Here is a 230,686-nt window from a genome sequence, read left to right as displayed (position 1 = left end):
GGCCGTGAGTCAGCAGATGCATGGGTGGCTGTTCCTGGCGGTAGCCTGTTGCGGCGCAGGATACGTCACGCTGTCCGGCGTTTTACTGGTGAGTGGGGTTGCGGTGACAAAAAACGCGCCCGCCACCGGCGTGGCGGCGGTTTTCTTCGCGCTGGCCGCAGGTCAGGTCGCCGGATCGGTCTTATTTGGCCTGCTCTCCGCAGCAACCGGCGTGGTGCCTGCTCTGCTGACCTTTGCGGCGATATCAGCGGCGATGCTCCTGCTCTCGCCGCCTGAGTGAACGTTTAAACGTGCCGAAGGTTGAGGTTAGCCGCCGACTCTCGCCTGTAATGCGGCGGGATAGCGTTCGCCGATCACTTTGATGGTTTCCAGCGCCTGAGTCAGCTTATGCATCTCATCACCCGACAGAACAATATCCGCCGCGGCCAGATTCTCCTCCAGGCGATGAAGCTTGGTAGTCCCCGGAATAGGCACAATCCACGGCTTTTGTGCCAGCAGCCATGCCAGCGCAATCTGCGCCGAGGACACGCCCTTCTCTGCGGCAAGATGGCCCAGCAGCGTCACCAGCTTTTCATTGGCGGCCATCGCTTCGGCAGCAAAACGCGGCACTTTGCTGCGGAAATCATCTTCGCCAAAGGTGGTGCCCGGTTTAATCGCGCCGGTTAAGAAGCCTTTTCCTAACGGGCTGAACGGCACAAAACCAATCCCCAGCTCCTCAAGCAGCGGCAGAATTTCCTGCTCCGGCTCACGCCACCACATAGAGTATTCGCTTTGCAGCGCGGTGACCGGCTGTACGGCGTGCGCACGACGGATGGTTTTTGCGCCAGCCTCTGACAGGCCAAAGTGTTTTACCTTACCTTCGGCGATCAAATCCTTGACCGTTCCCGCCACATCTTCAATCGGCACGTCGGGATCGACACGGTGCTGATAAAGCAGATCGATGACGTCGGTTTTCAGACGGCGCAGCGAGCCTTCAACGGCTTCGCGGATATGTTCCGGGCGGCTGTTGAGGATCTGCTGCTTATTATCGTTGCCAAAGGTAAAGCCAAATTTAGTGGCGATGACCACCCGATCGCGATAAGGCTTTAACGCCTCGCCAACCACCTCTTCATTGAGGTAGGGTCCATAGACCTCTGCGGTGTCGAAGAAGGTCACGCCACGCTCTACCGCCGCGCGAATGAGTTCCACAGCCTGACGTGACCCGGTCGCCGGACCATAGCCGTAGCTGAGGCCCATACAGCCCAGTCCAAGCGCTGAAACGTCAAGTTTTGAGTTGCCCAAATAACGTTTTTGCATGTCTCTCTCCTCAGGTTTCATTCTGTGTAATTAGACGTCGAGTTTGCGGCCGGCAAGCCATTCCCTCACGCGCCATGCCGCTCTGCTTGAGTGCGTTCAGGAGTCAGCATAACCTGATGGGATTGATTCGATTAGAGGGCGTAATCAGCAAGGGGTTATTAGCTGCGTGCATTAATCATTGCGCGCAGCGAGTGGGCAGACTATTTATCTGCCTTGACGGATAGCGCCATGACCGCCGCCGCCAGGGTGAAAGTTGCAATTATCCAGCCCATGGTCCAGGACGTGCCGTCGCTGAGTAAGGCCAGCAGGATTGACGAGATAATGCCGCTGCCATACTGAAGCGATCCAATCAGGGCTGATGCGGAACCGGCAACGTTGGGCACGGCATCCATCGCCGACGCGGTGGAGGTGGCGGCGATAATGCCGTTCATGGAAAAGAAGACGAACACCGGCAGAATAACCATCACGATCCCGCCGACTTCAAAGCGGGCACAGACGGCGAGAAGCACAGCGGCCAACGCAGCAATTACGGTCGCAATTTTAAGCAGTAACGCTAACGGATAGCGGTGAACCCACTTTCGGTTAAGCATACTTACCCCCATTAGCCCGACAACGTTAACGGCAAATAGCCAGCCATAGTGCTGCGGATCGACGTGGAAGTAAGTGATATAGACAAACGGAGAACCGGTAATAAACGCATAGGCAGCGACATAATAAAACGTCACGCATAAGGTAAAACGCATAAATTGGGTATTCTTCAGCAGCAGATAATAATTGCTGAAGGCGCCCGGTAAAGAGGCTTTGACCCTTTTATCTTCCGGTAAGGTTTCAGGCAGCCAGCAAATAACTATCAGCATGACGCAGCCAATCACCGCCAGCAGCCAAAAAATACTGTGCCACGAGGTGACCCTGATCATCTGCCCGCCGATCAGCGGCCCGGCAATCGGCGCGATAGCCATAATAACCATCAGCGTCGACAGCATTTGCGCGGCACGGGTACGACCGAACAGGTCGCGGATCATGGCGCGAGCCAGCATCGGACCGGTACAGGCCCCCAGTGCCTGGAACACGCGCCAGAAAACAATCTGCGTGATGTCGGTAGAGAGCGCGCAGCCGATTGAGCCAATAATAAACAGCACCAGACCGACAAACAGCGGTTTTTTACGGCCAAAATGATCGCTTAACGGCCCCCAAATCAGCTGAGCAATACAAAAACCGATTAAAAAACCGGTAATGGTCAGTTCAGCGTCGCCGTGCAGTTCATTTGCCATTATCGGCATGGCGGGCAGATAGATATCGGTAGATAACGAGGTAAAGGCCATTAAGGCACTTAGAATAATAACAAACGTCATGCCGGACGACTTTACGGTAAAGGACTTCAAACGCTGAGCTGCGTCATCCATATAAGTTTCTCAAACTGCCTGCCGGCAATATTCTGCCGGCGCGCTGTGCTTAAATCGTTATTTTTTGTATTGCTCGTCGGTCACTTTTTCCAGCCATTCTACCGGGCTGCCATTCAGTGATTCGGCAATCGCAATGTGGGTCATGGCGTTATCTGGCGTGGCGCCATGCCAGTGTTTCACGCCTTCAGGAATGAAAATGATGTCACCCTGATTCATCACCACGGTGTCTTCCCCTTCACACTGGATCCAGCCCTGACCGTGGGTAACGATCAGCGTTTGACCGAGTGGATGGGTGTGCCAGGCAGTGCGTGCACCCGGTTCAAAGGTCACGGTTGCACCGCCACCGCGCGCGGATTCGGTGCCACTGAACGGCGCATCAATGCGAACCGTACCGGTAAAATACTGCTCCGGGCCTTTGTTAGACGGCACTGAGCCGTTAGGGATAATTTTCAACATGCGACGTTCCTTATTCAATGTGTATAGCGTGCAATGACTGTAGCAAACCTGCGGCGTGACGATTAGAGTCAATAATCGAAAAGCACCTATGAGTAAAATTCATAAAAACCACCCGACAAAATAGAGGATACTGACCGGGTCCCACCCACGCTTGCACAAGGCTGACTATGCTCAAAGAAAATTTCAACGATCTCATTTACTTAGTGATGGTCTCCAAAGAGAAAAGCTTTACGCGCGCAGCCGCGAAATTAGGCGTTTCTCAATCGGCGCTAAGTCATTCCATTCGCGGCCTGGAAGAGCGATTGCAAACCCGATTGCTGACGCGTACGACGCGTAGCGTGGCAGCGACAGAAGCAGGCGAAAGATTAATCGAAAGCGTGGGTCCGCTAATTGCGGATATTGAAAAAGCCTTACTGCACATCACCGATAATGTCGGTTCTGTCTCGGGAAATATTCGTATCACCGCAGGCGAACATGCCCTGTCATCGACACTCTGGCCGCTGTTAAAGCCATTTTTACAGGCGTATCCCGAGGTTAAAGTTGAATTATCGGTCGATAACACGCTGACAGATATTGTCAGTGGCCGCTTCGATGCAGGCGTCAGGTTGGGCGAGTCGATTGAAAAAGATATGGTGGCGGTAAGAATAGGTCCCAACTGGCGCATGGCGGTGGTTGCCTCGCCGGACTATCTGGCGAAATATGGCCGGCCTGAAACGCCTTATCAGCTTCAGGATCACAACTGCATGAATATGCGGCTTCCAACGCTGGGCGGTCTGTATAGCTGGGAGTTCAGCAAAGATGGAAAAGAGATCCGGGTTAAAGTTGAAGGACAGCTTATTTTCAATAATCTTGCCTCACGAATTGATGCGGCGTTATCGGGTATGGGCATTGCCTGTGTGCCGGAGGACACCGTTCAGCATCATATTAATGAAGGTCGACTGGAAAGTCTGCTGGATGAATGGTGCGAACCTTTTAGCGGCTATTACCTGTATTATCCCAGCCGAAAACAACATACGGCCGCATTTTCGAAGCTTATTGAAGCCGTAAGATATAAAAACTGATTGCTTGCTCATCAGCCCGGAGGAAACAGATGGCTGGTTTCACCGCCGTAACCGGTGACGCGCAACGTATCCCCTTCGATTTCCACCACTGCAAAGGGCACCGTATCGGCGCCATCCAGCATGCCTTTCAGGGTGTAAAAGCCGGTTTCGCCAATACGGGCATAGCCACCGCGATGATCGTGCCCCGAGAAACAGCCTTTCACACGGTAAGCAGCAAATAACTCGGCCAGTTCCCCCCCGTTCAGCAAATTATGGCTGTTGTGCGGAGCCAGCGGATAGTGGCCAAATACCACCACGTTTTCCCCTTGCCGCTGAGCTTCCTGCAACTGCTGCTCAATCCATTTGAGCTGTTGCTGCCCTACCGCACCATTCCAGGGTTTGGCCTGCGGCTGTTGCCGTTCGCTGAGGTCGGCGAGCATCGCCTCCGCCTGCGCGCGATCGTCGCCGTTCAGCGCGTTGCAATAGAGGCTGATATCGTTGCCGTCATAAACAATAAAACGCCAGCCTTGCAGCCCAAAGGCGTAATAGCTTTTCGGCAGCGCGGCGGCGTCGTTGAGGTGCTGGGTAAGGGTCTGCGCATCGTGATTGCCCAGCACCACCGCATGCGGATGGTGAAGGCGTTCATAAACCGGCAGGATCGCCGCGAAACTTTCCCAATCACGATCGACCAAATCACCCAGCGTGACGACAAAATCCAGCGGCTGCCGGTTGAGTGCCTCAATCGCCTGCGGCAACTTTTGGAGCGCATGGCGATAGTACAGATTCTTGGCGATATCGGCGTCAATGTCGGCATATTGCGGATCGGCAATCAACCCAAACCGTAAGGTGCTGTTGAGCGGGGCTGAACGCACGTTGGGCAAGGCATATAGCCTGGCGACATCCCCTAACAGCTCTCGCTGTAACGGGTTCAGTGAATGCGGATAAGACACAACAAGCACTCCTTAGCGAATTCCAGCACGCATAAACGATTGAATAAACTGACGCTGAAAAATCAGGAACAGCACCAGCAGCGGTAAGGTGGTCATCAGGGTGGCCGCACTGACCAGCGCCCATTGCACACCCTGCTCTGGCGCGGAAAACAGCTGCAGGCCGACGGTCAGCGGCCGCACGTTTACCGAGTCGGTGATCACCAGCGGCCAAAGGAAATCGTTCCAGTGGAAGCTGATCGACACCAGCGTAAAGGCGACATAAATCGGCCTCGCCAGCGGGATGTAAATCTTCCGCAGAATATAAAAGCGGCTGGCACCTTCAACAATTGCCGCCTCTTCCAGCACCAGCGGAATACTTTTAAAGGTTTGTCGCAGTAAAAAGATGGCGAACGCCGAGGAGAAATACGGCAGCGCGATGCCGGTCAGCGTGTCACGCAGTCCCAGCGCGCCGATGGTTTTATAGTTATTCAGGATCAGCACATCCGGACTGATCATCAACTGCAGCAGGATCAGCGCAAAGATCACCCCGGCGAATTTCAGGCGAAAACGCACCAGCGCGTAAGCCGCCATCGTTGCCAGCACCAGCTGCACCACCACAATCATCAGCACCAGCAGGCCGGTATTGAGGAAGTAGCGGGCAAACGGCGCGGCGTGCCAGGCATCCATGAAGTTCTGCAGCGTCAACGGAGAGAGTAATGAGAAACTGCCCTGTTCCGACGCCGGATGAATCGCCACCCAAAACGCCACCAGAATCGGTAAAAACCACAGCAACGCCGCGAGGACTATGACCGTATTCAGGCATAAACGACCAAATGAGAGTGTCGGCGTCATTGGTAATGGGCTCGCTTGTCCAGCAGGTTGAATTTCAGCAGCGCAATGGCGGCCAGGATCACCAGCAGCACCACCGTCATCGCGGCAGCGGCAGGCATATCCCAGAAGCTGAAGGCGGTGCGATAGATGTAAAACAGCAGCAAACTACTGCTGTTATTCGGGCCACCGTTGGTCATGGCGATCACCTGATCCACAATGCGGAACGCATTCATCGAGGCATTGATCAGCACAAACAGCGTGGTCGGCATCAGCAGCGGCCACTGTACCCGACGGAAGAAGTAGCGGCGCGAGGCCCCTTCTATCGCCGCAGCTTCACCGAGTCGCGGATCGATTTGCTGCAGCGCGGCAAGATAAAAAATCATAAAGAAACCCGCTTCGCGCCACACCGAAACCGCCATCAGACAGTAGAGCGCGCTTTGCGGTTCGCCGAGCCAGTTAACCGCCGGTAGCGAAAACAGCGCCAGCAGCTTATTCAGCAAGCCGAGCTGCGGCGTGTAGAAAAACAGCCACAGGTTGGCGATGGCGATCATCGGCAGCAGCGAGGGAATAAAGAAGGCGGTACGAACCAGCGCAGTGGCGCGCATCTGCCGGTTGACCGCCAGCGCCATTAGCAGCGCCAGCGTGACCGCCAGCGGAATGGTAATCAGCGCATACAGCAGGTTATTGCGCAGCGACTGGATAAAGATGTCGTCATCCAGCAGCGCAAGGTAGTTATCCAGCCCGACAAACTGGGCCGGATGACCGTTGCGCGCCGCGCTGAACAGGCTTTCCCACACGGTCGCGACCGCCGGATAATGGGTAAACAGCAGCAAAAAGCTGAGTGCTGGCAAGATCAGCAGATAGCCATACAGCTGCATCGTCCATAACCGGGGACGGTGAACCGGTGCGACGGTGAGAATGATGCTCATCGTTATTGGTATGACTTCAGCAGACGATCGGCTTGCTTCTGCGCGCCGGCCAGCGCGTCGGCTGGCGTTTTCGCCTGCGTCACCGCCGCTTCCACCGCGTGATTCAGCGCATCCTGAATCTGCACGCTGTTATAAGTCGACAGTTCTGGCTGGGCATACTTCAGCTGTTCACGCGCCACTAAGGCCTGCGGGACCGCCTTGACGTAATCCTTCATCACCTGGGTATCCCACGCCGCTACTGAGGTGGCGACATAACCGGTGGCGATACTCCAGCGTGCGGCCTGCTCTGGCGACGTTACCCAGCGGATGAATTCCATTGCGGCTTTTTGCTGTTCTGGTGAGGTGTTTTTAAAGACATACAGATTGCCGCCGCCGGTTGGGCTGCCGCGCTGGGTTTTCTCAGGCAGCATCGCCACGCCAAACGGGAACTTCGCATTATCACGCACGTTGGTCAGGTTGCCGGTGGTGGTCACCATCATCGCGGTTTTGCCGCTGATAAAGTCCTGCGGCGTCGTGCCCCATGCAATCGCTCCCTTCGGAGAAACCTGTTCTTTCTGCCCCAGATCGGTCAGCCATTGCAGCGTTTCAACGTTGCCCGGCGTATTGAAGTGAACCGCAGTGCCCTTGCCGTTATCCAGACGTCCGCCGTTGGTGGCCGACAGGCCCTGGAAGTTCCAGTAACCGTTTGGCGTGGACGGGATCTCGATACCCCACTGGCTGACGCCGTTGGCATCTTTGAGGGTCAGTTTCTTACTGAATTCCACCACCTGCTGCCAGTTAGCGGGCGGCGTATCGGCGTTCAAACCGGCTTTTTCAAACGCCTGTTTGTTCCAGTACATCACCACGGTTGAACGCTGGAACGGCACACCCCACACCTTACCGTCGATGTGGCGCAGAAAGGCGGGATAGAAACCGTCGATCCATTTTTTGCCTTCCTCGCCCTGCGCCAGATCGCTGGCCGCGACAATCGCCCCGGCATCAATCAGTGAATACGCCTCAATATCACCAATCACCGCCATCTGTGGCGCATTACCGCCGCGAAAAGCGGTCAGCGCTTTGGTCACGGTCGTCGCATAGTCACCGGTATACACCGGCTGAATACTCACATCCGGGTGCGTTTTTTCGAAGTCCGCCACCAGCGTATCGACGGTGTGGCTGACTTTGCCACCCACCGCGATCGGATAATACATTTGCAGCTTGACCGGATCGGCAGCGAACGCTGAGGTGGCCATCGCGAGCAAGACAACAGAGGACAGGCGTGAGTAACGAATTGCAGACATGATTTTCCCTTGGGCAAATGACAACGGTTAAATGGCGTATTTTTTTTGTGAGGCAAACATCTGTTGTTCGGCGTGTTCGCAGCGCTTACCGCTTTCGCGGTGAAAGAGGTATTGCCGTGCGGCGGACCACTGCAAGCCGACGTCGCTGCCTTCGGCGAAGCGCTGCATACCGGGGACTTTGACCGTCAGCGAGACGTCGAGGCCCGCCAGCCTGCACACCAGTAAGGTATCGGCACCCATATATTCGGCGCTCTCTACGCGCGCGGTCAGTGCCGCCTGTGCAGCGGGGATCAGCTGGATATCTTCGGCACGCAATCCCAGACTGAGCGTCGCCTCGGGATATTCGACCACCGGCTGCGTGAGAGGCAGGAGGTAATGATGGCTACCGTTGCGTTGCAGCGGCAGGATATTCATCGGCGGCGCGCCAATAAACTGCGCGGCGAACACGCTGGCGGGATGGTTATAGAGTTCGTCCGGCGTGCCGTGCTGCTCAATATGGCCATCGTTAAGCAGAATAATGCTGTCGGCCATGCTCATGGCTTCGGTTTGATCGTGGGTCACGTACAGCATGGTCAGGCCGAGTTTCTTTTGCAGCGCGCGGATTTCACGGCGCATGCTTTGCCGCAGCTTGGCATCCAGATTCGACAGCGGCTCATCCATCAGGCACAGCGTGTTGTTGGCGATCACCGCCCTGCCCAACGCCACGCGCTGCTGCTGGCCGCCGGAAAGCTGCGACGGCAGGCGATCCAGCAGCGTATCCAGCTCCATTAACTTACTGACATCCGCCAGGCGCTGAGCAAACGACTGTTTCTCTTCGCCCCGCGCTTTTAAGCCAAACAGCAGGTTTTCCCGCACGTTAAGGTGAGGAAACAGCGCATAGGATTGAAACACCATCGACAGCTTGCGCTGCGACGGTGGCAAAGGGGTGATGTCGGCATGATTAAACTGGATGGCGCCGCGATCGGCGGTTTCCAGCCCGGCGATGGTACGCAATAAGGTCGATTTTCCGCAGCCCGATGGCCCCAGCAGCGCAACAAAACTGCCCTGTTGCGCCTCAAAACTGATGTCATTCAGGGCGATTTTTTCGCCCCAGGCTTTATAAATATGGTGAAGCGAGAGGTGGCTCATGCATCCGCAATCCGAGAATCTGAATGGCAGTACGCTAGCGGAAAGGAATGAAGGATTTATGTCGCTGCGGTGACGGTTGGGTGATGGCGCTGATGCAGCCTTATCTACTCACGCCTTATTTACCGAGAATATTGTTAACCGCTTTCAGGTGACCAGCCTTATCTTTGTGGTTTGAAACCACCTGAATGACGGTGAATTTTTTGTCAGCGACCGCCAGCAGAGTGGCCTGCTGCACATCGTTACCCCCCATATTGTCAGTGGCTTCGATATGGTAGACCGGCAAACCGTTGGCATTTTCAGTTTTCTCACTAATCACCTTATAAGAAGGTGAAGCCTGCTTCTGCTTGTCTTTAATTGACTTCATGCCGTTGAGAAAATCAGCGTCACTGCCACCGCGAGCAATTACCGGGATATCTTCTTCGCCAACGATCAACACGCGTTTTTCCGGCTTGTTAACATACATTGTTCCCGGTCCGCCGCCCGGAACAGGCTGCTTTTCATAGCCCTGCAGTTTGAACGTCTGCTTTCCATCCAGCAAAGCAAGCGTCTCAGTTTGCGTGGCTGCGGCGGGTGCTGTCTCAGCTGCCAATGCCATCAGAGAGGTTCCGCCGATGGCAGTTGCCAGGCAGATTGCACCCACGATATTTAATGATTTTCTTAATTTCACCATGAACTCCTGCGTATTGATGATATTTCCATTTCGCTGATACAGCATCAGTATGGCCTGTATCAGTGATGTAAGGGGGTTATCGGGTCAGATCGTAGAAACAGATTCCTGAGCCGAGCAGAAACAGAATAATCGGCCAGTAGAGAACGGGAATAAAAAAGAAGTTATGGGTTTTTTCGGGGGCCATCATTGGCTGGCTTTTCGTTGCCTGTGCAATGGAGTCCAGCCATTTTTCCTGCCGGAGCACCCAGACAAAGGCCGCACAGAAAAGGGCAGAAACTATCAGCGTAGCCCCTGTCGCCCATAAATGCGCGACAAAGAAACCGTCGTAGTAATAAATATCTAACAGCCATTTACACAGGAGATAGGCGGCAGAAATTAATACTGCGACGAAAAAACCCACTCCGCTCCATGCGATCATCTTTATATCCTTTTAAGGTGTGAGGAATGAGGAATAATTTTTTTGAAAATTAACATATTTTTATCATTGTGGCGATATTTTCTTTGGTGCTAATATAAATGCCATCCAGTACAGGAGATGTCCGGCCAGGGCAATTTTCACCTTACTGATTTGATGGATTTATTTTACACGACTGTTTTTTCGGCCCGATTTATTTGTTTGTGCTCGGCCTCTGGAAGAGAAATATTACACTGATTTTAATTATGGCAGTTGTTTATTCTGCACTATCAGGGGTTTTTTCGACAATGGCCATAGCTTATCCAAAATATCTCGATATTGGTCTGGGCCAGGGTTTTAACGCCCTGTATGGCATCAGCACCATTCTGGCTTATAATCGCTATGCAATAATTATAATATCGTGAAGCTCGCATAAATGCTTCCGCACCGTTTAATCGGGGCCAGGCTATTCTTTTCGGAATTTCCTGATAGCAGCAGCTTCTCCCTTTCACAGACATGCAGGAAGTTATTATTTTGAATACATTAACGGAATTGAAAAAGGGTTATCTAAAGGTATTTTTCTGGCTGCTATTCACACTGTTTCTCGTCCCCGTCATTACCCTGTTTTTTGCTGAATATGGCAACACGCAACTTGATCAGCAATACACGCAAATCTTCATGAACGATGCGCGGGAACAACATCAGGATACGGGCAAACTCCAGGCGTTTCTGCAGCAGAATCCGCCTTCCAGTGTCTGCGGCCCGGTAGATGAAAATCTGCAGGATTACAAAAACGCCGTTTGCGCACCGCAATCCGAACTGTGGCAGTTCTACATGATGGATAAAGTGGCATTCTGGACGCTGATCGGTAGCGGCGTTGTCCTGCTGATGGTGCTGCTGTTCAGTGCGCTGGCCTTTAAAAGCCGCCAGGGACAGGTAATCAGTCTGGCGCTGGCCCGCAAGTTCCTGATGCTGGCCTGTTCGCTGGAAGTCATGGTGCAGGGCGGCATGCTGGTATGGCTCTCATTCTGGGGCACCGCCTTCTTCACACAAACCTACTATCCAAAACTGGTGATGGCGGTAGGACTGCTGGTGCTGGCCGGTATGTATTACATGATTAAAGGCATCTTCAAAAAACTCCCACCGGAAGAGAGTATTGAAGGCGAAGTCGTGACCCGCGAAGCGGCCCCGGCACTCTGGTCACAGATTGATATGCTGGCCGCCAGAGTGGGCACCACGCCACCCGATCATATTGTTGCGGGTATCGACACCAACTTCTACGTGACCGAAGCCCCGCTGAACGTGAATGGGACTCCGCTCACCGGCCGTAAGCTCTATGTCAGTATTCCACTCCTGCGTCAGCTCACCGTTGCGCAGGCTGATGGCGTGATGGTCCATGAACTGACTCACCTCCATGAAGGCGACACCGCCTCCGGCGCATTACTGGGACCGAAGCTGCACCGGTTTGATCTCTATATGCAGCTGATGGGTCAGAATCTGGCCACGCTGATCGTCTTCTATCCGCTCTATCTTTATCGCATGCTGTTTGAGCTGGCGTGGCAGCGTAACAGCCGTGAACGTGAGTTTGTCGCGGATCGCAATGCATCAACGCTGGTCTCCCCTGCCGCGATTATCGAATCACTGATCAAAGTGTCTGCGTATGCCAGCTACCGGAATGAAGTTGAGCGAAACTTCTTTAATAACCAAACGCTGCACGAAAATGAACTGGGGATCAGTAACGCTATTGCTGCAGGTCTGCCTGAACATGTCGCCTCTCCGGACTTTATCAGCGTCATCCGTGAGCAGAATGTGCCGCACCCGTTTGATTCACATCCGCCGCTGGCGGAAAGGATGCGCAACGTAGGGTATGAGATCAACGAAGCTGACTATGCCGCGATCGCCGCCGATTTCCCGGCACAGAGCTGGGTCGATCTGATGCCGGTTGCCGACGAGATGGAACAGCAGTTGTGGCAGAAATATGAACGCGACTTCTCCTTAGTGCATGAAGAGAGCCTGGCCTGGCGCTATCAGCCTGATGGTGAAATGGAAACCGCGCTGGTGCTGAAGCATTTCCCCAATGTTCCTTATACCCTGAAAGATGGCTCGCAGATCGTCATCACCTGGCAGGGCATCGTGGCGCCGAAAACCGGCGAAGTGCTGGAGTGGGATAACGTTAAAAACATCAACGTTATTTGTAGCTTCGGCCGGGATAAGCTCTACGTGCAACATGTGCAGCGAAACTCGCAGGGGAAAAAACGCAGTGAGATCCGTCTGCCGGGCCTGAAAAAGGAGATTGAAGCCTTTAAAAACAGCCTCGGCTATTACTGGCATCGTCATCAGACAGTCAGGGCGTTACTGAAAGAAGAATCGTCGGAAGCGACGCAACGCGCATAACCCGTTTGTCATCGGCTCCCTCATCGCAGCTGATAAGGGAGCCGATGCGGACATCAATTCCCAACCTGTATTTCTAACCGCATAAATAAAGGAACGATTTTGTTTAAAAGAGCAAGCAGGGCCATGATACCCGGGATGCTGGTGACTGCCCTTGTGCTGCCGCTGACAGCATGCGACAACAGTGACAAAGCAGATGCAAAGCCAGCCCCGCAGAGTCAACCCCAGGCTGTTGCGGAGGATACCGCTGCGCAACTCACCACAAAATTAAACCCCTATGTGGGTTGCTTTAACACTACGGATGGATCGGTTCGCGACAGTGCCCTGCGCTATGTGAGCTGGATGGCGAATGCTGAAAAGGGGCCAACCGGCAAAGAGCGCAACGTCAACGTACTGGGCGAGGTCACGCCTTACGAACTGGAGAGCTGCACTAAAGCCATCAACCAGGCATCGAAGGCGAAACCGGCGTTACCGGCGCTGGATGCTGCAGCAACACAGTATCTGGCGGATTTAACGACATTGCAGCCGCTGGTTTCGCAGGCTCACCTTTACTACAGTCAGGAAGATTACAAGGATGATGGCTTCGCGAAAGGCAAGCAAATGCATCCGCCACTCATGAAGGCGTTTAATCGCTTTATGAAATCCAGTGACCAGTTCGGTGCCGAAGTTGAAAAAGAGAACAATGAGGTCGTGGCTGCGCAACTGGTTGAAATTGAGAAGTCTGAGGGCCGGCATAGTCGCTACTACCGCCTGGCATTAGTCACGCAGGCCAAGGCGCTGGCGACCCTGTTTACCTCCCCCGCTCCCGACGTGGCACAGATGACAAAAGCGATTGATGCTTACAGTACGTTGCTGACTGAGGCAGAAAAGGCAACGGCCAGCGAAGCGGGCAAGCCATTAACCTGGTCCATCTTCCAGGATAATGCCGGAACCTTCCTGAAAGACTGCAAGGATCGCATGCGTCGGATTCGCGATAAAACACCTTACAGCACGGGTGAGCAGAGTCTGCTGAAAGCAAGCGGCAATTCGGGCTGGATGGTATCGGGCTCACCGATGCGCGTTTTAAAATCCTATAACGGACTGGTCGAGGCCGGTAACCGCCTGTAAGCGGGCTGCCCGCCCCATGTGACTCTGGGGCAGGCTTCGTCAGCCGGGCTGATGCCGTCACCTGCCGGATGAAAAGCATAAAACGTGGTAGAGGCACATCAGGAAGGACAATAGCGGCCAATTCACTATCACTGTTTATGCATCAGCCTGGTCAGCATCTCGCAGAAGGCCTCGCTTGCGGGATTGAAGCAGTGTTTATTCAGGCGTAGCAGGCAATCAACCGACGGCAGAGGCATCAATTTCTCAAGTTCAGACACATTACAAATCGCTTTCTCAACGCTGTAATGATTGAGTATTCCCACCCCCAGACCGGTGGTTATCGCCGCAAGCATACCTGCTACTGAAGGACATTCCAGCATCACAGAAAATGGAATTTTTGCCTGCCGAAGTTTCTCCTCAGCCAGGTTACGGTAATAGCAATCGGGTCCCCAAGTAATAAGCTTCAGGCTCTTATCCGATTCATGCAGCCAGGCAGGCGTTGCGTACCAGTATAATTTTTCACTCCACAATACCCTATCTTCCGGCGATGCCGTGCCCGTGAAATCCTGATGTAAGATGATATCCAGGCTTCCTTCAGAAAAATGCTGACGCAGGAGATGACTTTGCTCCACCACCAGTTGTACATCCACCTCGGGATGATGGTGAGTGAAGGTTGAAATGACCCCGCATACTTCAGTCATTGAGATATGTTCAGTGACCCCAATTCGCAGCTTGCCACGTAGTGCCGAAGGCGAAAAATACGCCACGGCATGATCGTGTTCAGTGAGTATTTTTTCCGCATGGCGTAGCAGAACGCTGCCCTTTTCTGTCGGAACGGCTTTTCCGGCGATACGCGTAAGTAGCTGGCATTGAAGTTGATCTTCAAGCCGTCTGAGCTTCCAGCTTACGGCGGACTGGCTCAGGTTAAGGAGTAATGCAGCCTTACTCATATTGCCCGTTTGCACCACGGTTCTGAATACTCTGAGCGCATCAACAGAGAGTCGTTTATTCATTTTTGTATGACAAAAGTGGGTTTACAGATGGAAATAATGTCACTGGCGTCATATGCAGTCAACGGATAGCCTGAAAGGAACAAGCTCAATGGAGAAAGCTAATGCCCGCTAACAACCCATTACTGAATGAAGACGTTTTGATAAAAGGTTGTCGCATTGCGACCGGGGTCCATGGTTCAGGTACACCTCTGGTGCTGGTTCATGGCACGCCCGCACACTCGGTAATCTGGCAGTCACTGGTGCCGGCATTTGTCGATGCGGGTTTTCACGTTCACCTGTATGACCTGCCTGGGTTCGGCGCATCAGAGCGTCCGTTGACGGCTGATACCTCGGTTTCCGCACAAGTCGGTTTTCTGCTGAAACTGCTGGAACACTGGCAGCTCGAAAAAACACATCTTTTTGGTCACGATATCGGCGGGGCAATTTCACTCAGACTGGCATTCGACAACCCATCCCTGCTGAAGACGCTTACGATTGCCGATATTCCAAGTTACAACTCCTGGCCTTCGCCCACATGGAAAGCTATGCGGGATAATTATGTGGATTATGCACTGATCCCTGCCACTGAGCATTACCGCGCAATGTCTCGCCAGTTAAAGATGGCTGTTTTTAATAAGCATCTTATGACAGGGCAGCGGCTGGAAAGTTATCTCTCGCCCCTTTGTGGCGTGGTGGGCCAGCCCTCGTTTTATCAACATCAGGTTGCGCATTACAATGCCTGTTACACCAGTGACTTTGCAGAAAAATTGCCGCAACTCCAGCTGCCTGTGCAGATTTTATGGGGCGCCGAAGATGAATGGCAGCCCGTTGAGTATGGAAGGTGTTTGCAGCGCGACATCGCCTCATCCATGCTGCATATTTATGAACAGGCCGGACACTTTTTAATGGAAGATGCCCCTTTGCCTGTCGCCGCACAGTTAATTGAATTTGTTAACCAACATAATATGAGGTAGCGCTATGATCCTAATCGGAATGCTGGATTCACCCTATGTCAGACGGGTTGCTATCTACATGAAAATATTGGGTATTCAATTCGAACAACAGCCGCTTTCGGTATTCAGCGATTTTGATGCCTTAACAAAAATTAATCCAACCGTTAAAGTACCAACGCTTATCACAGATGATAATCAGGTGCTGATCGACTCAACATTAATCATTAATTACCTTGAGAAATATTTCGGTCATTCGCCTGCACCCACATCAGCGTCCAGAGCGGAAGACCTGAGGGATCTGCATCTTACTGGATTCGCCCTGGCAGCCTGTGAAAAAGCGGTGCAGATTGTGTACGAACAGCGTCTCAGACCGGTAGAAAAACAGCATCAACCCTGGTTGAATCGGGTAACTCAACAACTTCATGGTGCCTGGCAGACGCTGGAGAACGGGCTGCGGGAAAGTCATCCTGACATGCTATCAGTGGCCGGTATCAGTATCGCAGTAGCCTGGCGTTTTACAGAATTGATGCTGCCGGATACCATCAGCCGTACGTTGTATCCGGAAGTAACCAGATTTACATTGCTGGCCGAACAGCGACCGGAATTTTTGGCAACACCTTTGAGTTAGAGAGGGTGAGAGTTGCGTAGCGTTCATATTTATTCTGAGGAAATAACGGCACTCAACGTACATTGTGTCTGACAGTGGCGCCTCTGTCAGTGAGAGGCATCGATAAGCTTCTGTCGCAGTACGGTAACCATTGAGGCCAGTTCAGATAACTCCTCATACGGCGTATCCATTGCCGATATCATATCTGCAGGTACGCCGGCCGCTTTCTCTCTGAGCCTCTGACCCTGCTCTGTGAGCAAAATAAGTACCCTGCGTTCATCGCCGCCGAGGTCGCGTTGTCTGGTGATAAACCCGGAAACCTCAAGCCTTTTCAGAAGCTGACTGAGCGTACCGGAATCCAGGCAGACGCGTGCGCCAATCTCAGAAACGGTGACGTTATCTTTTTCCCAAAGTGCCAGTAAAACCAGGTATTGCGGGTAAGTAAGCCCGAGCGGCGTGAGCCGTGACTTATAGAGTTTGGTCATCGCAAGAGAGGCGGAATAAAGCGCAAAGCAGAGAAATTGCTCAACTTTTGCGGGCGCATCAGCAGTGGAGGAAAAATCACCCGCCTCATCTATTTTATCTTTATCATCAGTGCACATTTAGAATCCAAATTTAGTGGCGAACTGGGCGCTTTTTGATGAAAATTGCAGCCGGGGTGAAAACGCCAGAAGTAATCGACGCCTTACCCAGGGCCCTCAGGGACGTCTGTCAAAAAAGTGAACAAGACGAGAGCCTGTGCCCTCGCCTATTCATAAGCCCAGGAATTATTTAATCAACTCTAATTGATGTCAATTTTATTCATCTGAGCACGAGCCTGCGTTCGGATAAAAGTGAAGGCGAAGGAACGTGAGTTTACCATTCCGCCCGGCAGTAATGTGCTACTCACTCTTATTTGCTGCAAAGTGCAAAAAATTATTTATCACCCCGATTATGCGCCCCACTGCCATCAGGTCTGCCGTCAGCAACACGTCGGTGTGCACCAGGAAATTCATCAGTTCAGGGTCGTTCATGTGTTCCTGAATACCGGCATACATGCGTATAAGGTGCACCCAGTTGTTTGCAAACGTGTCCACGCTCAGATACTCCCCTTCACTGAGCTGCCCCATAAGAAAATTCACGTCAACTTTTAGCGCACTGATACGCGAGATAATGTCTTCAGAGACGGACGATGCCATAGCAGTGGAGGGCCTCATACACGAAAGGTTTCCACCATGCCACGCAACGCGTGTGCCTGCGCGGCCAGCGATTGCGATGCCGTGGATGATTCCTCCACCAGGGCCGCGTTGCTCTGTGTCACCCCGTCCATCTGGCTAATCGCGACGCTGACCTGGGAGATACCTTGCATCTGTTCAGCGGAGGAGAGTGAGATGTTGTCCATAACGTCCGCCAGGTCGCCCACCATACCCACAATTTGCAGGATGTTCTTCCCGGTACCTGTCGCCACTGTCACGCCGTTTTCCACCTGGTTTACAGCCTGTTCAATCAGCGATTTGATGTCCCGCGCCGCGTTTGCGCTACGCTGCGCCAGCGTTCTTACCTCGCCCGCCACAACGGCAAAACCCCGCCCCTCTTCACCGGCACGGGCAGCCTCAACGGCAGCGTTCAGCGCCAGAATATTGGTCTGAAACGCGATACTCTCAATGACGCCAGTTATATCGCGAACCTTAGTAGCACTAAGGGATATGTCGTTCATCGTCTTCGACATGCGCTGCACGTCCCCTTCGCCACTATGGGCAAGTGTCGCAGTTCTCCGGGCCGTATCAGCCGTCTGCTGGGCACCCGCGGCATTGCTTTTCACAGTGGCGGTGAGCTGTTCAATGCTGGCGGCAGTTTCCTGCAGAGCCGCAGCCTGCTGCTCGGTACGCGAGGACAGCTCGGTATTTCCCTGTGATATTTCATCAGCAGCCATGGCGACGGATATTGAAGAATCCCTGATGTCTGATACCAGACTTCGCAGGCTGGTCTGCATGGTGGCAAGCGAGGCCAGCAAGCTCCCCCTGTCGTTGCGTCGTAATGCGACCGGATAAGTGAGGTCGCCACTGGCGATGGCGGAAGCCAGGGCCTGTGCCTGTGCAGGTTCACCACCCAACTGGCGCATAAGTAAGCGAACGGTCAGATAACAGACAGACGCCGCGAGAAGCACTGACAGGACGGTAAGTACTATCAGAAGAGATGCAGCACGTGAAGAGTTGACGCTGTTTTCAGCCACAATGTTGCGGCTTAGCTGCATCTGACTGTCGGTCAGTTCATCGAGCGCATCAAGGAGTGCCTTCTGAGCCGGGCGTGCCGTTATCAGTAAGTATGTCGTGGCCTGGCTCTTTTGGTTTTCCAGCCCCATTTTTCCTGCCGTCATCAGGGTTGAAAGTGCATCGCCCTCCGCTGACAGTGTTCGCTCCAGAGCAGCCTTACCCCGTTCAGAGACATTGGAAGACATGTTTTTTTCCAGAATCTTACGCGTTTGTATATAGGCTTGACGCTGTTTAACAAGGCGCTGCCACTCCGGCTGCATCTGCTGCTGGTCAGTTATTAAAGCCAGGTTGCGTACGGCTATCGCCATATCACGCACACTTCCGCGCATATCGAGCGCCAGCTCAAAACGCTTCATCTTTACGTTAACCGTCTCGTTCATACCATCCCGGGCATGCCAGAGAGCGCTAATCGCGATACTCGTGCAAATAATAAAAAGAAAAATAATCAGGCCAAAGCCTGCCGTCAGACGCGTTGCAATTCTCATCAATAATCTCAGGGCAGTTAACGTAGTAAACATCTATCGGCAGGGGGAGCTCACAACATAAGGGTTGAATCAAATTAAATTGAACACTCTTCAATTTTCACTAAAAAAACCATTAAAAAAACCAGCTGATTTATTCAATGGTTACATTGAGGCTGAAACCACCCTGATAAATATGATTTTTTTGCACGGTACCGGAGGGTAAAGGGCAGATGCAGGGTCGGAAAGCGGTCTTTGCCGGAGAGCCATCGGGAACGCCTCATTTTCAGCTACGCTTCTTAAGTAAAATTTTCTTTATTCAGGAGTGAGTAGTGCCAACGTTGACCCCAGCAATTCAATCCGATCTTAAACGTTCATTGACGGCCACGCTTCCGCTTGGCGTTGGTATGATGGCAGCGATAGACGAAGTGATATTTCATCAGATTCTGGCCTGGCATCACTTTTTTGACTGGGAAACACCCGCTTTTGGCCTGTTTTCAGATGGGTTATTGCATTCAGCTGAACTGATTTTGTTTGTCCTCGGCTTTTTTATGTTTGCCGATCTGCGTAGCAGCAGAAAGCTTAACCGGACAGCAGCATGGGCAGGCTTCTTTTTGGGTATGGGAGCGTTTCAGCTTTTTGACGGGATTGTGGATCACAAGCTGCTCAGGATTCATCAGATCCGTTACGTGGACAATGTTCTCCTCTACGACCTTATCTGGAACGCGGCTGGTCTGCTTTTATTGCTGGCGGGTTTCATTATCTATCGCCGGGCGCGCACGGCTGAACTGCAGACGGGAACGTAACCCGTGGAGCCAGCAATGCATCACACAGGTGTGCCACACTCCCCGATGTTGTTCGTTCTTTTGGTCATCATGCCTGCCGTACTGCTCTGTCTTTATCTTCTGGCCGCCGTCAGACTACGTGGCACCGCCCGCTGGAGCTCGTGGCGTATAGCCAGTTTCACGACCGGCATAGTGTTAATCGTGGTCTCCGTATCGCCGCCTGTGGCTGACTGGGCTCATCACGATTTACGCGGTCACATGATACAGCATCTTTTTCTGGGAATGTTTGGTCCTCTGGGCCTGGTTTTTGGTGCGCCCGGATCGCTTTTGATGCGCTGTGCTCCCGCGAAAATGACACGCGTCATTATGAATATTCTTCGCACGCGCCCGATACGTTTTTTAATACACCCGATAACCGCTGCTTTCCTGGATATTGGCGGTATGTATCTTCTTTATCTCACCCCGCTTTTTGGGCTGACGATGACCAGCCCTTTCCTGTTTGTTTTTATCCATCTGCATTTTGTTCTCTCCGGGTATCTTTTTACCTGGTCTGTCGCAGGGCCCGATCCTGCTCCCCATCGCCCGCCGAGGTCCGTAAGGCTGATAGTCATTTTCCTGGCCACAGCGGCTCATGGTGTTCTTGGAAAATTAATGTACGGATACGGCTACCCTCTTGGGACCTCAGCATCTCCTGAGGAAATTCAGGCGGCCGCACTGTGGATGTATTATGGCGGAGATATCGCCGAGTTATGCATTATCACCGGCTTCTTTGCAGCATGGTTCCGTCAGCGCAGCAGCCTGCCAGAGGCGATAGCAGGTAAAATCACACATAAATAACAGGAACACCCCACACGGGGTTCACATCAGCTCAATACCAAAACGGCGAAGTAACAGCGCATACCCCCAAAAAAGCAGCACGGTCATAAGGCAGGAGGCCAGCAGCGCGACCCAGAATCCCCACCGCTGAAAAATGAAGGGAAAGCAAAGAAACATGGGCAGTGTTGGTACGACATACCAAAATGTGTACCATGCATGATTCGCTATTTTCTCTTGGGTTTGCCCCTCAAGCTTCATCCATATCAGCACCAAAACGGTCACCAGTGGCAATGCCGCCAACAGACCGCCCAACCGGTCGCTTCGTTTTGCCGCCTCGGAGATAAGCACTATCATCCCAGCGGTTATCGCATACTTCACAATCAGCCAGATCATCTCATTCCTCTTGTCCTGAACACGGGTCTTTAGCGTAGCATCCGTTAAGCAGATCCTGTGATCCGATGATTAGCCTATCCCCCGACGTCATGAAGGTGGAGTAAAGTCTTCTGGAAACCTTCTTGATCGTTCCAGACATTCAAATATACTGTACATAAACCCAGTATATTTGGAGTCCCCTTTTATGTCGCTCATCACTCACCCACCAGGCAAATCGCTATGTTTGCCCTGGTAGACGTCAACAGCTTTTATGCCTCTTGTGAGACGGTGTTCCGCCCTGACCTCGCAGGCCGCCCGGTGGTGGTACTCTCCAATAACGATGGCTGCGTGATTGCGCGCAACGCCGAGGCCAAGCGGCTGCAGATCAAGATGGGGGCGCCCTACTTTAAGATGCGCGACGAAATTCAGCGGCATAACGTGGCGGTGTTCTCGTCAAACTATGCGCTGTATGCCGACATGTCCCATCGGGTGATGAGCACGCTGGAAGAGCTGGCGCCGGCGATTGAAATTTACTCAATTGATGAGGCGTTTCTCGATGTCAGCGGCATCAGCAACTGTCTGCCGCTGGATACCTTTGGTCGCCAGGTGCGCGATAAAATCTGGCAGGATACCCACCTGAGAGTCGGCGTGGGGATTGCGCAGACTAAAACCCTCGCCAAGCTGGCGAATTTTGCCGCCAAAAAATGGACCCAAACCGGGCACGTTCTCGATCTCTCCTCGCCTGCCCGCCAGCGTAAGCTGATGGGGCTGCTGCCGGTAGAAGAAGTCTGGGGCGTGGGCCGACGCCTGTCGAAAAAGCTGGAAGGATTGGGGATTGAAACCGCGCTGCAGCTGGCCGATACGCCGGTGGCGTTGATCCGCAAGCATTTTGGCGTGGTACTGGAGCGCACGGTGCGGGAGTTACGCGGGGAAGCCTGCCTGGAGCTGGAAGAGGTGCCGACCAAGCAGCATATCCTCTGCTCACGCTCGTTCGGCCACCGCATTACCGAATATCAGGAGATGCATGAAGCCATCTGTAGCTATGCCGTCCGGGGCGCGGAAAAACTGCGCCACGAGCGCCAGTACTGTCGGGAAATCGGCACCTTTATCCGTACCAGCCCGCACGATCCCAAACATCCTTATTACACCAATGCCGCCAGCGTTAAGCTGCTGACGCCGACCCAAGATAGCCGCGATATTATTAACGCCGCCATTCAGTGCCTGGACAAAATCTGGCGACCGGGCCATCGCTATATGAAAGGCGGCATCATGCTCGGCGACTTCTTCAATCAGGGCGTGGCACAGCTGAATCTGTTTGATGATTTTCAGCCCAAAGCCAACAGCGAGGCGTTAATGGCCGTGCTGGATACGCTCAATAAACAGAGCGGCAGCCGCGTCTGGTTCGCCGGTCAGGGGATCCAGCGCGACTGGTCGATGAAGCGTGAGATGCTGTCGCCCAGCTACACCACCCGCTTCCGGGATCTGCCGGTTATCCGCTGAGGGTCACTGAACGTGAGGTCGCTTGTCGCGGACGAATATCAGCCATCACTTCCATTTAAAGCGAAGAGTGTTTGAGAGAAAGGAATGTCAAATCACGCGACTCCCAAGCCCGCTTCTTTAAGAATGACAGAGATAGCATTTGAGGCATGAACAATTCATTATTTTGAAGCGTTCGGACTGCATGCCGGGAAACAGATTTTTTGTAATATGTCATCACGTTCATCACAACCAGGGAGCGATTTATGTCTACTCATTCTAAAGAACAAACTGACCAAACCTCTGAGTTTGAATCCGACGGTGTAAAATCGGAAGAGCTGGTAAGTAGTGGTAGCGCATGGAACGGTAAAGCGTACGAAAAATATCCGGAAGGCAAACCGCATTTAACCGTAATGAAAATGCACTTTGACGCAAATACCACTTTGCCCTGGCACACTCACCCGATGCCTAATGTTGCCTATATTATTTCTGGGTCGCTAACGATTGAAGATAAAGAGACGGGCGAAAGTCGAAAATTTACCGCGGGTGAAGCGTTTAACGAATCTATTGATGATGTACATCGCGGTTATACCACTGACGAACCGGCCGAGGTGATCATTACTTATGCCGGCGTTGAAGGACAGGCGCTGTCAGAGCCCTATACCTCTTAATCCAGGATTCATTCACAGCATGCCCTCGTGGCATGCTGTGCTGTAACGTGCCCAACAGCCCGGCACCAGCCGGAATAACGTAGGGCACATAAGGACCATTTTTCTATAAAAAAAACGCTATCCTGCAGCATCTTGCCGGTGACTCACTCCGTTGTAGCCGGCTTTTTTTCGTACTTAATGTCTACCGCTTGTAGGGCAATGGTTATAAAAAATGCATTCTGATTTAATCTTTATACGCAACAAATTGGTTTTATTTTTCACCAGTGCACTGTTTCTTTGTCTGATGATGGGTCTGGTATTTATTGATGTTCACTGGATGCATGATGCTGTTCATGAGTCATCTTTAACAGAGATAACTCAGGAGCTGATGCTGCTGGTGATTGCACTCATGTATTTTTTTCGCGCAATGCGGCACTCCTCTGCGCGCCCGTCACTGATGCTGATTGGGGGATTTTTTTCCTGCATGTTAATCAGGGAAATGGACTTTTTATTTGATGAAATAAAACATGGGTGTTGGGTCTGGTTCGCCCTCGCCGTTACGGGAATTTGTCTAACTTTTGCCTTAAGATATCCAGAACGTACGCTCGCCGGTCTGGTGAGTTTCCTCCGTCATCCCTCATGGGGAATGATGAGCGCGGGCCTGCTCACTGTACTGGTATTCTCCCGGCTGTTCGGTATGCAGGACCTTTGGCGGACGCTCATGCCTGGAGGATATAGCCATACGGTCAAGAATATGGCGGAAGAGTGCTCTGAGCTGCTCGGCTACAGTTTGTGCCTTTTTGCCACCTGTCGTTATCTTCGCTCGGATTATGCCCTTAACCGCCATACTTCCTGAGCCCTCTGGGGATAATGAAGCATCGCGACACGCGCCTCATTCTCCCCCGATCGTCACTGAATTGCAGGCCGCTTAGCCAACCCGCCGGTGCGCCCATTCACGCATACGCTGGAACAGCACAAACAGCGCCGGGATAAATACAATGCCCACCACGGTAGCCACCAGCATGCCGCTGAATACCGTGGTGCCGATGATCCGACGACTCTGGGCACCCGCGCCGGAGGCCAGCATTAACGGCAGCACGCCGAGTATAAAAGAGATTGCCGTCATCATCACCGCCCGAAAACGCCGCGTCGCACCCTGCAGCGCGGCATCCGCAACTGACGCGCCCTGCTCACGCAGCGTTCGCGAAAATTCGACAATCAGGATGGCGTTTTTGGCGGCTAAGGCGATCAGCAGCACCAGGCCAATTTGCACATAAACATCATTGGCAAACCCGGCCCACCACAGCCACAGCAGCGCACCGCCGAGAGCAAACAGCACCGAAAGCATCACGCTGCCGGGCAACGTCCAGCTCTCATACTGGCAAACCAGGAACAGCCAGGCCATCACCACCGCCGCCAGCACGATCCAGATGGCCTGATTGCCGGTTTGTTGTTCCTGCAATGACAGCCCGCTCCAGGCGTAGCCGTAGCCCTCCGGTAAGCTGTCATTAAGGATCGCGGTCATGGCGTTCATCGCGTCGTTGCTGCTGACGTTTGCCGCCGCCGATCCGCTGATGGCCACCGACGGGAACTGGTTGTACTGCTTCAGATAAGGCGCACCGACGCCTGGCGTCACGGTAACCAGATGACTGAGCCGCACGCGTTCACCGTTATCGCTGCGCACATACAGATCGCTGATTTGCTCTGCCCGTTCACGCCAGCTCATCTCATTTTGCACCACCACGTGATAAGCGCGGTTGTTTAAGGTGAAGTCGCCGGCGCGCGTGCCGCCGAACGCGGTTTGCAGAGTGCTGAAGATGCGGGATACCGGCACATCCAACAGGGCAGCCCGGTTGCGATCGACGTTGAGCGTCAGCTGAGGCACGTTGCTGCTCCAGGTGGTAAATACCGCCTGCAGCTGAGGATGCTGATTGGCTTTCGCCAGCACCGCGCGCGTGACCTGCTCCAGCTCGGCAGAGGATTGCCCCTGCTGGGCCAGCAGACGCAGATCAAAGCCGGCGGCATTGCCCAGCCCCGGTAGCGTCGGCGGATTGAAGGTCATAATGTTGGCCGTGGGGATCTGCGCCAGCTGCTGCTGGATCTGCCCGGCGACCTGATCCAACGCCGCGCGTTCACCCCAGGGTTTCAGCATCACCGACATAAAGCCGCCGTTAGAGGTGGTGGTGCCGCTGAGAATATCAAACCCGGACACCATAATGACGTCCTCGACGGCGGGATTGCTGGCAACCAACAGCCGCGCGCGCTCCATGGTGGCTTCCGTGCGCTCTAATGACGCGGCGGCGGGCAGCTGCACGTTGGCAAAGAAATAGCCCTGGTCCTCGGCAGGTAAAAAGCCTTTGGGCATCAGCATAAAGCTGACGGCCACGGCCAGCGCGGCGGCGGTGGTGGCCACCAGTGCCAGCCACGGCCGGCGGTTCATGCCCTTCACCAGGCTACCGTAACCGGCACGGGTTTTATCCAGACCCCGGTTGAACAGCTGGAAAATGCGGCCCGGTACCGCCGTGCGTGGCCGTAGCATCAACGCACACAGCGCCGGCGTCAGGCTCAGGGCCACCAGGCTGGAAAGCGTCACCGCGCTGGAGAGCGTCACCGCAAACTGCCGGTACAGCTCACCGGTAATTCCGGGCAACATCGCTACCGGAATAAACACCGCCAGCAGCACCAGCGTGGTGGCGATAACCGGTCCGGCGACCTGGCGCATCGCCTGCGTGGTAGCGCTGAGCCGATCGATGCCTTCCGCCATCAGCGTTTCGACATTTTCCACCACCACAATGGCGTCATCCACCACCATGGTTAACGCCAGAATAATGGCGAACAGGCTAAGGGTATTGGCCGAGTAGCCAAGCAGATAGAGGATGGCGAAGGTGCCGAGCAGCGAGGTCGGAATGGCCATGGCGACGATAAAGGTGGCGCGCCAGCTTTGCAGGAATAACGACACCACCAGGATCACTACCGCCAGCGTCAGTCCCAGCGACCAGCCCATCTCTTTGATGGTGGCAGAGACAAATTTCGTGGAGTCGAATTTGATTTCCCACTTCACATCTGCCGGGAAGGTATGGCTCAGCCGCTTCAGCTCGGTGCGCACCAGACCGGCCACATTCAGCGCGTTTGCGCCTGGCGAAGGGTAAATTCCCAGATAAGCCGTGTCGTTGCCGTTCAGCGTCGCGCTGGAGTTGTAGCTACGCGCGCCGATATCAATAAAAGCGACATCCCGCAGCCGCACCAGCTGCCCCTGTGCCGAGCTGCGGATAATGATATCGCGGAACGCTTCCGCGCTGTTCAGGCGGCCAAGGCCATTAATGGTCAGTGTTTGCTGCTGGCCGTTAAACACCGGTGGCGTGCCGACCTGTCCGGCAGCGCCCTGCACGTTCTGCTGGCGGATCGCGAGGGTGATATCGTCGGCGGTAATATTCAGCGCATTCATCCGCTGCGGGTTCAGCCAGATACGCATACTGTAATCGCGCGCACCGAACATCTGCACCTGGCCCACGCCCGGCAGTCGCGCCAGCGCATCACGAACGTGGGTGCTGGCGTAATTGCTGATAAACAGCGCATCACGGGTTTTATCAGGGGAGAACAGGCTGACGCCCAGCATCAGGTTGGTGGTGCGCTTGCGGACCTGCACTCCCATTTCCTGCACCTGTTGCGGCAGCTGGGCCACGGTCTGCGCCACCCGGTTCTGCACGTCAATGGCCGCCAGATCGGCATCGGTGCCGGCGGCAAAGGAGATCGCCAGCGCATAGCTGCCATCGTCCGAACTGGTGGATTCCATATACAGCATATGGTCCACGCCGTTGATTTGCGTTTCCAGCGGAGCCGCTACAGCTTCGGCCACGTCTGACGCACTGGCGCCCGGCCAGGAGGCGCTGACGTTAATCACCGGCGGCGTGATTTCCGGGTACTGCTCTACCGGAATGATTTTCAGGGCGATGGCACCGAGTAAGCCAATCACCAGCGCGATCACCATCGCAAAACGCGGGCGGGTCAGGAAGAACGTCAACATCAGCGGTTTCCTCCGGCGGCGATTGCGTTCACCGGGCTCCCGGCCTGAAGGCGCTGCGTGCCCTCTACAATCACCCGCTCGCCACGCTGCAGACCGCTTAGCACATGATACTGCTGGCCTTGTTGGCTGCCCAGGGTGAGGCGGCGTTTTTCGGTTTTATTCTCGTCGTTAACCAGCCAACAGAAGAACCCTTGCGGATCTTGCTGGATCGCCATTGCCGGGATCATCAGTGCTGATGCGCTCTGTTTTGGCCGGAAAAACAGATCGATACTGCCGCCGGGCAACAGCCGCTCACCGGGATTGGCGAATTCTGCACGTAAGGTGACGCTGCCGCTGCGCGGATCGATGCGGTTATCCACCGAGACCAGCGTGCCCGCCTGGCGTTTGCCCGCCAGTTCAATTTCTGGCAGCCAGGCCTGACGCAGCGTTTTCAGGTCGGGATGCTGACCGGCCTTATCAAAAAAGGCGTGTTCTTCAATGGCAAAGGCGATGCGGATCGGGTCCAGCTGCACGATTTCCACCAGCATGCCGCTGGCAGGATTCACCAGGCTGCCCCGATGAAACTGGCTGTGCCCTACCCGTCCGCTGACCGGTGAGGCGATCCGCGTATAGCCGAGGGTAATCTCACGGGCCTTCAGGCGGGATTTCGCCTGATCCACCGCAGCCCGGGCGATATCACGCTGCATACGCGCGCCATCAACGTCATGGTTACTGATGGCCTGCGCCGGCTTCAGCCGCTGGAAACGGTCGAACTGCTGCTGTGCCTGGCGCAGGGAGGCTTCACTGCTGCGCAACTCGGCCTGGGCCAGCGACAGTGCGGCACGCTGCTCCGCATCATCGAGCTCATACAGCAGATCGCCGGCCTTCACCTGCTGCCCGTCGCTGAAATGGACCTGAGTAATGATGCCTTCAATGCGGCTGCGCAGTGCCACCGCATGGACGGCTTCAATCCGTCCCGGCAGGCGGCGCTCCATCAGCAGCGGCGCGGGTTCAACCTGTACCACCTGCACGGACTGACTGGCGACGCTCAGCGTTGGCCAGCTGATAACGAGAGCAATCGCCAGGGCGATTGTTGGGCATAACCTGTTCATCGTGTTTTCCAAAAACGGGAGGCAAGCGAAGACAGATGCCCCGCAGGGCATCTGCGGGCATTAACGGCTGCGGAAGCGGCGCGTAAGGGGTTTCTCCAGTTCGACGATCAGGAACAGCACTGCGCCAATCGCCAGGGTAATGCCCCAGTAACGCAGCGGGATCGCCTCAGTGCCGAACAGCAGTTGCATAAACGGCAGATAGATAATCATCAGTTGCAGCAGCAATAACACGCCGCTGACCAGCCACAGACCTTTGTTGGCCAACACGCTGCGACCAAGCGAGAAACCGTTGCTGACGCGGCAGTTGAGCATATAGAACCACTGTGCGGTCACCAGCGTCTGCAGCAGCACGGTGCGGATAAATTCCGGACTGTGTCCGCGTGGTTGTAGCCAGGCTTCCAGCGCGAAGGCGCTGAGCGCAATCAGCGTGCCGACAAAGGCCACACGCCAGATGGCAAAACCATCCATCACATGCTGCGTCGGGTTGCGCGGCGGACGTTGCATCACGTTGCGCTCGGCGGCTTCAAACGCCAGGGCGAACGAGAGCGTGGCGGAGGTCGCCATATTCATCCACAGGATCAGCACCGGGGTTAACGGCACGATATTGCCCGCCAGCAGCGCAATGATGATCAGCAAGCCTTGCGCCAGGTTGGTCGGCATAATAAACAGGATGGTTTTCTTCAGGTTGTCATACACCCGACGTCCTTCCTGCACGGCGCCGGCAATGGTGGCAAAGTTGTCATCGGTCAGCACCATATCGGCGGCTTCTTTGGTCACTTCGGTGCCTTTGATGCCCATGGCGATGCCGACATCCGCCTGCTTCAACGCCGGGGCATCGTTGACGCCATCGCCGGTCATGCCAACGATTTCGCCTTTGTCCTGCAGGGCTTTGACCAGCCGCAACTTATGCTCCGGGCTGGTGCGGGCAAAAATATCGTAACTGACCGCCGCTTCGCGCAGTTCCGCATCATTCATTGCCTCAAGATCGTGGCCGGTCAGCGCACGGTCACTGTTGGCCATGCCCAGCATTTGCGCAATATTCATCGCGGTTTGCGGATGATCGCCGGTGATCATTTTGACGCGCACGCCCGCCTGCTGACAGGTACGGATGGCATAGATAGCCTCCGGCCGCGGGGGATCCATCATGCCGGCGATACCGAGGAAAATTAATCCTCCGTGCAGCACATCATGATCGAGCTGGGTCAGGTCGTCAGGTGCCTGCATCCACGCTGCTGCCACCATCCGCAGTCCCTGTCTGGCATAGTGGGTGATTTTCTCTTCCCAGTAAGCCTGGTCAAAGGCGCACAGGCCGTGAGCGCTTTGCTGCTGGCGGGCCAGTGCGAACAGCACATCCGGCGCGCCGGTCACCAGGATCTTATTGCGATCGCCGACCTGATGATGGGTCGCCATGTATTTGTACTGGGAGTCAAAGGGGATCTTCCCTTTCAGCTCGACCTGAATCGCCGGTAAGCCGGATTTGGCCGCCAGCACCTTAAGTGCCCCTTCCGTTGGGCCGCCGGTGACGGTCCAGTGTCCCTGTTCATCCTTCATCAGTTGGCTGTCATTACAGAGGTCGATGGTGCGCAGATAGTCTTCAAGCACCGAACCGGGCGCGATATTCAGCGGCGTTGATTCCCCTTCAAGGGAAATATTGCCCACCGGCTCATAGCTGTCGCCTTCAACCTGATAACAGGCATCGGCGGTGATCACCGCTTTGACGGTCATTTCATTCATCGTCAGCGTGCCGGTTTTATCCGAACAGACCACGGTCATTGCGCCAAGCGTTTCGACAATCGGTAATTTGCGAATAATGGCGTGTTTCCGCGCCATGGTTTGAATACCCAGTGACAGAATAATCGAAATGATTGCCGGTAAGCCTTCAGGTACGGCAGCAACCGCCAGGCTAATTAAAGACAGCAGTAATTCGTCGAGGGGAATATCCCGCCATAACAGGCTGAAAATAAATAACGCCACCATCATCAACAGAATAATGACGAATATCGCTTTGCCGAGTTTATCAATCTGAACCAGCAACGGCGTACGGTGTTTTTCAATGCCGGAAATCATCTGGTTAATATGGCCCAACTCGGTGTCGCCACCGGTGGCAATTACCACGCCGCTGCCGCTACCGGCACTGAGCGTGGTGCCGGAGAACAGCAGATTGGTGCGATCGCCCAATGCCAGTTCACCGCTCAGCGGCTCAGCGGTTTTTGATACCGAGACCGATTCGCCGGTGAGGATTGCTTCTTCCACCCGCAGGTTGTGCGCCTCAATCACCCGCAGGTCAGCCGGAATGCGGTCACCCGCGCGCAGGATGACGATATCGCCAGGCACCAGATCGCGCGTAGGCTGCGTGCTGTGCTGGCCGTCACGCACCACCACGGCTTCGCTGGCGAGCATATTGCTGATGCTTTTGAGGGATTTCTCGGCGTTGTTTTCCTGGATATGGCCAATCAGCGCGTTAATTACCGCCACACCCAGGATGACAAGCGTGTCGACCCAGTGCCCCATCACCGCAGTCAGTAATGCGGCTGCCAGCAGGATATAGATCAGCACATCATTGAAGTGAGCGAGGAAGCGCAGCCATGCCGGCTTGCCTTTCGTTTGCGGTAAGGCGTTCGGGCCATACTGATGCTGACGGGCGTTAACTTCCGCCTGACTCAGGCCGTTACGCGACGAATGTTGACGTTGTAAGCCTTGTTCTGCAGAAAGCTGATAATAAGGAATATCTGCCGCAGGCGTGGGAGGAAAGTTTTTATTTTCCGTGGCGAGTTTAGTCAAAATATAACTCCATCAAAGAGTAGAATTCAAAATTTACGATTTGAATTATCTTAATGGAATAGTGATGAAGGCGACTTGATCCGTCGCAATATTTGCCGGAGATGTTATTGCGATACTATTCAGCGAGATTATTTTAACAATCGGTTTAATGTTCGTTTAGTTTAACTTCAAATAAAGGCGTCTGATGAACGGAATTTACAGCGGTAAACGTATTTTTTCTTATGTGGTCTTGGCCATTGTTATTGTTGTCATTATTGGCTTAAGCACCTTTACATTTGTCAGCCATATGGGGTGAATGAATCTCCCCATATTGGCTTTATTATTTTTCGTCAAATAGTTCGGTCGCGTGATTATCCCCGCTGAGGAAACTGCCCCAGTTGGCGGAATAAGCCAAACCAGTCTTCGAGATGCCAGGTGTGGGTAATACGTCCGGCGGACAGATGATGAAACTCAAAGATCGGGAAACTTACCGACTTGCCCGTCGGCGGAATGCCCATAAAATTGCCAAGATGGGTGCCGGTGATTTCTGCGCGCACGCCAACGCGGCCAGGCGTCTGCATCACCTCATGGACATGAATATGCACATCCGGCATCGCCGCGATAAAGCCGAGAATAATCGGCTTCAAGCCTGCGGCGCCTGGCCCCTGGCCCGGTGCCAGCGGGATGTCCTGCCAGTCGTCGCTGACAACGCGATCCAGTAAATCCGGATCCTTATCGTTAAACGCGCGGTAGATCGTTTCAACAGCGCGACGTTCTGTTAATCCCAGTTCTGTTTCGGCATGGCTCATGGTTGACTCCTGTGGTGTAGATGATTGCCTGAGGATAAAGCGCCCGCTATTATCAATCCAACAAATAACCGATATAGATGACTATACGATTTATGGATTTTCATGGCATCGATCTGAATCTGCTGGTGGCGTTTAATGCGCTGAGTGAAGAACGCAATGTCACCCGCGCAGCCAGCCGTGTAGGCGTCAGCCAGCCGGCGATGAGTGCGGCCCTCGCCCGCTTGCGCACGCTGTTTGGCGATCCGCTGTTCCAACGAAGTGCCGACGGTTTACAACCGACCGCCCGGGCCAGAGAACTGGCGGAACCGATTGGCAATGCCCTGCAACAGCTGGAAGTGACGCTGATCGCCAGACCGGCTTTCGATCCCAGCACGGTGAATCAGACTTTCCGGCTCGGCATGTCTGAGTATCCGGCCTATGTGCTGCTGCCTTTACTGAGTCAGGCGCTGGAGCAGCAGGCACCGGGGATCCGGCTGACGGTGCTGAACTTCGATCACCGCGATCGGGCGATTGACCTGCTGGATGCGGGGAAAATTGATGCGGCGATTGGCGTGCCGACCGGCCAGCAGAATAACCGCATTCTTTCGCAGCCGCTGTTGCAGGACGAGTTTGTCACGCTGCTGCGGCACGACCATCCGCTGGCCAGCCGCGAGATGGATATGGCGACGTTTCTGCAGCTGAAGCATGTGCTGGTTTCGCCGGAAGGTGATGGCTATGGCCTGGTGGATCAGGTGTTGGCGCAGCAGGGATTACAGCGCATCCGGGCGCTGACGCTGCCACAGATGTTTGCGGCACCCGCGCTGGTCGCCGCCACGGATATGGTGACCACGGTAATGAAGCGCGTTGCGCAGCACGCGTCGGCCACCGGGCAATTACGGATGTTCACGCCGCCAGTGACCTTGCCGGTTGTGCCATTCGACCTGATGTGGCATCGCCGTAACGCCGGATCTTCCGCACAGACGTGGCTCAGAGCGCTGATCGTCTCGCTGGCGTCGTCACTTTAGCGGTGCTCAGGCCGCACGGCCCTTCTCAAGCTGCTCCTGGTACAACGCCGCCAGCACATCGGAGGCTGTCACCAGCCCGACCAGCTTGCCGGCCGGGTCAATCACCAGCGAACACTGCATGCTTTGCAGCGTGAACGGCAACACCAGCTGCTCAACGGCATCATCCGGCGCACAGCGCGGGAAGGCGGTGCACATCACCTGTGAGATGGGATGCGTGGCCAGATCGTCCGGCCGTCTCTCCGCGTCCGCCAGTAAATCCCGCGAGGTGACGATCCCCAACAGCTCACCCGCTTTCGATACCACCGGCAGAACATCGATGCGATGCTGTCGCAGCAGGCTGCCCGCCTCGTGACAGGAGGCATCCGGTTCAATGGTCCACAGCTCTCGGGTCATAAAATCGGCGCAGCGCAGCCCACCAAAATGCCGGCGATGCGCGCGCTGCTCAGCCTGAGACAAAATCGCCTGCAGGTCACCCTCATCGATATCAACATACTCGCCCCGCTCCGCCAGCACCGCATGCAAATCTTCCCGGCTGACGCCAATCCGCTGCGCCGGCCTGACCGGTGTTTTATCGGCGGCGTTGACCGGTGCGGCGTGAGGATAGCGTCGACGCAGCGCATTGTTGAACACCAGCGCCACGGCGGTCAGTAACAGCGAATTCACCAGCACCGGCACGATGGCAAACGCCCAGCCAAGATGGCTAATCGCCGGTCCGCCAAAAACGGCGGTCAGCGCCACGGCGCCACTCGGCGGATGCAGGCAGCGCAAAGAGAACATCAGGGCGATGGTCAGGCCCACGGAGATCCCGCCCGCCAGGCCGCTATGCCCTATCCATTGCGCACAGGCAACACCGATCACCGAGGCCAGCAGATTGCCGCCAATGATTGACCAGGGTTGCGCTAAAGGACTGGCAGGCACGCCAAACAACAGCACCGCAGATGCGCCCATCGGCGCAATAAACCACGGGTTGGCTTCGCCAAGCATCAGGTGGGACAACTGAAAGGTGGCGGTGAGCGCAATGGCGGCACCGATGGCGGCAGCCAGACGTTCTTTCAGGGAAGGCACGGTCGCCTGCGGCCAAAAGGTGCGGGCCCAGCGGATTAGGGGGAATATGAGCTTCATCAATATAGGGGGGAAGTGTCCGGAATAAAAATAAGGCTAGCATTTTAGCTAGCCAAGATAACGATAGCCAGATAAATGGCGATTAACTCAGAGAATGCCCGGTCGGCGAATCTTTGTAAACCGGTCAGGCGTTCAGGCGGTCAACTGATGCTACCTGCCTTCCCTGCCGCGTGAGGAATGCGAGGCTTATGCGCCGAGGCGAAGAATCGATGTGGCATTTCCCCAGGCAACCGCATTACGCTCCTGCTCAGTGATATTGGCGGTTTTAAGCCAGTTCACCGCAATTTCGGTGCTTTCAAACGGGTAGTCGATCGAGAACATCACATTTTCACTGCCCATTGAATCCAGCGCACACCTGAGCGCGGCATCATTACAGACACCCGAGGTGGTGATGGTGATGTTCTTTTTGGCATACCAGGAAGGCGGATGCTTGATGGCAAACGTCTGATTGGCAATTTGATAGCGGCTATCCAGACGCCACAACTGGATGGGTAGCGTCTCGCCCATATGGCCCAATATCACCCGCGCGCCAGGGTAACGGTCAAACGTCCCGCTGAAAATCAGCCTCAGCGCATGGGAACAGGTTTCTACTGCCCAGCTCCAGACCGGCCCCCACATCTCAGGGTGACCTGCAAACATATGCGGGTAGTCTGGTGGGTTGCCAGGGTGAATGTAAATCGGCACGTTCAGCGCTTCTACGCGCTCCCAGAACACGTCATAGCGGCGGTCATCCAGATACAATCCGTCCGTCTCGCCGTTGATCATGCCACCCTGCATATGAAGCTGTTTTACGCAGCGCTCCAGTTCATTCGCCGCCGCAAGCGGATCCTGCATCGCCAGGTGGGCAAAACCGCCGTAACGACGGGGATTCTTTTGCATCTCGGTGGCCAGTTTGTCATTGGCATAACGGGCCAGTCGCACCGCCTTCACTTTGTCAGGCTCGGCCTGCACGCCAGGACCGGATAAGGACAGCACGGCAAAATCCACGCCATTTTTATCCATAATTTCCAGCCTGCCCTTGCCAAAATCAGACAACGGGGTGACCACTTTATCCACCAGCCCATTGCGCAAGTTCTGCTGAGTTTCATGCAGGTAGCCAACGAACTCAGGCAGCATGAAATGCTCTTCAAGAGCAATGATGCGCCGGGGCGGTTGAACGGCGGCAGGTTCGACAGCCGCCGCCGAGGCAAAATGGCTGCTTCCTGCAAATACGGTGCTTCCCGCCATCACGGCGGTCGCATTCTTAAGAAAATCACGACGATTGGTCATATCAGGGCTCCGGCCACAATTAGGAAACGAATATCGTTTCCTAATTAAGATAACCGTAACGCGGCCTGAAATCGTCTGGCACCTCGTTGCAAAACGTAATCAGTTGAAAGCGCGTGTTAACGACGGGCGGGAGGCCAACAGCATGGGGCTGAAATCTTGCAGGATCTGTGCAATCCGCGGCTGGGGGTTGTAGGTCGGAACCGGCGGCAGGATCCCCAGCGAAATATCACGCAGCAGCGGCGTCACGATCAGCGACTGAAGATAGACCGCTGAATTTGCCGGCCAGAGCGGGTTTAGCAACCCCGCCGCCCTCACCGCGTTCAGCCAGCCGTCGAGCACACTGCCAGCGGTATCAAAACCATTGGCCCGGTACAGCTTGAGGTACTCTGCTTTTTTCTTTAACTCTCCCTGAAGAAACTGATAGATCACCACGGATTCCAGAGAGAGCACCCGCTGCATGAGGGTGATGAAAAAGGCTTCCAGCAATGCGATAACCTCCTGCTCAGTCGCAGGTAAAGCCGGGGCCACAACCTCACTGGTGGAGGTCCATTTCGCAATCATGCCTTCGACGATGGCGTCTTTGTTGCTGAAAAATTTATAAATGGTTTTTTTAGCCAGACCGCCTCGTTTGGCGATCTCATCAATGGTAAGACTGGCCATATCCCGCTCAACGATGAGGATGAAGGCGGTATTGAGTACCTTGTCACGCACGTCACTTTCCGGCGCGGAGGGTCTGCCTCGGGTCTGGTTATCAGTCATTATCGGGTCACTCTGGCATCCGGTTTGCGGTAATTTAGTCATTCCCCGGAGGCATGTAAAGGACAGGCACCCAATGACTCCAAAGCGCTAATCGCTTCGCTGACATCCTCGCTATACTAGAGGGCACGGTGCGGTAAGCGTACCGGGGAAACTCAATGAGGTGAAGGTTTGATTAAATACAGCGTGCTCTATCCGACTACTGAAAACGGCCACTTTGATCATGACTACTATCGCGACGTGCATCTGCCGTTAATCAAAGCGCGGATGGGCGACTATCTGGTCTCGTACAGCATCGACAAAATTCTCTCTGCCCCCGATGGCACGCCAGCGCCATACGTCGCGGCCTGCCATCTGATCTGCCATTCTGCCGAAGCGTTGCAAAAAGGCATGGCGGGACATGTGGATGAGATTGTCGGTGATGTCGATAACTTCACCAACATTACATCGGTGAAATGGATCGCGGAAGTGGTGGTATAACCCGCCCCCAGCAGGCATAAAAAAACCGGCTCAACGGCCGGTTTTATCACGCACTGCCGGACTACAGCAGTTTCTTCTCGGCCAGCTCCAGCGCGAAGTAGCTGAAGATCAGATCGGCACCGGCGCGCTTAATGGCACCGAGACTTTCCAGCACCACATCACGCTCGCTGATTGCGCCAGCCTGCGCGGCAAACTTGATCATCGCGTACTCACCGCTCACCTGATAGGCCGCCAGCGGCAGTTCAGTGTGGTCGCGGACGTCACGGATGATATCCAGATAGGCGCCGGCAGGTTTGACCATCAGCGCATCGGCACCTTCGGCCTGATCGATTAACGACTCACGCAGCGCTTCGCGGCGGTTCATCGGGTTCATCTGGTACGTTTTACGATCGCCCTTCAGCGAGGTGCCTGCCGCTTCACGGAACGGGCCGTAGAACGAGGAAGCAAACTTGGTCGAGTAGGACATGATGGCGGTGTCAGTGAAACCAGCGGCATCCAGCGCGTGACGAATGGCGGCAACCTGGCCATCCATTGCCGCGGAAGGCGCGATAAAATCGGCACCTGCGTGAGCCGCCGCAACGGCCTGTTTGCCGAGGTTAATCAGCGTGGCGTCGTTATCCACGCCATGGTCGTGCAGCACACCGCAATGACCGTGGGTGGTGTACTCACAGAAGCAGGTGTCGGACATCACGATCATTTCCGGCACGGTCTCTTTGCAGATCCGCGACATACGCGAAACCAGACCGTTTTCCTGCCATGAGTCACTGCCATCCGCGTCGGTATGATGCGAAATACCAAAGGTCATCACCGAACGGATACCGGCCTTAGCAATACGTTCAATTTCATAGGCCAGACGCTTTTCAGGAATGCGCATGACGCCCGGCATCGCCTGAATGGCTTTATAGTCATCAAGACCTTCTTCAACGAAAATAGGCAATGCCAAATCGTTGATACTCAGTGAAGTTTCCTGGAACATGGCGCGAAGAGACGGGGTCTGACGGAGACGTCGTGGACGTTGATTAGGCGTATAACTGGACAAAACAACCTCGGTTTAGCGGAGGATCGCTGAAGAAGAAACGTCGTCAGCGAGAAAAAATGAGTCTGCTAACAGTATACCTCTGAACGCCTGCTGACAATCTTTGCGGCGGTGCGCGGCACAGAATGCGTAATTTTATCGTCCATACTTAACGGCTCAACACAAAAAGGAGAAGCAATGGGATTTCTTGGCTGGACCGCCGCCACCGGTGGATTATTACTGTTAATGACGCTGGCATCGGGCTGGATCAAACGTGGCCCGATTACCGCATTTGCGTTATATCTCGCCGTGGGCATTGCCTGCGGCCCCTGGGTGCTCGGCTTATTATCGATTGATATTGCGGCCCATGCCGAACTGGCAAAAAATCTCACTGAGATCGCCATGGCCGCTTCGCTGTTTATTACCGGGCTGAAGCTCAGGCTGCCGCTAAAAAGTCAGGGCTGGCGGATTGGTCTGCGGCTGGCGTTTCCGGGGATGCTGCTGACGGTGCTGGGAGTCACCGTGGTGGCGCACTATCTGGCGGACCTCTCCTGGCCGCTTTCGCTGGCCTTTGGCGCGATCGTCGCCCCGACCGATCCGGTGCTGGCCAGCCTGATTTCGGTTAACGATGCCCGGGATAGCGACAACCTGCGGGTTTCCCTTTCCAGCGAAGCCGGGATGAACGACGGCACCGCCCTGCCGCTGCTGATGCTGGCGGTGATGCTGTTGACCACCCAGGGCGAGTTAACGCTGCCTGACTTTGCGCAATGGGCGCTGGTCGATGTGCTGTGGGCGATTGTTGGCGGGCTGGGGATTGGCTTTATTCTCGGCCGGTTTGTTGGTCAGTACATCACCCATTTGCGCCACCGGCATCAGGATGTCGCCCCGAATGACTTCCTGGCGCTGGCGCTGATTGCGCTGAGCTATGCCGCCGCCCAGGCGCTGGATGCTTCCGGCTTCCTCGCCGCCTTTGCCGCCGGTGTGGGACTGCGTCGCGCAGAAATGCGGGTGATTAACCGTCAACCGGCCGATGACTTTACCGACAGCGACAATCGTCCACCGGCTGAGGTGCTGGTCAATCCGCATATCCGCCACGCGCCGGGCGAAACCAATGCCGCCAGCTCGGTCGGCCTGGTGGTTGGCGATGCGCTCTCCTTCGGTGACACGGTGGAACGGCTGTTCGCCGCCGTGATCATCATTGTGTTGGGCGTTACGCTGGCCCATCACTGGGATCCACAAGGTCTGCTGATGGCGGTGATACTGTTTCTCGTTATCCGCCCGGCTTCGGTGTGGATCGCCACCGCCGGCATGAACGCGCCGCGCAATCAGCGCCTGATTATCGGCTGGTTAGGGATTAGAGGGATTGGCAGTATTAACTACATTGCCTGGGCCTACACCCATGGCGTGGCGGGAGGAGAAGTCACCCGAATGGCGAATATGGCCTTCACGCTGATTGTCGCCAGCGTCATCGTGCATGGCGTGTCGGTAACGCCGTTGCTGAACTGGCGGCAGGCTAAAATTGCCGCCAGACAGAAAAAGGACGATTAAAAACGGCGCGGGTTAGCCTTAACCCGCGTTTTCTTTCGGCGCTTCAAATCCTCGTGGGCTCTCTTTCAACAGATAGCTCTTGAGGATATTGTGTTTGATCATAATCCGCAGGATGCCGAGGAAGACCAGGAACTCGGACAGCACCAGCGAACTCGCCGCGCCAATCGCGCCAAACTGCCATGCCAACAGCGCACAGACCGGCACGTTAATCAGGCCAACAATAAACATCACATGCATACGCTGCTTGGCCAGCCCGTGAGGGATCAGGATTTGCAGCCCCGCCGGGTAGCTGACGTTACCGAAGATAAATCCGCATACCATCACCCGCAGCACGTTGGCCGATTCGTGGAAATCGGGTCCCAACAGCAGCTTGACGATTAAATCCGCGAAGAAGAAGGTGAACACCACAATAAACACGCTAATACCGAAGGAGAAGGTAATGCTTTTGCGGGTGGCGTGGATCACCGCATGCGGATCCTTATGGAACAGATAGCTGACGCGCGGGAAGAAGGCATTACCAATTTGCTCAGGCAAGGTATTGGCGGCTTTCTTCAGGCGGTCGCCGCCGTTATATAAGCCGACCATATAATTGCTGGTCATGCTGGCCAGAATTAACACGTTGACGTTGTTAAACAGGTTGGCGCCGGCAATCGCCAGAAAGACATGCAGACTGTCTTTAATGCGTTGCATGATTTCGCGCGGCTCAAAGCGGTAAAAACCAATTACCTTCATATTGACCACGAAATACAGGGTGATCACCGCGGTAATGGTGGCCGTTACGCCCGGTATCAGCGCCGCCAGCCAGGTGTCTTCCGGCGTTTTCACCAGCAGGAAGGTCAACGGAATAGAACAAAACTGCCCGACGGTGGAGATCAGCGCGGTTTTCCCCAGCTTCTCAAAACCCTGCATCAACCAGCCAAAGGACAGCAGCTGGCCATATAAGACCGTTGAGTTCGCCAGCACAATGAAGAATAAATTGTGCCACTTCGGATTATACCAGGTGACCAGCAGCAGGATCGCCAGCGTGGCGGTCCCCATAATCAGCTTGGCATTGAAGGTTGACCAGAACAGCTGGGTCACCTTGCTTTTGTCTTCCCGGTGCTGCGCGATATCCTTGGTGGTGTAAACGTTAAAGCCCCAATCGGAGATGGTACTGCAGTACATGACGCAGGCCAGACCCAGTGCCAACACTCCCATATGCTCTACACCCAAAATACGGGCAAGGTAGGGCAAGGTGACTAACGGAAAAATAAAGGAGGCGCCACGCAGCCCCAACAAAGAAAAAATATTAATGATTAAACTTTTATCAAATACCTTAGCCATCAGCCCTTAACCTTTTCAAGAAACCGTCATACTGCGCAGATTCTGCCTGACTTTGATCAGATTAGAGTATAATTCCGGCTTCCTTAACAGTAGCCAGTTGGTAACAGAGCCTGGTTTCAGACTTTTCCCCAAATAGTGAATCGCGTGGGTGACATAGGCAGGAACGCTGCGGTTATCGGCAAGTGCCAGATTAATCATTAACTTGAACGAGTGAATCAGATACAGCCGGCGCAATTCGGCCAGTTCCTTTTGATCGTCCACTGCCCTGAGTAATTTCTCATAGGAACAGACAAAAGCATCATAACGCTGGCGGAAAAAGCTTTCGCTCTTCACGCTGTTGGTTAAAGAGCCGCTGCGAATACGTTGCTTATAGTAAAGATTCTGACTGACAAATGCGCTGCGCGAGCGCAAAAACACTTCCAGCGTAAAACAATGGTCTTCATGCAGACGCTTAACATATTTTAATTGGTAAGTTTCGATGACCTCTTTTTTCAAAATATAATTCCAGGTCGCCGAGGTATAGGCCCCTGAACGCAGCAAAGAAGCAAAAACCTCTTTCGGTTTCATTAAGCCAAATTCGCGGTGCTCGACTTTGCCATAGGTGCGCCCGGAGTCATCATCCTCAAACATCTGCGAGTTGAAGCAAAACAGTTCCACTTCGGGGTGCAGGGCCACGGTGTCGCTCAGCTCTCTGAACAGGCCGTCGCATACCACGTCATCCGGGTCACAGCAGAAGATGAACTCACCCTGCGCCATCGCAATGCCGACATCGCGTGCATTACCCAGGCCACCGTTGGCAATGGTCACCACTTTGACATTGTCCAGCGCACCGTACTTTTGCTCCACCAGCGCCAGAGTATTATCGGTAGATCCATCGTTAATGATAATAAGTTCATTCGGGGAAGGAATTTGACTCAGCAATGAATCAATACATTCAACAATGTAATTCCCAACATTATACGCAGGAATAATGACTGACAACAATTTAGCTGACATAGGTCTCATCTCTTGTGAGAGTGGAATGGCTGCTAATTAACAACAATACCAAAATAAAATCAACGCAGAATGAACCCCACTGCGCTTATTCGGATTAATACCAGGAATGGCGCTTAAATATTATAAAGCATGTCATTTTTTACATTTCTAAGTTAATTCATTCTGGCCCAATAATAAGATTAGCGAACCTATTTAAATTGATGTCAGATGATAATCTTTATCCGGCCAATCAGAAGGAATGATTATTTATTTCCGCAAAGGATGTTTTATTCCAAAATCTCACTACAACCAAGGTTAAACAAACTGTGGTATTAGGATAATCCTCAGTCCATCCCCTTAAAAAGGTGTGTCCACCGCCGAAGGCTAATTGACCGCAACGATTCACTCATCGTTAAAGAAAGCCATGAGGCATCAGGGATAACAAAAGATTTAAGCCAAATACCTGTTTATCCGCTGTGATGCCCAGGCGAAACCTGGTTACACAAATTTTTATCGCCGATAAGACGGCAATCTCACGGCCGCAGCGGCCTTTGTAACAACCCGGCAAGAATAATAAAGAATAATCCTATGTTATTGGCGATAAAACCGCGTGAGGCAAATCTGGACACTTACAGATCGCTAAACTGTCGACGCCCTGCCCTGCGTTTTTACCCCGTAATGATTAACCCATCGCTTTTACAGTTTTAAGTCAAATTCCCCCACGGCAAAAAGTAAAAAAACCTCATCAGTTAATTTTCACTTCACATATAAATCTGTGGAAAATCAGCGGAGCCGCACGTTTCAGGCGCAGAAAAAAGACAGAAATCAGATTTATGCTAGCCTGAAAGAAGGTCCGTCCTTCGCCGCAGGCTGATAAAAAACATGAAGATATCAGACAGTTTCCGTCTCCACTTTGTTCGTGAAGTTCTTGTTCCTCTGGTTTTAGTGTTGATTATTACTTTTGTGGCGGCCAGCTTTACCGTCTGGTGGGCGACCGCAAAAAGCAATGATATTGCCGCTGCACAGCAGCAACAGATAATAAAAACTTCACTTTCTCAAAGCCTTGACGAAATGATCAAGCAGCATCGCAGCCTGGCGCTGTGGCAACCGCTTGCCCGACGACTGGCCAGATCGCCGCAAGATACCGTCTGGCTTAATCAAAACGTGGGCGACTGGCTGTCGACGATGTTCGGCCATCAGCTGGTCTATATCCTCGATGCGAAAAACCAGCCGGTCTATCGCTGGGAGAACGGTCGCAACGTGGCGGTTTCTCAGTTTGCACACCTGCAGCAACCGGTACAGACCTTTATGCAAAAGCTGAAGGTGCCCTATGCCAGCCAAAATGGTCATCGTGAGGTGATCGACTTTACCCTCATCGATAACCGCCCTGCCGTGCTGGCCATGGGCAACATAGAAGGAGAACGTGGCCGTTCAAGCCCGTTCACCCTGGTCAGCGTTAAGTATCTCGACAATACCTACCTGAGCTCACTCTCCCAGCGCAGCCTGCTGAAAGATCTGCGCTATACCGATGGCAATCCCATTGCAGACGGCGCCAATTACCTGTTAACCAGCCATAGCGGTCAGTCTCTCGGCCATCTCTCCTGGCAGCCCGACCGGCCTGGCACACGCATGCTGGCGGTGATCGGCCCGCTGGTCGCCATCGTGGTGTTAATCATCACCGCAATCTGCGGCGTGATGATCCGCCGCCTGTGGCTCTCTTCTCTGCGGCTGTCGCAGTCGGTGCTGCAACTCGGCGCCAGCGAGGCACAGGCACAGCATCTGGCCTTCCATGATGTGCTGACCGGTTTGCCCAACCGCGCGATGGTGGAAGAACGCCTGACGCAAGCGTTAGGCAGACTGATGCGTAACGGCGACAAGGTGGCGTTACTGTTATTAGACCTGGACAGATTTAAGCTGATTAATGACACCTACGGCCATCACGCCGGGGATGATTTGATTATTGAAGTGGGCCACCGGGTCAGCAGCCTGGTGGGCGAACAGAATACCGTTGGCCGACTGGGCGGCGATGAGTTTGTGGTGATCCTTGATGTGGTCAGCTCTCCGCGCGAGATCCAGACCATGTGCGAGCAGATTATTGCCGCGCTCTCGCGTCCCTTTACCCTGCTCGGCAGCGATACCTGGATTGGGGTCAGTATCGGCGTGGCTATTGCGCCGGAGGATGCGGTCGATCGCTCCGAGATGATGCGCAAAGCAGATATCGCGCTGTACGAAGCCAAAAGTCAGGGACGCGGGCAGTACCGGGTGTTTGAGCGGGCGATGGATGAGTCGGTGAAAACCCGCCAGCAAATCGCCGCCGATTTGCGTCTGGCGATGCAAACCAAAAAGGATCTGGCGGTGTTCTATCAGCCGCTGATGGACATTTCCGGGCAGAAGGTGGTGGCACTGGAAGCGCTGATGCGCTGGAATCATCCGGTTCATGGCGCGATCTCACCGAGCGAATTTATCCCGCTGGCCGAAGAGATGGGGCTGATTATTCAAATTGGCGAATGGGTGCTGCGGGAAGCCTGCCGCGTGTCGCTCAAGTGGCCGGATCTGACCATTGCGGTTAACGTCTCGCCGTTGCAGTTCCGCGCGGCCGGCTTTGTCGAGCGTTTTAAGGCGATTGTGAAGCAGGAAAAAACCCTGGCGACGCGCATTGAGCTGGAAGTGACCGAAGGCGTGCTGATTGAAGACGAAAAAGGCGCGCAGGAGACGATGAAAAAACTGCGCGAGGCCGGCTTCCGCATCGCGCTGGACGATTTTGGCACCGGCTACTCCAGCCTCAATTACCTCAGCCATTTCTCGGTCGATAAAATCAAAATCGACCGCTCGTTCACCCAGTCGCTGGGCGTGACGGAGAACTCGATGGCGATCATCGAATCGGTGGTGAAACTGGGCCAGGCAATGGGTCTGACGGTGACCGCTGAAGGCGTCGAAACCCACGGACAGATGGCAGCCCTGGCAGAAGCCGGATGTAATCAGCTGCAGGGCTACCTTTTCTCTCAGGCGGTTTCCGAAGAACACATCGTTGAATTACTGGCGCAGCGAAAAGCCAGTTAATCCCGCGGCAGCACGGTGGCCTGTAAACGGGCCGCCCTATTGCGCTGATTAACCAGCAGCCAGCACAGCGCGGTAAACACCCAGCCGATGATCCAGGAAATATCATTCCCGTCGAACAGGTACACCAGCGAGCCGCTGTAGAAACCATTGGAGATAAACGGCAGCTGGATCAACACGCCCGCCACATAGGTGGCAATCCCCATCAGATTCCAGCGCTTGTAGCGGCCATCAGGATCGGACAGTGCCGGAATGTCGATATGCCCACGGGTAATAAAGTAATAATCCATCAGGTTCATGGCGCTCCAGGGGACAAAGAACGCCAGCAGGAACAGCAGGAATTGGGTGAAGGATTTGAGGAAGGACGGCGCACTGAGCATCGCAATCGCACAGCTGATCAGCACCATACAGACAATAAAGGTAATCCGTCCGGCTTTGCTGATGGTGGCGGTCTGGCGGAAACCACAGACGATGGTGGTCAGCGACATAAAGCTGCCGTAAGCATTTAAGGTGGTGAAGGTGATTTTGCCGAAGCAGATCGAAAAATAGAGTACCAGCGCCAGCGTCCCGCTCGATCCCAGTCCCACGATGTAACCCACTTCATTGCCTGAGAACGCCTTTCCGGCCAGCGCGGCGGCAATTACGCCCAGCGTCATCGACAGCTGGGTGCCCAACGCGGTGCCGGCAAAGACGGCGAAGAAGGTTTTGCCCGCCGAGACGTTACGCGGCAGATAGCGCGAGTAGTCGGAGACGTAGGGACAAAAGGCGATCTGCCAGGAAGACGACAGCGACATCGCCAGCAGGAAGTTCGCCAGCGAGAAGTGGTTATTGCTTAGCAGCGCGCCAATATCGTTCTCCAGCAGCAGCCGGAAGAACAGATAGATAAAGGTCAGCACGCCAACCACGCTGGCCACTTTGCCCAGCCCGTGGATCAGCCGGTATCCCAGCGTGGCAACAACGATAATGATCAGCCCAAAGCCGATAATCCCGGCCCTGTCGCTGATGTTCGCCAGATGCGCCAGCGCCTGTCCGGCCAGGACCGTGCCGCTGGCCGAGAAGCCGATATACATCACGCAGACCAGCACCAGCGGGATCACCGCGCCATACACGCCGAATTGCGTCCGGCAGGTGATCATCTGCGGCAGGCCCAGCCTCGGTCCCTGCACCGCATGCAGCGCCATAATGCCGGCACCGAGTATCTGCCCCACCAGCAGCCCAATCAGCGACCAGACCACATCGCCGCCCAGCACCACGGTTAACGCGCCGGTGACAATTGCGGTGATTTGTAAGTTGCCGCCGAACCACAGGGTGAACTGGCTGAAGACGTTGCCGTGACGTTCGGATTCGGGAATGTAGTCGATGCTGCGGGTCTCAATCAGTTTGCTTTCTGCTCGCTCGGTATGCGCAGAGGATACGGATGACATAACCAACTCCTTGCCTGAAAGGGAGCCGCCCGCTCATGGGAACGACATGAGGCGAGGTGGCGCGATGATGTGTGCGGGTTGTGTTGTTTAGTCTTGTATATACAACCCTATGGCAGCGTGCCATATTTGGCTTTAGTCGGCAAGATGATGGGTCATAACAAAAACCAATGTGTGAGGCCGCGCAAACGCGCGTGGAGGTGAGGTGCAGGCGTTTTTAAACCGGTCGAGGTTATGGCGGGGAACAGCATAAAAAGGGCCGCTATTGCGGCCCTTTTGGGTGATGCGCTTACATCAGAAGAAGCCCAGCGGCTCAATGCTGTAGCTGACCAGCAGGTTCTTGGTTTGCTGGTAGTGATCGAGCATCATTTTATGGGTTTCACGGCCAATACCGGATTTTTTGTAACCCCCGAAAGCGGCATGCGCCGGATACAGGTGGTAACAGTTGGTCCAGACGCGTCCGGCTTTGATCGCCCTGCCCACGCGATACGCGCGGTTGATGTCGCGGGTCCAGACGCCGGCACCGAGGCCATAAATCGAGTCGTTTGCAATGGCGATCGCTTCGGCCTCATCCTTAAAGGTCAGGATGCCCACTACCGGTCCAAAAATCTCTTCCTGGAACACGCGCATACTGTTATTGCCTTTCAGCAGCGTCGGCTGAATGTAATAGCCGGTGGACAGACCGCCTTCCAGTTTTTCCACCCCGCCGCCGGTCAGCACTTCAGCGCCTTCCTGCTGAGCGATTTCCAGATAGGAGAGGATTTTGTCGAACTGTTGCTGTGACGCCTGCGCGCCAACCATGGTGTCGGTATCCATCGGATCGCCGCGCTTGATGGTTTTCACGCGTTTCAACACAGCTTCCATAAAGGGCTCGTAAATGGACTCCTGCACCAGCGCACGCGATGGACAGGTACAGACTTCGCCCTGATTAAGGAAGCCCAGCACCACGCCTTCCGCCGCTTTCTCAATAAAGGACGGTTCGGCCTGCATGATGTCTTCAAAGAAGATGTTTGGCGATTTACCGCCAAGCTCCACCGTGGACGGGATCAGGTTCTTCGCCGCCAGCTCAAGGATATGGCCACCGGTTGCGGTGGAGCCGGTAAAGGCCACCTTGGCGATACGCGGATTGCCCGCCAGCGCTTCACCCGCTTCACGGCCATAACCGTGAACCACATTCAGCACCCCTTTCGGCAGCAGGTCGGCAATCAGTTCCACAAACAGCGTAATGGACAGCGGCGTTTGTTCAGCCGGTTTCAAAATCACGCAGTTGCCGGCAGCCAGCGCGGGCGCCAGTTTCCACGCGGCCATCAGCAGCGGGAAGTTCCACGGGATAATTTGCGCCACCACGCCCAGCGGTTCGTGGAAGTGGTAAGCGGCGGTGAATTCGTCGATCTCTGCAGACGATCCTTCCTGAGCGCGAATACAGCCGGCGTAATAACGGAAATGATCCACCGCCAGCGGCAGGTCGGCGGCCAGCGTTTCGCGCACCGGTTTGCCGTTGTCCCAGGTTTCGTTAACCGCGATAAATTCCAGATTCTCTTCCAGCCGGTCGGCAATTTTCAGCAACGCCAGCGAACGCGCCTGAACAGAGGTTTTGCCCCAGGCGTCGGCAGCGGCATGGGCTGCATCCAGCGCTTTTTCCACATCATCTTTATCGGAACGGGGGAACTCACCGATCACCGATCCATTTACCGGCGAGGTGTTCTCGAAATAGGCCCCGTTAACCGGCGGCACAAACTCACCGTTGATAAAGTTGCCGTACTGAGACTTCAGGGTGATCAATGAATCTGTAGTGCCCGGATATGAATAACGCATGGTGGTTTCCTCGGAGTAAATTCGCCGGAGCGATTTAACAATCAAATAACTCATCATTAACAATATTGATAAAAATGAGCATGTCAGATTGCCGAAGAGGAAACTGTGACGGGAGTGCCATGAAAGCGGGTCGGGAAGCCATCATTGTGAGGTAACGCACAACAATGGCCCGGGTAAATCAGGCCAGCTTGCTGGCCTGACGATGCTGATGCCAGAAGGTTTGCAGCAGCTGCAACGGCGTGGCCGGCTCCTGCTGATGCGCCATCAGGCTACTGATTTCACTATTCTGGCTGCTTTGCAGACAGGCGGTCATGATGGTGCCGGTAAATTCCGGATGAAACTGCACCGAAAGCGCCTGCGGGGTGTAACGGATAATCTGACAGTCATCCTGTGCGGACGCGGCCAGCACCTGCGCGCCCGGCGGCGGCTGCAGCACCGACTGACGATGGGACAGCCACGCGGAGAAGTGCGTCGGCAGCTGGCTCAGTAACGGATCGCTGGCGGAGCAGGCGTTCATCTCCAGCTGTTGCAGACCGCGTTCCCAGCCGCGTGGATTATCATCCACCCGCCCGCCCAGCGCGTAAGCCATCAGCTGATGACCGTAACAGACGCCGAGCAGCGGTAAGCCCTGCTCGACCGCGCTGCGGATCCAGGCCGCGCTGCGCTCGCTCCATTCGGCGTGATCGGTCACCATTGCCCAGGAGCCGCTCAGCACCGCGGCGGCAACGGAACCGGCATCCGGCAGGGCTTCACCCAAATCCGGGCGGATCACCACATATTCGCCGGGTTGCAGGCCCAGAGCGGCAACAAACCAGTGCTGTTGTTCACCAACGCGATCGATGACCGCGTCAGGCGGGGTTTCAAACTGAATGATGGCTAACGGAAGTGCAGAACGCATAGCGGGAAGTTATCCTTAATGATTATCAACATGCACCTGACGACAGGGATCTGAAGATTATGATGGCATGTTGACGGTCGGCTGTCTCATCACTTTTTCTGAGGGCAGTAAAACAAATTCAGCTAACGCCCGGTGCGAAATAAATTGCCTGAGCCCGCTTAATTTAGCGGCAATTCATGCCATGATAAAAAGGTGATCACACGCACAACAGGACAGTCTCGTGGCTTTGAGGCATTTTTTTCTTATTTTACTGGTAGTGACCCTTTGGGCGTTCAATAACGTTGCAATCAAATGGGGTCTGCTCGATCTTCCCCCGCTGTTTTTGACCCTGATGCGCTTTGTGGTTGTGGCGCTGATTTTGGTCCCGTTCACCCGCGTTAACCGCGCGCAGTTGCGCTATCTGGTGCCGCTGGCGTTTACCTTTGGCTTCCTGCACTTTTCACTGCTGTTTGTTGGCATGAAATACACCGATGCCGGAACCGGTGCAATTGTGGTACAGCTCGGCACGCCGTTTGCCATGCTGCTGGCAATGGTGATCCTCAAGGAGAAACTGTCGGTGGTGCAGATGACCGGCATTGCCGTCTCCCTGACCGGCGTGGTGGTGCTGGCCGGCAGCCCGACCATTCCTTCCTGGTGGGTGCTGTGTATCTTGCTGTGCAGCGCCGCGGGCTGGGCGATCAGCAATATGTTGGTGAAAAAATCCCCGCCGATCAAGCCGCTGACCATGACCGGCTGGCTCTGTTTCCTGGCGATCCCAATTGTCGGCCTCGCCTCCTGGGTGATGGAATCCAATCAGATCGACAGCCTGATCCACTCCAGCTGGCGCGGCTGGTTTGGCATTCTGTACAGCGCGATTTTCTCTTCGATTATCGCCTACTCGCTGTGGTACTGGCTGCTGCGCAGCTACAACGTCAATCTGATCATGCCGTATTCGCTGCTGACGCCGGTGCTGGCGGTGATTATGGGCGTGGTGGTGCTGGGCGACGAGATGAATATGTTCAAAATTATCGGCGCGCTGCTGGTGGTTGCCGGCACGGCCATCGCGGTCATTAATCTGCGTAATCTGCGCATGCACGCCCGTCTGCCAAAATTCCGCCGCCTGCGTTAACGCCAGGCAAAAAGCGGGGTTCATTGCTAAGGTGATAAGCATCATCCAAGGAGGACGCAATGGACAATGGGCTTACCACACACCTCTGGCAACAGCTTTGGCACGGGCTGCGCGCTGCCAGCGATGCCGTTCCTCAGGTCACCTTCCACGGGGACGCGCAACTCTGCTCGCTGTATCCGGTCACCGAACTGGCCGGCACCAGCATCGCACTGGCGATGCAGGCTGCGGCCGATCTGATTGGCAATCCGCATCCGCTTGAGGTGAATACCTCGCTGGCTTCACGCTGGTTCCAGCACAGCTTCCGCCCGATTAATCGCCCCGCGCCTGCCTTGTGGGACCCTTTTGCCGGCGATTATCCCACCGCGGATGGCTGGATCCGGCTGCATACCAATGCGCCCTATCATCGCGCGGCGATGGAAAGCGTGCTCGGTCAGCATGCCGATCGTGCCAGCCTTGCTGCCGCCGTCAACCAGTGGAATAAAACCGCACTGGAAGACGCGGTGGTCGCCGCCGGCGGCTGTGCGGCGGAGATGCGCAGCGTGGAGGCGTGGCAGCAGCATCCGCAAGGTCAGGCCGTGCGGCGCGAAGCGTTGATCGAACAGGCGTTGCAGCCCGAGGGCCCAGCGCCCACCTGGCGCCTGTTCCCCGCGCGTCCGCTGCATGGCGTGCGCGTGCTGGATCTGACCCGCATCATCGCGGGCCCGGTGGCCACGCGATTTCTGGCCGGACTGGGCGCGGAGGTATTGCGGCTCGATCCGCCCGGTTGGGAAGAACCCTCGCTGGAAGAAGAGGTGACCCTGGGTAAGCGCTGCGCCAGGCTCGACCTGAAATCCGCGCAGGGACGCAAGCACTTTGAAGCTTTGCTGAGTCAGGCGGACGTGCTGGTGCATGGCTATCGTGCCGATGCGTTGAGCGCGCTTGGGTATGATGCGCAAACCCGGCAAAAACTGTCGCCGGGGTTGGTGGACGTCAGCCTGAATGCGTGGGGATGGACCGGCCCATGGCGCAATCGCCGTGGCTTCGACAGCCTGGTACAAATGGGATGCGGCATTGCCGACAGCGGCCGCCAGTGGAAACAGCGCGAAGCGCCCTCGCCGCTGCCGGTACAGGCGCTGGATCATGCCACCGGTTATCTGATGGCAGCCGCGGTGCTGGAAGGGTTGCGCCAGCGACTGCTGCACAATACCGGCTACACCGCCCGCCTGTCGCTGGCCAGAACTGCCTGCCTGTTGACCGACAATCCGTATCCAGAAGCTGAACAACCGCAGGGTTTGGGCCCGCTTAAGCCGCAGGATGAAAACGTCGAGATTGAAATCACCCCGTGGGGCATGGGCTATCGCCTGCGTTCGCCGGTGTGGTTACCCGGCACCCCGTTGATCTGGTCACGGGCGGCGTCGCGGCTGGGATCGGCCAACGCGGAGTGGCAGTAGCGCAGTAAAAAGCCCGCCGGTCGCTAATGGGCCACCGGCGGGCTTACGTCAGGTTATGGCTCAGGCTGGAACAGGGCTCAGACGTCCCCTTCTTCTTCCAGTTCGTCACGCATCGCCTGAATCGCTTCGCGGCTTAACGCGGCCAGCGTGCGATAAAACGCGGTGGTGGCATGGGCTTCAACTTTGCCCAGGAACTGGCCCACCCACGGCAATAAATACTCATCAAACAGCGTCACCTGCGCCTGCACTTCATCCGCCGCAGACTGGTCTTCCAGCCATGAAGCGGCCAGCAGCAGCGCACCAATATGATCGGCTGGGCCTTCGCCTAACGGCATACCGCGGCTTTGCAGGAAGCCACGCACGTCGCTCTCCTGCGGGCCGTTATCCCAATGCGATCCGTACGGCGGCACTTTGCAGTCGCTGCCGACAAACAGCGCGTTGTAATCCCCCGCCAGCGCCTGCGGGTCGCTGTTTTCCTGCAGGCGGATCAGCAGCTCATCCTGCTCCAGCGGCCAGTGCTGTTGCAGTTTGCCTTCACGCAACATCGTAAACAGCGGCACCAGCAACGGATCCTGCGGCTGGCGGTTGTACAGCGAGCCAAGAATACGGCAGATGATAGAGAATTCATTCATGACGGTCAGTCCATTCAGAGGTTAATTGTGACAATGTCACATATCAGCAAATTCAGCAATTTTGGTGCCGGTACGCAGCTCGAGGAAATCCAGCAAGCGGCGTGGGGTGACATTTAATACGCGATCTTCCGGGAAATCCACTTCCTTCATAATCCGCAGGCAGTGTTCGAAGTTGCCGAGGGTAAACGCAGTATGGGAATCCGATCCGCAGGAGATCCATCCGCCGGCATCGCGCACCGCCGCGACGATAGCGCGGCAGTTAGGTTCGCTGCCCGGGCGGGAATGGGTAAAGGAGGAGTTGTTTAACTCCAGCGCGACGTTATATTTCGCCGCCGCTTCGGCAATCGCCGGGATATCGACCGGGTATTTCGGGTTGCCCGGATGGCTGATGATATGCACATTGCCACTGGCCATCGCCGCAATCATCGCTTCGGTATGCGTGGCCTTATCGCGCGGGGCGAACACCGGTTCATGGAAGCCCGCCACCACGATATCCACCGATCCCATCATCGGCCCGGTGCAGTCAATATCACCGTCGGTATTCTTGATGTTAGCCTCGATGCCGCGCAGGATGCCCACGCCATCCACCACACGTGGCCAGACGCGCATATTCACAAAGTGCCAGTAGTGCGGTGCATCGGCCATATCCGGGCCGTGATCGGTGATCGCCAGCAGTTTGACGCCACAGGTTTGCGCCTGCACCACGTAGTCGCGGAGTGTGCTGTAGGCATGAGTGCTGGCAACGGTATGCATATGAAGGTCAACGGGGTACATAACATTCTCCTTTAGGCTTAGGGCAAGAATAGCATTCCTGCCCCTGATTGACTTAATAACCGCGGGTTACGTCGACCAGACCGCCAGGCATTTCACCGGCTTCCAGGGTGGCGATCGACTTCGCGATAGAGTCCATAGCTTCGTCTGGCAAGGTTACAGCGGCATTATGCGGCGTGATGGCAATATCCGGATGCGTCCAGAACGGATGGGAAGTATCGAGCGGTTCACCTACGAAGACGTCCAGCGCGGCGGCTTTGACCTCACCGGCTTCGATCGCCGCCAGCAGATCGTCTTCGACCAGATGCGCACCACGGGCGAGGTTAAGCAAGAATGCCTGCGGTTTAAGTTGGCTAAGCAAGCTGCGGTTCAGGATCCCTTCGGTCTGTGGCGTGTTGGGCAACAGGTTAATCAGCACCTGGCTGCCGGCCAGGAATTCGCCCAGCTGTTCCGCGCCATGGAAACTGGTGACACCCGGCAAGTCTTTCGGTGAGCGGCTCCAGCAACGCACCGGAAAGCCCCAAATCTTCAGGCTTTCTGCCACGCTCTGCCCCAGTACGCCCGCGCCCAGAATACCGATGCTGAAATCTTTGCGGCTGTAGTTAGGCAGGTGTTGCCACAGCGACTGTGCCTTCTGCTGTTGATATTCGGTGAAGCGACGGAACCAGCCTAAAACATGGTAAACAGCGTATTCCTGCATCTGTCGGCCCATGCCGGTGTCTTCCAGGCGGAATAGCGGCACCTCTTTAGCCAGCATTTCAGGATGTTGGCGCAGCTGGCCGAGAATATCATCCACGCCCGCGCCGAGCGCGAATACTGCTCTCAGTCCTTTACGGCCTTGCAGCATATCGACAGGAGGCTGGCGCACCAGCGCAAAGTCGGCAGGCGCATCATCGCCGGGTGTCCATTGGCGGATACGGGCGTCGGGCAGGCGTTGTTGCAGGCCGTCGATCCAGGTTTCTGCATTAAATGACGGATGGTAAAAAATGATATCCACGTTTGCTCTCCTGTTTTTTCTCAAGGCTCGGGGAAAAAGGTGCGTCTGGCAAGCAAAAATTGTTGCGATACCAATAGTATCGCGATGAAGTATTCGTCAGGATCGGCATTGGTCGTATGGGGTTATTAACAGCGGATAGGCCGTTTCGTTGTGGTTAGTGGGGATTTTGGTGATTTAAGCAGCAAACTGCTGCAAAACTGGCTAAACGCGCAGAAAAGTGGAGAAAGGGAGTTGACCGCGGCAGCGCTTTTGCCTACATTAGCGCCCGTCAGCAACCTTGTTGCGACAACAATATGGTGAGGTGTCCGAGTGGCTGAAGGAGCACGCCTGGAAAGTGTGTATACGGCAACGTATCGAGGGTTCGAACCCCTCTCTCACCACCATATTTAAAGAAGAGTCTGAACATACGTTCAGACTTTTTTTTTGCATAGAATTCAGGAGAGAGGGGTGAGAAGCCTCGACAGGGTTCGACAAAACGGCAGGACAGCCGTTTTGCACAGCTCCGCTGCCCGAAGGGCGAGGCACAGGGATGTGCCTCGTGATCCCCCTCTCTCACCACCATATTTGAAGAAGAGTCTGAACTTACGTTCAGACTTTTTTTTGCCTGAAGTTAGGGTAAGTCGCCTGCTAACTGTGGTGGCAGGTCAGGGAGAGAAGGTTGAACGCAAAGTCGCCGTGAACCCATCCCTGGGGGCTCAGCGGCGACATCCCTGTCGCCGATGCTTTGCTTATCAACCTTCTCTCCCTTCCCCTAAGCTTCAGTATCGAATGCTTGATTGTGGACACACAGGTCAAAACCCTCTTCGATGCATTCCTTTGATTTGTGCGTCCACCAGTCCACCCATCGACACCAATGCTATAAGGTGGCGGCTCAGAGCGCCTTAGCCGAGTGTCTGCGGCAGGGATGCCGCAGCCAAGCCTCCAGGGATGGATTCACGGCGTCTCGGATAAGGCGCTCTGTGCCGGCGCCCTACCACCCAACCCGGTGTTGACCTCCGCCCTACCACCCAACGCGGTGTTGACCTTAAGCCACTCCCTTCCCCCGCGATATGCTTTCCCATCCGGCGACGGCGATCATCACCACTGTTGTTAATCCGTTAATCATCAGCCTGTCGGTGATAAAACAAACCGGTAACAGCGCCAACAGAGCCACTAACCCGGCAATGTGCGAAAGCGGGAAACGCCGGTACACCATCGTTTTATAAATGCCGTTGGCGGCCAGATAGGCGGCGGGACCCAATAACAAAACCGCTATTGCGCTGGCATCCATATGCCCGTCGGGATGGACGATCACCAACTCGTTCGCCACCGCACAAACGATAATCGCCCCGACCAATACCACATGCACATAATGATAACAGGCCCCCATTTGTCCCGGGTTTTCCGACTGCTGGATCGCATGACTGCCCGCTTTACTGCTGGTGTCAAAATAGACCCACCACATCGCCAGACTGCCAAGAAATGCCACTAATGAGGCAATGATCACCGGCGCATCCCAACGCTCCAGCTCACTCAATGTCGCACCAGTGATCAGAATGGTCTCCCCCAACGCCACAATCACAAACAGCTGACTGCGCTCCGCCAGATGATGGCCCTCAATCGTCCACTCGCTTGACGTATTTGAACGCCCTAACACCGGCAACCAGAAACCTATCATCGGCGAAATGTAGGTACAGGCAATGGCGATCGCCCACCACACCATCCGCCCATTCCCCTCTACAACACCGCCAATCAGCCAAAACACCGCGGAAATCACCATCCAGCCTAAGATGCGCTGAAAGTTACGTTGTAACAGATGATTGTCCGGCAACCAGAACAACGTCACCGCCGCACGGCCAACCTGCATCGCAATGTAGAATAAGGCAAACACCAATCCCCTTTCGCCAAAGGCTTCAGGCAAGGCTGAAGATGCAAACAGCCCCAGCAACATAATGGCGAACAACAACAGACGGATTTGCCGGGTTTCCGGATCGAACCAGTTGGTGATCCAGGCGGTATATTGCCAGGCCAGCCAGACGGCAAACCACAGCAACAGCGTCTGCAACGCGCCGACCAGCGTCAGATGATGCAGCAAATAGTGGGAAAGTTGGGTAACGGCGAAGACGTAAATCAGATCGAACAGTAATTCAGAAAACGACACGGTGGCGCCCTGACCATCGCGTACACGTAACAAGCTCTGCCGCATGACATTATTCCTGAAGGGAGTCGCTGATTCAGCTTAGCGAAGCTCCCCCAGGCTAACCAGAAAAAGTTACTGGATTTCCATCGCCGATTTCAGCGTGTAGAACAGATCGGTCTGATCGGTCAGCCCGACAACGTTAGCCGCATGCGGACCGTAAGCAGCAATACGCAATTGCGTGCCGGTGTGGCCCTGAGAATCCTCCTCAGAATTGCCGTAACTGAGGGTCATAAAACCCCCCTCTTTGGTCTTCAGCGTTTGCGTCAGGCCAGGCGCTTTGCTGTCGTTGGCAACGATCTGGCTGGAGTGCGCATGGTCAGCCGTCACAATCACCAGCGTGTTACCGTCTTTACGGGCAAACTCCAGCGCCTTCTGTACCGCCTCGTCCAGATCGACCGTCTCACCAATCTGACCACATGGGTTGGCAGCGTGATCCTGCTTATCTATCGACGCGCCTTCAACCTGCAGGAAAAAGCCATTCTGGTCCTTGCTCAACAACGCAATTGCTTTGTCGGTCATCTGCGCCAACGTCGGCGTGGTTGCCGGACGTTCGGCATTCACTTCACAACTTATCGCCTTGTCTTCACCGTTGCCGTGCCAGGTCGCTTTCGGCCCTTTCCAACGCACCGGCATGTTGCCCTGAGCAAACAGACCTAACACCGGTTTGTCCTGATTCGCTTCGGTAATGTCCGTCAAGCCGTTAAGATCGCTGACCCACTGATAACCCCGCAGCTTAGCCTGCTCTTCCAGCGTCTTGCCCTGCCACTCGCCGGCTTTCGCGGTTTCGCTGAAGGTTTTACCGCCGCCGCCGAACGTCACATCCGCACGGGCATTCAGCAGCTGCTCAGCAATCGATCCCCTGCCGCCTTTTTCTAACGCATTACTGGCGCATAGCTCGCTGGTTTTTTCCGGGCCATAACACTTACGCGATGTGACATGGGCGATCTGCGCCGCTGGCGTCGCATCTTCCAGCTCAGCAGTTGAGACGTTGCCCGTTGCTTTACCCGCCGCTTTCGCCATTTCCATAATGGTTGGGTGATCGTTGCCGTTAACGTCCACGCCGATTGCGCCGTTATACGATTTCACCCCGGTGCTCCACGCGGTGGCTGATGCGGCAGAGTCAGTGACGTAATCCGGTTTATGGGTTTTCTTGTCCAGCGCGTAATGCGTGTATTGCCCGGTTAGCGGCAGCGCATCAATCCCTTTAAAAAAGCCGCCCGCGCCCTCTGCATAGTTACGTGCTGCGGTAATTTCAGAGTCGCCCATGCCATCGCCAATCAACAGGATCACGTTTTTGGCTTTATTGCTGTTCAGCGAGGCTTTCAGCGCGTCGGTCTGGTCGCCGGTCAAGCGACGGGCACCGCCAGGCTGGGTGATATCGCCCTGCGCGGCCCGGGTGTAAGTGGCGATATCGGCGATGGCGGAGGAAGAGATAACAGAGGCAACCAAAGACAGGGTAAACAGGCTTTTAACGTTCATAAACTCAAGGCTCCATGAGTAAGTTTTGCTAAACATTTCAGGGAGCCAGTCTGCGACACAACCATGACATTTTTGTGTTTAGTTGATGTCAGTTTTATGACCTGATTTTTGTGAACTTTCTGGATAAATCAGTGAGTGGATTGAGGATAAGCTGATAGAAGCAAAGAAAATTCTGCTTGACCGCTTCCCTGCGACTGCCTATAGTAGCGCCCCGTCGCCCCTCTGGGACGCAGCAGTAAAAATATGGTGAGGTGTCCGAGTGGCTGAAGGAGCACGCCTGGAAAGTGTGTATACGGCAACGTATCGAGGGTTCGAACCCCTCTCTCACCACCATATTCAAAGAAGAGTCTGAACTTACGTTCAGACTTTTTTTTGCATAAAATTCAGGAGAGAGGGGTGAGAAGCCTCGACAGGGTTCGACAAAACGGCAGGACAGCCGTTTTGCACAGCTCTGCTGCCCAAAGGGCGAGGCACAGGGATGTGCCTCGTGATCCCCCTCTCTCACCACCATATTCAAAGAAGAGTCTGAACTTACGTTCAGACTTTTTTTTGCATAAAAAAGCCCGGACTTTCATCCGGGCTCGGTTCAGCTAGTCAGATTCTTAGCCGTAAGCGAGAAGCGTACGCTGGCAGAGCTGTGAACGTACGCAATCTTCTTTCTCGAAACGCACCACGCTGACCATGTCGTCGTCCTCGAAGCGAGATAGCGCATCGCTGAGACCCGACTTCACATGGGACGGCAAATCACACTGTGTGATATCGCCGTTCACAATCACGGTGACGTTTTCCCCAAGGCGTGTCAGAAACATCTTCATCTGGGCGGCGGTGACGTTTTGCGCCTCATCAAGGATCACCACGGCATTTTCAAACGTTCGTCCACGCATATAAGCGAAGGGAGCGATCTCCACTTTGCCAATTTCGGGACGCAGACAATACTGCATAAAGGAAGAGCCCAGACGTTTAACCAGAACGTCATACACTGGCCGGAAGTACGGAGCGAATTTTTCTGAGATATCTCCAGGGAGGAATCCCAAATCCTCATCCGCCTGCAACACCGGACGCGTAACAATAATCCTGTCAACATCCTTATGAATCAGGGCCTCAGCCGCTTTCGCTGCGCTGATCCAGGTTTTACCGCAACCGGCTTCGCCTGTGGCAAAGATCAGTTGTTTGCTTTCTATGGCTTTAAGATAGTGCGCCTGAGCTTCATTTCGGGCTTCAATCGGGGAATGGTCACGGGTATCACGCGCCATGCCAATTGACTCTAACCCACCCATCTGCACCAGCGAGGTGACCGATTCTTCTTCACGCTGACGGTGACTGCGTGAATCGCTACGAAGCACACGTTTTGCTTCACGACGCGCTTTGATCACTGCTTTCTGTCTTCCCATAGTGGCACCTTACAGTTGGTTTCATTTCCCGCACCTGCAAATCGATGCGATTACGTGAACGCTTTAGAGGTTTCGGTGGCTTCCTTTTAAGCCTTGTCTGGCCATTGTGTTAGCGCATAGCCGTGTTTGAGCGCAGCTGTGCACCGGTTTGAAAAAGAAAGAAGTTGGCCGTTAGAATATAAGAGAGAAGAGAAAGTTGAAGCGGGAGTAGCGCCCTCGCATGGAGCCGCGAAACTTTGTTTATGGTACATCTGTCCGTTACAACACTTTACCATTCGCGATCTCCGTGGTGGACATGTCAACACTTTAAACACCCGCTGTTAATAAGGTGCTACAGATCTCAGGATCAATGCAACATCTATTTTACGTCTGACGTAACATTTTATCGGTTAATAGCCCGCACCCTGGCTGTGAGAAATTAAATAACGATGCAATTCAACGAGATGGATTTTTCTTACGGGTTTTTCTGAATCGATAAATGCACTGGGAGGAGTAAAAAGGGGTGAAAAAAATAACTGATTAAAAAATAACCTCCCGCTTCACAACGAAGCAGAAGGTTCTTTAATGAAACTATCAGGCTTCCAGCAAAGACTGCCCAAGATAATGCTTATCATCCCGGACACCGGGTAGCACAAAGAAATATCCCCCGCCAATCGGCTTGATATATTCCTCGAGGGCTTCACCGTTCAGCCTTTTTTGCACGCTGAGAAAACCTTTTTCTAAATCATGCTGATAACAAACGAACAACAGGCCCATTTCCAGCTGACCCGCGTTTGATACCCCCGCCGAATAGCTGTAGCCGCGACGCAGCATTAAATTGCTCTGCGTTTCAGGCGTACGGGGATTTGCCAGACGTATATGGGCATCCAGCGGCGTGACGTTGCCATCAGGATCGCTGGCATAGTCAGGCACATCATGCTCGTTCTGCATCCCTAACGGCGCACCGCTGTGCTTCACGCGACCAAAGATCGTCTCCTGCTCGCGCAGTGGCGTGCGGTCCCAGAACTCAACGTGGAACTGGATTATCCTCGCCGCCTGATAGCTGCCGCCCACGGTCCAGGCCGGTTCGCCCTGCCCGGCGGTGACCCACAGAATCGAGTCCATCAGCGGCTGGTTGGTGGTATCCGGATTCGCCGTACCGTCCTTGAAGCCCAACAGATTGATTGGCGTCTCCTTGCCCTTGCTGCGCGCAGCATGGTCAGAGATAAAACCTTCACGACGCCAACGCACGCTAAGCAGATCCGGCGAATGCTTGATGATATCGCGCAGGGCATGGATCACCGTGTCATTGGTGTTGGCACAGATTTGCAGCAGCAGATCGCCGTGACACAGACGGGCATCCAACGCATCGTTAGGAAAACGCGTCATCGCCTGTAATTTCACCGGCTTCTGCGCCTGTAACCCATAGCGCTCGTCAAACAGTGAATGCCCCACCGACACCGTAATGGTCAGATTATCCGGGTAAATATCATCTCCCAGAATGCCGGAATCCATTGGCGGTAAGCGTGGATTGGTCACCAGCGGCGCTTTGCCGCCTTTGGTCAGGAAGGCAATGCGATCGTTGAGCAAGCGGAACAACCGTTGCAAATCCGCTTTGTCGGTCGCCAAAACGTCAAAGGCTACGATCATCATCGCAGCCTGTTGAGGTGTGGTTACGCCCGCCTGATGCAGGCCATAAAACGGCTGTGCCTCCTGTCTTGCTGAAGGCGACAAGGCGCCTGGCGAGAAGGATTTATCATCCGGTGCCGCATGCACCGGACAGCCACCACTTACAGCAAAGGCACCCCCAAGGATGCCCATGCCTTTTAATAAACGACGACGCGACGGCAGTGCCGCGTCATCCACAGATTTTGCCATTTACGATTAATCCAGTCCCAGCGTTCCGCGCAGCTTAGCAAGGTCTTCCGCCAGTGTGGTGATCGGGCCTTTCATTGCATTGCGGTCAGCGTCAGTCAGCTTGTCATAAGATTCGTAACCGTCTTTGGTCCGGTATTTTGACAAGATGCCGTCCACTTTCTTGAAGTTCGCATCGATTTTCGCCAGCAGAGGCGCATCGGCCTTCTGCAGCATTGGACGGAGCAGGTTAACAATTTTCTGCGCGCCGTCAACGTTAGCCTGGAAATCCCACAGGTCAGTGCGGCTGTAACGATCTTCTTCGCCGGAGATTTTGCTGGAGGCCACTTCTTCAATCAGACCCGCCGCACCGCCAACTACTTTGCTTGGCGGGAAGGCCAGCTCGTCAATGCGCTTCTGCAGATCCAACACGTCGGTGTTCAGCTGAGTCGCAAAGGACTCCATGCCTTTGGTGCTCTTATCGCCCCACAGTGCTTTCTCGATGCGGTGGAAACCGGTGAACTTAGGATCTTCCGCTTTCTTCTCGAAATCGTCTTCACGGGCGTCGATGCTGCCATCCAGGTCAGAGAACAGTTCGGCAATCGGTTCGATGCGCTCGTAATGACGGCGGGTTGGTGCGTACAGCGCTTTGGCTTTTTCGATATCGCCCGCTTTCACCGCATCGGTAAAGGCTTTGGTGCCGGCAACCAGTTCCACCACTTCTTTGGTGACGTAGGTTTTGTATTCAGCAATCGGTCCGACCAACTGCATCACGTCCGGCTTTCCGTCAGAAGGCGCATTAGTGCCCTTGACGATCAGCTTGCCTTTCGGGTTGCTTAACAGGCCGCAGGTCAGGTCATATTCACCGGCTTCCAGATTCGCCGTCAGCTTCTGGGTAAAGCCAGGCGCGATATTTTCACGCTCTTCGACCACCATCACCCCCTTCAGGATCTCCCACTCCAGCCCTTTCTGGCTGTTGTTCTGGATGATGAACTGGGTTTTACCCGCGTTCACCGTGACGTTCATTGGATCACACTGTTTGTCATTCACGCTGATTTTAACCTGCGGAATATCAGCGGCCATCGCAGCGGCAGAACCGGTCAGCAAAGTCACGAGCGCAGCATTCAGCGCGTGCTGGCGAAAACGAAGAGTCATAGTAAATCCCTGTGAAAAAGTTACGCGCCTGCAAAACAGGCGCGGACAAAGGCTTAGCGTGTGGTACGCACTGCCGTAGCCTGTGGACGCACTGGCATAAAGAACAGCAGCAGCGCAGGAACTAAATAGATAAACCAGACCGCCACTTCGCTGACGCTTGGCGTTTCCTGGTAGCCCAACATCCCTTCCAGCAGCGTACCGATAAGGGTGCTGGTGGAGAGCGTATTACTCATATCAAAGGCGATGTCCTGGAAATGATTCCACAGTCCGGCTTCGTGGAAGGCGCGGATTGCACCGGCGGCCAGACCGGCGGCCACAAACAGGATAAACAGGCTGGTCCACTTGAAGAAGGTCGCCAGGTTAAGACGCACGCCGCCCCAGTAGATCAGCATGCCGAGGATAATCGCGGTCGCCAGGCCCAGTATGGCGCCCAACGGTGGACCAATGCCCACATCCTGCTGGAACGCCGCGAGCAGGAAAAACACCGATTCGAGGCCTTCACGGGCAACCGCCAGGAACACCATCATAATCAGCGCCCAGCCGCTGCTTTTGCCCTTCTGCAACGCATTGTCCACGGCATCTTCCAGTTGGGCCTTCACGTTGCGGGACACTTTGCGCATCCAGAACACCATGTAGGTCAGGATACACACGGCCACCACGGCCACGATCCCTTCAAACAGCTCCTGCTCTTTCTGCGGGAATTCGCCGGTGGTTTCGTTGATAAAGTAGCCAACGCCAAGGCAGAGTGCGGCGGCAACAAACACGCCCACCCACATTGCGCCAAACCATTCACTGCGATGGGTACGCTTCAGGTAACTGGCGATCAGGCTGACAATCAGCGCGGCTTCCAGGCCTTCGCGTAACATGATGAGAAATGGAACAAACATGCCTACACCCTCGAGTGTGAAAGAATTTCAGTTGCGGTAAAGAAACGTAAATCAAAACGATATCGATTATCATTATCGGCAACGAAAAAACAAGAGGCATCGTGGGTATTTTCGCAATCTGCGAGAAGGGGCGCGGCGGTGCTGTAGCGGATACAAACGGGGCGTGCGAAGAGTCAACGGCAGTCAACCGACCGGGCGTCAGTGCGACGCCCGGTGGTAAACGCTGACTTATTTGGTGTTGTATTCGATTTCTGCTGCTTCGAAACGTTGCTGTGCCGCAGCGCTTGGCTCGCGGCCCATCAGGCTGACGATCCAAATTGCCAGGCTGGCGAACAGGAAGCCAGGGATGATTTCATACAGATCCAGCCAGCCGTACTGTTTCCAGATCAGTACGGTTGCCGCACCGATAATCATGCCTGCCAGCGCGCCGTTACGGGTCATACGCTTCCAAATCAGCGACAACAGCACCACCGGACCAAACGCCGCACCGAAGCCCGCCCAGGCGTAGCTTACCAGTCCTAACACGCGGTTCTCCGGGTTCGAGGCCAGCGCAATGGCGATCACCGCCACCAGCAGAACCATCAAACGCCCTACCCACACCAGCTCACGCTGAGTGGCGTTTTTGCGCAGGAAGTTTTTGTACAAATCTTCCGTCAGTGCGCTTGAACACACCAGCAGCTGACAGCTCAGGGTCGACATCACCGCCGCCAGGATAGCGGAGAGCAGGATACCGGCAATCCACGGGTTAAACAGAATACGCGCCAGCTCAATAAAGATGCGCTCGCCGTTTTCAGATACGCCCACGGCCTGCTCCGGATGGTTCTGGAAATACGCGATGCCGAAGAAGCCCACTGCAACCGCCCCACCCAGACACAGGATCATCCAGATCATGCCGATGCGGCGTGCACTGCGGATTGAGCGGTGGGAATCGGCCGCCATAAAGCGCGCCAGAATATGCGGTTGCCCGAAGTAGCCCAGTCCCCAACCCAGCAGCGAAATCACCGCGACAAAGTTCAAGTTCTTCAGCATATCGAGGTTTTCGATACTCTTCGCTTCAATCACCTTAAGCGAATCGCTCAGACCGCCGACGGCGAAAATCACCATCACCGGCGTCAGGATCAGCGCGAAGAACATCAGGCTGGCCTGTACGGTATCGGTCCAGCTGACGGCGAGGAAGCCGCCAACGAAGGTATAGATGATGGTGGCCGCAGCACCGGCCCACAGCGCGGTTTCATAACTCATGCCGAAGGTGCTTTCGAACAGTCGCGCACCGGCAACCACGCCAGAAGCACAATAGATAGTGAAGAACACCAGGATCACCAGCGCTGAGATCACCCGCAGCATTTTGCTTTTGTCCTCGAAGCGACTGGAGAAGAAGTCTGGCAGGGTTAAGGCGTTATCGTGATGCTCGGTCTGCACGCGCAGACGGCCCGCGACAATTTTCCAGTTAAGGTAGGCGCCGATGGTCAGGCCGATGGCAATCCAGCTTTCTGAGATGCCCGACAGGAAAATGGCACCCGGCAACCCCATCAACAGCCAGCCGCTCATATCCGATGCGCCCGCCGACAGCGCGGTGACCACGCTACCCAGACTGCGACCGCCGAGGATGTAATCATCGAAGTTTTTTGTAGACCGGTATGCAATAAAACCTATCAGCACCATGCCGAGGATATAAACACAAAAGGTCACCATCATTGGTGTACTCAGAGTCATTCAGGTTCTCCACTTATAATTGTTTATGCACAACCACTGGAGCTATCCGTAGTCACCGCTGGAACGTCGCGGCGCTACCTCCCTGGCTCAGCGCGGGGTATCCTGCCGTAAACCGCTTTGACGCACAAACGATTTAACACAGCAGTTACAGCAATTTCACCCTTCGTCACAGGCGGAGTTTTAACAGGTTGCACTGGATCACATTTTAACCGGTTGCACCTGTACTAAACCCCCATACAGCCCAGGGAAATCGGTCACTTTCAACCTTGGCCGGATTCTTGCAGCAATATCCATGCCGCTTTTAAATAATCGGTTTCAAACTCTGCAAACGGCGTCACATTTAACACGGTTGCACAAAGTTGCAACTTCAGTGATATTGCTTGCCAACATTGTCATTATTTTTTAAGGAGTTCTCAGGCATGGGCACAACTACCATGGGCGTGAAGCTGGATGAAGCCACGCGCGAGCGCATTAAGCTGGCGGCAGGCCAGATTGACCGCACCCCACACTGGCTGATCAAGCAGGCGATTTTTAACTATCTTGAGCAGCTGGAAAGTGGCCATGCCCTGCCTGAGATCCCGCTGCAGACGGTGACCCAGGAAACCGATGAAGCCCCGGCAGACGAGCAACGCCAGCCGTTCCTGCAATTTGCGGAACATATTCTGCCGCAGTCGGTAAACCGCGCCGCCATCACCTCCGCATGGCGTCGGCCAGAGACGGAAGCCGTGCCGATGATGCTGGAACAGGCGCGTTTACCGCTGCCGCTGGCACAGCAAACCTATCGCCTCGCCCATCAGCTGGCGGAGAAGCTTCGGCACCAGAAAGGTGCAACCGGACGCGCTGGCATGGTGCAAAGCCTGCTGCAGGAGTTCTCACTCTCCTCGCAGGAAGGCGTGGCGTTAATGTGTCTGGCCGAAGCCTTGCTGCGCATTCCTGATAAACCGACCCGTGACGCGTTAATTCGCGACAAAATCAGCAACGGCAACTGGCATTCACACCTCGGCCGCAGCCCGTCTCTGTTCGTCAATGCGGCCACCTGGGGACTGCTGTTTACCGGCCGTCTGGTGTCCACCCATAACGAAGCCAACCTCTCCCGCTCGCTGAACCGCATTATCGGTAAAAGTGGCGAACCGCTAATCCGCAAAGGGGTGGACATGGCGATGCGGTTGATGGGCGAACAGTTTGTCACCGGTGAAACCATTGCCGAAGCGCTGGCCAACGCCCGCAAGCTGGAAGAGAAAGGCTTCCGCTACTCTTACGATATGCTCGGCGAAGCGGCGCTGACCGCGCAGGATGCCAAAGCCTATCTGCAGTCCTATCAGCAGGCGATTCACGCCATCGGTAAAGCCTCCAACGGTCGCGGTATTTACGAAGGTCCGGGCATTTCGATCAAGCTCTCCGCCCTGCACCCGCGTTACAGCCGCGCGCAGTACGAGCGCGTGATGACCGAGCTGTACCCGATCCTTAAATCGCTGACGCTGCTGGCCCGCTCTTATGACATCGGCATCAATATCGATGCAGAAGAAGCTGACCGCCTGGAGCTGTCGCTGGATCTGCTGGAAAAACTCTGCTTTGAACCGGAGCTGGAAGGCTGGAACGGCATTGGCTTTGTGATTCAGGCGTATATGAAGCGCTGTCCGTTTGTGATCGATTCGCTGATCGATATGGCGCAACGCAGCCGTCGCCGCCTGATGATCCGCCTGGTGAAAGGCGCTTACTGGGACAGCGAAATTAAGCGCGCCCAGGTCGACGGTCTGGAAGGCTATCCGGTATACACCCGCAAGGTGTACACCGATATTTCGTATCTGGCCTGCGCCCGCAAACTGCTGGCGGTGCCAAATCTGATTTACCCGCAGTTTGCCACCCATAACGCCCACACGCTGGCAGCGATCTACCAGCTGGCGGGCAACAACTACTATCCTGGCCAGTATGAGTTCCAGTGCCTGCATGGCATGGGCGAACCGCTGTACGAACAGGTGGTAGGCAAAGTGGCGGACGGCAAGTTAAACCGTCCCTGCCGTATCTATGCGCCGGTGGGCACCCACGAAACCCTGCTGGCCTATCTGGTTCGTCGTCTGCTGGAAAATGGCGCCAACACCTCCTTTGTTAACCGCATCGCCGATAACACCCTGCCGATTGAAGATCTGGTGGCCGATCCGGTGGAAGAAGTGGAGAAAATGGCGCGGGTTGAAGGGGCGATTGGCTTACCGCATCCGAAGATTCCGCTGCCGCGCGATCTGTATGGCAAGAAGCGTCAGAACTCCGCCGGACTGGACATGGCCAACGAACATCGCCTGGCGTCGCTTTCCAGCGCCTTGCTGAACAGTGCGATCCAGCCGTGGCAGGCTGCGCCAATGATTGACGGCGAGCTGGAAGCCGGTGAATCGCTGCCGGTGATTAACCCGGCAGAGCCGACCGATATCGTCGGTTACGTTCGTCATGCCAGCGAAGCCGAAGTGTCGGTTGCGCTGGATGCGGCCACCCGTGCAGGCCCAATCTGGTTCGCCACGCCGCCGCAGGAGCGAGCCGCCATTCTGGAACGCGCGGCGATCCTGATGGAAGGCCAGATGCAGCGCCTGCTGGGGATCCTGGTGCGTGAAGCCGGTAAAACCTTCAGCAACGCCATTGCCGAAGTGCGTGAAGCGGTCGACTTCCTGCATTACTACGCCGGCCAGGTGCGTGATGACTTTGATAATGAAACCCACCGCCCGCTGGGTCCGGTGGTCTGTATCAGCCCGTGGAACTTCCCGCTGGCGATCTTCACCGGACAGATTGCGGCAGCGTTAGCCGCCGGCAACAGCGTGCTGGCGAAACCGGCGGAACAGACGCCGTTAGTGGCGGCCGAAGCCGTGGCGCTGCTGCATGAAGCGGGCGTGCCGGTCGGCGCGCTGCAACTGCTGCCTGGCCTGGGGGAAACCGTCGGTGCGCAGCTGACGGGCGATGCGCGCGTCCGTGGCGTGATGTTTACCGGCTCTACCGCCGTCGCCACCTTACTGCAGCGCAATCTGGCCGGTCGTCTCGATCCACAAGGCCGCCCGACGCCGTTAATCGCCGAAACCGGCGGGATGAATGCGATGATCGTCGACTCCTCCGCGCTGACCGAGCAGGTGGTGATTGATATTGTCGCCTCGGCCTTTGACAGTGCCGGACAGCGCTGTTCCGCGCTGCGTCTGCTGTGCATTCAGGACGATGTGGCTGACCAAACGCTGAAGATGCTGCGTGGGGCAATGGCCGAGTGCCGGATGGGCAATCCTGAACGCCTGTCCACCGATATCGGTCCGGTGATTGATGCCGAAGCCCGCGAGAACATCGAACGTCATATACAGAGCATGCGCAGCAAAGGCATGACCGTTTATCAGGCCGCCTTCGCCAGCCAGGAAGACAGCAAAGAGTGGCAGAGCGGAACCTTTATCCAGCCAACGCTGATTGAACTCGGCAGCGTCAGCGACCTCGATAAAGAAGTGTTTGGCCCGGTGCTGCACGTGGTGCGCTACGCGCGCAGTTCCCTGCCGCAGGTGATTGAGCAGATCAATGCCTCGGGTTACGGCCTGACGCTGGGTGTGCACACGCGTATTGATGAGACCATCCTTCAGGTCACCAACCATGCCCGCGTTGGCAACCTCTACGTTAACCGTAATATGGTTGGCGCGGTGGTTGGGGTTCAGCCATTTGGCGGCGAAGGGTTATCCGGCACCGGACCGAAAGCCGGTGGCCCGCTGTATCTCTATCGTCTGTTATCACACCGCCCGGACGGCGCGCTGCGCGTTACCCTCGATCGTCAGGATGGCGAACGTCCGGTCGATGCGGCCCTGCGTCCCACGCTGTTAGCCGCCCACCAGGCGCTGACCGAATGGGCGAAAGACAAACCGGAACTTGCGGCCTGCTGCGCTCGCTTTGCCGAGCTGGGTCAGGGCGGCACCGTCCGCCTGCTGCCGGGCCCAACGGGCGAGCGCAACACCTTTGCGCTGCTGCCAAGAGAGCATGTCCTGTGCCTGGCGGATAATGAGCAGGATGCGCTGATCCAGCTGGCTGGGGTGACTGCCGTGGGTAGCCAGGCGATCTGGAGCGATGATGAGCTGCACCGCGCATTGCTGAAATCCCTGCCTGCCGAGGTGCAGAAACGCATCAGCCTGCGCGCGCAGCCGCTGGCGTCCAGCGAAGCGTTTGACGCGGTAATTTATCACGGTGATGCCGATCAGTTACGCACCGTGTGTGAAACCGTCGCCTCTCGCGAAGGGCCGATTGTGTCGGTACAGGGCTTTGCGCGCGGGGAAACCAATCTGCTGCTGGAACGTCTGCTGATCGAGCGTTCCCTGAGCGTTAACACCGCCGCAGCCGGCGGCAATGCCAGCCTGATGACCATTGGCTAAGCGGCATAACGGAAAACAAAACGGGGCGATTATTCGCCCCGTTTTTTATTGCCAGAAAGCAGACGCCCTTACTGGACGTTCAGCTTCATCCGTAACAGCTTCGGGTAGATAAACAGGTTCTTGCCGACTCCCCGATTGAGCAGCGTCCAGATAGCCACCGAGCAGCCCGAACAGAGCGCGACCATGGCGATCGGGAAGCCCACCGCCCACACCATCGAGAAGGCTTTGCTGGCAAACAGATGGTGATGCACGGCAAACAGGATCGCCGACATGCCAAAGAACTCGATAAAAATACGGTGCAGTACGTAGATTTGCAGCGTGTTTTTACCGATCCAGTTTAACCAGTTCATCGAGAAGCGGCTGTTCAACGCCCGACACGCGGCGATGCAGAACAGGATAGCGATGACGCACATAAACAGACTTTTCGGTAATCCCACCATCGCATGGATGCCCGCCAGCACCCCAATCGCGGCCCACGGCAGCACATTACTGCGATGCCACTCGCTCCAGCGGATCATCGTACTGCTGTAGAACGCGCCAAACAGGAAGAAGATAAAGTACTGCGACAGGCTTTCCGGCCCCCAGCCGGGGATGGCTTTCACTATCGCCGCATAGTTCAGTGCCGCCGCCACCAGCATCATCAACACCTTCTGCTGGCGGAACAGCTTGGCAAAAACAAAGAACAGGCCCAGCGCATAGAGATACCAGGAAGAACTCATCGCCAGCAGCATCAGCTTCAAAAACTCCCACGGCGTGGAAGCCCAGGCAGCGTTGATGTTGTCGGAGAGGTGATCGCCCATGATTTCACCGGAGACGCCGTTGATCATCAGCCACTGAATCAGTCCCCACAGAAAATAGAGATAGAACAGATTGGTGACGCGACTGGTGAATACCTGTTTCCAGGGACGATTGACAATGGCATTGGCCGCCAGCAGACCGGAGACAAAGAAGAACGCAGGCATTCGAAGCGGTGAGAGTGTGTTATTAAAAGCAACCCATAATTTCGCCGGGAAAAAACCGGCGGTTAAATGCGTTACCATATCAGCATAACCTGGTAGTACAACGTGATATAAGACAACCAACAATATACAAGCGCCTTTCAGGCTATTCACCCAGGCGATATCTTTCTTTTGAGTAGGTTTCATTATAATACTCCAGCTGTTATCGTCGTATTTTTATAAAACAGTGGCAGCATCTTTCCCGGTGCTGAGTGTAATTTTATTATTATGTGGTACAGGGTAATGCGGTGGTTCAGAAACATTCAGGGCCGATATTATCGGCCCTGAATGGAGACTGTCAGTGATTGCTGGCGATATCGGGTTTAGGCTTTGTTTTTCTCATCAATACCGGATAGAGGAACAGAGCCCGACCAGGGCCACGATTGAGCAGCGACCAGACCAGCAAAGAGACAGCAGTACAGGTACTGACGGCAACCACCGGAAGCGTCAACGCCCAAATCAGTGAAAACGCACTGTTATCGAACAGGTTGTACTGCACGGCCAGCGTCAGCACGCTCAGTCCCAGCAGTTCGATAAAAATGCGATGCAAAACATAAATCTGTAACGTGTTACGGCCAATCCAGTTCAGCCAGGCCATATTGAATCGGTTGTTCAGCGCCCGACAGAGCACAATGCCAAACACAATCGACAGCATGCAGTAGAACGGGTTCTTATACAGTCCCACCGCATGGTGCGCGACGCCGGTCAGGGCGAAGGCACTGAGGATCAGCACGTTGCGTCGGTTCATAAAACTCAGCTCGACCAGGTAGTGGCTGAAATACGCCCCTAACAGGAAGTAGACAAAGTTCTGCACCACGCTTGCCGGTCCCCAGCCTGGCACCAGGCTGAACTGCGTGGCATAGTTCATCAGCAATGCCGCCACTATCAACGCCATCTTCTGGCGATGGAACAGCTTAGCCACCACAAAATACCCCGCCAGCGCGTACAGGTACCACAGGCTGGTCATCGATAAAAACAGCAATTTCACGAATTCCTGCGGGCTTTCAGCGTAGGCTGCGTTCTTAGCCGTGGAGAGTTTCTCTCCAATCAAATTCGCTGAAATATTGTAGATACTGACCCACTGGATCACGCCCCACAGGATATACAGGTAAAAAATATTGCTGAATTTTTTAGTAAAAACCTCGCTCCAGGACTTTTTATTAATGGCACTGATTGCCAGCAAACCAGAAACAAAAAAGAACGCTGGCATTCTTAATGGCGACAGGTACTTATTAAACGCGATCCATATTTCCGCTGGCAAGACGCCGGCGGTAAGATATTGTAAAGATGGGGCGAAAGTAGTGATAATAGTGTGATGCAAAACAACCAATAGAATACAACCGCCCTTCAGCGTATTGATCCATAAAACTTCATTTTTAGTTGAAGAAGACCCAGAAGCAGACATAGCATTTAACCCAAATTAACGTAAAACTTTAGGAATTATTAACTCTTGTCCACGAAAAGGCCATGGGGTTACTCCTAATTGGCCTGATAACGACGGTGATTATCAGTCAGTTAAGCGATTTCGGGCGTTATCTCAGTCATTAAGCCAAATAAGCGCCGGGCGTAATTAAGATAATCCTTAGTAATAAGCGAATGGCAGAAACGGGGGAAACGAAAAATAACTCGCCGGGGAACCCGGCGAGGAGGAAATTAGATGAGGGAATTAATTATTGAGGAATTTCTCAAGGAACTGGCGGGTACGCGGCTGCTGCGGATTTGTAAACAGGCTTTTGGCGTCGCCCTGCTCCACAATGCGGCCCTGATCCATAAAGATCGCCCGGTCAGCCACGTCGCGGGCAAAGCTCATCTCATGCGTAACGATCACCAGCGTGCGCTTCTCTTCTGCCAGCGCGCGAATGGTGCTGAGCACCTCGCCCACCAGCTCCGGATCCAGCGCCGAGGTCGGTTCATCAAACAGGATCACTTCAGGACGCATCGCCAGCGCACGGGCAATTGCTACGCGCTGTTGCTGTCCACCGGACAGTTTGCGCGGGTAGCTCTCTTCTTTGCCCTGCAAACCGACTTTCTCCAGCAGCTGGCGGGCACGGGCAATCGCCTCGGCCTTCGGTTCGCGCTTAACGATGGTTGGCCCTTCAATAATGTTTTCCATTACCGAGCGGTGCGGGAACAGATTGAAGCTCTGGAAGACAAACCCCACCTGTTGACGCAACCGACGCACCAGCTCTTTCTGTTTGTTGATGCCCAGTGCGGCATCAATTTTAATCTCGCCAACCTGGATCGTGCCGCTTTCCGGCACTTCCAGCAGGTTGATGCAGCGCAGCAGCGTGGTTTTACCGGAACCGCTGGGGCCAATAATTGCCACCACTTCGCCGGATTTGACCTCAAGATCGATGCCATTTAGCACCGTCTGCCCGTTAAACTGTTTAACCAGATTTCTGACTTCGATGGCACTCATTTCGACTCCCGATCCTGGCGATTAACGCGATCTTCCAGCTTGCTTTGCAGGATGGAAAGTACGGTTGCCATCACCCAGTAAATCAGTGACGCAGCCAGATACATGGTGAACACTTCCAGCGTACGCGAGGTAATCAGCTGTGCCTGACGGAACAGCTCCGGCACCTGAATGGTGGCGGCCAGTGAGGTATCTTTCACCAGGCTGATAAAGCTATTGCCCAGCGGCGGCAACGCGGTGCGGGCCGCCTGCGGCAGGATAACGCGACGCATGGTCTGCCAGCGCGTCATGCCAATACTGGATGCGGCTTCCCATTGCCCGCGTTCGATCGAGGCAATGGCACCCCGCAGGGATTCGGAAGCGTAAGCGGCGGTATTCAGCGACAGGCCAATCATCGCCGACGGGATCGGATCCAGCTCAATGCCGAACTGCGGCAGGCCGTAGTAGATCATAAACAGCTGGGCGATCAGCGGCGTGCCGCGGAAAATCGACACGTAGCAGCGCGACAGCCATGAAATCGGCCAGAAACGCGACAGGCGCATCATCGCCAGAATGAAGCCGAGCAACAGGCCAAAGAACATGCCGCCGATGCTCAGCTGCAGGGTAAATACGGCACCCTTCAATAAAAAAGGTGCTGAATCCAGCACCAGTTGAATACTTTCCTGCATTATTTAGTCACGTCCGCGCCAAACCATTTTTCAGACAGTTTAGCCATGGTGCCGTCTTTCTGCATGTCCGCAATGGCTTTGTTGATCGCGTCCAGCAGTTGGGTATTGCCTTTACGCAATGCCACACCCGATTCCTGACGGGAGAATGCCGGACCGGCGACAGCCAGCGTATTGCCGGTTTTCTTCACCAGATCAAGGGCGGCCAGGCGATCCACCAGAATCGCATTGATACGGCCTACGCGCAGATCCTGATATTTCGTTGGGTCATCATCATAGGTACGGATGTCGACGCCTTTCACGTTGGCGCGCAGCCACTGCTCGTAGTTAGAGCCCAGGCCAACACCGACTTTCTTGCCGCTCAGATCTTCCGGCTTGCTGATGCTTGCCGCATTCTCTTTTTTGGTCAGCGCCTGAATACCGGAGATGGTGTACGGCGTGGAGAAGTCATATTTTTTCTTACGCTCATCGGAAATGGTCACCTGATTGATCACCACATCGATGCGTTTGGAGTCCAGCGACGCCAGCATACCATCCCATTTGGTCGGCTTCAGGCTGGCCTTCACGCCCAGGTGCTGCGCCAACGCGTCAGCGAAATCCACTTCAAAACCGGCCAGCTTGCCGTTTTCATCCTGGAAACTGAACGGCGGATAGGTGCCTTCCAGACCCACTAACAGAGAACCGCGCTCTTTTACCTTGCTGAGCAGGTTTTCATCCGCCGCAAAGGCGTTGACTGAAAAGCCCGCCACCAGCGCCAGCGACACGGCTCCCATCACCAGACGGCGACGTACCAGAGATAAATTCATAAAGACTCCACTGTGTTATTAGATTCCGACCCGCAGAATTTATTCGAGCGGCCGCGTGAATACCAGCGGCCTGCAAAGATTATTTCGTTCCAGCTCAGACCGAAGGATGATAAGCAAACAGCGCCGGAGAACCGCCGGTATGGACAAAAGCAATCGGTCCTTCACGGCGGAAACGTTTCTGCGAGATACCGTCAATTAATCCGGCCATTGCTTTGCCAGTATAGACCGGGTCAAGGAAGATCCCCTCAAGACGGGCCAGCAGCTTGATCGCTTCCATCCCCTCTTCATTCGGCATGCCGTATTGCGGGCCAAAATACTCATCCCACAGGGTGATCGGTGCGCTGGCCGTCAGTTCCAGCGAGGCCGCCAGCTGCTGCTGGATTGCCACCACTTTCGGGCGCTGCTCATCCGCTTTACGCGAGACGGTGACGCCGACCAGTTCGGTTTCTGGCATCAGCACTTCCAGCCCCACCGCCAGCCCGGCATGGGTGCCGGCGCTGCCAGACGCCACGACCACCGCGGCAAAATCCACCACACCTTCGATTTGATGCGCCATTTCCTGGGCACATTCCACATAGCCCAGCGCGCCAAGGGCATTCGATCCCCCGACGGGCACAATATAGGGACGAAAGCCCTGCGCTTCCAGCCGCGTCGCCTGTTCTTCGAGCTGTGCCGCAGGATCGTGCAATGCGTCGACCATCACCACTTCGGTGTCCATCAGATCAAGCAGCAGACGGTTGCCGTTAGACAGGTAATTAGACGCGGTGGTGGCGAGTGGATTTTCGAGCAGCGCCACGCATTTCAGACCGAGCTTAGCCGCGACGGCCGCGGTTTGACGCACGTGGTTGGACTGAATCGCACCGGCGGTAAGCAGCACATCGGCACCCTGACGCAAAGCATCGGCGGCGAGGAATTCGAGTTTTCGGAGTTTATTGCCACCGAGCGCAACGGGCGTAAAGTCATCCCGTTTGATAAAAATATCGCGGCCGAGGTAGTCAGACAGGCGTGGCAGATGCTCCAGCGGCGTGGGCGCACCCAGCAGCTCAAGCTTGGGGAATGAGGGTAAAAGATGTAAGGACAATGCAGCCTCCTGAGATGGCGCTAACAGTTATCCTTACAGTCTTACAGAAGATAGCAAAAAGGTAACGTAAAAGAGTGAGTTGATGTCACCTTAAGCGCGCTGCCAGCCTAAAAACTGGTCATATTTGCGCAGAGCAATGCGATAGTTATTATTACCGGCATCCGGTAAATCATTTTCCAGGCATTCGTGCCAGCTGTTGCCGCTGAGTTTTTCAGCAGGGAAGTTGCGCGCCGATAGCATATCGTCAAGGCGGCGCAGGCGAACGACGTATTCGCGAATGGTGCTGTGACTCATTTCGGTCTGTTCAAACAGATACTGTTTGAACGCCATAATATCGAAATAATTCGGATGCGTGTTGCAGTAGATATCACTGCAAAAACGACACAGTGCCGTCAGTTCATTTTGAAGCTTCAACCAGACCTGATCGTCGATCAGCTGGTCCATCCGGGCTATGGCCTCTTTATTTATTATCTGACCGCGAAACACTAACGCCATGCGGTCCAGTACTTTGCCACAATGTGAACAGTTACTCTGGCTGTGTTTGTAGTCTTTCAAATAGCGGCTCAACGGCCTCATTTTAGTTTTGGATCCCATCTGAGAGTCCCCGGTTGGTGTTGAGAGTGCAATACTGACTCCGTCAGCGCGCTCCCGTTAACCGGGCGCGCAGGCGTTTAATCGCCTGACTGTGCAGTTGGCTTACGCGGGATTCACCCACTTCCAGCACTGCGCCAATCTCTTTCAGATTCAGCTCTTCCTGGTAATAGAGCGTCAGAACCATCTTTTCGCGATCGGGTAAGGCTTCAATCGCTTCAATGACGCGTTCGCGCAGATTCCCTTCCATTAACTGGTGCAGTGGATTGGCCTCTTCGTGGCCATCTGTCACCAGTTCTGCGGTATCGCCGTGCTCTTCACGAAACTCGTCGTAGGAGAACAACTGGCTGTTATTGGTATCCAGCAAGATCTGCCGGTATTCCTGTAATGAAACATCGAGCGATGCAGCAACTTCCTGCTCGGTCGCCGTTCGTCCCAGCGACTGCTCGACCTTGTGCATCGCGCCGGCCACTTCACGTGCATTACGCCGCACGCTGCGAGGTGCCCAGTCACGGCTGCGCAGTTCGTCCAACATCGCGCCACGGATGCGCTGTACCGCATAGGTGGTAAAGGCGGTGCCCTGTAACGCGTCATAGCGCTCCACGGCATTCAACAGACCAATTCCCCCTGCCTGTAACAAATCATCCAGTTCCACGCTGGCTGGCAGCCGGACCTGGAGGCGCAACGCTTCATGGCGCACCAGCGGTACGTATCGCTGCCAGAGCGAGTTTTTGTCCATCACACCATCGGCGGTATAGAGATCATTCACGATGACGACCCTGCGTTAGTTAAGTTATCGGCATGATTATCCGTTTCTGTAGGGGAGATTGATTGGCTGAATAGCGGTACTAAAGGCGGGTTATTTCATTTTTGTTTAAAAAGGCGGCGCGTTGCGCAACCGCCTGCTGAGGATTTACCTTAGGGGATGAAGTTTCTCACGGGTGGCGGCAGGAACCTGCTGCCAAAGCGCACAAATCTTGCCGTCAATCTCTTGATAAAACGCACTTATTTGACTTTCATCCTGCAAACCGTGGCGGAAGTTCACCGTTCCGGTTGTCGGATGGATGGTCAGCAAGCGACTGGTGAACAGCCGTTGCAAATCGCTGCGCAAAAACAGGCCATTGTCGACGCTGTTGTCCTGTAGGAAACCATCGTCATTCTCTTGAGTATCAATATGACAGGCTTCCACCCACGGATACTGACTGTGCTCCATCAGCCGGGTGCCGGTGATGACGCAGGCGCCATAACGGGCCTTCACCGACGCGGCGAACTCCGCCTGACTGGCGCGCTGCCAAACGTTGGCTTTCACCTGTCTGCCCACCTGAGTGCCGGCAATCACCCCGGCCGGGAGTTTCAGTAACGGGCTGGTCAACACCACCACAAACTGAATACGCCGCGACACGGTGAAGCACGGATGCGCCTGGGCATCAAACAGCTGCCAGTAGTCATCCTCGCCCTCTTTACGCATCAGCGACAGTTTGTAGCCCCGGCTCGATATCAGGTTCTGTGCCGCTGCCGACGCGGGGTCCAGCATGGCGTACACCTGGCTTTCGCCCATCACCTTCCAGCGGTTCTCCTGCTTTGCTTCTGCCGTGCGGCGGAAATAGAAGAAGGACTGCTGCTGTTTGAGATAGGACTCAAATCGCCGCAGGTAGTTTTTGCGCTCGTTGTCATTGTAGACGAACAACAGGTCTTCTAACGGACTGTTGGTTTCTTCATTGGCAAACACCGCGCGGATCACCAGGTTGCGGTAGCTGGTCGAGGGGCTTAACAGCGCACGCGCCGTCAGCTCCTTCTCTTCGGGATATTTCAACGCATAGCGCTGCGCTATCTCCTCAAAGGTCAGCAAGTCCCCAGGTGTAAGGTCGACATTGAAGCGCATAGACACTCCAGAAAAGGGTAAAGCGTTCTCCCAATCGTCCAGGAAAATCGCAACGGATGTTATCTCTTCTGTTATCGGCAGAGCGTAAGGATTCTGTAAGGGGACGTTGAGGGTTTATGGAGGATATAGGGATCGTGGCAAAAAAACGGGGTGCATTATCTGCACCCCGTTTTTATTTAGTTCGCACTCCAGGCTTTCGCCCACGCTTTAACGTTATCGCCGGTCAGTATCCAGTCGCGGTAAACGATTTGCTGCAACTCTGCCCCCATCCGGGCGCTGGCATCCGGATCTGCAAGATGCATACGGATGGCATCACGCCAGTCGATAAAGCGATTGCTGACGCGCGTTACCGGCATACTGTGCCCACGGTAGCATTCTACATCGCTGCAAATTACCGGAATACCACATGAACCATATTCCATCAGACGCAGGTTACTTTTACAGCGGTTAAACAGGTTGTCTTCAACCGGAGCCAGTGCTAAATCGAGATTCAGCGAAGCCAGTTTTTCCGGATACAGACTAATATCAACGCCATGATGAATTTCATGTACATAAGGACGCAATTTCATCGGGCACATGCCAAAGAATACCCACTCAACTTCGTTGGCAAATTCTTTCACCACGTCGACAATCATTTCCAGATCGCCCGTATGACTTGCTCCTCCAGCCCAACCTACACGTGGTTTACGCCCTTGATTTCGCAGGCTTTTAAGATTTCCCCACCAGCTAACTGGCAGCTTATTAGGCACCACGACAATCTCGGTATGCATATCACCCAGCGCTTCTGCTAAGGGTTCGGTCGACACCACAAAACGGTCAAAATAACTCAGACTCTTACGAAGCTGAGCGGTGATTTCTTGTTTGAAATTACTCCGCCGATAATGCTTAATCGGCACATTCAAAATATAGTCATCCAGTTCATACACTTTGAACACGTCATGGACTTTACCGGTACGCTCAATCCAGTTATGGAACGCCGGTGCGTAACGGCGCTGAATGATCAGGCTATCCGGTTTAATCTGCCCGATTTCGCTCAGGCTGAGCAAGGTGCTACTGACACGCCCTTCTGCGATCCCTTCGTTTTGCATTGCTTCAAATGGCGTGATAACCCGATAAAAGCCACAGCCAGCAACGTCTGCATTGTGTGCCATAAAGACCGGAAGATTCGCTCGTTGAGCCGGACGCCAACTCAGCGAACTGTCGCTATTCACATCAAAATTACGACTTTTGAGAGAAAGATTGGCATTGTGGGCCGGATCGTTGGCTATTACCGGCATCCAGCGGCTATAGAGCTTATCTTCTTCCAACTGTTTTAATTTGCCTGAGGAATGAACGTTTTCACCCGCAAATGGATTGCTCCGAGCGGCCGGACGCAAAATACGGGAATAAGGCGTCCAGACCGTCAAATAACCTTCAGCACGAGCACGCAGGCAAAAATCAACGTCATCAAACAACAGGTGTCCAGGGTCAAACCCTTTCAGTGCTTCAAATACCGCTTTACGAACCAGCATGAAATCGCCTGAAACGGCGCTGTAGTTTTGGTCTAAATGCAGGCGCCCCAGATAACTCGGGGCATTATCATCCTGCCCTCGGAAAGCTTCCCCAGCCGCGCCATTCGTCCCCAACAAATAACCTGCATGGCGGATTTTGTTCTGCGAGGTAAGCTGTTTACCGCCCACAATAGCCACTTCAGGGCGTTGGCCATGATTGAGTAAATTGTCCAGCCATTCGCCATCGGTTACGGCAAGTTCACAATGCATAAAGGCCAGATAATCGCCCTTTGCCTGCCCGGCAGCCAGATTTGCCATTCCTGCGTGCTGGTAGGCACTGTCAAATTGCAGAACATGAATGTTCTGTGGATCGACCGTTGCTATGCTCTTCAGCCAGTTTTCGCGTTCAGGCGTGTGTTCATTATCAGCCACTATCAGCAGCTCATAATTATGATAACGGGTCTTTTCCAGGATCGAGGTGACGCAACTGATGAGTGACGGCAAATGCCAGTTAGCCAGAATGGCAATGGACACCTTCGGCTGGGATGGATGTTCATAGCGCAGGCGATAGTTGTAAAAACTATCCAAGGCAATTTTTGCTGTCGGATACCCACGATTATTAAGGTGTCTTTCAATAATCTCAGCGTCTTCTGTAAACGCCCGATTCACAAGATTGACCAATAATAATGGTTCAGCCAGATGCCCAACGACATGGGTCCCTTGTGATTCGATCATTTTAATAATCAGATCAAACTCGGCAGAGGCGGGATAATTCACATCAAAACCGTCTGCCGCAAGCAGTAATTCGCGGCGGAACAACCAGTGCTGCGCCATGGTTTTCGGCGAGCTTAGCAGCAGATCCAGATTGAAGTCAGGACGGAAGGCAATGCCTGTCGGTTCCCCATCAATAGTAAAGAATTCATCAGCATATATCGCCAACACACCGTCAACCTGTGGCAATGTGGTCGAGAGTGCGATTAATCCGGACGACTGAAACTGGTTACCGGCTTCAATAAAGAGGAACCAGTTATCCTGATGATCGTTAATAAGTCCGTTGATGACCTGAAGACGATTTTCATCCGTCGAAGGATAGCTGACCACGCCGTCAATATTGTCGATAACCTCACCGACCAGAATCGCTTTCACCTGTAATTTAGCCGATCCCTGAGGGATCAAGGAGGCGAGCGTCAACGGTAACAGGGCGCAATTCTGTTTGGTTACCGTGATAACCACGGCCAATTGAGTCACCTGCGGATCCTGCCGATCGCGTTCATCCAGATATTCTTGTTGGAAAGGCTTCAGTTTGCGCTCGTCCAACCAGAACTGGAAAGCCCCCTGGTTGAGATGGTGGTACTGAATTGCGCTGAGATTTTCGCGGGTAAAATTCTCCGGATCGGACAAAGGTGCGACACGCACCATATTAATCGGTGAAGTATCAGCCACGTACCACGCCGCGCGGCGTAATGTATCAAAAACGGTTTCGCGATTTTTTATGACGTGCGGTTGTCCTTCACGCGACTGTGGCTGGATATAAACTTCTGAGACACGGATTTTGCACAACGCGGTGGGGAACCAGACAAGATCGCCCTCCGTCAGCAGCTGACAATAAATGATCAGCGCGTTGACTTCCTTTAATTTTTCACCGTTTATCTCAAACAAAGAATCCGTTTTTGCCACCAGCTCCAGCAAATGCTTGCGGCGCAACAGTGATGCCGTTAACTCCCCGATCATACTGAAATGCAATGTCGCCTGATAACGCAGAAAATCCTGGCCCTTTAAAATAGCAGGCATGGCAAGAAAGGCTGAGGTTGCCACAATGTCGGGCACGGTGACACCTTTCGGATCTATACGGGTACGCTTACTGGCCGCCACGCTGCAATTGGGATGAGCTTCGAGTGCGGCTAACAAGGTGCTTACACAATGAGCTTCAAGTAGTTCAGCATCAGTCAAAAACTTAATATATTCGCCCTGCGCTTCCTGGATCACCGCCTCATAAATTCCCTCATCTTCTTTATCATAAATAAGATGACGAACAGAATGACCGGGTTGATTCAGGTAAGGCTTGAGTATTGCAGAGATGAATTTATCGCTGCTGCTGTCAGCCACCAAAATTTCACAGTGGTCATAATCCTGTTTGAGCGCGCTGATTAACGCAGCCTCAAACCAGGTGGGGATCTGAGCAGTAAGAATAATGCTGACTAGGGCTGGCTGAGACATGATGGGTAATTCTCCGGTGTCCCTGTCGGTCCGTGCAATGACAGGACACAGGGGGAATATGATTCTTTGCATCATATCGGCATACCGGCAAATCAATCGCGTAAGAAACGGTCTAAACAGGGGCTATTCTCTGACATGACGCTGCCTTCTTACAGACGAAAAAAAACCCCGCCGGAGCGGGGTTTTGACATTCATTTTTAGCGGGTTATTAGCCCTGCAGCAGAGACAGAACCTGCTGTGGTACGGAGTTAGCTTTAGACAACACTGAGTTACCAGCCTGCTGAATAATCTGTGCTTTAGACAGGTTAGACACTTCTGTTGCGTAGTCAGCATCCTGGATACGTGACTGTGCTTCAGACAGGTTAGTGGTGGTGTTGTTCAGGTTAGTTACCGCTGAATCCAGACGGTTCTGAACCGCACCCAGGCTTGAACGGAATTTGTCAACCTGTGCAATCGCTTTGTCCAACAGCGCCAGTGGGTCAGACGTTGAAGTACCGGTGTACAATGCGGTGTTACCTGTATCAGAGATATCACCTACAGTGGCAGTGGTAGCAGTAGTTGCAGTGTCACCGCCGTTGACGATATCGGCTGCAGCCACTTTGTAATCTTTGCCCTGTACAGAGACGAAGCCCTGTGCGTTGCCGCTTGCATCTGCACCAACTTTGATTGGCTGACCAGTCATCACGCCACCAGTAACGCCATTTTTGGTGTCGGTGTAGTCAACTTCAGTGGTGTTCAGTGCTACAGCGCCGCCTGAACCAACAGAAACAGAGTAGTTGTCGCTGCCTGAGGTCACAACGTAGTTGTTAGTTGCTGCACCGCCTGAATCCAGAACCGCGTGCAGTGAAAGACCACTTGCAGCTACGCCCAGACCAGATGCTACTGCTGACAGGTCAACGCTTGCTACTGCGCCGGTAGCGGCATTACCAACGGTGGTGATGCTGTCGCTCAGGCTCAGTGCATTTTTGTCTACTGAGAAGCCTTTCAGGCCCAGAGTAGAAGAGTCAATTTTCTGCAGGTCGATTGAGATGCTCTCGCCATCATTTGCGCCAACCTGGATTTTCATGGTGCCGTCTTTTGCCAGCACGTTCACGCCGTTGAACTGAGTTGTACCAGATACGCGGTCAATTTCGTCCAGACGGGATTTGATTTCGTCCTGGATTGAAGACAGGTCGGAATCGGAGTTGGTGCCGTTCTGAGACTGTACAGTCAGCTCACGAACACGCTGTAAGTTGTTGTTTATTTCTGACAGTGCGCCTTCAGTAGTCTGCGCAGCAGAGATACCGTCGTTGGCGTTACGAGCAGCCTGAGTCAGGCCGTTGATGTTAGAAGTGAAGCGGTTGGCAATTGCCTGACCAGCTGCATCATCTTTTGCGCTGTTGATACGCAGACCAGAAGACAGACGCTCAATAGAAGTAGACAGAGCAGACTGGTTTTTGTTGATGTTGTTCTGAGTGATCAGCGAGAGGCTGTTGGTATTAATTACTTGTGCCATGATAAAGTTTCCTATTAAAATCGAATCTTGTTAAGGGAGTGGGGCTTGTTTGCCGCCCGGCTTCATCGCCGTCAAACTTATTATCGTCAGCACTTAACTAACCTTTAGAATTTTTTTACTCCCAACCGCAATTTTTTCTTCACTCCCCTACTCGTTGAAATACCCCTCTCTATTACCGCTATTCGCGGAATTACCCCTGCGCAAAAAATCGTAAACTTTACTCATCACTGGCCGATAACCACGGTATTCATTCTCCGTGTTGACTCTATTAAGGAAACATCTATGGCCACTATTTCTACGTTGGGTATCGGCTCAGGCCTTGATTTAGCTTCTATACTGGACAGTCTGCAAACTTCCGAGAAGGCTGCATTAACACCTATCTCTACGCAGCAGTCTTCCTATACAGCCAAACTCAGTGCTTACGGCACGCTGAAAAGCGCGCTGACCACGTTTCAGACCGCGAACACCACGCTGAACAATGCCGACTTATTTAGCACGACGAAAACCACCAGCAGCTCCAGCGCCTTTAGCGCCACGACTGCTGCGGGTGCCGTCGCCGGTAAATATACGGTAAGCGTGAGCCAGCTGGCCGCCGCACAAACGCTGACGTCAGCGGTACAGACCAGCAACACCACGGCGCTGGCCACCACTGACAGCACCCTGACCTTTCAGAATGCGAAAGGGGATGCGGCGGTTAGCGTCTCGATTCCTGCTGGCACCTCTTCACTGACCGGCATTCGTGACGCGATCAATAAGTCTGATGCCGGCGTCACCGCCAGTATTATTAAGACCGGTGACGGCAGCTATCGCCTGTCGATGACCTCCAAAGACACCGGGACTGACAACGCGGTGACCATTGCTGTGACCGGCGACAGCGCCATTCAGAGCATGTTGAGCTACGACGGCACCTCAAGCAGCAATATGACGCAGAGCGTCGAGGCGAAAAACTCACAGCTGACCGTGAATAACGTGGCGATTGAGAACAGCAGCAACACCATCAGCGATGCGCTGGAAGGGATTACGCTGAATCTGAACGACGTGACCACCGGTAACCAGACGCTGACCATTACCAGCGATACCTCTAAAGCGTCCAGCGCGATCACCGCGTGGGCGAATGCTTACAATACCTTGCAGGACAGCTTTGCCAGCCTGACCAAATATACCGCTGTCGATGTTGGCACCTCTGCACAGGACACCAGCAACGGCGCTCTGTTAGGTGACAGTACGTTGCGTACCATTCAGTCGCAGCTGAAAACCATGCTGACCAATGCGCAGAGTTCTTCAACCTATAAATCGCTGGCGCAGATTGGCGTCACTTCAGACCCGTCTACCGGCGAGCTGGAAGTGGACGACGACAAGCTGACTGCTGCGCTGACCAGCGATCAGGACGGCGTGAAGGCGATGATTATCGGTGATGGCAAAACCAACGGTATTGCCACCACCATCGCTACCAATATCACCGGCTGGTTATCCAGCAGCGGCATCTTGCAGGCAGCGACAGATGGTGTCAGTAAAACGCTGAATAACCTGACCACGCAGTATAACGCGGCCAGCACGCGCATCGATGCCACTATCGCGCGTTACAAAACCCAGTTCACCGCACTGGATGTCATGATGAGCAAACTGAACAGTACAAGTAGCTATCTGACGTCGCAGTTTGAAACATCAAGCAGTTCTAGCAGCACTAAGTAAAGGAGACAAAATGTATAGCGCAAGCGGTACCAAAGCCTATGCAAAAATCGGTGTGGAAAGCGCAGTGATGAGCGCCACGCCGGATCAACTGGTCACCATGCTGTTCGACGGGGCGCTTAGCGCCCTGGTTCGTGCCCGGTTATTTTTGCTCGATGGCAACATTGCTGGCAAAGGAGAGTCGCTCTCCAAAGCTATCAACATTATTGAGAACGGCCTTAAGCAGGGTCTGGATGAGAATAAAGGCGACGAGCTTGCTGATAATCTTGCCAGTCTTTACCGCTATATGGTCCACCGGCTGCTTAAAGCCAATCTGCATAATGACGCCGAAGCGATTCTGGAAGTCGAAACGTTGCTGCGCAACATTGCCGATGCCTGGAAAGAAGTTTCTGCAACTAACGCCCTTCAGGACGCCGTTTAAATGAATATTGCTCCGCAGCTGCTCACGATTTACCAACAGTTATTAGTCCTCAGCCAGTCTATGTTGCGCCTGGCAAGCGAAGGTAAATGGGATGAACTCATTGAAATGGAAGTCGATTACGTCAGTGCGGTAGAAATACTGGCGGAGAGCACCAAGCTTTCCCCTGTTCCGGATCAGACACAGGATCAGCTGCGTCCTGTGCTGCGCCATATTCTTAACAACGAAGCCGAAGTGAAAAGCCTTTTGCAGTCGCGGATGAGCGAGATCTCCTCGCTGATTGGCCAGGCAACCCGGCAGAAATCCGTCAATAAAGCCTATAGCGGAATGCAGGGTGTTGTGCTGTTCCCGCAGGGATCACAAGGCGCATAAAAAGACCTTTTTCAGTATGAATTCAACTCACACCAGCCGGCGGGCAGAACGCTAAACTTTTTTAGCTTCTGACCCGCGCTTTTCTCTCCGCCTGCTCCATACTTCAGATCCCAGCCTGAACACCCGGAGCAAGGACATGCCTAATTCGACCCTGTTGCAATTCTTCCATTGGTACTATCCCGACGGCAGTAAACTCTGGCCCGAAGCCGCCGAACGAGCGGAAAAACTGGCTGAAATCGGCATCACCGACGTCTGGTTGCCGCCTGCCTATAAAGGCGAATCCGGCGGCTATTCCGTCGGCTATGACAGTTACGATCTGTTTGATTTGGGCGAGTTCGATCAGAAAGGCTCGCGTGCCACCAAGTATGGCGACAAAGAACAGCTGAAAGCCGCGGTGGACGCCCTTCGCGCGCACCAGGTTGGTGTGATCATGGATGTGGTGCTCAACCATAAAATGGGGGCAGATGAAAAGGAACGTATTCAGGTTAACCGCACCAACCCCGACAACCGCGATGAGATCGATCCTGAAGCCTTCGAAGCCGATGCCTGGACCAAATTTACCTTCCCGGTCCGCGCGGGCCAGTATTCAAAATTTGTCTGGGATTATAAGTGCTTCAACGGCGTTGATTACATCGAAAACCCCGACGAAAATGGCGTATTCAAAATCGTTAATGATTACACCGGCGAAGGCTGGAACGATCAGGTCGATGATGAACTGGGCAACTTCGATTATCTGATGGGTGCCAACATCGACTTCCGCAATCATGCCGTCACGGAAGAGTTAAAGTACTGGGCGCGCTGGATGCTGGAACAACTGCCCTGCACCGGCTTCAGGCTGGATGCGGTTAAACATATTCCCGCCTGGTTCTATAAAGAATGGATCGAGCATATTCAGGAAGTCGCTGAACAACCGCTGTTTATTGTTGCGGAATACTGGTCGCACGAAGTGGATAAGCTGCAGCAGTACATCCATCAGGTCGAGGGCAAAACCATGCTGTTCGACGCCCCGCTGCAGATGAAATTCCACAATGCCTCCCGCGAAGGCGCCAGCTACGACCTTAGCCAGATTTTTAATGACACCTTGGTTGAGAAAGATCACTGGCATGCGGTGACCATCGTCGCCAACCACGACACGCAACCGCTGCAGTCGCTGGAAGCGCCGGTCGAACCCTGGTTCAAACCGCTGGCCTACGCGCTGATCCTGCTGCGGGAACAGGGTGTTCCGGTGGTGTTCTATCCGGATCTGTTCGGTGCCAGCTATGAAGATGAAGGTGGCGACGGCGAAAATCACCACATCGATATGCCGGTGATCCCGGAGCTGGAAGCCTTGATCCGCGCCCGTCAGCTGTATGCGCACGGCGTACAGACCGAGTGGTTCGATCATCCCAACTGTGTGGCGTTCGCGCGCAGCGGAACCGAAGAACAGCCGGGCTGCGTGGTGATCCTGTCAAATGGTGACGCAGGAGAAAAATCGTTGCCAATGGGCGAGGCGCTGGCAGGGAAAAGCTGGCGGGATTATCTTGGCCATCAGACGGAGACCATTACCGCTGACGAACAGGGGAACGCGGTGTTCCGCTGCAATCCCGGCAGCGTCAGCGTGTGGGTGCTGACGGAATAGCGCCCGGACTGACGGGTAATGATTGGGCAACCCGAAGGTGATTTGCTCGATTCGGCAGTTTCTAAATAACAACAGGCCGTCTGGGGATCCTCAGACGGCCTGTTTTGCTTAAGACTTGGCGTTTTTGAACGACGCTTTATGGTGCTTTTTAGCGCCGGATTCGGCAGATTTGGCTTTGGTGGCAGTAGCAACCGCATCGTTTTCATGGGCCAGCGCCTGCTGACACTCTGCCGTTGGCTGATTGACGCGCTGCAGAACCAGCTTGTCATAATGCAACTCGGTGCCTTCCAGCTCCAGCGGCATCACCCGGACGTCTTTATTGACGTTAACCCAGTCGCCTTTAAACAGCGTGATCTTGCCAGGTTTAGCAATCACCCGCTGCCACTGACGGCAATCCAGCGTGTCGCCTTGCGCAGTAATAATCAGGCTGGCAATCGCCTCCTTACTGACCAGACCTTTCTGTGGTCCCATGCTCTGCCAGTTTCCGACCAGGTTCGCCGGCGGTGGGGTTTTTACTGCACCCTGATAGTTGGGTATATCTGCACAGCCAGCCAGCGTGACGGCGGCTAAGGTCGTAATCATCCACTTTTTCATTTTCAGTTCCAAATTCTGCAGTCAGGCGCTACGGTATAATTTCTCCTTATTCACCGCAACAATTACCGCAACAATTCCCGCAGGCACTGACCTTACCGTCGCCATTTCACCGCAGCCCGCAGCCGTGTAAACTAGCGCCCATTACTGACCGCAGGATTTTTTATGAAAAGCATTGAAGAGTATTACGCCATCGCGCGCGTTCTTTTTCTTGAAGCACACCCGGAAATCAAAACCGGCATTGCTCAACTCACCGACGCCGATGCGGCCAAACTGGGCATGACCCTGCCCCAGTTACAGGATATGCAAACCGACCGCGCCTATGCCGCGTTCACCCGTGAGAAAAAGCTCGACGGCATGCTGTTCGCCATTCAGCTAGCCGAACCGGATAAAGTGGTCGCAGCGGAGGCCATTGAAGCTTACCTGCGTCAACATGCGACCGCACTCGGCATGAGCTGGGAAGAATTCTGCATCAAGAACGAACTGTAATCCCCTTCACTGGCCTGTAACCGGGCCAGTGATTACGATGACCCGCATTTTGCCCCCACAACTTTTTCTGCTTTTTAGCTGCTAAGAATGCTCCCAAATCGAAAAGGGCAGCAGATTATCGTTCGAAAATCACAGGCTATTACGATATATATGCTAGCGATTGCCCTTAACCTGTCAGCTATGTTGTTCACGCCAGTTACGCCTGGTAGTGATTGAAATTAAACAGCCTTAGCGATATTCTGAGCGGCACACCAGCCGAATTAAGAATATTCTTAAACCATGGCTTTACTGCGAGTGGATGCCACCCTTACACACTTTTCACCCTGAGAAATGTGTACCAGGGAGCCGGCCGCAGTCGGACATGACACGGTAGTTACCGCGCAGACAGTCTTCGCCGGACTCCGGTAAGCACCTTGAGCCATAAAAAATGCAAATTAATAAATATAAGTTTGACCAGGTTATATTCTTATTTTTTCTCGCATTATGTTTAGCGACCCTGGGCCTGCATTGCCGTAGTTATCAGGCACTTTCTCTTTTCTGGCCGTGTAATGCCCTGTTATTAGGGGTGCTGATCCGCTTTCCTCGCTTCGATACCCTTTCCAGCCTGCCGGCGATGTATCTCGGCATGGTCGCCGCCGATCTGCTGTACGGCACTCCGGTTGTTGTTTCGCTGGGAATGGATGCCGCGAATATCGCCTTTGTGACGGTGGGCAAGGCGGTGCTGCTGTCACCCTATCTGACGCGTCCCTATCCGCGACGACTGCAGGCCTTGATCCGCGTCTTCCCGGCTTCCATTATCGCCGCCGCGGTGTGTGCCGCCATTGGCTCCTTCGCCGGCCAGCGTTATTTTCATGATGATCTGATGCAAGGATGGATCTCGTGGTTCTGCGAACAGGTGTCCACGTCGATCCTGATCCTGCCATTGGTGATCACCTTCCCGCGCCGCGATGAGCTGGACCAGCTGTTCAATGAACTCCGCGAAAGCAATCTGATGCCGCTGGTGATGCTGCTGGTTTCCACCGTGTGCGGCATTTATGTTGGCGGTGGCGGCAGCCTGATCTTCCCGCTGCCTGCGCTGATGTGGTGTGCGGTCAGCTATCCAATCTTCTTTACCTGCCTGCTCACGCTGTTAACCGGTATCACCGAAATCATCCTGGTGGCCAGCAAAGTGCTGACTATCCAGGGCTCCGATGATTTCTTCCGCATCGACAGCCTGGCTTCGGCCCGACTGGGCGTTGCCGCGATGACCATCAGTCCGTTGATTGTGGCATTGAGCACCACCGCCAATAAAAAGCTGGTGGCGCGCATTACCAAGCGGGCGGATTATGATTTCCTCACCGGCGCACTGACCCGCAGCGGCCTCTCCTCGCAGCTGAACGCGCTGATTGCCCGCAAGAATAAAACCAGCGGCTTCTACGGCGCGGTTTTCGTGGTGGATATCGATCGTTTCAAAAACATCAATGATACCTACGGGCACGCGGCCGGCGATCAGGTGCTGGCAAAGACGGTGGAGTGCATCCGCCAGTCGCTGCAACAGACGGCAATCATCAGCAGGATGGGTGGCGAGGAGTTTTTGGTGTTGATAGAGGGGATTTCTCAGCCAAGAGCGTATCTGCTGGCCGATCGGCTGCGCCAAAGCATCGAGCGCAATACCATTATGCTCAACGAGCAGAACCTTAGCGTGACGGTGAGTATTGGCATCAGTACCTTGCACGTGATTGATGCGGGCAGTCTGGACGAGTCGATTAAAAATGCCGATGAGCAGCTGTACATTGCGAAAAGCAGCGGCAGAAATCGCGTCAGCCCGGAGTTCGTGCTGTAGTCCCTGCCACAAAAACAAAACAACCCGCCGTGGCGGGTTGTGTTCACTCAGTCTGAATTATCAGGCTTCGTTGTCGATACGGTTCGCTTCAATTTCCATATCCTGAATGCTTTTATCTAATTCATCGAGAAGCTGACCCTGCTTAGTTAGCAGGTCATTCACCCTTTCCGCGAATTCGGGATGTTTGTACTCACCCTGATCAAAAGCCAGCCAGTGAGCTGAAAGCGTTTCCACATTGGATTGGGCATAGTGGCGCATTTCTTTTAACTGAGAAGTCACATCGCGTACGTGTTCAGTCGGAGATTTACGTTCTTCGGTGTTATCACTCATGCGTTTATCCTTCTGGGTTAAAAAATCACTCATCAATTCTGACCGCTGCGTTTCGCAGAAGTTCACAACAATTTTTTAACCAACAAAGTAAAACACTGAAAAAGGCCGCCATCACTGGCGGCCGCTGCTGTTTTACAGGTCAAAAATAGGCGATTTTGCGGTCCGTACCGTTGATGTTAACGGTGATATAGCCCGCTGCCGTGGTGGTGGTTGGCGCGGTGGCCGCCACGGTAGCCACCGTAAGTACCCCCTTCTCGTTCGCCCCAATTCCCGCCAGACCGTTATGCAGGCTCATCCTGGCATTCGGTGAGGTGGTGCCGATGGTGGTGCTGTCGGTCACTTCGCTGAGATCCGGGGTAAAGAGGTTACATTCGCCCGACTCAAAACGACTCGGCCCGGTCGATTTCAGGTTGAACATCATGTCGCCGCTGGCGGCTTTCAGCTTGACCCAAATTTCGGCGTAGGTCACACCGATGCGGTTCAGCTTTACGTCCAGCACCGCCGGGGAACCTTTATGCTGAATGTCAGCATAGATGGCGGTTGAACAACGCGAGATATTCAGCCAGGTCATACAGGAAGAGAGCGCCGTGACCGGGTTACCCGCCGTGCCCGTCAGGACATCGTTAGTGGCTTTACTGATCATCTCCACCACCCACTGCTGATTATCCTTCGGCATGTTGATTTTGCCCAGCTTGTACCATTTGTCGCTGGTCGAGGTATTGGTCACCTTGAAGCCGGTGTACCAGCCCGCCTTCATCGAACCGGTCATGGTTGAGCCAAAACTCTCATCGCGACGCCAGCCGTATTCATAGCCTGAAAGCCAGCGAGGTGACGTGGTATCCAGACTGACTTTACCGCCGGACTGCAGATTCAGCTGGCGGATCTGCACGCGTCCATTATTCATATTGAACGGATTGGCACAGTCTTCCAGATTCAGGGTATCAATCGTCCAGCCACCATCACTCAGGTCGCCCGGAAAGCGTGTATGCTCAATCCACACGTTACGCAAAATACCTTGCGTGACGCGCGGCATATACAGCGTTGCATCACCATAGCCGGTCTGGAAATTCGCATTGGTTAACTCAATCGCCGTTGAGTGATCCCAGACACCGGCCGCGGTGTCTGACCAGCCAATATCAAACACCCGGCCATAGGTGGTTAGGGTATAGATCTGGTCAAATTTCGAATCCAGGGTATCCAACAGCTTGATGACCGTGCCGCCATTGTTTGATGCCCGGAAGCGATTAATCACCACCGACTCCCCCGCAACGATGGTATTTTCAAAAAACGGCTGCTGGTTGGTACACATCGCTGAGGTAATCGCCGCTTTATTGGTGGTGATATCCGCCGTGGCCTGGCCATTCCACGCGATGCCCTTGATGGCCACGCGCCGTGCCTGCACTTTGAATACCGGTGCGGTGGACTTGTTGGACACGATGGTGGTGCGTGGCATGGCACCATGGGGATTGTCATCGCCGTAGATATAAAAGAAGGCGGCGTCGGTCCCGGTATAATCGATGGGATTAATCAGGAACTTTCCGGCCGGGAAGCGCACGCCGAGATCTTTGGCGTTGGTATTAAAGGTCTGCGCCCAGCTCATCATCAGCTTGAAGGCGCCACTGTCATCGGTCACGCCGTCACCCTTCCCGCCAAAGTGATAGATGTTGAGTTCATCCGGATCGTGAATGACGCGTTTCCAGTAAAACGTGCTGCCGGCTGCCAGCGTGCCTGAATCATCCGCCGGCGGCGTTGCGCTGAGGAAACCGACAAAATCACCGCCGCCACGGAATGTGGAGTCTTTGTCGTAATAACGGCGCAGAATAGCCAAATCGCCAGCTTTGGCAGGTGCAGTTGTTCTTAATTCAGCAAATGAGTTAACTTCAATCATAATAACCTCCGCGGCGATAAGCCGTAGCGAATCGCCTAAATGAAAAATTCATTAAAGGAATAATAAAAGATAAGTCATAACTCCTGAGGGATAACATCACCCGTTCCCTGTGGGTGAATGGGTTAATCTTCCTTTTTAGTTGCGCAAACTTTATTCCAGGTATCGTTGTGGACGTTAATTTCCTTCACCGTCCTGATATCAATGACCTGCCAGTCCTTACCGTAAGTACGGATGGGTGAAAATAACGTACAGGAGGAGTCCTGAATAAGCTGAGGACTATTGTGGGCTGTTCCATGTTGAGTCGCGCAGCTTGTTACGAGCAGCGTCATCAGTAAGCACGTTATTACTGTCCTGAACATTTTTAACCTCCTTAATATCCATAGCCTGTTTATTGGCGACGATAGCCACGCGATCGGCTTCCTGCTTTGCCGCCGTGACGTCAGAGGTGGCTTTTTGCTGCACCTTGCCGATTTTTTTGCCGCCAAACCAGCTGGCGATTAACGCGGCAAACACCACCCCGATTGCAGCCAGCCCATGCCAGCTGCCGGTAAAAAGAGAAAGAAGTGTGCTCATGCTTTACCCTCCGTTGCCTGGCGCTGTATGGCTAACGTTTTCTGCCGAACAAACTGGGCGATAACCGCCATCGCGACCATAAAAGAGGCGACAAATCCGAGATAATGCTGCGGCATAAAGGTCTTCACATCTTCCGGTAATGCGGTCCAGGCATTCATCGCGGAATCCGGGAATGACTGGGCCCAGGCGCCGATGGCGGAACCGGCTGACGCCAGCCAGACCGACCAGGTCTTAAACAGCAGTTTGGTATGGGAGACCAACTCGATTTTGCCGTGCTTGCTTACCCACCAGACCAGGAAAATCACCGCCAGCACAATCAGTAAAAACAGAATGAATTTCATATAACCCCCTGATAAGCATCATACGTACCGCTGCGCATCACCTGCGCCAGTCGTTTTGCCCGCTGCGGCGTTTGCCGTGCCCACAAGCTGCTGAGCATGCCTTCCGCCGCGCCATCGAAATGACCGTTTGAGATCATCACCAGCGTATTTTTGAAGGCTGCCAGACCATCAACACCCAGCTGATAGGCCATGCTGTACAGCACATCGGCACGCGCTGGATTACATTGCTTCAATGCGGCGACAATAGAAGGACGCGTATTCATCAGCTGAATTTTGTCATCCAGCATTTTTTGCATCCAAATATCGCCAACCGTTTTTGGCACGGTAAATTGATAATTAACCAGCGAAGCATCTTTGGGACCGATAACGATCCCACAGGCAACGGTTGGATAACCTTCAGTGTCAATATAAGGCCGATCCTTATATCCTTCTTCATAGGTTAATATCTGTATTATCTTACTCATTCCCCACCTCCTCATGCGAAAACAGGCACCAGCCTGAATTCATGTAAAGTGAATTCCCCGGTATTGAAAGTGCTTCAAGGGTGAAGATTAAATTGCCTTTTTAACATCATGGATCGGTAATTGCGTACGCAACCACTTTTTCTGAAAATAAATTATTTTTCACATTCAAGCGTTATATCCAGCGCGGATAACACCCCTTCGACAAAACCTTCTGCGGTCTGGAGTTGCTTGCGAATGGTGCCGTCGGCGCAACGGCGTCGGCGGGCAATGGAGCGAAGTGAAATTCTGAACAGATAGTGAGCAACCAGCAGCGCATGTTCATCAGGATGATTTTTTTTCAGACGGCTGATGCAGCTGTCGAGCAGAATGCCGTCGTTGTCACTGCAGACAGGACGGGGAACCGGTGAGGAGGTAATCAGACCACGGAAACCGGCCGCAACAGAAGAGTAACCGATACCATTGCGATCGGTGGCCGCCCAGCCGCCCCAGCTTTCCAGTAATAGCTTGATGTCTCGCATAATGACTCCTTAAATCAGCATTCAGGCAGGTAACGAGCCGATCTATTCGGCACTTTTCGTAAACACCTGCTAAGTTCAAGTCGGCAGATCTGACCCAAATCTCGGGATAAATCTGCGTCATACGAAGACGTCGGATGCGTTGCCAGCGATTAGGCTGGGCGGCCAGATTGTGAAAGAGCGGTAAATCCGATAGCATTCCGTGGCGCTGAATATCCTTCTTGCTATTGCTTATGATAAATTAATAGCAATAGCTATTAGCTTCGTCAATAGCAAAGCGTGTTTGACGAAAAATAGCCTTCGCTATAAATTCTGGTATATGAAACCGAATACACTCGCTTACCGACTGAACATGGCTATGTCCATGATGGGAATTACCCAGGGTGCTTTAGCTAAAGCCTCCGGCGTATCGCAGCCTACAATCTGGCGTCTGACCAAAGGGGAAGCAGAAGGCTCCCGCAAACTGGTCGACATTGCCCGCGCCCTCGACGTGAACGTACAGTGGCTGGCTAACGGCGAAGGAGAGATGCGCGGCGCCTCCGCCATTAGCGCCATTGACAAAGTAAAGAGTGGTACTACTATTTCCGTTTGGGGGCCAGATGGAAAAACAGGAGAAGTGGTCTCAGCCCCTAATGGCGCAAAGGCGAAGAAGAGCTGGCGAGCCTATATTCTTGACCGCAACAGCGGTTGCTCAGAAGCCACCGCTGGCAGCATCGTCATCATCGACACTGAAGTACCAGCAGAATCTGGAGATTTGGTGATTGCAAAGGTCAATTCCCGCCTCTCCGTATACCGTTATCTTGAGGGCCCCTCTAATGGTTTTTTAACCGTAGATGATCCCAGATTGCCCGCTGTAGAGCTCTCTGACGAGTCAGAACTGACGGGTGTTGCAATCTTCCTGATCCGTGATTTAAGACGGTAAGTACTGACATCCTGCCCTTGCAGAATGGTTTCCTTGTATCGCCCTCCGGATACTCTGTGCAGTACAGATATCATCAGTTACTCCTCGCAAATTCCCCCCTCTGTGACAGTTAACCTGCACAGGGGTTTTGACGCATTGATTCAACTGAATAGATTAGTAAAGCTTTCTATAACATCGCCAGAATAAAGCGTAAAAAAAGCGATAAAAAAACATTTTTGCGTTTAAATTCAATGACGTAAATCTATAAGCACAGTTATTTTCATCATAACCATTGATATTAATAATAACTATGGCTATCGTTTTTAGGAGGGGATATATTTATGCTGTTAACTGATTTAATGGTCATATTTTCCCTGAATGAATACCAGCCAGCCGTAAAAATCAGGAGGTTATGATGACCACGATCATCTGGAAAGCGTGCCAGCAACATGGCACCAGCAAAAGTCGTTACAAAGCCCGCCGAGCAGAAGCCCTGGCGCGGCGACAGCGCGATCGTCGGTTGGCCAGTAAGATAGCTGAAGCGCTGAATGGGTGCAGCCAACGCGTGGGGAAATCGGTCAGGGATACGTAAGTGATTTTGGGGTAAGCGAGGGGAAAATGCAGTATTACACCCTGATTGCAGCGTTGAAGTGCTGGGTTAGTGACTCACCCGATTTTCATTCGCGGCAATCAAGAGTTTTTACGGTCGAAGTGTGTTAGTGAGCAAATGAGTAAGAGTCTGAGCGCTGGCCTGCATTCCGGCTTTGCAGAAAATACAGTTAGCACCGTGGGGATTTTTTGGCGTGATGTTATGGGGCGATAAACGGAACTGACATCCATGACATGACGGGCATTTGAATCTGATAATAGGAATAATAACCTTCATAAACTGTGAACAAGAAGAAATTACAATATCACTCCCCGACGCTTCTGTCCGAATTATCTGGGGGGTATTAGTCTTAAAAGTAACATTAATGCAACAAGACCTGAGCACATGCCCGCCGCCATGCGGGCTTTTTTGTGCCGTCACGTCTCTTACACCCACTAAACCTGCATGTTCATAATGTCGGTGTACGCACTCACCAGCTTGTTACGCACCTGAATCCCCATCTGCATCGACACCGACGACTTCTGCATATCCACCATCACATCGTTCAGGTTGATGCCTGGCTTACCCAGCTCAAAGTCCTGCGCTTGCGTGCGGGCTTCATTCTGCGTGTCGCTGATTTTGTTCAGTGCGGCTTTCAGCTCACCGGCAAAATCCGCATGGCTGGAGGCATCGGTACTCTTGCCGCTGGCCTGAATCGCTGCGGTTTGCAGCTGCTGCATAACACTTTCGATACCCTGAATTGACATGTTTTACCTTGCTAAGTTGACGGTGATTTTTTTGATGGGTGAAAACTTAACACAATGTCAATAAGACAAAGCCGCTAAATAAGCGCATAAAACACGGCTTATCCAGCCATCGAATTTCCTGATTCAGAAAATAATGGCAGCCATTAGAAGTAAAAATTTTTCGCCAGCGCATCAGGGAGTCAGTTTTGTTACGACACTACACGAAACAGTCCGGTCAACTGTCAGCCAGGAAAGAGTCATGAATGCAACTGTCACGCAGGATCAACCCGAGAAGAAAGGTCTGAACGACCTTTTTACTCGTTTACGCGCTAATCCTCGCATCCCAATCATCATTGCGGCGGCGGCGGTGATCGCCATCGTTATCGCCATGGCGCTCTGGGCTAAACAGCCTGAGTACCGTGTGCTGTACAACAATCTCAGTGATGAAGACGGCGGAGCAATCATTACTCAGCTCACCCAAATGAACATCCCTTATCAGTTTGATGATAAAGGCGGTGCATTAATGGTGCCGGCTGAAAAAGTGCATGAGCTGCGCCTGCGTTTAGCCCAACAGGGTCTGCCGAAAGGCGGAGCCGTGGGCTTTGAGTTGTTGGATCAGGAAAAATTCGGCATCAGCCAGTTCAGCGAGCAGGTTAACTATCAGCGCGCGCTGGAAGGTGAACTCGCGCGGACCATCGAAACGCTGGGCCCGGTTAAAAATGTTCGTGTCCACCTCGCGATGCCAAAACCGTCCCTGTTTGTCCGCGAGCAGAAATCCCCGACCGCTTCCGTCACCTTAACGCTGCAACCGGGTCGTGCGCTCGATCAGGGGCAAATCAGTGCCATCGTGCATATGGTTTCCAGCAGCGTCGCCGGACTGCCGCCGGGCAATGTGACCGTTGTTGACCAGGCCGGTCACCTGCTGACCCAATCAGATAATGCTGGCCGCGATCTGAACGATGCTCAGCTGAAATACGCCACCGATGTTGAAAACCGCTTCCAGTCTCGCATCGAAGCCATCCTTAATCCTATTGTCGGGACCGGCAACGTTCATGCTCAGGTGACTGCGCAGATCGACTTTAATGCCCGTGAGCAGACCGACGAGAAATATCAGCCAAACAGCGACCCGTCTAATCAGGCTGTCCGCTCTCGCCAGACCAGCGACAGCGAACAGATTGGCGGACAGTATCCTGGCGGCGTTCCGGGTGCCCTTTCCAACCAGCCTGCTCCGGCGAATACCGCACCGGTGACCACGCCTGCGGCAAACAACCAGAACGGCCAAAATGGTCAGAATGGACAGAACGGCAACGCGGCAGCGGCAAATCAGGGTTCCAGCGCCAGCACCGCCAAGGCCGGTCCGTCGAATACCCGCACCGACAACACCACCAACTATGAAGTGGATCGCACCATCCTTCACACCAAGATGAACGTCGGTGAAGTACAGCGCCTGTCGGTCGCGGTGGTGGTGAACTACAAAGCTGATGCAGCCGGTAAGCCAATTGCCCTGACCGATGCGCAGCTGAAACAGATTGAAAACCTGACCCGTGAGGCGATGGGCTATTCGGACAAACGCGGAGACAGTCTGAACGTGGTTAACTCACCGTTCACCGTAACTGAAGACACCAGTGATGACGTACCGTTCTGGAAACAGCCGGCCTTCATCGACCAGATGATGGAACTGGGACGCTGGTTACTGGTACTGATTGTTGCCTGGATCCTTTACCGCAAGCTGGTTCGCCCACAGCTGCGCCGCAAGGCAGAGCTGGAGAAGGCTGCTGTTGAAGCCGCGGCCGTTGCTAAGCAGGCTCGGGAAGAATCTGGTGACGATGCCGTTGCCGTCAGCCTGTCGAAAGACGAGCAGGATCAGGAACGTAAATCTCAGCACCGCATGAGTGCTGAGGTCATGAGCCAGCGTATTCGCGATATGTCAGAAAATGACCCGCGTGTGGTGGCTCTGGTTATTCGCCAGTGGATGAAGGACGAGCTATGAGTCTCACCGGTACTGAAAAAAGCGCCATCCTGATGATGACGATTGGTGAAGACCGCGCTGCAGAGGTGTTCAAACACCTCGACAGCCGCGAAGTCCAACACCTGAGTTCTGCCATTTCTAATATGCGTCAGGTGTCCCACAAGCAGCTGACCGATGTGCTGCGCGAGTTCGAAATCGATGCCGAGCAGTTTGCGGCGCTGAGCGTCAACTCGAATGATTATCTGCGTACGGTGCTGGTTAAGGCGCTGGGCGAAGAGAAGGCCGCCACCCTGCTGGAAGATATTCTCGAAACGCGGGAAACCACCAGCGGCATGGACACCCTCAACTTTATGGAGCCACAAGCGGCGGCCGATCTTATCCGCGACGAACACCCGCAGATTATCGCCACCATCCTTGTGCACCTCAAACGCGCTCAGGCGGCGGATATTGTTGCTCAGTTCGACGAACGTCTGCGCCACGATGTGATGCTGCGTATTGCCACCTTCGGCGGCGTGCAGCCGGCGGCGTTGGCAGAACTGACCGAAGTGCTGAACGGCCTGCTCGATGGCCAGAACCTCAAGCGCGCGAAAATGGGCGGCGTGAGAACGGCGGCGGAAATCATCAACCTGATGAAGACCCAGCAGGAAGAAGCGGTTATCGAAGCGGTTCGCGAGTTCGACGGCGAGCTGGCACAGAAAATTATCGACGAGATGTTCCTGTTCGAAAACCTTATCCAGGTCGACGATCGCAGCATCCAGCGCCTGTTGCAGGAAGTGGAATCCGAGTCGCTGCTGGTGGCTCTGAAAGGTTCCGAGCAGCCGTTGCGCGAGAAGTTCCTGAAAAACATGTCCTCGCGTGCGGCAGATATCCTGCGCGACGACCTGTCCAACCGTGGCCCGATGCGTATGTCTGCGGTGGAAAGCGAACAGAAAGCCATCCTGCTTATCGTTCGTCGTCTGGCAGAAAGTGGCGAGATGGTGATTGGTGGTGGCGAGGAACAGTATGTCTGATAAATCTTCCTTACCGTGGCAGCGCTGGCAGCCCAACGATCTCGGGCAGTTGAACAAGCCCAAGATCGAAGAAATCGTCGAGGAAGAGCAGCCGGAAGAACCCTTCAACCGGCAGCAGTTTGAGCTGGAGCAGCTCCAGACCCAGGTGCGCAGTGAAGCCCAGGGTCTGGGCTATGCCGAAGGTCAGCAGAAAGGCTTTGCCGAAGGCCAGAAAGCAGGATACGACGCCGGTTTTCAGCAGGGTCTGGCGGAAGCACAGCAGCAGCAGGCGCCGCTTCAGGCGCGTATGCAGCAGTTGGTATCAGAATTCAACCATACGCTGGAAGCGCTGGACAGCGTGATTGCCGCCCGACTGATGCAGCTGGCGCTGGAAGCCGCGCGTCAGGTCATCGGTCAGGCGCCGCACGTCGATGGCACCGCCCTGCTTCGTCAGATTCAGGGCATGATCCAGCAGGAACCGATGTTAAGCGGCAAACCGACGCTGCGCGTTCATCCGGACGATTTACAGCGCGTAGAACAAACGCTGGGTGCCACGCTCAGCCTGCACGGCTGGCGTCTGATGGCTGACAGCACGATCCATCCTGGCGGTTGCAAAGTCAGCGCCGAAGATGGCGATCTGGATGCCAGCCTCGCCACCCGCTGGCATGAACTTTGCCGCCTTGCAGCACCGGGAGAACTGTAATGACCACTCGCCTTTCACGCTGGCTTGGCGCCATGGAATCGTTCGAACAACGTTTGAACCAGTTACCCGAAGTGCGTCGCTACGGACGGTTAACCCGTGCGACCGGGCTGGTGCTGGAAGCGACCGGCTTGCAGCTGCCGCTCGGTGCCACCTGCGTGATTGAACGCGCGGACAATAATGGCGTGGCGGAAGTTGAGGCCGAAGTGGTTGGCTTCAATGGCCAGCGGCTGTTCCTGATGCCACTGGAAGAAGTGGAAGGCATCCTGCCTGGCGCGCGCGTTTACGCCCGTCTGTCTGGCGATAAGCACAGCGGCAAGCAGCTGATGCTCGGCCCGGAATTATTGGGCCGCGTGCTGGATGGCAGCGGTCGTCCGCTGGATGGTTTGCCGGCACCGGAAACCGGTTATCGCGCACCGTTAATCACCCCACCATTCAACCCGTTGCAGAGAACGCCGATAACCGACGTACTGGATACCGGCGTGCGCGCCATCAACGCCCTGCTGACGGTCGGACGTGGACAGCGTATGGGCCTGTTTGCCGGCTCGGGCGTCGGTAAAAGCGTGCTGCTGGGCATGATGGCCCGCTACACCAAAGCGGACGTGATTGTGGTTGGCCTGATCGGCGAACGTGGTCGCGAAGTAAAAGACTTTATCGAAAATATTCTCGGCACCGAAGGCCGTGCGCGTGCGGTAGTGATTGCGGCGCCGGCTGACGTTTCCCCCCTGCTGCGTATGCAGGGCGCGTCTTATGCTACCCGTATCGCCGAAGATTTCCGTGACCGTGGCCAGCACGTGCTGCTGATTATGGATTCACTGACCCGTTACGCGATGGCACAGCGTGAAATCGCGCTGGCGATTGGCGAGCCGCCGGCAACCAAAGGCTATCCGCCATCGGTTTTCGCCAAGCTGCCGGCGCTGGTTGAACGTGCCGGTAACGGCATTGATGGCGGCGGCTCGATTACCGCTTTCTATACCGTTCTCACCGAAGGCGACGATCAGCAGGATCCAATTGCGGACTCCGCCCGCGCCATTCTGGACGGTCACATTGTGTTGTCCCGCCGTCTGGCGGAGTCCGGTCACTATCCGGCCATCGATATTGAAGCCTCAATCAGCCGCGTGATGGCGCACCTGATTGATGAGCCGCACTACGCGCGGGTTCGCCAGTTTAAGCAGTTACTGTCGAGCTATCAGCGTAACCGCGATCTGGTCAGCGTCGGCGCGTACGCCGCAGGCAGCGATCCGACACTGGATAAAGCAATCAAACTCTACCCCGAGCTGGAAACCTTCCTGCAACAGGGCATGTTTGAGCGCAGCACATTTGACGATGCCTGTTTGCACCTACAGGCAATCTTTGGCTAACGGGCGGCCCGAGCGGAGAAGTCCGACCCTGGCGGAGGAAGCATGGCAAAACAAGCATCACCCATCGAAACCCTGTGCGGTCTGGCACAGAAAGATCTTGAGAAGGCGGCCATCCAGTTGGGTGACGTCCGGCGCGCGCACAAGCAGGCCGACGAACAGTTATCCATGCTGCTGAACTACCAGGACGAATACCGTAAAACGCTGAACAACACCATGGCGGAAGGCATTGCCAGCACCCGCTGGTACAACTACCACCAGTTTATTGAAACGCTGGAAAAAGCCATCGAACAGCATCGTCAGCAGCTCCTGCACTGGAGCAGTCGGGTGGAAAACGCCCTGACCTTCTGGCGCGATAAGCAGCAGCGGCTCCATGCCTACGAAACGCTGCATGCGCGGGCGCAGGCCAACGAATTATTACAGGAAAACCGTCTCGATCAGAAACGGATGGATGAATTTGCCCAACGGGCATCATTGAGGAAAGGCGAATGATCACTTTGCCACTTGTTGTTACTTCCGGGACCAAAACCACGACGTCCAGTCATTCCGCCTCTGCGTCAGCGTCAGCAGACGTGGGGACCGATACCACCACCGCCGCAGCCGGCGAAGAGTCTGCTGCGGGTGAAGGCACCGCTAAAGGCTTTTTGACCCTGTTGGGAAACAAGCTGCTGACCCTGGCGCAACAGAGCGAAAAAGGCCAGGCCACCACCGCCGCAGCCACCACCGCGGCTGCCGGTGAAACGGCCGACGCGGGCCAGTCTTCCAAAGCCAGGCTGAATGCCCTGCTGGCGGCGCTGGACAAGCCGGAAACCCTGAGTGCCCTGCTGCAGCCAGAGAAAACCGGCAAAGACATCAAGACCGACGATAAAACCACGGACGAAAGCCAGGCCGCCGCGCCAACGCTGAATCAGAGCGATATGCAAACGCTGCAGGCGCTGTTCGCCATGCTGCCACCCACCACCGCCCAGCCGGTGACGACGCAGGCCAAAGGCACCGAATCGCTGTCTGACGAGCAAAGCATTAAGGGCGCGAAGCAGTCGACCCTCGCTTCGCTGCTCGGCGCGGACACTACGGAAGAGAGCGACAAAGGCAACGTCAGCGGCAAGGCCGATACGGCCACCACCACCGCGTCCACTGCCGGCGCATCTCAGAAAGCCACGGTGGATACCAGCGTGCTGAACACCGCTTTCCAGCAGGCCATGGGCCACGCGGGCAAAGAGACAGATAAAGAAAATTCAAGTTCTGCCCCCGCGTCGACGATAACCAATAATGTTATCAGTGCGGCTTCTTCACTGACCACGCCGGTCACCACTTCACTGGTGACGGCGCCGGCCAGCGCGCAGCTAAGTTCACAGCTTGGCAGCCAGGAGTGGCAGCAGGCGTTAGGTCAGCAGATCCTGATGTTCAGCAAAAACGGTCAGCAAACGGCTGAACTGCATTTGCATCCACAGGATTTGGGCAGCATTCAGATCAGTCTGAAGCTGGATAACGACCAGGCGCAGTTGAATATGGTGTCGGGCCACAGCCAGGTTCGTGCGGCGTTGGAAGCGGCTATTCCGCAGCTGCGTACCGCACTGGCAGAAAACGGCATCAACCTCGGCCAGAGTAACGTTAGCAGCGATGCGTTCCAGCAGGGTCAGAGCTCTGGCAACCAGCAGGATCCGCAGCGTAATAACTCACGTGGTAACACATTTAGTCTTGCAGCAGAAAACGACAGTGATGTCACCGCGATTGCCGTTCCAGCCTCATTACAGGCGCGTGCAGCCGGTTCCAACGCTGTTGATATTTTCGCCTGACGGTGACAAACGCATAAGCTAGTGGCAAAACGCGCGTCTTATCTGCCTATTGTTTAGCGCAAGACGCGCCATAATCTGCCCATAACACCGTGGGATAGCGGATTAAGTGGCACCGCACCTCGAAGATAATCACAGGAAGTTATAGCTCATATGACTGATAAGAAAGCCAAAAGCGGCAAACGTAAGCTCCTGATACCCCTGTTACTGCTCGTAACAGTGGTTGCTTGCAGCGTGGCGGGCTATATGGTCTGGCACATGATGAAGTCCCCTGCTGACAGTGCGAAGGCTGAAAAACCTGCCGTGCCTGTCGCACCGGTCTTCTATGCGCTGGACACCTTCACCGTTAACTTAATCAATCCAGACAACGATCCCGATCGGGTGCTGTATGTTGGCTTTACGCTGCGTCTGCCTGACGAAGACACCCGTCGTCGCATTAACGACTATCTGCCGGAAGTTCGCAGCCGTCTGCTTCTGTTGCTCTCCCGCCAGGACGCTTCCGCGTTGAGCAGCGAGCAGGGCAAACAGGAACTGATGAAACAAATCAAAGCTGTACTGGCACCACCGCTGGTACAAGGTGAACCTCAGCAGGTTGTGAACGATGTTCTGTTCACTGCCTTTATCCTGAGGTAGACATTATGGGCGACAGCATTCTCTCACAAGCGGAAATCGACGCACTGCTCAACGGCGACAGCGACAGTGCGGCAGAAGAAACCACCACCAGCAAGGGCGATAACGACATTCGTCCGTATGATCCTAATACCCAGCGTCGCATGGTTCGCGAACGTCTGCAGGCGCTGGAGATCATCAACGAACGTTTTGCCCGCTCTTATCGCATGGCGTTGTTTAACCTGCTGCGCCGCAGCCCGGACATCACGGTAGGGGCGATTAAAATTCAGCCTTACCATGAGTTTGCCCGTAACCTGCCGGTGCCGACCAACCTGAACTTGATCCACCTGAAGCCGCTGCGCGGTACGGCGTTGGTGGTGTTCTCGCCAAGCCTGGTGTTTATCGCCGTGGATAACCTGTTTGGCGGTGACGGTCGTTTCCCGACAAAAGTGGAAGGCCGCGAGTTTACCGCGACCGAACAGCGGGTGATCCGCCGCATGCTGAAACTGGCCCTTGAAGGCTACAGCGAAGCGTGGAAGCCGATTTATCCGCTGGACGTAGAGTATGTGCGCTCAGAAATGCAGGTGAAGTTCACCAACATCACCACCTCGCCGAACGATATCGTGATCACCACGCCGTTCCAGGTCGAGATTGGTAACCTGGTCGGCGAGTTCAATATCTGTATCCCGTTCAGCATGATTGAGCCACTGCGTGAAACGCTGGTCAATCCACCGCTGGAGAACTCCCGTCAGGAAGACCAGAACTGGCGCGACACGCTGGTGAAGCAGGTTCAGCACTCCGAACTGGAGCTGATTGCCAACTTTGGTGAAGTGTCGATGCGCATTTCCCGTCTGCTGGCGCTGAAGCCAGGTGACGTTTTACCGATTGAAAAGCCGGACCGCATCATCGCCCATGTCGACGGCGTGCCGGTGTTAACCAGCCAGTACGGCACCCTGAACGGGCAGTACGCGCTGCGTGTGGAACATCTGATTAACCCGATTTTGAATTCGATGAACGAGGAACAGCCCGATGAGTGATACGAATAAGCCGTCCGAAGACGACATCTCCGCGGACGACCTGTGGGCTGACGCGATGAATGAGCAAGCCAGCACGCCGTCTTCTGAAGGGGTGTTTAAATCTCTGGAGAGCAACGATATCACCGGTTCGCTGCAGGATATCGATCTGATTATGGACATCCCGGTCAAACTGACCGTGGAGCTGGGCCGCACCAAAATGACCATTAAAGAGCTGCTGCGTCTGACTCAGGGTTCCGTGGTCTCACTGGAAGGCCTGGCGGGCGAGCCACTGGATATCCTGATCAACGGCTATCTGATTGCGCAGGGTGAAGTGGTGGTGGTGGCCGATAAATACGGCGTGCGTATCACCGACATCATCACCCCGACCGAACGTATGCGTCGTCTGAGCCGCTAAATGAAGACCGGTTCACTCCAGCCTATACCAGCAGGTCAGCCTGCTGTGTCCACCGGTTCGATGCTGACGCAGGTCAGCAGCGTGCTGGCGGTGATTATCCTGCTGATCCTGGCCTGTGCCTGGATAGCAAAACGCTTTGGCTTTACGCCGAAACGCGGCATTCGCGGGCAAAGCAGCCTGACCGTCAGCGCCAGTTGCCAGGTTGGGCAGCGCGAACGCGTGGTGATTGTCGATGTGGAAGATGCCCGTTTGGTGCTGGGTGTGACCGGTCAACAGATTACCCATTTACATACCCTGCCGCCTAAACCGCAGCAGGAAAATCCGGAGCCTCCGGCTGCGACGGCAGACTTCCGTCAGGTGTTACAGTCCCTACTCAAACGCCCCGGTAAGCCATAATGAAACGCTTTCTTCCTCTGCTGGCGCTGTTTTTACTGATCGCGCCTGATGTGCACGCGCAGCTGCCTGGCCTGATGAGCCACCCAACCGCCAACGGCGGCCAGAGCTGGTCATTACCGGTACAGACGCTGGTATTCATCACCTCGCTGACCTTCCTGCCCGCCATCCTGCTGATGATGACCAGCTTCACCCGCATCATTATCGTGTTTGGCCTGCTGCGTAACGCACTGGGCACGCCGTCCGCACCGCCGAACCAGGTGCTGCTCGGTCTGGCGCTGTTCCTGACCTTCTTTATTATGGGTCCAGTGTTCGACAAAATTTACCAGGATGCTTATCTGCCGTTCAGTCAGGACAAGATCAGCATGCAGGATGCGATTGATAAAGGGGCACAGCCGCTGCGTGAGTTTATGCTGCGCCAGACCCGTGAAGCCGACCTTGCGCTGTTTGCCCGTCTCTCCAACTCCCCGCCATTGCAGGGACCGGAAGCCGTGCCGATGCGTATTCTGTTACCCGCCTATGTCACCAGCGAATTGAAAACGGCTTTCCAGATTGGTTTTACCGTGTTTATCCCGTTTTTGATTATCGACCTGGTGGTTGCCAGCGTACTGATGGCGCTGGGGATGATGATGGTGCCACCGGCCACTATCTCACTGCCCTTTAAGCTGATGCTGTTTGTATTAGTTGACGGCTGGTCGCTGTTGGTCAGCTCGCTGGCGCAAAGTTTTTACAGTTAACCGTTTATTTGCCAAAAAAATTGAGGGCGGAGCCACTTCGCCCCGAAAAATGCACTTCCCTTTTATTTCTCCGGAGTCTCTATGACACCTGAATCGGTTATGGTTATCGGGCACGATGCAATGCAGGTTGCCCTGGCGGTTGCTGCCCCACTGCTGCTGGCCGCGTTGGTCAGCGGTCTGATTATCAGCCTGCTGCAGGCGGCGACCCAGATCAACGAACAGACCCTCTCTTTTATCCCGAAAATCCTCGCGGTTGTCGCCACTATGGTGATCGCCGGGCCGTGGATGCTGAATCTGGTACTCGACTATATGCGTACCCTGTTCACTAACCTCCCGTATATGATCGGTTAATGATTAACATCGACAGCAGTCAGCTGGTGTTCTGGATCAGCCAACTCTTCTGGCCGCTGGCGCGTGTACTGGCGTTGATCATGACCGCGCCACTGCTGAGCGAGAAATCCATCAGCAAGAAAGTGAAAATCGGCCTCGGCGTGATGATCACTTACGTTTTGCTGCCTTCTTTACCGCCGACAAACGTGACGCTGTTCTCAGTTGGCGGATTCTGGCTGTTGATTCAGCAAATTCTGATTGGTGTGGCGATAGGTTTTACGATGCAATTCGCCTTCGCTGCGGTGCGGACGGCGGGAGAAGTGATTGGTTTGCAAATGGGACTGTCCTTTGCCACGTTCTTCGATCCGGCCAGCCGTTTGAACATGCCGGTACTGGCACGATTTCTCGATATGCTGGCCATGCTGCTGTTTTTGTCCTTCAACGGACACCTCTGGCTGATCTCGATGGTTGCCGACAGTTTTCACACCTTGCCAATCGGCGGCGATCCGATCAACGGCAATGCTTTCCTTGCCCTGACCAAAGCGGCCAGTCTAATTTTCCTTAACGGTCTGCGATTAGCGCTACCGTTGATAACTCTGCTCCTCACCCTTAACCTGGCACTGGGTTTGTTAAACCGTGTTGCACCTCAACTGTCGGTTTTCGCTATTGGCTTCCCGGTCACCTTATCTATAGGGATCATCTTCATTAGCCTGATGATGCCCCTCCTCGCCCCATTCTGTGAGCATTTGTTCAGTGAAGTGTTTGATTTACTCGCCAGTGTACTCAGCGAGATGCCCGCCAGATAAATTAATGTATCCATAGATCATAATGTCGCTACTGTTAAGTATGTGAAATGTGTTTGTGCATTTTTCGAACCAAAATTATCAGAATTTCATTAAGGAAATTCTGATAAGTTAATTCGGACAATGAAAATTATTCTTATTAAATCCCAGTTAGCGTATTTTGATTTTCGAAACGGGTAGATTGTTACGGGAACGTTAACGTTCATAAAACAAACAACTGCCTGTTTTTACTGGAAATTTTATTTTTGGTGGTTTATCTTGTGTCAAACCGCATTTTGCGGCATTGTCAACACACCACACAGCGTCACACATTCGCATGACGAATGTTTTTTAGGAATCGTCCTATCAGACTTTTCTGTGTTTTGCGCGATAGTGGCGTGGCTCACAAAAAACATGCTGCATGCTGTGCTAAGAAAATTTGCCAGTCACTCATTCTGAACGTGGATTTTCAGCGTCGAAAGACTGGTTTTATCTGCTGACTAAACCTAAATATTACCTCGGGCATGGACAGATCTGACCAGTGGGCGCTCGCTCACACAGATTTACTGCCGGGTAAATAATAAGATCGTCATAAGAACAATTTACTCTTGTAACTACACAAACGCGTAATTCATCGTTGATTTAAACGGATAACAATTTGGTGAGGGTCGCTACAATGCCAACAATTATAATGGATTCATGCAGCTATACACGGCTAGGGCTTACCGATTATATGACTGTGAAGGGTGTTAAAAAGAAAAACATTACTTCCGTCACTGACATTGATCAATTACAAGCAAAATGCCAACAGTATCAGCCAGGCGTGGTTTTTATTAACGAAGATTGTTTCATTCATGAAGCAGATGCCAGTCAGCGCATAAGAAATATTATTATGCAGCATCCTGACACGCTGTTCTTTATCTTCATGGCCATATCTAACATCCATTTTGAGGAATATCTCTACGTTCGTAAGAACCTGATTATTACATCAAAATCGATTAAGCCGGCCACTCTGGATAATTTATTGCTGTCTTATTTTCAAAAGAAACTCAATGTTTCCCCGCGGTATTCCGCAGGTTTCGACGTGCATCCACTGACGCTGAGCCAAACAGAATCAAATATGCTTAAAATGTGGATGTCTGGCCACGATACAATTCAAATATCGGATAAAATGCAAATTAAGGCCAAGACGGTTTCCTCCCATAAAGGAAATATTAAACGCAAAATTAAAACACACAACAAACAAGTTATTTATCATGTGGTCCGTTTGACGGACAATGTCACCAGTGGCATTTATGTTAATGTGAGATAATCACATCCTGCACAGTAAAAATGCCGGCGTTTGCCGGCTTTTTCTTTTTTTGAGCAAAGTGTTAACCAGATCTCATTTCCCCGCTAAGCCTTTTCCGCCTGTTGCCGATGTTCTGTAGACAGACCGAAGCTCCCCGCTTCGCTTACCCCTTACAGAGAGCAAAAGGACATGAAATCATCACACCTCAATGCCGAACAAAACGGGATCAGTTTCTGGCAACATCTGCGACTGGTACCTTTATTTTCCGCGATCCTGGGTGGCATCCTGCTGTTGTTTGCCCTGTGTATTGCGCTGGCCAGCTATTTTCTTATCCAGAGTAATCAGTCACTGAAGGACGTCACGGAAGAAATTCAGGTCCGAATGGCGATTTCGAACAGTTCTAACCATTTACGTACCGCCCGCCTGAATATCATCCATGCCGGCGCCTCCGCCCGAATCGGCGAGATGGATGCCTTTAACGATAACGTTAAGCAAACCGAAAAGCGTATTCAGCAAGCGACGGAAAGCTTTAATGCCTACCTGAATCGTCGGGTGAAAACCCCGGAAGATATGGCGCTGGATGGCGAGCTGAAAACCAAATTCGATGCCTATGTCACTCAGGGCCTGTTGCCGATGGTGAAAAGCGCCAAAGACGGCAGCTTCGAAGGGGTGATTGCGCAGGAAACGGATTACACCCGTAAGTTTGATGATGCGTATAACGCCGTATTATTAAAAGCCATTGCCATTCGTACTCAACGCGCCGACGCCATTAATAAACAGGCCGAAGCACAAACCCGGCTGGGCTTTATTATGATGGCCGCCGCGTTTGCTGCCGCGCTGTTACTCACCCTGGCGACCTTTATCTTCCTGCGTCGTGTGGTGATCACACCACTGCGTCAGGCGGTTGAGCGAATTGAACATATTTCCCGTGGCGATTTGACCGCGCCGCTGCAAAACTGGGGAAGAAGTGAAATTGGCACGCTGGGCAGCAATCTGCAAAATATGCAGCAGTCGCTGGTGAAAACCGTCGGCACCGTCCGTGAAGGTGCGGTGGCGATTTATCAGGGTTCCAGCGAAATCTCCGCCGGGAACACCGACCTCTCCTCGCGCACCGAACAGCAGGCCGCCGCGCTGGAACAGACCGCAGCCAGTATGGAACAGCTGACCGCCACGGTGAAACAGAATGCCGAGAACGCGCATCATGCCAGCCAGCTGGCCGCCGATGCCTCAGGTAAAGCCAGTCAGGGCGGCGAAATTGTCTCTGGCGTGATCAGCACCATGAATAATATTTCCACCAGTTCAAAGAAAATTGCCGAAATTACCACGGTGATCAACAGCATCGCCTTCCAGACCAATATTCTGGCGCTGAATGCGGCGGTCGAAGCCGCCAGGGCGGGGGAACAGGGTCGCGGTTTTGCCGTGGTCGCCAGCGAAGTGCGTAACCTGGCCCAACGCAGTGCGGGCGCGGCGAAAGAGATTGAAGGATTGATTTCTGAATCGGTGGAGTTGATTGGTAAAGGGTCTTCGCAGGTCAGCCATGCCGGCGACACCATGACCGACATTGTCGGTGCGGTGCGCCGTGTTACCGACATTATGGCCGAGATTGCCGCCGCCTCTGATGAACAGAGTCGCGGTATCCAGCAGGTGAGCCTGGCGGTGACCGAAATGGATAACGTAACGCAGCAGAACGCCTCGCTGGTTGAGGAAGCCTCTGCGGCCGCCTCTTCTCTGGAAGAACAGGCTTCACGCCTGACTCAGGCCGTTGCCGCCTTCCATCTGAGTGACAGCGCGCCACGCCGCGTAGCGCAGCCGGTGCAGGCGGTTCAGCCTAAAGCCGCGCTGGCCACCGGCCGCCCTGCGCTGGCGAACAGCGATAACTGGGAAACCTTCTGATCGAAAAGGGGCGAACTTTTCAGTTCGCCCCTTCACTTCAATAACGGGCTGCCGGGTCAGAGGCAGCAGGATCGCAACACCGTTCCAGCCATCAGGCTTCCGGATGTGGCTCCACAAAGATGCCATCGCTGTGCCCAATCTCATTGAAGAACCAAATCCCCAGCGGATAGTCTTCCAGCGCAACCAGAAACATCGTTCCCTCACTGAAATCTTCTACAGCCAGCACTTTGCCCGGTCGGCGTGGGCCTCCGTCGGTTTTGACCGTGACCCGATCGTTCACTTTCATTGCGTTCCTCCCTTGATAGATGCGCTAAGTTTAACCGAAATTAACGCCTCTGGCAGTGGAGTCACTTAACGACGTGCAATTACCCACACGGCGTGGATAATTCCCGGGATATAGCCGCAAAGCGTTAACAGGATATTCAGCCAGAACGCGCCGCCGAAACCGACCTGCATGAACACCCCAACTGGCGGTAAAATAATCGCAATAATGATACGTAAAAGGTCCATGTCGCCTCCATAGCGTGGATTGAAACTTATTATTGTCTAATCGACTGATAAGTATAGCCGTTATGCATAATGCCGCCCGGTGGCAGCGTGTAAAACAACGTAATGTCTGGCGCAACGCCTCTTTTCACTTTCTTAACGTTTCGCGGTGGGACTTCTGACAGGGAGATTGCATACACTCTCCCCACTGCACCATCCCCAAAGGCGCAGTCAACCTAAAAGTAACAAGGATTTTTGCCCGCGCAGCGCGGGCTTTTTTTTGCCTGTTTCCCGCCTCCCCTTTCCTTCCCGCCATCTATACTCAGTTGATACGATCGGCTGAGGAACTCCGTGATGACTATTGCAAAAGAGTACAGCGACAACGTTCAGCGTGAAGTCAATATTGACGTTGAGGCGTTACTGGAAGCGATCCAGGATCGTTCCAGCGGCGAGGTCAAAGAGTTTATGGATAATGACCGCGCGCACAAAGTCAGGGTGGATGGTCGGGAGTACCGTTCGTACACCGAACTGGCCGACGCCTTCGAACTCGATATCCGCGATTTTACGGTTTCGGAAGTGAACAGATAAAAAAAATCCCGGCCATCTGGCCGGGAATGAAAAATTCATTTGAAATTCGTTACAGAGGAAATTCTCTGACTGCAGCAGAGTACCTGACTTCTCTACTAAGACAAGTCCCAAGTTTCGCCAAAGTTGTACAGTATTGTGAAAATTGTACATGGCGTAAATCGGTCAACCCAATGCTGCCGCGTGTTGAGACGGCATTCTCATTTTATTTTGCCCTTGTACAACCCCCGCTATTTTTTAGGATAATTCTCATCACTTCTCCGGCCTTAACGGACAGTATTTCTGCGCTTCAGCCTTCGGAGTCTCCAGCCGGAGTTATACTCTCTGATTATCCTGCATTTTTATCGTTGTGAACGAGGAGGATGGCTTATGCCCACGCTGAATGATCCCCTGATGATTGTGACGGATTTAGATGGCTCCCTGCTCGATCATCATACCTACAGTTGGCAGCCTGCTCAGCCCTGGCTGGATCGCCTTAATGAGCAGCAGATCCCGGTGGTCATTTGTTCCAGTAAAACCGCCGCCGAAATCCTGCCGCTTCAGCGCCAGCTGGGTCTGACCGGCGCACCCTATATTGCGGAAAATGGCGCCATTATCCATTGGGAAGGGTTTAAGGACGCCCTCGCTCAACCGACACAAAAGGGTTACACCGAGATTTGCCAGACCCTGCACGCGCTGCGCGAACGCTATTACTTCAAGTTCACCGGTTTTGCCGATGTGACCGAACAGGAAGTGGCTGACTGGACCGGATTGACGCTGCATAACGCCTCGCTGGCGCGCATGCGTGAAGGATCGGAAAGCCTGATCTGGCGTGACACCGAACAACAGTTCACGGCCTTTAAGCAGGCGCTGGCCGCCGAGCAGCTGGGCCTGTTGCAGGGAGGACGTTTCTGGAGCGTCACCAATCAGGGTGCGGGAAAAGGTGCGGCGCTGGACTTTCTGCTCAGCCACTACCCGAATCCATCCGGCCAGCACTGGCTGACGGTGGGTTTAGGCGACGGTCCCAATGATGCGCCGATGCTGGATAAAGTCGATTTTGCCGTCATTATTAAGGGTTACAGTAAAACACCCGTCACGCTGCAGCGTGAAGATAACGAGCACGTTTTCCACAGTGCGTATTTCGGCCCTGAAGGCTGGAGTGAAGGTCTTACGCACTTTTTAAACCAGGGGTGAGGATCGGCCTGCTGCCGATAACCCGCCATTAAGGGGAATGCGATGAGTGATTTTTTCCAGAACGGTGTAATTACCAACTTTCATAACCTCACCGGCCGGCCGGTTGAGGAACTTGAGAAGGATTTGGTGCGTTTCTCCAAAAAGCGCAAAATGGCGTTAATCCTGCCTTCTTTATTCTCTGAACTGGAAGGACCGGCGTTAAGCAACATCGTTGACGAGCTGGCGAAAGTCCCCTATCTCGAAGAGATTGTGATTGGCCTCGACAAGGCTGACCGTGAGCAGTTTCTGTTTGCCCGTGAGTTCTTCTCGCGGTTGCCACAACGGCACCGTATTTTGTGGAACGATGGACCGCGTCTGAAAGCGCTGGATGCGGAACTGGATAAAGAAGGCCTGTCGCCGTCACAGCCGGGTAAAGGACGCAACGTCTGGTTCTGTACCGGCTACACGCTGGCCTCAGACAAGTCCTCCTGCGTTGCGCTGCATGACTGCGACATTGTCACCTACGAGCGCGGCATGCTGGCACGTCTGCTCTATCCGCTGGCCAATCCCTCGTTCCAGTATGAGTTCTGCAAAGGTTTCTATGCCCGCGTGGCGGATAACAAGCTGAATGGCCGCGTGGGCCGCCTGCTGGTTGGCCCGCTGCTGCGCTCACTGCAAAAAGTGTATGGCCATTCTGAGTATCTGGATTACCTCTCCAGCTTCCGTTATCCGCTCTCCGGTGAATTCGCCATGCGCACGCACGTGCTCAACGGCATCAAGATCCCTGGCGACTGGGGACTGGAAATCGGCGTGCTGTCAGAAATTTACCGCAACTACACCACCCGACAGAGTTGTCAGGTCGAGATTGCCGATAATTATGACCACAAGCATCAGCCATTATCGGAAGAGGATGGCACCGGTGGCTTGCGCAGGATGAGCAATGACATTGTGCAGTCGCTGCTGCGTAAGATGGCGACGATGGGCGTGAACATCACCAGCGACTCGTTCCGCGTGCTGAAAGCGACCTATTACCGCAATGCGCTGGATATGATGGAAGTCTATAACCACGAAGCGACGATGAACGGGCTGAAGTTCGATCAGCATGCCGAGGAAGCGGCGGTTGAGATGTTTACCCAGTCGATTCTGGATGCTGGTCAGTCGTTTATTGAACGGCCAAACGAGAAGCCTTTTATCCCGAGCTGGAGTCGGGTTCAGTCAGCGTTCCCGGATATTCTGCATCGGATTTATGACGCGGTAGAAGAGGATAACGCCGGCAACGTGTAATTATCGCGCCTGACGGCAGTGCAATTCAGGAAAGAAAAAGCAGGACGAGAGCGACTTCGTCCTGCTTTTTGGTGCTAGCTGGCAAGTTGGCTCTCGCCAGTGAGCAAAGGTGAGAGTTCTTCCTCCCTGAAGGCTTCGCGACGAACGCTGTGACCGTCATACCAGCGACACTCAACCATGCCACTGGCATAGCCTGTCACCACCATCGCCGGACCACCACTTTTAAGCTGCACTTCCTGACTGACCATGATCATAACTGACCCTCATGTTTGCAGACCTGACACCGGGAACTTCAGGTATAGCAGGCGGGCCAGTATTATTCTGTTAATGGGGAGTAAAACTTATGTTAAATCCCGATAAGCCGCTCAATTTAAGGCAAATAAAAAAGGCGAATAAGCTAAGTTATTCGCCTTTTAAGGGAAAGTACTGGCGCTCTGGCGTCAGATTTTACAACCTTCACAATCCGCTTCATCACCTAAGTCGGCAGGCACTTCACTGGCCTTTTTTTCCGCATTGGCTTCGGCTTGTTCCAGCTCGGCATCAATATCAAATTCAAAAATGTCGTCTTTCATCATCACTCCAGAGTTCTTGCTCGCGAATAAGCTGCCTTTATACTGATTTACCCCGCATCCTGGCAACCAAATTCACCACCAACAGCACGATTGACCCCACAATCAGGCCCAGTACCAGGTGCGCCAGATTGCTCATTACCGAGGCAAGTAGCCCGGCAAAATCAGCGGTGTAATGCTCGATAAAGTGATGAATGGCCGGCACGCCATGGGCAATGATGCCACCGCCAACCAGGAACATGGCAATGGTGCCCACCACGGTCAGGATCTTCATCATCCACGGCGCCATCGCCAGCAGTGCACCGCCAATGGCTTTCGCCAACGCCGAGGATTTCTCCTGCAGCCACATGCCCAGATCGTCAATTTTCACGATGCCGGCCACAATCCCGTACACGCCCACCGTCACCAAAATGGCCACGCCCGCCAGTATTAACACCTGGTTCATTAACGGTGCTTCAGAGACGATGCCCAGAGTAATGGCGACAATTTCTGCCGACAGAATGAAGTCGGTCCGAATCGCGCCTTTGACCTTCTTCTTCTCAAACTCTGCCGCATTTTGCTGGGAGAGTTTTTTGATGCGCGCTTCTCTCGCCTCCGGGGTGTTCGCCGACTTGTCCTTGTGCAGACTGTGCAGCACCTTCTCGAAGCCTTCGTAACACAGGTAAGCCCCGCCAACCATCAGCAAAGGGGTGATTGCCCAGGGCGCAAACGCACTGATCACCAACGCCAGCGGCACCAGGATCAGCTTATTGAGGAAAGATCCTTTGGCGACGCCCCAGACCACGGGAAGTTCGCGATTGGCCTTAACGCCGCTAACCTGCTGCGCGTTCAGCGAAAGATCGTCCCCAAGGACGCCAGCGGTCTTCTTTACCGCCACCTTCCCCATTACCGAAATATCATCCAGCAGCGTGGCAATATCGTCCAAAAGTGTCAGTAAGCTCGTTCCTGCCAAAATTACGTTCCTTATTAGTGTTCATCGTGCTGACAACAGGGACAAACCTGTATTTCGGCCACTGCCATATCGGCAATACCGTCGCAATCCCACTCAACGCGGATCGGTTGCCCTTCGGCCTGATGGTGATGTAGGTATTTACTCACCGGGCTTTCGGTCATTCCGCTTATCTCTTCGGTTGCCACCAGGTGTTCACCGACAAATATCCGTGCGGTCGCATGGGTATTCACCATGCGCTCGCCGCTGATTTTATACAGCCGTCTTACCGTGAGTTTGATACTGGCCATGGTTTACCCTGCCGAGAGATGTTAAAGAGTGTGATCTAAACAATTATGAACGAGGGATGCAACTTGTGTGACGCTAATCGTCCTTCTGCCGGAAAAAAAGTGTTTTATCATCTGGTTGAAACGTTTTTTTAGCGTTAAGTTAACCCTCCTTTAACAGGCCGAGAAAAATATCATGTTACGCCGTGCTCCTGCCCTGCTGCCGCTGTTGGCCGCGCTGTTCGCCCTCTACTTTATCTGGGGATCGACCTACTTCGTGATTAAAGTGGGCGTTGCCAGCTGGCCGCCGATGATGCTGGCAGGTCTGCGTTTTCTGCTGGCCGGTGTCGTGTTGCTGGTGTTCCTGCTGCTGCGTGGCGAAAAACTGCCAGGCTGGCGTCCTGCGCTAAACGCCGCCCTGGTCGGCATCATGCTGCTGGCGATTGGTAACGGTGCGGTGACGGTGGCTGAGCACCAGAATGTCCCTTCCGGCATTGCAGCGGTGATGGTGGCGACGGTGCCGCTGTTTGCGATGTGCTTTAGCCGACTGTTCGGCATTCAGACCCGCTGGATTGAGTGGTTGGGGATTGCCGTTGGGCTGGTTGGCATCGTGCTGCTGAATAGCGGCGGCCATCTGGGGGGAAATCCCTGGGGCGCGCTGATGATCCTACTGGGCTCATTAAGCTGGGCGTTTGGATCCGTCTGGGGCTCACGCATCAATCTGCCACACGGCATGATGGCAGGTGCGGTGGAAATGCTGACCGCTGGTATCGTCCTGCTGATCGCCAGCACCGTAAGCGGTGAGCATCTGACCACCCGTCCGGGGATTGAAGGATTGCTGGCACTGGGTTATCTGAGCTTGTTTGGCTCGGTGATCGCCATTAACGCCTATATGTACCTGATCCGCAATGTGCCGCCGGCCATCGCAACCAGCTACGCCTATGTGAATCCGGTCGTGGCCGTGCTGCTGGGGATTGGATTTGGCGGGGAGAGCCTGACCTCAAGAGAGTGGCTGGCATTAGGAATTATTGTGCTGGCGGTGATCCTGGTGACGCTGGGCAAATACCTGTTCCCGGCCAGGCCCACCGTGAAACCTTGCGTATTGGGCGAGTAACGCGACCCTTAAATCTGCCGGATCCCCTGGGAATCGATCTCTCCGTTTCCCTTTCCGGCACAGATCCACTCTTCCAGCCGGCTGGTCATCGCGTCTTCTTCCAGCCGCGTTTTGCCCCGTAACGCGCATTCCCACACCAGCAATACCTTCCAGCCCGCCGCGCTCAGTTCGGCAATATAGCGCTTATCTCGCGCGACATTACTGTCGATTTTCCCCAGCCAGAATGCCGTCCGCGTCGCCGGGACCTTAAACAGATGGCAATGGTGTTTATGCCAGAAACAGCCGTGGACGAAGATAATGGTGTGATACTCATCCAGCACAAAATCGGGCCGGCCCGGCAGCGCCTTGTCCTGCACCCGATAGTGCAAGCCAAGGCCGGTCAGCAACTCTGCCAGCCGGGTTTCAATCGCCGTATCGCGCGTGCGGATCGCGCGCATGTTTTTGCTGCGGATTTCAGAGGAGTGAACGTCGGCCATTGTTATCATCCTTATGCTTTGGCTAAGTATAGCCCAGCTTAGGATCAGGCCAGTTAACGCTGCTTCACCGCCAACGCTATCCACGGCTGGAGCAGCTTAGCCACCGCCGCAAACGCCGGCACGACCACCGAATTACCGAACTGGCGGTAAGACTGGGTATCTGAAACCGGAATGCGGAAGCGGTAACTGCCCGGCGCTTCGAAGCCCATCAGCCTGGCGCACTCTCTTGGCGTCAGACGGCGCGGACGGCGCAGCTGATTTTCGGGCTGGTCAAAATCGACTTCACCCAGCTGACGATCCCATCCGCGATCGATAAGAATTTCAGAGCCGTCTTTGTAATAGCGCGCGGAGAGCGTACGCACCACGCCGGTTTCCACCTGCGGATCGACCAGGCCATAGCCAAAGCCGTTACCCTTTGCCTGATGCTTTTTTGCGTAGTTATAAAGGTATTTCCATAAGGTCGGCGTCAGAATGTATTTGGCGTCAACCTCGGGCTCCATTAAGGCACGCAGCGGGATGCGCTGTTTGGGATAGAGCGTGGACAGCGCCTTCAGGGTGAATTCCGGCAGTTTCAGATCGCGACGCATCCCGACCAGCACAATACGTTCGCGATGCTGCGGCAGGAAATGTTTGCCATCAATGATCTTGGGATCGCCTGCACCGCTGGCTTCGGCATCTGCCACGTCGTAACCCAGCTCATCCAGCGTGTCCATGATGATGCGGAAGGTTTTACCCTTATCGTGGCTCTTCAGATTTTTGACGTTTTCCAGCACGAAGATCGCCGGCTTTTTGGCGGTGATAATCCTCGCCACGTCGAAAAACAGCGTGCCCTGCGCTTCACATTCAAATCCATGGGCCCGGCCCAGCGCATTTTTCTTCGACACACCGGCCAGTGAAAACGGCTGGCAGGGGAATCCGGCCAGCAGCACATCATGGTCGGGCACCTGCTTATCGATATGTTGATAAGCCTGCTGCTCACTCACCGCCGGATTGCCGCTCAGGGTGACGTCGCGGATATCCTGATTAAAGCGGTGAGCATCAGGATCGCAGTACCAGTTGGCTTTATAGGTTCTGACCGAATATTTGTTCCACTCACTGGTGAAAACGCACTGACCGCCGATGGCCTCAAAGCCACTGCGAATGCCGCCGATGCCGGCAAACAGATCGATAAAGCGGAAGGCATAATGCGGATGATGAGCGGGTGGTTTCGGTAGCAGCTGGCTTAGCGCCTGATGTTCGGCTTCAGTCAGCGGCGTTGCGGCGCTTTTACCGCTCATCCAGCGACTGAGGCTGTCGCGCGTCCAGCCATGCTGGCTGGCTTGCTGTAATTCCGCCAGGACCCGTTTTTGGTCATAAATCGCCAGCACGCTGTGCAGTAACTCGCAGTCCTGATCAAATTTCTGCTGGCTTGCCTGTTCGGCTAACGGCAGCGCCACGCTGTCAAACTCGCTCATAATCACCCGACATCAATAAATAAACGCCTGCAGTCTATCACTTCGCTGCGCCCGCGCCAGGCGGAAAAAAGATCGGGCAAGCTGGCGGCGCATTAAATCTGATAAAGGACGTTAAGACCGGGAGGATGGACATCGGCAAAAGGAGGCGTAACGAGTTGATGATGTAGATTGTGGCATGAAGGAAGCCCCTCGCCATAGTGAGGGGCACAAACAGGCGACCTACTTCTTCTTTTTAGATTTTTTCAGTAACGCGCGAATTTGTTTAAGCTCGCTGGCATTCAGCTGCTCATCGGTCTCTTCAGCTGTGCCCTGGTTATCGACGGCGGTGTGTTCCACGGCGGTCAGGCTGTTTTGCAAACGCTGGCAAACTTCCTGACTCAGGGAGATTTGATTTTCCAACGCCAGAGATTTAAGGGTTTCTTTTAAAGTGGGGTCAATCTTTATCGTAAGGCTTACGTTATCGGTCATCACTGATTCTCCTGAAAAATGTCCCAGATAACGTAGCCTGTATTGTGCGCTTTAACCATACAGTCATAAAAATTTAATATTTCTATGAAACCGGACTAAATTCTCGTAACACGTCTTCATCGAGGGCGCAGAAATCCCCTTTCAATTCTGCACACAGCTTGGCCATATAAGTCACCAGAAAACGGGCATTGTGCTCAGCCAGACGTTTACCTTCGACGGTTTGCATGGTGTCAGGCAGGCGCAGCAATTTCTTCTGGAAATGGTCCAGCGCCCATTCGGTATCATTTAGCTGTCGTTCACGTCCCAGCGGATCGGCACTGTCGAACAGTGAACGCCCCAGCGCGCCAGAAACATAAAACACCCGCGCCAATCCAATCGCGCCTAATGATTCCAGACGGTCAGCATCCTGCACGATCTTCGCTTCCAGCGTTTCAGCGGTTACGCCGGCACTGAAGCTATGAGCATGAACCGCGTGGGCCACCGCTTCGTATTTATCTTTGGGGAAATCAGGAAAGACCTCGCGCAATACGCGGCGGGTCTCGACCGCGGCCTGCGCAGACGCCAGATGACGTTCCGGGTGATTTTTCGGCAGGTTCACAATATCGTGGAAATAACAGCCTGTAAGCACAACCAGCTCATCCGCCTCGGTGCCATTCATAATACGCTGTGCTGTCTGCCAGACACGGCGCAAATGGGCCACGTCGTGGGCTTTATCATCCTGTGGCCAGGTCTCATGGAGCCAGCTTTCAAAACGCAGTTGCCAGTTAATAAGCGACATAGACTTCTCCTTATTGTTTGGACTTGTAGAGATGTCAGTGGGTGAAGGCCAGTCCACTGCTGGAAACCCGCCTGTACCAATTGGTCAAAAACGAGATCCACATCATGTTTATAACGCTAATTTTAACGGAATCACAACATATTTCGTCTTTTCAGCCTTTTGCCATAGGAAAATTTATTGATTAATTTTCAGGCAAATGGTTAAACAGACATAATGAACGCCGTGAAATTAACTGTCGGCTTTTATGCAAAGAGTGAGATAGAATTAACGCTACCCGACAATCTCTTATTTTGGGGCATTTTTACCTCGCGACGGTACGCTGTTTCAGCATCTGCACTGTAAGAGATTGTAAAGACGACATATGTCAAATTTGTTACCCCGCCTTTATTTTAGGGGATCATCTTGGGTAAGACCGGGTAGGACGACCTGATCATTCAGCAGGTGCGATGGCCCTAACCTGGCAGTGAAATCAACAAGCACAGCTAATGTTTACCTAAATTTTTGATTCTGGTATTTTTCTTCAGGCTAATGTTCAGATTATTCTGTCTTGTCTTTTTAGCGTTGCTGTGTTCATCGGTTCAACATGTAAGTAACAGAGGTCAAACCATGAAAGAACGCCCGATTTTGTTTAGCGATCAACGGGTGCGAGCGCTGCTCTCAGGCCAACAGAGCCAAACTCGGCGCATTATGAAGTCACAACTCTTTGGTCCCGGACAGGATAACCATGAGGGGTGCTATGGTATTGATGTGCTGAATAATCACCTGCAAGGCAACCGGGTTATGGGTATGGAAAACTTAAGTTACCACTGCCCTTACGGACAACCCGGCGACAGGCTTTGGGTCCGTGAAACCTGGCGCGGCCCGGTTATCGAGCCTGACGAAATGGCGGAATATCAGCGTTCGCCAGCGGCATTTAAAAGCGCGCGTTATTGCCAGTACCGTGCCGATACCAGCCAGTTCGCAACCGCCGAGCTGGATGAACAAGAGCAGTTTGGCTGGCAGGCCGGCATTCATATGCCCCGCTGGGCAAGCCGTATCGATCTGGTGGTCACCGGCATTCGTGTCGAGAAAATTCAGGATATCAGCGATGACGATGTGATCGCCGAGGGTGTGCAAACCGACTCCCATTTTCTGAATAACTTTTTCACCATGCACAGCGAAGCGGTTTCCAGCAAAGATGCCTATCGTAAACAATGGGCGTTACAGTACGGTGGCACCAGCTGGGAAGTTAACCCCTGGGTCTGGGTGATTGAGTTCGAACGCGTCTGAGGCGAAAGGCCGCTTTTTTGTACTTCATCACAGACAATGCTGGTTTTAAGTGATTGAATATGCGCCTTAAAGCCAGCGTATCCCACATTTAGCTTTCTTTCTTAGGCACTGTTGCTCCCACGCAGCAGTTGCGTAAGACGGTGCGCTACGGCATGGTAAAGATCCCTTCAGCGAACCGGGTGCATCATGATCAAATGGCCGTGGAAAACCGACGAAGATGCCAGAGACGCCCTGCCCTGGCAGCAGGCAATGGCGATCCCCTTACTTGGCGCGCTAACCGATGCTGAACAGACATCGCTAATCTCATTAGCGAAACGCTTTTTACAGCAAAAGCGCCTGGTGCCGCTGCAAGACTTCCAGCTTGATGAACTCAAAAGTACCCGCCTCGCACTGATCTTCTGCCTGCCCGTGTTGAATCTGGGTTATGACTGGCTGGACGGTTTTCACGAAGTGCTGCTCTACCCTTCTCCTTTTATGGTCGACGATGAATGGCAGGACGAGTTTGGTCTGGTCCACCATGAAAAGATGGTGCATTCGGGTCAGAGCTGGCAGCAAGGTCCGGTGGTGCTGAACTGGCTGGATGTGCAGGACTCCTGGGATCTCTCCGGTTATAACCTGATTATTCACGAAGTGGCGCATAAGCTCGACAGCCGCAGTAGCGGTCATGCCAATGGCGTGCCGTCAATTGCGCTGCGTGATGTGGCGGGTTGGGAGCAGGATTTGCAGGCGGCGATGAAGGACATTCAGGATGAGATCGATACCGTCGGTGAGAACGCCGCCAGCATTGATGCCTATGCCGCCAGCGATGCCGCCGAATGCTTCGCCGTGTTATCGGAGTACTTCTTCACAGCGCCGGACATCGTGCAGGATCGTTTCCCCAGCCTCTATCAACGTTTTAGCCAGTTTTACCGCCAGGATCCGGCCAAACGCTATTCAGACGCGCAATCCCGTCAAAATGACCGTGGAATTGTTCACTAATACGTCGGGTTGATTTAATCCTAGCCAGTTGAAAGCTAGCGTGTTTTTTGCTGTTGACACACCTGGGCTACCCCGCTAATATGCGCCCCATCGAAACCGATTCCTCTGTAGTTCAGTCGGTAGAACGGCGGACTGTTAATCCGTATGTCACTGGTTCGAGTCCAGTCAGAGGAGCCATATTAGAAAAGGCCGCTTAAGGAAACTTAAGCGGCCTTTTTGTTTTTGCGCGTATCAATCGTGGCGGGATCAGACGTCCTTCATCAAAAGCAATGTGCTTTCGATGCTGCGCTTGGTGGCTTTGAAAAATATAGCGTTTATCGTTATTCAGGGCTTTCAGCCAAGAAGCGATATTGCTATCGTGCTGGACCTCTCCGGTAATATTCAGATCCGCCATCAGGAACGTGCTTCCCAGCCAGGCGATCCACTCCTCAAACGCCCCCCCTCACTGGCGAGCATCCCTTTTATTTCAGTGTTCTGGCGGTTTTTACCGCGCTATCGATAACCCGCTCATGCAGGCTGGTGGCGTAGCGTAGTAGTTGGCGGCATCAGCATAAAATATCGTTGTGGTAACTACTAATTTAGCAATGCACGCTTCTCGCTCTAAGCCAATCACACTAGTGTCAGACAAGGTCCGCTGTCCGTTATGAGCTGTGAGTTCAACCGATGGATGCAACACGCAGATTGAACCGCTCTGCGGGTGATTCATAGTCTAGCGTTTTTCCCGGCCTTTCATTTAGCTGTCTGGCAACACTGTTAAGTCTTTGCTGGCTGTGAACCGATAAGTCAGTTCCTTTTGGAAAATATTGTCTGAGCAGCCTGTTCGTATTTTCATTTGAGCCACGTTGCCAGGGAGATCGAGGATCACAGAAATAAATCTGAATGTCTGTCGCTACAGTAAACCGAGTGAGGCTTGTCATTTCAGCGCCTAGATCCCATGTTAGTGTTTTATAAAGCTCAACAGGTAATTCCCGGCCTTGTTTGATGAGTGCAGATATAACAATTATGGTTTTGTTGTCCCTGATTTTGACCATCATAACAAAGCGGGAATGGCGTTCAACGAGGGTGACGATATAGGAGTTTTTCGAGCCCTGGATCAGGTCACCTTCTCATTGACCTGGTATGGCTCTTTCTGCGGCTTCAGGTGGCCTTTCGCTGATAGGTATCGCATTCGGGATTGGCCCAAATCCTTTCCCTTTAAGTGATGACGTTCTGGATCTACGCACTGCTCTTCCGCTTCTGAAGCATTGCTGCAGTTCTTTTTTTAATGCTCCCCGGGTTTGTATAAAAAGCGTTTTATAAATCGCTTCGTGTGACACATGCATTTCCTAATTATCCGGATAACAGCGTTTCAGACAACCGGCGATTTGTTCCGGCGACCAGTCCTGATGCATCTTCTCTGCAATGATTTTACACAATGTGGGGCTTTCAATTAGCTTGCAAGGTTTTGGTCTCAGAGCACTTTCCCACGCAGCAGTATCCGCTTTTGCTGCACGGTATTGTTTTGCACCTCCGTGCCTCTTGATCTCGCGGCTAATCGTTGAGGGGGCTCTTGATAATTTGTCTGCGATGTCCCTGATGCTACGTTTTGCTACCAGTCCTCTGGATATATCCTCTCTTTCATCAAGCGAAAGCGCTAACCGGTGCCGCTTACGTACAGGAGGACGATATCCACCAGTCTGGTGGATAGTGGGCATGATAGAAGAATGATATCTGTCGAACATTCTGGCGATATCATGCAGGGAATCACCCTGCTTATACCTGTCCCAGATAATCGCTTTCTGTTCAGGCGTGTAGTTAATTCGCGTTCTTCGTTTCATGGCAACGCCCCCCTTTGATTAAGGATAGCGTTGCATCGACCCGTTGAACTCACAGCGAGGAGCGGACATCTCCCTCGGTTACGGGGTTCGCAGTGTATGAATCAGCGAGGAACAGGTCAGCACGTTTACTGACGCAAGAATAATCCGGACAGCGAAACTGTACCCCATGAGGGTGAAAATGGAATCAATGAATCCCTGTGCAGCGCGTAATATAAGCCTGAAAATGCATTTAACGGTGAGTAAAGTGGAAATAACGAGGTCAGAGTAACACTGCGGACCAACCGTTAAATATGAGCACCGTTAGCTACTGGGGATAACTAACGATGATGTGGCTTTAGCATTAGGGAATATGTTACAAGAAGTCTAGGGTTCTATTATTTACTTTTCACTTTCAACATTATTTATTTTATCTTTAACAATTTCTTCAATATCTTTAATCAGCCCTTCACATATTCCGAGAATTTCAGTTTTAGTGGCCTTTGATACAAAAACACGAATAAAGAATTTAACATAGTGATATGGTTGAAGCACTTCGTTACAATCACGCAATTCATTTATTTTATACTTTCCATTTATTTCTTTTTTAATTATTTTGGCTTGGCTTTCCTCAATATCTTTGAAGTTATCTTCAATCTGAAAATCAAGGACCCATTCATTTCCACTTATAGCATTTCCGAGAATGACTTTGATCTTTTCAGATATTTCCTTTTTGCACTCCTTGAATGTATTATTTGAAAGTCTAACATTGGAAAATGTGTGTTTTTTTTCATATATTTTTTTCCACACATTTCTACTAACAATATCATCGATTATTTTTATTGAATCTTCATTTAATTTACTTTTAAGCGTATGCTCTAAAAACTTCTTGTCTGGATTGCTTAGATAAAAATTTTTGATCAAATCAATGATTTTATCTTCAGTCTCTAAAGATATAACACTAACAGCACCTGAGCCAGAACACGCTTTGTTAAGCATGGCAGATAACGCGCGATTGGTTTTATGAAAATAAACTTGACTATAAAGACCGCTTCTTGCATTGGCAAACTCTAGAATTGAATCCATACCACTTTCTTTATATGCCAAGTAAATATTATTTTCAACCTCAACAGGGATAAACGACATTAGCAATCGTCCATAATCATAAATCCCGTACTTAACACCTGAGAAGTAGCTATCTCTCAGTAAGTAGTCCATTCTATCTGCATCTATAGGTGAAGATGATATGATTGAGCCCAACAAAGGATATATATTCTTGCCTTTTATTTCACCTGTAAAGTCATATTTTTTCTCAACGATTTTTATAATACTATCTGCGTTGATTTTCTTTATATTCTCTTTATAAACATCGTCACCATCAGATTCACTTTCAGCTTTATTTTTCAATTCATAAATTATTTCCTTGATAAAAATACATGACACTTGTTCGTGACTTAATTTTCCGTCTTCATTATCAGCTAGTGATATAATCTTATCGTATTCCTGAGTGTCTTCAGTCTTGCATTTTTCTTTGAATTTTTTTATATCTATTGCAAAACTATCGAATTGATGGGCTAGAGGACCATGTCCAACATCATGTAACAAAGCTGCAATACGCAGTTCCTGAATAAGACTTACTGGTATTTCTTTAATCTCCAAATAGAGATCAACGTCCTTACTTTTACGATTAAAGATCAATGCATTCAAATCTAAATTTTTCAATATTTCATACGATAAATGCATAACTCCAACTGAGTGTTCAAAACGAGAGTGCATTGCAGAAGGAAACACTTTATATAAAAACGTATTCTGCCTAATATCCCTCAGCCTTTGAAATAAAGGATGGTCAATTATTTTTTTTTCGAGCTTAGTTATTCGAATGACTCCATGTATAGGATCTAGAAATTTCCCCAGAAGCAGGTCTTCAAAGTTATCAGTTTTTTTTTGCGTCATGATACTTTCCTTTTCATGTAGTTATAACACTTAATTTAAATAATATTAATGCTTATGTTTTCTATTCGTTATTTAATAGTCAACATATTCTCGAAAGAGCATATCAATATGGATTCATATATTAAATTGGCCTGTGCACTTGGGTTATGATCTGGATTGATAGGATAAAGCACCACTGATACACGCCAGGGTTTAAACTGCGGCCACGATCCGTGATGTTAAAACCAGTATGGAATCATGGTTGTGCAATTGTGTTTTCTTGACTTGCTTTACGTAAACTAACATACCATGATACAAGCAACGTCCGCTTCTGGCACAGAACTGCCCTCAATCAGATCGTCCCCTATCCAAAAAAACCAGCTCATATACTAATCAATACAATCTAATAAAGGCCATCAAAGGCTCTGACACCCTAAATGGCCATTTAATTTAGAGTACTAACTCTAGTCTTTGTCTCGCCTGACTGGTTAGTCGTTTAATTCCCAGTGAGCTAGCCATTTCCGAAATCTTATTTGTTCCTTCAAAACTCAGAGCCAATGCTCGCAACTCTTCACTTGGAATAGCATCAACCTGACGAACATCATAGTCCGTTGCAGGCAAACGGAATGAATTCCAATCAGTTTTTTGTGCTTCTGACAGCCAGACAAAATCTTCACCAGAATGATCGGTCGCGACATAATAGTGATCATCTACTATCTCCATAACACGCTCACGAATCAGTCTTCCCGCACGGTTAAAACCATGAGCACGTGATACCCGCTGCACCAGTGTAGTATCCAAGAGAGGTGACTCACCATTAACCACCTCTGCAATAAGAGCTTTTAGCGTCTCATCGTACTCCACGACATAAAACTTCTCTGGGTCAGTTTTGCCCTGCCATGCCTTCAAATCATTCACGACATATTTTCCCGCAGTTGCAGGTTGAGCGGCTTCAGATACCGCTGAGGACGCATACTTCAGTTCCTGCAACAAACCCTCTGACTCATATTCTGCTACTGGTGAGTGAGCAACCGGTTTAATGCTCTCAACAGGCGCTGATATTTCTTCATCATTAGCCACAAGCTTAAAATCTTGTTCTTCGTTTACTTCTTCATTGCTGTTTTCTGCAGTAACTATCTCTACCTCTTCTTGTGTTTGAGCAATGGCGACTTCAACTGCTCTGGATTCTTCCAACAGAGCATTAATCGCTATATCCAACCTTTCTAGTGCGCCTTCCTTATCCACCCACCATTCTGTTGACCACAGGCGGAGAAGTTTCCAGCCCAGCCCCTGCAGAATCGCGCTGCGAACCTTATCACGATCACGTGCAGTGGCTGCGCTGTGATAAGTGGCACCGTCGCATTCCACCCCCACAAGATAGTCGCCGGGTTTGTCTGGATGCACGATCCCTAAATCAATACGGAAACGCGATACTCCGATCTGCGGAATAACTTGCCACCCTCTCCTTCTTAAGCCATTTGCTACGGCCTCTTCGAATGGAGAGTCATAACCGCCTACTGAACCACGAACCGCCTGTGCCAGAGCCATCGGTCCGCGCTGGGCGAACTCGATAAAGTGTTTAAGGTCAGCAACCGCGCGTGCACTTGTGCGATTGAGATCGATTATTGAGGGATCAAAAGAGCTGAATACCATCATTTCCTGCCGCGCGCGGGTGACAGCAACATTGAGACGTCGCCAACCACCTTCACGGTTCAAGGGTCCGAAGTTCATCGACATAGTATTCGCACCAGGCTCTGTCGGACCATACCCAATGCAAAGTATGATCAAATCTCTCTCATCCCCCTGAACAGTTTCCAGATTTTTAACCACAACAGGTTCCTCCAACTCCGACTGGAAGAATGGCTCAATTTCGGGATGTTGTTGCCGGGCACGATCCATCAGGTCATTAATCAGTTTTTGCTGTTCCGTATTCAGCGTAATAATGCCAATGGATTTACCGGACGCTATAAACGTTTTATCCTTCAGGCGTTTTACGGTTTCAGCAACTATTGCTTCGGCTTCTGCCTGATTATGGCGTCCCTTACCTTTTGAATAGATCCCCGCAACCTTGCACCACTTAACAGCACTTTGCTTTGTTTCCGATGCAGGGAAAGTGATCAGATTGCTGTCGTAGTACCGATGATTAGAGAACGTTATCAGGCTTTCATGGCGGCTACGGTAATGCCAGCTAAGACTGTGGTTATACAGGCCGGCAGCCAGGCACTCATCAAGAATGCTTTCCATATCCTCTTCAGTATCATCCGTCTCATTTGCCGCGCGGTTGAAGAAACTGGTGGGCGGCATCTGTCGTGGATCGCCAGCAATAACAACCTGTTTACCGCGCGCCATTACACCAATAGCATCCCAGGGGGATATTTGTGATGCTTCATCGAAAATCACCAGATCAAACAGCGGCTGTTCCGAAGGAAGGAATTGTGCAACTGAAAGTGGGCTCATCAGCATGCATGGCGCAAGCTTAGACATAGCATCACCCATTTCAGCCGCCATCTGGCGGACAGGCTTATGACGCCGGGATTTCTGCAACTCATGTTTGAGCGAGGCAAAACCACCCTGCTTACTGATCTCATTTTTTGCGGGTATCACACCGCACAATCGAGCACGAATATAACGAACCGTAAGTCTGGCGAGACGGTCAGTCTGGGTGCGATAGGCCTCAATATCACTAAAATGTTCAGCTGGTACAAAATTATGTAACAAAGGCTCTGAGTCAATCATCCACGACGCAAACCAGCGGCAATAGGCTGTTTCAAACAACTCAGCTGCGCTGATATCACCTGAATCAAGTTGCACCAGGACGTTGATCAGTGGCAATAAGCCCTGGTCAATGGCTTCTTCACGTACCCGGCGCCAGTCACTCCAGGCTTTTAAAGCCGATTGATGATGCACGATACCCATGGCGCATTCGCGTAAAATGGGTATCGACATGTCGCGTTCTGGAACTTTGATAAGATTGCAGAATCTTGCTTTAGCTTCATTGAAACCCGATACAGAAGCACGCAGGTTGTGGGATAGAGCAGCAATAATACCCTGCGAGCCGAGCAAGTCATTGGCATTAATAACCAATGTTTTAACCGCTGAGCGGATCTCTGCAAGCTGCTGAGGGGATGAGGCAAAACCACCCAACGCACTGCGAAGAGTGTCAGCTAAATCCAGAGTGTTCTGTAAGTCAGAAAGATTGGTGTCAAGGCCATTCCATGCCGGCATCGTCGCCGTGCGTGGAGTTAGCTCAGACAGCTTGTGATGTAATGCCTGAAGCTTATCAATAATGGGAAGATCGACAGTCAGGTCGGGAGTCGCGCTCAGTAAAAATTGTCGAACCACCTCGCCAATGACTTTCTTACGGGCATTTGTTGCGAAGAACCAGAATTTTTTGTCCGCCTCTTCAAGTGAGGTTTTAAACTGCTGAACATTGAGGTTCAGCCAGCTGTTTCCGGGATAAGCAATGGACAGTCGTGCTTTAAATGATTCAATTTCGCTCAGAAGATTGATTGCCGCTTTTGCAGCTTCAATGCGAGCCGCAGCATCCGGGGCAAACATAAAACTCAGATCAATACCGGCCACACTAGACATTAGCTCGCAGAGTGATGTCAGTTGAATCAGCTTATCTGGCTCGGTTGAATTAAGAGTAATTCCCGTCGCTTTAAGCAATTCTCCTGTGGCGTTTTCCAGATGCTGTATTTTTCCCGGAATTGCCTGTGCTTCAGCAACCAGCGACGATTGCCAGCCATTCGTCCATTCAGTCTGGTTAATGATTCCAAAATGAGAGTCGTGTTGTTTAAAAGCATTACGATTAAGTTCAAGACGTTTGGCAACTTCACGGAACGCTGTCATTTGTAGAGAGGAATGCAAAGTGCCAGCTGCCCATGTGAATTCAGGCGTTAAAGAACTGGCATCTCTGATAACGCGGCCCATCGCCTGATGGAGCGTCAGGCCATTTGGCCAGCGCAAATGCAGTAAACGGACAACCTCATTCAACTTGTCACGCAGGCGTTGCACCTTGCCAGCTTCCTCCTCCCACTCACTGGTGGTGAGCATATCGCGAGCATCCCATGCCCGTTCAAGTTGCTTGAGGAAATCCATTTTTGACGTTTTACTGGAATGTAACTCCAGACAAAACTCGCCGAGTCCCTGGGCTTCCAGCCTGCGATAAACCACATCAAGTGCCGCTTTCTTTTCGGCAACAAATAATACACGCCTTCCCAGCGCCAGATTGTGTGCGATCATGTTGGCAATGGTCTGTGATTTACCCGTGCCAGGCGGTCCATCTAGGACAAAATCACGGCCTTTGGCAGAAGCCACTACAGCGGCAATTTGCGAGGAGTCTGCAGGTAATGGCAGGAACAGATCCCGTGTGTCTACAGCATCATCAAGTTTGTCGACCTCAACTATTTCTCCACTTTTCTCGAGAACAGCATTTTCCTGACCACGCTCAATAAGATATTTCACCAGAGGGCTTTGCATCAGTTGTGGTGCTCTGTCGATCAGGTCCTTCCACATCAGATACTTGGCAAATGAGAAGGTGCCTATCACGACATCACGTGTGACCTCAAAACCTGGCATATCGCGCACAGCGCGGCGCACCATATTCCAGATACCATCCACATCAATGCCACTTTCATCTGTGGGCAACTCACCATCAAGACCGTTGATCGTTAATGCGAAGTCATTGTGCAGCAACTCAAGTAAGGTGAGATTGAAACGGGGTTCCTCTTCCAGCAAGCGCATGGTCACGCCAGAAAGTGCACTTTTGCGGTCAAGTTGAATCGGTAGAAGAATAAGAGGAGCGGAATAACTCTTTGGGTCTTCAGCTGATTTTTTCCACTTAAGGAAACCCACTGCAAGAAAGAGGGTGTTGGCACCGCCCTCATCCAGATCGCTTTTTGATTTACGATAAAGATCAATCAACGCTGATTCCAGACGTTCTTTTTCAAGCGGCGAAACAACTTCGCCACGATCCAAAGCCTGTTGGGCATATTCCTCACGGAGATTTTCATTTGTCTGCTGACGATATAATTCAGCATCACGTCCGCCCATCTCAAGGTCAGGTAATGAGACAATGCGAATTCGTTTACCTTCTGCCAGTTTGTCTTCGAGGTAGGCGGGATTAGAACATATCAGCCGGATACCTTTGGCACTCTCTGGCAGATGCAGTAAACGGTTGCGGGTCGTCAAATCAAGCAGTTTACGCTGCCACTGCACCAGACGACCCGTTGCTTCTTTTTCCCCTTCAATCTCGATATCAAGCTCAAATGAAGGGAGTACTGGTGCATCTTCAAAACCATGCCGAACATCCAGTTCTGATTCTGACTGGCTTTCCAGGCGGGTGATTCCAAGCGCCAGGGGGCGAATTTTTTGCATCCGCGCACGGCGAGTATCAATGGCTGCGTGAAACTCGTCTTCCGTAAGGTGCTTTAACGCTTCTTCAAAAGCCTGAGTGAATGAAGGTGGGTGAGCTTTAGTGACCAGTGTCGTTTCAAACACCACCATTTCTTTCAAATCGATGCGCTTACGAACCGAAGATACGTCTTCAGTGACTAATTGCGCAAACTCGTGCGGTTGAAGCCAGAAACCAACAAAGGCATGTCCTTCGCTAAGGAATACCAGAGAGTTGAGTCCAATTTGTTCCAGTGCGGAGGCAAATAATAACGTTGTATCCAGGCAGGTGGCGACTTTGCCTTCCAGAATAACGCCCGGAGTACGAATTTTCTGACCGTTACGTTCAAAGCTGGCGGGAGGTAGTGCATAACTGACACTCAGGTTACAGACTGCAGTCCATAGCGCAGAAACAATCTCCCATACGCGAGTTCTGGACTGGCTTTCATAACCATCCAACGCATGGTTTTTGCCGGCACTGCGCAAAACGTCCGATGTCGCTTTGAGGAGACGGTCTACGGCAGGATCATTCGGCATAATGAAAGAAGGAAGCAATTCTAACATTGCATTGCCCCCCCACTCATTTTTAGCCAACGCTTCGAGGGGATAATTGATAGTGAAAAGTTCTTCATCTCCCTGCCGCAAACTTAGTGTGACTTCACACATCACACTTTCAGTCAGTTCAGCCAGCCATTTGGCATTGAGCTTTATATCACGCTCACGAATATCAAGAGATGTACCTGGAAGCAGGCGATCAATATTCCATTGCTTCGCTTCGAGCACTGCTGGTGCTGTCTGCAAATGTAACGTTAAATCCTGAAAGTTTTGATCTGATTCGTTATGCAAGACAAGTTCACGTAACAGCGGAACTGCATTCTGGTGAGAAGTGAATCCCAGTTTCCGCGCGATACTCACCTGCGCCCTAATGCTCATAAAAATACGTCTCCCAGGAAAAAAATCCCTATATCATTCAGATGGTTTGACAATTTTGAGTTCTAAAGCAGGCACAAGAGACAGTTCGATGAGTTGCGATGACAAAAAAGTCAAAAATTGCAATGCCAAGTTGCACTGTCCAATCAATGGGCATGAGTACAAAAGGCAACAAATGAGAAGCAACAACATGCAAAACCTACCGCTAGTGGGGCATCCTCAGAATAGTCTTAGTTTTTTTATACCTTAAAGGATCAAGCGCAGCTAATCTATAGACGCCATAATTTTTAGGATTAAGAAATAAATCCCACAATTAATAACATTAACTCATTGATTAAATAGGGTTTTATACAAAAGCAAAAGCATTAGAACAGCTTAAAAACGATAAGAAATATTATAAATTCAGCTTTATTCCAAACAATCTTTGGCAATCAGATTGGATAACATGCGAAATTAGAGCATAGAAATATTCAGAAAAAGTGCTGAGGTAGCCACGCTACAGAAAAGCATAATCAATTCTCTTCATTCCAGACGCGTGATAAGACGAAATCCTACATATAACCTCCAAGAGCAGTGTTAATGTAAGTATCCCACCAAAACGGCCCATTCATTTTTAGAGATCTTCCGACATACTGATTATGTCACCTGAGGAGATCGCTTTGCGTAAGATCCGATTCACCGAGCACCAGATCATTGTCGTTCTGAAATCTGTAGAAGCTGGTCGAGCCGTCAAAGATGTGTGTCGTGAGGCTGCTATTTCTGAAGCCAGTTATTACAACTGGAAGGCGAAATATGGCGGTAAGGAAGCCGCTGATATCAAAAAGATCAAAGATCTTGAAGACGAAAATCGTCGTCTGAAGCAGATGTTTGCCGATCTGAGTCTGGAATGCCGGGCGCGGAAAGACGTCATAGAAAAAAAGCTTTAAAACCAGCGAGAAAGCGTGAACTCGTCAGCTATCTGACCACGCAATTTACGATGAGCATACGCAAGGCATGCAGGACGTTATCGCTAAGCAGGACGGTGTTTCGTTATCAACCGGATACGCGACGTGATGAAGCGGTGATCCAGAGGCTGACCGAGGTCGCCGAGCGCTTTCCCCGCTACGGTTTTAAGAGCCTTTTTCAGGTACTTCCGCAGGCAGGGGCACGTCTGGAACCACAAATGTGTCCACCGGATTTACTGTCTTCTCAAACTGAATTTTCGTCGTAAGGGTAAACAACGCCTGCCGGTGCGCAATCCGGTTCCGCTGGCAACGACGGAAGCACTCAACAAAAGTTGGTCGATTGATTTTATGCACGGCGCGCTGATATGTGGCCGACGTTTTCGGACTTTCAATGTTGTCGATGATTTTAACCGTGAAGCTCTGGGGATAGAAATTGACCTAAATATCCCCGCGCAGCGTGTCGTCCGGGTGCTGGACAGAATAGTAGCTAACCGTGGATATCCGCTGAAGATGCGGATGGATAATGGGCCGGAACTAATATCACTGGCGCTGGCGCAATGAGCTGAAGACCATGGTGTGATGCTGGAATTTATCAAGCCGGTTAAGCCAACACATAACGCGTTTATAGTACGGTTTAACCGAATATACCGGACAGAAATACTCGATTTTTACCTGTTCAGAACACTGCATGAAGTACGAGAAATAACGGAGTGCTGGCTGAATGAGTACAACAGTGAGCGACCTCATAAGTCCCTGAATAACCTGACACCGGAAGAATACCGGCTGATGGCTGAGAAACCGGAAATCTCAAAAAGTGCCTGGAACTAAAGCTGGGATACTTACAATAGCCTCAGCCTATTCCGTTCTCGCTCTGACTTCGCCTCCCTTTTAGCGGAAATCTTAACAACGATGGGGCACAACCTGTATCTATTAGTTTCAGTCATTCTAGTGGTCCTAACAGGGTAAATTACACACCCATTGATTGCGCCGTTTTTTTAATCAAGTTTTCCCGACAACGATAACAAACTAATAATAACAAAAATGATAATATTGCACTGGCCATCTTACGATATTTTTCATTTTCATCTGAATAATTCTGATAAGCATCTGCAAGTGTACTATAAGTTCTCGATAGCTGTTCTACCGAAGAGAAATATAACACCATTGCATTGTCACATATCTCTGATGAAGAATGCTCAGATTGAGAAAGATTACGTATTAACACCCGAGTCTGAGCAACAAACGTATCAGCTAGCTTACCCTCAGATGGTACAGACAGTCCCGAAACCAATGCCTGATAATCTTTAGTCGCATTTGCATGACATTCAGCAAGTTTAGGATAAATCCTGTGCAAATTATCTGTCGTCTCTCTAACCGATTTGCGAGTTTCTGAAGGAAGGTTTACATACCAGATCACATATTTTGACTCTTCAAATGGCTTTAACATGCCGATGACAATCGGCTTTTCTGTTAACCAAAAATCCAGATAACGGGATTCCGAAATATTCACTTTTAGTGCAATTTGTGCAGCCTCTGAGAATGTATGCTTCCGAGATGTGAATTCCGCCCTCATTTCATTACGCTGCTTTTGATACTCGTTGCGTAAATTAATAAGTAATTGTGCATGCTCACTGACGATATTTTCATAATATCCTGGTGGAGTTTCAGGAATCGTTTTTAAACTTAACCATCCGAAGTTAAACAATCCAATGCAAATCATGAGCAGCACAGCAACTATTTCATATTTATTTCTTCTGATACTTTTAAAAAAAACAATCATCGTCGCCATTCTCTTATTGATGTCATTAGTATATGGGTTTCCTCGTTCAACCTCTGTTTTTGTTTGTCACAACAGGCCGTAACTGATGATCATCGGTGCCCCCTTCCCGTCACACTGTACCACCCAATTGATAGAGTGAATGTTGGATACACCTGCTAATGTATGATACATGTAAAGTTTCAAAAAAAATGTGAATCTTAATTATTGCCATTGCCGTCACCTGATCACACATTCTGCAAGGGCAGCTCAAATCATCCTTGATGTAAACTTCACTTATTGGTGGACATTCTGATGGTCTTGACAGAAACAGAACTCAAGTTTAGCCTATTTATTAGCCAGTTACTGGCAAAGGCGATCCCAGTCAGAAGAGCCAAATTAGAAAAGCCCGCTTAAGGAAACTTAAGCGGGCTTTTTGCTGTAAATTTTCGGCGCAACCCGAAGCGGATATAAAGCGCGTTACCTTATATCCGCTTCACATGTTTAGGGTAAACGCTACTCGTTGCCCCATTCATTCAGGTAGTTCGCAATGCCATCAATCTGCAGCTCGTCGATACCCGCTTCACGCGCCATCTCTTTCTGCGTGTCTTCGCTGATTTCCTGATTATCCGACAGGCGGGTCAGCAGCAGCTGGAAATAATGAGCCAGCGCGTCACGCTGTGGCTCGCTCACCGGCTTGGCAGATTCCGCCACATAATCATCGGCGATGTCATAATATTTAAGCGCTATTTCGTTATTCATAAAGAGTCCAAATTTACTGTCTTGATCGGTCATCAATGATGGGGATGTTTCCCTGCTGAACACCGGCGTATTTGCACGACGCTGTTCAGCGCGGGAGCGAAAATCAGACCTTCAGCATTTTCACCGTGGTATCCACGTCGATCTCATCTTCCGAGAAGATTAAGGTCGTTCCCTGGAAGGTGGTGATCGCCAGTTTTTTCACCGAGCGCATTTCGCCCGCGGTGGTCGCGGACTTCGGCTTGATGCTGCTCATCAGAATGCCCACGGAAAGCACGGCATTTTCTTTATCGATGCGGGTATCAGCTGGCACTTCTTCGCTGAACACCACGTAAGACTTGATCGAGGTAAGCTTAATGCGCTCACCCGCGATATAAATGTATTTGCTTTCCGGTGCGACCTTGACCGCATAGGCTGACAGCCCTTTGCTGTTGGTGGTCGGTTCGAAAGTCACCGCCGCATCTTTCTTGATCAGATCAGGGTTGGCGACCTTAACCTCATGAAAATACCGGTTATCACCGTTTTCATCTTTGATAAATCCAAAGCCTTTATCTTTAAACCAGGTTGTGATCGTTCCGTTCATCGCCATTACCGCCTACTTAATCGTTTATTTGCTCAATTTTTGCAGCGCGCAGTGTAAATCACAATGCCTGCGCAGACCATTTCTTTAAGCCTGGACGATAATTTGCCGCCTTGCGAGGAGGCGGTGATCTGACGCGCCCTTCGCCAGAGTCGTCAGTCGGCGTAAAATTCGCTATCATCCGCTGCCACTCTTGCTGCTGATCGCCTGATGTCCCAGATTATCGATACCTTTATTGCCCCGCCGTGCCCTGAGCAGATTGAGATCCTTTATCAGGACGCGCATCTGGTGCTAATCAATAAGCCCAGCGGACTGCTCAGCCTGTCGGGCAAAAATCCGCAAAATCTCGATTCGGTGCATCACCGGCTGGTGCAGCTGTTCCCCGGCTGCACGCTGATCCACCGGCTGGATTTCGGCACCTCCGGGCTGATGGTGATTGCGCGCAATAAGGCGATCAATGCTGCTCTGTGTCATCAGTTCAGCCAGCGCACGGTGACCAAGGTGTATAGCGCCCTGCTGTGCGGGCATCTGGCGGAAGATGACGGGGTTATCGACGCCGCAATAGCGAAAGATCCGGCGCTGTTCCCGTTGATGTCGATTTGCGCGGTTAACGGCAAGCCGGCTCGCTCGCGCTATCAGGTCGTTGAGCGTTTTTATCGTGAGAGTGAAGACGGCACGTCACTGCCAGTAACGCGGGTGCAGCTCATCCCGGAGACCGGGCGCACCCACCAGCTGCGCATCCACTGCCAGCAGTTGGGCCACCCGATTTTGGGCTGTGACCTGTATGGCGGCCTGTTGCTGCCCGGCACCGAACGGACCCCAAGGCTGATGTTGCATGCCAGCGAGTTGCATTTTATGCATCCTATCAGCCTGGACCCTATCAACGCCTGTCATCCCAGCCCGTTCTGACAAACCTTTAAACCGCTACTAATTGCCTGTCTGACCTTCCGACTTTACCTTGTCTGAGAGCGCGGTTAGCAGCGGAAAGGTTGACGTGATATCAGGCTGAAATATCAGTTGGTAGCCTGCAAGAGGTATAAATGTTAACGCGCGAGGACTGATTAGCTTTGCTGTCAGCAAGCGCTACTGACTTGATGGACGATTTTGAGGAGCTATGGCATGGGGATGATAATGAATAACTTAATTAAAATACGCTCTTCTATCTTAGCGACCTCAGTTATTTTCCTGAGTGGATGCCCAGGTTCAGGAGACAGGCTAAAAGCTGACGAAACGACTACGGTCAGTAAAGTTGGGGCTGAAATATGCTTCGATATTCCAGATGCCAGTGACTACCAACCTTCTCTCATCGCAATAAACCCGAGAGGAACGCCTCCACATAAGCTGTCCATAAAGGACTCACCTGATTTGACTGTCGCAAATGGAAAACTTTGTCTCCCTCCCACATTTTATCAATTCTCTGAGAAACGCCAGTACATCGTACAATACATTCTTCAGAAACCTGACGATCAGCAGTCTCAACGAAGCGTCGTGATTGGGGTTGAGTTCACCGGTGGCGATGTTGAAACCTTTCCACTAAACGCGAACGAAACTACGCGCTAAGCGGAATGGCAAAGAATGCCGCTGATAGAGAGGTTTTTTTCCTGGCAAAACCGCCTGCTGTTTGCAGGCGGCAAGCACCCGGTCATTTAACCGGAAATGCAGTCAGCGTCCAGCGAATCACCACATCAAATCATCGGGCACTTTAAAGTCCGCATACGGATCGTCTTCATCCTGCTCTTCCTGACTCAATGCACTGTTCAGGACAATGCTGTTCGCATCACGTTGGGCAATCTTGTCGGCGACGCTGGCAGGAATAATGGCGTAAGTATTTTCACCGTTGTTATCCGCACTCAGGCGGGCAATGGCCAGACGGCCGCTGATCAGCTGGGATTGCGTGGTTTTATCCACGGCAATTTTCTTGATCAGATTATTGTCGGTGAAGTTGAAATCGATGGTGCCTTTGGCAATGGCGATCCGGTTCATTTCAATCAGCTGCTTCACCTGCGCCTTGTGCTCTTTCGATAACGCGGCCTGCTTTTGTTGTTCACTCAGCTGCTTATCACGCTCGGCCTGCGCTTTTTTATTCTCTTCAACCGCTTCTCTGGCTTCACGCGCCTGAACGCGTGATTTCTTGGCCGTCTTCTGCACTTTGGCCAATTTCTTGCTCGACACTAATCCCGCTTTTAGCATCTGCTCTTGTAAGGTGAGTTTTGTCATGCTGATCTCTAACTGGTTACCTGATTTTGGGGGATTATACCTGTTTTTTCAGGCCGAATCAGGTGGCAAGGCAGGAACAGGCCATGAACGAAGTCGGCGCGCGGCCCTCATCGCTCATAGCCGGGTGAAAAGTGGTTAAGCCATTCTCTCCAGAATCTCAATATCGTTCTTACTAAAGGTCATCGTATGATCAAAATTGATCACCCAACCGTTGTCCACAATCTTTATTTCGGGATTAGAATCGCCCGAAATATTCAGAAAGCCGCCGTGAATGAAGGTTTTCATCCCCTCACTCGCGCCCCAAATATTAAGATCGCTATTGAGATTAGCAAGAGTATCATCCTTCTTGTCCTCTTTCACATGCGGGCCTAAATCATTCCTTAGCTTTGAAATAACCTTCAAGTATGATTTCTTTAATTCAATTTTCGACTTGGCAAGAGACTTAAACGCGTTCATTAAGTCTTTATTATCTTTGAGCTGATGTTCTTTATTCCGTGATCTCAGCACCAATAATAAAGAGACCAGGGCCGAGGTTGAGCCTGCGGAGTACAGCGCTACCCTGACGCTGACTTCCCTCAAGATAGCGGCAACAGTACTCCCGGAGGTCAGAAAGGTGCCGATGGGCGCCAGAATCTCCCATAAAAAATCCCGATTAGACTTATTGTAAACATCCCGGACCTTCAGGGGATTCCACCATCCGGAATTTCCCGCGGTGTGTTTATTAAAGAAATTCTGGTTATTGGGCGTCACCATCACGGCATGGGCGCGGTTGGATAAAAGCCCCATCTCAACATCATCCTCACTCATCGCCGTACGGCCACTGGTGTTGTTCAGCAGAGCCGTGTAGGTTTTCATTGCCTGTTCGACATCATCATTGGCAAAACTGTACAGGTCATCATCATGGGTGTGATTGATGATATCCACCAACAGTTTCATCTCAGTGAGATCGTATGACCCACCATTAAAAATAGCGTTGGTTATCGCGGATGCTATTCCAGCCATTGTTATACCCCAGACAATTAGATTTCTTTATTTTGCTTAACGTCCCATCCTGATTTTGTTTCCGCGCCTTTGGTACCCTGATCGCTTTGCTCCCAGTAATGAAGATTCACTTTTGCTGCCTGGAAGTAATAGCTGACCATGATTTTATCGGTGCTGCCCACGCCGGTGAATTTGCATCCTGTGACCAGCACGTCTTCAAGGACGATACGCGTGTACTCAACTTTCTGACCACCGGCCTTACAAACGGAAAGCTCAACGCTGTTAACATGTTTGCCTGACGCACAAAACTTCATGATCGCCGGTGTGCCTTTATCGATAAACGCCTGCACCGCCAGGTCGCTAAACTGGACCTTACCGGCACCGCCGCCGCCACCGACTGCCATGTTACCCGGCTGGCTGGCTCCCCAGTTGAAGGACTGAATATCAATCCAGTTCTTATGATTCGAATCAGCGGACTCACCGGTTACACCATCAACTTTCAGATACATATCAACAGACATTCGCTTGTTCCTTTTAAAGAGATAAAAAATGAGCAACCTAATTATTAAATAAACTTAATAGACTTTTTTTACAAGAAGATGAAACGCCAGCGCCTGATTCCAGGAACTATCCTGGAAAACAGGTCCACTGATAAGGATAATGGCACCGACGTTGTGCGATGAACGGGGGTTGGATGGGCGCGGCATCAGGGGAGCAACGGGTGGAAAAGTATTGGTTTCAGGCGAGATAGGAATGACCCGGGCTTTGGGATATATTGGCAGCACTATCGTGAATTGATTTCTTGTTAACAGGTAACATCGGCATGGCTCTGATCCCCAAAAACTACACCCGTCTGGAAAGCGGCTACCGCGAGAAAGCCCTGAAAATCTATCCGTGGGTGTGTGGACGCTGCTCGCGTGAGTTTGTTTACTCCAACCTGCGTGAACTTACGGTTCACCATATCGATCATGACCATACCAATAACCCGGAAGACGGCAGTAACTGGGAGCTGTTGTGTCTGTATTGCCATGATCACGAGCATTCGAAGTACACTGAAGCTGACCAGTACGGCACCTCGGTGGTGGCGGGCGAAGACGCGCAGAATGACGTGGATGCCGCGACCTACAATCCGTTTGCCGATTTAAAGTCGATGCTCAACAAGAAGAAGTAGGCGTTAACCTGTCCGCTTCAGACACCAGGCTGGCCTTAACCTCCAGCCCGGGTTCCCCCGGTTAAGCGGCCTTCCTCGTGAAATCCCCTCAAAATTGATCCAGATCATGAAATTGCTTCATGTTCGGTGAATTTATATCACTTTTCCTCACTCAGTGACTATGGCATAAATTAGACACTGCTTTTCGCCCAAGACAATTTGACAACAGCTGAATAAGAAACCAGAAAGTAAATTCTGGAACTGCTTAAAATAAACGCATTCAGTGTCACATCTGAGATTAGGATAGCCATCAAAATGAATAACGAATTCGCCTTTACCATTAAAAGTCTTTCTTTTGATGAAAATTATAATCCTTCAAAAAATACGCGTATTACCACCAATTTTGCCAATCTGGCACGTGGTGAAAAACGCCAGGATAACCTGCGCAACACCTTGAAAATGATCGACGATCGTTTCAACTCGCTGGCGCTGAAGGATAATGCCGATGGCGATCGTTATTCCGTCGAGCTGGAAATTATTTCCGTTGAGATGGATGTCGAAGGTAAGGGCAATACCTTCCCGGTGATTGAAATATTGAAAACCCATATCGTTGATAAAAAGACCCATCAGCGCATCGAAGGGATTGTCGGTAATAACTTCTCCTCTTACGTGCGGGATTATGATTTCAGCGTGGTGCTATTAGAGCATAACAAGAACAAAACGGCCTTCACCACGCCGGATAATTTCGGCGATTTGCATGGCAACCTGTTCAAATATTTCGTTAACTCTGCGGCCTACAAAGCGCATTTCAATAAAGCGCCGGTGATCTGTTTGAGCGTGTCCAGCAAAAACACCTATCACCGCACTGAAAATCATCATCCGGTGTTAGGTGTCGAATACCTGCAGGATGAACTGTCCATGACCGATCACTACTTCAATAAAATGGGCCTGCAGGCACGCTACTTTATGCCGCCAAACGGCGTTGCGCCGCTGGCGTTTTATTTCTCCGGTGATTTGCTGAACGATTACACCGATCTTGAGTTAATCAGCACCATCAGCACGATGGAGACGTTCCAACGGATTTATCGTCCTGAAATCTACAATGCGAATTCTGCGGCGGGTAAGAAATATCAGCCGACCCTGAGTCACAAAGATTATGCATTAACGAAGATTGTTTATGATCGAGAAGAACGCAGCCAGTTAGCGATTGAACAAGGAAAGTTTACTGAAGAGCGCTTTATCAAACCCTATCGGGCGATCCTTGAGCAGCTCTCAGCTAATCCCGTTCTTTGATTAACCATAAAAATATAAGGTCACCTGTTATGAAAATTTTATTACCTACGTCCACGGCGGGCAGCCTGCCTAAACCTTCCTGGCTGGCTCAACCTGAAACATTATGGTCACCGTGGAAATTGCAGGATCAGGAACTGATTGATGGCAAACATGATGCGCTGCGCCTGTGCCTGGAAGATCAACGTCAGGCCGATATCGATATCGTCAGTGATGGCGAGCAGACCCGCCAACACTTTGTCACCACCTTTATTGAGCACCTTAACGGCGTTGATTTTGAGAAGCGTGAGATCGTTAAGATTCGTAATCGCTACGATGCGAGCGTGCCAACCGTGGTCGGCGCGGTAGAGCGTCAGAAGCCGGTGTTTGTTGAAGATGCCAAATTCCTGCGCAAGCTGACCGACAAACCGATTAAATGGGCGCTGCCAGGCCCGATGACGATGATCGATACGCTGTATGACAGCCACTATAAAAGCCGCGAAAAGCTGGCGTGGGAATTCGCCAAAATCCTGAATCAGGAAGCGAAAGATTTAGAGGCTGCCGGTGTCGATATCATCCAGTTTGATGAGCCTGCATTTAATGTGTTCTTCGATGAAGTGAATGACTGGGGTATTGCCGCGTTAGAAAGAGCGGTTGAAGGCCTGAAGTGCGAAACGGCAGTGCACATCTGCTACGGCTATGGCATCAAAGCCAATACCGACTGGAAGAAGACGCTGGGTACCGAATGGCGTCAATATGAAGAAATCTTCCCGAAACTGCAAAAATCCAGCATTGATATCGTCTCACTGGAATGTCAGAACTCCCGCGTGCCGATGGATCTGATTGAACTGATCCGCGGTAAAAAGGTGATGGTTGGGGCGATTGATGTAGCAACCAATGCTATCGAAACGCCAGAGGAAGTGGCCAATACGCTGCGTAAAGCCCTGCAGTTCGTCGATGCCGACAAGCTGTATCCTTCGACCAACTGCGGCATGACGCCGCTGTCTCGTGACGTCGCCCGTGGCAAGCTGAGCGCGTTAAGCGCCGGTGCCGCCATTGTTCGCGGTGAACTGACCCGCTAGTCTTATCGATAGGGATGACGCGAGGATAAATCAGGGCCAGCCCTCATCGCGAAGAAGAGCCCCATAAAAAAAGCCCGCTTATGTTTATAAGCGGGCTTTTGTCATTTCTGAATCACTGAGCGCGTCGCCCTTCCCCACTATCCTTTCGCGAAGTTCGCCTGGATGCGCTGTTGCAGATAGTCTGCGGCGGTGATCGGCGGATATTTCTTCTGCGGCCCAAGAATTTCGACCTCTTTATTGGCCTGGCAGAAAAACGCCAGGCTGTAGCGCGGCCCCTGATACTCTCCCGGCAGCGGACTTCTGACCCGATGGAAATTCGACGGCAACTGATCGTCGCTCCAGCGCATCAGCATGTCGCCGATATTGCAGGTGATCACCTCTTCGCGCGGTTCGATGCTGGTCCACTGCTGACTTTCATGGTCCTTGCCCGGACAAACCTGTAAGCCACCCTGGCCAGGGCGCTGGAACAACAGCGTCAGGCAATCAAAGTCGGTATGCGCACCGGCACGCCACATCCCCTGCTCGGACTGCTCGGTGGCATAGTAATGCAGCATACGCAGCGTGCTCTGATAGGTTTTCTCATCAGGATTGTGCGCCTGCGCGAAAAAGTGCTCCGGGAAGCCCAGCTTCAGTGCAAAGCAGGACAGCAGCTTCATCCCCAGCGCCCAGCACTGCGACTCAAAGGTCAGCATGGTCTGTTTAAACGCCGGCAGTTCGTTCTCGCCCGGCCACAGGCCATCCATCAACGGACGGGTGATCTGATAGGACTCTTTCTGATCGGGGGTTTTGGTCGAAGGACGCACCTGGGACTTATTTTCCCAGCCGGCGTTTCTCGCCAGCGGGTACTGCGCTTTTACCGCATCCGGCAGCGCGAAGAACGATTCGGTGGTGCTGAAGGCATGACGGATATCATCCAGCGCAATGCCGTGATTGCTGACCTGGAAGAAGCCAATTTCAACCGCAGCCTGCCAGAGCTGGTCGGCGATCTCGCTTTTGCGTTGTTCGAAGTTCGACAGGTCAATGCAGCGCACTTCGCGGGTAAAGGTCTCTTCGCCCATGGCGCCCATCAGCGCCTCTTTTTCCAGTTCCTGCAGACCGTAACCTTGAGACTGTGACATGTTGTTTTCCTTCTTTATGGAATGAGGTTAACCCGCAACGCGCTGTTGCAGAGTACGCACCGCAGACATCGCCTGATGGCGCAGCGCGTCAAGATCGAGACCGGGCACCACATCGTCTTCAACGATGGTGCGGCCATTAATCATTAAGGCTTTCAGTGCGGCACGACCGCCGCAGGCAACCGGACCGATGGCCATGTCATGCAGGCCGAAGTAACGCGGGTCGTCGAGCCGGTAGATGGCGATGTCCGCCAGCATGCCTGGCTGCAGGGAACCGCTTTTTTGCAGACCGAGGATCTGCGCTCCGCCAGCGGTGCCCCAGCGCACCACGTCTTCTATGGTTGCCGCGTCACCGCCGCCCTCGAAGGTGCCGCCGTCATAACGGGGTTTGGCCGCCATCCCCTTACGGGCGCGCTGTAACAGCCAGGCGGCGTGGGTTTCACTCTGCATGTCCGCCGCCTCATTTGACGCCGCGCCGTCCACGCCCAGCGAAATCGGCACGCCGGCTTTTTCCAGCGCCAGCAGATCGGCGATGCCGCTGCCCAACCGCCCGTTGCTCTGCGGACAGTGCGCAATCCCGGTGCGGGTTTTCCCCAGCATGGCGATCTCTTCCGGCAGCAGCTTCACCAGATGCGCAAACCACACATCGTCACCCAGCCAGTCATGCTCGGCGCAGAACTGCACCGGCGTCATGGCAAACTTGTCGCGTGCCACATCGAGATAGTCCACCGTCTCCGACAGATGGCTGTGCAGACGAATATTCAGGCTGCGCGCCAGTTTGGCCATTTCACGCAGCTGCGATCCCGGCGCGGAATGTAACAGCGTGGTCGGTGCCATCACCACGCGGCGTAAAGATTCCGGCCGTGGATCATGATAGCGACCGACCAGGCGTTCCATATCGGCCATATACGCCTCATAGTTTTCCGGTCGCAACGCCTGAGGTAAGTCTTTCTCAATCGACCGTCCCTGCGTTGCTCCGCCACGGCACAATACAATGCGCATCCCCAACGCTTCGCCTTCGCTGAAGACGATCGTCGAGGTATCGAACGGCATATCCGGCCAGTAGAGATAGTTATGGTCGGCAACGGTGGCGCATCCGGAACGCAGCAGTTCAATCAGCCCAATGCGTACCGCCAGACGGAAAGTCTGTTCATCAAAGGTGGCGCGAAAGCGGTAAGGCGTGGCGCTCAACCACCCGGTCAGGCTTTTGTTCAGCCCCTGCGGCTCGCCTTTAAGTAACGACTGGAACAGATGATGATGGGTATTCACCCAGGCCGGATAGACCACGCAGTCGCGGGCATCGATTTGCCGCTCGTCGGGTTCCGCCACCAGCGTGCCCATCGCCTCGATAATGCCATTACGCACGCGAATATCCGGCCCGTTATGGCGCGCGGCTTCACCGGGTAATCCCGTCAGAATGGCGTGCGCGTTTTTTATCAGCAGTGAATCAGACAGCATCGCAGCGCTCCTCAGGGTTTAACCTGTATGTGGTCAATAAACTCGGTGGTATAGGCCTGCTTCCAGTCGGTATCGGCGTTAAGCAATTTGGCATTGACCATAAAATCACGGGTTTTCTGCCAGCGTGCCTCGGTCATGGTGCCCCAGCCTTTGCTTGCCGCATCGCCACCATCAATCAGATGATGCTGGCTGATTTGCTCAACCGCCCACGCCAACAGATCGTCGGTCATTTTCGGGTTGTCTTTTTTGATCAGCGCATTGCCTGGCGCCGGGTTTTTCAGGTAACTCACCCAGCCTTCCATCGAGGCCTGCACAAATTTCGCCATCGCCTCTTTGCGGCCGCCGATCTCATCCGGACGGGTAATTAAGATGCCGCCATAAGGCGGGTAGCCATGCTCGGAGAACAGGAAGAAGTTGGATTTCACCCCGGCTTTCTGCGCCTGAAAAACTTCAGAACTGACGTAAGCCTGCTGCGCGACGTTATCGTCGGCGACAAAGGGTTGGATATTGAAGGTATAAGGGCGGACCTGAGAATCTTTCAGGTGATAGCGTTCTTTCAGCCATGGCCACCAGGTTGACTGCCCGGAGCTGGAGACCAGAATGGTTTTGTCCTGCAGCCCGTCAAGGGAGGTCACCGAGGCGTGGGTCAGCAAACCCTGCGGATCATACTGGAAAGGCGCGGCGATGGCCTTAGCCTGAAACCCGCGCTGGACCGCTTCCAGCAGCTGCAGGTCGTAACCGATGATCACGTCTGCGCGTTTCGACAGCAGCAGCTGCATACCATTAATTTGCGGGCCGCCAGACTGAATGCTGACATCCAGGCCGTAGCGTTTATAGATGCCGGTGGCCAGCGCCTGGTAATAACCGCCCTGCTCGGCCTGCGCGTACCAGGAGGTCAGTAAGGCGATTTTCTCTTCCGCGCTGGCGGTGGATGACAGCGCCCCAAACATCAACGTGCTCAGCACGCAGTAAGACAGGGAAATGCGGGATGGTAACTTCATTGCTCCTCTCCTTATCGTTGCCGGAGAGAGGACAAGCAGACGCGGCTCAGCCTCCCAATCCGGCGCAAAATGAACCGCGAAATGGTTGCTGAGCAATGTCCCGCGCACTGAGCTGCACTGACCGCTTCTACTCACGTTTAGCTATACAAAAACGGTGCCAACTTCACCAATCGCCAGTCCACAGGGTTTGTCGGGGAAAGACGTTGCAACATTTGATTCAAAGGAGAGCATCACGCACTAAACTGGTGCGATTATTCCTCACGGCCCGGTGCATCAATCTGGCTGAACAACACTTCCAGCTGTTTCAACATCATCGATGCCGCCAGTGAAAGCTGTCGTGAAGGCGCCAGGCACAGCGACAGGGTGAAGGATTTTAACTGCGGATCGGTCAGCGGAATAAAGGCCAGCTCTTCGCGGTCCACTTCATCCATGATGTCCAGCCAGCAGAGGATGCCAATGCCGATCTTCTCTTTGATCAGCGAACGGATCATATGGATGTTATTGGACACCGCCACTTCTTTCACCATGCCGCCGTTATTATTCAGCAGCGCCTCGACCGGCCCGTAAAGCATCAGCGGGGCTGAGGGAATAATAAATGGATATTCAAGGCATTGATTAAAGCGCACCCCACTTCTGCCCTCCAGCGGATGCCCTTTGGGCACCACAATCCCCAGGTTGATCTCGGCAAAGGCCTGCACCATCAGCTCCTTCGAGCTTTGTGGGTTGAGCATAATGCCAAAGTCCGCATCCCCTGAAATCAGCGCCTGCTGAATATCGATATTGTTCATGGTGGTCAGCGTGAAGGAGATGTTGGGATAGTCCTGATGCACTTTCTTCAGCATCGACGAGAAGAAATGTCGGTTAATGGCATCGATGGTGGCAATCCGCACGTGCCCACGGCGTAAGCCGCGCAGGTCGTCGAGCTGTTCACGCACGCGGGAAAAGTCCTTCTTCCAGTTTTTGGCGGCATGCAGCAACAGCTCCCCCGCCGCCGTCAGCCGCAGCCCGGTGGGATGCCGTTCAAACAGCGGCATCGCCAGCTCTTTTTCCACCCGCAGGATTTGCCGGTCGATAGAGGATGCCGCAACGTGCAGGGTTTCTGACGCCTTACGGAAGGATCCCAGACGCGCCACTTCGGTGAAATACAGCAGGAACTTTGAGAAGGCGAACATAGGTGAGGTGCTCTCTTTTATGCAACGGGACGTGCGAATCAAAGCTCTCGACGCAACGCAGTTATAGCAATAACGTAGCTTTCATTGCAACGGGAACAATCGTTTCATCACTCAAACAGAGTCCAGACTCGCTACGGTAAAAGAACATGAAAGACGCCGAAATAATCCCTGTCACGATCAAAGCAATCACTGAAAATGGCGCAGGAAACCGGTCATTGCAGTTAATTGCCCAGCGGGATTATGCGTTGCCAGGCTGGTTACCCGGCGCACATATCGACCTGTATATTCCTGAAATTGGCCCGCGCCAGTATTCTCTTTGTGGCGAACACGGTGACGCGGAATATTATGAAATCTGCGTCAAGCTGGCCGAACTGTCCTCTGGCGGCTCGCAGCATATTCACCACCATTTTAAGCCTGGCGACAGCCTGACGATTTCCGCACCGCGCAACCATTTTCCGTTACCAGACGCACCGCGTTATCTGCTGTTGGCGGGCGGGATTGGCATTACGCCGTTGCTGACGATGGCGGAAGCTATCGCGCGGCAGGGCGGCGAATGTGAGCTGCATTACTATGCTTCGAACGCTGAACAAACCGCTTTCCTGCCGCGTCTGAGCGCGCAACCTCTCGCGGAGCGGGTGTTTTTTCATTACAGCGACGCAAACGATTCCCTGCGCCACAACACGCCATTCGCCCTGACGCAATCCGACCCGCACACCCGGGTGATGGCCTGCGGACCGGACGGATTTATTCAGCGGCTGCAGGACATTATGCAGCAGCATCACTGGCAGCCCGACCAGTTACATTTTGAGCGTTTCAGCAACCCGGAATTAGCGCGACAAGGTGGCAATACGGCATTTCATATTGAGCTGAGTTCCACCGGACAACGTTATCTGGTCAGCCCGGAGCAGACCATTGCCGAAGTCTTACTCAGTGCCAAAGTCGATATTATGCTTTCCTGCGAACAGGGTATTTGTGGCTCCTGTATTACCGACGTGATCGACGGCATTCCGGATCACCGGGATTGTGTGCTGACCGATGAAGAAAAGGCCGACAACAGCCAGATAACGGTGTGTTGTTCCCGCGCCAAATCCCCTGTTCTGGTCCTCGACCTGTGAGGCTGACGACGCGCCCGACTCCACCCGGCTCGCCACTGGCCGGCGTTGCCAACGTCCGTTTACCGGCGTGGCTGCTGCCCGCCGACTGGCCGCAGCAGCAGGGTGAACCCGTCGCGGCGGATATCCGTTTCGCCGACGGCAGGATCGCCTCGCTAACCCCCGCTCAGCCCGACCAGCCAGATTTGTGGGACCTTCAGGGCACGCTGGCCTTGCCGGGCCTGATTGAACCGCACGCGCATCTGGATAAAACCTTCACCATTGGCCGCAGTCGCCCAGCCCGACCGGGTCTGTTAGCGGCGATTGAAACCCTGCACCAGGATCGCCAGCACTGGACCGCTGAGGATCTCCACCAGCGCGCGGCGCAGGGCCTGGCCTGGGCGGCGTCCCACGGCGTCAGCCTGCTACGCAGCCATATCGACTGGTTTGAACCAACGCCACCGCTTGCCTGGCATGAACTGGCGACCCTTCACCAGCCTGGCGTCACGCTGCAACGCGTGGCGCTGGCGCCACTGGGCTTTTTCGCCGATGCGGATGCCGCAGACCGCATTGCCCGCGCGGTGGCGCAAAGCGGTGAACACTGCCTGTTAGGCGGATTTGTTCACTCCTCCAACTGGGATCCGGCCGCGATGGCCAACCTGATGCACAGCGCCGCCCGCTGGGGGCTGGATGTGGATCTGCATATCGACGAAGAGCTTAGCGAGACCGCCAACGGCCTGGTCTGGCTGGCTGACTTCCTCAGCGAAAACGCCTTTAGCGGGCATATCTGCTGCAGCCACGGATGCGCGCTGGCGTCCGGCAGTGAACAGCAGGCTAAGGTCGTGCTCAGCGAATTAGCTAAACACCGTGTCACCCTGATCGCCCTGCCGATGACCAACCTGCTGTTGCAGGACGCCGTTGTCGGCCAGACGCCGCGCCAGCGCGGGATCACCCTGGTGAAAGAGGCGCAGGCCGCCGGCATTCCGGTGATGCTCGGGTGCGACAACGTGCAGGATGCCTTTTGCCCGGCAGGCAGCTATGACCCGCTGGATACCCTGAGCTGCGGGCTGTTTGCCCTGCAGCTGGATAGAGTTTTTGACCAGCAGTCCCAGCTGATCTGTTCTGCTGCTGCGCTGAGCGGTACGGCAAACGACTTACCGCTGGCGGTGGGTAGCCCCGCCAGCCTGGTGCTTTTCCCGGGAAGCGATAGCGTAACCTGGCCTTTAAACAGTGCGGCTCGCGTGGTGATCCACCACGGCAAGCTGACCTTTCAACGAACGTGGAATGCGGAGTGCTGTTATGAGTCTTGAAGCCGGAGCGGGCAAGCCGCTCGCCAAATATGCCGCCTGGCGTCGCGCGGGAGATTTTATCTTTCTGTCCGGCATTATTCCGGTCAATCCACAGAGCGCCACCATCGTGCGCGGCTTTCAGGATATTCCGGCCGACGCCCGCGTGTTGCTCGGTGAAACCGGCGAATTCTCGACCGATGCCAAACAAGGCCCGATTCTTGCACAGAGTTGGTACGTGCTGGAAAGCATCCGCCGCACCATTGAAGAGGCCGGTGGCGAGATGAGTGACGTGATCAAACTGGTGCAGTATTTCCGCAACCTCGATCACTTCCCGTATTACAGCCAGGTGCGAAAACTGTTTTATCCCGGTCAGCCGCCCGTTTCCACCGTGGTGCAGGTCAGCGAGATGCTGCCAGGTGCCGAGGTACTGATTGAAGTTGAGGCCACCGCGTGGCTACCCCAATCCCGCTAAACGCAATAATGTCGGATAACGAGGCACAGTATGATTAACGGTTATATTCCCGCAGCCCGCTTCCTCCCTTTCCTCAGCTGGCCGGCGATTGCTGCCCTGCCGGACAAAGCCAATACCGTGATCGTATTGCCGACCGGCGCCATAGAGCAACATGGCCCGCATCTGCCCTGCTCCGTGGACAGCGTGATCTCGTCCGGCGTGGCAGGCCACGCGCTGGCCCGTTTACCAAAAGCGATCCCGGCGTTCGCCATTCCACCGGTCACCTACGGCAAGTCGGACGAGCACCTGAATTTTCCCGGCACCCTGACCTTAACCGGCGACACGCTGCTGCAAACCATTCTGGAAATTGCCGAATCGGTGTATCGCGCAGGCTTCCGCAAGCTGTTGATGATTAACGGCCACGGCGGACAGCCGCAGGTATTGCAGATGGCCTCACGCGAGATGCGTCTGCGCCATGGCGACATGATTATGATCCCGCATGACGTGTTCCGCGTGCCGAACGTGGAGAACCAGTATCTCAGCGCGCAGGAGCAAAAAATGGCGATGCACGCGGGCCACAGTGAAACGGCGGTGATGCTGGCGCTGGCCCCGGAGTGCGTCCATATGGAGCATGCGGTGGTGAACTATCCTCCTGAATTCCCCTGCCCGACGCTGTCCAGCAGCCGTCCGGCGGCCGCCTGGGCCTCATACGACTTTGGTCCCAGCGGCGTGATTGGCGACCCGACGCAGGCCACCGTTGAGCAGGGCCACGCCATCCTCGACTCGCTCGCCGCCAGCTGGGCGCAGGCCATTACCGAAATCCATCAAATGGAATGGAAAGCACGCAGTGAACCCACCTGGGGAAAACACCACTGGAATGGCTTTGTGCAGACCTCTTTTACGCCACCTTCGTCTTCTTTTGCCTCTGAATAAAGGATTTCCCGTGATGAATAACATGCGCAAAACCACCTATAGCCTGATTGCCCTGATGCTGGCCGGAACCTCTTTTTCCACCCTGGCAGAAGAAAAATTCACCTTCCTTACCAACTGGTACGCTCAGGCAGAACACGGCGGCTTTTATCAGGCGCAGGCCAAAGGGTTGTACAAAAATGCCGGGCTGGACGTCAGCATCAAGATGGGCGGCCCGCAGGTCAATGTGATGCAGCTGATGGCCGCCGGCCAGGCGGACTGTACGCTGGGCGACAACGGTCAGGCGCTGGAGACCTGGCAGGCCGGTGTGCATGCGATGACCGTCGCGACGGTGTTCCAGCACTCGCCAACGGTGTTTATCAGCCATGACAAGGTCAGCAAAGGCGAGGAATTAAAAGATAAAACCTTCCTGCTGGCCACCGAGGCCTATACCTCGTTCTGGCCATGGGCTAAAAGCAATCTGGGCCTGGCCAACGCCAAAATTCGTCCTTACACCTTCAGCGTGCAGCCTTTCCTCGCGGACAATAATTTAGTCCAGCAGGGCTACGTCACCTCCGAGCCGTTCTCGGTGCAAAAAGGCGGCAAGCCATTCTACGTCTACCCGCTCAGCGACTGGGGCTACCCGCCGTACGGCAACTCGATTATCTGTATGGCCGACACGGTGAAAAATCACCCGACGGCGGTCGCGGCCTTTATTAAGGCGTCGATGGAAGGCTGGAAAGAGTATCTGCAGGACCCGACCGCCGGCAACGTGCTGATCACCAAGGCCAACCCGCGAATGGGTGCCGATCAAATTGCCTTTGGCATCGCGCAGATGAAGAAATATGAGCTGGTGACCGGCGGCGACGCACAAACCGGCGGCATTGGCATCATCACCGAACCGCGTCTGAAAGAGACCTGGGATATGTTGGTGAAAAACAAACTGATCGCCGCCGATAAAGTGCCGTTTGAACAGACCTATACCCTCGACCTGATTAAAGACGCGAAGGTTATGCCATGAATTCAGCCCCTAAATTGACCGTAATGAGTGAGGTGCGCGCGCCCAGCGCGCCGCCACAGCCCGCCATTGAGGTGCTGTCGGCGGAGAAGATCTACAGCAACGGCACCCGCGCGTTATTGCCGGTCAATCTGACCATCAACCAGGGTGAGTTTATCACCCTGCTTGGCCCCTCTGGCTGCGGCAAAAGTACGCTGCTGAAGATGGTGGCCGGGCTGATTGAACCGACCGACGGCAAGCTGATTTTGTGGCGGCGTGACAGCCGTGAGAAGGCGCAGGAGCCGCTGTCGTTTGTCTTCCAGGAAGCCACGCTGATGCCGTGGTGCAACGTGCATAACAACGTGCGCCTGCCGCTCGATCTGGCCGGCGTGCCGCGCGCAGAAGCCAACACCCGCGTCAGTGAAGCGCTGGAGCTGGTGGGTCTGGGCAAGTTTGCCAAAGTCCTGCCGCGTGAGCTGTCCGGCGGCATGCAGATGCGCGTGTCGATTGCGCGCGGGCTGGTCACACGGCCTAAGCTGCTGCTGATGGACGAACCGTTCGGCGCGCTCGACGAAATCACCCGCAACAAGCTGGACAGCGATCTGCTGCGTCTGTGGCGCGAACAGGGCCTGACGGTGGTGTTCGTCACCCACTCCATTCACGAAGCGGTGTTTCTGTCGCAGCGGGTGATCATGATGGCGGCACGGCCTGGCCGTGTGGTGGAGGATATCGCGATTACCGAACCCTTCCCGCGCAGTGAAGACTTCCGCGTCAGCCCGGCATTTTCGGTTTATGCCAAACGCCTGCAGGACAGCCTTCTGCAAGCCAGCCAGTCAGGAAAGGAGTAAGCCATGCAGACGCAACGATCAACGCCCTGGGCCAGCAACCCGACCTTCCGTAAAATCCTCTACCCGGCGGTGGTCGCCGTAGTGGTGATCCTGCTGTGGCAGGGCTGGGTCAGCTATTTCAAAATCCCGCAGTTCCTCGTGCCGTCGCCGGTGGTGATGCTGCAAAGCCTGTGGACCAACTTCGGCTCGCTGATGATGTCGCTGCTGTTCACGCTGAAAATCACCCTGATCTCCTTTGTGCTGTCGATCGTCATCGGCTGCGCGGTGGCCTTTGTGCTGGTGCAGAACCGCTTTGTTGAAACGGCGCTGTTTCCGTACATCGTGTTTCTGCAGGTGACGCCGATTGTGGCGATCGCGCCGCTGATCATCATCTGGGTGAAAGACACCACGCTGTCGTTAGTGGTCTGCTCGACGCTGATGGCGGTGTTCCCGATCATTTCCAACACCACCCAGGGGTTACGCAGCGTGTCGCCGGGCCTGCTGAGCTATTTCCAGCTGAGCCATGCCAGCCGCCTGCAAATCCTGGTGCGCCTGCGCATTCCCTCTGCCCTGCCGTACTTTTTCGGCGCGCTGCGCATCTCCAGCGGACTGTCGCTGATCGGCGCGGTAGTGGCCGAGTTTGTGGCGGGCACCGGCGGCAACAACACCGGGCTGGCCTATCAGATTTTACAGGCAGGTTATCAGCTGGATATTCCGCTGATGTTTGCCGCGCTGCTGTTGATTTCGTTAACCGGGATCGCGCTGTTTGGCGTGATGTCGTGGATTTCCCGCCGCGCCCTCAGCGCCTGGCATGAAAGCGAAGCCGTGCAGTCTCACTAATTTAATGACCCTTTTGCCGACAGGATGAGTATGGACAGTGAACAACGTAAGAACGCCGTAGAGCAGATGCTGCTGGCGCTTCCCGACCTCGAGTGGACGCTTCAGGCCCCCAAGGTCAAACGTCTTTCGCGCGATTTTCACTGGTTCAGCCCGGTGCTGAAGCAGCAGCTGGAAAACAAGCAGGCCGATGCGGTGGTTCGCCCGCGCAATGAAGAAGAGCTCAGCCTGCTGGTCAAGGCCTGCGTGCAGCACGGCCTGCCGCTGATATTACGCGGTGGCGCAACCGGCAATTACGGTCAGCTGGTGCCGCTACAGGGCGGCATTCTGGTCGATATGACCGCGTTTAATCAGGTGGTGGAACTGGGTGAAGGCCGCGTGCGGGCGCAGGCGGGGATCCGTCTGGCCGAGATTGAAACGGTGACCCGTCCAGAGGGCTGGGAGCTGCGCTGTATGCCGTCGACCTATCGGCTGGCGACGCTGGGCGGACTGTATGGCGGCGGCTTTGGAGGCATCGGCTCAATCAACTATGGCCCGCTGGGCGCACCCGGCAACGTGCTGAGCGTGAAAGTGATGACCATGGAAGCCGAGCCGCGCATCCTCAGCGTTCCCGCGCCGCAGGCCTTGCTGCTGCATCATGCTTACGGCAGCAACGGCATCTTGCTGGAAGTCGAGCTGGCGCTGGCACCGGTGCATCAGTGGATTGAGCGGCTGGATGTGTTCGACGACTTCACCGATGCGCTGGACTATGCCAATGCCTTTGCCCGCTCGCCAGGGCTGGTGAAACGCCAGCTTGCCCTGTTCGCCGCACCAATCCCGAGCTATTTCACCCATCTGAACGGCAACTACCAGGCCACGCAGCATGCGGTGATTAGCGTGATTGCGGAGCAAAGTGAAGGCCTGTGCAGCGGACTGTTAGAAAAGTATCGCGGCCAGAATGCCGTGCGCCAGACGGCGGACGAGGCGCGTGAAGCCAATGCCTCCTTGATGGAATATTGCTGGAACCATACCACGCTGCATGCGCTGAAAGTGGACAGCACCCTGACCTATTTGCAGACGGCGTTCAATTATTCCACCTATCGTCAGCAGATTATTACGATGGCGGAATTGTTCGGCGATGAAGTTATTTCCCATATTGAATTCCTGCGTGACAACGACAGCAATATCACTGCCAGCGGATTACAATTAATTCGCTATTCCAGTGAAGAAAGATTGAACGAAATAATGCAGATATTCCGCGATCATGATGTAAAAATAAATAACCCTCACGTCTTTACCATTGAAGAAGGTAAGCAAGGGGAAATTAAGGCCGAGGTGGTTTCAGTTAAAAAGGCGCTGGACCCGGCAGGACTGCTCAACCCAGGCAAGCTGCAGGGTTGGGACGTGCGCGACACGCTGGAATTACCAAGCGATCCGCTGTCACTGAATAAATGAAATCGCAATAAAATTAATTACAGTGCGTAAATAACCTGCGTAGCTAAAATAACGCGCTCGCCACTGGACGGTTTTACCGGATACCCAAAAAAAATTACTCAGCAAATTTTGCTGCGGGCAGATCATTTTCAAATTTTGACAGGAAGCTATTGATGAAAACAAAGAAGGTCAACTTTGCGCTAAAGTTGGGTGTACTCGTCGTCTCTCAGGCTTTATTAATGGGTCACGCGCTGGCTGCGGCACCGGTTTCGGATTGTGATGCCGGCGTCGCCGATTCACTGACCGAAATGTTTACCTGCGGCTCGGTCCATGGCAGCCTGCGCAGCCTCTATTATTCCACCCACAACGCCTATTTCTCACCGGGCTATTCGCAGGATACCGTCAGTTACGGTGGCAGCGTGAAGTACGCCACGGCGGAATATTATGGCCTGAGCCTCGGCGTCAGCGGCATTTTGCAACGCGGCATCTCGCATAACGATGACCACCTGATCGGTGAACTGGGGCCAAACGAGACCGGCGTCGGCGAAGCCTATCTGAGCTGGCACTATCAGGACTTCCGCATCACCGCCGGTGACCAGCGTATCAATATCCCGTTTATCGGCGACTACGACTGGCGCATCACCCCGATCCTGTTCCGGGGTGTGGACGCCAATTATGGCGACAGCGACAATTTCCTGCACGCCACCAAAATTACCCGCTATAAACCCTGGGGTGACGATCAGTTTCTCGACACCACCGCCTACACCGACGCCGATGGCCGTACTAACGGCATGTGGGGCATCGGCGGCGGACGTGCCCTGAAGCTGGATGATAAAAAGCTGACCGGCCAGCTGTGGTACGAAGAATACAATAACTACACCAAGATGGTTTACGCCGACAGCTTCCTGTCGTGGTCGGAAAATCCGTTGCAGCCAAAAATTGGCGTGCAGTTTATTCGCGGCCTGAGTCAGGGCGACGCGCTGGCGGGCGAAGTAAACAGCACCAGCTACGGCGCGCAGTATGCGATGAATTTTGTGCCGTCATTGCGCTGGTCACTGAACTGGGACCATATCGCCGCCAGTGAGAATGCCTATGGCAACGGTGCGCTGGTGACGCCTTATGCCCATAACACCTCGTCCGGCCAGTATTTTGCCCAGCCGTTCTTCACCAGTACCCAGGATTTGGGGAGCGGCAACGCCTACTCCACCGATCTGAACTGGACCGCCAACAGCAATATTTCCCTCGGCAGCCGTTACTCCTTTATGGATTTGACCGCCAGCGCCGGCGCGTCCAGCAGCAATCAGTCGGAGTACCTGATTTACGGCACCTACAGCTTTGATGGCGTGCTGAAAGGGCTGAGCCTGACCGACTTTGTCGGCGTGCAAACCACCTCGACCTCTGACAAGAACTTCTGGCAGAACCGCTTAGCGTTAGAATATGATTTCTAAGCCAAAACAGGCTTAGTGGCGCTTAAACAACGGCTTTCGCAAGAAGGCCGTTTTTCATTATGACGCCAACTCGGCTGCCAGCCATCGATTGTAATCAAAAAGTAAATATCGTATAACAAGCCTCTCCGAGGGGTGTCCTTTATGGGCTGAGATGGCGACGTTAGCCGGACCCTTTGAACCTGATCTGGGTCATGCCAGCGAAGGGACGGGTTGGCAATAGCATCACTTTCGATCGTTGCCTGTTCATACCTCTGCACGCCCGGATCTCCACTCACTTTTGGAGGTCCCATGTCTGACAACATGTTTTCCCGTGGTCTTTATGGCCAGCTTCGCCAGCAGGCCGCGGCTGACTGGCAGCACTACGTTAACCACCCTTTTCTTCAGCAGTTGGCCCAGGGCACGCTGCCTGAAAGCGCGTTTCGGCGCTATCTGACCCAGGACTACCTGTTCCTGATCCATTTCGCCCGCGCCTATGCCCTGCTGGTCAGCAAGTTCCGAACCCTGCCAGAAATGCGTGCCGCCACCGCCTCGCTGAATGCCATCGTCGCCGAGCTGCCGCTGCATGTCGGTTACTGCACGCAGTGGGGCATCAGCGAAAGCCAGATGCGCAATGAACAGGAAGCGCCCGAAACCCTCAACTACACCCGCTATGTGCTGGATATCGGCCAGTCCGGCGATGCGCTGGATCTGCTGGCCGCACTGCTTCCCTGCGTCGCGGGCTATGCCGAAATAGGCCTCGGCTTGCTGCACAATCCCACCACCGTCACCGAAGGCAATCCCTACCGCTCGTGGATCGCCAACTACGGCGACGAAAACTATCTGGCCAGCGTTCAGCGGGCGATAGATCTACTGGAAACGGTTGGGGTTCAGCGCGGCGCACAAAGTCGTCTGCCGGAGCTTTCAACCATCTTCACCACCGCCACCCGGCTGGAAAGTGCCTTCTGGCAGATGGGCCTGAATGCCAGTTTGAGTAACGTGGTATGAACAGTCATGACATTGCCCGCGGCGTGATCCCGCCGGGGATTGAGGTGCGCGATCTGACCCTGCGCTACGGCGCACGGACGGTGTTTGAACGGCTGAATGTCGATATCACCGGCGGTCAGTTTGCCGCGATGCTGGGAGCCAGCGGCGTCGGCAAAACCAGCCTGCTGAAGATCATAGCCGGGCTGGCGCAGCCGACGGCAGGCACGGTCACCGGCAGCGATGGCCTGCCGGTGCAGGGACGCGTGGCCTATATGGGGCAGAAAGATCTGCTCTATCCGTGGCTGACCGTTCGCGACAATATCAGCCTCGCCTCACGCCTGCGTGGCGAGAAGCCCGACCGCGAATGGGCCGATGAGCTGACGGCGCGCGTCGGCTTAAGCGGGTATGGCGACAGCCTGCCTGCCGGGCTGTCCGGCGGTATGCGGCAGCGAGCCGCGCTGGCCCGCACGCTTTATCAGCGTCAGCCGATGGTGCTGATGGACGAGCCTTTTTCAGCGCTGGACGCCATTACCCGCACCAGTATCCAGACCCTGGCCTCAGCGTTACTGACCGGCCACACGGTGTTACTGATCACCCACGATCCGCTGGAGGCCTGCCGCCTTAGCCACCAGCTGTTGGTGCTGTCTGCGGCCGGGATTGATGATTCGCATCAGATTGCCGGACTGCCGCCACGGGCCCCTGACGATCGGCACCTGTTGCAGAGCCAGGGTGAATTACTGCAACAGCTGACCCGGGCGGCAGGATGATATCCGTAAAAGAATCGGCCTTTGGCCGCTGGCGGCGTGGCCTGACGGTGTTTATCGGCCTGATTGCCGTCTGGTGGGCAATCACCCGCAGCGGCGTTCCTGCCTTCCTGCTGCCCACGCCGATGTCGGTTGCCGACGTCCTGTGGACCAGCCGCGCGTATCTGGCGGCGCACACGCTGGTGACCGCGGCGGAAATCGTCAGCGGGCTGGTCGCCGGCGTGTTGCTCGGCGCCATCCTTGCGCTGTGCATGATGTTCTCCCCCCGCTTACAGCGCTGGCTGATGCCGCTGGTGCTGACCAGCCAGGCCATACCGGTTTTTGCGCTGGCACCCTTGCTGGTGCTGTGGTTCGGCTTCGGCATCAGCGCCAAGGTGGCGATGGCGGTGCTGGTGATTTTCTTCCCGGTCACCTCGGCTTTCTTCGACGGGTTGCGCCGGGTCAATAACGATCTTCTCGACCTCGCCCGCACCATGGGCGCATCCCGCTGGGCGTTATTACGCCATGTGCGGCTGATGGCGGCGCTGCCTGCGTTTGGCTCCGGGCTGAGGATGGCGGCGGCGGTGGCACCGATTGGCGCCATCATCGGCGAATGGGTCGGCGCAGGCGAAGGTCTGGGCTACGTGATGCTGAACGCCAATGCGCGGATGCAAACCGAACTCTGCTTTGCGGCACTTTTTATTCTGGTGCTGATGACTCTGCTGCTGTGGCTGGCGGTGGACAGTGCACTGCGTCGCCTGATCCGCTGGGCACCGGAAAATGACTGATCGATACCTCACTCAAGGGAAACACATGTTTAAGAAAACCCTCTGCGGCCTGCTGCTGACTGCCGCCTGTGCCCACACTGCCAACGCCAACGACAAGATCACGCTGGTACTGGACTGGTATATCAACCCCGATCACGCGCCGATCATGGTCGCGGAACAGATTGGCGCGTTTAAGGAACAGGGGCTGGAGGTGAAAATTGTGCCGCCTTCCGATCCGGCGTTGCCGCCACGGCTGGTGGCAGCCAAACAGGCCGACCTGGCGATCACCTATCAGCCACAGCTGCATTTCTTTGCCGATCAGGGCTTACCGCTGATGCGCGTCGGCACGCTGATCAACTCGCCGTTAAATACGGTGATGACGCTGGATAAAAGCATCACCTCGCCGGCCGGGCTGAAAGGCAAAAAAATTGGCTACTCGGTCAGCGGTATTGAACAGGCGACGCTGGGCACCATGCTCAACCACGAAAAGGTCAGTCTGGATCAGGTGAAGATGGTCAACGTCAATTTCCAGCTCAACAGCGCGCTGATGGCGGGCCAGGTCGATGCGGTGATAGGCGGCTATCGCAATATCGAAGCGCTGGAGCTGAAGCAGCACGGTCAGGATCCACAGGTGTTCAACGTTGAGGACTACGGCGTTCCGGCCTATGACGAGCTGATTATCGTGGCCAATCGCGATGAGGTGAACGCGCCGAAAATCAAAAAATTCCTCATCGCGCTAAAGAAAGGCAGCGACTACCTGCATGCCCATCCACAGGAGAGTTGGGATGCGTTCGCCAGCGCGCACCCGGACCTTAATAATGCGTTAAACAAAGCCGCCTGGATGAAAACCCTGCCGCTGTTTGCCCGCGATCCTTCACACCTGGATACAGCCCGTTATGATGCTTACGAACGGTTTCTTTTTGACCACAAGCTGATCCAAAAAATAACGCCGGTTAACAATTACGCGATGGAATTACGTTAAGAAATCGTAAAGTCCACCAGCCGGTGCTGGTGGGCGAACCGATGTTGCAGGCCATTTCAAGCTGCTGATTACCCAAGGCTATCTGGCATTATCCTGAAAAGCTTTCTCCCCAGGCTTTCTTACCAATAAGTTATGCCATACTGGAACCTACTGTACAGGTTCTCTGATGCCTGTCCCCCCTCCGACCCCGGGTAAACTCCATGAGCAACTTCCTCAGTCCTGCCGCCGCCTACCTTAATCGCCGCAATGAATTGCTGGCGCAGCGTTCTGTGGTGGAGTCGCCCGTGGTGATTCAGACGATCAATAAGGCGCTGTTAGCCAGTGAGATCGCGATGGCAACCTTCCACGATTTGGAAGCGTTAAAAACCCTGCAACTGCGCAAAGCCAGGCTGATTGACTGGCATGAAGCAGACAGTCAGCAAGAGCTGCAAAACTTCGAGCTGGCCAGTAATGCGCTGACGCTGGCGGACGATGACAATGAGCAGGCATTCCTGAGCTATCAGCGTGATTTTGCCTTAATGGCCGCCTCATTCTCCTGGCAGCATGCCAGCCTGCAGATCGTGCAGAATGAACTGTTCGCCACCACCTTTAACCTGTGGCTGGAGACGCTGGAAGAGCTGTTTGCGTTGCCGGACAGAAAGCTGCTGTTTACCCGCATCAGCAAGATTCTGGCGTTCTCAATCGGTAAAATCCCGGTGCTGGGCGAGGCGATAGACGTTTACCGTATGCTGGTGTCGGTGATGTCCGCCAGTCTGGAAAAAGCCAAAAGCAGCGATGCGTATTTCTCGACGCTTGAAAGCTACACCGAGGCAGCCAACATTTGCAGCCGGGGCATTTTGATTTTCTGCTTCACCACCGAAGCGGTGCTGCGCGGGCGGCCTCTGCCGAACGAGGCGCAGTTGAATGAGAAAATCAAAGGTCATTACGCCAGCGTGATAGACGGAACGCATCCTTATTTTTGAGTCACTTTGCCGCGAACAACGTCCTGAACATGTTCGTGGCAACCCAATCCCCCACCGTTACCCTTCCCTTGTAAAGGGTTGAATCTCCGTCAGCTGCCTCCATACCTTACTATTGACCAACAGGATCACACCGCCCGCCCTGCTCACGAGGCCTTAGGCTTTCTGTGGTAATATGGTGGATGTAAACCCTGTCAGGGTCCTCTTACAGACGACGGATTTAACGAGTTGCTATGTCAGTCACAGCCAAAAGAAAAAACGACCCGGAAGGGTTGAAGAAACGCATCCTTGCCGGTGCGCTTGCCACTTTTGCCGAATTCGGCCTGCAGGGCGCCCGCATGGAACAGATTGCTGAACATGCCCAGACCACCAAACGGATGGTGGTGTATCACTTCAGCAACAAAGAGAACCTGTATGTGGAAGTCCTGGAGCAGGTGTATCAGGAAATTCGCCAGCATGAAACCGGGCTGAACCTGGCGGAAATGCCGCCGGTGATTGCCATGGCGCGCCTCGCCGAAGCCAGCTTTGACTATCACATCACCCACCCGGATTTTATGCGCTTAGTCTGCACCGAGAATCTGATGCGCGGGCGCTATATCAGCCAGTCGGAGCGCATCAAAACGCTGAATCAGAGTGCCCTCGACGTGCTGGAAGATATTCTGGCGCGCGGTAAAGCGGCAGGTGTGTTCGACAGCAAAGCGGACACGGTCGACGTTCACCGTCTGATCAGCAGCATCTGTACGCATAACGTGTCGAACCGCTACACCTTCAACACGCTGTTTGGCGGCGGCGAGAGCGAACAGCAGAGCATCTCGCGTAATCGTCAGCTGGTGGTTGATGCCACCCTGCGCTATCTGCGTCCGATTTGATCGGCAATCTGTACAACGAAAAACATTCTGTACAACTTTTCACGCCCCGGAACCTGTCGTTCTGGGGCTTTTCAGCTATGCTTACCGGTAATGTACGGCGCCTCGAAAGCTTATTCCTGCGCTTTTCCCCCTTACTGATTTGTTATTGTCCTTATGAAAGGAGTAGTCGATGACGAGCGAAAATCGCGGATATCCCCTTCGCAACCCCCATCCTGCCGCTGATGGCAAAGTATGGAACTGGGCCCAAAACTCCACGCTGGGCGATAAAAACGCGGTGTGCGCACCGGAGTCCGAGTCCGAATTGCAGCAGCTGGTTGCCGCCAGCCGGGGTAAAATCCGCGTAATGGGCAGCAAAATGTCGCCCGGCCGGATGCTCAAGCTGGTGGAGCAAGGCGATACGCTGGTGGACCTCAGCAAGCTGCGCGGCTTGATTGCGATCACCGATGACAGCGCCACCTTTGCCGGCGGTACGCCGCTGCACGAGGTTTACGAGATCCTGTCCGGCATTGGCAGAATGCTGCCTGCTTCCCCTGGCGTGATTGCCTCGCAATCCCTTGCCGGTGCCCTGTCGACCGGGACCCACGGCCAGGGATTGCAGCAAAGTTCGATTGCCGATGAGGCGCTGAGCATCCGTCTGGTGCTGGCCGACGGCAGCATTGCCGAGTATGACCGCGACCATAAGTGGTTCCCGGCGGTGCAACTGGGGTTAGGCTCGTTAGGCGTGCTGACTCAGGTGACATTACGCACCACGCCTTCTGTGGTTTACACCTGTTTCAAAAATGCGGTCAGTGCCGACACGCTGGAAGAGGATCTACTCGACTGGAACCACAACTATGCGCTGAGCAAAGCCTGGTGGTTCCCGAACGAGAACCAGGTTCACGTCTGGGCAGCACGAGAAGCGAATGCAGAAGAGATCGCACTTTACCAGGATAATAACGAAGATCTGGTGAAGCAGGAAGAGACCAGTGATGCGATGAACGAGACCATCGATCAGACGCTGGAGCATATGCGCAGCGACACCAAAATTCTTGATGAGAATGGCAAACCGTTCCGCACCGTCACGCGCTTTAAGGATTTCTCTGACGTGACCGGCGATGTGTATCAGGTGTTCTGTCGCGGGATCGCCACGCCGCAGATCAACGTTGAAATCGGCATTCCGCTGGCCCGTGCCGGCGAGGTGATCCGCAAGATTAAAGCCTGGCATGCCGACACTCAGCCGCACATGCATTACCCGATTATCCTGCGCTGCACCGGCCCGTCTTCGTCCTGGCTCAGCCCGGCCTATCAGCAGGACACCTGCTTCTTTGGTTTTGTGGTGTATTACTCCGAGGACGGTTCACTGTCTGAAGAAGGGGTGAATTTCCTGCGCGCCGTCGAAGAAGTATTGGCTGAAGAAGGTGGTCGCCCGCATTGGGGCAAATACTTTGAGGCGCCGTTGTACGATTGGGCAGCGCTCTATCCGCAGTGGCATGAGTTTGCCAGCGTGCGTGAAGCGCTGGATCCCCAGCATAAATTTGAGAATGCGTTTACCGCCGCATTATTAGACTGATTATCCAGGAGAAGCCAATGAAGGCATGGACTACCCTTTTGACGCAGCCAGGCTATCTGGTTGGCGTGCAGGCCTTGCAGAAATCGTTAGTGAAGTCAGGCAGCGCCTTTCCACTGGTGGTGATGGTCACGGAAAATATTGATGCCGATGCGCGTAAGACGCTGGAAGCAGCCGGCTGTTTGCTGCGCGATGTGCAGCCGATCAGTCCGAACAGCAGCCTGCAAAACAACTACGCTAACGCGCGTTTTTCCGAGGTATGGACCAAGCTGGCGGTATGGAAGCTGACCGAATTTGAACGCATTGTGTTCCTTGATGCGGACATGTTAGTGACGCAAAACATGGATGAGCTGTTTGAGCTGCCATTGGAAGAGGATCAGATTGCGGCCTGTCACGCCTGTCGTTGCAATCCAAACAAGATCCCAAGCTATCCGAAAAGCTGGCGTCCCGAGAACTGTTTCTACAGTTTTTGCCGTGGCATAGAGCACACGGAAGAACTGGAAGAAGTGGATAATTACCTGAACGGCGGTTTCCTGGTGCTGCGTCCGGATCAGGCGATATTTGAAGATATGTTGCATCAGTTGGCGGAGTTGGACGATCTTTCCCGCTATCTGTTTGCCGAGCAGGACTTCCTCAACGACTATTTCCACGAGCGTTGGAAGCCCTTGCCGTACATTTACAACGCCTTGAAAACGCTACCGTTCCAGCACTCCGCGATGTGGGATCTGGATGAGGTGAAGAACATTCACTTTATCATTGATAAGCCATGGGAGAAGGCGCTGGACAAGGGCGACCGCTATTACGCATTGAATAAGATGTGGTGGGATATCGCGGAAGCCTGATTTGGATTGGTGGGTTCAGGGGAGTCGTCTGCGGGTTTGGGTGACGGATCAGGGAGGGCGCGTTGAACGCAAAGTCGCCGTGAATCCATCCCTGGAGGCTCAGCTGCGACATCCCTGTCGCAGATGCTTTGCTTATCAACGCGCCCTCCCCTCCCTGAGCGTCAGTGTTGACTGGTTGAATGGGGGTACACAGGTCAAAATCTAAGGGCTGCCTATTCCCCTACTCTTGCTGATAATAGTCTTCAGGTAATTAGCTGAAGCTATTTGAAGCGGAAAGTTTGAGCATACCTGTCCGCTTTTCGCTGATTAAAACCCTTCTGCATCGGTATACTGGCGGCTTCGTTCCAGATGTTGACGTCAAACTGATTTTCTCTGAGGTTTCCGCTATGACCACCTTTCATCAACTTTCCGCCACCCGTCTGGATGGCAAGCCTGTTTCGATGGCCGACTATGCGGGCAAAGTGGTTTTGGTGGTGAATACTGCCAGCCAGTGCGGCTTCACGCCGCAATACGCAGGGCTTGAGGCGCTAAACAAGAAGTACGCCGCCCAGGGACTGGTGGTGCTGGGTTTCCCCTGCAACCAGTTCGGTAAACAGGAACCCGGCGGTGCCGACGAAATCGCGCAGACCTGTCACATCAACTATGGCGTGAGCTTCCCAATGTTCGGGAAAGTGGAGGTCAACGGCGCCAATAGTCACCCTGTATTTCGCTACCTGAAAGACGCCTTGCCCGGCGTGCTGGGTGGACGGATTAAGTGGAACTTCACCAAGTTCCTGATTGGACGCGACGGCAAACCGCTTAAGCGTTTCGCCCCGTTCACCAAACCCGAGAAAATGGAATCCGTCATTGTGGCTGCGCTTGAACTTTAAGGGCTCGTGTAATGCTGATTACGCGTTTTTGACCGCAATACGCTTTCTTATACTGGCAATAAAATTATCCCGGATGACATTCTTCGTGCCTGCGTTCCAGGCAATGCCAACTTTCCAGCTTATTGACTTGCCTGCTAACGGAATAATCACCCGTTCCGGTGGCGCGATTTGCAAAACGCTATAGGGCAAAATGGCAACACCTGTACCCGCGATCACCAATGCGACAATAGTGTGTATATCATCAGCCAGCTGGGTGGATGATATATAAAGACCGTTATCATGCAGAAAGCGGTCAATCTGCGCATTTAAACCCTGTCCTCGTTCTGTATGAAGACGTAACAAAGGACATTTTTTTAGCCATTCAGCAGCAGACAATGATAACGCGGGCGTTGCAGGTGCAATCAGCACCAGCCGATCGGTGAATAATGGCAGGTAATCAAGCGCTACAGGTGGAGGTACCCTGACAAATCCTACCTGAAGCTCATCATTTTGCAGTAGCTCGTACTGTAAGAAGGAGGGAAGATCCGTCAAAGACATCTCAATTCCCGGACAATCTCTGCGAAAATCAGCAATACAGCGTGGTGCCAGATAAAAGCTTGAGAGGCCAAATCCGACGGCTATATGCCCCTCAATACCGACTGAAACGCGCTCTGCGTGGTGCATAAATAACTGAGCTTGCCTGACCACTTTTTCAGCCTCTGGCAATAAGCGTTTCCCCCCGGCGGTCAGTGTTGCGCCGTGACGCCCGCGTGAAAAAAGTGACACCTTCACCGTCGACTCAAGAAGGTTAATTTGCTTGGTCAATGCGGGTTGCGAAATACACAGTGCCCGTGCCGCGTCGGCATAATTTCCTTTTTCAGCCAGTATCAAAAACGCTTTCAACAAACGGATATTCAATTTTTCATTCCAAAAGGTTATCGAAAATGGAAATCATTTGATTATACAGTTATTGGAAATCGTTATGTAATTCAGTTTCTACAACAACTGGAGAAGCATCATGCACGAATTGACGTCTTTAAAGGCTGCAACCGTACAGTTTCAGCATCGGGCAAATGACAAAAAATATAATCTACTGATCATGGAGAAGTTTATTGAGCAGGCAGCCATCCAGCAGGTGAAAATCCTGACGTTTCCGGAAATGTGTCTCACCGGTTATTGGCATGTGCCAAAGCTCACCACAGCGGAGGTTTCTGCTCTTGCTGAACCGATCGCAACCAGCCCTTCCCTGATGTTAATTCGCGCTTTGTCGATAAAACATCAAATGCTTATTGGTGCCGGGCTAATTGAACGAGCCGATGATGGCCGCCTTTATAATGCGTACGTTGCCTGTATGCCGGACGGCTCAATGCAGACGCATCGTAAACTTCATGCTTTTGAGCATCCGGCCATCAGCAGCGGTGACAGGTTTACCGTTTTTGATACGCCCTGGGGAGTAAAAGTAGGCATCCTGATTTGCTGGGACAACAATCTGGTGGAAAACGTGCGCGCTACGGCATTGCTGGGTGCAGATATTCTTCTCGCGCCCCATCAAACAGGCGGTACCGATTCCCGCAGCCCTTATGCGATGAAACCCATTCCGCTGGCGCTCTGGGCGGAACGGGAAACGCGAAAGGAAGAAATGACTGCTGCATTCAAGGGGCCAAGCGGTCGGGAATGGCTAATGCGATGGCTGCCTGCCCGTGCGCACGACAACGGGTTATTTCTTCTCTTTAGTAACGGCGTAGGCGCAGATGATGACGAAGTCCGCACAGGCAATGCCATGATCCTGGATCCTTATGGAAGAATCATTAATGAAACCTGGGCTGCTGAAGATTGTATGGTGAGCGCAGAACTGGATTTAAGCCTGCTTGCTATGAGTACCGGACGTCGCTGGATCCACGGTCGCCGTCCTGATTTATACCAGATTCTGACACAACCGCAGGGTTATGAACGTGATGCGATCAGCGCACGATTTTCGGATGAGATACCGTAAAATGAAACCGCATGGAATCACATCTGGCTGCGGCGTTTTTTTCCGGGAACGCGGGCATTAAACAGGATTTACATCCGGCCATAACAGACTTTTGGTTCTGGCATCCCTCTCCGGAAAGCGCCCTATCCTGACGCCGTTACTGCGCCTCGCTTGACCTTATGTGCCCTTCCCTCCAATCTGACGAGTGGAAGCGCAGACATGTATTTAATATCTGCACCGCGAGAGAAATCACACGGTGCTAATACCGTTTCATTGGGATAGCGTTACAGTTTTGCACAGCTCATGATTTGCTACAGCTGCTTCAGAGAAAATATCAGCCCGAAAAGGGTAAAACCAACCGTAACTGCAAGCAACATGCCGATGAGTATGTTCAATTTCACGCTTTCCCCTCCCTTATTTCATGTAATAGGCAGAAATTTATCATTATTTTTGCATCAGTCAGTATCTGCCCTAACGTCTTCATGCTGATGTTTAAAGAACCTGATTCACCTCTTTTGCACCCACGTCCATCTAACTTAGCGGTAATCCCGTGCAAATCTCGCCTGGCCTGACTGCTTGAGCGTACGACGACGGGTCGCGCTGCCGGGCACACATGTAAAATCAACTATACTGACGAAGTCACCACTAAAGGCTTGGATAAACAGGGACGTGAGGGGGACACCTTAAGATATGGACATAGCCACGGCATTTTTACATCAATTAAATGCAAACCGATATTCCGGAGAAACCAATGAAAAAAACAGTCCTTTTTCCCCTTGTGGCCCTGGTATGTATTGCAGCCCTGTCAGGATGTACCCGCTCAAGTTACGCAATCCATACCAATGATGGCAGGACCATCGTAAGTGACGGTAAACCCCATGAAGATGCAAAAACCGGCCTGATTGCTTATACCGATGCGAACGGTAAAAAGCAGCAAATCAATACCAGTGAAGTGAAATCAATGAGTGAAATTGGACACTGATCCACCCCCGCATTTTGCAGCCTGGCGGAAAGGCCAGGTTGCCATTTTTCTTGCAGTGGTAAAGCTGGCTAGTCAGTTTCGAAAAAACATAATGGGAGGGTGTTTTAGATGATTGGCGTACCGAATACAATAAAAGCCCTGACCATTGCAGTCAGGGCTTTTAAGGTACTATGGACTTCAGATTTAACATTAATGAACTTAATATTGATACTGCTAATGGTACTACTTAAAAATGCACACGTTTAATGCAGATAATATTGGGTACTGAACTCAAAACCTCCCTCTATTTCTCTATTAACTCTTTCGCCATCTTCTAAGAACCACAAGAATGGCACTGTAAACACGTACATTCCCCCTCGCGACATATACTCTTTGATGCGTGGCCTTACTGCTATTGTGATATTCAACTACACTAACCCAAATCACAATTTTCCTGCTCTACAACATGGCCTTACATCTCGTCGCGCTTTCCTCGTCAATTTGCGATTGAATATCTCAATTACATTGCCTTAAAGCACTGCCAACTTATAAACGTCTTGACTGCTAGTCGGCATCCCATACAAAACACTTCGTAGCCTTTATCGCAAATTGTTTTTCGTACCTGATTAATGCTTTCTACTGTAACAGCAAGATTTTGATGCCATCGCTGTTGACCCCTAATTTACGGATTTAATAATCAGTGTCAACACTGTTTTTAATAACAGTATTTCATTTACTGAACTACCTGTATTTCTGTTATAAACAGCTCGTCAGATTTTTTCATATCATTTAATAAATTGTAACATCTAATGGAATACTGATTCGCGCTACTACCGTTGCTTAAAAATCAAACAAACTGATTATCTGTTCGAGAACAGTAATGCAATCGACAATATCTCCCATGGACGAAGTGTATTAACGCCTCGCGGGTCGCTGACGCATAGCGCCCGGCGGATATCCATTAATGCGCTTAAAAGCTCTGCTAAACGCTGCCTGTGAGGCATAGCCGAGGCGAAGAGCAACGGTCTCGATTGCGATCTTTTCGTGAATAATCCAGTGACCTGCGATGCGCATTCGCACCTCCCTTGCATAGCGCTGTGGAGGTATGCCGATGATTGATTTGAAGCGTTCAGCAAAAACAGAACGTGACACATGCGACTGGGCAGCAAGCTCAGCAACAGACCACTCCCGCCCCGTATCGCGATGAATGGCCAGAATTGCATGGGCCAGCCGTGGATCACGTAACGCAGCGATCAGTCCAGCGGCGTTCTCGCTGCCATTTTCGATCCATCCACGCACAATCATGGCAGCCGCCACTTCTGCCAGGCGGGCCAGAATGCCTGCGAAGCCAGCGCGTCCGGAACAGATTTCGAATTTCATCGCGCCAAGAATGGGAACCAGCCCCGGATAAATCTGTTCATTTGCCTCAACCACTATGGCTTGCGGCATCAGTTTTCCAAGGCCCTGCATGCCACCGAGATCGAACGCCATACAGCCATAAAACAGAACCGTGCTGGGTGTTGGGTGCGAACTCGGGCAAGTATTGATTCCGCTGACGGCCTCACCTAAAGGAGCAGAACCTAGCGTGTCGATATGCTGAACTGAACAGCTGACATCCGATACAAGCTGATGATCCCCACCCTGCGGCATGAATACCATGCTTCCGGCCTTCAGTTCGTACAACGTACCGTCGTGTGTGCGAAGCAGAGCAGTACCCACAGCGATGTAATGAAAATAGGCGTGTCCCGGCCTGTTGCTAAAACCGACGCCAAACTCAGAGCCAGTCTGTAAACGGCGATACTGCACGCCACGCAGGCGCATTTCCTGTAGCAATTCACTGATGAGCTCGGATGACAGGGCAAAATGTTTATTCACAGGCATAACCGGCGTTTCGGGTAAAAAATCAGGATGGGGCATCATAGATCGTCCAGCCACTCAACTCTAGACTTGGCGTTGTAATTTTTTCACCAGGAAGAGTGTGTTATGAGAAATGAATCTACTGAAGCCGTATCCGCGAGTTTGAACAGTTCGGAACCCAAAGAATCCGCATGGATGGCTGTAATTTCACTGACTATGGGCGTGTTTGGCTTGCTGACAGCAGAATATCTTCCTGCCAGTCTGTTGACACCCATGGCTGCCGATCTCGGTGTGACCGAAGCGCTTGCTGGCCAGGCTGTAACGGTAACGGCGGTAGTGGCCCTGTTTGCTGGTCTGATGGTTCCCCGCCTGACGCGTAATTATGATCGCCGAAACGTTTTGCTTGGTTTTACGGTGCTAATGATTGCCTCCAACCTGCTCGTAGCTCTTTCATCCAATCTGGCTGTTCTTTTAGTCATGCGCATTTTGCTGGGCATCGCGCTGGGAGGCTTCTGGAGTATGGCTGCTGCCGTCGCTATGCGGCTGGTCCCTGCGAAAAGCGTCCCGCGTGCTCTCTCCATTATTTTTAGCGGTATTGCTGTCGGAACCGTCGTTTCGATCCCGCTCGGCAGCTATTTAGGGGGGCTTTATGGCTGGCGTAGTGCTTTTATCGCTGCGACCGCGGTCGGTGTGCTGACACTGATCTTTCAGCTGTTTACCCTTCCCGGAATGGCACCGCGTAGAGGGATGATAACGGCATCTGTCATGGATTTACTCCGCCGCCCAGGCATTGCGATGGGAATGACGGGGTGTGTAATTGCCCATACGGGTCAGTATGCGCTGTTTACCTATATTCGTCCGGCTCTTGAAAATATTGCCCAACTTGATGTGGATCGTTTGTCTTTGGTACTGCTTGGATTTGGCATTGCAAATTTTATCGGTACGCTGCTGGCCGGATGGATGATGGAGAGAAGCCTGCGTCTTACCCTGATAATCATGCCAGCGCTTGTCGGTTTCGCGGCATTAAGCATGATATTGCTGCCACTAGATGAAAAAGGATTGATGTTGTTCGTCGCGTTGTGGGGGATGGCATTTGGTGGTGTGCCCGTGGCGTGGTCAAACTGGGTAGCGCGTTCCGTTCCCGATCAGGCTGAAACCGCTGGCGGCATGGTAGTCGCAGCCGTTCAGTCCTCAATTGCTGCGGGCGCTGCATTGGGAGGATTACTCTTCGGCATCAGCGGCGTTACAGGTGTTTTCATTACTGCGGGTTGCATAATGTTTTTTGCCACGCTCGTTATTGGATTAAAGGTGAGGGTCGCGCTGACCTGACCCCTTCCCCCGTAACAGTCTTTCAAACAAAGGCCAGCTTAACCCGACGGCTGGCCTGAAAAAAAATGTAAGATTCCCTCCCCCCTTTTCGCTCTATTTAATGACCGCTTTGTGCCAAAGACAGACACGCCTTCAAAACTCCCAACTTCAAGAAATTGACACCCTGACTGCCGGAATTTGGTTGCGCAGAAATGGCAGTCGATCGCTATACCTGATGTGGAACCGCGACGCTAACGTACAAAGTAGCGTTGTAGACTGCCCTGCGGAGGGCTCTCTGTTCAAACTCATTTATTAGAAGCAAAGCTCCAGTCAGCGGCGCTCGAAAGCGTCACGAAGGGCCCGGCAAGCGTTACATTGTGATGGTCAACGATCTGATTTGCTGACAAATGTTCGTTATCCATTGTTGTATGCGCATCTGAAATCAGCACGGTCCTGAATTCCAGTTCCTTCGCAGCCCTACAGGTAGTGTCTACACAAAATTCTGTTTTCATCCCGGCGATAACCAGTTGCTTCACACCCCGCTGAACGAGCTGTAAGTTCAGGTCGGTGTCGCGGAAACAGCTGGGGTACTTTTTAATAAAAACGATATCCCGCTCAGCGTTCACGTCCATTTCGGGTATCAGTAGTGTTAACGGACTTTGCTTTGAAAAGGGGGAGTCATCAGGTCCGGTGTGGCGGGCAAAAAAGACGGGCACCTGAGCCTGCCTCGCCTTTGCAATCAGCAGACAAATATTCGACAGAACAGTGTCTGCGGAATGCGGAGTTACAGGGCCATGGAAAAGCCCCTGCTGCATATCGATAACTAAAAGTGCATTCTCAGATGAAATCATGATGTGTCTCCATTCAAAACGTTATGAACGGAGAGATTTACTTCCCCGTCCGGTTGGGCGGGGAGTGAGGCGCTGTTTTGTCAGGAGCCAGTCACAGATACGCCAACGCCGCCGAAAGTTCCGGTGGTGGTGACTGTTGTTGTCGGCTTAACTGACTTAATCATTTTCTAACCTTCGCTTATTATTTATTGGATATCAGGCACAGGAAATAAATGGGGTCATAAAATACGCTTTTCATATAAAATCACATCAATCAATAGCAGTCAAAACATTATCGTTTTTTATACATCAGCCTGATCAACTCATAGCAATCCGGTCCCCACGAAATAAGCTTCAGGTCGCACACCATAATGCCTGTTACACCGCTGACTTTGTGGAAAGACTCCCACAACTTCGGCTACCTGTGCAGATTTTATAGGCCGCCGATGATGAATATCTCGCTCCCCGTATCATTTAAGCGCCTTTATTCGGGCGAGCCTGAATTTCAATATTAATCGTTACGGTGTCATCAACAAGTGTGGCAAAGCTGTCCATATTGAATGCTGCACGCGAAATTGCTGTTGAGGCATGCAGCACAATGTTCTTAGTACCAGAGAGCTCACCAATTTTCGCATCCAGTGAGGCATTAAGGATCACCGGGCGTGTGACGTTCTTGATTTGCAGACGTCCAAACAACCGAAAATGTCCATTTCCCAATGCCACAACACGACTACTGGTGAAAGCTATGTTCAGATAGCTTTCTGCATCAAAAAAGGGACGGCTTTTCAACTGATAAGTTATCAAGGCATTGGAAGCCTCAAGAGAAGCAACCGGAATGGTAACGTCGATACGATCGTCCCTTTCATTTCCTGCATCGAGTGTAATTTCTCCCGTTACCCTGCCCATGCAGGCTTTGGACACATCGCCGAATGCATGCCAGGAGAGTGTTGGGCTTTAGGGCGTCGTCTGGGGGGTTGGGTGGACGAATTAAGTGGAATTTCACCAAGTTCCTGATTGGACGCGACGGCAAACCGCTCAAGCGTTTCGCCCCGTTCACCAAACCCGAGAAAATGGAATCCGTCATTGTGGCTGCGCTTGAAATCTGAGCGACGGGCTATTAGCAGCGACGGTATTCCGGGGCTTGAATATATCCTTATGAGATAAACCGCCGCTTATCGCTTCTAGCGATCTCTTCCACACCATAACGCTAGAGGCTTTGCTGTTTTGCAAGCCATTGTTCGGCCGTTGTCGTGGCAATTCCCTGACGGTGATTGAAGGTATTTTCTTTATGCCAGGCCACACCGTCAGGCCGTGCAAAAGCAAGCCGGTATTTAGCCCCGACATCTTGCGAATTCTGCAGCACGTCATCCTCAAGCTTTTGCCCGTCCAGTAATATTCTGGTTACTTCACTGCCCCAGTGGGCATGCATGACGTCAGCAAGCTCGCGATAAGTCAGCGTATCCCCGGCGATAAAGACAACCTCATTACGGTAAGCAGGCTGACACAAGAAAATATCTGCCGTCAGTCGACCAATATCTTCAGGTGTGGTTAAGGTCACTGCATGATCCCAGTTACCCAGGCCATAAACGATTTTACTGTGTGCATCAACGACACCAAAGCCGGGTTCGAACAGGTAGCTGGTAAAAATACCCGTAGAGACAATGACCCACTCTGTCGCGTTCTGCGCACGCAAAAGGTGGCGAACATTAAGCTGTTCATCCCACACTTGTTGCCCGCTGCCTTTACCGATAACGTCATAATCAACACCGAACTGCCATGGGAAGTAACGGGCTACGGCCGCTTTTAATACCGCCTGCGTAATCTTTATCTGCGTGCCCGGGCCGCCGACAAAACCGCTGCAGTTGATGACGGCCTCGAAAGAGCCAAATATCTCACTCAGCTCGTCAATACTGTTTTGGTGCAGATCGCCCTCGACTACACTGATGCCGAGTTTCATCAGCTCATCCAGCCGTGCCTTTCGTGACCCAGAAACAGCATGAGCGGCTTCGCTTCTGAGTAGCACGCTGATTTTCAGATGTCTGTGTTCTTGCGTTTTATTAGCCAACGCTCTTAGCACCTGAATCCCAAGCTCTCCCGCACCCAGTACAAGTAACGTTTCAATCGGTTTTTTTTCAACTTTCATTGTTGCTTCCTGTCACTTAAAAACGTCATCCTGACAGCTGAGATTGGCTGGTTCAATTAGGCACACGCATGATACCGGAGGGGATATGGAGTCTGAACGGGAAGCGCTTTTGCAATTTTCCAAAGAATTTTGTGCGGAGTTAAGCAACGATGATGAGGGATTAAAGCGTGAGATCCTGGCACATGCAGGTAATCGTTGGTCGCTGGGCGTGCTGCATATTCTCGGTACTCATGGGCCGCTTCGCTATGGCGAAATACGCCGCACCCTCACGGGAGTCACGCAAAGAATGCTGACGCGAACATTGCGCCACCTGGAACGGGACGGGTTAATTTCCCGTTTTGATTATGAGGAAAAACTGCCTCATGTTGTTTATACAATTACAGCAACGGGAAAGGAAATGCTGTTGAAAATGCTGCCATTATGGACGTGGATTATCACATCAGCCGAAGATTTCCGTGCATCCAGAACACAATATGATGCCGATTGAGTGTCCGGGCAAAAGAGTGTTAGAGAGAGACGATAGGACTCATGAATGTCGACACATTGATCAAAGCAGTCTGTTAACCATGCTGTTTTGTATAGTGAATCAGCATCGGATTTGATGCCCCTCGGCTTATGGCTGTGCGGGTTCAAGTTCAGCCCCGGGTACCATTGATTCAGAAACAGGCCACCGTCAGGTGGCCTTATTTGTGTCCATAATCTTCCGTATTCTTCCACAACTCCATGTTATTCTTAGATTAACTTCTCCCTCAGCGATTTTCCGGCGACCTTCAACCTGTCCGCATGAATCCGTATTTTTTCCATGGACCGCCACGCTATTTGGGGGCTCGCACACTCGGGTCTTAGTAAGACCCCCAAATTCCGCTAACAGATCTCTCAATCCGCAATGCAGCCGAGTGACACATACTTCCATCCCGCTGGGGGCTATCAGTGAAGCAGGTAAACACAGAGTTTTGGCTTGGGTATACGTATTCATCCATCCCCTAAAACGGCAACCGAAACCATATGGCCCACAGGATATAAACGCCACCCGCGAGAAATAACAGGCGATAGACCCAGACAATGGCGTTTTCCTGCCGCAGGTAAAATTTCAGCGGGTTACGGTGCAGGTTGGCCGCATTGTGAGTTTTATGAAAGTGCGTCATCTGTTGCGCGCCTCTGCTGGCTAGTGCAATCATAAAACTGGTCATCATGATCATCACTAATGCCATATAGCTTTTTGCCAGAAGCCCTAGGCTCAGGCGCAGCCATGGACTGTCGCCCTTGTGCAAGACGACGACGCCATGTTTTTTAAGCGCAATCGCAGCAAAGCTAAGCGTAAGGTGTACGACGAGAAGGATGATGAAATGCTTCGCATTGGTGCGGAAAGTATTCTTCAGTGTGATACCAAAGATCCAGGCGAAAAACAGCAGTGTTGATGCCAGCCACATCATTGAGTTTAGAATCATTCCAGGCCTGCTCAGTAAATTACTCAGTGGCATATTTTTGCCGAATGACGGAAAGAGCGCCAGGATGATTTTTGCTGCTAAATCGTAACTGACAATATTTCACGAATACTCGATCGTACATATACAAAAGGCCAGCGTCCGCTCCACGCTCTTAGCAGACCTGCTACCGATCTCTGTTCGCTTCACGCAATCACACATTAAGCGAGCTCATGAGAATACTTTCCCGTTGTTTTGCAGCCACTAAGCCTTACGCACAATTAATTCACAAAATGGTGGCGGTATCGCTTTTTGCAGTGCCTATTGCGCCGCTAAATTTGGTGTTGAAGGCTGGATGGAATCATTGGCATTGGAAGTGAAAAAATTTGGCATTAATAGCATGTTAGTTGAACCCGGATTCTTCCGTACAGAGCTGTTATCCCATGATTCAACTCACTATGCCGAACTCTCCATCAATGATTACGCCGACGATACCCGGGCGGCAAAAACAGCGTGGCAGGGCATGGACGGAAAGCAGGGAGGCGATCCGCAAAAACTGGCTGAAGCACTCATTCAGCTTGCTAAGCTTGAACACCCACCGGCGCGTTTTGCTGCCGGAGCTGACGCATTCGAAACGTTTGAAACTAAAGCTAAAGCCCTGAAAGATCAAGCGAATGCCTTACGTGAATTATCTTCCTCACTCTCCCTGGATACCGATTGATAAGGGTTAATGACTGGAGCCACTAAAGTGGCTCCCTTGACCTTGCACGCCCTTCCCTCCAATCTGTATGTCGTCGTCAGACAAACACATCAACCCAGGCCAGCGCGCCCGGGTATTTTCATGATGATAAAACTTTCCGGGGCGGGTGTTGATGAGATTACGTTCACTGCAGGTTCTCTGTCTGCTCAACTTCTTTATCGCTGATGTCCGCGACGGACTTGGGCCGTTTTTAGGCATCTTTCTGGTGTCCCATCACTGGCGGGCGGAAGAAATTGGTCTGGTGATGACGCTGGGCGGTCTGGCGGGACTGTTGGCCACGTTCCCCGCGGGGATGATCGTCGATGCCACCCGTTATAAACGTCTGTTAATTATCACTGCCTCCCTGCTCATTACCTTGAGCGCGCTGGCCCTCTGGTTTTTCCCGACGTCCGCCGTGGTGATTTTATCGCAAATTATTACCGGTATCGCGGCAGCAATCGTCGCGCCCACCATTGCCGGTATCACCTTAGGCATCACCGGTCAGAAAGGGTTTTTGTCACAGATGGGCCGAAACGAAGCCTTCAACCACAGCGGCAATATGGCGGTTGCGGTGCTGGCGGCGTTCACCTGCTGGATCTGGGGCACCGGGTCGGTATTTTTACTGATGACTACCATGGCGGTTTGCGCCGTGGTCTGCACATTAGCGATCAATAAAAACGATATCGATCATGATGTGGCGCGAGGGATTGAAAAGCACGAAGGCCCTGCCGTTTCTGTCTCAGTTCTGGCATTGCTCAAGCGACCTGAACTGGCGGTAACGGGGATAACCCTGCTCCTGTTCCACCTGGCCAATGCGGCACAGCTGCCGATGTTAAGCATGCAGGCCGCCTCTTCTCCCGCAGGTTCTCTGTTCACGCCTGGCACCTATGCCGCTCTCACGGTCGCGATTTCTCAGGCGGTGATGATCCCCGTGGCACTGCTTACGGCGAGGTACGCCTCACAGTATGGCTACGCCAGGCTTATCGTGATTGCGCTGCTCGTGTTGCCTTTTCGGGCAGCAATTGCGTCGTTCTGGAGCAATGAATTCGTTTTATTTCCCGTGCAGGCGCTGGACGGTGTCGCTGCCGGTATTTTGGGCGTGTCCGTCCCCGGACTGATTGCCGCACTGTTTAATGGCTCAGGGCATATCAACGCCGCGCTTGGGCTCGTAATGTTACTGCAGGGACTGGGCGCCTCACTCAGCCCGGCGTTGGCTGGCACCATCGTCAGCCATACCTCATGGAGCTTCGCTTATCTTATTTTGGCGGCCATCGCGCTCTGCGCCCTTTGCATCTGGCTAATATTCAGCAGGCACGTGTTTAAATCACTTCAACCTGAGCAAAAGACGTTGACGGGGGATAAGTGAGTTGAAAATCGATTGGCATAGCGCAATACTGACACGAACCACACTCGTCGATAAAAACTACAAAAATACCCAGAACGTTCGTCGTTTTATGGTTAAAGAGTGTGGGGAAGACTTTCGATTCAATCGGGAATTTATGATGTGGATACGTAATGAAGATGCCAAAACATTGGGGGACGTGGTAGACGAGTGGAAGCGCAGACATCTGTCCTAATGATGGATCGGGGCTTGTGCGAGTGACGGACAACAGATACTGCTCCATCGTCAGCTTGATGTGCATCAGCATCCTTTATTGATTTAAGAAAGACTCTACCGCGCTGGAAAACCGTTCTGGCTGATCAAGCATGACAAAGTGAAAACTGTCATCGATCCGCGTGAAATGGATATCGGGTGCAGAAGCATAGGCTTGACGGTACATTGCATCCACACTGGCCGCAGGGATCCCGAATAAGGGGTCATACGCGTAGACGATTTCTATCGGCGCTTTGATGCGGGCGAGTTCGGGACGCAGATCGGTAATCATCAATTCATACACGGCATCCGCAACCGTTTTGCGATCGGAATTGATCCCCGCAGCCACTAAAGCTGGCCGTGCTGCCTCGGTCTTAACCAATCGGATGATGGATGTTCTCTGAGACTCTTTGATTTGCTCCGGCGACTGCCCCAGTAGCCAATCCCGCGTAGTTGTGGCGTGCCGGACAGCAGTTTCGGTGGTCGCCGCAGGGTCAATCATCAATGTATAGAATGGCAAGGCATCGACGATCATCAAACGACCGACCTGGTCGGGATGACGGGCCCCCAGCATCAATGCAATCTCCCCGCCAAGAGAATGGCCAACGATCGCCGGTGCTTTGAGGTGCTGGGTTTGAATGTAATCGGCGATGGCCTCTACTGCCGGAGCGACGACCTTTCCCTCTGGATTGGAAATAGCAGGCGTACTTGCAAAGCCCGCAAGCTCAACAAGATGAATACGGTGGCTCATACGTAAAGTTGATGCTAAATCGGCCCAAACTTCGCGGGACGACGCCAGCCCCGGAATCAATATGACATCCGGTCCAGAGCCTTGCGTCTGTACAGAGATACGCTGCGAATTAGAATGCTCTGAAGGTGTCGACATAGACTGCGTTGCGGACGCTGTGACCAAGACTGACATCAATAAAACAACCCCTCCGATGGTGGCACGAATATATGCGGCAGGCATGAGTTAAGTCCTTGTTATTTATCCCTGATAAACCGGGGCATCTGACAGAAGGGTTAATCATTAAAGATAAAATCATTGAGGGAGGGATACAAGGGCTTTGGAATGTGCCAGTTACCGTTCTTCACCGACAGTGATAAACGTTAGTCGGCTCCTCGCTCATAGCGGAGCTTTCCTAACCAGAGGTCCGCTGTGTGCCAGAAGCGGACATTTATGAAAATTGCAATGGATTACACGCTGCGATGTTTCTCCAATTTGATATCGTGCCGTTAATCTGTTTTTTATTACCCCAGCTCAAAGCCTGAGTAATGAATGAAGCCGTTAAGATCAGAACGTTGCACAATAAGAGCTCAGCCGCCCTTAACTCCGCTGTGGTTCTTCATAGCGACGCCTCATTAACCAGCTTGAGATAGCGGGGGCCCGATATGTTTCTACCGCTCACCACGCAGACAACTTTACGCCCGCTCAGTTCTTTTGCATAACGAAGGGCTGCCGCAACTGCGGGTACGCCTGAAGGCTCTACAACATGGCTGTGCAGATTAAGCATTAACAGCATCGCTGCTTTGATTTCGGCTTCTGAAACCAGAAGAACACGATCGACGCGATCGCGTATAAGTGGCCAGGTTATCGCTTCAGGCTCTATATAGCCACTTATGCCTTCAGCGATTGACGACGATATTTCCACTGGGATCGCCTCACCAGCATCTTTCCAGCGCGCAAACGTCGGGCTTGCTTCACTTTGCACAGCCCACACTTCGGCTTCAGGGTTTATGCCCTTGATGGCTGTTGCGATACCGGAGGCCAGCCCGCCGCCGCCAATGTTCACGAGAATAACGTCAGCGTCTGGCCAGTCTTCCATGATTTCCAGGCCGACGGTGCCGCCTCCGGCAATCATCTGCTGATTATTATAGGCTGAGACGAACGTTGCACCGGACTGTTGTGTTGCGACAATGGCTTCCTGCCTTGCATCTTCAATGTTGTCAAAAAACGTAACCTGAGCACCATAATTTTTCATTGCAGAAACCTTAATCGGGTCTGCTGAAAACGGTAAGAATATGGATACGGGTATGCCAGCTGCATGTCCCGCACAGGCAAGCCCTAAACCATGATTCCCTGCCGTCGGGGCGATGACGCCAACACGTCGCTGGTCTGCATTAAGACTGGCAAGAACGTTTGCAGCACCTCTCAGCTTAAAGCTACCAGTGTGCTGAAGATTTTCCATCTTGAGCCTGACCTGCGTCCCAACAAGAGCAGACAGCGGGTGCGAAAGCTCCAGCGGAGTTTTGCATACCGTTGATTTAATTCGCCCGGAAGCTGCATAAATATCTTTCAGCGTGACACTGTCTGTTAGCCTTTCTCTGTGGTTTGTCATAGTATGCCCCTAAAGTTATATAAGAAAATTACTATATAGGTGATTGGCTATATGCACAATTCAAAGACATCAATGGCCGATTTTTTTCGTGCCCTTGGTAATGAGCATCGGCTCGTGATTGTTAAATGGCTGTCCGATCCAGAATCACATTTTCCGGTGCAGCAGGACGGTGATCTGATTAAGGATGGTGTGTGTGTCGGCTTTATCACCGAAAAAATTGGTTTGAGTCAGCCCACCGTGACAGGCCATCTGCAAATTCTTGCTAAGGCCGGAATTGTGACATCGAAACGTATCAAGAACTGGGTATTCTATAAACTTGATCGTCAACGGATGGATGAAGCAACGGCAATGTTGTCTGGATATGGGAAGCTGGCGACGGGTTCACCTTAACAGCCATAATTGGGCAGTATTTGTATTTATTGGTGAGTAAAACCAGTAAGTGTTTATATATCGCTCCTGGCGTACCCGCCTTTCAGATAAATTTATTCAGTCATCGTTGTCTGTTGTCATCTTTTGCAAAATTGTCGTTTAACTTCATCATCAAAGTCATACCGCAAACAGAGGCAGGGAAAGTATGAGGGAGCTTGCACCCGATGGCATCACCGGGATGCCGTCAAGGACGGCAGAGTATCTTTGTCGCCAGATCGCACGCCTGCTGAAAGGAGGAAGCCTGACCCCGGAGGCCTGCCAGCGTATCTTTGCTTTCTGTGGAATCAGACCGTCAGATGCTCAGTGGCGTCAGTTTCTTATCCCGGTTCTTTCCTGTCTGGGATTACTGTCACTGGTTGCCGGAGCGGTGTTCTTTGTTGCCTGGAACTGGGCCTGGTTGCCGAAAATGGTGAAATTTGCCCTGGCCGAGCTGTTGATCGTCGCGCTGGCGGTGACTGTCTGGTGGCGCTGGTACAGCACGCTGGCACGCAACGCATTACTGGCGACAGGGTTAAGCTTCGGCGCCCTGTTTGCGCTGTATGGACAGATTTATCAGACCGGCGCTGACAGCTGGGAGCTATTCCGGGCCTGGTTATACGTTCTTCTGCCACTGGCGCTGATTGCCCGGCAAAACAGCCTGTGGTTTAGCAGCTGGCTGGTCGCTAACCTGGCGTTCCAGCTCTATTACAACACCCTGCCGTCGTCACTGCTGGATCTCGCCGTGTCTGACAGTTTAACCAGGCTCCCGACCGCTGTGCTCTGCGGGTATCTGTCGTTGCTGGCAGCCTGCCTGATTGTCAGGGAGGCGCTGGCCTGGCGCGCGATAACGCATCATCCCGAGAGCTGGCTGGCAAGCCGCTGGTTCTCGCGGGTCATGGCGGGATTTTTACTGCTGCTGCTGACCGCCATCGTGACCGGGAGCCTCACTGACTGGGGCGGCGGTATCCGCCTTCCTTATATCACGGGCGGTTGGGTGATCACCCTGCTGGCAGGTTATTACCTGTACCGTTACCGCTATCAGGATCTCTGCATGTTGACGCTGGGCATCGCCAGCCTGACCGTTGTTGGCTGTGCGCTAATTATGCAGTTATTTCTTTTAGCCTACGATACGGGTGATCTGTTTTTGACCGGCTCTCTGATAGCATTCTGGGTAGCGGTAAATGGTTCAATTCTGCTGAAGTGGCAACGCAAAATGGTTGAAAAGGGGCCAATCGATCTGGTTCCGGCGAGGCTGACCTTACTGACAGACACTTTACGTCAGCAGGGTTTGCTGAGCGCCTCACAGGTTGAGGAAATTAAGCAACGCGGTCACGCATCCGACCTGCCCTGGTATCTGAGGCTGGCGCTAAGCGTCGGAGGCTGGCTCGCAGCAATCATCATTCTGTTACTGATGATACTGATGCTCTATGCCACTGAACTGCTTGAGGATCCGAATGCTGCCACCCTTATTATTCCTTCGCTGCTGCTCGCCGCTATTGCGCGTGGCCTGTTAAGCAGTCAGCGTGACGGTAAACATCACCTCGGGCTGGCATGGGCGATTGCGGCAACGTGCGGGCTGATATCCGGCGTTGTGCTGCATATCCAGAGCAATGACGTTAGCTTTATTATGCTGAGTTCACTGTCTGCATTGCCAATTCTGGCCGCGATGGCGGTGGCTATGCCCGACCGCACTTACCGTTTTATGGCCATCACTGCCCTGACCTTTTTCCTGGTGCTGGCGGGCCATTCTCTGGCCCGGATCCACCTGTCCCCGATGGGGGGGCGCCTGGCTGTTTCCACACTGGTGGCGGCGGTCGTATTTTTGTGGATGTGGACTGTCAGTCATCAGTTGAGGCTACAGGCAGGGCCGTATACTGACGCGGTACATCCACTGCTATATGGCATCCCGTGTGGTCTGATTTTGCTGAGTTTCCTCGGGATAAACGCGGCGTATCTCACGGATTCCTTCTGGTCAGAATCGCAATTTTCCACGCTTGAGTCTGCGACAGGCACAGGGATCGCGGCAGGCTTAGTGCTGAGTGTGCTCAGTCAGAAAAGGCACAGCCAGCTCCTGTTTTCGATTATCACGCAGCCCGCCGCGCTTATCTGCGGGGCTGCCGCCCTCTATGCACCGGGTATTGGGCTGGGATTGTGGTTAATTCTGATGGCACGTCATCAGGGAAGTCTGGGGTTGCTGGTAGTCAGTGGCGGTTTCATGGTGCTGTATGTCATTGGCTGGTATTACTTCCTGGAGGTAATTCTGCTGCAGAAATCCCTGCTGCTGCTGGTCAGCGGTCTGGTTTTGCTGGGGCTGTCATGGGGAGTCACAAAAGTATTACCCGCACAGATCGGAGGTGCCAGTGAGAATGCATAAACAGAGCCGATGGCTGACTGGCGCTGTGATAGCGCTGGCGCTGATAGCCGTCAATGTCAGCATCTGGCAAAAAGAGCAGTTGCTAAAGCAAGGCGCGGTCATGATTTTACCCCTTGCGCCGGTTGACCCGCGATCCCTGATGCAGGGTGATTACATGGCGCTGAATTATGCCCTCACCCGCCCTCTGGAACTGACGTTATATCAGCAGGCTGAAGCCTGCGGTGCGACCCTGTCAGCGCCATGCTTGCCAACCAACGGAACCCTGATTGTTGACCTCGATGCGCAGCGTCATGCGATTCAGGCCCGTTTTGATCAGGGTGAACCTCTGCAGCCAAATCAGCTGCGGGTGAAATACCATCAACATTATGGCTCGTTGACCGTCGGCACTAACGCCTGGTTCTTTCAGGAAGGTCATGGCGAGCGTTTCGCGCAGGCACGTTACGGGGCATTTCGGGTGGGAAGCGATGGCACAGCAATCCTGACGGATCTGCTTGATCAGAAGGGTAAGGCGATTCAGCCTTAAGGATGCGAGACGCTCACTGGCCTGGCGCTAAAATACCCTGACAGCTGGTCTTAATGTCCTTATTGCCCGGCCGCCCGTCACAGGTCGATACGAAGACGCTGTGCCGGAAGCCTGTTTTGCTATCAAGCCTCGTGCCGAAAATTTAAGCGGGTACGCTGCATCAATATAACTGCTCAGACATTGAGAAAATTATGACGAACATTATTGACGACAACTGGATTAGGGGATCGGTGATATCAGCAATATTTAGTAGTGTCGTGGGTTCATTACTGGTTTTAACCTATCTTTCCTGGGAAAAAAGCAGTACACCCGTAGTGGGTCTCATTTTTACTTATTTTTTCATCGTTATGATGAGTATTATTGGCACCACGATGGGTTCTTTAATAATCGGCATGCCATTAGCGATGATTTCAAAGCGATTTTATCCTGACGCTGCCCTGAAGGGGAGCTTTTTTATCGTGTGCTCTGCGCTCTTCATGTGGCTGGTTGTACTGGCATGGCCTGTTATCAGGATATGTGAAACGCCTTATTCAGATGTTTTGCTTTTAAGCCCCTATGCTTTCTGTTCAGCTGCCGCACTTGCTTATCTGGTTTACTGGGATTGATGCATATGGTTTCAATCAGTATCGAGACTGATGGACCGTTAAAGAAAGGAACTAATGGTCTCATTTTTCGGCCAGACATATGGAAACAGGTGAGTCCAGCGTGTCGGAATTCCGATGTCTTCCGACACCCCTGTGCGCAGTTTTAATTACAAACTCATCTGAATGTTGAATGCATAAAGTTCACATGACAGCATGGACTTACACTCCACCTGCCAGATAATCATGGATGTTACTGAAAACAGGTTGTATATCATTTGAAATTACTGATTTACCTTAAATAAGTTATCCCTCTCACCATCCAGGTTAAACTCACCCTAAACAAACTCGCTACAGATATTATTAACAGCTCTGCCACGCACATCGATTTGCATTGATCTATTCTGATGGCGCAAGTTCAAACACTCCAGTGTTCAGGGCACTGCTAATGAACCCGGTGTTCGGACAGAAATAGTTAATGAGTTTTAGCGGACACTTTACATTTTATCCTGAAGTAGAGGTCAGGCCTGTGGTTGCTTACCACCCTATCGACTTGCACTGACTGAATTCAGTCTTTGGAACAATGAACGCCATATGGTTTTCTGCCATGCACTAACTGCCTGGTACAGATTACAGAGACAGGCCGGACTCACCAATAAAATCGACAAAGCAGCGTATTCTCGGTGAGAGATACCGGCTGGCCGGCCAGAGTGCCGAGAAAAACCCCTGCCTGGTACAGCTACCTGGCAATACCTCTTTCAGTTGCCCCGTGTTCAAAGATTCGCGAACGACAAAACCGGGTACATAGCAAATCCCCATACCTGACAGGCTCAGGCGAACAGAAGCCTCTATATTATTTACGGTCAGAAAAGAGACTGTCCTCGAGTCAGCACCCGGGCACATACCGCGCAGTTCCCAGGGTTGGAGCAGCCCCGTTGAAGGAAAACGAAAAGAAATGCACCTGTGCATCGTTAAATCCGCTGGCGAGCCGGGTACGCCATACTCATTCAAATAGTCAGGGCTGGCGCAGAGCACAAAACGAAAATCACCAACCTTTTTAGATTTCAGTCGGGAGTCCGTCAGTTCACCGCTTCGTATGGCCACATCAAATCCTTCATCAATGATGTTTACCAGTCGGTCGCTGAAATCGAGATCGAGTTCTACATGAGGATAACGGCGGGAAAACTCCGGCAGAAGAGGAAGGATCAACCTGTAACCAATGACAGGAAGTGAAACCCTGAGCTTCCCGGCAGGCTGCGCTAAGCTGCTCGTCAGTTCTGACTCCGCCTCCTGTAATTGCTCAAGGATATGCTGGCACCGGATTAATAAAGCAGCCCCTTCCGCTGTCAGACTCACGTTTCTGGTGCTGCGGTTTAAGAGACGTACGCCCAGTTTGTGCTCAAGTCTGGCGACATTCTTCCCGACCGCTGAGGCAGAAATCCCAAGCAACCTTGCGGCCTGTACAAAACTCAGCGTCTCCGCTGTCCGCACAAACGAAGTAAGAGAGGTCAGACTGTCCATTGATTATAAACTTAATGTCCGTTAAGAAGAGATCTGCAGTGTATTTATTCACTCTAATGTCTGCAATAACATTGCTGAAGTTTGTTAACCCATCCGCTTTTCGGAAACATAAGGTCACCCAATGGCAACTTCAGCCAGAACACCCAGTCCATATGCCAGGAATTTGGCAGCCTTTTCTGTCTATCTGGCGGCGATATTGCTGCCGTTAAGCTTTACCGGTGGTGTAATCTCCACGCCGGCAATACAACAGGCTCTTGGCGGCTCGCCTGCCGCGCTGTCATGGCTGACGAATGGATTCATGCTGACTTTCGGCAGTTTTTTGTTGTCAGCTGGTGTTGCTGCGGATGTTACTGGCAGAAAGCGCATTTTTACCGCAGGTTCAGCCCTGTTTTGCCTGAGCAGCGTTATGATCTGCCTGACACAGGATATCTTTATGGCTGGGTTGTTCAGGTCACTGCAGGGTCTTGCGGCGGCCTTGATATTGGCCAGCGGCAGCGCTGCACTGGCCCGTCTCTATGAAGGTCCGGACAGGACACGGGCCTTCAGCATACTTGGCACTATGTTTGGCGTGGGCCTGGCGTTCGGCCCTGTGTTGATGGGTTTCATTACGGATGCTTTGGGCTGGAGATGGTTATATGTCATGTTAGCTCTGCTTTCAGGCATTGTAATTTTGACCGGTGCTACGTTTCTGCCAGCATCAGAGGAGAGCGTACATCAGAAACCAGACGGCACAGGATTAATCATGTTTACTGCAGCCCTGATGTTATTTACATCAGCGGTGATGCTTGTACCTGCCTTTGGGTTTTTATCGTTTCCCACACTCGCCCTTTTCATTTCCTCCATGCTGCTTTTCAGCGGGTTTGTAGTGCGTTGTCTGGGGGTTGAAAATCCTGTTCTGGATATCTCTCTGCTGCTGCGCCCGCGCTTTGCCGGCGTTCTACTACTGCCGATAGCAACATGCTATTGCTATGTTGTACTGCTGATTATTGTTCCGCTGCATTTTATGGGCGGTGACGGGATGAGTGAGTCCCGGAGTGCTTTTTATCTTATGGCGCTGACGTCTCCAATGCTGGTTTTCCCGTCCATTGCCGCACTGCTGACACGGTGGTTTTCTCCGGGAGCCGTTTCAGCTGCGGGACTTATTATTGCATCAGTCGGGCTGCTTTTCCTCGGATACGCACTACCGGGTAACAGCAGTAATTTTCTTGTACTTTCACTGATTATGACGGGTACCGGCGCTGCGCTTCCATGGGGACTGATGGATGGTCTGGCACTTTCAGCTGTATCTGTGGAGAAAGCGGGCATGGCCGCAGGCCTCTTTAATACCGTTCGCGTTGCCGGAGAAGGGATCGCTCTGGCGATGGCATCAGCATTTTTAACAGAAATAAATGATTTGAATCTGAAAAAAACCGTTCACGGGTATGCGCCAGAGGTCATTCACCAGGCTGCCGCATGGCTGGGTGGCGGCAGTACTGAGCAGGCCGCTGCGATGTTACCCGGTATTTCACGATTATTGCTTCAGGACAGTTATGACACTGCGTATACGTTTCTTTTTAGCGTTCTGGCTGCTGTCACGCTGATTTGCGCGCTAATGGTCTGGATCACGCTGGGTCGGCAGAGGCAAGGCTATGCTGCAGGCAATACGCTGGCCAGAGATGAGTGAAAAATCCTGATCGAATAAGGTCGTAAGCGTTCATTTCATCACATCCGCTTTTCGCTCAAAGCGGATCGTGCAGTGCGCAGGTCCACTCTGTGCCAAAAGCGGACCTTGAGAAATTTCAGCTTCTCTGACTAAAGTGGAGTACTAATTTATATTTAAAACCACTCATTACGGGAGCTGGAAAGATGGAAACCGATTGGCATAGCTCATCACTAACACGTTCTACCATCGCTGATAAAAATTACAAAAACACACAAAACGTTCGCCGTTTTATGATCAAAGAGTGTGGAGAGAATTTCCGATTCAATCGTGAATTTATGATATGGATAAGTAATGCTACCCCTAAGAATTTGGGTGATGTCGTGGATGAGTGGAAACGGCGATATAAACGTTAAAATATGGATGTCAGCCTCTCACTTATAGCGAACCTTGTGCGTTCTGGCACAGGTTAGCACCTCGAATTTTATCTCGGCGACAAAGCAGTTTCGTAAGAAAGCTTAGTTTCTGTGGTGCTCAAACCAGTTAATATCAGGATTTTCATGGAAAAAATAATTCTTGTGCCGTCTAGTCTTGGTCTCAACCCTCTTTATGAAGGGCACATACCGGGCACATTCCGCGCGCCAGCAGTTCTCATGCACCACGGACTCGATAAAATATTTTCCTTTTGTAACTTTGTTACTGTTCCCTGCCCTGAATACAGTCCTGAATGTGAGTCAGGTACTGATATCCTGAACGGTCACAAGCTCAGACAACTTAATCTACAATTGGCTGATGAAGTTGAGGCGGCGCATCATCGCAACTTAAAGCCCGTTGTTATCGGAGGCGACTGCGCCATACTGCCCGGAGCCTTACTGGGCAGCAGGCGTCATTTAGGGCAACTTGCACTTGTGCATATTGACGGCCACAGCGATTTCCGTCATCCCGGAAACTGGAAGCGAGAACCAGGAGCACGACCAGGCGCTGCGGCCGGAATGGATTTGGCACTCGTTACCGGTCGGGGAGAGCCATTGCTGACTGCATGGCCCGGTATCGAAGGATCACTGATTCAGGATGACGCAGTGATTCAGCTGGGAGAGCGTGAGTCGCTCCTTGAAGATTATGAATGGCCTGACATTGTTGGCACTGATATCCGACGTATAACTATCTTTGACGCGCTTAAGTTGCCTGATCATCATCTCATCAATGTGATATTCGAGCGGCTCAACCTTTTTCCTGAAATGCCCTACTGGATTCATCTTGATATGGATGTCCTGGACAGTTCTGAAATGTCTGCAGTTGATTGTCCCGGCAATCCCGGTTTGTCTTCTGAAACACTTGTAAATGTCTGTCGCGAACTTTTCAGAAATATGCGCTGCTGTGGCATCACAGTGACCATTTATGATCCAGATTTAGATCATGAAGGTACAGCAGCAAAGCTCATTTTGGACATGCTCAGAAGCATAACTAACGATATCTGACCCACTTACAATCAACGCGGTTACTACGTCCGCTGTTCACTCATAGCGGAAATCCTGCCTCGGTAGCCTGTCCGCTTCGTTTCAAAAGCGGATATCCCTAGACCAGGAGAGTGAATCAACGACAACCGGGCCCTACAGGCAGAAGATCACGACTGGCGGGAAAAATGCCGGCATTAATTTTCAAAACCGTTTCTGATCAACTGCGCTGTCCCCTTAAGCAACAGTTTATGCAACACGTCGTCAACCTCAGCCCGTTTATGTTCCAGCAGAGATGAGATATTATCTTGGGTGATAGCGTCACCTTTTTTTATAATTTTCAGCACGGCGTACCCTATTTCGCAGGCAATCACCCGGGCCTTTTCTTCATCCAGAATCATTATTTACCCCATTGAGAATAATCGGGGATTCTAACATGAAAAAATAGGATATAGCAGGATCGAACAGAAACCCTTAACGCGACCGCACCGGATCACCGAAAATGTGCGTTCTGACTGAAGATGAGTTAAAAATACGAACGCAGGATACCGCACGATTAAATTCATTTATCTGATGATTATTACTTAGCCCGTTCTAATGCGTTTACGTCTTAATAATCAACACACTAGCCCATACTCTGTGCAAGGGCATGTTGTTGTACAAAGCGCATGATAATGAATTTAATGGATTATTATCGAATGCTCGTCTCAAGCTGCCCTGTGATGTAAAAGAAAAAACAGAACATGCATTTTATATATAAAAAACCCCTTCTTATTTATTAAGTTTAATTTATACGGCAGGGAGTCGTTTTATATCGCCGTGTAATAAAATTGAAACAATTCATGCTCACAGTTAACGGCAGGAATAAATCAGACAGCGCAACATGCCAGGCAAACCTTGCTCTGGTAATAAACGGGAAGACAGGTTAACAGACATGATCAGCCAAAACGTAACGGTGGGTCCGCTGGACAGCCATATTTTCATATTATCATCCGCCGGTGAATTGTCTTCGCCCGCCTTGAGGGACGACCGATCTGTGGCCGATCTCTGTATCAGAAAAGGACCGGCGATCGTTGTGGTCAGTGCCCCGGAGGGCATAACTGCAGACCAAAAATTAGCTGGGATCCTGCGGTATTTTGAAGAGGATGAAAAGCGGCCGCTGATGATATTCCCGCAGACACGCCCTGAAGACGATGAAAAATTCAGGGCAATATCCAGCGGGCTAGAGGCCGGTCACTGGGTGTTTGTCACCCTGTCCGGTCCGGTTGCGGGTCATCCCGACACCGTCATCCACAGGATACGGTCCTGCTTACGCGATGCACGGCCTTAATAATCAAAACGGCCCCGAATAAACCACGGGGGGAATTCTGCCCTGGTCGTATGACTGCACTGTGCCGACCGCCGACGTGGCAAACGCCCGAGCGAGTAATGAATAAATAGGGAGCTACCTTTAGCTGCGACTGAAAACCAGCTTCAGGCCAGCAATAGCAAAGCAGCAGGCTAACAACGCATCAAGCCCGCGGCGGATACGACGATAAAATGCGCTCATTAATGCCGTTGAGAACAGCAGCGCGTAACCGCAGAACACCGCCACGCAAATAGCTGCACAGCCGAAGATGATCATGGGCAAAGTATAAGCTGCCGCACCTGGTTTGAGTGCTATAGACATGATCGCCACCCAGGTGAGGATCGCTTTAGGATTGCCAACGTGCATCAGGATACCCTGACGGAAAAGTTCGCCATACGCGACGCTTTTATCATGGGTCCTGAACACCGTGGGATCAGAAGGCGAAAGTGCCGATTTACTCGCCTTGAACGCCAGCCATAACAGGTATAAACCGCCGCCGATTTTTAACACGATCAGCAATTGCGCGAAGGTCGACAGCACGGTTAGCACGCCGCAGGCCGCCAGTAGTGCCCACATCATCGACCCACCTATCACGCCACCAGCCAGAGCCAACGCCGCCCCACGGCCCTTATTCATTGCCGTAGCCATAATAGCCATGTTGCTCGGTCCGGGGCTGGCTGTTGCGATAAAGTAAGTGGAATAAATCAGAATTAATTCATGGGATAGCGCCATGTTTTCCTCAGCGGTAAGGTTGTCCTTTGCGTCTGTTATATCTATTCGCGCAAATATTTACTATATCCTGTCGCTGATTTCTTCACCTGACAGGGAACAACCCTGCCGACCCGATAAAAGAGGAAAAACCATGCGGACAGTTTCTATTTTTAAAAACGGTACTAACCGCGCGATCCTTCTGCCGCGCGATCTGGATTTTGAGGGCGTCAGCGAACTGGAGATTGTTCGCGAAGGCGACAGCATTATCCTGCGTCCCGTCCGGCCGACCTGGGGCTCGTTTACGCAGCAGGAGAAAGCTGATGAGGACTTTATGGCCAAGCGTGAGAACGATGTCATCGATGAAAGATGATTTCAACCACGAACAAAACCGATATGCTTGATACCAATATCTGCTCGTTCATTATGCGCGGGCAGCCGGAAACCGTAATCCGCGCCATCGCAGCCGGTGCAATCCTGGTGACAAACAATACGAGAGAGTTTTAGCGGGTGCCCGGTCTGGTTTTAGAAGACTGGGTTAACTAACGATGCCTGAGTGGCCTGTCATCGCTGGAACTGGCGACAGAGGTTCAGGACCCGCACAGGAGTGGAAGCTCAGCATAGGTGATTCATTACGATAAATTTGTTACGAGACCGGCAATCTGCTGCTACTTCTCTAATCTCTTTGGTATGGAAATAAGATGCTTTTACCCGTTTTAATTTTTACACAAACCCCCTACCCATCGTCATTTCAACTATGAATAATCCGCTGTTTGTCTCTCTGGACGGTCCCAAGGGGGTCGGTAAAACCACACTGTTGGAGGCCATTACCCAAGTACTCAGGGCTGATAACAAAAAGGTGATCCGGCTGTGCGAGAAAAAAAGCGATCCCTGGAGGAAAGAGACCATGGCCCTGGTAAACAGGTTTGCCAGAAATCCCGCCATGGATTTGGAACGGGAAGTTTGTGAGCGCTTTGCTGATAGCCGTGCATGGATCTCCCGGCATGTGCTGACTAAACAGCCAGCGGGCAGCATCATCCTGATGGATCGCTGGTACCCGTCGGATGCCGCGTTTCGCCGGATGGTTCCCTTTGCAGAGATTTTACAGCTTAACCTCGAGAGAAACGTGCGAACGCCAGATCTGCATGTCGGGGTGGTCACAGCGCCGGAGATTTCATGGGCCAGGGCCGCAGCCAGAACGCGTGGGCTAAGCAGTACGGTGATCCACAAGCTGGACGATCATGTCGCGTGTACCGAGGCGTTCGAGCGAGAAGTTGCAGATAACGGCTGGGTTTTATGCCGTAATGACGGACCACTCGAGGTCGCAACGATGCACGTAGTTTCTGAGATCTCCAGGGTGCATGAGTGCCTGTAAGCATCGATTTTGCGGGCAGATCATCTCAAACAGGAGCTTCCTCCTCGCCTGTCCTCACCCGTCGACGATGGCAGTCGCCAGGCGCCAGTTTATTGCCGTCAGATGAGCGAACCTCCAGCGACTGAACCGGTTCTCCAAGCACGTTATCAACAAGGACGGAATGTATTTCGCCCTTCTCAAACAGATTGCGCTCGCCCCACTGGCGGATTGCCACCACGATGGGGAAAATACTCCGCCCTTTCTCGGTAAGAACATACTCTGAATACGCGCTCCCGTCTGAGGCCGGACAGATCTCAAATACCCCGATATCAACCAGCTGTTTCAACCGCGAAGACAGAATATTTCGGGCCAGCCCTAAATTCTTCTGAAACTCACTAAAACGGCGCACATCATCAAATGCCTCACGAATAATCATCAGGCACCAACGTTCACCAATCGACTCTAAGGTCCTTGCAACGGGACATTCGCTGGTCCGGAGTGATTCCTGCTTTGCCATCCGTTTTATCTCTTCGTTTGCGAAAACAGGTTCCAGCATACCTCCCCGGAAAAGAGGTTGCAAAAAAAAACCACTCAGGTAAGTTCTTGGCAATGTAGTTTCAAAAAGAAACCAGAGAGGGTGGTATGGACGGTAAGGCAGAGACGCATTCTGACGGTGTAAAACAGACATCTGTCGCAGGTGACAGGGATATTTCACCGTGGATAACCTTTTTGTTCTCACTCACCTGCGCCCTGGCGGTGGCAAATGTCTATTCTGCCCAGCCCCTACTTGAATCCATGGCAAGCAGCCTGAATGTTGAACCCGGTCTGATTGGCAGCGTCGTCACCCTCACCCAGACAGGCTACCTGGCCGGCTTGCTCTTTCTGGTTCCACTTGGGGATCGGCTGAACAGAAAAATCCTTGTTATCACCCTGCTGGGATTTTCAGTAGTGGCCCTGATCGCGGCCGGATTAGCTAAGAATCTGCCGATCCTGCTGTGTGCGATGCTTTTGATCGGCTTGATGGCGGTCGTGGTTCAGCTGATGGTTGCCTGGGCAGCAATACTGGCAACGCCCCACAAACGTGGCGCGGTGGTAGGTCAGGTGACCAGCGGCATTGTGTTGGGGATCCTGCTGGCCCGCTTTATCTCGGGAACCCTTGCCGATCTTGCCGGTTGGCGGGCGGTGTATCTGGTCGCGGCCTGCCTGATGATGCTCATTGCATTCGTGCTGGCGAAAGTGATGCCAGCCTCCCCGCCGCCGGCGACCAAACCCCGCTGGTCCGCTCTGATGCTGTCTGTCTTTCGCCTGTACAGGACGGAACCTCAACTCAGGACGCGTGGCGTTTTGGCGCTGCTTATCTTTGCGGCTTTCAGCATGCTGTGGACCACCATGGTTATGCCGCTCAGTGCCATGTCGCTTTCACATACGCAAATAGGCATGTTTGGTTTAGCGGGTATTGCGGGCGCGCTGGCCGCCTCGAAAGCGGGGTTGTGGGCAGACCAGGGTAAGGGACAACGCGCCAGCGGCGTCGCTCTGGCCTTGCTGACACTCTCATGGCTCCCCATCGCCTGGGCCGAAACATCGCTGTTATGGCTGATTATTGGCGTCATCATGCTCGACTTTGCGGTACAGACGGTACATGTGATTAATCAGAGCATCATCATTTCAGCCAGGCCCGCTGAGGCAAGCCGCCTTGTGGCCGCTTATATGTGTTTTTATTCGGTCGGTAGCGCCGTGGGCGCTATTGCCGCCACTCAGCTCTATGCGCTCTGGGGATGGCCATCCGTTTGTATCGCGGGTGCATTGGTCAGTGCCTGTGCGTTTATCTTATGGTCAGGAATACCTAAATCATGAAATTATCTCATCTGCTGCTCGCGATCCTGATAACCGCCATCTGGGGTATTAACTTTTCAGTGATTAAGATCGGACTGAGTTCGGTCGATCCCTTTATTCTGGCAGGAATACGTTTCACGCTGTGCGCCTTGCCGGCATTATTCTTTATTAAAAAACCGGATGTCTCATGGCGCTATATCATCGGCTATGGTCTGGTTTTTGGGATCGGTTTATGGGGACTGGTTAATCTGGGAATTAAAGCCGGGCTTTCTGCCGGAATAGCTTCACTGCTGCTGCAATTCAGCGCCTTCTTTACCATCTTACTGGGAAGTGTGGTGTTTAAAGAAAGCCTCACCCGCTATCAAATTGCGGGCTTCGCTCTCGCCTGTACGGGTTTGCTGAGTATTGTTTTCATCACTGATGGTTCCGTGACGTTCGCAGGGACGCTGCTGGTACTGGCCGGCGCGATAGCCTGGAGCATCGCCAATATTATTATCAAGCGTTCCGCGACCAAACAGATTTTTGCTTTCCTGGTCTGGTCGAGCGCCTTTTCACCCATCCCCCTTTTCCTGCTGGACTGGCTGGTCAACGGTAGCAACGGATACACTGCGCTCGTCAGCCACGTTGATTATCGCGCTGTGCTGTCAATATTATTCCAGGTTTATCCTAATACGCTGTTTGGCTATTGGGTGTGGAATTCCCTGCTGAAGCAATACCCGATTTCTACCGTGGCCCCCTTGTCGCTGTTAGTTCCTGTGTTCGGCATTCTGGGATCGATGGCGATATTTGGGGAAGCTATCTCGTCGCTGAAGATTCTTGCACTGCTGCTGATTATTTCCGGGTTGGTTGTGGGACTGTATGGTTATCGGCTCAGGTCTTTGTTACCTAAAAAGCCAGTCATTTCTCAGCGACGAGGACGAAGATAAAATCAACCCTTTGGGGTTAATCAGCTCCCTGGGTGTGAAGAAAAGCCAGACCGCCGCGCTGACCAGATAATCAGCCAGGTAAAGAACAATAAGAGGATCAACAAGGATGAAAACCCTCTTACTCCTGTTAAGTTCAACAGCCCCGCGCCCACCAGTCCGCCTCCGGCAATGGCAAGATTCCAGGCGGTTACCAGCATCGACTGGGCGACATCGGCGGCTTCACCGGCCGTTTTTGCTACCGCGGTCTGGAACAGCGTTGCCGCGCCACCAAATGCCAGCCCCCAACCGGCGGTGGCGATGAATACCAGGGCTGGTGTTCCCATTGCCAGTATCAGCATAGCGAACGCAAACAGCGCCGTGGCGGCTAGCGTTAATTGACCGAGCCACCGGTCAATCATCAGCCCAACACCCCAAATGCCGACGATCGAAGCGAGACCAAACACCAAGAGAATCGCGCTGATATTGTTGCCCATGTTCAGCTTTTGTAGCAGGGGAGCGATGTAGGTATAAATAATGTTGTGCGCAAGAACAAATATCAGCGTGGCGGCAAGAACAGGTCGGATGCCCGGTGCCAAAAAAACACGCCTTAACGACAACCGTTTTGTCGCGGCCTGACCGGGAAAGTCCGGCACGCTGAACTGGATCCATCCCATCAAAAAGAGCGTCATGCCGCTGATGATATAAAAACAATTACGCCATCCAATGTATTCACTGAGCCAGCTCCCCAATGGAATGCCCACTGACAGAGCGAGAGGTGTGCCAACCATCGCCAGCGCGATGGCCCGGCCTTTAAGCGCATCCTGCACCAGACGGGCGGCATAACCGGCTATCAATGCCCACAGCAGCCCTGCCGAGACGCCTGCAATAAACCTGGCGGTCAGCGTCAGCCAGTAACTGGCTGAAAATGCAGTGACCGTATTGGCCAACGCGAAGCCGCCAACCGCAAAAAGAAGTAACGGCCTTCGACGCAGGCTTTGCGTGGCAAGCATCAGTGGAATGGCCGCCAGCAGAGAACCCAGCGCATAGACTGAAACCAATTGCCCGGCGAGTGAATTTGAAATAGCCAGACTGTGACCAATCTGAGGCAGCATGCCGGCAGGTAATGCCTCGGTAAGAATAGTAATAAAACCGGCGAGGGCCAGTGCGCAGAGGGGAGAGAGGGGCAGTTTGTCAGCCCTGTTTTGTTGAATCGCGTAAGTTTTCATCCCGCATATACCGCGGTTTTTTTGCGAGAAATAAGTAACACAATCCCCGTCAAATGCTGCCGTTCAATTGCCTGTTTAACGACATTTGCTAGCGCATCACCACCGTTTAGCCGGTGAGTAATCGTATCCATAAGGTTTTTCCACGCGTTGCCAAAGAGGCCGTTACCTTATCCGTGCCTTTATTAAAGAAAAACCAGGGTATAGTTCCCTTTACTCCGGAATATATTTCTTGAATGGATGGCGTAATGGAAAGTCTGAGTGGCATCGACGTATTTGTGCAGGTAGCGGAAACGCGGAGCTTTGTCAGTGCCGGGCGCCTGCTTGGACTTTCTGCCTCGGCAGTGGGGAAAAATGTAGCCCGGCTTGAGGAAAAACTGGGCGTGCGGTTGTTCCACAGAAGCACCCGAAGTATCACGCTGACCGCTGAAGGACTGCTCTTCCTGGCGCGATGCAGGCGTATTATCGCGGAAATTGAAGCGGCGCACCTGGAGCTATCACAGGCCAGAAGCAACCCCTCCGGCAGGCTGCGGATCAGTCTGCCACTGGTCAGCTCATTAATGCTGCCCGTGCTCGGTGATTTTATGCGCCAGTATCCAGAAATCAGCCTCGATCTGGACTTCACTGATAATTTGGTAGACGTCATCCAGGAAGGTTTTGATGCGGTGATCCGCATGGGAGAACCCGCAGATTCGCGCCTGTCCGCCAGGCGGCTTGGGTATTTTGGCAGTGTGCTGGTTGCGTCTCCGGCTTATCTGTTGGAGAAAGGCCTGCCGCAATCTCCCGACGATCTCTTACAGCACAGTTGTCTGCACTACCGTTTTTCACATACCGGCAAGTTAGAAAATTGGCCATTGCATCTGGCTGGACAGCTGACCCTGCCGGTGTCGATGGTGTGCAATAACATCGAAACACGTGTCTGTTTCGCCCTGCGTGGGCTTGGGATTGCCTGGCTGCCGGATTTTGCCGTACGGGCGTTAATTGCAGAGGGAGAACTGGTTTCAGTACTTGATGAGTTTATCGACTGGCAGGGCACTTTTCATATCTTATGGCCTGCGAGTCAACATGCTTCACCTAAGATCCGGGTATTAGTCGATTTCCTCACAGCACATTTCAAAAAAAACGCGCTGAGCCTGCTCAAGGTTAAATAACTATCAGGCACCGAAGCCTAAAAGGTGGTAGCACAGGGCGCGTTGGCCGGGTGTATGCCGCAGGGTTGCGGCATCCCTTTTATCCCGACCCTTATTCCTGACCAAACAACGGAATCGCTTTGCCGGTGATATAGCGCTTACGCAATTTGGCAGACACGTAATCCATCGCCATCACGATCACCACCAAAATCAGGGTGATAAACATCACCACATCCCAGTTCCATAAACGCATATTCTCGGCATACACCAGACCCACGCCGCCTGCCCCGACAAAGCCTAATACCGCCGCTGAACGGGTGTTCGACTCAATCTGATACAGACTCAATGCCAGAAACGCCGGGAAAGACTGGGTGAAAATCGCGTAGCGGTGCTTCTGCAACGCGTTCGCGCCCACCGCATTCAATCCCCTGCCCGGCGAGCGCTCGACCGCTTCGTGCCCTTCCGCATACAGCTTGCCCAACAACCCGACATCCTGCATCACAATCGCCAGCACCCCGGCCAACGGCCCCATCCCGACGGCGCGGACAAAAATCAGTCCCCAAATCGCCATATCAATGCCGCGCATAATATCCAGTACACGCCTGACCACCAGCGCCACCGGCCGCAGCGGCTTCGATGACATCACATTACGCGCCGCAAGGAACGACACCGGTAACGCCACCAGCGTGGCGGTGAGGGTGCCGGCAAACACGATCGCCAGGGTGATGAAAATCTGGTTGAAGTAATAGGCGAACGGCCAGTTGGCCACGTCATGCCAGACAAACATCCGCAGGAAATAACGGCTGATTTGCAGCGAACCGGCGGAGATCTGCGCCCAGCTAATGCCGAACATGTTAAAAAAGAAAATGTAGTAAGCCAGAATGCACGCCGCCACCATCCCTGTCCGGCGCAAATAACGGCGCTGAACAGAAAACAGCTCGCTGTGCTGCGCTTTCAGGCGGTGCAATGTCTCTGAGCCGGCTAATGCAATCATGCTGCTTTCCCCTCAACCACCCAGCGGCGTAACCGCCCGGAGAGCGTATCCAGTAACGACACCACCACGATAATCAACAGCATGGTCATGCTCACCTGATCGTAACGATCCAGTTTGATATTGGTCATCAGCTCCTGGCCTATGCCGCCGGCACCCACCAGCCCCAGAATGGTCGACTGACGGAAATTCACCTCAAGACGCATAAAGCTGTACGACAGAAACACCGGTTTCACCTGTGGCCACAGAGCAAAGCGCATTCTCTGCAACGGCCCGGCACCACAGGACGCCAGCCCGCGCCCCGGCTTGTCGGACGCACTCTCAATCGCTTCATAAAACAGCTTGGTCAGACTGCCGATGGTGTGCAGTGCCAGCGCCATAAAGCCGGGGATCACCCCAATGCCAAAGGCCATCACAAACATCACCGCCCACGCCAGCTCCGGCATGGTACGTAAGAAGGCCACCGCCGTGCGGATGGCATAGCGCACCGCAACCGGCGACTGGGTATTATCCGCCGCCAGAAAGGCGAGGATCACCGCGACAATCACCGACAGGATGGTGGCTGCTAACGCCAGATTCAGCGTCTCCCAGATTAACGGCAGCTGAATGTGCAGACGGTAACCCCAGTACGCCAGCGATCCCTCCGTGTGCCCATTGGCAAACAGCAGCTTCCAGTGCAGAACGGGGACGGTTTCGGCCAGATAATCGAAGAAATGCGGAAGGGACGACCAGACGGTGGTCAGGCTGAACTCAGAAAGGGTGCCGGAAGCCAGATAAAGTGCCAACAGAACCAGTGACCAGAGCACCGTATCGCGTTTTTGCCTGCCACGGATCTGCTGATAATAGCGCTCGAACTCAGTGTTTTGCATACGGAACTCTCTTGTGGCAACGCCCTGCTCACAGCACAGGGCGTTGTCCGCAGTGACAGCTTAACGCGCGCCCTTGGTCAGCTCGCGTTTCATATCGATGATGTTTTTGTAGTCAGCCACGGTGGCTGGCGCAATGTGCTGCGTGCCGCCCATCGCCTTGATAAAGCAGCTGTGGTTGCTGGTATCCAGCTTCTTAATGGCGGTAATCAGTTTGGCTTTGAACTCCGGATCCAGCTTGTTGCTCACCAGGATTGGGCCGTTAGGAATCAACGGCGATTCCCAGATAATGCGGATTTGCTTCATCAGGTCCGGGTGATCCATGCGGATCATGCGGGTGAACGCGCCGCTGGTGTAACCGGTGTTGTAATCACCGATCATTGACGCCCAGGTCACCGCGCCTTCGAACTGGCCGTTCAGCACGCCTAACACGTCCTGCTCATGGCCACCGGAGAAGGTCACGCTTTTGAAGAAGCCGTTGTACTTATCATCCACGCTGCCGCCAAACTCTTTCTTGAACGCCTGGTTCGGGATCAGGAAGCCAGAGGTGGAATCCGGATCGGCCATGCCGAACGATTTACCCTTCAGGTCGGACAGTTTTTTGTACGGGCTGTCGGCCTTGACGATCACCACCGAGTGGTAACCGGTTGACTTGTCGGTGTCGTCCGCCGCGATGCCGACCACGTCCACCGCTTTCGGATCGTTGATGTACACCGAAGCATAAGACGACGGTGACATGCTCAGCACCATATCCACTTTGCCGCCCAGCAGGCCCTGGATCACGCCAGAGTAGTCGGAAGAGTTGCGCAGCCTGGTATCGGTACCCAGCTCTTTATCAAAGAAATCCTTCACGCACTGGTTATCACCAATCTGCTGCGTGGCGTTCTGACCACCCAAAATGCCTAAGTTCAGTTCCTTTGGCGTGGCAGCCTGAGCAACGCCAGACGCCATCACGCTGGCCAGTACTGCCGATAAAAATAATTTTTTCATTGCTGAGTCCGTATCCCAAAAAGGTCTTAGTTAAGTTGCGTCATCTCTTCGCCATACAGCGTATGGAGAAGATCTTCTGTTAACTGCGACGGATGCCCGTCAAACACAATGCGCCCTTTGGCAATGCCAATGGCGCGGGTGCAGTACTCTTTCACCAGCTCAACCGAATGCAGGTTGACCATTACGCTGATGCCGTTGTCGCTCACCTGACGCAACACATCCATAATGCGGCGGGTGTTTTTTGGATCGAGGGAAGCGACCGGTTCGTCGGCCAGCAGAATCTTTGGGTTTTGCATCAGCGCACGGCAAATCGCCACGCGCTGCATCTGTCCGCCGGACAGGTTCTCGGCGCGTTGCAGCGCCTGCGGCAGCATATTCAGCCACTCCAGCAGGCCAATCGCACGGGCACGATCCGCATCCGGGAACACTTTGAAGAAGGATTTCAGGGTAGAGGTCTGGCTGAGACGGCCAAGCAGGACATTGGTGAGCACATCGAGGCGCGGAACCAGGCAGAAGTCCTGGAAAATCATCCCGCATTCGCTGCGCCATTCGCGCATCTGGCGCGCATTCAGCTCAACGATGTTCTGCTGCTGACCGCCGTCGCGGTAATTAAGAATTTCACCGTCCGTGGCCGGTAAGGTGCCGTTCAGCACGTGCAGCAAGGTGGATTTCCCCGCGCCGGAACGGCCAACCACCGCCACCAGCTCACCGGCGTGCAGATCGAAATTGATGTCGTGCAACACGCGTTCCTGCGCGTTATAGGCTTTGCCGAGGCCCTTCACTGCCAGAACTTTTTTCTGTGCTGCCCGTAGCGGTGTGACGTCAGGAGCGGGAGCCGGTTTTAAAAGTGCCTGTGCCATAATATTTCCCGTAGTGAGTCAGGCATTACGCCTTGTGCGCCCTATTAAGGGTGAACGGGGTGACGTTTTAATGACAACGGGATGATGAAAGCATGACGCCGGAATGTGAAAGAGAAAACCCCAGCGCCATCAGGCCGTTTACGCCGTGGGCTCGGCCAGCAGCGTCAGAAAATGGTCCAGCGTCTGGCTGAGCGGACCGTCGTTATTCAGCATCGTGCAGCACGCGGGCGCTCCTTCCACTGCGCGGCGCAGCCGAAGGGCAATCTGCTCTTCGCTCTCCCTGCCCCGCTGACGCAGACGCTGGGCCAGCACCTCAGGCGAGACCTGCAAACAGACCGGCAGCAGCTGCGCGCCATAACGCCGTTCAACGGCCGGCAGATGCAGCCGTGAACCGTTCACCACCACATCCAGCCCCTGCGATAGCCAGAAGTCGATCTCGATGCCCAGCGCATAGCTGTGCTGATGCGCCTGCCAGTCAATGGCAAACAGCCCGCTCTCTCGCCGCCGGCTGAACTCGGCCTCGCTGAGGGCGACATGGTTTTCGCCCCCGGCGTCGGCGGCGCGGGTGATGTAGCGATGGGCCACCAGCACCCCGGCGGGAGCCGTTTCCCGCAGCGCATCAAGCAGGCTGTCCTTGCCCGATCCTGACGCGCCCATCAGCCAGATCAGCCTGGCCATCAGTAAACGGCCTTGCCTTTCGCCCACACCGAGCGCACGTAAACCTGCTGGTTATGCTGCTTAACCAGCACCAGGTCGGCGCGCTTCCCTTCGGCAATCACCCCGCGATCGTGAAGGCCAATTGCACGGGCCGGATTGCGGGTCACCAGCGCAATGGCCGCCGGCAGGTCGTAGCCATTATCCGCATCGTTGGCGATACGGAAGGCCGCATCCAGCAGGCTGGCCGGATAGTAATCGGAGGAGAGAATATCCAGCAGCCCCAGCGCCGCCAGCTGATGCGCGGCCACGTTGCCGGAATGCGATCCGCCACGCACGATGTTCGGCGCGCCCATCAGCACCTGCAATCCCTGCTCGCGGGAGGCTCTTGCCGCCTCTTCGGTGGTCGGGAATTCCGCAATCACGCTGCCGACCTGCTTAGACTCTTCAACGTGGGCCAGCGTGGCGTCGTCATGGCTGGCCAGCGGAATATTGTATTTGCGGCACCAGGCGGAAATCCCTTCGCGGTTCGGCTTCGACCAGCGCTCGGCATAGCGCAGCTGGCTGGATTCAAACTCATCCATTTCCGTATCGCTCAGGTTGTATTTGCCCTGGAAATAGACGCGATACTTCTCCAGCGAGGTGTACTGTCGCTGGCCCGGCGAGTGGTCCATCAATGACACCAGCGACAGTTCCGGCGTGCACATCAGCTGCTCAAACAACGGCTGGGTGGAGTCATGCGGCAGTTCGCAGCGCAGGTGCAGGCGGTGCTCGGCGCGATTCAGGCCGTGCTTTTCGCTGTAGCGAATGGCGTTGATCATCTTCTCCAGATTATCCAGCCGGTGGCCGCCGTCACGCACGTCGCCGACCCCAATCGCATCCAGCACGGTGGTTATGCCGTTGGCGACCATCAGCGCATCGTGGCTGCTCATTGCCGAGTGGGCCGGCCAGTCCACCTTCGGACGCGGGGTAAAGAATTTGTCGAGGTTATCGGTGTGCAGCTCGACCATCCCCGGCATCAACCAGCCGCCTTCGCCGTCGATCGCGCCCGGCAGCTGGCTTGCGGTGTCCGAGAAGGCCCGGATCACGCCGTTTTCACCGGCCAGCGATCCGTTGACCACTTCATTTTCCAGAATCAATTTGACGTTATTGATGATCATAAGGCGCTCCCGGTCACAGGGTTCATCACATGCAGACGGTTGGCAACACGGTCGCGCACCGCGCTATCGTGGAAAATGCCCACGATGGCGGCACCGCGATCGCGGGCTTGTTCAATCAGGCTGACCACCGCGGCGCTGTTGGTACTGTCCAGCGAGGCGGTCGGTTCATCCAGCAGCAACACCGGATAATCGGCGATAAAGCCACGGGCGATGTTTACCCGCTGCTGCTCGCCGCCCGAGAAGGTTGACGGTGCCAGCCCCCACAGGCGGGAAGGCACATTCAGGCGGCTGAGCAGGGCTTTGGCGCGCTCCTCGCTCTCCTGACGATCCACTCCCCGTTCCCGCAGCGGCTGCGCCACCACGTCCAGGGTGGTGATGCGCGGGATCACCCGCAAAAACTGGCTGACCCAGCCGAGGGTGTCGCGGCGCAGGGCGAGGATCTGTCGCGCCGGCGCGCTGACCAGATCGATCCATTCCTGCTGATGCCTGACCCAGATATGACCGCTGTCCGGTAAATAGTTGGCGTACAGCGAACGCAGCAGCGTGGATTTCCCGCTGCCCGAATGGCCGTGCAGCACCACGCATTCCCCCGCCGCCACCTCCAGGCTGGCATGCTGTAAAACCGGAAGCTCGGCACCGTGCTGATTATGCAGCACGAAGGTTTTCGACAAATTTTCGACGCGAAGTTGAAGAGTCATGTTTTATTCCAGAGTTAACCCAACACCGAAGAGACCAGCAGCTGCGTGTAAGGATGATGCGGATCGTCCAGCACCCGATCGGTCAGCCCGCTTTCCACCACCTCACCCTCTTTCATTACCAGCAGGCGATGGGCCAGCAGACGCGCGACGCCCAGATCGTGGGTGACAATCACCACCGCCAGATTCAGATCCCGCACCAGGCTGCGCAGCAGATCGAGCAGGCGCGCCTGCACCGACACGTCCAGCCCGCCGGTTGGCTCATCCATAAACACCAGCTTCGGATGCGTTACCAGGTTACGGGCAATCTGCAGACGCTGCTGCATGCCGCCGGAGAAGGTGCCCGGCAGATCGTCGATGCGCGACAGCGGGATTTCGACATCTTCCAGCCACTGGCCGGCCGTCTCGCGGATGTTGCCGTAATGGCGCTGGCCGACGGCCATCAGCCGCTCGCCGATATTGCCCCCGGCAGACACCTGCGGACGCAGGCCATCCATCGGATACTGATGGACCACGCCCCATTCGGTGCGCAGCAGACGGCGGCGATCGCTCTCGCTTAAGGCGTACAGATCCTGTCCCTGATAAATAATGTTGCCCTGCTGCGGTGCCAGGCGCGCTGAAATCGCCTTCAGCAGCGTGGTTTTACCGGAGCCGGACTCGCCGACAATGCCCAGCACTTCGCCGGGATACAGCTCGAACGACACGTCGCGGAAGCCTTTGCCTGGCGCATAAAGGTGGGTTAACTGGTTAACGGCCAGCAGGGGGTGTTCGCTGATCATGCTTGGTGTGCCTCTTGTTGCTGGTGGCAGTAATCGGTGTCGGAGCAGACAAACAGTCGGGTCCCCTGATCGTCGAGCACCACTTCGTCCAGATAGCTGTGCCGTGAACCGCAAATCGCGCAGGGTTCTTCCCACTTCTGCACGGTGAACGGGTGATCGTCAAAGTCCAGGCTTTCCACTTTGGTGTACGGCGGCAAAGCGTAGATGCGCTTTTCACGCCCGGCACCAAACAGCTGCAGCGCGGGCATCATGTCCATCTTCGGGTTGTCGAATTTCGGGATTGGCGACGGGTCCATCACATAGCGATCGTTGACCTTCACTGGATAGGCGTAGGTGGTGGCGATATGGCCGTAGCGGGCGATATCTTCATACAGCTTCACCTGCATAATTCCGTACTCTTCCAGCGCGTGCATGGTGCGGGTTTCGGTTTCGCGCGGCTCGATAAAGCGCAGCGGTTCCGGGATCGGCACCTGGAAAATCAGGATCTGATCTTCGGTCAGCGGCGTTTCAGGTATACGGTGACGGGTCTGAATCAGGGTGGCATCCACCGTGCGCTCGGTGGTCGCCGCGCCGCTCACCCGCTGGAAGAAGCGACGGATCGAGACGGCGTTGGTGGTGTCGTCCGCGCCCTGATCAATCACCTTCAGCACATCATGTTCGCCAATGATGCTGGCGGTCAGCTGGATGCCGCCGGTGCCCCAGCCATAGGGCATCGGCATTTCGCGGCCGCCGAACGGCACCTGATAGCCCGGAATGGCCACCGCTTTCAGGATCGCCCGACGAATAGTGCGTTTGCTCTGTTCATCAAGGTAGCCGGGGTTATAACCGCTCAGTTCAGTCACGGTGCTTCTCCTGGTATTCGGCACGCAGGCGGTTGAGCAGCTCAAGCTCGGCCTGGAAATCAACATAGTGCGGAAGCTTAAGGTGCGAGACGAAGCCCGCCGCCTCCACGTTATCGGCGTGGGACAGCACAAACTCTTCGTCCTGCGCCGGGCTGGTCACGCGCTCGCCGTGTTCGCCGGTTTGCAGCGCGCGATCCACCAGCGCCATCGCCATTGCTTTGCGTTCGGCGCGGCCAAACACCAGGCCATAGCCGCGCGTCAGGTGCGGTGCCTTATCGGCAGGCGTGGTGAAGCCGTTGACCATCTCGCATTCGGTCAGCAGGATCTCGCCGATATCCAGCGAAAAGCCCAGCTCTTCCGGCGCAATCTCCACCGTCAGATAGCCGGTGCGGATTTCCGCGGCAAACGGGTGATTACGTCCGTAGCCGCGCTGGGTCGAGTAACCCAGCGACAGCAGGAAACCTTCATCGCCGCGCACCAGCTGTTGCAGACGGGCGGAACGCGGCGACGGATAGGACGGCGGATCGCGGGTGATATCCACCGGTTCGCTGCCGTCATCCTCTTCCCGCAGGGCCAGCCCTTCGCGCGTCATCAGGTCAAAGGTATGCGCGCAGCGTTCATCCAGCGGCTGTTCGGCACGCGGCGCAGCGGGCGCTTTACCTTCTGCCAGCAGGGTGAAATCCAGCAGGCGATGGGTGTAGTCATAGGTCGGGCCGAGCACCTGTCCGCCGGGCAAATCTTTGTAGACGGCGGAGATGCGACGTTCCAGCCGCATATTCTCGGTGGCCAGCGGCAGGCTGTCGGCCAGGCGTGGCAAGGTGGTGCGATAGGCGCGCAGCAGGAAGATGGCTTCCACCAAATCGCCTGAGGCCTGCTTGATCGCCAGCGCCGCCAGTTCACGATCGTGGATGCCGCCTTCGGTCATCACCCGATCGACCGCCAGCCCGAGCTGCTGGTCGATCTGCTGGCACTGCAGTTCATCCTTGCCTTCGCCACGGCGCAGGTTTTCCTGCAGCTGATGGGCGGCTTCAATCGCCTTCTCGCCCCCTTTAACGGCAACGTACATCAGCAGACCCTCACGTCAGTGGTGCGTGGCAACGCCATCATGTTTTCGCCACAGGTGAAAATCAGATCGATGCCCTGCGGGAAGCAGTGCGGGCGCTCGCGCAGATACTGCAACACGCCTTCCGGCAGCTGCGGTGCAATCGCCCGCGTTTCCAGCAGGCCGGGACCGCTGAGGCGCAGCGTCAGCCCGCCGTTCAGGCCTGGCACTTCGATAATCACCGTGGTGCTTTTCTCCGGCGAAACGTTATTCCCTGCCGAAAACTGCCCAATCGCGGTATCGGATTTGGCATGCAGCAGCGCAAAAGGCGCATCGGTCTGTTCGGTTACCGGCGCGCCGGTATGGAAGCGCAGATTGGTCAGCAGCGCCTCGTCATTCAGGGTGCTGTCGAGGTAAACCGGCGTTTCGCGGTCGACCAGCGTCATCAGCACCGCGGTGGCGGCGGAAGATACCCGTCCCCAGGCCGGCAGCTGCGGCAACGAGACCATCACGCCCGGCTCGCTCATGGCTTTCAGGATACGGCGAAATGCCCGCTGGGAATCGGCAACCGGATGGGTAAAGCTGGCAAGTAAGGTCATTAATTATCTCCCCGGACAAGGGTAAAGAAGTCGACGCGGCTGCTGGCGATTTCGCGGGCACGCTGGGTCAGAAGCTCCTGGCGGGCGGCGGCCAGAGGCGCGATGATCTGTTGCTGGATCCGTTCGGCGCTGCTGCTCTGTTGCAGCAGGGCATCCAGTACTGCGCACAGTTCGGCATGCGCTTTATTACGGCCAATCACGTAGCTGTAACCACAGATGCCGTCATCCAGCCGCACCACGGCGCGGGTGACGGTGGTATCGCCCACAATAAAGCGGCGACCGGTGCCGCCCATTCTGGCCTGCAGGCGGGTCAGACCGGTTTCCGGCACCCTCAGTTGTTCGTAATGCGGATGAAGATTCAGCGGCTGCCAGTGGGCCAGCAGCTGCGCGGGCTGACAGTGAGCCAGCACCGACAGCCAGCGCTGTCTTGCCTTGATCGGATCCATTTAGTGCTCCAGCGTCAGTTCAATCATGTCGGCGCGCGTCAGGCTGACGGAGTATTCCGCCAGTTGCTGCTCGCCGGTGGTGTTAAGCGTGCGGACGCACAGCAAAGGCGAGTGCAGCGCGACTTCCAGCAGCTTGCTCTCCTTAGCCTGGGCGCGACGTGCGGTAATGCGGGTCTGCTTGCGGGACAACGCCAGCGACAGGTTCTGTTGCATATAGTCATGCAGCGATCCGCTGTTGAACTGTTGCAGGCTCGGCCACCAGCGCAGGTCGGGAAGATAGTGATTGATCACGCACACCGGCACGCCGTTCACCCGACGCAGCGTGCGCAGATGGATCACCGTGTCGCCCTCAACGAGGCCGAGTGCGGCGGCGATTTCGGCATTGCAGGGACGCAGCACCGCCAGCAGACGTTCGCTGGTGGGATGACTGCCCTGCTCCAGCAGGTTCTGGCTGAAGCGCGCCTGCGAATGCAGCGGATAGTTGTAGGGGCGCATCAGCACCAGGATGCCAACGCCCTGCCGCCGTTGTACCAGGCCTTTATTGACCAGCTCATCCACCGCGCGGCGCAGCGTATGGCGATTGACGGCATAGCGCTCCGCCAGCTGTTTTTCGGAAGGCAGGTATTCCCCGCAGCGGTAGGTGTTGCTGAGTTCCGTTTCGAGCTGGGCGGCAATCGCCTGATATACAGTGGTCGGATGTCTGGACAGGTTCAGCATGGAAAAATCCTCAATCACAGGGAGGAGGCGGTGTCGCGAGACGGCAATGCTCTGGCGACCTGACTTTTTCAATGCAGGTATGGTGCGTGCGCAATGTGACAGCGGGGTTAAGGCTAAGTGTCGGGCAGATGAATTTGGCTTTTGGGGGGCTCTCGCCCTGATGGTCTATGATGAAATGAATATTTCATTTTTAAACCATTTGAAAACCATGAGAGAGGTGATGATGAAAGTCTGCTTACTGGCGGCATTGATGGCAGGATTGACCAGCACTCCGCTGTTGGCGCAGCCACCGCAAGATATCCTGATTAAGAATGGCTATGTGATGCCGCTTAAGCCCAGCAGCGCAGATCGGCCGGAGAGTGACATTCTGATCCACCAGAACCGGATTGCCGAAATCGGCAAGGATCTGCCCACGGCAGGACGTCGGGTGATTGATGCGCGTGGCAAGTATGTCTTGCCCGGCTTTGTGGATACCCATTCCCATCTGTGGGTCACGACGATGCGCGGGCAGTTTCGCAATCAGGACGGCAAATTTTTCCCGGTAAGCAACCAGCTTGGCGCGCGCATGCAGCCGGCGGATACCTATACCGCCATGTACACCGGTGCGGTTGAGCTGCTGTCCGGCGGGATCACCAGCAGCGGCGACTTTTTCGATAACATTAAGGGCCCGCAATGGGGCGATGCAGGGCTAAAAGCGCTGAAAGATTCGGGGATCCGCGCGGTGATGTATTACGGTGGCCCGGATAAGACCACCAAAAAACCCATCGATACCGGTCACCTGTTGAACCTGGCGCAACAGCAAAAACCGGACGACCGGGTCACCCTCGGTTTGGGATGGCGCTTGCCGCGACAGCTCAATGATGAGAAAAACTGGGCGATGCGCGACAGCGAATTCAACGCCGCCCGCCAGCATGACCTGCCGATCCAGGTGCACGTCAGCGGCGATGCAGAGGCAATGTTTAACGCGCTGATTGACCGTCACTACCTCAATCCGTCGGTCACCGTGGTGCATGCCACCGATGCCACGCCCTCGCAGCTTGCCGCACTGGAAAAAGCTGGCGGCAGCCTGGCGTTGTCCCCAATCAGTGAACAACGGGTTGGCTACGGGCTTACCCGAATAGACCATTTCTCGGCTATAACGCGTAAGGGACTGGGTATTGATGGCAATGCACTGGCAGGCAGCGGCGATATGTTTGCCACCCTTCGGCTGGCGGCGCTGACCGAAAGTGGTGCCACGAAGGATGAAACGCGGCCCGATCCGCGCAAGCTGTTAGAGATGGCCACCTGGCATGGCGCGGATACGCTTGGCCTGTCGGCGAAAACCGGTTCGCTTGAACAAGGTAAGCGTGCGGATATTCAGATTATCGATCCTGACGCACTGAATATGAGTGGTTTTGGCGGCGGCGATCCGGCGGCGTTAATTGTTTATTCCGCCCGACCGGAAAACGTCAAAACGGTTCTCGTCGATGGCCAGATTGTGAAGCAGGACGGCGTGATGCAGCAGAAGGATATTGAGGGTTTGATCGGGCAGGCGAATGACTCGGCGAAGGGGTTGCTGAGCAGGAGTGAATAAGCGAAAGCTCAGGCATTTAAAAAAATTGTCGTGACGTTGGCGTAATACAGCACTATTCGGAATCATGCGGGCGTGAGGCCCGCCGTTTTTTGTTAATATATTGCGCATTGAAAAAACCCAATCCATTACATTGCGTTAAACTTTAATGACATTTATGGCTGAAAGCGAAAATAACGTTATGTTTTTTAAAAGACATGCAAAAATCGACGTTAATCGATCGGTCGAACGAATCCTGCAACAAAACCCCGCGTTTAATTATTTTTGCGAGCCGACTCGAAGAAAATAAACGATACTCTCCCGCGTCAGTATTTACCGTTGATTTGGCATTGACTCCTATATATCCATACAGGAGAATAGTTTCTGTTACGCACAACCCCTTATTTCCGCGTAACAAAAAGCAACGCCCCGAAAGTGCTTAGAACACTCTCGAGGCGTCTGACCACACACGTTAAGGACCAACGAATATGGCTAACGCGAATAGTAACACAGACGTTCGACATGATTTCACTTCCACACCATCTATTTTTGATCTTGAAATCACGGCACTGCTGGAATTACCGGTAAGTCCTGCGCTGGATCTGTTCCAGATATTGGATCGGTGCCAGTGTTACGTCGACGCATTAATTGAGAATGACAGTACCACCGAACGCATGGCGCTCTGTGGCCGTTTGTTCGCCGGGCTGGAAGTGCTGAAGCTGGTATTAGAGCAGCCCTTGCCGGATTATCTGGTTGCGCAGTTAACGGTCGATGAGGGTCAGCCCTGCGGCGCTGTCAATCCGCTGACGGCCGATTCGGATACGCTCTGCGGATATTGTTCGGCCCTGACGCTGGTGTTGCTTAGCCAGCAGCAGCCGACGGATCTGTCAGACCAGCTGATCGAAATGCTCTACGATATGCTGCACGTACTGGCTGACGATCTTAAGGCCCCGCGCTTTATCCGCACCCGTCATGGCTTAGCCATGATTGACGGCGAAGCGTTGTTGCAGGTTCACTAAGCCACTGTCATTCAGCCCGAGAAATCGGGCTGTTCTGGCGAAGGGGTTTTCAGGCGATGATGTGCAGGCCGTTGATGAATTTTTTATGTCGTTATTTCATAAGGCTGCATAATAATATTCCATAAATCACTTTTAATTTTTAGCAAGAATTTTTTATTTTCCTCTTCGTTTTTTGCAGTAATGAAAAATAAACGGACAGACACGTGGCAATGGTCTTTATTCAGCTACGCTTTATTGTGTACATCCTGTTTAATTTATTTATTACTGGAATCAATATGACAATTAAAACGCTTGAAGATCTGTTTATTCATGATTTATCGGATATTTATAGTGCTGAAAAACAGATTACCCGTGCACTGCCAAAAATGGCGCGTGCCGCCACCGATGAGAAACTTGTTGCTGCTTTTAAACAACATTTGGAAGAAACACGCGGTCAAATTGAACGCATCGATCAGCTGGTTGAAGCCACAGACGGCGTGCATATCAAAAGGATGAAATGCCATGCCCTGGAAGGCCTGGCCGAAGAAGCTCAGGAAATTATCGACTCCGTAGAAGCCGGCCCGGTTCGCGATGCCGGCCTGATTGGTGCCGCTCAAAAGGTTGAGCATTATGAAATGGCAGCTTATGGCACATTGCAGGCCCTTGCCCTCAAGCTGGGCTATAAAGATGCCGCGAAACTGTTGGGTGAAACGCTGGCAGAAGAGCGGGCTACGGATGAAAAACTGACCGAGATTGCTGTGCAGCAAGCCTGATTAGGGCCAGAGATGACTGATAAATAAGAGATGACTAAGTGAAACAAGGAGGAGAGCTGTTTTTCGGCCAGCACGCAATCATATACAGGCAGGTTCAGGGCGTCACACTGACGAAAATATAACGCCCCGGCGGGTTAAATGACCGGCCTGCCGCTGGCCTGCATCACGCTTCCGCTCAACCCAACTTCTTCTGCCAGTGAATCCCGGAGGTGCTGTTGATAGGCATCCAGTAGTTGCCGCTGTTTTCTCAGCGACTCTGTAAAGGCGCGGATCTCGCTGACCGTCCGTCCAGCCGCTAATGACTCCACCGCGCGTCCGGGTTCCGGTGTAAGAAAGAAGGTCGACACGTCCAGCTGCAGGGAAAGGATATGAATTTGCCATGCCAGCCATTCATCCGGGAAATGCTCGCTCAGGAGGAATTCACATCTGCCGATCTGCTCATCAGATAATTTCACCGGGCTTTCATCCACCCGCTTCAGCCAGTGCTGCAGTTCAGCGGCGTTTACCCTCCCTTGCGACGCAACTGGCGGGCAACGAGACTCAAGCGTGACAATCAACGCATCAATGTAGCCGATCACGCCCTTCAGGATTTGCCTGCACTCCGTTGTCATGCTTTCGACTTCGGCCACGCGCCGTTCACTTTCGTTGATGCCTGGACGGCGTATGGCAAAACTCACGCTGAACAGAATTGCCATTACCACTGCCGTAAGAATTAACAGATCCTGCGTAGTCATAAAATTTTCCTTATTCACGCTCTGTCGGAGACAGAACACTGAAGACCCGCTGATAGAGCCTGTTACAGAGAACAGACTGACTTTTTAAAAATAGATGAAGATGTGAAATTGGATATTGCGGCAGGAAAATATTTTTGTGGGACGTGGAAGTTACTGTGAATTACGACAGGGCCTTACTCATACGGCATCTTACGAAGCGCACCAGCCGGATGAGAAGACCGTTAATAAAAGCTGTATCAAATGATGAGGTTAAGTTTAACTGCCTGTCTCAGAGCCGGTACACAGGCGGCAATAATCCGCAGCGGGTACACGTTGTCTGGCCACCATCAGTGCCTGATGATCGGTATAAAGGGTGCCGAGGAAAATCCGGGTTTTGGGCATAATCCTTTCGCAGTTTCTGCGGTGAATTTCCCACTGTGATAAGTCCCCGGAACTGGCATAGTAATATTTGGCTGTGTACATAAAATCATCCCTAAAAAAGAGTGCGAATTATACTGAATCCGCCCTACTCTCTTTCAAGCATAAAGTGGCATTTTGATTGCAACTTAGACAACAGACTGAAATTGCTAGCAATTTAGTTTCCTTGTGCAACTACCTTTTCTGGGAAAAATTTGCCAGCCTGCGCAATTCACTCCATAACGGGCGATTAACTGAGCAAAAACAAAGCGCAGAATATTCTTAAAACAACGGCTTAATAGGTTTAATTAATCCTTGCCTGTTAATAATCACCAACGTCATTAAACCGCTATCAGGATAAAAAATGGCTATAAATCATCGCCCTGCAAACCTGTAATAAAGTTCAATATATTTTACCTTTCAATATAACAGGCCGCATTACAGTCCGCGCGTTGGATTTATGTGGCATTGGCTTCTATATTTAAATTGCTTCACTAAGTTGGCTTGCAATTTATATTTATCCCGGAGGTAATTTTGTCTATTTCCAATGAAGATGAAACGCATGAACTTATGATTGGCGAAGCTGCAGTAAGCCTTCTCTTCAACCGGAAAGATATCACGACCACTGCCCTGCTCGACGAGCTAAATGTGATGGGTAACGTTGAAGAAGATGATGACCGGTTACTTGCCATCTGGTCTGCTCGCCGCTGGCTGCTGAGCCGCAGGAAAAGCAGTTATCCAGACAATAATCACCAGGACTGGCTGGCAGAGGCTACCGGACAGGCAAATACTCGTCATCCCCACCGTGAAGACGCCATCCGTCTCACGCAGTATCAGGACGAAGACTAGTTTCTGACGGCTGAACCCCGCCCGGCCGCCTGGCCGGGCATCCGGTACAACTTCCCCCCGTTGTACAATCTGTCTGAGCCCCACACCGCGGTAAACGCCCTCAAATGCCCTTTGCTGAACGCTAGCAACCCTATGAAAAATAAAGTCTAGCACTTTTTGCAAAAAAAACCGAAGTGCTGTTTATCACAATTGCTGTACACATACTGAAAACTTGTATAACTTCAGCGTCATAAAAGCTGCACATATTTTAAACTTAACAGATACAGGACTCTTCATATGCGTCAGCACGGCCAAAATCCTCAGAATGATGCCGAAATCAGCCGCTACTTTAGCGAGGCGTCGCTGCCCTCACAGCAGGAGACCCTCGGACAGGTCGTCGTGGAGATCCTTCGCGCAGGCGGAACGTTAAATCGCAAAGCGATCTGCTCAAAGCTGTTAAGACGCCTTGAGCTGGCTTCCGGTGCGGAGCAGGAAAAGCACTACCATGACCTGATTGGCTTGCTGTTTGGCCGCAATGATTAAAATTCAGTGATGAGACCGGCGGAAGCTTTAAGATTTCGCCCGGTTCTTTTATTATTAGCGCGGCGCGTAAGCCGCTGACAGGGAATGATAACAAGAGGTGGCGGTCGCGTAAGACGGTCCCACAGCGTTAATGTCCGGATCGATACGCTTTCCCCCGTATCGCTGTTTCAGAGAAGTTGTATGCAAAAAGATGATGAAGAACAAAAACTGACAGATATCCTGATTGGCGAAGCGGTGCTGACGCTGCTGCGGCAGGATGCGGTAATGAACTCGTCGGCGCTTATTGACCGACTGCAGGCGATGGCTTCAGGTGAGCATGACACGCTCAGGCAACGCGCTTGCCGGCGTGCTATCAGCGAGGTCAGAGCAAGTCGTCAGAGCGATAACGACAGCGTTACCCAGGAAGTCCGTGACCATGAGAACGTCATGCATATGTTTAATAATGACGGTCCATCCGACGATTCTAAAAAACACTGAGTGCAAAGTTCACACACTGAAGCCATTAATCCGGGCGGCTTAAGGCCGTCATTCCTGTGAGGTAACCGCATGAACCAGCAGTCCACCGAAAATGCCATCCTGGCGTATTTTCAAAACGAGGGCGACCTGCTTTCTGATGAAACCGCGGTTATTGGCACCGTCATCCGCGAAGTTGTCGCGATGAAAGGTACCGTCAGCAACAAGGACATCATTCTTAGCCTGATTAACCGGCTGGAATCTACCACCGACGTGACGCAGTTAGATATTTATCGCAAAGCGCTCGAAGTTGTGGTTGGCCGCACGCCAGACGACGTCTGAGCCTGTGGTACTCAGGCGGCTCCGCTGTGGGCCGTCTTGCCTTCCCTTTCCTTACCCCCTCCCGGCATTCCCTTACCGTTACGAAATCTGCATGTAATACAGTGAATTTTCCAGCCATAGCAGGCCATGTTTTGTCTGTAAGCGGGGGATGAATTGCCTGTGAAGATAAGCCGGCGCACCTCTACAGAGGATACGATCGCGGATTTAATGGAAGCGTTCGAGGATGGCACGGAAAGCCAGTAGGTAAACCGATTTAAGCGCTTCATCGTTGGTCTGCTCGCTGTGTTCATGGAGGACCAGAAGTACGCTGTGCTTGTTGATGGCTTCGTTGGTGCTGATGAGCTGGGCCACTGCTCTGCCGACCACTGCACAGATGTCTGATGGATATTCTGAGTCTTTGTCGGGCACGTTCACCCCTGAGTAGTTCTGGATATGCATACAGTTTACCATCTGGAAAAGCGCATTGCATCTCCGTTAATGCTCCTATCCCCTTGCTGGGTCGTTGAAAAAACCCAACCCTGCAGGCCATCCGGGCACAGTACTGCACAGAACGCTAGCGCTTGTAGTGCAAAAATGTGAGGCAGGATACCGCGATCAGTTTCAGATTTGGGGGAAGGGTCTGGCGGGGAAGCAGCACAGCCCCGACGGGCTGCACCACCTGGTGATATTATTTAGTCTGTTGCTGCTGCTGTTGCTGCTGCTTGTCAGCCTCTTTGTCTTTTTTGTTCGCCATATGATGGCCAACGGCACAACCGGCTGCAGCGCCCGCTACGCCATGATGGGCAACATGACCTGCAACGCCGCCAACCACAGCACCTTTGATACATCCCTTCGCTTCAGCCTGAGAAGTCACAGACAGTAACAGCCCGGCAATGACAACAAACGTAGAAAGTTTAAACATTGAATTGATCCTTTTTTATTAAAATAACGCTTTGCGTCCGATGAAAGCATAGTTAATACAAATTAAGCCGTTGTTAAATATTGTAAAAATGTGTGCCAGCCGCAGCGCCTTTAAGCCAGGACTGTGGGCCGGCATGGCGCAGGGAATCAAAACGTCGACGTCAGACGGGTTTTAGCACCACCACCGCATAGCGGCACACTTCATCGGTATCATTTCTGAAGACGCAATCCGCGGGATCGCCCAGCTCCAGACAATCCCCGGCCAGCATCTCAAATGTCTTCCCCCCTTCCTCAAACGTCAGTCGGCCTTCCATCACCCATATCAGCTGCCGTCGGGAAAGGTATGAGATGACCGGCATCGGCACGGCGGTTTTCGCCGGAAGCTCAACGCTGACCAGGTCTAGCGGGATCTGGCCTGCTGAAACGTGGCGACGGATATAACCCGTTTCCGGATCCTGCCAGACAGGCTGGTTTTCATGTCTGACCAGCGTGCCCGAACGCACCTCGGTCAGGGCAATCAGCTGCGACATCGACATATCAAACGCGCCTGAGAGTCGCGCCAGCAGCGTGGCGGTCGGGCTACTTTCGCCGCGTTCAACTTTGTTGATCATTGCCCGTGAGACGCCTGAATTTTCCGCCAAATCGGTCAGTGACCATCCCCGCCTTTCCCTTTCCTGCCGGACTTTTTGACCAATGCGGGCATTCAGGCCATCTTCTTTACTGGACATTTCATCTAACATATTAGATAACTACCATAGTGTACGTTTCATCCACTTTAGTAAATCCACGCGGGAGTGTCTATCATGCGTATTCGTCCGGCTGCAGAACGCGATGCTGAAATCATTGCGGATATTTATAACGATGCGGTACTTAACACCACCGCCATCTGGAATGATAAAACGGTCGATGTGGTGAACCGCATCAAATGGATGAGCGATCGTCACGATGCCGGTTTTCCGGTGATTGTCGCGGTGGATGACGCGGATACCGTGCTGGGATATGCCTCCTATGGCGACTGGCGTCCCTGGGATGGATACCGGCATACCGTGGAGCACTCGGTCTATGTTCACAAGGCTGCGCGAGGAGGCGGGACCGGCACGGTACTGATGCAGGCGTTGATCGGACTGGCGAAAGATCAGGGCAAGCATGTGATGGTTGCCGGTATTGAATCTGAAAACAGTGCCTCGATCGCGCTGCATAAAAAGCTGGGATTCACTGACGCTGGCCGAATGTCAGAAGTTGGCAATAAGTTTGGCCGATGGCTCGACCTGACATTTTTACAGCTGCGTCTGGATACGCGTGAATCACCCTGAGCGGCCCTGAAGCCTCAGGCGAAATAGAACCAGGCAGTGGCAATAAGGTCATTTTGGACATGAAAAACAGCCATGCTTTCCAACGGGGTTGGAGACAGGCCATAAATTAATTCGTGGTCAAATACCTTATCGCCTATTACCACCCGTGAGATAAGTTCAGCGCGGAGATCGGGATTGTTGAAACGATGGTTAACGTAAAACTCACGTAATGCGTGTTTCCCCTGAGTTGAAGGGCTCTCGGTTGGCATCCGGTAGCCTTTGAACTCATCGGAAAAACACGCCATAAACGCGTCGATATCGTGGGAATTGTACGCTTCAAACTGCGCCTGAACGGGTGACTCTGCCGACATGCTAACCTCGCTTTCATTTCAAATAATTATGCAAATTATTAACATATAAATTCACACATTGAAAGCAAGAAAGCCCTGACCGTGACGTTCAGGCTGTTCTGAACTTACGGGTAAGCGGCTTTTCTATCTCCACAATCAGGAACATCACAAAACCGATAATCAGGGTGATCACCCAGTAGCGGAATGGCAGTGCCGCTGTGCCAAACAGCACCTGCATAAAGGGCGCATAGATAATCAGTAGCTGCAGGACCAGCAGCACCGCACTCACCACCCAGATTCCCTTGTTCAACAGCAACCCTCTACTCAATGAGAAACCGTTCGAGACGCGACAGTTAAGCATATAGAACCATTGCGCAGTCACCAGAGTTTGCAGTAAGACGGTACGAATGAATTCGGCAGAATAGCCGCGCGGTTGCAGCCAGGACTCCAGTACAAATGCGCTGATGGCAATCATCGATCCGACAAAGATCACCCGCCAGATGGCAAAACCATCCATCACATGCAGCTTCGGATCGCGCGGCGGTCGCCGCATAATGTTTTTCTCGCCTTCTTCAAACGCCAGACCGAAGGAGAGGGTTGCGGAGGTGGCCATATTCATCCACAGGATCAATACCGGCGTCAGCGGAATTAAATTCCCCGCCAACAGCGCAATAATGATTAATAACCCCTGAGCCAGGTTGGTCGGCATGATAAACAGAATGGTTTTTTTCAGATTGTCGTAAACCCGACGCCCTTCCCTCACTGCGCTGGCAATGGTGGCAAAGTTATCATCCGTCAGCACCATGTCTGCCGCTTCTTTTGTCACCTCGGTCCCTTTAATGCCCATCGCGATGCCGACATCGGCCTGCTTCAACGCCGGGGCGTCATTCACGCCGTCTCCGGTCATCCCGACCACTTCTTTTTTGCTCTGCAACGCCTGCACCAGACGGAATTTATCCTCCGGGCTGGTTCGCGCAAAAATGTCGTACGCTTGCGCCGCTTCACTCAGCTGCCGGTCATCCATTACCTCCAGCTCACCGCCGGTGATGGCAACACTGGCATTACTGATACCCAGCATCTGACCGATGCTCATGGCGGTTTGCGGATGGTCACCGGTAATCATCTTGACGCGGATCCCTGCCTGCAGACAGTCGCGGATGGCGGTGATGGCTTCCGGTCGCGGCGGATCCATCATTCCGGCGATGCCTAACAGGATCATCCCCTGCTGCAGATCCTGATGCGTTAATTCGCTCTGGCCTGGCGAGGCCGGTTTCCATGCCGCCGCGACCATGCGCAGCCCTTCCTTCGCATACTCTTCTATCTTCGCTTCCCACCAGGCCACGTCGAGCGGCTGCAGTCCGCTTTCCGTTTGCTGCTGCTGGCAATGCCTGAACAATACGTCCGGCGCACCGGTAAGCAGAACGCACTCCTCTTCACCAATCAGATAGTGGGTCGACATGTATTTATATTGCGAATCAAACGGAATTTTATTGCGCAGTTCGGTGGTAACTGTCGGAAGTTTCCCTTTTGCGGCGAGCACCTTCAGCGCCCCTTCAGTCGGGCCGCCGGTGATTTTCCACAGGCCGCTCTCATCTTTGATCAGCTGGCTGTCATTACACAAATCAATGGTTCGCAGATAACGTTCCAGCAGCGAACCCGGCGTGATGGCGACGGGCGACGCGTCATCGGCCCGGTGAAATGTGCCCACCGGCTCATAGCTTGCACCATCGACGCGGTAGATTTGATCGGCGGTAATAATGGCTTTTACCGTCATCTCATTCATGGTCAGGGTGCCGGTTTTATCCGAGCAGATAACGGTCATCGCCCCGAGCGTTTCAACCGTCGGCAGTTTGCGGATAATCGCCTTCTGCCTGGCCATGGTCTGTACGCCCAAAGAAAGAATGATCGAGATGATTGCGGGTAGCCCTTCCGGGACCGAGGCCACGGCGAGGCTGATCAGTGACAGCATCAGCTCAGAGAGCGCCATATCGCGGAACAGCAAACTGAAGACAAACAGCGCGGCCATCATCGCCAGAATGATCAGGAAAATGGCTTTGCCCAGCTTGTCCATCTGCACCAGCAACGGGGTGCGCTGGGGTTCAATATCGGACATCATCTGGTTGATGTGCCCCAATTCGGTGGCACCGCCGGTCGCCACCACCAGCCCTTTCCCTCCGCCAGAACTGACGGTGGTGCCGGAAAACAGCAGATTCGTCCGGTCGCCCAGCGGCAGGTCGCCGGTCAGCGCGTCGGTCCCCTTTTCCACCACGGTGGATTCCCCGGTCAGGATCGCTTCTTCAACACGCAGGTTATGGGCTTCGATTACCCGAAGATCGGCCGGGATGCGGTCCCCGGCGCGGATAACCACCACATCGCCCGGGACCAGTGCGGTGGTGGGAAGCGTTTCGTGATTGCCGCCGCGGATCACCACCGTTTCACTGGAGAGCATATTACGGATACTTTGCAGCGATTTCTCCGCGTTACTTTCCTGAATATGACCGATCAGCGCATTGATCACCGCCACGCCGAGGATAACCAGGGTATCGATCCAGTGTCCCATCACCGCAGTTAGCAGGGCAGCAGCAAGCAAGACGTAGATTAAAACATCGTTGAAGTGGGCCAGAAAGCGCAGCCAAACAGGTTTACCGGGCTTTTGCGGAAGGGCATTTTCCCCGTATTGTTTTAACCGCTCTGACGCTTCAGAGCTGCTTATCCCATCGGGTGAACTGCGGGTACTGGCCAGCGTTTCATCAACAGAAAGCTGATAGTACGCACTTTCCGGTTTAGCTGTTTTCATCGCTTTCTCCTCAAGTCCTGTTTCGGAAATCAAGGCGGTGATATCCGTTTATTAACAGATCGGCATTTACGCAAATGCTAAGGCCTCTGGCCGTGAACAGGTTCGCGTCAGATGACGATATATGTCATTAATGGCTACTCACAGGGAGCTGATTAGTGAAAAACCTTAATGTTTCACAGATAATTCGGGAAATTAACGCTTTAAACGTAGCACAGCGAAAATAATTTCACTCAACTCGCCATATTGGGTATTCGCCCGAGCCTGAATCTCTCACCCTTCACGCCGCTTCATTCAGCCAAATATAAATTTCAGATAAAATTCATAAGGCTGCCATTATTTCCCCTGCCGTTTAATTAAAATCCACACCGTACATTACACTGCAATAGCAGTCTTTAACGCTGAATATTTAATCTTTTAAGGATTTATGTATCGTTAATTGCATCAAAAATATTACAAACTACAAATCTTTACTTTTTTGATTTACCCACCTAGTCTCATCTCAGACCCAACAGGCTTATTAGCCTCACTCATCTTTTTCGCTATGCCGTAATTTTCATATAGCCATGATTAATGGAGGTAATGATGTATGGCTTAAGCCTGTTCCGCCTCAGCCTGTATGTTATCTTTGCGATCATCACCTGCTCGGCCGTAGGACTATTCACTTTCGTGGTGGTTTCTATGCTTGGCAATTAAATAATTCGACGCGTTTGCGATTAAATCGTTGTTGCTGAGGGTGAAACAGTGACTAAATATTTTTTCGTGGTTGCCATTATTATTTTTATAACAACCGCTTGCGATCAGAAAAAACCGCAACCTGCCCCACTGCCACGCATGGTTAAAGTTGTCGAGGTTATTGCGTCCGGCGAAACGCAACAACGCCTCTTTCCGGCGCGGATCGAGTCCGGCGACTCGACCGAACTGTCGTTTAAACGCGCCGGGCAGATTGAATCACTCGAACTTCGTCAGGGGGCTCGCGTTGAGCAGGGCCAGACACTTGCGAGGCTGACCGCGCGCGAAGCGCAGCAGCGCGTCAATGAACGGCAAACTGCCGCAACCCTTGCTCAGCGCCAGTTTGCCCGTTACCAAACGCTTTCTGGCCGACAGGCAGTTTCCCAGGCGGATATGGACATTCAGCGTGCAAACCGGGATGCGGCGAATGCCGCGTTGCAGATCGCCCGTGAAGAGTTAAGTCAGATGACGCTGACCGCGCCGTTTAGTGGGGTGGCAGCCTTGGTAAACGTGCGAAATCATCAGGTCGTCGCTGCGGGTCAGGTGGTAGCTATTCTGACCCGCAGCGACCTGCTCGACGTGGTGTTTAACGTTCCTGAAAACCTGTTTAGCGCGCTGGATATGCGCAATATGGCTTATCGCCCGCGGGTGCGCATCAATAGCCTGCCCGACCGGGAGTTTCAGGCCGATTATAAAGAACACACCGGCAGCAGTAGCAGCGGTTCCCTGACCTGGCAGGTTATTTTGACGATGCCGCGCCCCGCTGATTTCCCTGCGGTGGGCGGCGTCAGTGGCACGGTCACCATTAATCTCTCAAATCTGCCGGCCAACGTCGGTCACGCATCGTTAGTCGTACCGGTCGAAGCGGTATTCAATCCGGATAACAGCCAGCGCAATGACGCCCATGTCTGGGTGGTACAGGAAGCCGGTAACCAACTGGTGCTGGAAGATCGTAAAGTCAGCGTCGGTGAGGTTACCACTCAGGGCGTGGTGATCACCGCCGGACTCCATGCGGGAGAACGCGTGGTCGCCGCCGGGGTAAATGAGTTGCATGCCCGCCAGCCGGTGCGTATCTGGACGCGTGAGCGGGGGCTGTAATGGATCTCTCCCGGCAGTTTATCGACAACCCCATTCGCGTCTGGCTGGCCATTCTGTTATTGGGCATCGGCGGCATTTTCGCCCTGCTCAATATTGGCCGTCTTGAGGATCCCGCCTTTACCATTAAAACCGCGGTTGTCCTGACGCAATACCCCGGTGCCTCCGCCCAGCAGGTGGAAGAGGAAGTCACCTTGCCGCTGGAGAATGCGCTACAGCAACTGCCCTATCTGGACAATGTCAGTTCGATCTCCTCCAACGGCCTGTCGCAAATTACGGTGAATATTGCCTCGCGCTACCACTCGAATGAATTGCCCCAAATCTGGGATGAAATGCGCCGCCGGGTCGGTGATGCATCGCGCTTCTTTCCTTCCGGCGTCGCCCCGCCTTTTGTAAATGATGATTTTGGTGACGTGTTTGGTTTTTTCTTTGCCATTTCTGGCGACAGCTTCAGTAATCCGGAGCTGGTTCAGTACGCCGAACAGTTACGCCGCGAGCTGGTGCTGGTGCCGGGGGTTGGCAAAGTGGCGATTGGCGGAGCGATCCCGCAGCAAATTAATGTCGATGTTTCCCTGACGATGATGGCCGCACGCGGCATCACCCTCACTCAGCTTTCGGGCGTGCTCAGCCGCCTGAATGTGGTCTCCAGCGCAGGGGAAATCACCTCCGGAACGGAAAGCATTCGCCTGCATCCGACCGGCGAGTTTCAGAATATCGACGAACTGGGCGAGTTGCTGGTCAGTCCGGTCGGTGCGCCGGCCACCACCCGATTGCGCGATATCGCCACGCTGTCGCGCGGACTCAGTGAATCGCCCTCCAGCATTTATCACACTAACGGACGCCAGGCGGTGACTATGGGGGTGTCGTTTATCCCCGGCGTCAACGTCATCGATGTGGGCAAAGCGCTGGAAGCCCGGCTGCAGCAAATGTCTGCGGAAAAACCGGCGGGCATTCAGCTGAACGTGTTTTATGACCAGGCGGCGGAAGTGGCGCATTCGGTCAATGGCTTCATTACCAATTTCCTGATGGCGCTGGCGATTGTGGTCGGCGTGCTGCTGATTTTTATGGGCGTGCGCAGCGGCATTATCATCGCGCTTTCACTGGCGCTTAATGTGCTCGGTACGCTGCTGATCATGTATCTGTGTGGTATTGAGTTGCAGCGTATCTCGCTGGGCGCGCTGATCATCGCCCTCAGCATGCTGGTCGATAATGCCATTGTGATTGTTGAAGGGGTGCTGCTCGCCCGCCAGCAAAATACGTCCCTCGCATCGACCCTGAATTTCGTTATCCGCCGCACGGCTTTCCCGCTGTTGGGCGCCACCATTATCGCCATTCTGGCTTTTGCCCCTATCGGGTTATCGCAGGATTCCACCGGCGAATACTGCAAATCGCTGTTCCAGGTGCTGTTAATTTCCCTGCTGCTAAGCTGGGTTTCTGCCCTGACCATTACGCCAGTGCTGATCAAGTGGTGGTTGTTTAGCGCGAAGGCGACGGCAAAGGCATCAGCAGAGGTTACTCCCCATACTGGCGGTTTTTACCGCCTTTATCAGCGTGCCCTGCGCGCTCTGTTAACGCAAAAGACGCTCACGCTATCGCTGATGGTGGTGCTGCTGGCGGGCGCTGTTTGGGGATTCGGTTCTGTACGGCAGAACTTCTTTCCGTCGGCGAATACGCCCATTTTCTTTGTCGATCTGTGGATGCCCTACGGCACTGACATCAACGCGACTGAGAACATAACCGGCGATATTGAAAAATCGATCGCCGGACAGAAAGGCGTGATCTCAACGGTGACCACCATTGGTCAGGGCAGTATGCGCTTTATCCTTACCTACAATGGGCAGCGTCAGTACAGTAACTATGCGCAGATTATGGTGCGCATGGACGATCAACGCAGTATTTCCACCCTGTCGCGGCGTATTGATGCCTATATCTCCCAACAGTATCCGCAGGTCAATGCCAGCACCAAACGGGTGATGTTTGGTCCGTCCGGTGGCAGCGCCATTGAAGTGCGAATCAAAGGCACCGATCCCGACAAAATGCGCCTGATTGCCAGCCAGGTGAGCGACGCCCTGGCCAACGACCCGGCAACCGACAGCGTGCGCAATGACTGGCAGAACCGCAGCAAAGTTATTCGCCCGCAATATAATCCGGCGCTCGGGCGCGAGCTGGGCGTGGACAAACAGGAAATTGATAGCGCACTGCAGATGAATTTTTCCGGCAGTCGCGTCGGGCTGTATCGTGAAGGGGCCGATCTGCTGCCGGTGATTGTCCGTCCGCCCACCCGCGAACGTCAGGACGCGAACCATCTCAACAATGTGCTGGTCTGGAGCCAAAGCCAGCAACACTATATTCCGCTCAGTAACGTGGTGAGCGCGTTCAGGCTTGAATGGGAAGATCCGCTGATTTTGCGGCGCGATCGCAGCCGGGTGCTCACCGTCCAGACCGACCCGAATCCGCTCAGTCAGGACACGTCCGGTGATATCCTGGCGCGCGTGAAGCCGAAAATCGATCGCATCGCGCTGCCGCAGGGCTACCAGATTGAATGGGGTGGCGATGCCGAAAGCTCCAGTGAGGCGCAGCAAGGGGTGTTTACCTCATTGCCGCTGGGTTATCTGGTGATGTTCGTGATTACCGTGCTGATGTTCAGTTCGTTGAAAAATGCCATTGCTATCTGGCTGACGGTGCCGCTGGCGCTGATCGGCGTGACGCCGGGATTCTTAATCACCGGTATCCCGTTCGGCTTTATGGCCTTAATCGGCCTGCTCAGCCTGAGCGGGATGTTGATCCGCAACGGCATTGTGCTTATCGACGAGATTGAACAGCAGAAGCAGGTAAAAGCGCAGGAGGAGGCGATTATCAGCGCGGCCACCTCGCGTCTGCGCCCGATATTGCTGACGGCCTTCACCACCGTGCTGGGGCTGGCTCCGCTGCTGCGCGATGTCTTTTTCCAGAGCATGGCGGTGGTGATTATGTTTGGTCTGGGCTTCGCGACCATACTGACCCTGCTGGTGCTGCCGGTGATTTACGCCTGCTTCCATCGCCAGCGTGCCGCGAACGCCCCATGAATATCACCGGGCTGAACGTGATTAAAACGCTGGGATGTATGACGGCGGTGACCTTTTTCACCCTGTATAACACCTGGGACCGTTACGATTATGATTACCACTGGATCCTGCCCTTTCTGACTTTTATATCCACCATCGCCACACCGTTATTTTTTGTGGTTGCCGGCATTATGGATGCGCAATCAAAGCAGGATTTGCGCTGGCAGCTGGGCAAGATCCGAAATGTGGTGATCGTGTTTCTGTTCTGGATGACGGTTTACTATCTGTGGGAGCCCTACCAGCGGGGTTACCTTATTCAGCCGTGGTTTATCTGCTCTTTTATCCTGATTTACAGTTTCCACCCGCTGTTAAACTGGCTCAGTCAGCACCGGTTAATATTCCTGGCGCTGGTGATGGCGCTGCTGCTGTTCTCGTATGGCTATGACCTGATGTCTGTTCTGACGCCTGACCCGCGATTCTTCAGTCTGGAACCGCAATACCGGCTCTGGACCTGGCTGCTGTTTTATTTAACCGGCCAGCTATTGTGCGATCCGTTCATTGCTAACTGGATGGAACGTAAAAAGGTGGCGCGGAGTGCGGCAATCGCCTTGCCCTTTGTTTACCTCTTTACCTGGTTCTATGAGCAGCACTTTTTCTTTGCCTTATTTAAAGCCGACCGCAATGCCTTTATTCTCACCGGTTCACAAATTTATCTGCTGGTGGTGGTACTGGTCATCGCCGCCAGTCAGGTGCATTTTCAGCGCAATGCCGCGGTAAAAGAATCCTTTCTGGCGGCGATCAGCAAAACCATGACCGGGGTGTATATCCTGCACTACTCCGTCTTCCATCTGTTAAGCGTACTTATTCCAATTACCTCACTGGCCACCAAACTGATGCTAATGGTGGTGACCTTTATCGCCTCGGTCCTGCTGTCGAGGTTAATGCTCTCTATCGCGTGGGTTAAAAACGTCATCACACTGTAAGGTCAGAAGCCATAACGCAGCCAGGCGAAAAGCACGTTGCCATTATTATAGGTGCCGGGAATGTAGGTGAATTGCAGGGATAACCGTTTATAGCCAGCGGAGAAAAGCGGAAGAACCAGCGGCAGCGGCACATAATTGGCGAAATCATCGCGCGCGGTGATCCCGGCGGTTAAGCCTAAACCCAGGCGAAAATCGTGCTGCTGATCCAGATACCAGCCCTTTTCCCAGCCGTAACCCACCATCGGCTGCCACTTATTATGGGAATCCTTAAACGCCATGGCATAGAGCGCACTCCAGTTACCTTCTGCGGTAAAGCGCGATACGCCGATGCCGCCGCCCCATGGCGTTTCGTTATAGTTGTCAGTTTTGTCTTTGTCGTAAGCAAACCGGGCGTGCCAGCTAATAAAAGGCAAATAGAGATCGTGGTATTCAGGCTGTTCCCATGTCTGGGAAACATCATCTTTCAACCATTCCCAGCCGTCGCTGACGCTATTACTGGCGAAGGCGGGATGGATAAATAACATCAGGCACAAAGACAACGCCACAGTAAGACTGCGCATAGTTTTTCCTCTGTTAAATTAACTGATGCATAAACAGGTGTAACGCGAGAGTTGACCGTCCGTGAGCCGCTGGTAAGTATTATAGTTGTTTATCCGGGGGGGCATTTACTGGCCTGCCCTGTTCCATTTGTGTCGAGGAGAATGGGTACCGATGTTCACAGGTTGGTTAGACTCTTTCACGCCCTTTGCCCGGGGATTATTTCTGCTGGCTTGCCTGACGCTGGTATTAATTGGCTTGCATCTCGCCGCACCGCTGATCAATCAGGTGCTGCTGGCGCTGTTTCTGGCAATCATGCTGGATCCGCTTATTAGCCGCCTCGAAAAGCGCCGGGTTCCGCGTATTATCTCCTCCCTGCTGGTGATTATGATCCTGCTGCTGCTGATCGTGATTATCATTATGTCACTGAGTGCCGCCACGCCAGATTTGCTGCAGCTCAGCCGCCAGATGCCCGCGCTGGTGGCGGAAAGGTTACAAACGCTGGCGCATTTGCCTGGCCAGATGGGCATTGTGTTTACCTACGAAGAAATGCTGAATTTGATTGATGGCAGCGCCATTGTGCGTTTTATCGCTACCCAGCTTTCGCTGATCCCCGGCATGCTTTCATGGTGGCTGATGGTCTTTCTGATGCTGCTGTTTATGCTGTATGAGCTTCCGATGTTTAAAACCTTCCTGCGCGCCAAAGAACGTCATTCGCGCCTGTTTACCGCACTTGAAGAAGGCATTCAAAGCGTAATTGTTTACGCGCAGGTGAAAACCCTGACCGGCCTGCTCGGCGGATTGATTGTCTGGGGCGCCGCCCATCTGCTGGGGTTGAAGCTCGCCTTCCTGTGGGGCCTGCTGATGTTTATCTTCAACTACGTGCCGGTCCTCGGCTCGTTTCTCGCCGCCATCCCGCCGGTGGTGCAGATCTTTATCCTGTCCGATACGCAAACCAGCCTGCTCACCGTGGGATTCTTTGTGGTGTTGAATCTGTTTTTGAGTTCTGTCCTGGAGCCGCTGATGCTCGGCAGGCGGCTGAATTTGTCCCTCACCGTTCAACTGCTGTCATTTTTATTCTGGCAGTCGTTGCTCGGGATCACCGGGGCGATTCTGGCGATCCCCCTGACCTTTTTACTGACCAGAGTCTGGCTGGCGTTGCGACACCCTTAGCAGCAGACAGGAATGGCATGAAATACCTCATTAAAAGGAGTTAACTCCGCCCATTAGCCCCGTTTCCCCTGTGGTAATTTGACCGAATAAAGTTAATCCCAATCAGTCAGATAAACATAATAATCTCAGGGTGAATGATGGCACTTCGTTTTTCCAGACTGCAAAAGGCGGTGGGATTTTCCTTTGCCGTTTTTGTTGTTTCCTCTACAACAATGTCCTCTGCGTATGCATTATCCAATGGCTGTAGTAGCGTTAATTCGCTGAGTGGATCGACCTCACTGACGTTCGCGGCCAATGCTTTTCCTGCTTCTGACTTTGATGCAGTCGATGCCCTGTCCGTGAGCTTTACCGACAGCGGTGCCGGCTCCGGGCAGAGCGTGATGAATGCTGACAGCATCAGCGTATCAACCACCAGCTTAGCCGGCTCACAAACTTACAATGCCGCTCAATCCACCAGTAACACGCCCCATACTGTGACGATCGATGTGGCGGCTGGCAGCCTGGCCGCAAACGGTTTGCGGCTGCGTCTCAACACAACCTACGGGCAGATAAGCGATGTGGTGTTCAGCTGTACGGGCGCAGCGGCAACGCCTTCCAGCGACGCCACGCTTAGCAGCCTGTCGGTGTCCAGCGGAAGCCTGACCCCGTCCTTCGCTGCAGGTACAACCCATTACAGCGTTGCTGTTGCCAATAACCAATCCAGTATTAGCCTGACCCCGGCCGCAACGGATTCCAGTGCGGCCATCACCGTCAATGGTAACGCGGTGACATCAGGATCCGCATCCGGCGCAATTTCCCTGACGGCAGGCACAACCAGTATCACCGTTGCCGTGACGGCCCAGGACGGCACCATGAAATCCTACACAGTGGACGTCACGCGGGCGGTGGCACCGGTAGTGGCAAACAACAGTGGTGCCACCGTCGCGGCGAACAGCTCAGGCAATATTATCCCGCTGCCTGTCAGCGGGGGTGCTGCAGATACCTATGCGCTCGCGTCGTTGCCCACACACGGTTCGGCAACCCTCAGCAGTTCCACCCTCACCTATACACCGACAGCGGGGTATTCCGGCGCAGACGCGTTTAGCTGGAATGTCACCAACGCGTCAGGGACCTCCTCGAACGCCACGGTCATCCTTACGGTCACCGCACCGGCACTGACCTTCTCACCCGTTGCCGGTGCTCTGCCCGGTGCAACCGTCGGGGATAACCTGTCCGTTGCCCTCTCCGTTGCAGGTGGGACCGCCCCCTATAACTGGACGGCGACGGGACTGCCCAGCGGATTAACCATTAACAGCAGCAGCGGCGAAATCAGTGGCATTGCGTCTGTTGCGGGCAACTACAGCCCGCAGGTCACCGCCAGCGATAACTATGGTGCCAGCGCTACCGTTCATTACACGCTCAACATCGCCGCAGGCGGCACCGCACCCGTTGTCAGTCCGGTAGCGATAAACGTCCGTGCAGACAGCAGCGATAACGCAATCACCCTGTCTGTTGCCGGATCCGTCGCCAGCGTGACCGTAGTCCGCCAGGCCGCACACGGCAACGCATTGGTTAACGGCACCCGCATCCGCTATACCCCGGTCAGCGGCTATTCCGGCAGCGACAGTTTCACTTATACCGCCACCAACGCCTTTGGTACCTCGGCGGAAGCCACCGTCAGTCTGACGGTTTCGGCCGCCAGCCTGGCACTTGAACCTACCCGTGGCGCCCTGCCCAATGGCACGGTCGGCAGCGCCTGGGCACGCAGTTTCAGTGTCTCCGGCGGTACTGCGCCATACCGCTGGCAGCTGAGCGGAACGCTGCCTCAGGGCATGACGTTCGCCGGCGGCGAGCTGAGTGGCACCCCGCAGGTCGCCGGTGACTATTCCTTTACCCTGACGGCAACAGATGCCAACGGCGTCAGTCAGCAGTCGGCCTATACGTTAAAGGTGGATCCTGCTGCTGCGGTTGCCGCCGATCATACGGCCTCGCTGTACGCCGGACAGTCAGTGAAGGTTAATCTGGTGGAGGGCGCGACCGGAGGACCTTTCACCGACGCAGCGCTGCTGGATCAACCGCAATCTGGACTGGGTAGCGCCGTGCTCACCAGCGCAAACGGCAATATTCAGCTGCAGTTCACCGCAGCGGCGCAGGCGAGCGGAACTGTCGCATTACGTTATACGTTGACCAGTGCATTCGGCACAACCCAGCCTGCGCGCGTCACCTTCACCATTGCCTCGCGTCCCAACCCGGCGACAGATGCAGATGTGATTGGTCTCATCAGCGCGCAGGTACAGGCTGCTCAAAACTTTGCCCGCGCACAGATACGTAACTTTAACGACCGCCTGGAACAGCTGCACAGCGGAGCGCTGCCGCCTTCCGCTAGCAACGCGATTCATTTCAATATGCCCACCAGTCGCCCGGAACGCGATACGGATAACACCTTCTGGTCTTCAGCCTGGCAAGCACAACAGCATCATTATCGGGAAACGCCTTCTCAGGTCCCCCCGGCTGCGCCATTTGCCTATCGGTCTGACCACAGCCGCATCGCCTGGTGGACCGGCGGCTATATCGATTTTGGTCATGATAAAGAGGATGCCGTGCGCTTCAGCCACACTACCGTAGGTATCACCACGGGCGCTGACTATCGTTTCACGCCGACCTTCACGGCCGGTCTGGGTGCCGGATTTGGCCGGGACGTCAGTGATATTGGCGAGGCGGGATCGCGAACGAATGGACGCGCAATCAGCTCGGCGCTGTATGGAAGCTGGCACCCCAATGCTTACTTCGTTGATGGCCTGCTCGGCTACAACTCACTCACATTTGACAGCAAACGTTACGTCAGCGAATCAGACGCCGTCGCGCGCGGCAACCGTTCAGGGCATCAGGTTTTCACTTCCCTGACCACTGGCTACGAGTTCAGGACCCCGTCGAGCCTGCTTTCCCCGTATGCGCGAATTCAGTATTACCGGACGTGGCTGGATGGCTACAGCGAATCAAATGCGGGAGCCTTCAACCTGGCGTATGCCTCTCAGGAAATCGCCCAGGGTGTGACCACTGCCGGTCTGCGAGGCGAGCATAACGTGCTTGCCAGCTGGGGGGTGATCAAGCTGCATAGCCGCCTGGAATACTCACAGCTTATTAACGACAACGGCAGCGCCCGCGTGGGCTACGCCGATGTGGCAAACGACACCTGGCGTATCCCTCTTTACCAACAGAGCCGGAATTCGCTGGCGCTGGGGGCAGGTTTTGATTTCCTGCTGCCTCACGACATTACGCCGGGTATCGCTTATCAGGGCACGCTGGGACTCGATCAGCAGAAAACCCGCTCTCAGGTCATTATGCTGCGCGTCAATATCGGCTTCTGAAGCGGCTCCCGGTTAATTTTCAGAGTGACGGCTGATCCTTCGGCTTCTCAATCCCCGAATCGGTCAGCGTTGCTCTCACCTGCGGCAGGCTTAGCGGGTAA

The 230,686-nt window shown here is 53.4% G+C and carries 221 protein-coding genes, 3 tRNA genes, 5 pseudogenes and 1 riboswitch (2 of these 230 running past the window's edge); of the genes and pseudogenes, 109 read left to right on the top strand and 120 right to left on the bottom strand.

What is annotated here, in order from left to right:
- Positions 1-280 carry the 3' portion of an MFS transporter gene (locus ACXKZG_RS09490; RefSeq protein ID WP_488876092.1) on the top strand. Its footprint begins 845 nt before the window's first position, so 280 of the gene's 1,125 nt are visible here — the last part of the coding sequence; its start codon lies off the left edge, out of view; it ends in the stop codon at positions 278-280.
- Positions 281-306: 26 nt separating this feature from the next.
- Here the strand turns inward: ACXKZG_RS09490 and ACXKZG_RS09485 are convergent, their stop codons facing one another.
- From ACXKZG_RS09485 to ACXKZG_RS09475, 3 genes are all read right to left on the bottom strand, one after another.
- The gene (locus tag ACXKZG_RS09485) at positions 307-1,296 is read right to left on the bottom strand and encodes an aldo/keto reductase (protein ID WP_488876091.1); all 990 of its coding nucleotides are present in this window, start codon (positions 1,294-1,296) and stop codon (positions 307-309) included.
- 200 nt (positions 1,297-1,496) lie between these two features.
- Positions 1,497-2,699 (bottom strand): multidrug effflux MFS transporter, encoded by a 1,203-nt coding sequence (locus ACXKZG_RS09480; RefSeq protein ID WP_488876090.1) that lies wholly within the window; start codon positions 2,697-2,699, stop codon positions 1,497-1,499.
- A gap of 57 nt (positions 2,700-2,756) precedes the next feature.
- Positions 2,757-3,155, bottom strand: a complete 399-nt coding sequence (locus ACXKZG_RS09475; RefSeq protein WP_488876089.1) for a (R)-mandelonitrile lyase — start codon at positions 3,153-3,155, stop codon at positions 2,757-2,759.
- Positions 3,156-3,322: 167 nt separating this feature from the next.
- Between ACXKZG_RS09475 and ACXKZG_RS09470 the strand changes: the two genes are divergently transcribed.
- Positions 3,323-4,216: a LysR family transcriptional regulator gene (locus ACXKZG_RS09470; protein ID WP_455863833.1), complete on the top strand. Its 894-nt coding sequence runs from the start codon at positions 3,323-3,325 to the stop codon at positions 4,214-4,216.
- Between the two features lie 11 nt (positions 4,217-4,227).
- On the opposite strand, the gene ACXKZG_RS09465 is transcribed toward ACXKZG_RS09470, so the two are convergent.
- The 7 genes from ACXKZG_RS09465 to ACXKZG_RS09435 all read right to left on the bottom strand — a co-directional run bounded on the left by ACXKZG_RS09465 (position 4,228) and on the right by ACXKZG_RS09435 (position 10,380).
- Entirely contained in the window at positions 4,228-5,145 is a 918-nt protein-coding gene (locus tag ACXKZG_RS09465; RefSeq protein ID WP_488876088.1) for a metallophosphoesterase, read from the bottom strand.
- Between the two features lie 12 nt (positions 5,146-5,157).
- Positions 5,158-5,976: a carbohydrate ABC transporter permease gene (locus ACXKZG_RS09460; protein ID WP_488876087.1), complete on the bottom strand. Its 819-nt coding sequence runs from the start codon at positions 5,974-5,976 to the stop codon at positions 5,158-5,160.
- On the bottom strand, positions 5,973-6,884 hold the full coding sequence (locus ACXKZG_RS09455) for a carbohydrate ABC transporter permease (protein WP_105759835.1): 912 nt from the start codon (positions 6,882-6,884) through the stop codon (positions 5,973-5,975). Before ACXKZG_RS09455 ends, ACXKZG_RS09460 begins: the two co-directional genes overlap by 4 nt.
- Positions 6,885-6,886: 2 nt before the next feature.
- The gene (locus tag ACXKZG_RS09450; protein ID WP_488876086.1) at positions 6,887-8,164 is read right to left on the bottom strand and encodes an ABC transporter substrate-binding protein; all 1,278 of its coding nucleotides are present in this window, start codon (positions 8,162-8,164) and stop codon (positions 6,887-6,889) included.
- Positions 8,165-8,191: 27 nt separating this feature from the next.
- On the bottom strand, positions 8,192-9,292 hold the full coding sequence (locus tag ACXKZG_RS09445) for an ABC transporter ATP-binding protein (RefSeq protein ID WP_346594344.1): 1,101 nt from the start codon (positions 9,290-9,292) through the stop codon (positions 8,192-8,194).
- 115 nt (positions 9,293-9,407) lie between these two features.
- Complete coding sequence (locus ACXKZG_RS09440) at positions 9,408-10,007, bottom strand: hypothetical protein (RefSeq protein ID WP_488876085.1); 600 nt, start codon at positions 10,005-10,007, stop codon at positions 9,408-9,410.
- Between the two features lie 31 nt (positions 10,008-10,038).
- A complete protein-coding gene (locus ACXKZG_RS09435) occupies positions 10,039-10,380 on the bottom strand; it encodes a hypothetical protein (RefSeq protein WP_013202596.1) in 342 nt (113 codons plus the stop codon).
- 200 nt (positions 10,381-10,580) lie between these two features.
- Here ACXKZG_RS09435 and ACXKZG_RS09430 point away from each other — a divergent pair, with 200 nt between their 5' ends.
- The 3 genes from ACXKZG_RS09430 (at position 10,581) to ACXKZG_RS09420 (ending at position 13,854) form a co-directional block, all read left to right on the top strand.
- On the top strand, positions 10,581-10,781 hold the full coding sequence (locus ACXKZG_RS09430; protein WP_488876245.1) for a hypothetical protein: 201 nt from the start codon (positions 10,581-10,583) through the stop codon (positions 10,779-10,781).
- 91 nt (positions 10,782-10,872) lie between these two features.
- Positions 10,873-12,750, top strand: a complete 1,878-nt coding sequence (locus ACXKZG_RS09425) for a M48 family metallopeptidase (protein ID WP_488876084.1) — start codon at positions 10,873-10,875, stop codon at positions 12,748-12,750.
- A gap of 99 nt (positions 12,751-12,849) precedes the next feature.
- Positions 12,850-13,854: a YiiG family protein gene (locus ACXKZG_RS09420; RefSeq protein WP_488876083.1), complete on the top strand. Its 1,005-nt coding sequence runs from the start codon at positions 12,850-12,852 to the stop codon at positions 13,852-13,854.
- A gap of 128 nt (positions 13,855-13,982) precedes the next feature.
- Here ACXKZG_RS09420 and ACXKZG_RS09415 read toward each other — a convergent pair whose 3' ends face one another.
- The gene (locus ACXKZG_RS09415; protein ID WP_488876082.1) at positions 13,983-14,846 is read right to left on the bottom strand and encodes a LysR family transcriptional regulator; all 864 of its coding nucleotides are present in this window, start codon (positions 14,844-14,846) and stop codon (positions 13,983-13,985) included.
- A gap of 101 nt (positions 14,847-14,947) precedes the next feature.
- Here ACXKZG_RS09415 and ACXKZG_RS09410 point away from each other — a divergent pair, with 101 nt between their 5' ends.
- Positions 14,948-15,799: an alpha/beta fold hydrolase gene (locus ACXKZG_RS09410; protein WP_488876081.1), complete on the top strand. Its 852-nt coding sequence runs from the start codon at positions 14,948-14,950 to the stop codon at positions 15,797-15,799.
- A 4-nt stretch (positions 15,800-15,803) separates the two neighbouring features.
- A complete protein-coding gene (locus ACXKZG_RS09405; RefSeq protein WP_488876080.1) occupies positions 15,804-16,406 on the top strand; it encodes a glutathione S-transferase in 603 nt (200 codons plus the stop codon).
- 86 nt (positions 16,407-16,492) lie between these two features.
- Here the strand turns inward: ACXKZG_RS09405 and ACXKZG_RS09400 are convergent, their stop codons facing one another.
- The 3 genes from ACXKZG_RS09400 to ACXKZG_RS09390 form a co-directional block, all read right to left on the bottom strand.
- Positions 16,493-16,987, bottom strand: a complete 495-nt coding sequence (locus ACXKZG_RS09400) for a MarR family winged helix-turn-helix transcriptional regulator (RefSeq protein WP_488876079.1) — start codon at positions 16,985-16,987, stop codon at positions 16,493-16,495.
- Positions 16,988-17,266: 279 nt separating this feature from the next.
- Complete coding sequence (locus tag ACXKZG_RS09395) at positions 17,267-17,563, bottom strand: hypothetical protein (protein WP_151037171.1); 297 nt, start codon at positions 17,561-17,563, stop codon at positions 17,267-17,269.
- Between the two features lie 14 nt (positions 17,564-17,577).
- Positions 17,578-19,122, bottom strand: coding sequence for a methyl-accepting chemotaxis protein (locus ACXKZG_RS09390; protein ID WP_488876244.1), 1,545 nt, complete (start codon positions 19,120-19,122; stop codon positions 17,578-17,580).
- A 308-nt stretch (positions 19,123-19,430) separates the two neighbouring features.
- Between ACXKZG_RS09390 and ACXKZG_RS09385 the strand changes: the two genes are divergently transcribed.
- Both ACXKZG_RS09385 and ACXKZG_RS09380 read left to right on the top strand, forming a co-directional pair.
- Entirely contained in the window at positions 19,431-19,904 is a 474-nt protein-coding gene (locus ACXKZG_RS09385; protein ID WP_013202600.1) for a DUF2243 domain-containing protein, read from the top strand.
- 15 nt (positions 19,905-19,919) lie between these two features.
- Positions 19,920-20,720, top strand: a complete 801-nt coding sequence (locus ACXKZG_RS09380; protein ID WP_488876078.1) for a cytochrome c oxidase assembly protein — start codon at positions 19,920-19,922, stop codon at positions 20,718-20,720.
- Positions 20,721-20,741: 21 nt separating this feature from the next.
- On the opposite strand, the gene ACXKZG_RS09375 is transcribed toward ACXKZG_RS09380, so the two are convergent.
- Positions 20,742-21,092: a DUF3147 family protein gene (locus tag ACXKZG_RS09375; RefSeq protein WP_013202602.1), complete on the bottom strand. Its 351-nt coding sequence runs from the start codon at positions 21,090-21,092 to the stop codon at positions 20,742-20,744.
- Between the two features lie 219 nt (positions 21,093-21,311).
- Here ACXKZG_RS09375 and umuC point away from each other — a divergent pair, with 219 nt between their 5' ends.
- The 3 genes from umuC (at position 21,312) to ACXKZG_RS09360 (ending at position 24,053) form a co-directional block, all read left to right on the top strand.
- Positions 21,312-22,571 carry a translesion error-prone DNA polymerase V subunit UmuC gene (umuC, locus tag ACXKZG_RS09370; protein WP_479994781.1) on the top strand — a complete coding sequence of 420 codons (1,260 nt, stop codon included), beginning with the start codon at positions 21,312-21,314 and terminating at the stop codon, positions 22,569-22,571.
- 242 nt (positions 22,572-22,813) lie between these two features.
- Positions 22,814-23,218: a cupin domain-containing protein gene (locus ACXKZG_RS09365; RefSeq protein ID WP_455863848.1), complete on the top strand. Its 405-nt coding sequence runs from the start codon at positions 22,814-22,816 to the stop codon at positions 23,216-23,218.
- Positions 23,219-23,429: 211 nt separating this feature from the next.
- On the top strand, positions 23,430-24,053 hold the full coding sequence (locus ACXKZG_RS09360; protein WP_488876077.1) for a hypothetical protein: 624 nt from the start codon (positions 23,430-23,432) through the stop codon (positions 24,051-24,053).
- A 72-nt stretch (positions 24,054-24,125) separates the two neighbouring features.
- On the opposite strand, the gene ACXKZG_RS09355 is transcribed toward ACXKZG_RS09360, so the two are convergent.
- The 4 genes from ACXKZG_RS09355 to ACXKZG_RS09340 form a co-directional block, all read right to left on the bottom strand.
- The gene (locus ACXKZG_RS09355; protein ID WP_488876076.1) at positions 24,126-27,221 is read right to left on the bottom strand and encodes an efflux RND transporter permease subunit; all 3,096 of its coding nucleotides are present in this window, start codon (positions 27,219-27,221) and stop codon (positions 24,126-24,128) included.
- Positions 27,221-28,312 (bottom strand): efflux RND transporter periplasmic adaptor subunit, encoded by a 1,092-nt coding sequence (locus tag ACXKZG_RS09350; RefSeq protein WP_488876075.1) that lies wholly within the window; start codon positions 28,310-28,312, stop codon positions 27,221-27,223. The genes ACXKZG_RS09355 and ACXKZG_RS09350 overlap by 1 nt, the downstream gene beginning before the upstream one ends.
- A 60-nt stretch (positions 28,313-28,372) precedes the next feature.
- Positions 28,373-31,093 carry a cation-transporting P-type ATPase gene (locus tag ACXKZG_RS09345; protein ID WP_488876074.1) on the bottom strand — a complete coding sequence of 907 codons (2,721 nt, stop codon included), beginning with the start codon at positions 31,091-31,093 and terminating at the stop codon, positions 28,373-28,375.
- 350 nt (positions 31,094-31,443) lie between these two features.
- Positions 31,444-31,881 (bottom strand): ester cyclase, encoded by a 438-nt coding sequence (locus tag ACXKZG_RS09340; protein ID WP_134824357.1) that lies wholly within the window; start codon positions 31,879-31,881, stop codon positions 31,444-31,446.
- A gap of 77 nt (positions 31,882-31,958) precedes the next feature.
- On the opposite strand from ACXKZG_RS09340, the gene ACXKZG_RS09335 reads away from it, so the two are divergent.
- Positions 31,959-32,885: a LysR family transcriptional regulator gene (locus ACXKZG_RS09335; RefSeq protein WP_338574664.1), complete on the top strand. Its 927-nt coding sequence runs from the start codon at positions 31,959-31,961 to the stop codon at positions 32,883-32,885.
- Positions 32,886-32,891: 6 nt separating this feature from the next.
- Here the strand turns inward: ACXKZG_RS09335 and ACXKZG_RS09330 are convergent, their stop codons facing one another.
- The 3 genes from ACXKZG_RS09330 to ACXKZG_RS09320 form a co-directional block, all read right to left on the bottom strand.
- Positions 32,892-33,950 (bottom strand): HPP family protein, encoded by a 1,059-nt coding sequence (locus tag ACXKZG_RS09330; protein WP_488876073.1) that lies wholly within the window; start codon positions 33,948-33,950, stop codon positions 32,892-32,894.
- Between the two features lie 243 nt (positions 33,951-34,193).
- Positions 34,194-35,276 (bottom strand): amidohydrolase family protein, encoded by a 1,083-nt coding sequence (locus ACXKZG_RS09325; protein ID WP_134824358.1) that lies wholly within the window; start codon positions 35,274-35,276, stop codon positions 34,194-34,196.
- 99 nt (positions 35,277-35,375) lie between these two features.
- The gene (locus tag ACXKZG_RS09320; RefSeq protein ID WP_013202622.1) at positions 35,376-36,035 is read right to left on the bottom strand and encodes a TetR/AcrR family transcriptional regulator; all 660 of its coding nucleotides are present in this window, start codon (positions 36,033-36,035) and stop codon (positions 35,376-35,378) included.
- A 168-nt stretch (positions 36,036-36,203) separates the two neighbouring features.
- Here ACXKZG_RS09320 and ACXKZG_RS09315 point away from each other — a divergent pair, with 168 nt between their 5' ends.
- Positions 36,204-36,512 carry an EthD family reductase gene (locus ACXKZG_RS09315; protein WP_134824360.1) on the top strand — a complete coding sequence of 103 codons (309 nt, stop codon included), beginning with the start codon at positions 36,204-36,206 and terminating at the stop codon, positions 36,510-36,512.
- Between the two features lie 61 nt (positions 36,513-36,573).
- On the opposite strand, the gene hemB is transcribed toward ACXKZG_RS09315, so the two are convergent.
- A complete protein-coding gene (gene hemB / locus ACXKZG_RS09310; RefSeq protein ID WP_053142491.1) occupies positions 36,574-37,551 on the bottom strand; it encodes a porphobilinogen synthase in 978 nt (325 codons plus the stop codon).
- A gap of 174 nt (positions 37,552-37,725) precedes the next feature.
- Between hemB and ACXKZG_RS09305 the strand changes: the two genes are divergently transcribed.
- Complete coding sequence (locus ACXKZG_RS09305; RefSeq protein WP_013202625.1) at positions 37,726-39,075, top strand: cation:proton antiporter; 1,350 nt, start codon at positions 37,726-37,728, stop codon at positions 39,073-39,075.
- Between the two features lie 18 nt (positions 39,076-39,093).
- Here the strand turns inward: ACXKZG_RS09305 and ACXKZG_RS09300 are convergent, their stop codons facing one another.
- Both ACXKZG_RS09300 and ACXKZG_RS09295 read right to left on the bottom strand, forming a co-directional pair.
- Positions 39,094-40,398 carry a flippase gene (locus ACXKZG_RS09300; protein ID WP_488876072.1) on the bottom strand — a complete coding sequence of 435 codons (1,305 nt, stop codon included), beginning with the start codon at positions 40,396-40,398 and terminating at the stop codon, positions 39,094-39,096.
- A 15-nt stretch (positions 40,399-40,413) separates the two neighbouring features.
- Positions 40,414-41,394 carry a glycosyltransferase family 2 protein gene (locus ACXKZG_RS09295; RefSeq protein WP_013202627.1) on the bottom strand — a complete coding sequence of 327 codons (981 nt, stop codon included), beginning with the start codon at positions 41,392-41,394 and terminating at the stop codon, positions 40,414-40,416.
- Positions 41,395-42,318: 924 nt separating this feature from the next.
- Here ACXKZG_RS09295 and ACXKZG_RS09290 point away from each other — a divergent pair.
- Positions 42,319-44,433 carry a bifunctional diguanylate cyclase/phosphodiesterase gene (locus ACXKZG_RS09290; protein ID WP_488876071.1) on the top strand — a complete coding sequence of 705 codons (2,115 nt, stop codon included), beginning with the start codon at positions 42,319-42,321 and terminating at the stop codon, positions 44,431-44,433.
- Here the strand turns inward: ACXKZG_RS09290 and ACXKZG_RS09285 are convergent.
- The 3 genes from ACXKZG_RS09285 to ACXKZG_RS09275 form a co-directional block, all read right to left on the bottom strand.
- Positions 44,430-45,854 carry a purine-cytosine permease family protein gene (locus ACXKZG_RS09285; RefSeq protein WP_488876070.1) on the bottom strand — a complete coding sequence of 475 codons (1,425 nt, stop codon included), beginning with the start codon at positions 45,852-45,854 and terminating at the stop codon, positions 44,430-44,432. The two genes, ACXKZG_RS09290 and ACXKZG_RS09285, sit on opposite strands and share 4 nt — an antisense overlap.
- A gap of 291 nt (positions 45,855-46,145) precedes the next feature.
- Positions 46,146-47,666: an acetaldehyde dehydrogenase ExaC gene (exaC, locus tag ACXKZG_RS09280; protein ID WP_488876069.1), complete on the bottom strand. Its 1,521-nt coding sequence runs from the start codon at positions 47,664-47,666 to the stop codon at positions 46,146-46,148.
- A 178-nt stretch (positions 47,667-47,844) separates the two neighbouring features.
- Positions 47,845-48,564: a glutamine amidotransferase gene (locus ACXKZG_RS09275; RefSeq protein WP_346566769.1), complete on the bottom strand. Its 720-nt coding sequence runs from the start codon at positions 48,562-48,564 to the stop codon at positions 47,845-47,847.
- A 220-nt stretch (positions 48,565-48,784) separates the two neighbouring features.
- On the opposite strand from ACXKZG_RS09275, the gene ACXKZG_RS09270 reads away from it, so the two are divergent.
- Both ACXKZG_RS09270 and ACXKZG_RS09265 read left to right on the top strand, forming a co-directional pair.
- Positions 48,785-49,672 (top strand): DMT family transporter, encoded by an 888-nt coding sequence (locus tag ACXKZG_RS09270; RefSeq protein WP_013202632.1) that lies wholly within the window; start codon positions 48,785-48,787, stop codon positions 49,670-49,672.
- Positions 49,673-49,731: 59 nt separating this feature from the next.
- On the top strand, positions 49,732-51,102 hold the full coding sequence (locus ACXKZG_RS09265; protein WP_488876068.1) for a CoA transferase: 1,371 nt from the start codon (positions 49,732-49,734) through the stop codon (positions 51,100-51,102).
- Positions 51,103-51,179: 77 nt separating this feature from the next.
- Here the strand turns inward: ACXKZG_RS09265 and ACXKZG_RS09260 are convergent, their stop codons facing one another.
- Genes ACXKZG_RS09260 through ghrA form a run of 3 tightly spaced genes read right to left on the bottom strand, consistent with a single transcriptional unit; the run spans position 51,180 to position 53,502 of the window.
- Complete coding sequence (locus ACXKZG_RS09260) at positions 51,180-51,734, bottom strand: TorD/DmsD family molecular chaperone (RefSeq protein WP_013202634.1); 555 nt, start codon at positions 51,732-51,734, stop codon at positions 51,180-51,182.
- 36 nt (positions 51,735-51,770) lie between these two features.
- Positions 51,771-52,508 carry a phosphatase gene (locus tag ACXKZG_RS09255; protein WP_013202635.1) on the bottom strand — a complete coding sequence of 246 codons (738 nt, stop codon included), beginning with the start codon at positions 52,506-52,508 and terminating at the stop codon, positions 51,771-51,773.
- 52 nt (positions 52,509-52,560) lie between these two features.
- Positions 52,561-53,502 (bottom strand): glyoxylate/hydroxypyruvate reductase GhrA, encoded by a 942-nt coding sequence (gene ghrA, locus ACXKZG_RS09250; RefSeq protein WP_488876067.1) that lies wholly within the window; start codon positions 53,500-53,502, stop codon positions 52,561-52,563.
- A gap of 295 nt (positions 53,503-53,797) precedes the next feature.
- Here ghrA and ACXKZG_RS09245 point away from each other — a divergent pair.
- Positions 53,798-53,885 (top strand) — tRNA-Ser (locus ACXKZG_RS09245).
- A 641-nt stretch (positions 53,886-54,526) separates the two neighbouring features.
- Here ACXKZG_RS09245 and ACXKZG_RS09240 read toward each other — a convergent pair.
- On the bottom strand, positions 54,527-55,687 hold the full coding sequence (locus tag ACXKZG_RS09240) for a low temperature requirement protein A (protein WP_488876066.1): 1,161 nt from the start codon (positions 55,685-55,687) through the stop codon (positions 54,527-54,529).
- A 66-nt stretch (positions 55,688-55,753) separates the two neighbouring features.
- Complete coding sequence (gene phoA / locus ACXKZG_RS09235) at positions 55,754-57,160, bottom strand: alkaline phosphatase (RefSeq protein WP_488876065.1); 1,407 nt, start codon at positions 57,158-57,160, stop codon at positions 55,754-55,756.
- Positions 57,161-57,405: 245 nt separating this feature from the next.
- Between phoA and ACXKZG_RS09230 the strand changes: the two genes are divergently transcribed.
- Positions 57,406-57,493, top strand: a tRNA-Ser gene (locus ACXKZG_RS09230).
- Positions 57,494-57,762: 269 nt separating this feature from the next.
- On the opposite strand, the gene phoH is transcribed toward ACXKZG_RS09230, so the two are convergent.
- The 5 genes from phoH to putP form a co-directional block, all read right to left on the bottom strand.
- A complete protein-coding gene (gene phoH, locus ACXKZG_RS09225; protein WP_013202639.1) occupies positions 57,763-58,551 on the bottom strand; it encodes a phosphate starvation-inducible protein PhoH in 789 nt (262 codons plus the stop codon).
- 573 nt (positions 58,552-59,124) lie between these two features.
- Positions 59,125-60,408, bottom strand: coding sequence for an iron uptake transporter deferrochelatase/peroxidase subunit (efeB, locus tag ACXKZG_RS09220; RefSeq protein WP_488876064.1), 1,284 nt, complete (start codon positions 60,406-60,408; stop codon positions 59,125-59,127).
- Between the two features lie 6 nt (positions 60,409-60,414).
- Complete coding sequence (gene efeO, locus ACXKZG_RS09215) at positions 60,415-61,539, bottom strand: iron uptake system protein EfeO (protein ID WP_013202641.1); 1,125 nt, start codon at positions 61,537-61,539, stop codon at positions 60,415-60,417.
- 53 nt (positions 61,540-61,592) lie between these two features.
- Entirely contained in the window at positions 61,593-62,426 is an 834-nt protein-coding gene (efeU, locus tag ACXKZG_RS09210) for an iron uptake transporter permease EfeU (RefSeq protein ID WP_013202642.1), read from the bottom strand.
- Between the two features lie 228 nt (positions 62,427-62,654).
- Positions 62,655-64,139, bottom strand: a complete 1,485-nt coding sequence (gene putP, locus ACXKZG_RS09205) for a sodium/proline symporter PutP (protein ID WP_151037150.1) — start codon at positions 64,137-64,139, stop codon at positions 62,655-62,657.
- Positions 64,140-64,558: 419 nt separating this feature from the next.
- On the opposite strand from putP, the gene putA reads away from it, so the two are divergent.
- The gene (gene putA, locus ACXKZG_RS09200) at positions 64,559-68,509 is read left to right on the top strand and encodes a trifunctional transcriptional regulator/proline dehydrogenase/L-glutamate gamma-semialdehyde dehydrogenase (RefSeq protein WP_488876063.1); all 3,951 of its coding nucleotides are present in this window, start codon (positions 64,559-64,561) and stop codon (positions 68,507-68,509) included.
- 68 nt (positions 68,510-68,577) lie between these two features.
- On the opposite strand, the gene ACXKZG_RS09195 is transcribed toward putA, so the two are convergent.
- From ACXKZG_RS09195 to ACXKZG_RS09145, 11 genes are all read right to left on the bottom strand, one after another.
- Positions 68,578-69,654 (bottom strand): acyltransferase family protein, encoded by a 1,077-nt coding sequence (locus ACXKZG_RS09195; RefSeq protein WP_134824374.1) that lies wholly within the window; start codon positions 69,652-69,654, stop codon positions 68,578-68,580.
- Between the two features lie 151 nt (positions 69,655-69,805).
- Positions 69,806-70,912 (bottom strand): acyltransferase family protein, encoded by a 1,107-nt coding sequence (locus ACXKZG_RS09190; RefSeq protein WP_134824375.1) that lies wholly within the window; start codon positions 70,910-70,912, stop codon positions 69,806-69,808.
- Between the two features lie 261 nt (positions 70,913-71,173).
- A complete protein-coding gene (tcyN, locus tag ACXKZG_RS09185) occupies positions 71,174-71,926 on the bottom strand; it encodes an L-cystine ABC transporter ATP-binding protein TcyN (RefSeq protein ID WP_134824376.1) in 753 nt (250 codons plus the stop codon).
- On the bottom strand, positions 71,923-72,591 hold the full coding sequence (tcyL, locus tag ACXKZG_RS09180; protein ID WP_134824377.1) for a cystine ABC transporter permease: 669 nt from the start codon (positions 72,589-72,591) through the stop codon (positions 71,923-71,925). Before tcyL ends, tcyN begins: the two co-directional genes overlap by 4 nt.
- A complete protein-coding gene (gene tcyJ / locus ACXKZG_RS09175; protein WP_013202649.1) occupies positions 72,591-73,394 on the bottom strand; it encodes a cystine ABC transporter substrate-binding protein in 804 nt (267 codons plus the stop codon). Before tcyJ ends, tcyL begins: the two co-directional genes overlap by 1 nt.
- Before the next feature lie 94 nt (positions 73,395-73,488).
- Positions 73,489-74,475, bottom strand: coding sequence for a D-cysteine desulfhydrase (locus ACXKZG_RS09170; protein ID WP_013202650.1), 987 nt, complete (start codon positions 74,473-74,475; stop codon positions 73,489-73,491).
- 90 nt (positions 74,476-74,565) lie between these two features.
- Positions 74,566-75,069, bottom strand: coding sequence for a flagella biosynthesis regulatory protein FliZ (fliZ, locus tag ACXKZG_RS09165; RefSeq protein ID WP_013202651.1), 504 nt, complete (start codon positions 75,067-75,069; stop codon positions 74,566-74,568).
- Between the two features lie 43 nt (positions 75,070-75,112).
- Positions 75,113-75,835, bottom strand: a complete 723-nt coding sequence (locus ACXKZG_RS09160) for an RNA polymerase sigma factor FliA (RefSeq protein ID WP_013202652.1) — start codon at positions 75,833-75,835, stop codon at positions 75,113-75,115.
- Between the two features lie 144 nt (positions 75,836-75,979).
- Positions 75,980-76,948, bottom strand: a complete 969-nt coding sequence (locus ACXKZG_RS09155; protein ID WP_488876062.1) for an HNH endonuclease signature motif containing protein — start codon at positions 76,946-76,948, stop codon at positions 75,980-75,982.
- Positions 76,949-77,124: 176 nt separating this feature from the next.
- Positions 77,125-80,655, bottom strand: a complete 3,531-nt coding sequence (locus ACXKZG_RS09150; RefSeq protein WP_488876061.1) for a glycosyltransferase — start codon at positions 80,653-80,655, stop codon at positions 77,125-77,127.
- 208 nt (positions 80,656-80,863) lie between these two features.
- Positions 80,864-82,150, bottom strand: a complete 1,287-nt coding sequence (locus tag ACXKZG_RS09145; protein WP_265910797.1) for a FliC/FljB family flagellin — start codon at positions 82,148-82,150, stop codon at positions 80,864-80,866.
- A 282-nt stretch (positions 82,151-82,432) separates the two neighbouring features.
- Here ACXKZG_RS09145 and fliD point away from each other — a divergent pair, with 282 nt between their 5' ends.
- The 4 genes from fliD (at position 82,433) to amyA (ending at position 86,247) form a co-directional block, all read left to right on the top strand.
- Positions 82,433-83,842, top strand: a complete 1,410-nt coding sequence (gene fliD / locus ACXKZG_RS09140) for a flagellar filament capping protein FliD (protein ID WP_488876060.1) — start codon at positions 82,433-82,435, stop codon at positions 83,840-83,842.
- A 10-nt stretch (positions 83,843-83,852) separates the two neighbouring features.
- The gene (gene fliS / locus ACXKZG_RS09135) at positions 83,853-84,260 is read left to right on the top strand and encodes a flagellar export chaperone FliS (RefSeq protein ID WP_013202657.1); all 408 of its coding nucleotides are present in this window, start codon (positions 83,853-83,855) and stop codon (positions 84,258-84,260) included.
- Positions 84,261-84,629 carry a flagella biosynthesis regulatory protein FliT gene (gene fliT / locus ACXKZG_RS09130; RefSeq protein WP_151037138.1) on the top strand — a complete coding sequence of 123 codons (369 nt, stop codon included), beginning with the start codon at positions 84,261-84,263 and terminating at the stop codon, positions 84,627-84,629.
- A gap of 136 nt (positions 84,630-84,765) precedes the next feature.
- Positions 84,766-86,247, top strand: coding sequence for an alpha-amylase (amyA, locus tag ACXKZG_RS09125; protein ID WP_134824385.1), 1,482 nt, complete (start codon positions 84,766-84,768; stop codon positions 86,245-86,247).
- Positions 86,248-86,355: 108 nt separating this feature from the next.
- On the opposite strand, the gene yedD is transcribed toward amyA, so the two are convergent.
- A complete protein-coding gene (yedD, locus tag ACXKZG_RS09120; RefSeq protein ID WP_134824386.1) occupies positions 86,356-86,841 on the bottom strand; it encodes a lipoprotein YedD in 486 nt (161 codons plus the stop codon).
- Between the two features lie 162 nt (positions 86,842-87,003).
- On the opposite strand from yedD, the gene ACXKZG_RS09115 reads away from it, so the two are divergent.
- Entirely contained in the window at positions 87,004-87,327 is a 324-nt protein-coding gene (locus ACXKZG_RS09115) for a DUF6388 family protein (RefSeq protein WP_488876059.1), read from the top strand.
- A gap of 565 nt (positions 87,328-87,892) precedes the next feature.
- On the top strand, positions 87,893-89,149 hold the full coding sequence (locus ACXKZG_RS09110) for a GGDEF domain-containing protein (protein ID WP_346594282.1): 1,257 nt from the start codon (positions 87,893-87,895) through the stop codon (positions 89,147-89,149).
- A gap of 60 nt (positions 89,150-89,209) precedes the next feature.
- On the opposite strand, the gene ACXKZG_RS09105 is transcribed toward ACXKZG_RS09110, so the two are convergent.
- From ACXKZG_RS09105 to ACXKZG_RS09080, 6 genes are all read right to left on the bottom strand, one after another.
- Positions 89,210-89,479 carry a hypothetical protein gene (locus ACXKZG_RS09105; RefSeq protein WP_151037134.1) on the bottom strand — a complete coding sequence of 90 codons (270 nt, stop codon included), beginning with the start codon at positions 89,477-89,479 and terminating at the stop codon, positions 89,210-89,212.
- A 139-nt stretch (positions 89,480-89,618) separates the two neighbouring features.
- On the bottom strand, positions 89,619-91,367 hold the full coding sequence (locus ACXKZG_RS09100) for a phage EPS-depolymerase (protein ID WP_013202664.1): 1,749 nt from the start codon (positions 91,365-91,367) through the stop codon (positions 89,619-89,621).
- 276 nt (positions 91,368-91,643) lie between these two features.
- On the bottom strand, positions 91,644-91,940 hold the full coding sequence (locus tag ACXKZG_RS09095; RefSeq protein WP_488876058.1) for a hypothetical protein: 297 nt from the start codon (positions 91,938-91,940) through the stop codon (positions 91,644-91,646).
- The gene (locus ACXKZG_RS09090; protein WP_013202666.1) at positions 91,937-92,281 is read right to left on the bottom strand and encodes a DUF7940 domain-containing protein; all 345 of its coding nucleotides are present in this window, start codon (positions 92,279-92,281) and stop codon (positions 91,937-91,939) included. Before ACXKZG_RS09090 ends, ACXKZG_RS09095 begins: the two co-directional genes overlap by 4 nt.
- Positions 92,278-92,745, bottom strand: coding sequence for a glycoside hydrolase family protein (locus tag ACXKZG_RS09085; RefSeq protein WP_013202667.1), 468 nt, complete (start codon positions 92,743-92,745; stop codon positions 92,278-92,280). The genes ACXKZG_RS09090 and ACXKZG_RS09085 overlap by 4 nt, the downstream gene beginning before the upstream one ends.
- Before the next feature lie 152 nt (positions 92,746-92,897).
- Positions 92,898-93,263, bottom strand: a complete 366-nt coding sequence (locus tag ACXKZG_RS09080; protein WP_346594280.1) for an antiterminator Q family protein — start codon at positions 93,261-93,263, stop codon at positions 92,898-92,900.
- A gap of 199 nt (positions 93,264-93,462) precedes the next feature.
- Here ACXKZG_RS09080 and ACXKZG_RS09075 point away from each other — a divergent pair, with 199 nt between their 5' ends.
- On the top strand, positions 93,463-94,182 hold the full coding sequence (locus ACXKZG_RS09075) for a LexA family transcriptional regulator (protein ID WP_258166991.1): 720 nt from the start codon (positions 93,463-93,465) through the stop codon (positions 94,180-94,182).
- Between the two features lie 391 nt (positions 94,183-94,573).
- A complete protein-coding gene (locus ACXKZG_RS09070) occupies positions 94,574-94,753 on the top strand; it encodes a hypothetical protein (RefSeq protein WP_488876057.1) in 180 nt (59 codons plus the stop codon).
- A gap of 108 nt (positions 94,754-94,861) precedes the next feature.
- Here the strand turns inward: ACXKZG_RS09070 and ymcF are convergent, their stop codons facing one another.
- Positions 94,862-95,047, bottom strand: a complete 186-nt coding sequence (ymcF, locus tag ACXKZG_RS09065; RefSeq protein ID WP_420890078.1) for a cold shock small protein YmcF — start codon at positions 95,045-95,047, stop codon at positions 94,862-94,864.
- A gap of 158 nt (positions 95,048-95,205) precedes the next feature.
- Positions 95,206-95,517 (bottom strand): flagellar hook-basal body complex protein FliE, encoded by a 312-nt coding sequence (fliE, locus tag ACXKZG_RS09060; RefSeq protein WP_013202671.1) that lies wholly within the window; start codon positions 95,515-95,517, stop codon positions 95,206-95,208.
- Between the two features lie 238 nt (positions 95,518-95,755).
- Between fliE and fliF the strand changes: the two genes are divergently transcribed.
- The 15 genes from fliF (at position 95,756) to ACXKZG_RS08985 (ending at position 109,771) form a co-directional block, all read left to right on the top strand.
- A complete protein-coding gene (gene fliF, locus ACXKZG_RS09055) occupies positions 95,756-97,486 on the top strand; it encodes a flagellar basal-body MS-ring/collar protein FliF (RefSeq protein ID WP_206400621.1) in 1,731 nt (576 codons plus the stop codon).
- Positions 97,483-98,475 carry a flagellar motor switch protein FliG gene (gene fliG / locus ACXKZG_RS09050; RefSeq protein ID WP_013202674.1) on the top strand — a complete coding sequence of 331 codons (993 nt, stop codon included), beginning with the start codon at positions 97,483-97,485 and terminating at the stop codon, positions 98,473-98,475. Before fliF ends, fliG begins: the two co-directional genes overlap by 4 nt.
- A complete protein-coding gene (gene fliH / locus ACXKZG_RS09045) occupies positions 98,468-99,157 on the top strand; it encodes a flagellar assembly protein FliH (RefSeq protein WP_013202675.1) in 690 nt (229 codons plus the stop codon). Before fliG ends, fliH begins: the two co-directional genes overlap by 8 nt.
- On the top strand, positions 99,157-100,515 hold the full coding sequence (gene fliI, locus ACXKZG_RS09040) for a flagellar protein export ATPase FliI (protein ID WP_013202676.1): 1,359 nt from the start codon (positions 99,157-99,159) through the stop codon (positions 100,513-100,515). The genes fliH and fliI overlap by 1 nt, the downstream gene beginning before the upstream one ends.
- 42 nt (positions 100,516-100,557) lie before the next feature.
- Positions 100,558-101,004, top strand: coding sequence for a flagellar export protein FliJ (gene fliJ, locus ACXKZG_RS09035; RefSeq protein ID WP_013202677.1), 447 nt, complete (start codon positions 100,558-100,560; stop codon positions 101,002-101,004).
- Positions 101,001-102,308 carry a flagellar hook-length control protein FliK gene (locus ACXKZG_RS09030; RefSeq protein ID WP_488876056.1) on the top strand — a complete coding sequence of 436 codons (1,308 nt, stop codon included), beginning with the start codon at positions 101,001-101,003 and terminating at the stop codon, positions 102,306-102,308. The genes fliJ and ACXKZG_RS09030 overlap by 4 nt, the downstream gene beginning before the upstream one ends.
- A gap of 150 nt (positions 102,309-102,458) precedes the next feature.
- Complete coding sequence (gene fliL, locus ACXKZG_RS09025; RefSeq protein ID WP_013202679.1) at positions 102,459-102,938, top strand: flagellar basal body-associated protein FliL; 480 nt, start codon at positions 102,459-102,461, stop codon at positions 102,936-102,938.
- Between the two features lie 5 nt (positions 102,939-102,943).
- Entirely contained in the window at positions 102,944-103,951 is a 1,008-nt protein-coding gene (fliM, locus tag ACXKZG_RS09020) for a flagellar motor switch protein FliM (RefSeq protein WP_013202680.1), read from the top strand.
- Positions 103,944-104,345 (top strand): flagellar motor switch protein FliN, encoded by a 402-nt coding sequence (gene fliN / locus ACXKZG_RS09015; protein WP_013202681.1) that lies wholly within the window; start codon positions 103,944-103,946, stop codon positions 104,343-104,345. The genes fliM and fliN overlap by 8 nt, the downstream gene beginning before the upstream one ends.
- Entirely contained in the window at positions 104,346-104,741 is a 396-nt protein-coding gene (gene fliO, locus ACXKZG_RS09010; protein WP_013202682.1) for a flagellar biosynthetic protein FliO, read from the top strand.
- Positions 104,741-105,475: a flagellar type III secretion system pore protein FliP gene (gene fliP / locus ACXKZG_RS09005; protein ID WP_013202683.1), complete on the top strand. Its 735-nt coding sequence runs from the start codon at positions 104,741-104,743 to the stop codon at positions 105,473-105,475. Before fliO ends, fliP begins: the two co-directional genes overlap by 1 nt.
- A gap of 81 nt (positions 105,476-105,556) precedes the next feature.
- The gene (gene fliQ, locus ACXKZG_RS09000; RefSeq protein WP_013202684.1) at positions 105,557-105,826 is read left to right on the top strand and encodes a flagellar biosynthesis protein FliQ; all 270 of its coding nucleotides are present in this window, start codon (positions 105,557-105,559) and stop codon (positions 105,824-105,826) included.
- Complete coding sequence (gene fliR, locus ACXKZG_RS08995) at positions 105,826-106,611, top strand: flagellar biosynthetic protein FliR (protein ID WP_013202685.1); 786 nt, start codon at positions 105,826-105,828, stop codon at positions 106,609-106,611. The genes fliQ and fliR overlap by 1 nt, the downstream gene beginning before the upstream one ends.
- Positions 106,612-107,263: 652 nt before the next feature.
- Positions 107,264-107,899 (top strand): transcriptional regulator RcsA, encoded by a 636-nt coding sequence (gene rcsA, locus ACXKZG_RS08990; RefSeq protein WP_013202686.1) that lies wholly within the window; start codon positions 107,264-107,266, stop codon positions 107,897-107,899.
- 168 nt (positions 107,900-108,067) lie between these two features.
- The gene (locus ACXKZG_RS08985; protein WP_346597627.1) at positions 108,068-109,771 is read left to right on the top strand and encodes a methyl-accepting chemotaxis protein; all 1,704 of its coding nucleotides are present in this window, start codon (positions 108,068-108,070) and stop codon (positions 109,769-109,771) included.
- Between the two features lie 91 nt (positions 109,772-109,862).
- On the opposite strand, the gene dsrB is transcribed toward ACXKZG_RS08985, so the two are convergent.
- Both dsrB and ACXKZG_RS08975 read right to left on the bottom strand, forming a co-directional pair.
- A complete protein-coding gene (gene dsrB / locus ACXKZG_RS08980; protein WP_013202688.1) occupies positions 109,863-110,057 on the bottom strand; it encodes a protein DsrB in 195 nt (64 codons plus the stop codon).
- Between the two features lie 65 nt (positions 110,058-110,122).
- Entirely contained in the window at positions 110,123-110,281 is a 159-nt protein-coding gene (locus ACXKZG_RS08975; protein WP_013202689.1) for a YqaE/Pmp3 family membrane protein, read from the bottom strand.
- A 330-nt stretch (positions 110,282-110,611) separates the two neighbouring features.
- Between ACXKZG_RS08975 and yodD the strand changes: the two genes are divergently transcribed.
- From yodD to ACXKZG_RS08960, 3 genes are all read left to right on the top strand, one after another.
- The gene (gene yodD / locus ACXKZG_RS08970; RefSeq protein ID WP_053142415.1) at positions 110,612-110,845 is read left to right on the top strand and encodes a YodD family peroxide/acid resistance protein; all 234 of its coding nucleotides are present in this window, start codon (positions 110,612-110,614) and stop codon (positions 110,843-110,845) included.
- A 366-nt stretch (positions 110,846-111,211) separates the two neighbouring features.
- On the top strand, positions 111,212-112,015 hold the full coding sequence (locus ACXKZG_RS08965; protein ID WP_488876055.1) for a mannosyl-3-phosphoglycerate phosphatase-related protein: 804 nt from the start codon (positions 111,212-111,214) through the stop codon (positions 112,013-112,015).
- 42 nt (positions 112,016-112,057) lie between these two features.
- Positions 112,058-113,278: a glycosyltransferase family protein gene (locus ACXKZG_RS08960; protein WP_013202692.1), complete on the top strand. Its 1,221-nt coding sequence runs from the start codon at positions 112,058-112,060 to the stop codon at positions 113,276-113,278.
- A gap of 74 nt (positions 113,279-113,352) precedes the next feature.
- On the opposite strand, the gene ACXKZG_RS08955 is transcribed toward ACXKZG_RS08960, so the two are convergent.
- The 4 genes from ACXKZG_RS08955 to ACXKZG_RS08940 all read right to left on the bottom strand — a co-directional run bounded on the left by ACXKZG_RS08955 (position 113,353) and on the right by ACXKZG_RS08940 (position 115,086).
- A complete protein-coding gene (locus ACXKZG_RS08955) occupies positions 113,353-113,532 on the bottom strand; it encodes a YodC family protein (RefSeq protein ID WP_013202693.1) in 180 nt (59 codons plus the stop codon).
- Positions 113,533-113,718: 186 nt separating this feature from the next.
- Positions 113,719-113,850, bottom strand: coding sequence for a hypothetical protein (locus ACXKZG_RS08950; RefSeq protein ID WP_013202694.1), 132 nt, complete (start codon positions 113,848-113,850; stop codon positions 113,719-113,721).
- Positions 113,851-113,887: 37 nt separating this feature from the next.
- Positions 113,888-114,799: a DUF808 domain-containing protein gene (locus ACXKZG_RS08945; protein ID WP_488876054.1), complete on the bottom strand. Its 912-nt coding sequence runs from the start codon at positions 114,797-114,799 to the stop codon at positions 113,888-113,890.
- A gap of 14 nt (positions 114,800-114,813) precedes the next feature.
- Positions 114,814-115,086 carry a hypothetical protein gene (locus ACXKZG_RS08940; protein ID WP_013202696.1) on the bottom strand — a complete coding sequence of 91 codons (273 nt, stop codon included), beginning with the start codon at positions 115,084-115,086 and terminating at the stop codon, positions 114,814-114,816.
- Between the two features lie 172 nt (positions 115,087-115,258).
- Here ACXKZG_RS08940 and yedA point away from each other — a divergent pair, with 172 nt between their 5' ends.
- Entirely contained in the window at positions 115,259-116,176 is a 918-nt protein-coding gene (gene yedA / locus ACXKZG_RS08935; RefSeq protein WP_346594271.1) for a drug/metabolite exporter YedA, read from the top strand.
- Between the two features lie 8 nt (positions 116,177-116,184).
- Here yedA and ACXKZG_RS08930 read toward each other — a convergent pair whose 3' ends face one another.
- From ACXKZG_RS08930 to ACXKZG_RS08915, 4 genes are all read right to left on the bottom strand, one after another.
- On the bottom strand, positions 116,185-116,652 hold the full coding sequence (locus ACXKZG_RS08930) for a very short patch repair endonuclease (RefSeq protein ID WP_013202698.1): 468 nt from the start codon (positions 116,650-116,652) through the stop codon (positions 116,185-116,187).
- A 53-nt stretch (positions 116,653-116,705) separates the two neighbouring features.
- Complete coding sequence (locus tag ACXKZG_RS08925; RefSeq protein WP_488876053.1) at positions 116,706-118,106, bottom strand: DNA cytosine methyltransferase; 1,401 nt, start codon at positions 118,104-118,106, stop codon at positions 116,706-116,708.
- A gap of 219 nt (positions 118,107-118,325) precedes the next feature.
- Positions 118,326-118,574, bottom strand: coding sequence for a hypothetical protein (locus ACXKZG_RS08920; protein ID WP_013202700.1), 249 nt, complete (start codon positions 118,572-118,574; stop codon positions 118,326-118,328).
- Positions 118,575-118,656: 82 nt separating this feature from the next.
- A complete protein-coding gene (locus ACXKZG_RS08915) occupies positions 118,657-119,352 on the bottom strand; it encodes a phosphohydrolase (protein ID WP_013202701.1) in 696 nt (231 codons plus the stop codon).
- Between the two features lie 606 nt (positions 119,353-119,958).
- On the opposite strand from ACXKZG_RS08915, the gene ACXKZG_RS08910 reads away from it, so the two are divergent.
- From ACXKZG_RS08910 to ACXKZG_RS08900, 3 genes are all read left to right on the top strand, one after another.
- The gene (locus ACXKZG_RS08910; protein ID WP_013202703.1) at positions 119,959-120,621 is read left to right on the top strand and encodes a hypothetical protein; all 663 of its coding nucleotides are present in this window, start codon (positions 119,959-119,961) and stop codon (positions 120,619-120,621) included.
- Positions 120,622-120,807: 186 nt separating this feature from the next.
- Positions 120,808-121,599, top strand: coding sequence for a DgsA anti-repressor MtfA (mtfA, locus tag ACXKZG_RS08905; protein WP_488876052.1), 792 nt, complete (start codon positions 120,808-120,810; stop codon positions 121,597-121,599).
- 101 nt (positions 121,600-121,700) lie between these two features.
- A tRNA-Asn gene (locus tag ACXKZG_RS08900) sits at positions 121,701-121,776 on the top strand.
- Between the two features lie 83 nt (positions 121,777-121,859).
- Here ACXKZG_RS08900 and ACXKZG_RS08895 read toward each other — a convergent pair.
- From ACXKZG_RS08895 to proA, 5 genes and pseudogenes are all read right to left on the bottom strand, one after another.
- A pseudogene (locus ACXKZG_RS08895) lies at positions 121,860-122,152 on the bottom strand (zincin-like metallopeptidase domain-containing protein); the annotation flags it as partial.
- A 103-nt stretch (positions 122,153-122,255) separates the two neighbouring features.
- Positions 122,256-123,416 (bottom strand): annotated as a pseudogene (locus tag ACXKZG_RS08890) (IS30 family transposase).
- A gap of 118 nt (positions 123,417-123,534) precedes the next feature.
- Positions 123,535-123,692 (bottom strand): annotated as a pseudogene (locus tag ACXKZG_RS08885) (transposase); the annotation flags it as partial.
- Positions 123,693-123,794: 102 nt separating this feature from the next.
- Entirely contained in the window at positions 123,795-125,345 is a 1,551-nt protein-coding gene (locus ACXKZG_RS08880; RefSeq protein WP_488876051.1) for an HD domain-containing protein, read from the bottom strand.
- Between the two features lie 429 nt (positions 125,346-125,774).
- A complete protein-coding gene (gene proA / locus ACXKZG_RS08875) occupies positions 125,775-131,651 on the bottom strand; it encodes an anti-phage protein ProA (protein ID WP_488876050.1) in 5,877 nt (1,958 codons plus the stop codon).
- Between the two features lie 656 nt (positions 131,652-132,307).
- Between proA and ACXKZG_RS08870 the strand changes: the two are divergent.
- A pseudogene (locus tag ACXKZG_RS08870) lies at positions 132,308-133,420 on the top strand (IS3 family transposase).
- A 139-nt stretch (positions 133,421-133,559) separates the two neighbouring features.
- Here the strand turns inward: ACXKZG_RS08870 and ACXKZG_RS08865 are convergent.
- From ACXKZG_RS08865 to ACXKZG_RS08855, 3 genes are all read right to left on the bottom strand, one after another.
- Entirely contained in the window at positions 133,560-134,381 is an 822-nt protein-coding gene (locus ACXKZG_RS08865) for a hypothetical protein (RefSeq protein ID WP_488876049.1), read from the bottom strand.
- A gap of 483 nt (positions 134,382-134,864) precedes the next feature.
- The gene (locus ACXKZG_RS08860; protein ID WP_488876048.1) at positions 134,865-135,110 is read right to left on the bottom strand and encodes a DUF2543 family protein; all 246 of its coding nucleotides are present in this window, start codon (positions 135,108-135,110) and stop codon (positions 134,865-134,867) included.
- Positions 135,111-135,213: 103 nt separating this feature from the next.
- Positions 135,214-135,696: a cold-shock protein gene (locus tag ACXKZG_RS08855; protein ID WP_053142382.1), complete on the bottom strand. Its 483-nt coding sequence runs from the start codon at positions 135,694-135,696 to the stop codon at positions 135,214-135,216.
- Positions 135,697-135,897: 201 nt separating this feature from the next.
- Here ACXKZG_RS08855 and ACXKZG_RS08850 point away from each other — a divergent pair, with 201 nt between their 5' ends.
- Both ACXKZG_RS08850 and ACXKZG_RS08845 read left to right on the top strand, forming a co-directional pair.
- Entirely contained in the window at positions 135,898-136,596 is a 699-nt protein-coding gene (locus tag ACXKZG_RS08850) for an RluA family pseudouridine synthase (protein ID WP_488876047.1), read from the top strand.
- A 222-nt stretch (positions 136,597-136,818) separates the two neighbouring features.
- Positions 136,819-137,247 carry a putative T6SS immunity periplasmic lipoprotein gene (locus tag ACXKZG_RS08845; protein WP_488876046.1) on the top strand — a complete coding sequence of 143 codons (429 nt, stop codon included), beginning with the start codon at positions 136,819-136,821 and terminating at the stop codon, positions 137,245-137,247.
- Positions 137,248-137,364: 117 nt separating this feature from the next.
- Here the strand turns inward: ACXKZG_RS08845 and ACXKZG_RS08840 are convergent, their stop codons facing one another.
- The 3 genes from ACXKZG_RS08840 to ACXKZG_RS08830 all read right to left on the bottom strand — a co-directional run bounded on the left by ACXKZG_RS08840 (position 137,365) and on the right by ACXKZG_RS08830 (position 139,406).
- Positions 137,365-137,904 (bottom strand): DUF2058 domain-containing protein, encoded by a 540-nt coding sequence (locus ACXKZG_RS08840; RefSeq protein ID WP_013202717.1) that lies wholly within the window; start codon positions 137,902-137,904, stop codon positions 137,365-137,367.
- Positions 137,905-138,039: 135 nt separating this feature from the next.
- The gene (locus ACXKZG_RS08835; RefSeq protein WP_488876045.1) at positions 138,040-138,906 is read right to left on the bottom strand and encodes a hypothetical protein; all 867 of its coding nucleotides are present in this window, start codon (positions 138,904-138,906) and stop codon (positions 138,040-138,042) included.
- A 17-nt stretch (positions 138,907-138,923) separates the two neighbouring features.
- Complete coding sequence (locus ACXKZG_RS08830; protein ID WP_134824408.1) at positions 138,924-139,406, bottom strand: Hcp family type VI secretion system effector; 483 nt, start codon at positions 139,404-139,406, stop codon at positions 138,924-138,926.
- A gap of 302 nt (positions 139,407-139,708) precedes the next feature.
- Here ACXKZG_RS08830 and yajD point away from each other — a divergent pair, with 302 nt between their 5' ends.
- The 3 genes from yajD to ACXKZG_RS08815 all read left to right on the top strand — a co-directional run bounded on the left by yajD (position 139,709) and on the right by ACXKZG_RS08815 (position 142,386).
- Complete coding sequence (gene yajD, locus ACXKZG_RS08825) at positions 139,709-140,056, top strand: HNH nuclease YajD (RefSeq protein WP_013202720.1); 348 nt, start codon at positions 139,709-139,711, stop codon at positions 140,054-140,056.
- Positions 140,057-140,350: 294 nt separating this feature from the next.
- The gene (locus tag ACXKZG_RS08820) at positions 140,351-141,328 is read left to right on the top strand and encodes a DUF1852 domain-containing protein (protein WP_488876044.1); all 978 of its coding nucleotides are present in this window, start codon (positions 140,351-140,353) and stop codon (positions 141,326-141,328) included.
- Positions 141,329-141,357: 29 nt separating this feature from the next.
- Entirely contained in the window at positions 141,358-142,386 is a 1,029-nt protein-coding gene (locus ACXKZG_RS08815) for a methionine synthase (RefSeq protein WP_488876043.1), read from the top strand.
- Between the two features lie 137 nt (positions 142,387-142,523).
- Here ACXKZG_RS08815 and ACXKZG_RS08810 read toward each other — a convergent pair whose 3' ends face one another.
- The 4 genes from ACXKZG_RS08810 to ACXKZG_RS08795 all read right to left on the bottom strand — a co-directional run bounded on the left by ACXKZG_RS08810 (position 142,524) and on the right by ACXKZG_RS08795 (position 147,132).
- The gene (locus tag ACXKZG_RS08810) at positions 142,524-143,504 is read right to left on the bottom strand and encodes an isopenicillin N synthase family dioxygenase (RefSeq protein WP_134824411.1); all 981 of its coding nucleotides are present in this window, start codon (positions 143,502-143,504) and stop codon (positions 142,524-142,526) included.
- Positions 143,505-143,531: 27 nt separating this feature from the next.
- Positions 143,532-144,959: an amidohydrolase family protein gene (locus tag ACXKZG_RS08805; RefSeq protein WP_488876042.1), complete on the bottom strand. Its 1,428-nt coding sequence runs from the start codon at positions 144,957-144,959 to the stop codon at positions 143,532-143,534.
- An 11-nt stretch (positions 144,960-144,970) separates the two neighbouring features.
- Positions 144,971-145,909, bottom strand: a complete 939-nt coding sequence (locus ACXKZG_RS08800) for an ABC transporter substrate-binding protein (RefSeq protein WP_346566795.1) — start codon at positions 145,907-145,909, stop codon at positions 144,971-144,973.
- A gap of 302 nt (positions 145,910-146,211) precedes the next feature.
- Entirely contained in the window at positions 146,212-147,132 is a 921-nt protein-coding gene (locus tag ACXKZG_RS08795) for a LysR family transcriptional regulator (RefSeq protein WP_013202726.1), read from the bottom strand.
- Positions 147,133-147,278: 146 nt separating this feature from the next.
- Between ACXKZG_RS08795 and ACXKZG_RS08790 the strand changes: the two genes are divergently transcribed.
- The 18 genes from ACXKZG_RS08790 (at position 147,279) to ACXKZG_RS08705 (ending at position 164,934) form a co-directional block, all read left to right on the top strand.
- Positions 147,279-148,247, top strand: coding sequence for a PDR/VanB family oxidoreductase (locus ACXKZG_RS08790; protein WP_488876041.1), 969 nt, complete (start codon positions 147,279-147,281; stop codon positions 148,245-148,247).
- On the top strand, positions 148,244-149,533 hold the full coding sequence (locus ACXKZG_RS08785) for an amidohydrolase family protein (RefSeq protein ID WP_488876040.1): 1,290 nt from the start codon (positions 148,244-148,246) through the stop codon (positions 149,531-149,533). The genes ACXKZG_RS08790 and ACXKZG_RS08785 overlap by 4 nt, the downstream gene beginning before the upstream one ends.
- Positions 149,523-149,984: a RidA family protein gene (locus ACXKZG_RS08780; protein WP_488876039.1), complete on the top strand. Its 462-nt coding sequence runs from the start codon at positions 149,523-149,525 to the stop codon at positions 149,982-149,984. Before ACXKZG_RS08785 ends, ACXKZG_RS08780 begins: the two co-directional genes overlap by 11 nt.
- A 30-nt stretch (positions 149,985-150,014) precedes the next feature.
- Positions 150,015-150,896, top strand: coding sequence for a creatininase family protein (locus tag ACXKZG_RS08775; RefSeq protein WP_053142349.1), 882 nt, complete (start codon positions 150,015-150,017; stop codon positions 150,894-150,896).
- A gap of 13 nt (positions 150,897-150,909) precedes the next feature.
- Positions 150,910-151,893 carry an ABC transporter substrate-binding protein gene (locus ACXKZG_RS08770; protein ID WP_488876243.1) on the top strand — a complete coding sequence of 328 codons (984 nt, stop codon included), beginning with the start codon at positions 150,910-150,912 and terminating at the stop codon, positions 151,891-151,893.
- Positions 151,890-152,717 (top strand): ABC transporter ATP-binding protein, encoded by an 828-nt coding sequence (locus ACXKZG_RS08765; protein WP_488876038.1) that lies wholly within the window; start codon positions 151,890-151,892, stop codon positions 152,715-152,717. The genes ACXKZG_RS08770 and ACXKZG_RS08765 overlap by 4 nt, the downstream gene beginning before the upstream one ends.
- 3 nt (positions 152,718-152,720) lie before the next feature.
- Positions 152,721-153,536: an ABC transporter permease gene (locus tag ACXKZG_RS08760; protein WP_013202733.1), complete on the top strand. Its 816-nt coding sequence runs from the start codon at positions 152,721-152,723 to the stop codon at positions 153,534-153,536.
- A 30-nt stretch (positions 153,537-153,566) separates the two neighbouring features.
- The gene (locus tag ACXKZG_RS08755; RefSeq protein WP_488876037.1) at positions 153,567-154,967 is read left to right on the top strand and encodes an FAD-binding oxidoreductase; all 1,401 of its coding nucleotides are present in this window, start codon (positions 153,567-153,569) and stop codon (positions 154,965-154,967) included.
- A gap of 152 nt (positions 154,968-155,119) precedes the next feature.
- Positions 155,120-156,394, top strand: coding sequence for a TonB-dependent receptor (locus ACXKZG_RS08750; protein WP_346597649.1), 1,275 nt, complete (start codon positions 155,120-155,122; stop codon positions 156,392-156,394).
- A gap of 118 nt (positions 156,395-156,512) precedes the next feature.
- Positions 156,513-156,617, top strand: a riboswitch (TPP riboswitch).
- 65 nt (positions 156,618-156,682) lie between these two features.
- Complete coding sequence (tenA, locus tag ACXKZG_RS08745; RefSeq protein WP_346594247.1) at positions 156,683-157,378, top strand: thiaminase II; 696 nt, start codon at positions 156,683-156,685, stop codon at positions 157,376-157,378.
- Positions 157,375-158,124: an ABC transporter ATP-binding protein gene (locus ACXKZG_RS08740; RefSeq protein WP_428980817.1), complete on the top strand. Its 750-nt coding sequence runs from the start codon at positions 157,375-157,377 to the stop codon at positions 158,122-158,124. The genes tenA and ACXKZG_RS08740 overlap by 4 nt, the downstream gene beginning before the upstream one ends.
- Positions 158,121-158,888: an ABC transporter permease gene (locus tag ACXKZG_RS08735; protein ID WP_346566729.1), complete on the top strand. Its 768-nt coding sequence runs from the start codon at positions 158,121-158,123 to the stop codon at positions 158,886-158,888. Before ACXKZG_RS08740 ends, ACXKZG_RS08735 begins: the two co-directional genes overlap by 4 nt.
- Positions 158,889-158,913: 25 nt before the next feature.
- Entirely contained in the window at positions 158,914-159,849 is a 936-nt protein-coding gene (locus tag ACXKZG_RS08730; RefSeq protein ID WP_488876036.1) for an ABC transporter substrate-binding protein, read from the top strand.
- A gap of 200 nt (positions 159,850-160,049) precedes the next feature.
- Positions 160,050-160,811 carry a hypothetical protein gene (locus tag ACXKZG_RS08725; protein ID WP_105759945.1) on the top strand — a complete coding sequence of 254 codons (762 nt, stop codon included), beginning with the start codon at positions 160,050-160,052 and terminating at the stop codon, positions 160,809-160,811.
- A gap of 230 nt (positions 160,812-161,041) precedes the next feature.
- A complete protein-coding gene (locus ACXKZG_RS08720) occupies positions 161,042-161,677 on the top strand; it encodes a TetR/AcrR family transcriptional regulator (RefSeq protein WP_013202741.1) in 636 nt (211 codons plus the stop codon).
- Between the two features lie 169 nt (positions 161,678-161,846).
- Positions 161,847-163,226, top strand: coding sequence for a D-arabinono-1,4-lactone oxidase (locus ACXKZG_RS08715; RefSeq protein ID WP_013202742.1), 1,380 nt, complete (start codon positions 161,847-161,849; stop codon positions 163,224-163,226).
- A 17-nt stretch (positions 163,227-163,243) separates the two neighbouring features.
- Positions 163,244-164,065 carry a glycosyltransferase family 8 protein gene (locus ACXKZG_RS08710; protein WP_488876035.1) on the top strand — a complete coding sequence of 274 codons (822 nt, stop codon included), beginning with the start codon at positions 163,244-163,246 and terminating at the stop codon, positions 164,063-164,065.
- 386 nt (positions 164,066-164,451) lie between these two features.
- Positions 164,452-164,934, top strand: a complete 483-nt coding sequence (locus ACXKZG_RS08705) for a glutathione peroxidase (protein WP_134824424.1) — start codon at positions 164,452-164,454, stop codon at positions 164,932-164,934.
- An 18-nt stretch (positions 164,935-164,952) separates the two neighbouring features.
- Here the strand turns inward: ACXKZG_RS08705 and ACXKZG_RS08700 are convergent, their stop codons facing one another.
- A complete protein-coding gene (locus ACXKZG_RS08700; RefSeq protein ID WP_488876034.1) occupies positions 164,953-165,831 on the bottom strand; it encodes a LysR family transcriptional regulator in 879 nt (292 codons plus the stop codon).
- 100 nt (positions 165,832-165,931) lie between these two features.
- Between ACXKZG_RS08700 and ACXKZG_RS08695 the strand changes: the two genes are divergently transcribed.
- The gene (locus ACXKZG_RS08695; protein ID WP_134824426.1) at positions 165,932-166,906 is read left to right on the top strand and encodes a nitrilase family protein; all 975 of its coding nucleotides are present in this window, start codon (positions 165,932-165,934) and stop codon (positions 166,904-166,906) included.
- A 730-nt stretch (positions 166,907-167,636) separates the two neighbouring features.
- Entirely contained in the window at positions 167,637-167,867 is a 231-nt protein-coding gene (locus ACXKZG_RS08690; RefSeq protein WP_134824427.1) for a YgdI/YgdR family lipoprotein, read from the top strand.
- 894 nt (positions 167,868-168,761) lie between these two features.
- On the opposite strand, the gene ACXKZG_RS08685 is transcribed toward ACXKZG_RS08690, so the two are convergent.
- The gene (locus ACXKZG_RS08685) at positions 168,762-169,766 is read right to left on the bottom strand and encodes an AraC family transcriptional regulator (RefSeq protein WP_455916561.1); all 1,005 of its coding nucleotides are present in this window, start codon (positions 169,764-169,766) and stop codon (positions 168,762-168,764) included.
- A 63-nt stretch (positions 169,767-169,829) separates the two neighbouring features.
- On the opposite strand from ACXKZG_RS08685, the gene ACXKZG_RS08680 reads away from it, so the two are divergent.
- The gene (locus tag ACXKZG_RS08680; RefSeq protein WP_488876033.1) at positions 169,830-171,032 is read left to right on the top strand and encodes an MFS transporter; all 1,203 of its coding nucleotides are present in this window, start codon (positions 169,830-169,832) and stop codon (positions 171,030-171,032) included.
- Between the two features lie 284 nt (positions 171,033-171,316).
- On the opposite strand, the gene ACXKZG_RS08675 is transcribed toward ACXKZG_RS08680, so the two are convergent.
- A complete protein-coding gene (locus tag ACXKZG_RS08675) occupies positions 171,317-171,862 on the bottom strand; it encodes a cysteine hydrolase family protein (RefSeq protein WP_134824430.1) in 546 nt (181 codons plus the stop codon).
- A gap of 453 nt (positions 171,863-172,315) precedes the next feature.
- Positions 172,316-172,762, bottom strand: a complete 447-nt coding sequence (locus ACXKZG_RS08670) for a YceI family protein (protein WP_488876032.1) — start codon at positions 172,760-172,762, stop codon at positions 172,316-172,318.
- A gap of 47 nt (positions 172,763-172,809) precedes the next feature.
- On the opposite strand from ACXKZG_RS08670, the pseudogene ACXKZG_RS08665 reads away from it, so the two are divergent.
- A pseudogene (locus tag ACXKZG_RS08665) lies at positions 172,810-172,947 on the top strand (glutathione peroxidase); the annotation flags it as partial.
- A gap of 101 nt (positions 172,948-173,048) precedes the next feature.
- Here the strand turns inward: ACXKZG_RS08665 and ACXKZG_RS08660 are convergent.
- Positions 173,049-173,984 carry an aromatic alcohol reductase gene (locus ACXKZG_RS08660; RefSeq protein WP_488876031.1) on the bottom strand — a complete coding sequence of 312 codons (936 nt, stop codon included), beginning with the start codon at positions 173,982-173,984 and terminating at the stop codon, positions 173,049-173,051.
- A gap of 85 nt (positions 173,985-174,069) precedes the next feature.
- Between ACXKZG_RS08660 and ACXKZG_RS08655 the strand changes: the two genes are divergently transcribed.
- On the top strand, positions 174,070-174,471 hold the full coding sequence (locus ACXKZG_RS08655; protein WP_488876030.1) for a winged helix-turn-helix transcriptional regulator: 402 nt from the start codon (positions 174,070-174,072) through the stop codon (positions 174,469-174,471).
- 496 nt (positions 174,472-174,967) lie between these two features.
- On the opposite strand, the gene ACXKZG_RS08650 is transcribed toward ACXKZG_RS08655, so the two are convergent.
- Positions 174,968-175,417 (bottom strand): hypothetical protein, encoded by a 450-nt coding sequence (locus ACXKZG_RS08650; protein ID WP_488876029.1) that lies wholly within the window; start codon positions 175,415-175,417, stop codon positions 174,968-174,970.
- Positions 175,418-175,688: 271 nt separating this feature from the next.
- Here ACXKZG_RS08650 and ACXKZG_RS08645 point away from each other — a divergent pair, with 271 nt between their 5' ends.
- From ACXKZG_RS08645 to ACXKZG_RS08635, 3 genes are all read left to right on the top strand, one after another.
- Positions 175,689-176,129: an SDR family NAD(P)-dependent oxidoreductase gene (locus ACXKZG_RS08645; RefSeq protein WP_488876242.1), complete on the top strand. Its 441-nt coding sequence runs from the start codon at positions 175,689-175,691 to the stop codon at positions 176,127-176,129.
- 151 nt (positions 176,130-176,280) lie between these two features.
- Positions 176,281-177,513: an MFS transporter gene (locus ACXKZG_RS08640; RefSeq protein WP_488876028.1), complete on the top strand. Its 1,233-nt coding sequence runs from the start codon at positions 176,281-176,283 to the stop codon at positions 177,511-177,513.
- A gap of 1 nt (position 177,514) precedes the next feature.
- Positions 177,515-177,724, top strand: coding sequence for a DUF6434 domain-containing protein (locus ACXKZG_RS08635; RefSeq protein ID WP_488876027.1), 210 nt, complete (start codon positions 177,515-177,517; stop codon positions 177,722-177,724).
- A gap of 75 nt (positions 177,725-177,799) precedes the next feature.
- On the opposite strand, the gene ACXKZG_RS08630 is transcribed toward ACXKZG_RS08635, so the two are convergent.
- Entirely contained in the window at positions 177,800-178,711 is a 912-nt protein-coding gene (locus ACXKZG_RS08630; RefSeq protein WP_488876026.1) for an alpha/beta fold hydrolase, read from the bottom strand.
- A gap of 376 nt (positions 178,712-179,087) precedes the next feature.
- Entirely contained in the window at positions 179,088-180,080 is a 993-nt protein-coding gene (locus ACXKZG_RS08625) for a threonine ammonia-lyase (protein WP_488876025.1), read from the bottom strand.
- A gap of 51 nt (positions 180,081-180,131) precedes the next feature.
- On the opposite strand from ACXKZG_RS08625, the gene ACXKZG_RS08620 reads away from it, so the two are divergent.
- From ACXKZG_RS08620 to ACXKZG_RS08605, 4 genes are all read left to right on the top strand, one after another.
- Positions 180,132-180,470: an ArsR/SmtB family transcription factor gene (locus tag ACXKZG_RS08620; protein ID WP_488876024.1), complete on the top strand. Its 339-nt coding sequence runs from the start codon at positions 180,132-180,134 to the stop codon at positions 180,468-180,470.
- A 184-nt stretch (positions 180,471-180,654) separates the two neighbouring features.
- Positions 180,655-182,862: a DUF4401 domain-containing protein gene (locus ACXKZG_RS08615; RefSeq protein WP_488876023.1), complete on the top strand. Its 2,208-nt coding sequence runs from the start codon at positions 180,655-180,657 to the stop codon at positions 182,860-182,862.
- On the top strand, positions 182,855-183,385 hold the full coding sequence (locus tag ACXKZG_RS08610) for a GDYXXLXY domain-containing protein (RefSeq protein ID WP_488876022.1): 531 nt from the start codon (positions 182,855-182,857) through the stop codon (positions 183,383-183,385). The genes ACXKZG_RS08615 and ACXKZG_RS08610 overlap by 8 nt, the downstream gene beginning before the upstream one ends.
- A gap of 191 nt (positions 183,386-183,576) precedes the next feature.
- Complete coding sequence (locus tag ACXKZG_RS08605) at positions 183,577-183,990, top strand: hypothetical protein (protein WP_488876021.1); 414 nt, start codon at positions 183,577-183,579, stop codon at positions 183,988-183,990.
- 606 nt (positions 183,991-184,596) lie between these two features.
- Here ACXKZG_RS08605 and ACXKZG_RS08600 read toward each other — a convergent pair.
- Positions 184,597-185,487 carry a LysR family transcriptional regulator gene (locus ACXKZG_RS08600; protein ID WP_488876020.1) on the bottom strand — a complete coding sequence of 297 codons (891 nt, stop codon included), beginning with the start codon at positions 185,485-185,487 and terminating at the stop codon, positions 184,597-184,599.
- Positions 185,488-185,608: 121 nt separating this feature from the next.
- On the opposite strand from ACXKZG_RS08600, the gene ACXKZG_RS08595 reads away from it, so the two are divergent.
- The 3 genes from ACXKZG_RS08595 to ACXKZG_RS08585 all read left to right on the top strand — a co-directional run bounded on the left by ACXKZG_RS08595 (position 185,609) and on the right by ACXKZG_RS08585 (position 188,604).
- On the top strand, positions 185,609-187,150 hold the full coding sequence (locus tag ACXKZG_RS08595; protein ID WP_488876019.1) for an MFS transporter: 1,542 nt from the start codon (positions 185,609-185,611) through the stop codon (positions 187,148-187,150).
- Positions 187,151-187,332: 182 nt separating this feature from the next.
- A complete protein-coding gene (locus ACXKZG_RS08590; protein ID WP_071822121.1) occupies positions 187,333-187,542 on the top strand; it encodes a DUF6434 domain-containing protein in 210 nt (69 codons plus the stop codon).
- 144 nt (positions 187,543-187,686) lie between these two features.
- Positions 187,687-188,604 (top strand): arginase family protein, encoded by a 918-nt coding sequence (locus ACXKZG_RS08585; protein WP_013202750.1) that lies wholly within the window; start codon positions 187,687-187,689, stop codon positions 188,602-188,604.
- 173 nt (positions 188,605-188,777) lie between these two features.
- Here ACXKZG_RS08585 and ACXKZG_RS08580 read toward each other — a convergent pair whose 3' ends face one another.
- Entirely contained in the window at positions 188,778-188,981 is a 204-nt protein-coding gene (locus ACXKZG_RS08580) for a hypothetical protein (RefSeq protein WP_013202751.1), read from the bottom strand.
- Positions 188,982-189,514: 533 nt separating this feature from the next.
- On the opposite strand from ACXKZG_RS08580, the gene ACXKZG_RS08575 reads away from it, so the two are divergent.
- Positions 189,515-189,910 (top strand): hypothetical protein, encoded by a 396-nt coding sequence (locus ACXKZG_RS08575; protein ID WP_488876018.1) that lies wholly within the window; start codon positions 189,515-189,517, stop codon positions 189,908-189,910.
- Between the two features lie 120 nt (positions 189,911-190,030).
- On the opposite strand, the gene ACXKZG_RS08570 is transcribed toward ACXKZG_RS08575, so the two are convergent.
- Positions 190,031-190,660: a LysE family translocator gene (locus ACXKZG_RS08570; protein ID WP_053142314.1), complete on the bottom strand. Its 630-nt coding sequence runs from the start codon at positions 190,658-190,660 to the stop codon at positions 190,031-190,033.
- Between the two features lie 130 nt (positions 190,661-190,790).
- On the opposite strand from ACXKZG_RS08570, the gene vapB reads away from it, so the two are divergent.
- Together vapB and ACXKZG_RS08560 are read left to right on the top strand one after the other, a co-directional pair.
- Positions 190,791-191,009, top strand: coding sequence for a type II toxin-antitoxin system VapB family antitoxin (vapB, locus tag ACXKZG_RS08565; protein ID WP_346566714.1), 219 nt, complete (start codon positions 190,791-190,793; stop codon positions 191,007-191,009).
- Between the two features lie 384 nt (positions 191,010-191,393).
- Positions 191,394-192,011: a dTMP kinase gene (locus tag ACXKZG_RS08560; protein ID WP_488876017.1), complete on the top strand. Its 618-nt coding sequence runs from the start codon at positions 191,394-191,396 to the stop codon at positions 192,009-192,011.
- A gap of 25 nt (positions 192,012-192,036) precedes the next feature.
- Here ACXKZG_RS08560 and ACXKZG_RS08555 read toward each other — a convergent pair whose 3' ends face one another.
- Positions 192,037-192,507, bottom strand: coding sequence for a winged helix-turn-helix transcriptional regulator (locus ACXKZG_RS08555; protein ID WP_488876241.1), 471 nt, complete (start codon positions 192,505-192,507; stop codon positions 192,037-192,039).
- A 125-nt stretch (positions 192,508-192,632) separates the two neighbouring features.
- On the opposite strand from ACXKZG_RS08555, the gene ACXKZG_RS08550 reads away from it, so the two are divergent.
- The gene (locus ACXKZG_RS08550; RefSeq protein WP_488876016.1) at positions 192,633-193,844 is read left to right on the top strand and encodes an MFS transporter; all 1,212 of its coding nucleotides are present in this window, start codon (positions 192,633-192,635) and stop codon (positions 193,842-193,844) included.
- Positions 193,841-194,749, top strand: coding sequence for an EamA family transporter (locus tag ACXKZG_RS08545; protein ID WP_488876015.1), 909 nt, complete (start codon positions 193,841-193,843; stop codon positions 194,747-194,749). The genes ACXKZG_RS08550 and ACXKZG_RS08545 overlap by 4 nt, the downstream gene beginning before the upstream one ends.
- Before the next feature lie 20 nt (positions 194,750-194,769).
- On the opposite strand, the gene ACXKZG_RS08540 is transcribed toward ACXKZG_RS08545, so the two are convergent.
- On the bottom strand, positions 194,770-195,954 hold the full coding sequence (locus tag ACXKZG_RS08540; RefSeq protein WP_488876014.1) for an MFS transporter: 1,185 nt from the start codon (positions 195,952-195,954) through the stop codon (positions 194,770-194,772).
- Complete coding sequence (locus ACXKZG_RS08535; protein ID WP_488876013.1) at positions 195,951-196,085, bottom strand: hypothetical protein; 135 nt, start codon at positions 196,083-196,085, stop codon at positions 195,951-195,953. The genes ACXKZG_RS08540 and ACXKZG_RS08535 overlap by 4 nt, the downstream gene beginning before the upstream one ends.
- A 114-nt stretch (positions 196,086-196,199) precedes the next feature.
- Between ACXKZG_RS08535 and ACXKZG_RS08530 the strand changes: the two genes are divergently transcribed.
- The gene (locus ACXKZG_RS08530; RefSeq protein WP_488876012.1) at positions 196,200-197,102 is read left to right on the top strand and encodes a LysR family transcriptional regulator; all 903 of its coding nucleotides are present in this window, start codon (positions 196,200-196,202) and stop codon (positions 197,100-197,102) included.
- A 91-nt stretch (positions 197,103-197,193) separates the two neighbouring features.
- Here the strand turns inward: ACXKZG_RS08530 and phnE (ACXKZG_RS08525) are convergent, their stop codons facing one another.
- The 13 genes from phnE (ACXKZG_RS08525) to phnF all read right to left on the bottom strand — a co-directional run bounded on the left by phnE (ACXKZG_RS08525) (position 197,194) and on the right by phnF (position 207,722).
- Positions 197,194-198,075 (bottom strand): phosphonate ABC transporter, permease protein PhnE, encoded by an 882-nt coding sequence (gene phnE, locus ACXKZG_RS08525; protein WP_488876011.1) that lies wholly within the window; start codon positions 198,073-198,075, stop codon positions 197,194-197,196.
- A complete protein-coding gene (gene phnE / locus ACXKZG_RS08520) occupies positions 198,072-198,941 on the bottom strand; it encodes a phosphonate ABC transporter, permease protein PhnE (RefSeq protein WP_471719945.1) in 870 nt (289 codons plus the stop codon). The genes phnE (ACXKZG_RS08525) and phnE (ACXKZG_RS08520) overlap by 4 nt, the downstream gene beginning before the upstream one ends.
- A gap of 60 nt (positions 198,942-199,001) precedes the next feature.
- Positions 199,002-199,928 carry a phosphonate ABC transporter substrate-binding protein gene (gene phnD, locus ACXKZG_RS08515; RefSeq protein WP_053142307.1) on the bottom strand — a complete coding sequence of 309 codons (927 nt, stop codon included), beginning with the start codon at positions 199,926-199,928 and terminating at the stop codon, positions 199,002-199,004.
- Positions 199,929-199,954: 26 nt separating this feature from the next.
- A complete protein-coding gene (gene phnC, locus ACXKZG_RS08510) occupies positions 199,955-200,788 on the bottom strand; it encodes a phosphonate ABC transporter ATP-binding protein (RefSeq protein WP_346566710.1) in 834 nt (277 codons plus the stop codon).
- A 138-nt stretch (positions 200,789-200,926) separates the two neighbouring features.
- Positions 200,927-201,466 carry a ribose 1,5-bisphosphokinase gene (gene phnN, locus ACXKZG_RS08505; RefSeq protein ID WP_488876010.1) on the bottom strand — a complete coding sequence of 180 codons (540 nt, stop codon included), beginning with the start codon at positions 201,464-201,466 and terminating at the stop codon, positions 200,927-200,929.
- Positions 201,466-202,602, bottom strand: a complete 1,137-nt coding sequence (gene phnM, locus ACXKZG_RS08500; protein WP_488876009.1) for an alpha-D-ribose 1-methylphosphonate 5-triphosphate diphosphatase — start codon at positions 202,600-202,602, stop codon at positions 201,466-201,468. Before phnM ends, phnN begins: the two co-directional genes overlap by 1 nt.
- Positions 202,599-203,300 (bottom strand): phosphonate C-P lyase system protein PhnL, encoded by a 702-nt coding sequence (gene phnL / locus ACXKZG_RS08495; protein WP_346597678.1) that lies wholly within the window; start codon positions 203,298-203,300, stop codon positions 202,599-202,601. The genes phnM and phnL overlap by 4 nt, the downstream gene beginning before the upstream one ends.
- Before the next feature lie 14 nt (positions 203,301-203,314).
- Positions 203,315-204,076, bottom strand: coding sequence for a phosphonate C-P lyase system protein PhnK (gene phnK / locus ACXKZG_RS08490; RefSeq protein WP_053142301.1), 762 nt, complete (start codon positions 204,074-204,076; stop codon positions 203,315-203,317).
- The gene (locus ACXKZG_RS08485; protein ID WP_013202770.1) at positions 204,073-204,918 is read right to left on the bottom strand and encodes an alpha-D-ribose 1-methylphosphonate 5-phosphate C-P-lyase PhnJ; all 846 of its coding nucleotides are present in this window, start codon (positions 204,916-204,918) and stop codon (positions 204,073-204,075) included. The genes phnK and ACXKZG_RS08485 overlap by 4 nt, the downstream gene beginning before the upstream one ends.
- Positions 204,911-205,984, bottom strand: coding sequence for a carbon-phosphorus lyase complex subunit (locus tag ACXKZG_RS08480; RefSeq protein ID WP_013202771.1), 1,074 nt, complete (start codon positions 205,982-205,984; stop codon positions 204,911-204,913). Before ACXKZG_RS08480 ends, ACXKZG_RS08485 begins: the two co-directional genes overlap by 8 nt.
- A complete protein-coding gene (gene phnH / locus ACXKZG_RS08475) occupies positions 205,984-206,559 on the bottom strand; it encodes a phosphonate C-P lyase system protein PhnH (protein WP_488876008.1) in 576 nt (191 codons plus the stop codon). The genes ACXKZG_RS08480 and phnH overlap by 1 nt, the downstream gene beginning before the upstream one ends.
- Positions 206,559-207,005, bottom strand: coding sequence for a phosphonate C-P lyase system protein PhnG (phnG, locus tag ACXKZG_RS08470; protein ID WP_013202773.1), 447 nt, complete (start codon positions 207,003-207,005; stop codon positions 206,559-206,561). The genes phnH and phnG overlap by 1 nt, the downstream gene beginning before the upstream one ends.
- Complete coding sequence (gene phnF / locus ACXKZG_RS08465; RefSeq protein ID WP_173585455.1) at positions 207,006-207,722, bottom strand: phosphonate metabolism transcriptional regulator PhnF; 717 nt, start codon at positions 207,720-207,722, stop codon at positions 207,006-207,008.
- 175 nt (positions 207,723-207,897) lie between these two features.
- Between phnF and ACXKZG_RS08460 the strand changes: the two genes are divergently transcribed.
- From ACXKZG_RS08460 to ACXKZG_RS08450, 3 genes are all read left to right on the top strand, one after another.
- Positions 207,898-209,295: an amidohydrolase family protein gene (locus ACXKZG_RS08460; RefSeq protein WP_488876007.1), complete on the top strand. Its 1,398-nt coding sequence runs from the start codon at positions 207,898-207,900 to the stop codon at positions 209,293-209,295.
- 464 nt (positions 209,296-209,759) lie between these two features.
- Entirely contained in the window at positions 209,760-210,290 is a 531-nt protein-coding gene (locus tag ACXKZG_RS08455; RefSeq protein ID WP_105759969.1) for a hypothetical protein, read from the top strand.
- A gap of 275 nt (positions 210,291-210,565) precedes the next feature.
- A complete protein-coding gene (locus tag ACXKZG_RS08450) occupies positions 210,566-211,042 on the top strand; it encodes a YciE/YciF ferroxidase family protein (RefSeq protein WP_013202778.1) in 477 nt (158 codons plus the stop codon).
- 134 nt (positions 211,043-211,176) lie between these two features.
- Here the strand turns inward: ACXKZG_RS08450 and ACXKZG_RS08445 are convergent, their stop codons facing one another.
- Positions 211,177-211,776, bottom strand: coding sequence for a hypothetical protein (locus ACXKZG_RS08445; protein ID WP_488876006.1), 600 nt, complete (start codon positions 211,774-211,776; stop codon positions 211,177-211,179).
- A gap of 255 nt (positions 211,777-212,031) precedes the next feature.
- A complete protein-coding gene (locus ACXKZG_RS08440) occupies positions 212,032-212,157 on the bottom strand; it encodes a hypothetical protein (RefSeq protein WP_488876005.1) in 126 nt (41 codons plus the stop codon).
- A gap of 549 nt (positions 212,158-212,706) precedes the next feature.
- On the opposite strand from ACXKZG_RS08440, the gene ACXKZG_RS08435 reads away from it, so the two are divergent.
- The 4 genes from ACXKZG_RS08435 (at position 212,707) to ACXKZG_RS08420 (ending at position 214,338) form a co-directional block, all read left to right on the top strand.
- Positions 212,707-213,021, top strand: coding sequence for a hypothetical protein (locus ACXKZG_RS08435; protein WP_105759972.1), 315 nt, complete (start codon positions 212,707-212,709; stop codon positions 213,019-213,021).
- Positions 213,022-213,297: 276 nt separating this feature from the next.
- Entirely contained in the window at positions 213,298-213,543 is a 246-nt protein-coding gene (gene ycgZ, locus ACXKZG_RS08430; protein ID WP_134824451.1) for a regulatory protein YcgZ, read from the top strand.
- A 180-nt stretch (positions 213,544-213,723) separates the two neighbouring features.
- Entirely contained in the window at positions 213,724-214,020 is a 297-nt protein-coding gene (locus ACXKZG_RS08425; RefSeq protein ID WP_488876004.1) for a hypothetical protein, read from the top strand.
- A 69-nt stretch (positions 214,021-214,089) separates the two neighbouring features.
- Positions 214,090-214,338, top strand: a complete 249-nt coding sequence (locus tag ACXKZG_RS08420) for a biofilm/acid-resistance regulator YmgB/AriR (RefSeq protein ID WP_134824453.1) — start codon at positions 214,090-214,092, stop codon at positions 214,336-214,338.
- A gap of 204 nt (positions 214,339-214,542) precedes the next feature.
- On the opposite strand, the gene ACXKZG_RS08415 is transcribed toward ACXKZG_RS08420, so the two are convergent.
- The 3 genes from ACXKZG_RS08415 to ACXKZG_RS08405 all read right to left on the bottom strand — a co-directional run bounded on the left by ACXKZG_RS08415 (position 214,543) and on the right by ACXKZG_RS08405 (position 215,978).
- A complete protein-coding gene (locus ACXKZG_RS08415; protein ID WP_041692048.1) occupies positions 214,543-214,776 on the bottom strand; it encodes a hypothetical protein in 234 nt (77 codons plus the stop codon).
- A gap of 229 nt (positions 214,777-215,005) precedes the next feature.
- A complete protein-coding gene (locus ACXKZG_RS08410; protein WP_053142283.1) occupies positions 215,006-215,239 on the bottom strand; it encodes a hypothetical protein in 234 nt (77 codons plus the stop codon).
- Positions 215,240-215,399: 160 nt separating this feature from the next.
- Positions 215,400-215,978, bottom strand: coding sequence for a helix-turn-helix domain-containing protein (locus ACXKZG_RS08405; protein WP_134824455.1), 579 nt, complete (start codon positions 215,976-215,978; stop codon positions 215,400-215,402).
- Positions 215,979-216,041: 63 nt separating this feature from the next.
- Between ACXKZG_RS08405 and ACXKZG_RS08400 the strand changes: the two genes are divergently transcribed.
- The gene (locus tag ACXKZG_RS08400) at positions 216,042-216,551 is read left to right on the top strand and encodes a GNAT family N-acetyltransferase (RefSeq protein ID WP_151037053.1); all 510 of its coding nucleotides are present in this window, start codon (positions 216,042-216,044) and stop codon (positions 216,549-216,551) included.
- A gap of 14 nt (positions 216,552-216,565) precedes the next feature.
- Here ACXKZG_RS08400 and ACXKZG_RS08395 read toward each other — a convergent pair whose 3' ends face one another.
- Both ACXKZG_RS08395 and ACXKZG_RS08390 read right to left on the bottom strand, forming a co-directional pair.
- Positions 216,566-216,901 carry a nuclear transport factor 2 family protein gene (locus ACXKZG_RS08395; RefSeq protein ID WP_134824457.1) on the bottom strand — a complete coding sequence of 112 codons (336 nt, stop codon included), beginning with the start codon at positions 216,899-216,901 and terminating at the stop codon, positions 216,566-216,568.
- A gap of 88 nt (positions 216,902-216,989) precedes the next feature.
- Positions 216,990-219,677: a cation-transporting P-type ATPase gene (locus ACXKZG_RS08390; RefSeq protein ID WP_455865451.1), complete on the bottom strand. Its 2,688-nt coding sequence runs from the start codon at positions 219,675-219,677 to the stop codon at positions 216,990-216,992.
- A gap of 831 nt (positions 219,678-220,508) precedes the next feature.
- On the opposite strand from ACXKZG_RS08390, the gene ACXKZG_RS08385 reads away from it, so the two are divergent.
- From ACXKZG_RS08385 to ACXKZG_RS08375, 3 genes are read left to right on the top strand one after another with little or no spacing between them, the layout of a single operon-like run.
- The gene (locus tag ACXKZG_RS08385; RefSeq protein ID WP_488876003.1) at positions 220,509-221,504 is read left to right on the top strand and encodes an efflux RND transporter periplasmic adaptor subunit; all 996 of its coding nucleotides are present in this window, start codon (positions 220,509-220,511) and stop codon (positions 221,502-221,504) included.
- Positions 221,504-224,566, top strand: coding sequence for an efflux RND transporter permease subunit (locus ACXKZG_RS08380; RefSeq protein WP_488876002.1), 3,063 nt, complete (start codon positions 221,504-221,506; stop codon positions 224,564-224,566). Before ACXKZG_RS08385 ends, ACXKZG_RS08380 begins: the two co-directional genes overlap by 1 nt.
- Positions 224,563-225,528 carry an acyltransferase gene (locus ACXKZG_RS08375; RefSeq protein WP_488876001.1) on the top strand — a complete coding sequence of 322 codons (966 nt, stop codon included), beginning with the start codon at positions 224,563-224,565 and terminating at the stop codon, positions 225,526-225,528. Before ACXKZG_RS08380 ends, ACXKZG_RS08375 begins: the two co-directional genes overlap by 4 nt.
- A gap of 2 nt (positions 225,529-225,530) precedes the next feature.
- Here the strand turns inward: ACXKZG_RS08375 and pagP are convergent, their stop codons facing one another.
- Positions 225,531-226,052: a lipid IV(A) palmitoyltransferase PagP gene (pagP, locus tag ACXKZG_RS08370; RefSeq protein WP_488876240.1), complete on the bottom strand. Its 522-nt coding sequence runs from the start codon at positions 226,050-226,052 to the stop codon at positions 225,531-225,533.
- Between the two features lie 187 nt (positions 226,053-226,239).
- Between pagP and ACXKZG_RS08365 the strand changes: the two genes are divergently transcribed.
- Complete coding sequence (locus ACXKZG_RS08365) at positions 226,240-227,238, top strand: AI-2E family transporter (protein WP_488876000.1); 999 nt, start codon at positions 226,240-226,242, stop codon at positions 227,236-227,238.
- Between the two features lie 106 nt (positions 227,239-227,344).
- On the opposite strand, the gene ACXKZG_RS08360 is transcribed toward ACXKZG_RS08365, so the two are convergent.
- Positions 227,345-227,650: a hypothetical protein gene (locus ACXKZG_RS08360; RefSeq protein WP_488875999.1), complete on the bottom strand. Its 306-nt coding sequence runs from the start codon at positions 227,648-227,650 to the stop codon at positions 227,345-227,347.
- A gap of 61 nt (positions 227,651-227,711) precedes the next feature.
- On the opposite strand from ACXKZG_RS08360, the gene ACXKZG_RS08355 reads away from it, so the two are divergent.
- Positions 227,712-230,585, top strand: a complete 2,874-nt coding sequence (locus ACXKZG_RS08355; RefSeq protein WP_488875998.1) for an autotransporter family protein — start codon at positions 227,712-227,714, stop codon at positions 230,583-230,585.
- A 19-nt stretch (positions 230,586-230,604) separates the two neighbouring features.
- Here ACXKZG_RS08355 and ACXKZG_RS08350 read toward each other — a convergent pair whose 3' ends face one another.
- Positions 230,605-230,686: the 3' end of a mechanosensitive ion channel family protein gene (locus tag ACXKZG_RS08350; RefSeq protein WP_488875997.1), read on the bottom strand. 1,010 nt of this gene lie beyond the right edge of the window; only the last 82 of its 1,092 coding nucleotides appear in the window; its start codon lies off the right edge, out of view; its stop codon occupies positions 230,605-230,607.

The sequence above is a fragment of the Erwinia sp. 2186 genome, from assembly GCF_057812255.1.
Note: the sequence above shows the minus strand (reverse complement) of the source record. Positions and strands in the feature narration are given on the sequence as shown.

Coding starts and splice junctions, on each gene's coding strand:
- phnH (WP_488876008.1), bottom strand. CDS start 206,559: ATGACCTTACTTGCCAGCTTTACCCATCCGGTTGCCGATTCCCAGCGG.
- ACXKZG_RS08560 (WP_488876017.1), top strand. CDS start 191,394: ATGAATAATCCGCTGTTTGTCTCTCTGGACGGTCCCAAGGGGGTCGGT.
- ACXKZG_RS08815 (WP_488876043.1), top strand. CDS start 141,358: ATGAAAATTTTATTACCTACGTCCACGGCGGGCAGCCTGCCTAAACCT.
- umuC (WP_479994781.1), top strand. CDS start 21,312: ATGTTTGCCCTGGTAGACGTCAACAGCTTTTATGCCTCTTGTGAGACG.
- ACXKZG_RS08375 (WP_488876001.1), top strand. CDS start 224,563: ATGAATATCACCGGGCTGAACGTGATTAAAACGCTGGGATGTATGACG.
- ACXKZG_RS08445 (WP_488876006.1), bottom strand. CDS start 211,776: ATGACTACGCAGGATCTGTTAATTCTTACGGCAGTGGTAATGGCAATT.
- ACXKZG_RS09070 (WP_488876057.1), top strand. CDS start 94,574: ATGATGACCACGATCATCTGGAAAGCGTGCCAGCAACATGGCACCAGC.
- ACXKZG_RS09350 (WP_488876075.1), bottom strand. CDS start 28,312: ATGAACAGGTTATGCCCAACAATCGCCCTGGCGATTGCTCTCGTTATC.
- ACXKZG_RS08640 (WP_488876028.1), top strand. CDS start 176,281: ATGAGATTACGTTCACTGCAGGTTCTCTGTCTGCTCAACTTCTTTATC.
- ACXKZG_RS09265 (WP_488876068.1), top strand. CDS start 49,732: ATGGACAATGGGCTTACCACACACCTCTGGCAACAGCTTTGGCACGGG.
- ACXKZG_RS08685 (WP_455916561.1), bottom strand. CDS start 169,766: ATGATGCCCCATCCTGATTTTTTACCCGAAACGCCGGTTATGCCTGTG.
- ACXKZG_RS08855 (WP_053142382.1), bottom strand. CDS start 135,696: ATGGCGATGAACGGAACGATCACAACCTGGTTTAAAGATAAAGGCTTT.
- ACXKZG_RS09410 (WP_488876081.1), top strand. CDS start 14,948: ATGCCCGCTAACAACCCATTACTGAATGAAGACGTTTTGATAAAAGGT.
- ACXKZG_RS08385 (WP_488876003.1), top strand. CDS start 220,509: ATGGTTAAAGTTGTCGAGGTTATTGCGTCCGGCGAAACGCAACAACGC.
- phnG (WP_013202773.1), bottom strand. CDS start 207,005: ATGGATCCGATCAAGGCAAGACAGCGCTGGCTGTCGGTGCTGGCTCAC.
- vapB (WP_346566714.1), top strand. CDS start 190,791: ATGCGGACAGTTTCTATTTTTAAAAACGGTACTAACCGCGCGATCCTT.
- fliM (WP_013202680.1), top strand. CDS start 102,944: ATGGGCGACAGCATTCTCTCACAAGCGGAAATCGACGCACTGCTCAAC.
- ACXKZG_RS08395 (WP_134824457.1), bottom strand. CDS start 216,901: ATGTCGGCAGAGTCACCCGTTCAGGCGCAGTTTGAAGCGTACAATTCC.
- ACXKZG_RS08790 (WP_488876041.1), top strand. CDS start 147,279: ATGAAAGACGCCGAAATAATCCCTGTCACGATCAAAGCAATCACTGAA.
- ACXKZG_RS09340 (WP_134824357.1), bottom strand. CDS start 31,881: ATGAGCCATGCCGAAACAGAACTGGGATTAACAGAACGTCGCGCTGTT.
- ACXKZG_RS08805 (WP_488876042.1), bottom strand. CDS start 144,959: ATGCTGTCTGATTCACTGCTGATAAAAAACGCGCACGCCATTCTGACG.
- ACXKZG_RS08530 (WP_488876012.1), top strand. CDS start 196,200: ATGGAAAGTCTGAGTGGCATCGACGTATTTGTGCAGGTAGCGGAAACG.
- ACXKZG_RS08610 (WP_488876022.1), top strand. CDS start 182,855: ATGCATAAACAGAGCCGATGGCTGACTGGCGCTGTGATAGCGCTGGCG.
- ACXKZG_RS08590 (WP_071822121.1), top strand. CDS start 187,333: ATGGAAACCGATTGGCATAGCTCATCACTAACACGTTCTACCATCGCT.
- ACXKZG_RS08910 (WP_013202703.1), top strand. CDS start 119,959: ATGAAAGAACGCCCGATTTTGTTTAGCGATCAACGGGTGCGAGCGCTG.
- ACXKZG_RS09260 (WP_013202634.1), bottom strand. CDS start 51,734: ATGAATGAATTCTCTATCATCTGCCGTATTCTTGGCTCGCTGTACAAC.
- ACXKZG_RS09375 (WP_013202602.1), bottom strand. CDS start 21,092: ATGATCTGGCTGATTGTGAAGTATGCGATAACCGCTGGGATGATAGTG.
- ACXKZG_RS09255 (WP_013202635.1), bottom strand. CDS start 52,508: ATGTACCCCGTTGACCTTCATATGCATACCGTTGCCAGCACTCATGCC.
- ACXKZG_RS08715 (WP_013202742.1), top strand. CDS start 161,847: ATGACGAGCGAAAATCGCGGATATCCCCTTCGCAACCCCCATCCTGCC.
- yedD (WP_134824386.1), bottom strand. CDS start 86,841: ATGAAAAAGTGGATGATTACGACCTTAGCCGCCGTCACGCTGGCTGGC.
- ACXKZG_RS09335 (WP_338574664.1), top strand. CDS start 31,959: ATGACTATACGATTTATGGATTTTCATGGCATCGATCTGAATCTGCTG.
- ACXKZG_RS09145 (WP_265910797.1), bottom strand. CDS start 82,150: ATGGCACAAGTAATTAATACCAACAGCCTCTCGCTGATCACTCAGAAC.
- fliG (WP_013202674.1), top strand. CDS start 97,483: ATGAGTCTCACCGGTACTGAAAAAAGCGCCATCCTGATGATGACGATT.
- fliR (WP_013202685.1), top strand. CDS start 105,826: ATGATTAACATCGACAGCAGTCAGCTGGTGTTCTGGATCAGCCAACTC.
- ymcF (WP_420890078.1), bottom strand. CDS start 95,047: ATGAAGGTTATTATTCCTATTATCAGATTCAAATGCCCGTCATGTCAT.
- ACXKZG_RS08575 (WP_488876018.1), top strand. CDS start 189,515: ATGATCAGCCAAAACGTAACGGTGGGTCCGCTGGACAGCCATATTTTC.
- ACXKZG_RS09360 (WP_488876077.1), top strand. CDS start 23,430: ATGCATTCTGATTTAATCTTTATACGCAACAAATTGGTTTTATTTTTC.
- yodD (WP_053142415.1), top strand. CDS start 110,612: ATGACTATTGCAAAAGAGTACAGCGACAACGTTCAGCGTGAAGTCAAT.
- fliD (WP_488876060.1), top strand. CDS start 82,433: ATGGCCACTATTTCTACGTTGGGTATCGGCTCAGGCCTTGATTTAGCT.
- ACXKZG_RS08720 (WP_013202741.1), top strand. CDS start 161,042: ATGTCAGTCACAGCCAAAAGAAAAAACGACCCGGAAGGGTTGAAGAAA.
- ACXKZG_RS09240 (WP_488876066.1), bottom strand. CDS start 55,687: ATGCGGCAGAGCTTGTTACGTGTACGCGATGGTCAGGGCGCCACCGTG.
- ACXKZG_RS08730 (WP_488876036.1), top strand. CDS start 158,914: ATGTTTAAGAAAACCCTCTGCGGCCTGCTGCTGACTGCCGCCTGTGCC.
- ACXKZG_RS08880 (WP_488876051.1), bottom strand. CDS start 125,345: ATGACGCAAAAAAAAACTGATAACTTTGAAGACCTGCTTCTGGGGAAA.
- ACXKZG_RS08690 (WP_134824427.1), top strand. CDS start 167,637: ATGAAAAAAACAGTCCTTTTTCCCCTTGTGGCCCTGGTATGTATTGCA.
- amyA (WP_134824385.1), top strand. CDS start 84,766: ATGCCTAATTCGACCCTGTTGCAATTCTTCCATTGGTACTATCCCGAC.
- ACXKZG_RS09305 (WP_013202625.1), top strand. CDS start 37,726: ATGGGATTTCTTGGCTGGACCGCCGCCACCGGTGGATTATTACTGTTA.
- ACXKZG_RS08615 (WP_488876023.1), top strand. CDS start 180,655: ATGAGGGAGCTTGCACCCGATGGCATCACCGGGATGCCGTCAAGGACG.
- phnD (WP_053142307.1), bottom strand. CDS start 199,928: ATGAAAAAATTATTTTTATCGGCAGTACTGGCCAGCGTGATGGCGTCT.
- ACXKZG_RS08750 (WP_346597649.1), top strand. CDS start 155,120: ATGAAAACAAAGAAGGTCAACTTTGCGCTAAAGTTGGGTGTACTCGTC.
- ACXKZG_RS08740 (WP_428980817.1), top strand. CDS start 157,375: ATGAACAGTCATGACATTGCCCGCGGCGTGATCCCGCCGGGGATTGAG.
- ACXKZG_RS08420 (WP_134824453.1), top strand. CDS start 214,090: ATGAACCAGCAGTCCACCGAAAATGCCATCCTGGCGTATTTTCAAAAC.
- ACXKZG_RS08985 (WP_346597627.1), top strand. CDS start 108,068: ATGAAATCATCACACCTCAATGCCGAACAAAACGGGATCAGTTTCTGG.
- ACXKZG_RS08955 (WP_013202693.1), bottom strand. CDS start 113,532: ATGATCATGGTCAGTCAGGAAGTGCAGCTTAAAAGTGGTGGTCCGGCG.
- ACXKZG_RS09380 (WP_488876078.1), top strand. CDS start 19,920: ATGCATCACACAGGTGTGCCACACTCCCCGATGTTGTTCGTTCTTTTG.
- ACXKZG_RS08835 (WP_488876045.1), bottom strand. CDS start 138,906: ATGGCTGGAATAGCATCCGCGATAACCAACGCTATTTTTAATGGTGGG.
- phoH (WP_013202639.1), bottom strand. CDS start 58,551: ATGGGAAGACAGAAAGCAGTGATCAAAGCGCGTCGTGAAGCAAAACGT.
- ACXKZG_RS09400 (WP_488876079.1), bottom strand. CDS start 16,987: ATGTGCACTGATGATAAAGATAAAATAGATGAGGCGGGTGATTTTTCC.
- putP (WP_151037150.1), bottom strand. CDS start 64,139: ATGACTCTGAGTACACCAATGATGGTGACCTTTTGTGTTTATATCCTC.
- fliS (WP_013202657.1), top strand. CDS start 83,853: ATGTATAGCGCAAGCGGTACCAAAGCCTATGCAAAAATCGGTGTGGAA.
- ACXKZG_RS09295 (WP_013202627.1), bottom strand. CDS start 41,394: ATGTCAGCTAAATTGTTGTCAGTCATTATTCCTGCGTATAATGTTGGG.
- ACXKZG_RS08830 (WP_134824408.1), bottom strand. CDS start 139,406: ATGTCTGTTGATATGTATCTGAAAGTTGATGGTGTAACCGGTGAGTCC.
- ACXKZG_RS09440 (WP_488876085.1), bottom strand. CDS start 10,007: ATGCTGTATCAGCGAAATGGAAATATCATCAATACGCAGGAGTTCATG.
- ACXKZG_RS08845 (WP_488876046.1), top strand. CDS start 136,819: ATGAATAACTTAATTAAAATACGCTCTTCTATCTTAGCGACCTCAGTT.
- ACXKZG_RS08975 (WP_013202689.1), bottom strand. CDS start 110,281: ATGGACCTTTTACGTATCATTATTGCGATTATTTTACCGCCAGTTGGG.
- fliI (WP_013202676.1), top strand. CDS start 99,157: ATGACCACTCGCCTTTCACGCTGGCTTGGCGCCATGGAATCGTTCGAA.
- tcyN (WP_134824376.1), bottom strand. CDS start 71,926: ATGAGTGCCATCGAAGTCAGAAATCTGGTTAAACAGTTTAACGGGCAG.
- ACXKZG_RS09300 (WP_488876072.1), bottom strand. CDS start 40,398: ATGGCTAAGGTATTTGATAAAAGTTTAATCATTAATATTTTTTCTTTG.
- ACXKZG_RS08620 (WP_488876024.1), top strand. CDS start 180,132: ATGCACAATTCAAAGACATCAATGGCCGATTTTTTTCGTGCCCTTGGT.
- ACXKZG_RS08440 (WP_488876005.1), bottom strand. CDS start 212,157: ATGCCCAAAACCCGGATTTTCCTCGGCACCCTTTATACCGATCATCAG.
- ACXKZG_RS08915 (WP_013202701.1), bottom strand. CDS start 119,352: ATGTCGCTTATTAACTGGCAACTGCGTTTTGAAAGCTGGCTCCATGAG.
- ACXKZG_RS08650 (WP_488876029.1), bottom strand. CDS start 175,417: ATGATGTGGCTGGCATCAACACTGCTGTTTTTCGCCTGGATCTTTGGT.
- ACXKZG_RS09105 (WP_151037134.1), bottom strand. CDS start 89,479: ATGAGTGATAACACCGAAGAACGTAAATCTCCGACTGAACACGTACGC.
- ACXKZG_RS08940 (WP_013202696.1), bottom strand. CDS start 115,086: ATGGCCAGTATCAAACTCACGGTAAGACGGCTGTATAAAATCAGCGGC.
- ACXKZG_RS08710 (WP_488876035.1), top strand. CDS start 163,244: ATGAAGGCATGGACTACCCTTTTGACGCAGCCAGGCTATCTGGTTGGC.
- ACXKZG_RS08585 (WP_013202750.1), top strand. CDS start 187,687: ATGGAAAAAATAATTCTTGTGCCGTCTAGTCTTGGTCTCAACCCTCTT.
- fliF (WP_206400621.1), top strand. CDS start 95,756: ATGAATGCAACTGTCACGCAGGATCAACCCGAGAAGAAAGGTCTGAAC.
- ACXKZG_RS08605 (WP_488876021.1), top strand. CDS start 183,577: ATGACGAACATTATTGACGACAACTGGATTAGGGGATCGGTGATATCA.
- ACXKZG_RS08775 (WP_053142349.1), top strand. CDS start 150,015: ATGATTAACGGTTATATTCCCGCAGCCCGCTTCCTCCCTTTCCTCAGC.
- ACXKZG_RS09190 (WP_134824375.1), bottom strand. CDS start 70,912: ATGTCTGCTTCTGGGTCTTCTTCAACTAAAAATGAAGTTTTATGGATC.
- ACXKZG_RS08545 (WP_488876015.1), top strand. CDS start 193,841: ATGAAATTATCTCATCTGCTGCTCGCGATCCTGATAACCGCCATCTGG.
- ACXKZG_RS08960 (WP_013202692.1), top strand. CDS start 112,058: ATGAGTGATTTTTTCCAGAACGGTGTAATTACCAACTTTCATAACCTC.
- ACXKZG_RS08550 (WP_488876016.1), top strand. CDS start 192,633: ATGGACGGTAAGGCAGAGACGCATTCTGACGGTGTAAAACAGACATCT.
- ACXKZG_RS08920 (WP_013202700.1), bottom strand. CDS start 118,574: ATGACCGATAACGTAAGCCTTACGATAAAGATTGACCCCACTTTAAAA.
- ACXKZG_RS08460 (WP_488876007.1), top strand. CDS start 207,898: ATGAATATTTCATTTTTAAACCATTTGAAAACCATGAGAGAGGTGATG.
- ACXKZG_RS08770 (WP_488876243.1), top strand. CDS start 150,910: ATGAATAACATGCGCAAAACCACCTATAGCCTGATTGCCCTGATGCTG.
- ACXKZG_RS08965 (WP_488876055.1), top strand. CDS start 111,212: ATGCCCACGCTGAATGATCCCCTGATGATTGTGACGGATTTAGATGGC.
- ACXKZG_RS09480 (WP_488876090.1), bottom strand. CDS start 2,699: ATGGATGACGCAGCTCAGCGTTTGAAGTCCTTTACCGTAAAGTCGTCC.
- fliL (WP_013202679.1), top strand. CDS start 102,459: ATGACTGATAAGAAAGCCAAAAGCGGCAAACGTAAGCTCCTGATACCC.
- fliH (WP_013202675.1), top strand. CDS start 98,468: ATGTCTGATAAATCTTCCTTACCGTGGCAGCGCTGGCAGCCCAACGAT.
- ACXKZG_RS08660 (WP_488876031.1), bottom strand. CDS start 173,984: ATGAAAGTTGAAAAAAAACCGATTGAAACGTTACTTGTACTGGGTGCG.
- ACXKZG_RS09395 (WP_151037171.1), bottom strand. CDS start 17,563: ATGGCATCGTCCGTCTCTGAAGACATTATCTCGCGTATCAGTGCGCTA.
- phnL (WP_346597678.1), bottom strand. CDS start 203,300: ATGACTCTTCAACTTCGCGTCGAAAATTTGTCGAAAACCTTCGTGCTG.
- ACXKZG_RS09325 (WP_134824358.1), bottom strand. CDS start 35,276: ATGACCAATCGTCGTGATTTTCTTAAGAATGCGACCGCCGTGATGGCG.
- fliN (WP_013202681.1), top strand. CDS start 103,944: ATGAGTGATACGAATAAGCCGTCCGAAGACGACATCTCCGCGGACGAC.
- ACXKZG_RS08695 (WP_134824426.1), top strand. CDS start 165,932: ATGCACGAATTGACGTCTTTAAAGGCTGCAACCGTACAGTTTCAGCAT.
- ACXKZG_RS09365 (WP_455863848.1), top strand. CDS start 22,814: ATGTCTACTCATTCTAAAGAACAAACTGACCAAACCTCTGAGTTTGAA.
- putA (WP_488876063.1), top strand. CDS start 64,559: ATGGGCACAACTACCATGGGCGTGAAGCTGGATGAAGCCACGCGCGAG.
- tcyL (WP_134824377.1), bottom strand. CDS start 72,591: ATGCAGGAAAGTATTCAACTGGTGCTGGATTCAGCACCTTTTTTATTG.
- ACXKZG_RS08760 (WP_013202733.1), top strand. CDS start 152,721: ATGCAGACGCAACGATCAACGCCCTGGGCCAGCAACCCGACCTTCCGT.
- ACXKZG_RS08735 (WP_346566729.1), top strand. CDS start 158,121: ATGATATCCGTAAAAGAATCGGCCTTTGGCCGCTGGCGGCGTGGCCTG.
- ACXKZG_RS09405 (WP_488876080.1), top strand. CDS start 15,804: ATGATCCTAATCGGAATGCTGGATTCACCCTATGTCAGACGGGTTGCT.
- ACXKZG_RS08860 (WP_488876048.1), bottom strand. CDS start 135,110: ATGAATAACGAAATAGCGCTTAAATATTATGACATCGCCGATGATTAT.
- ACXKZG_RS09355 (WP_488876076.1), bottom strand. CDS start 27,221: ATGTTGACGTTCTTCCTGACCCGCCCGCGTTTTGCGATGGTGATCGCG.
- fliO (WP_013202682.1), top strand. CDS start 104,346: ATGAAGACCGGTTCACTCCAGCCTATACCAGCAGGTCAGCCTGCTGTG.
- phnC (WP_346566710.1), bottom strand. CDS start 200,788: ATGGCACAGGCACTTTTAAAACCGGCTCCCGCTCCTGACGTCACACCG.
- pagP (WP_488876240.1), bottom strand. CDS start 226,052: ATGTTATTTATCCATCCCGCCTTCGCCAGTAATAGCGTCAGCGACGGC.
- ACXKZG_RS09445 (WP_346594344.1), bottom strand. CDS start 9,292: ATGAGCCACCTCTCGCTTCACCATATTTATAAAGCCTGGGGCGAAAAA.
- ACXKZG_RS08555 (WP_488876241.1), bottom strand. CDS start 192,507: ATGGCAAAGCAGGAATCACTCCGGACCAGCGAATGTCCCGTTGCAAGG.
- ACXKZG_RS09390 (WP_488876244.1), bottom strand. CDS start 19,122: ATGAGAATTGCAACGCGTCTGACGGCAGGCTTTGGCCTGATTATTTTT.
- ACXKZG_RS08630 (WP_488876026.1), bottom strand. CDS start 178,711: ATGCCTGCCGCATATATTCGTGCCACCATCGGAGGGGTTGTTTTATTG.
- ACXKZG_RS09100 (WP_013202664.1), bottom strand. CDS start 91,367: ATGATTGAAGTTAACTCATTTGCTGAATTAAGAACAACTGCACCTGCC.
- ACXKZG_RS08850 (WP_488876047.1), top strand. CDS start 135,898: ATGTCCCAGATTATCGATACCTTTATTGCCCCGCCGTGCCCTGAGCAG.
- ACXKZG_RS09475 (WP_488876089.1), bottom strand. CDS start 3,155: ATGTTGAAAATTATCCCTAACGGCTCAGTGCCGTCTAACAAAGGCCCG.
- ACXKZG_RS08595 (WP_488876019.1), top strand. CDS start 185,609: ATGGCAACTTCAGCCAGAACACCCAGTCCATATGCCAGGAATTTGGCA.
- ACXKZG_RS08410 (WP_053142283.1), bottom strand. CDS start 215,239: ATGTTTAAACTTTCTACGTTTGTTGTCATTGCCGGGCTGTTACTGTCT.
- ACXKZG_RS08765 (WP_488876038.1), top strand. CDS start 151,890: ATGAATTCAGCCCCTAAATTGACCGTAATGAGTGAGGTGCGCGCGCCC.
- ACXKZG_RS08755 (WP_488876037.1), top strand. CDS start 153,567: ATGGACAGTGAACAACGTAAGAACGCCGTAGAGCAGATGCTGCTGGCG.
- phnM (WP_488876009.1), bottom strand. CDS start 202,602: ATGATCATCAATAACGTCAAATTGATTCTGGAAAATGAAGTGGTCAAC.
- mtfA (WP_488876052.1), top strand. CDS start 120,808: ATGATCAAATGGCCGTGGAAAACCGACGAAGATGCCAGAGACGCCCTG.
- ACXKZG_RS08380 (WP_488876002.1), top strand. CDS start 221,504: ATGGATCTCTCCCGGCAGTTTATCGACAACCCCATTCGCGTCTGGCTG.
- ACXKZG_RS09275 (WP_346566769.1), bottom strand. CDS start 48,564: ATGCGTTCTGCACTTCCGTTAGCCATCATTCAGTTTGAAACCCCGCCT.
- ACXKZG_RS08455 (WP_105759969.1), top strand. CDS start 209,760: ATGGCTAACGCGAATAGTAACACAGACGTTCGACATGATTTCACTTCC.
- ACXKZG_RS08865 (WP_488876049.1), bottom strand. CDS start 134,381: ATGGCGACGATGATTGTTTTTTTTAAAAGTATCAGAAGAAATAAATAT.
- ACXKZG_RS09030 (WP_488876056.1), top strand. CDS start 101,001: ATGATCACTTTGCCACTTGTTGTTACTTCCGGGACCAAAACCACGACG.
- ACXKZG_RS09080 (WP_346594280.1), bottom strand. CDS start 93,263: ATGCGAGACATCAAGCTATTACTGGAAAGCTGGGGCGGCTGGGCGGCC.
- ACXKZG_RS08625 (WP_488876025.1), bottom strand. CDS start 180,080: ATGACAAACCACAGAGAAAGGCTAACAGACAGTGTCACGCTGAAAGAT.
- ACXKZG_RS08925 (WP_488876053.1), bottom strand. CDS start 118,106: ATGAGCGAGTTTGACAGCGTGGCGCTGCCGTTAGCCGAACAGGCAAGC.
- ACXKZG_RS08705 (WP_134824424.1), top strand. CDS start 164,452: ATGACCACCTTTCATCAACTTTCCGCCACCCGTCTGGATGGCAAGCCT.
- ACXKZG_RS09095 (WP_488876058.1), bottom strand. CDS start 91,940: ATGAGCACACTTCTTTCTCTTTTTACCGGCAGCTGGCATGGGCTGGCT.
- ACXKZG_RS08415 (WP_041692048.1), bottom strand. CDS start 214,776: ATGCATATCCAGAACTACTCAGGGGTGAACGTGCCCGACAAAGACTCA.
- fliJ (WP_013202677.1), top strand. CDS start 100,558: ATGGCAAAACAAGCATCACCCATCGAAACCCTGTGCGGTCTGGCACAG.
- ACXKZG_RS08540 (WP_488876014.1), bottom strand. CDS start 195,954: ATGAAAACTTACGCGATTCAACAAAACAGGGCTGACAAACTGCCCCTC.
- ACXKZG_RS08795 (WP_013202726.1), bottom strand. CDS start 147,132: ATGTTCGCCTTCTCAAAGTTCCTGCTGTATTTCACCGAAGTGGCGCGT.
- ACXKZG_RS08840 (WP_013202717.1), bottom strand. CDS start 137,904: ATGACAAAACTCACCTTACAAGAGCAGATGCTAAAAGCGGGATTAGTG.
- proA (WP_488876050.1), bottom strand. CDS start 131,651: ATGAGCATTAGGGCGCAGGTGAGTATCGCGCGGAAACTGGGATTCACT.
- ACXKZG_RS08400 (WP_151037053.1), top strand. CDS start 216,042: ATGCGTATTCGTCCGGCTGCAGAACGCGATGCTGAAATCATTGCGGAT.
- ACXKZG_RS08680 (WP_488876033.1), top strand. CDS start 169,830: ATGAGAAATGAATCTACTGAAGCCGTATCCGCGAGTTTGAACAGTTCG.
- ACXKZG_RS09415 (WP_488876082.1), bottom strand. CDS start 14,846: ATGAATAAACGACTCTCTGTTGATGCGCTCAGAGTATTCAGAACCGTG.
- phnK (WP_053142301.1), bottom strand. CDS start 204,076: ATGATCAGCGAACACCCCCTGCTGGCCGTTAACCAGTTAACCCACCTT.
- phoA (WP_488876065.1), bottom strand. CDS start 57,160: ATGAACGTTAAAAGCCTGTTTACCCTGTCTTTGGTTGCCTCTGTTATC.
- ACXKZG_RS09320 (WP_013202622.1), bottom strand. CDS start 36,035: ATGACTGATAACCAGACCCGAGGCAGACCCTCCGCGCCGGAAAGTGAC.
- ACXKZG_RS09425 (WP_488876084.1), top strand. CDS start 10,873: ATGCAGGAAGTTATTATTTTGAATACATTAACGGAATTGAAAAAGGGT.
- ACXKZG_RS08810 (WP_134824411.1), bottom strand. CDS start 143,504: ATGTCACAGTCTCAAGGTTACGGTCTGCAGGAACTGGAAAAAGAGGCG.
- efeO (WP_013202641.1), bottom strand. CDS start 61,539: ATGACTCTTCGTTTTCGCCAGCACGCGCTGAATGCTGCGCTCGTGACT.
- ycgZ (WP_134824451.1), top strand. CDS start 213,298: ATGCGTCAGCACGGCCAAAATCCTCAGAATGATGCCGAAATCAGCCGC.
- ACXKZG_RS09285 (WP_488876070.1), bottom strand. CDS start 45,854: ATGTCATCCGTATCCTCTGCGCATACCGAGCGAGCAGAAAGCAAACTG.
- ACXKZG_RS08780 (WP_488876039.1), top strand. CDS start 149,523: ATGAGTCTTGAAGCCGGAGCGGGCAAGCCGCTCGCCAAATATGCCGCC.
- fliT (WP_151037138.1), top strand. CDS start 84,261: ATGAATATTGCTCCGCAGCTGCTCACGATTTACCAACAGTTATTAGTC.
- ACXKZG_RS08365 (WP_488876000.1), top strand. CDS start 226,240: ATGTTCACAGGTTGGTTAGACTCTTTCACGCCCTTTGCCCGGGGATTA.
- tcyJ (WP_013202649.1), bottom strand. CDS start 73,394: ATGAATTTATCTCTGGTACGTCGCCGTCTGGTGATGGGAGCCGTGTCG.
- tenA (WP_346594247.1), top strand. CDS start 156,683: ATGTCTGACAACATGTTTTCCCGTGGTCTTTATGGCCAGCTTCGCCAG.
- ACXKZG_RS08800 (WP_346566795.1), bottom strand. CDS start 145,909: ATGTTTGGGGCGCTGTCATCCACCGCCAGCGCGGAAGAGAAAATCGCC.
- ACXKZG_RS09450 (WP_488876086.1), bottom strand. CDS start 8,164: ATGTCTGCAATTCGTTACTCACGCCTGTCCTCTGTTGTCTTGCTCGCG.
- phnE (WP_488876011.1), bottom strand. CDS start 198,075: ATGATTGCATTAGCCGGCTCAGAGACATTGCACCGCCTGAAAGCGCAG.
- ACXKZG_RS08450 (WP_013202778.1), top strand. CDS start 210,566: ATGACAATTAAAACGCTTGAAGATCTGTTTATTCATGATTTATCGGAT.
- ACXKZG_RS09470 (WP_455863833.1), top strand. CDS start 3,323: ATGCTCAAAGAAAATTTCAACGATCTCATTTACTTAGTGATGGTCTCC.
- ACXKZG_RS08580 (WP_013202751.1), bottom strand. CDS start 188,981: ATGATTCTGGATGAAGAAAAGGCCCGGGTGATTGCCTGCGAAATAGGG.
- ACXKZG_RS09460 (WP_488876087.1), bottom strand. CDS start 5,976: ATGACGCCGACACTCTCATTTGGTCGTTTATGCCTGAATACGGTCATA.
- phnF (WP_173585455.1), bottom strand. CDS start 207,722: ATGCTGAACCTGTCCAGACATCCGACCACTGTATATCAGGCGATTGCC.
- ACXKZG_RS08535 (WP_488876013.1), bottom strand. CDS start 196,085: ATGGATACGATTACTCACCGGCTAAACGGTGGTGATGCGCTAGCAAAT.
- fliQ (WP_013202684.1), top strand. CDS start 105,557: ATGACACCTGAATCGGTTATGGTTATCGGGCACGATGCAATGCAGGTT.
- ACXKZG_RS08950 (WP_013202694.1), bottom strand. CDS start 113,850: ATGAAAGACGACATTTTTGAATTTGATATTGATGCCGAGCTGGAACAA.
- fliP (WP_013202683.1), top strand. CDS start 104,741: ATGAAACGCTTTCTTCCTCTGCTGGCGCTGTTTTTACTGATCGCGCCT.
- ACXKZG_RS08725 (WP_105759945.1), top strand. CDS start 160,050: ATGAGCAACTTCCTCAGTCCTGCCGCCGCCTACCTTAATCGCCGCAAT.
- phnN (WP_488876010.1), bottom strand. CDS start 201,466: ATGGCCAGGCTGATCTGGCTGATGGGCGCGTCAGGATCGGGCAAGGAC.
- ACXKZG_RS09085 (WP_013202667.1), bottom strand. CDS start 92,745: ATGAGTAAGATAATACAGATATTAACCTATGAAGAAGGATATAAGGAT.
- ACXKZG_RS08655 (WP_488876030.1), top strand. CDS start 174,070: ATGGAGTCTGAACGGGAAGCGCTTTTGCAATTTTCCAAAGAATTTTGT.
- ACXKZG_RS08390 (WP_455865451.1), bottom strand. CDS start 219,677: ATGAAAACAGCTAAACCGGAAAGTGCGTACTATCAGCTTTCTGTTGAT.
- ACXKZG_RS09150 (WP_488876061.1), bottom strand. CDS start 80,655: ATGTCTCAGCCAGCCCTAGTCAGCATTATTCTTACTGCTCAGATCCCC.
- phnE (WP_471719945.1), bottom strand. CDS start 198,941: ATGCAAAACACTGAGTTCGAGCGCTATTATCAGCAGATCCGTGGCAGG.
- ACXKZG_RS08570 (WP_053142314.1), bottom strand. CDS start 190,660: ATGGCGCTATCCCATGAATTAATTCTGATTTATTCCACTTACTTTATC.
- fliE (WP_013202671.1), bottom strand. CDS start 95,517: ATGTCAATTCAGGGTATCGAAAGTGTTATGCAGCAGCTGCAAACCGCA.
- ACXKZG_RS09115 (WP_488876059.1), top strand. CDS start 87,004: ATGAAAAGCATTGAAGAGTATTACGCCATCGCGCGCGTTCTTTTTCTT.
- ACXKZG_RS09485 (WP_488876091.1), bottom strand. CDS start 1,296: ATGCAAAAACGTTATTTGGGCAACTCAAAACTTGACGTTTCAGCGCTT.
- yedA (WP_346594271.1), top strand. CDS start 115,259: ATGTTACGCCGTGCTCCTGCCCTGCTGCCGCTGTTGGCCGCGCTGTTC.
- ACXKZG_RS08820 (WP_488876044.1), top strand. CDS start 140,351: ATGAATAACGAATTCGCCTTTACCATTAAAAGTCTTTCTTTTGATGAA.
- dsrB (WP_013202688.1), bottom strand. CDS start 110,057: ATGAAAGTGAACGATCGGGTCACGGTCAAAACCGACGGAGGCCCACGC.
- yajD (WP_013202720.1), top strand. CDS start 139,709: ATGGCTCTGATCCCCAAAAACTACACCCGTCTGGAAAGCGGCTACCGC.
- ACXKZG_RS09090 (WP_013202666.1), bottom strand. CDS start 92,281: ATGAAATTCATTCTGTTTTTACTGATTGTGCTGGCGGTGATTTTCCTG.
- ACXKZG_RS08600 (WP_488876020.1), bottom strand. CDS start 185,487: ATGGACAGTCTGACCTCTCTTACTTCGTTTGTGCGGACAGCGGAGACG.
- ACXKZG_RS08425 (WP_488876004.1), top strand. CDS start 213,724: ATGCAAAAAGATGATGAAGAACAAAAACTGACAGATATCCTGATTGGC.
- ACXKZG_RS09455 (WP_105759835.1), bottom strand. CDS start 6,884: ATGAGCATCATTCTCACCGTCGCACCGGTTCACCGTCCCCGGTTATGG.
- ACXKZG_RS09155 (WP_488876062.1), bottom strand. CDS start 76,948: ATGCGCTTCAATGTCGACCTTACACCTGGGGACTTGCTGACCTTTGAG.
- fliZ (WP_013202651.1), bottom strand. CDS start 75,069: ATGGGATCCAAAACTAAAATGAGGCCGTTGAGCCGCTATTTGAAAGAC.
- ACXKZG_RS09435 (WP_013202596.1), bottom strand. CDS start 10,380: ATGATCGCATGGAGCGGAGTGGGTTTTTTCGTCGCAGTATTAATTTCT.
- efeB (WP_488876064.1), bottom strand. CDS start 60,408: ATGGCAAAATCTGTGGATGACGCGGCACTGCCGTCGCGTCGTCGTTTA.
- ACXKZG_RS08930 (WP_013202698.1), bottom strand. CDS start 116,652: ATGGCCGACGTTCACTCCTCTGAAATCCGCAGCAAAAACATGCGCGCG.
- rcsA (WP_013202686.1), top strand. CDS start 107,264: ATGCCAACAATTATAATGGATTCATGCAGCTATACACGGCTAGGGCTT.
- ACXKZG_RS08405 (WP_134824455.1), bottom strand. CDS start 215,978: ATGTTAGATGAAATGTCCAGTAAAGAAGATGGCCTGAATGCCCGCATT.
- ACXKZG_RS08675 (WP_134824430.1), bottom strand. CDS start 171,862: ATGATTTCATCTGAGAATGCACTTTTAGTTATCGATATGCAGCAGGGG.
- efeU (WP_013202642.1), bottom strand. CDS start 62,426: ATGTTTGTTCCATTTCTCATCATGTTACGCGAAGGCCTGGAAGCCGCG.
- exaC (WP_488876069.1), bottom strand. CDS start 47,666: ATGCGTTATTCATATCCGGGCACTACAGATTCATTGATCACCCTGAAG.
- ACXKZG_RS08480 (WP_013202771.1), bottom strand. CDS start 205,984: ATGTACGTTGCCGTTAAAGGGGGCGAGAAGGCGATTGAAGCCGCCCAT.
- ACXKZG_RS09195 (WP_134824374.1), bottom strand. CDS start 69,654: ATGAAACCTACTCAAAAGAAAGATATCGCCTGGGTGAATAGCCTGAAA.